This is a genomic window from Methylomonas sp. AM2-LC (genome assembly GCF_039904985.1).
In the GTDB taxonomy this organism is placed as follows: domain Bacteria; phylum Pseudomonadota; class Gammaproteobacteria; order Methylococcales; family Methylomonadaceae; genus Methylomonas.
Genome location: NZ_CP157005.1, coordinates 576,715 through 807,400, shown reverse-complemented (window position 1 = coordinate 807,400; position 230,686 = coordinate 576,715). Strand labels below are relative to the sequence as shown.

Annotated in this window: 205 protein-coding genes, 1 tRNA gene, 2 other RNA genes and 6 pseudogenes (2 of these 214 running past the window's edge); 75 read left to right on the top strand and 139 right to left on the bottom strand. The window is 42.2% G+C overall.

Features of this window, described 5'->3' with window-relative positions:
* The 5 genes from ABH008_RS03785 to ABH008_RS03765 all read left to right on the top strand — a co-directional run.
* Positions 1-643 carry the 3' portion of a glycosyltransferase family 4 protein gene (locus tag ABH008_RS03785; protein WP_347988530.1) on the top strand. It extends 503 nt beyond the left edge of the window, so the window shows 643 of its 1,146 coding nt (coding positions 504-1,146); its start codon lies beyond the left edge, outside the window; its stop codon occupies positions 641-643.
* 104 nt (positions 644-747) lie between these two features.
* Positions 748-1,824 carry a glycosyltransferase family 1 protein gene (locus ABH008_RS03780; RefSeq protein WP_347988529.1) on the top strand — a complete coding sequence of 359 codons (1,077 nt, stop codon included), beginning with the start codon at positions 748-750 and terminating at the stop codon, positions 1,822-1,824.
* A gap of 581 nt (positions 1,825-2,405) precedes the next feature.
* Positions 2,406-8,582, top strand: coding sequence for an Ig-like domain-containing protein (locus ABH008_RS03775; protein ID WP_347988528.1), 6,177 nt, complete (start codon positions 2,406-2,408; stop codon positions 8,580-8,582).
* 217 nt (positions 8,583-8,799) lie between these two features.
* Complete coding sequence (locus ABH008_RS03770; RefSeq protein WP_347988527.1) at positions 8,800-9,582, top strand: outer membrane beta-barrel protein; 783 nt, start codon at positions 8,800-8,802, stop codon at positions 9,580-9,582.
* A 150-nt stretch (positions 9,583-9,732) separates the two neighbouring features.
* The gene (locus ABH008_RS03765) at positions 9,733-10,080 is read left to right on the top strand and encodes an FUN14 domain-containing protein (protein ID WP_347988526.1); all 348 of its coding nucleotides are present in this window, start codon (positions 9,733-9,735) and stop codon (positions 10,078-10,080) included.
* Between the two features lie 93 nt (positions 10,081-10,173).
* On the opposite strand, the gene haoB is transcribed toward ABH008_RS03765, so the two are convergent.
* From haoB to ABH008_RS03750, 3 genes are all read right to left on the bottom strand, one after another.
* On the bottom strand, positions 10,174-11,163 hold the full coding sequence (gene haoB, locus ABH008_RS03760; protein WP_347988525.1) for a hydroxylamine oxidation protein HaoB: 990 nt from the start codon (positions 11,161-11,163) through the stop codon (positions 10,174-10,176).
* 32 nt (positions 11,164-11,195) lie between these two features.
* On the bottom strand, positions 11,196-12,797 hold the full coding sequence (locus tag ABH008_RS03755) for a multiheme c-type cytochrome (RefSeq protein ID WP_347988524.1): 1,602 nt from the start codon (positions 12,795-12,797) through the stop codon (positions 11,196-11,198).
* A 232-nt stretch (positions 12,798-13,029) separates the two neighbouring features.
* Complete coding sequence (locus ABH008_RS03750; RefSeq protein WP_347988523.1) at positions 13,030-13,932, bottom strand: LysR family transcriptional regulator; 903 nt, start codon at positions 13,930-13,932, stop codon at positions 13,030-13,032.
* A gap of 105 nt (positions 13,933-14,037) precedes the next feature.
* On the opposite strand from ABH008_RS03750, the gene ABH008_RS03745 reads away from it, so the two are divergent.
* Positions 14,038-14,313, top strand: a complete 276-nt coding sequence (locus ABH008_RS03745) for an NAD(P)H-dependent oxidoreductase (protein ID WP_347988522.1) — start codon at positions 14,038-14,040, stop codon at positions 14,311-14,313.
* 8 nt (positions 14,314-14,321) lie between these two features.
* Positions 14,322-14,522: an NAD(P)H-dependent oxidoreductase gene (locus ABH008_RS03740; protein ID WP_347988521.1), complete on the top strand. Its 201-nt coding sequence runs from the start codon at positions 14,322-14,324 to the stop codon at positions 14,520-14,522.
* Positions 14,523-14,561: 39 nt separating this feature from the next.
* On the opposite strand, the gene ABH008_RS03735 is transcribed toward ABH008_RS03740, so the two are convergent.
* Positions 14,562-15,515, bottom strand: a complete 954-nt coding sequence (locus tag ABH008_RS03735; RefSeq protein WP_347988512.1) for an IS5 family transposase — start codon at positions 15,513-15,515, stop codon at positions 14,562-14,564.
* A gap of 156 nt (positions 15,516-15,671) precedes the next feature.
* Between ABH008_RS03735 and ABH008_RS03730 the strand changes: the two genes are divergently transcribed.
* From ABH008_RS03730 to ABH008_RS03705, 6 genes are all read left to right on the top strand, one after another.
* Positions 15,672-16,262 carry a recombinase family protein gene (locus tag ABH008_RS03730; RefSeq protein ID WP_347989946.1) on the top strand — a complete coding sequence of 197 codons (591 nt, stop codon included), beginning with the start codon at positions 15,672-15,674 and terminating at the stop codon, positions 16,260-16,262.
* A gap of 767 nt (positions 16,263-17,029) precedes the next feature.
* A complete protein-coding gene (locus ABH008_RS03725) occupies positions 17,030-17,983 on the top strand; it encodes an IS5 family transposase (RefSeq protein ID WP_347988512.1) in 954 nt (317 codons plus the stop codon).
* A gap of 268 nt (positions 17,984-18,251) precedes the next feature.
* The gene (locus tag ABH008_RS03720) at positions 18,252-18,680 is read left to right on the top strand and encodes a hypothetical protein (RefSeq protein WP_347988520.1); all 429 of its coding nucleotides are present in this window, start codon (positions 18,252-18,254) and stop codon (positions 18,678-18,680) included.
* Positions 18,681-18,689: 9 nt separating this feature from the next.
* Positions 18,690-19,118 (top strand): helix-turn-helix transcriptional regulator, encoded by a 429-nt coding sequence (locus tag ABH008_RS03715; protein WP_347988519.1) that lies wholly within the window; start codon positions 18,690-18,692, stop codon positions 19,116-19,118.
* A gap of 135 nt (positions 19,119-19,253) precedes the next feature.
* On the top strand, positions 19,254-20,207 hold the full coding sequence (locus ABH008_RS03710) for an IS5 family transposase (RefSeq protein ID WP_347988512.1): 954 nt from the start codon (positions 19,254-19,256) through the stop codon (positions 20,205-20,207).
* A gap of 111 nt (positions 20,208-20,318) precedes the next feature.
* Positions 20,319-20,960 carry a hypothetical protein gene (locus ABH008_RS03705; protein ID WP_347988518.1) on the top strand — a complete coding sequence of 214 codons (642 nt, stop codon included), beginning with the start codon at positions 20,319-20,321 and terminating at the stop codon, positions 20,958-20,960.
* 137 nt (positions 20,961-21,097) lie between these two features.
* Here ABH008_RS03705 and ABH008_RS03700 read toward each other — a convergent pair whose 3' ends face one another.
* A complete protein-coding gene (locus tag ABH008_RS03700; protein ID WP_347988517.1) occupies positions 21,098-22,018 on the bottom strand; it encodes an alpha/beta fold hydrolase in 921 nt (306 codons plus the stop codon).
* Between the two features lie 90 nt (positions 22,019-22,108).
* On the opposite strand from ABH008_RS03700, the pseudogene ABH008_RS03695 reads away from it, so the two are divergent.
* Positions 22,109-22,300 (top strand): annotated as a pseudogene (locus ABH008_RS03695) (DDE-type integrase/transposase/recombinase); the annotation flags it as partial.
* A gap of 197 nt (positions 22,301-22,497) precedes the next feature.
* On the opposite strand, the gene ampD reads toward ABH008_RS03695, so the two are convergent.
* Positions 22,498-23,037, bottom strand: a complete 540-nt coding sequence (gene ampD, locus ABH008_RS03690; RefSeq protein ID WP_347988516.1) for a 1,6-anhydro-N-acetylmuramyl-L-alanine amidase AmpD — start codon at positions 23,035-23,037, stop codon at positions 22,498-22,500.
* A gap of 309 nt (positions 23,038-23,346) precedes the next feature.
* Between ampD and ABH008_RS03685 the strand changes: the two genes are divergently transcribed.
* The gene (locus ABH008_RS03685; protein ID WP_347988515.1) at positions 23,347-23,736 is read left to right on the top strand and encodes a lysozyme inhibitor LprI family protein; all 390 of its coding nucleotides are present in this window, start codon (positions 23,347-23,349) and stop codon (positions 23,734-23,736) included.
* Between the two features lie 41 nt (positions 23,737-23,777).
* Here the strand turns inward: ABH008_RS03685 and ABH008_RS03680 are convergent, their stop codons facing one another.
* The 3 genes from ABH008_RS03680 to ltrA (ABH008_RS03670) form a co-directional block, all read right to left on the bottom strand.
* Positions 23,778-25,028 carry a dicarboxylate/amino acid:cation symporter gene (locus ABH008_RS03680; protein WP_347988514.1) on the bottom strand — a complete coding sequence of 417 codons (1,251 nt, stop codon included), beginning with the start codon at positions 25,026-25,028 and terminating at the stop codon, positions 23,778-23,780.
* A 366-nt stretch (positions 25,029-25,394) separates the two neighbouring features.
* The gene (locus ABH008_RS03675; RefSeq protein ID WP_347988512.1) at positions 25,395-26,348 is read right to left on the bottom strand and encodes an IS5 family transposase; all 954 of its coding nucleotides are present in this window, start codon (positions 26,346-26,348) and stop codon (positions 25,395-25,397) included.
* Positions 26,349-26,480: 132 nt separating this feature from the next.
* The gene (ltrA, locus tag ABH008_RS03670) at positions 26,481-28,190 is read right to left on the bottom strand and encodes a group II intron reverse transcriptase/maturase (protein ID WP_347985959.1); all 1,710 of its coding nucleotides are present in this window, start codon (positions 28,188-28,190) and stop codon (positions 26,481-26,483) included.
* A 759-nt stretch (positions 28,191-28,949) separates the two neighbouring features.
* Between ltrA (ABH008_RS03670) and ABH008_RS03665 the strand changes: the two genes are divergently transcribed.
* Positions 28,950-29,183, top strand: coding sequence for a type II toxin-antitoxin system ParD family antitoxin (locus tag ABH008_RS03665; protein WP_347988513.1), 234 nt, complete (start codon positions 28,950-28,952; stop codon positions 29,181-29,183).
* A 377-nt stretch (positions 29,184-29,560) separates the two neighbouring features.
* Positions 29,561-30,352, top strand: a pseudogene (locus ABH008_RS03660) (toprim domain-containing protein); the annotation flags it as partial.
* A gap of 99 nt (positions 30,353-30,451) precedes the next feature.
* Here the strand turns inward: ABH008_RS03660 and ABH008_RS03655 are convergent.
* Both ABH008_RS03655 and ABH008_RS03650 read right to left on the bottom strand, forming a co-directional pair.
* Positions 30,452-30,814 (bottom strand): annotated as a pseudogene (locus ABH008_RS03655) (Tn3 family transposase); the annotation flags it as partial.
* Positions 30,815-30,873: 59 nt separating this feature from the next.
* Entirely contained in the window at positions 30,874-31,827 is a 954-nt protein-coding gene (locus tag ABH008_RS03650) for an IS5 family transposase (protein WP_347988512.1), read from the bottom strand.
* Between the two features lie 8 nt (positions 31,828-31,835).
* Between ABH008_RS03650 and ABH008_RS03645 the strand changes: the two genes are divergently transcribed.
* Positions 31,836-32,564: an IS5 family transposase gene (locus ABH008_RS03645; protein ID WP_347988511.1), complete on the top strand. Its 729-nt coding sequence runs from the start codon at positions 31,836-31,838 to the stop codon at positions 32,562-32,564.
* A 67-nt stretch (positions 32,565-32,631) separates the two neighbouring features.
* Here ABH008_RS03645 and ABH008_RS03640 read toward each other — a convergent pair.
* From ABH008_RS03640 to ABH008_RS03630, 3 genes and pseudogenes are all read right to left on the bottom strand, one after another.
* Positions 32,632-32,832, bottom strand: a pseudogene (locus ABH008_RS03640) (IS6 family transposase); the annotation flags it as partial.
* Positions 32,833-33,066: 234 nt separating this feature from the next.
* The gene (locus tag ABH008_RS03635) at positions 33,067-33,360 is read right to left on the bottom strand and encodes a helix-turn-helix domain-containing protein (protein ID WP_347988510.1); all 294 of its coding nucleotides are present in this window, start codon (positions 33,358-33,360) and stop codon (positions 33,067-33,069) included.
* The gene (locus ABH008_RS03630; protein ID WP_347988509.1) at positions 33,360-33,878 is read right to left on the bottom strand and encodes a type II toxin-antitoxin system RelE/ParE family toxin; all 519 of its coding nucleotides are present in this window, start codon (positions 33,876-33,878) and stop codon (positions 33,360-33,362) included. The genes ABH008_RS03635 and ABH008_RS03630 overlap by 1 nt, the downstream gene beginning before the upstream one ends.
* Between ABH008_RS03630 and ABH008_RS03625 the strand changes: the two are divergent.
* Positions 33,877-33,984: pseudogene (locus ABH008_RS03625) on the top strand (IS6 family transposase); the annotation flags it as partial. The gene ABH008_RS03630 and the pseudogene ABH008_RS03625 overlap by 2 nt on opposite strands.
* 50 nt (positions 33,985-34,034) lie before the next feature.
* Here the strand turns inward: ABH008_RS03625 and ABH008_RS03620 are convergent.
* Entirely contained in the window at positions 34,035-34,718 is a 684-nt protein-coding gene (locus ABH008_RS03620) for an IS6 family transposase (RefSeq protein WP_347988508.1), read from the bottom strand.
* On the opposite strand from ABH008_RS03620, the gene ABH008_RS03615 reads away from it, so the two are divergent.
* A complete protein-coding gene (locus tag ABH008_RS03615; RefSeq protein ID WP_347988507.1) occupies positions 34,695-35,435 on the top strand; it encodes a TolC family protein in 741 nt (246 codons plus the stop codon). The two genes, ABH008_RS03620 and ABH008_RS03615, sit on opposite strands and share 24 nt — an antisense overlap.
* A 217-nt stretch (positions 35,436-35,652) precedes the next feature.
* Here ABH008_RS03615 and ABH008_RS03610 read toward each other — a convergent pair whose 3' ends face one another.
* A complete protein-coding gene (locus ABH008_RS03610; protein ID WP_347988506.1) occupies positions 35,653-35,985 on the bottom strand; it encodes a helix-turn-helix transcriptional regulator in 333 nt (110 codons plus the stop codon).
* Positions 35,986-36,073: 88 nt separating this feature from the next.
* Here ABH008_RS03610 and ABH008_RS03605 point away from each other — a divergent pair, with 88 nt between their 5' ends.
* Positions 36,074-36,610: a hypothetical protein gene (locus tag ABH008_RS03605; RefSeq protein WP_347988505.1), complete on the top strand. Its 537-nt coding sequence runs from the start codon at positions 36,074-36,076 to the stop codon at positions 36,608-36,610.
* Between the two features lie 408 nt (positions 36,611-37,018).
* On the opposite strand, the gene ABH008_RS03600 is transcribed toward ABH008_RS03605, so the two are convergent.
* The 6 genes from ABH008_RS03600 to ABH008_RS03575 form a co-directional block, all read right to left on the bottom strand.
* Entirely contained in the window at positions 37,019-37,654 is a 636-nt protein-coding gene (locus tag ABH008_RS03600) for a hypothetical protein (protein ID WP_347988504.1), read from the bottom strand.
* Positions 37,655-37,817: 163 nt separating this feature from the next.
* Entirely contained in the window at positions 37,818-38,807 is a 990-nt protein-coding gene (locus tag ABH008_RS03595; protein WP_347988503.1) for an HD domain-containing protein, read from the bottom strand.
* Positions 38,804-39,817 carry a tyrosine-type recombinase/integrase gene (locus tag ABH008_RS03590; RefSeq protein ID WP_347988502.1) on the bottom strand — a complete coding sequence of 338 codons (1,014 nt, stop codon included), beginning with the start codon at positions 39,815-39,817 and terminating at the stop codon, positions 38,804-38,806. The genes ABH008_RS03595 and ABH008_RS03590 overlap by 4 nt, the downstream gene beginning before the upstream one ends.
* Positions 39,814-40,143 (bottom strand): hypothetical protein, encoded by a 330-nt coding sequence (locus tag ABH008_RS03585; RefSeq protein ID WP_347988501.1) that lies wholly within the window; start codon positions 40,141-40,143, stop codon positions 39,814-39,816. Before ABH008_RS03585 ends, ABH008_RS03590 begins: the two co-directional genes overlap by 4 nt.
* 2 nt (positions 40,144-40,145) lie before the next feature.
* Positions 40,146-41,330 (bottom strand): DUF3596 domain-containing protein, encoded by a 1,185-nt coding sequence (locus tag ABH008_RS03580; RefSeq protein ID WP_347988500.1) that lies wholly within the window; start codon positions 41,328-41,330, stop codon positions 40,146-40,148.
* Positions 41,323-41,553: a hypothetical protein gene (locus ABH008_RS03575; protein WP_347988499.1), complete on the bottom strand. Its 231-nt coding sequence runs from the start codon at positions 41,551-41,553 to the stop codon at positions 41,323-41,325. Before ABH008_RS03575 ends, ABH008_RS03580 begins: the two co-directional genes overlap by 8 nt.
* Before the next feature lie 74 nt (positions 41,554-41,627).
* Here ABH008_RS03575 and ABH008_RS03570 point away from each other — a divergent pair, with 74 nt between their 5' ends.
* Positions 41,628-41,939, top strand: coding sequence for a helix-turn-helix transcriptional regulator (locus ABH008_RS03570; protein WP_347988498.1), 312 nt, complete (start codon positions 41,628-41,630; stop codon positions 41,937-41,939).
* 99 nt (positions 41,940-42,038) lie between these two features.
* On the opposite strand, the gene ABH008_RS03565 is transcribed toward ABH008_RS03570, so the two are convergent.
* From ABH008_RS03565 to radC, 3 genes are all read right to left on the bottom strand, one after another.
* Positions 42,039-42,115 (bottom strand) — tRNA-Arg (locus ABH008_RS03565).
* Between the two features lie 249 nt (positions 42,116-42,364).
* Positions 42,365-42,925 (bottom strand): RnfABCDGE type electron transport complex subunit B, encoded by a 561-nt coding sequence (locus tag ABH008_RS03560; protein WP_347988497.1) that lies wholly within the window; start codon positions 42,923-42,925, stop codon positions 42,365-42,367.
* Positions 42,926-43,154: 229 nt separating this feature from the next.
* Positions 43,155-43,829, bottom strand: coding sequence for a DNA repair protein RadC (gene radC / locus ABH008_RS03555; protein WP_347988496.1), 675 nt, complete (start codon positions 43,827-43,829; stop codon positions 43,155-43,157).
* Positions 43,830-43,904: 75 nt separating this feature from the next.
* On the opposite strand from radC, the gene coaBC reads away from it, so the two are divergent.
* Positions 43,905-45,110, top strand: a complete 1,206-nt coding sequence (gene coaBC, locus ABH008_RS03550) for a bifunctional phosphopantothenoylcysteine decarboxylase/phosphopantothenate--cysteine ligase CoaBC (protein WP_347989945.1) — start codon at positions 43,905-43,907, stop codon at positions 45,108-45,110.
* A gap of 55 nt (positions 45,111-45,165) precedes the next feature.
* On the opposite strand, the gene ABH008_RS03545 is transcribed toward coaBC, so the two are convergent.
* The 33 genes from ABH008_RS03545 to def all read right to left on the bottom strand — a co-directional run bounded on the left by ABH008_RS03545 (position 45,166) and on the right by def (position 75,558).
* The gene (locus ABH008_RS03545; RefSeq protein ID WP_347988495.1) at positions 45,166-45,615 is read right to left on the bottom strand and encodes a DUF2802 domain-containing protein; all 450 of its coding nucleotides are present in this window, start codon (positions 45,613-45,615) and stop codon (positions 45,166-45,168) included.
* On the bottom strand, positions 45,615-45,788 hold the full coding sequence (locus tag ABH008_RS03540; RefSeq protein WP_347988494.1) for a hypothetical protein: 174 nt from the start codon (positions 45,786-45,788) through the stop codon (positions 45,615-45,617). Before ABH008_RS03540 ends, ABH008_RS03545 begins: the two co-directional genes overlap by 1 nt.
* Before the next feature lie 8 nt (positions 45,789-45,796).
* Entirely contained in the window at positions 45,797-46,270 is a 474-nt protein-coding gene (locus ABH008_RS03535) for a chemotaxis protein CheW (protein WP_347988493.1), read from the bottom strand.
* A gap of 39 nt (positions 46,271-46,309) precedes the next feature.
* On the bottom strand, positions 46,310-47,011 hold the full coding sequence (locus ABH008_RS03530; RefSeq protein ID WP_347988492.1) for a chemotaxis protein CheW: 702 nt from the start codon (positions 47,009-47,011) through the stop codon (positions 46,310-46,312).
* A 23-nt stretch (positions 47,012-47,034) separates the two neighbouring features.
* Positions 47,035-47,811 carry a ParA family protein gene (locus ABH008_RS03525; RefSeq protein ID WP_347988491.1) on the bottom strand — a complete coding sequence of 259 codons (777 nt, stop codon included), beginning with the start codon at positions 47,809-47,811 and terminating at the stop codon, positions 47,035-47,037.
* On the bottom strand, positions 47,808-48,677 hold the full coding sequence (locus ABH008_RS03520) for a flagellar motor protein MotB (RefSeq protein WP_347988490.1): 870 nt from the start codon (positions 48,675-48,677) through the stop codon (positions 47,808-47,810). Before ABH008_RS03520 ends, ABH008_RS03525 begins: the two co-directional genes overlap by 4 nt.
* Positions 48,678-48,680: 3 nt before the next feature.
* Positions 48,681-49,433: a flagellar motor protein gene (locus tag ABH008_RS03515; RefSeq protein ID WP_347988489.1), complete on the bottom strand. Its 753-nt coding sequence runs from the start codon at positions 49,431-49,433 to the stop codon at positions 48,681-48,683.
* Positions 49,433-50,509 carry a chemotaxis response regulator protein-glutamate methylesterase gene (locus tag ABH008_RS03510; protein ID WP_347988488.1) on the bottom strand — a complete coding sequence of 359 codons (1,077 nt, stop codon included), beginning with the start codon at positions 50,507-50,509 and terminating at the stop codon, positions 49,433-49,435. The genes ABH008_RS03515 and ABH008_RS03510 overlap by 1 nt, the downstream gene beginning before the upstream one ends.
* A 13-nt stretch (positions 50,510-50,522) precedes the next feature.
* Entirely contained in the window at positions 50,523-52,721 is a 2,199-nt protein-coding gene (locus ABH008_RS03505; RefSeq protein ID WP_347988487.1) for a chemotaxis protein CheA, read from the bottom strand.
* A gap of 10 nt (positions 52,722-52,731) precedes the next feature.
* Complete coding sequence (locus ABH008_RS03500; RefSeq protein ID WP_347988486.1) at positions 52,732-53,454, bottom strand: protein phosphatase CheZ; 723 nt, start codon at positions 53,452-53,454, stop codon at positions 52,732-52,734.
* A 2-nt stretch (positions 53,455-53,456) separates the two neighbouring features.
* Positions 53,457-53,858, bottom strand: a complete 402-nt coding sequence (gene cheY, locus ABH008_RS03495) for a chemotaxis response regulator CheY (RefSeq protein WP_347988485.1) — start codon at positions 53,856-53,858, stop codon at positions 53,457-53,459.
* An 84-nt stretch (positions 53,859-53,942) separates the two neighbouring features.
* A complete protein-coding gene (locus ABH008_RS03490; protein ID WP_347988484.1) occupies positions 53,943-54,692 on the bottom strand; it encodes an RNA polymerase sigma factor FliA in 750 nt (249 codons plus the stop codon).
* Positions 54,689-55,522, bottom strand: coding sequence for a MinD/ParA family protein (locus tag ABH008_RS03485; RefSeq protein WP_347989944.1), 834 nt, complete (start codon positions 55,520-55,522; stop codon positions 54,689-54,691). The genes ABH008_RS03490 and ABH008_RS03485 overlap by 4 nt, the downstream gene beginning before the upstream one ends.
* Positions 55,523-55,553: 31 nt before the next feature.
* Positions 55,554-56,954 (bottom strand): flagellar biosynthesis protein FlhF, encoded by a 1,401-nt coding sequence (gene flhF / locus ABH008_RS03480; RefSeq protein ID WP_347988483.1) that lies wholly within the window; start codon positions 56,952-56,954, stop codon positions 55,554-55,556.
* Positions 56,955-56,970: 16 nt separating this feature from the next.
* Positions 56,971-59,076: a flagellar biosynthesis protein FlhA gene (flhA, locus tag ABH008_RS03475; protein WP_347988482.1), complete on the bottom strand. Its 2,106-nt coding sequence runs from the start codon at positions 59,074-59,076 to the stop codon at positions 56,971-56,973.
* Positions 59,077-59,093: 17 nt separating this feature from the next.
* Positions 59,094-60,221: a flagellar biosynthesis protein FlhB gene (gene flhB, locus ABH008_RS03470; protein WP_347988481.1), complete on the bottom strand. Its 1,128-nt coding sequence runs from the start codon at positions 60,219-60,221 to the stop codon at positions 59,094-59,096.
* On the bottom strand, positions 60,222-60,998 hold the full coding sequence (gene fliR, locus ABH008_RS03465) for a flagellar biosynthetic protein FliR (RefSeq protein WP_347988480.1): 777 nt from the start codon (positions 60,996-60,998) through the stop codon (positions 60,222-60,224). It lies immediately after the preceding gene.
* Positions 60,995-61,264 carry a flagellar biosynthesis protein FliQ gene (gene fliQ / locus ABH008_RS03460; protein WP_347988479.1) on the bottom strand — a complete coding sequence of 90 codons (270 nt, stop codon included), beginning with the start codon at positions 61,262-61,264 and terminating at the stop codon, positions 60,995-60,997. The genes fliR and fliQ overlap by 4 nt, the downstream gene beginning before the upstream one ends.
* Positions 61,265-61,279: 15 nt before the next feature.
* A complete protein-coding gene (fliP, locus tag ABH008_RS03455) occupies positions 61,280-62,035 on the bottom strand; it encodes a flagellar type III secretion system pore protein FliP (protein WP_347988478.1) in 756 nt (251 codons plus the stop codon).
* Positions 62,028-62,471: a flagellar biosynthetic protein FliO gene (gene fliO / locus ABH008_RS03450; RefSeq protein ID WP_347988477.1), complete on the bottom strand. Its 444-nt coding sequence runs from the start codon at positions 62,469-62,471 to the stop codon at positions 62,028-62,030. Before fliO ends, fliP begins: the two co-directional genes overlap by 8 nt.
* The gene (gene fliN, locus ABH008_RS03445) at positions 62,471-62,896 is read right to left on the bottom strand and encodes a flagellar motor switch protein FliN (RefSeq protein ID WP_347988476.1); all 426 of its coding nucleotides are present in this window, start codon (positions 62,894-62,896) and stop codon (positions 62,471-62,473) included. Before fliN ends, fliO begins: the two co-directional genes overlap by 1 nt.
* A 19-nt stretch (positions 62,897-62,915) precedes the next feature.
* Positions 62,916-63,896 carry a flagellar motor switch protein FliM gene (gene fliM / locus ABH008_RS03440; RefSeq protein ID WP_347988475.1) on the bottom strand — a complete coding sequence of 327 codons (981 nt, stop codon included), beginning with the start codon at positions 63,894-63,896 and terminating at the stop codon, positions 62,916-62,918.
* Positions 63,896-64,429 carry a flagellar basal body-associated FliL family protein gene (locus tag ABH008_RS03435; RefSeq protein WP_347988474.1) on the bottom strand — a complete coding sequence of 178 codons (534 nt, stop codon included), beginning with the start codon at positions 64,427-64,429 and terminating at the stop codon, positions 63,896-63,898. Before ABH008_RS03435 ends, fliM begins: the two co-directional genes overlap by 1 nt.
* A 305-nt stretch (positions 64,430-64,734) precedes the next feature.
* Complete coding sequence (fbaA, locus tag ABH008_RS03430) at positions 64,735-65,814, bottom strand: class II fructose-bisphosphate aldolase (protein ID WP_347988473.1); 1,080 nt, start codon at positions 65,812-65,814, stop codon at positions 64,735-64,737.
* A 106-nt stretch (positions 65,815-65,920) separates the two neighbouring features.
* Positions 65,921-66,907: a transaldolase gene (locus ABH008_RS03425; RefSeq protein WP_347988472.1), complete on the bottom strand. Its 987-nt coding sequence runs from the start codon at positions 66,905-66,907 to the stop codon at positions 65,921-65,923.
* Positions 66,908-67,195: 288 nt separating this feature from the next.
* Positions 67,196-67,873, bottom strand: coding sequence for a hypothetical protein (locus tag ABH008_RS03420; RefSeq protein ID WP_347988471.1), 678 nt, complete (start codon positions 67,871-67,873; stop codon positions 67,196-67,198).
* Between the two features lie 71 nt (positions 67,874-67,944).
* Positions 67,945-69,957: a transketolase gene (gene tkt, locus ABH008_RS03415; protein ID WP_347988149.1), complete on the bottom strand. Its 2,013-nt coding sequence runs from the start codon at positions 69,955-69,957 to the stop codon at positions 67,945-67,947.
* A gap of 196 nt (positions 69,958-70,153) precedes the next feature.
* Positions 70,154-70,687: a 6-phospho-3-hexuloisomerase gene (hxlB, locus tag ABH008_RS03410; RefSeq protein ID WP_347988470.1), complete on the bottom strand. Its 534-nt coding sequence runs from the start codon at positions 70,685-70,687 to the stop codon at positions 70,154-70,156.
* 2 nt (positions 70,688-70,689) lie between these two features.
* Positions 70,690-71,337 carry a 3-hexulose-6-phosphate synthase gene (hxlA, locus tag ABH008_RS03405; protein ID WP_347988469.1) on the bottom strand — a complete coding sequence of 216 codons (648 nt, stop codon included), beginning with the start codon at positions 71,335-71,337 and terminating at the stop codon, positions 70,690-70,692.
* A gap of 659 nt (positions 71,338-71,996) precedes the next feature.
* Complete coding sequence (cmoB, locus tag ABH008_RS03400; RefSeq protein WP_347988468.1) at positions 71,997-72,968, bottom strand: tRNA 5-methoxyuridine(34)/uridine 5-oxyacetic acid(34) synthase CmoB; 972 nt, start codon at positions 72,966-72,968, stop codon at positions 71,997-71,999.
* 216 nt (positions 72,969-73,184) lie between these two features.
* The gene (locus ABH008_RS03395) at positions 73,185-74,018 is read right to left on the bottom strand and encodes a quinoprotein dehydrogenase-associated SoxYZ-like carrier (RefSeq protein WP_347988467.1); all 834 of its coding nucleotides are present in this window, start codon (positions 74,016-74,018) and stop codon (positions 73,185-73,187) included.
* An 83-nt stretch (positions 74,019-74,101) separates the two neighbouring features.
* Positions 74,102-75,016: a quinoprotein relay system zinc metallohydrolase 2 gene (locus ABH008_RS03390; protein ID WP_347988466.1), complete on the bottom strand. Its 915-nt coding sequence runs from the start codon at positions 75,014-75,016 to the stop codon at positions 74,102-74,104.
* A complete protein-coding gene (gene def / locus ABH008_RS03385; RefSeq protein ID WP_347988465.1) occupies positions 75,013-75,558 on the bottom strand; it encodes a peptide deformylase in 546 nt (181 codons plus the stop codon). Before def ends, ABH008_RS03390 begins: the two co-directional genes overlap by 4 nt.
* A 197-nt stretch (positions 75,559-75,755) precedes the next feature.
* Between def and ABH008_RS03380 the strand changes: the two genes are divergently transcribed.
* Together ABH008_RS03380 and ABH008_RS03375 are read left to right on the top strand one after the other, a co-directional pair.
* Complete coding sequence (locus ABH008_RS03380; RefSeq protein ID WP_347988464.1) at positions 75,756-76,094, top strand: hypothetical protein; 339 nt, start codon at positions 75,756-75,758, stop codon at positions 76,092-76,094.
* 546 nt (positions 76,095-76,640) lie between these two features.
* The gene (locus tag ABH008_RS03375) at positions 76,641-76,850 is read left to right on the top strand and encodes a cold-shock protein (RefSeq protein WP_347988463.1); all 210 of its coding nucleotides are present in this window, start codon (positions 76,641-76,643) and stop codon (positions 76,848-76,850) included.
* A 121-nt stretch (positions 76,851-76,971) separates the two neighbouring features.
* Here the strand turns inward: ABH008_RS03375 and recR are convergent, their stop codons facing one another.
* The 4 genes from recR to ffs all read right to left on the bottom strand — a co-directional run bounded on the left by recR (position 76,972) and on the right by ffs (position 79,647).
* Positions 76,972-77,568, bottom strand: a complete 597-nt coding sequence (gene recR / locus ABH008_RS03370) for a recombination mediator RecR (protein ID WP_347988462.1) — start codon at positions 77,566-77,568, stop codon at positions 76,972-76,974.
* A 5-nt stretch (positions 77,569-77,573) separates the two neighbouring features.
* On the bottom strand, positions 77,574-77,897 hold the full coding sequence (locus ABH008_RS03365) for a YbaB/EbfC family nucleoid-associated protein (protein WP_347988461.1): 324 nt from the start codon (positions 77,895-77,897) through the stop codon (positions 77,574-77,576).
* A gap of 16 nt (positions 77,898-77,913) precedes the next feature.
* On the bottom strand, positions 77,914-79,515 hold the full coding sequence (dnaX, locus tag ABH008_RS03360) for a DNA polymerase III subunit gamma/tau (protein WP_347988460.1): 1,602 nt from the start codon (positions 79,513-79,515) through the stop codon (positions 77,914-77,916).
* Between the two features lie 35 nt (positions 79,516-79,550).
* An RNA gene (gene ffs, locus ABH008_RS03355) (signal recognition particle sRNA small type) lies at positions 79,551-79,647 on the bottom strand.
* 241 nt (positions 79,648-79,888) lie between these two features.
* Between ffs and ABH008_RS03350 the strand changes: the two genes are divergently transcribed.
* A complete protein-coding gene (locus tag ABH008_RS03350; RefSeq protein ID WP_347988459.1) occupies positions 79,889-80,908 on the top strand; it encodes an FAD:protein FMN transferase in 1,020 nt (339 codons plus the stop codon).
* 46 nt (positions 80,909-80,954) lie between these two features.
* Here the strand turns inward: ABH008_RS03350 and sppA are convergent, their stop codons facing one another.
* From sppA to rluC, 3 genes are read right to left on the bottom strand one after another with little or no spacing between them, the layout of a single operon-like run.
* Positions 80,955-81,935 carry a signal peptide peptidase SppA gene (sppA, locus tag ABH008_RS03345; RefSeq protein WP_347988458.1) on the bottom strand — a complete coding sequence of 327 codons (981 nt, stop codon included), beginning with the start codon at positions 81,933-81,935 and terminating at the stop codon, positions 80,955-80,957.
* Positions 81,936-81,946: 11 nt separating this feature from the next.
* Positions 81,947-82,594, bottom strand: coding sequence for an HAD-IIIA family hydrolase (locus ABH008_RS03340; protein ID WP_347988457.1), 648 nt, complete (start codon positions 82,592-82,594; stop codon positions 81,947-81,949).
* Complete coding sequence (gene rluC / locus ABH008_RS03335; protein ID WP_347988456.1) at positions 82,578-83,540, bottom strand: 23S rRNA pseudouridine(955/2504/2580) synthase RluC; 963 nt, start codon at positions 83,538-83,540, stop codon at positions 82,578-82,580. The genes ABH008_RS03340 and rluC overlap by 17 nt, the downstream gene beginning before the upstream one ends.
* A gap of 416 nt (positions 83,541-83,956) precedes the next feature.
* Between rluC and ABH008_RS03330 the strand changes: the two genes are divergently transcribed.
* Positions 83,957-86,284 carry an Rne/Rng family ribonuclease gene (locus ABH008_RS03330; protein WP_347988455.1) on the top strand — a complete coding sequence of 776 codons (2,328 nt, stop codon included), beginning with the start codon at positions 83,957-83,959 and terminating at the stop codon, positions 86,282-86,284.
* Positions 86,285-86,582: 298 nt separating this feature from the next.
* Positions 86,583-88,607 (top strand): hypothetical protein, encoded by a 2,025-nt coding sequence (locus tag ABH008_RS03325; RefSeq protein WP_347988454.1) that lies wholly within the window; start codon positions 86,583-86,585, stop codon positions 88,605-88,607.
* A 125-nt stretch (positions 88,608-88,732) separates the two neighbouring features.
* On the opposite strand, the gene ABH008_RS03320 is transcribed toward ABH008_RS03325, so the two are convergent.
* The 8 genes from ABH008_RS03320 to ABH008_RS03285 form a co-directional block, all read right to left on the bottom strand.
* Entirely contained in the window at positions 88,733-89,464 is a 732-nt protein-coding gene (locus tag ABH008_RS03320; RefSeq protein WP_347988453.1) for a class I SAM-dependent methyltransferase, read from the bottom strand.
* A gap of 562 nt (positions 89,465-90,026) precedes the next feature.
* Entirely contained in the window at positions 90,027-91,322 is a 1,296-nt protein-coding gene (gltA, locus tag ABH008_RS03315) for a citrate synthase (RefSeq protein WP_347988452.1), read from the bottom strand.
* A 219-nt stretch (positions 91,323-91,541) separates the two neighbouring features.
* Positions 91,542-92,261: a phosphate signaling complex protein PhoU gene (phoU, locus tag ABH008_RS03310; protein ID WP_347988451.1), complete on the bottom strand. Its 720-nt coding sequence runs from the start codon at positions 92,259-92,261 to the stop codon at positions 91,542-91,544.
* Positions 92,262-92,276: 15 nt separating this feature from the next.
* Positions 92,277-93,110, bottom strand: coding sequence for a phosphate ABC transporter ATP-binding protein PstB (gene pstB, locus ABH008_RS03305; protein ID WP_347988450.1), 834 nt, complete (start codon positions 93,108-93,110; stop codon positions 92,277-92,279).
* A 36-nt stretch (positions 93,111-93,146) separates the two neighbouring features.
* On the bottom strand, positions 93,147-94,799 hold the full coding sequence (pstA, locus tag ABH008_RS03300; RefSeq protein WP_347988449.1) for a phosphate ABC transporter permease PstA: 1,653 nt from the start codon (positions 94,797-94,799) through the stop codon (positions 93,147-93,149).
* Positions 94,796-97,075 carry an ABC transporter permease subunit gene (locus ABH008_RS03295; RefSeq protein ID WP_347988448.1) on the bottom strand — a complete coding sequence of 760 codons (2,280 nt, stop codon included), beginning with the start codon at positions 97,073-97,075 and terminating at the stop codon, positions 94,796-94,798. The genes pstA and ABH008_RS03295 overlap by 4 nt, the downstream gene beginning before the upstream one ends.
* 211 nt (positions 97,076-97,286) lie before the next feature.
* Positions 97,287-98,276 carry a phosphate ABC transporter substrate-binding protein PstS family protein gene (locus ABH008_RS03290; RefSeq protein WP_347988447.1) on the bottom strand — a complete coding sequence of 330 codons (990 nt, stop codon included), beginning with the start codon at positions 98,274-98,276 and terminating at the stop codon, positions 97,287-97,289.
* A 124-nt stretch (positions 98,277-98,400) separates the two neighbouring features.
* On the bottom strand, positions 98,401-98,922 hold the full coding sequence (locus tag ABH008_RS03285) for a dihydrofolate reductase (protein WP_347988446.1): 522 nt from the start codon (positions 98,920-98,922) through the stop codon (positions 98,401-98,403).
* A 54-nt stretch (positions 98,923-98,976) separates the two neighbouring features.
* On the opposite strand from ABH008_RS03285, the gene ABH008_RS03280 reads away from it, so the two are divergent.
* The 4 genes from ABH008_RS03280 to lspA all read left to right on the top strand — a co-directional run bounded on the left by ABH008_RS03280 (position 98,977) and on the right by lspA (position 104,506).
* Positions 98,977-99,990, top strand: coding sequence for an asparaginase domain-containing protein (locus ABH008_RS03280; protein WP_347988445.1), 1,014 nt, complete (start codon positions 98,977-98,979; stop codon positions 99,988-99,990).
* Between the two features lie 222 nt (positions 99,991-100,212).
* Positions 100,213-101,010, top strand: a complete 798-nt coding sequence (locus ABH008_RS03275) for an RMD1 family protein (RefSeq protein ID WP_347988444.1) — start codon at positions 100,213-100,215, stop codon at positions 101,008-101,010.
* Between the two features lie 195 nt (positions 101,011-101,205).
* Positions 101,206-104,037, top strand: a complete 2,832-nt coding sequence (gene ileS / locus ABH008_RS03270) for an isoleucine--tRNA ligase (RefSeq protein ID WP_347988443.1) — start codon at positions 101,206-101,208, stop codon at positions 104,035-104,037.
* A complete protein-coding gene (lspA, locus tag ABH008_RS03265) occupies positions 104,030-104,506 on the top strand; it encodes a signal peptidase II (protein WP_347988442.1) in 477 nt (158 codons plus the stop codon). Before ileS ends, lspA begins: the two co-directional genes overlap by 8 nt.
* A gap of 118 nt (positions 104,507-104,624) precedes the next feature.
* Here lspA and ABH008_RS03260 read toward each other — a convergent pair whose 3' ends face one another.
* The 3 genes from ABH008_RS03260 to ABH008_RS03250 form a co-directional block, all read right to left on the bottom strand.
* Complete coding sequence (locus tag ABH008_RS03260) at positions 104,625-105,020, bottom strand: hypothetical protein (protein WP_347988441.1); 396 nt, start codon at positions 105,018-105,020, stop codon at positions 104,625-104,627.
* 279 nt (positions 105,021-105,299) lie between these two features.
* The gene (locus ABH008_RS03255) at positions 105,300-105,947 is read right to left on the bottom strand and encodes a hypothetical protein (protein ID WP_347988440.1); all 648 of its coding nucleotides are present in this window, start codon (positions 105,945-105,947) and stop codon (positions 105,300-105,302) included.
* A 219-nt stretch (positions 105,948-106,166) separates the two neighbouring features.
* Complete coding sequence (locus ABH008_RS03250; protein ID WP_347988439.1) at positions 106,167-107,864, bottom strand: glycosyl hydrolase family 17 protein; 1,698 nt, start codon at positions 107,862-107,864, stop codon at positions 106,167-106,169.
* A 250-nt stretch (positions 107,865-108,114) separates the two neighbouring features.
* Here ABH008_RS03250 and ABH008_RS03245 point away from each other — a divergent pair, with 250 nt between their 5' ends.
* The gene (locus ABH008_RS03245) at positions 108,115-109,833 is read left to right on the top strand and encodes a multicopper oxidase domain-containing protein (RefSeq protein WP_347988438.1); all 1,719 of its coding nucleotides are present in this window, start codon (positions 108,115-108,117) and stop codon (positions 109,831-109,833) included.
* A 50-nt stretch (positions 109,834-109,883) separates the two neighbouring features.
* On the opposite strand, the gene ABH008_RS03240 is transcribed toward ABH008_RS03245, so the two are convergent.
* A complete protein-coding gene (locus ABH008_RS03240; RefSeq protein ID WP_347988437.1) occupies positions 109,884-111,584 on the bottom strand; it encodes a multicopper oxidase domain-containing protein in 1,701 nt (566 codons plus the stop codon).
* Between the two features lie 308 nt (positions 111,585-111,892).
* Here ABH008_RS03240 and ABH008_RS03235 point away from each other — a divergent pair, with 308 nt between their 5' ends.
* Both ABH008_RS03235 and ABH008_RS03230 read left to right on the top strand, forming a co-directional pair.
* The gene (locus tag ABH008_RS03235; RefSeq protein ID WP_347988436.1) at positions 111,893-114,529 is read left to right on the top strand and encodes a UPF0182 family protein; all 2,637 of its coding nucleotides are present in this window, start codon (positions 111,893-111,895) and stop codon (positions 114,527-114,529) included.
* Positions 114,530-114,746: 217 nt separating this feature from the next.
* Positions 114,747-115,562, top strand: a complete 816-nt coding sequence (locus tag ABH008_RS03230; protein WP_347988435.1) for a hypothetical protein — start codon at positions 114,747-114,749, stop codon at positions 115,560-115,562.
* Positions 115,563-115,668: 106 nt separating this feature from the next.
* Here ABH008_RS03230 and ABH008_RS03225 read toward each other — a convergent pair whose 3' ends face one another.
* The 3 genes from ABH008_RS03225 to ABH008_RS03215 all read right to left on the bottom strand — a co-directional run bounded on the left by ABH008_RS03225 (position 115,669) and on the right by ABH008_RS03215 (position 117,636).
* Positions 115,669-116,049 carry a hypothetical protein gene (locus ABH008_RS03225; protein ID WP_347988434.1) on the bottom strand — a complete coding sequence of 127 codons (381 nt, stop codon included), beginning with the start codon at positions 116,047-116,049 and terminating at the stop codon, positions 115,669-115,671.
* Positions 116,050-116,207: 158 nt separating this feature from the next.
* Entirely contained in the window at positions 116,208-117,041 is an 834-nt protein-coding gene (locus ABH008_RS03220; RefSeq protein WP_347988433.1) for an SDR family oxidoreductase, read from the bottom strand.
* Positions 117,042-117,051: 10 nt separating this feature from the next.
* On the bottom strand, positions 117,052-117,636 hold the full coding sequence (locus tag ABH008_RS03215) for a DUF4124 domain-containing protein (protein WP_347988432.1): 585 nt from the start codon (positions 117,634-117,636) through the stop codon (positions 117,052-117,054).
* A 76-nt stretch (positions 117,637-117,712) separates the two neighbouring features.
* Here ABH008_RS03215 and recC point away from each other — a divergent pair, with 76 nt between their 5' ends.
* The 3 genes from recC to ABH008_RS03200 all read left to right on the top strand — a co-directional run bounded on the left by recC (position 117,713) and on the right by ABH008_RS03200 (position 125,533).
* Positions 117,713-120,814, top strand: coding sequence for an exodeoxyribonuclease V subunit gamma (recC, locus tag ABH008_RS03210; RefSeq protein WP_347988431.1), 3,102 nt, complete (start codon positions 117,713-117,715; stop codon positions 120,812-120,814).
* On the top strand, positions 120,804-124,307 hold the full coding sequence (gene recB / locus ABH008_RS03205; protein ID WP_347988430.1) for an exodeoxyribonuclease V subunit beta: 3,504 nt from the start codon (positions 120,804-120,806) through the stop codon (positions 124,305-124,307). Before recC ends, recB begins: the two co-directional genes overlap by 11 nt.
* A gap of 479 nt (positions 124,308-124,786) precedes the next feature.
* Complete coding sequence (locus ABH008_RS03200; RefSeq protein ID WP_347988429.1) at positions 124,787-125,533, top strand: TylF/MycF/NovP-related O-methyltransferase; 747 nt, start codon at positions 124,787-124,789, stop codon at positions 125,531-125,533.
* Positions 125,534-126,115: 582 nt separating this feature from the next.
* On the opposite strand, the gene ltrA (ABH008_RS03195) is transcribed toward ABH008_RS03200, so the two are convergent.
* From ltrA (ABH008_RS03195) to ABH008_RS03175, 5 genes are all read right to left on the bottom strand, one after another.
* A complete protein-coding gene (ltrA, locus tag ABH008_RS03195; RefSeq protein WP_347988428.1) occupies positions 126,116-127,285 on the bottom strand; it encodes a group II intron reverse transcriptase/maturase in 1,170 nt (389 codons plus the stop codon).
* Between the two features lie 690 nt (positions 127,286-127,975).
* Positions 127,976-130,348 (bottom strand): trypsin-like peptidase domain-containing protein, encoded by a 2,373-nt coding sequence (locus ABH008_RS03190; protein ID WP_347988427.1) that lies wholly within the window; start codon positions 130,346-130,348, stop codon positions 127,976-127,978.
* The gene (locus ABH008_RS03185) at positions 130,345-132,156 is read right to left on the bottom strand and encodes a tetratricopeptide repeat protein (RefSeq protein WP_347988426.1); all 1,812 of its coding nucleotides are present in this window, start codon (positions 132,154-132,156) and stop codon (positions 130,345-130,347) included. The genes ABH008_RS03190 and ABH008_RS03185 overlap by 4 nt, the downstream gene beginning before the upstream one ends.
* Positions 132,157-132,509: 353 nt before the next feature.
* Entirely contained in the window at positions 132,510-132,728 is a 219-nt protein-coding gene (locus ABH008_RS03180) for a hypothetical protein (RefSeq protein ID WP_347988425.1), read from the bottom strand.
* A 301-nt stretch (positions 132,729-133,029) separates the two neighbouring features.
* Positions 133,030-133,674: a hypothetical protein gene (locus tag ABH008_RS03175; RefSeq protein ID WP_347988424.1), complete on the bottom strand. Its 645-nt coding sequence runs from the start codon at positions 133,672-133,674 to the stop codon at positions 133,030-133,032.
* A gap of 448 nt (positions 133,675-134,122) precedes the next feature.
* Between ABH008_RS03175 and ABH008_RS03170 the strand changes: the two genes are divergently transcribed.
* Positions 134,123-134,632 carry a hypothetical protein gene (locus ABH008_RS03170; RefSeq protein ID WP_347988423.1) on the top strand — a complete coding sequence of 170 codons (510 nt, stop codon included), beginning with the start codon at positions 134,123-134,125 and terminating at the stop codon, positions 134,630-134,632.
* Positions 134,633-134,647: 15 nt separating this feature from the next.
* Here ABH008_RS03170 and ABH008_RS03165 read toward each other — a convergent pair whose 3' ends face one another.
* On the bottom strand, positions 134,648-135,379 hold the full coding sequence (locus ABH008_RS03165; RefSeq protein ID WP_347988422.1) for an RNA methyltransferase: 732 nt from the start codon (positions 135,377-135,379) through the stop codon (positions 134,648-134,650).
* An 89-nt stretch (positions 135,380-135,468) separates the two neighbouring features.
* On the opposite strand from ABH008_RS03165, the gene ABH008_RS03160 reads away from it, so the two are divergent.
* From ABH008_RS03160 to ABH008_RS03150, 3 genes are all read left to right on the top strand, one after another.
* A complete protein-coding gene (locus ABH008_RS03160) occupies positions 135,469-136,263 on the top strand; it encodes an inositol monophosphatase family protein (RefSeq protein ID WP_347988421.1) in 795 nt (264 codons plus the stop codon).
* Between the two features lie 83 nt (positions 136,264-136,346).
* Positions 136,347-137,255 carry an NAD(P)-dependent methylenetetrahydromethanopterin dehydrogenase gene (locus tag ABH008_RS03155; protein WP_347988420.1) on the top strand — a complete coding sequence of 303 codons (909 nt, stop codon included), beginning with the start codon at positions 136,347-136,349 and terminating at the stop codon, positions 137,253-137,255.
* A gap of 315 nt (positions 137,256-137,570) precedes the next feature.
* The gene (locus ABH008_RS03150) at positions 137,571-138,479 is read left to right on the top strand and encodes an NAD(P)-dependent methylenetetrahydromethanopterin dehydrogenase (protein WP_347988419.1); all 909 of its coding nucleotides are present in this window, start codon (positions 137,571-137,573) and stop codon (positions 138,477-138,479) included.
* Positions 138,480-138,573: 94 nt separating this feature from the next.
* Here ABH008_RS03150 and ABH008_RS03145 read toward each other — a convergent pair whose 3' ends face one another.
* The 4 genes from ABH008_RS03145 to ABH008_RS03130 form a co-directional block, all read right to left on the bottom strand.
* A complete protein-coding gene (locus tag ABH008_RS03145; RefSeq protein ID WP_347988418.1) occupies positions 138,574-139,197 on the bottom strand; it encodes a response regulator in 624 nt (207 codons plus the stop codon).
* A gap of 379 nt (positions 139,198-139,576) precedes the next feature.
* Positions 139,577-141,091 (bottom strand): rhomboid family intramembrane serine protease, encoded by a 1,515-nt coding sequence (locus tag ABH008_RS03140; protein ID WP_347988417.1) that lies wholly within the window; start codon positions 141,089-141,091, stop codon positions 139,577-139,579.
* Positions 141,092-141,615: 524 nt separating this feature from the next.
* Complete coding sequence (locus ABH008_RS03135) at positions 141,616-141,795, bottom strand: hypothetical protein (protein ID WP_347988416.1); 180 nt, start codon at positions 141,793-141,795, stop codon at positions 141,616-141,618.
* Between the two features lie 270 nt (positions 141,796-142,065).
* Positions 142,066-142,338, bottom strand: coding sequence for a hypothetical protein (locus tag ABH008_RS03130; RefSeq protein WP_347988415.1), 273 nt, complete (start codon positions 142,336-142,338; stop codon positions 142,066-142,068).
* 504 nt (positions 142,339-142,842) lie between these two features.
* Here ABH008_RS03130 and ABH008_RS03125 point away from each other — a divergent pair.
* Together ABH008_RS03125 and ABH008_RS03120 are read left to right on the top strand one after the other, a co-directional pair.
* Positions 142,843-143,238 carry a hypothetical protein gene (locus tag ABH008_RS03125; protein WP_347988414.1) on the top strand — a complete coding sequence of 132 codons (396 nt, stop codon included), beginning with the start codon at positions 142,843-142,845 and terminating at the stop codon, positions 143,236-143,238.
* Between the two features lie 143 nt (positions 143,239-143,381).
* The gene (locus ABH008_RS03120; protein ID WP_347988413.1) at positions 143,382-143,924 is read left to right on the top strand and encodes a glutathione peroxidase; all 543 of its coding nucleotides are present in this window, start codon (positions 143,382-143,384) and stop codon (positions 143,922-143,924) included.
* Between the two features lie 409 nt (positions 143,925-144,333).
* On the opposite strand, the gene ABH008_RS03115 is transcribed toward ABH008_RS03120, so the two are convergent.
* The 12 genes from ABH008_RS03115 to ABH008_RS03060 form a co-directional block, all read right to left on the bottom strand.
* Complete coding sequence (locus ABH008_RS03115) at positions 144,334-144,945, bottom strand: glycine zipper family protein (protein ID WP_347988412.1); 612 nt, start codon at positions 144,943-144,945, stop codon at positions 144,334-144,336.
* Positions 144,946-145,127: 182 nt separating this feature from the next.
* On the bottom strand, positions 145,128-145,382 hold the full coding sequence (locus ABH008_RS03110) for a hypothetical protein (protein ID WP_347988411.1): 255 nt from the start codon (positions 145,380-145,382) through the stop codon (positions 145,128-145,130).
* Positions 145,383-145,571: 189 nt separating this feature from the next.
* A complete protein-coding gene (locus tag ABH008_RS03105) occupies positions 145,572-147,050 on the bottom strand; it encodes an alginate export family protein (RefSeq protein ID WP_347988410.1) in 1,479 nt (492 codons plus the stop codon).
* A 29-nt stretch (positions 147,051-147,079) separates the two neighbouring features.
* Entirely contained in the window at positions 147,080-147,802 is a 723-nt protein-coding gene (locus ABH008_RS03100) for a M17 family peptidase N-terminal domain-containing protein (protein ID WP_347988409.1), read from the bottom strand.
* Positions 147,803-147,984: 182 nt separating this feature from the next.
* Positions 147,985-148,386, bottom strand: a complete 402-nt coding sequence (locus tag ABH008_RS03095; RefSeq protein ID WP_347988408.1) for a DoxX family protein — start codon at positions 148,384-148,386, stop codon at positions 147,985-147,987.
* Complete coding sequence (locus ABH008_RS03090) at positions 148,383-149,204, bottom strand: alpha/beta hydrolase (protein ID WP_347988407.1); 822 nt, start codon at positions 149,202-149,204, stop codon at positions 148,383-148,385. The genes ABH008_RS03095 and ABH008_RS03090 overlap by 4 nt, the downstream gene beginning before the upstream one ends.
* A 20-nt stretch (positions 149,205-149,224) precedes the next feature.
* A complete protein-coding gene (locus ABH008_RS03085; RefSeq protein ID WP_347988406.1) occupies positions 149,225-151,099 on the bottom strand; it encodes an amidohydrolase in 1,875 nt (624 codons plus the stop codon).
* Positions 151,100-151,167: 68 nt separating this feature from the next.
* Complete coding sequence (locus ABH008_RS03080) at positions 151,168-151,833, bottom strand: hydrolase (protein ID WP_347988405.1); 666 nt, start codon at positions 151,831-151,833, stop codon at positions 151,168-151,170.
* Positions 151,834-152,057: 224 nt separating this feature from the next.
* Positions 152,058-152,882 carry an AraC family transcriptional regulator gene (locus tag ABH008_RS03075; protein ID WP_347988404.1) on the bottom strand — a complete coding sequence of 275 codons (825 nt, stop codon included), beginning with the start codon at positions 152,880-152,882 and terminating at the stop codon, positions 152,058-152,060.
* Positions 152,883-153,076: 194 nt separating this feature from the next.
* On the bottom strand, positions 153,077-154,237 hold the full coding sequence (locus ABH008_RS03070) for an IS30 family transposase (RefSeq protein ID WP_347985983.1): 1,161 nt from the start codon (positions 154,235-154,237) through the stop codon (positions 153,077-153,079).
* Positions 154,238-154,301: 64 nt separating this feature from the next.
* Positions 154,302-154,901 carry an antibiotic biosynthesis monooxygenase gene (locus ABH008_RS03065; RefSeq protein WP_347988403.1) on the bottom strand — a complete coding sequence of 200 codons (600 nt, stop codon included), beginning with the start codon at positions 154,899-154,901 and terminating at the stop codon, positions 154,302-154,304.
* A gap of 6 nt (positions 154,902-154,907) precedes the next feature.
* The gene (locus tag ABH008_RS03060; RefSeq protein ID WP_347988402.1) at positions 154,908-155,627 is read right to left on the bottom strand and encodes a pirin family protein; all 720 of its coding nucleotides are present in this window, start codon (positions 155,625-155,627) and stop codon (positions 154,908-154,910) included.
* 221 nt (positions 155,628-155,848) lie between these two features.
* Between ABH008_RS03060 and ABH008_RS03055 the strand changes: the two genes are divergently transcribed.
* The gene (locus tag ABH008_RS03055) at positions 155,849-156,748 is read left to right on the top strand and encodes a LysR family transcriptional regulator (protein ID WP_347988401.1); all 900 of its coding nucleotides are present in this window, start codon (positions 155,849-155,851) and stop codon (positions 156,746-156,748) included.
* Between the two features lie 545 nt (positions 156,749-157,293).
* Here ABH008_RS03055 and ABH008_RS03050 read toward each other — a convergent pair.
* From ABH008_RS03050 to ABH008_RS03020, 7 genes and pseudogenes are all read right to left on the bottom strand, one after another.
* Positions 157,294-159,894: a TonB-dependent receptor gene (locus ABH008_RS03050; RefSeq protein WP_347988400.1), complete on the bottom strand. Its 2,601-nt coding sequence runs from the start codon at positions 159,892-159,894 to the stop codon at positions 157,294-157,296.
* A 224-nt stretch (positions 159,895-160,118) separates the two neighbouring features.
* On the bottom strand, positions 160,119-161,198 hold the full coding sequence (locus ABH008_RS03045; RefSeq protein WP_347988399.1) for a FecR family protein: 1,080 nt from the start codon (positions 161,196-161,198) through the stop codon (positions 160,119-160,121).
* Between the two features lie 87 nt (positions 161,199-161,285).
* Complete coding sequence (locus tag ABH008_RS03040) at positions 161,286-161,810, bottom strand: RNA polymerase sigma factor (RefSeq protein WP_347988398.1); 525 nt, start codon at positions 161,808-161,810, stop codon at positions 161,286-161,288.
* Positions 161,811-162,836: 1,026 nt separating this feature from the next.
* A complete protein-coding gene (locus ABH008_RS03035) occupies positions 162,837-163,136 on the bottom strand; it encodes an addiction module antidote protein (RefSeq protein WP_347988397.1) in 300 nt (99 codons plus the stop codon).
* A gap of 1 nt (position 163,137) precedes the next feature.
* A pseudogene (locus tag ABH008_RS03030) lies at positions 163,138-163,395 on the bottom strand (type II toxin-antitoxin system RelE/ParE family toxin); the annotation flags it as partial.
* 263 nt (positions 163,396-163,658) lie between these two features.
* A complete protein-coding gene (locus tag ABH008_RS03025) occupies positions 163,659-164,168 on the bottom strand; it encodes a GNAT family N-acetyltransferase (protein WP_347988396.1) in 510 nt (169 codons plus the stop codon).
* A complete protein-coding gene (locus ABH008_RS03020; protein WP_347988395.1) occupies positions 164,165-164,446 on the bottom strand; it encodes a DUF1778 domain-containing protein in 282 nt (93 codons plus the stop codon). Before ABH008_RS03020 ends, ABH008_RS03025 begins: the two co-directional genes overlap by 4 nt.
* Before the next feature lie 1,444 nt (positions 164,447-165,890).
* Here ABH008_RS03020 and ABH008_RS03015 point away from each other — a divergent pair.
* Both ABH008_RS03015 and ABH008_RS03010 read left to right on the top strand, forming a co-directional pair.
* Positions 165,891-166,898, top strand: coding sequence for an integrase domain-containing protein (locus ABH008_RS03015; RefSeq protein WP_347988394.1), 1,008 nt, complete (start codon positions 165,891-165,893; stop codon positions 166,896-166,898).
* The gene (locus tag ABH008_RS03010) at positions 166,882-167,457 is read left to right on the top strand and encodes a helix-turn-helix transcriptional regulator (RefSeq protein WP_347988393.1); all 576 of its coding nucleotides are present in this window, start codon (positions 166,882-166,884) and stop codon (positions 167,455-167,457) included. Before ABH008_RS03015 ends, ABH008_RS03010 begins: the two co-directional genes overlap by 17 nt.
* Positions 167,458-167,517: 60 nt before the next feature.
* On the opposite strand, the gene ABH008_RS03005 is transcribed toward ABH008_RS03010, so the two are convergent.
* The 8 genes from ABH008_RS03005 to ABH008_RS02970 all read right to left on the bottom strand — a co-directional run bounded on the left by ABH008_RS03005 (position 167,518) and on the right by ABH008_RS02970 (position 179,019).
* Complete coding sequence (locus ABH008_RS03005) at positions 167,518-168,486, bottom strand: hypothetical protein (protein WP_347988392.1); 969 nt, start codon at positions 168,484-168,486, stop codon at positions 167,518-167,520.
* Positions 168,487-168,575: 89 nt separating this feature from the next.
* Positions 168,576-169,703 (bottom strand): DUF3696 domain-containing protein, encoded by a 1,128-nt coding sequence (locus ABH008_RS03000; protein ID WP_347988391.1) that lies wholly within the window; start codon positions 169,701-169,703, stop codon positions 168,576-168,578.
* A 3-nt stretch (positions 169,704-169,706) separates the two neighbouring features.
* Complete coding sequence (locus tag ABH008_RS02995; protein ID WP_347988390.1) at positions 169,707-170,843, bottom strand: DUF262 domain-containing protein; 1,137 nt, start codon at positions 170,841-170,843, stop codon at positions 169,707-169,709.
* Between the two features lie 141 nt (positions 170,844-170,984).
* Positions 170,985-172,163 (bottom strand): hypothetical protein, encoded by a 1,179-nt coding sequence (locus ABH008_RS02990; protein WP_347988389.1) that lies wholly within the window; start codon positions 172,161-172,163, stop codon positions 170,985-170,987.
* A gap of 29 nt (positions 172,164-172,192) precedes the next feature.
* Positions 172,193-175,150 carry a type I restriction endonuclease gene (locus ABH008_RS02985; protein WP_347988388.1) on the bottom strand — a complete coding sequence of 986 codons (2,958 nt, stop codon included), beginning with the start codon at positions 175,148-175,150 and terminating at the stop codon, positions 172,193-172,195.
* Positions 175,151-175,161: 11 nt separating this feature from the next.
* Entirely contained in the window at positions 175,162-176,460 is a 1,299-nt protein-coding gene (locus ABH008_RS02980; RefSeq protein WP_347988387.1) for a restriction endonuclease subunit S, read from the bottom strand.
* Complete coding sequence (locus ABH008_RS02975; RefSeq protein WP_347988386.1) at positions 176,447-176,668, bottom strand: hypothetical protein; 222 nt, start codon at positions 176,666-176,668, stop codon at positions 176,447-176,449. Before ABH008_RS02975 ends, ABH008_RS02980 begins: the two co-directional genes overlap by 14 nt.
* Positions 176,665-179,019: a class I SAM-dependent DNA methyltransferase gene (locus ABH008_RS02970; protein ID WP_347988385.1), complete on the bottom strand. Its 2,355-nt coding sequence runs from the start codon at positions 179,017-179,019 to the stop codon at positions 176,665-176,667. The genes ABH008_RS02975 and ABH008_RS02970 overlap by 4 nt, the downstream gene beginning before the upstream one ends.
* A gap of 551 nt (positions 179,020-179,570) precedes the next feature.
* On the opposite strand from ABH008_RS02970, the gene ABH008_RS02965 reads away from it, so the two are divergent.
* Genes ABH008_RS02965 through ABH008_RS02950 form a run of 4 tightly spaced genes read left to right on the top strand, consistent with a single transcriptional unit; the run spans position 179,571 to position 182,483 of the window.
* Positions 179,571-179,804: an AlpA family phage regulatory protein gene (locus tag ABH008_RS02965; protein WP_347988384.1), complete on the top strand. Its 234-nt coding sequence runs from the start codon at positions 179,571-179,573 to the stop codon at positions 179,802-179,804.
* A complete protein-coding gene (locus tag ABH008_RS02960) occupies positions 179,788-180,237 on the top strand; it encodes a hypothetical protein (RefSeq protein ID WP_347988383.1) in 450 nt (149 codons plus the stop codon). Before ABH008_RS02965 ends, ABH008_RS02960 begins: the two co-directional genes overlap by 17 nt.
* Positions 180,224-182,023: a DUF927 domain-containing protein gene (locus tag ABH008_RS02955; protein ID WP_347988382.1), complete on the top strand. Its 1,800-nt coding sequence runs from the start codon at positions 180,224-180,226 to the stop codon at positions 182,021-182,023. The genes ABH008_RS02960 and ABH008_RS02955 overlap by 14 nt, the downstream gene beginning before the upstream one ends.
* Positions 182,016-182,483 (top strand): hypothetical protein, encoded by a 468-nt coding sequence (locus ABH008_RS02950; protein WP_347988381.1) that lies wholly within the window; start codon positions 182,016-182,018, stop codon positions 182,481-182,483. The genes ABH008_RS02955 and ABH008_RS02950 overlap by 8 nt, the downstream gene beginning before the upstream one ends.
* A gap of 12 nt (positions 182,484-182,495) precedes the next feature.
* On the opposite strand, the gene ABH008_RS02945 is transcribed toward ABH008_RS02950, so the two are convergent.
* The 4 genes from ABH008_RS02945 to ABH008_RS02930 form a co-directional block, all read right to left on the bottom strand.
* On the bottom strand, positions 182,496-183,863 hold the full coding sequence (locus tag ABH008_RS02945) for a hypothetical protein (RefSeq protein WP_347988380.1): 1,368 nt from the start codon (positions 183,861-183,863) through the stop codon (positions 182,496-182,498).
* Between the two features lie 262 nt (positions 183,864-184,125).
* A complete protein-coding gene (locus ABH008_RS02940) occupies positions 184,126-185,502 on the bottom strand; it encodes an integrase arm-type DNA-binding domain-containing protein (protein WP_347988379.1) in 1,377 nt (458 codons plus the stop codon).
* A gap of 86 nt (positions 185,503-185,588) precedes the next feature.
* Positions 185,589-185,964, bottom strand: a transfer-messenger RNA (tmRNA) gene (gene ssrA, locus ABH008_RS02935).
* Positions 185,965-186,161: 197 nt separating this feature from the next.
* The gene (locus ABH008_RS02930) at positions 186,162-186,584 is read right to left on the bottom strand and encodes a hypothetical protein (protein ID WP_347988378.1); all 423 of its coding nucleotides are present in this window, start codon (positions 186,582-186,584) and stop codon (positions 186,162-186,164) included.
* Between the two features lie 92 nt (positions 186,585-186,676).
* Here ABH008_RS02930 and cysD point away from each other — a divergent pair, with 92 nt between their 5' ends.
* Positions 186,677-187,585: a sulfate adenylyltransferase subunit CysD gene (cysD, locus tag ABH008_RS02925; RefSeq protein ID WP_347988377.1), complete on the top strand. Its 909-nt coding sequence runs from the start codon at positions 186,677-186,679 to the stop codon at positions 187,583-187,585.
* A gap of 70 nt (positions 187,586-187,655) precedes the next feature.
* The gene (cysN, locus tag ABH008_RS02920) at positions 187,656-189,278 is read left to right on the top strand and encodes a sulfate adenylyltransferase subunit CysN (protein ID WP_347988376.1); all 1,623 of its coding nucleotides are present in this window, start codon (positions 187,656-187,658) and stop codon (positions 189,276-189,278) included.
* A 174-nt stretch (positions 189,279-189,452) separates the two neighbouring features.
* Here the strand turns inward: cysN and purH are convergent, their stop codons facing one another.
* From purH to ABH008_RS02895, 5 genes are all read right to left on the bottom strand, one after another.
* Positions 189,453-191,009, bottom strand: coding sequence for a bifunctional phosphoribosylaminoimidazolecarboxamide formyltransferase/IMP cyclohydrolase (purH, locus tag ABH008_RS02915; RefSeq protein WP_347988375.1), 1,557 nt, complete (start codon positions 191,007-191,009; stop codon positions 189,453-189,455).
* Positions 191,010-191,164: 155 nt separating this feature from the next.
* Entirely contained in the window at positions 191,165-191,428 is a 264-nt protein-coding gene (gene fis, locus ABH008_RS02910) for a DNA-binding transcriptional regulator Fis (protein ID WP_347988374.1), read from the bottom strand.
* Entirely contained in the window at positions 191,429-192,400 is a 972-nt protein-coding gene (gene dusB, locus ABH008_RS02905; RefSeq protein ID WP_347988373.1) for a tRNA dihydrouridine synthase DusB, read from the bottom strand.
* 116 nt (positions 192,401-192,516) lie between these two features.
* Entirely contained in the window at positions 192,517-193,653 is a 1,137-nt protein-coding gene (locus tag ABH008_RS02900) for a hypothetical protein (protein WP_347988372.1), read from the bottom strand.
* A complete protein-coding gene (locus ABH008_RS02895) occupies positions 193,619-195,259 on the bottom strand; it encodes an MBOAT family O-acyltransferase (protein WP_347988371.1) in 1,641 nt (546 codons plus the stop codon). The genes ABH008_RS02900 and ABH008_RS02895 overlap by 35 nt, the downstream gene beginning before the upstream one ends.
* Before the next feature lie 313 nt (positions 195,260-195,572).
* Here ABH008_RS02895 and ABH008_RS02890 point away from each other — a divergent pair, with 313 nt between their 5' ends.
* A complete protein-coding gene (locus ABH008_RS02890) occupies positions 195,573-196,112 on the top strand; it encodes a PRC-barrel domain-containing protein (RefSeq protein ID WP_347988370.1) in 540 nt (179 codons plus the stop codon).
* Positions 196,113-196,428: 316 nt separating this feature from the next.
* Here the strand turns inward: ABH008_RS02890 and ABH008_RS02885 are convergent, their stop codons facing one another.
* Genes ABH008_RS02885 through amoA form a run of 5 tightly spaced genes read right to left on the bottom strand, consistent with a single transcriptional unit; the run spans position 196,429 to position 200,930 of the window.
* Positions 196,429-196,809 (bottom strand): tautomerase family protein, encoded by a 381-nt coding sequence (locus tag ABH008_RS02885; RefSeq protein ID WP_347988369.1) that lies wholly within the window; start codon positions 196,807-196,809, stop codon positions 196,429-196,431.
* Positions 196,810-196,853: 44 nt separating this feature from the next.
* Positions 196,854-198,089, bottom strand: coding sequence for an MFS transporter (locus ABH008_RS02880; protein WP_347988368.1), 1,236 nt, complete (start codon positions 198,087-198,089; stop codon positions 196,854-196,856).
* Positions 198,090-198,138: 49 nt separating this feature from the next.
* Positions 198,139-198,912, bottom strand: a complete 774-nt coding sequence (gene amoC, locus ABH008_RS02875; RefSeq protein ID WP_347988367.1) for a bacterial ammonia monooxygenase, subunit AmoC — start codon at positions 198,910-198,912, stop codon at positions 198,139-198,141.
* A 14-nt stretch (positions 198,913-198,926) separates the two neighbouring features.
* On the bottom strand, positions 198,927-200,165 hold the full coding sequence (gene amoB / locus ABH008_RS02870; RefSeq protein ID WP_347988366.1) for a bacterial ammonia monooxygenase, subunit AmoB: 1,239 nt from the start codon (positions 200,163-200,165) through the stop codon (positions 198,927-198,929).
* Between the two features lie 12 nt (positions 200,166-200,177).
* Positions 200,178-200,930 (bottom strand): bacterial ammonia monooxygenase, subunit AmoA, encoded by a 753-nt coding sequence (gene amoA, locus ABH008_RS02865; RefSeq protein WP_347988365.1) that lies wholly within the window; start codon positions 200,928-200,930, stop codon positions 200,178-200,180.
* A gap of 237 nt (positions 200,931-201,167) precedes the next feature.
* Between amoA and ABH008_RS02860 the strand changes: the two genes are divergently transcribed.
* Positions 201,168-202,103, top strand: coding sequence for a LysR family transcriptional regulator (locus ABH008_RS02860; protein WP_347988364.1), 936 nt, complete (start codon positions 201,168-201,170; stop codon positions 202,101-202,103).
* Here the strand turns inward: ABH008_RS02860 and ABH008_RS02855 are convergent.
* Together ABH008_RS02855 and clpB are read right to left on the bottom strand one after the other, a co-directional pair.
* Positions 202,100-203,194: an L-dopachrome tautomerase-related protein gene (locus tag ABH008_RS02855; protein ID WP_347988363.1), complete on the bottom strand. Its 1,095-nt coding sequence runs from the start codon at positions 203,192-203,194 to the stop codon at positions 202,100-202,102. The genes ABH008_RS02860 and ABH008_RS02855 overlap by 4 nt on opposite strands.
* 351 nt (positions 203,195-203,545) lie before the next feature.
* A complete protein-coding gene (clpB, locus tag ABH008_RS02850; protein ID WP_347988362.1) occupies positions 203,546-206,119 on the bottom strand; it encodes an ATP-dependent chaperone ClpB in 2,574 nt (857 codons plus the stop codon).
* A 395-nt stretch (positions 206,120-206,514) separates the two neighbouring features.
* Between clpB and ABH008_RS02845 the strand changes: the two genes are divergently transcribed.
* The 11 genes from ABH008_RS02845 to proB all read left to right on the top strand — a co-directional run bounded on the left by ABH008_RS02845 (position 206,515) and on the right by proB (position 213,885).
* Positions 206,515-206,718 carry a cold-shock protein gene (locus ABH008_RS02845; RefSeq protein WP_347988361.1) on the top strand — a complete coding sequence of 68 codons (204 nt, stop codon included), beginning with the start codon at positions 206,515-206,517 and terminating at the stop codon, positions 206,716-206,718.
* A gap of 133 nt (positions 206,719-206,851) precedes the next feature.
* Entirely contained in the window at positions 206,852-207,769 is a 918-nt protein-coding gene (locus ABH008_RS02840) for a hypothetical protein (protein ID WP_347988360.1), read from the top strand.
* A gap of 188 nt (positions 207,770-207,957) precedes the next feature.
* Positions 207,958-208,215 (top strand): hypothetical protein, encoded by a 258-nt coding sequence (locus tag ABH008_RS02835; protein WP_347988359.1) that lies wholly within the window; start codon positions 207,958-207,960, stop codon positions 208,213-208,215.
* Between the two features lie 332 nt (positions 208,216-208,547).
* Positions 208,548-209,033: a Fe-S cluster assembly transcriptional regulator IscR gene (gene iscR / locus ABH008_RS02830; protein WP_347988358.1), complete on the top strand. Its 486-nt coding sequence runs from the start codon at positions 208,548-208,550 to the stop codon at positions 209,031-209,033.
* Positions 209,034-210,131, top strand: a complete 1,098-nt coding sequence (locus ABH008_RS02825) for a cysteine desulfurase family protein (protein WP_347988357.1) — start codon at positions 209,034-209,036, stop codon at positions 210,129-210,131.
* A 13-nt stretch (positions 210,132-210,144) separates the two neighbouring features.
* The gene (locus tag ABH008_RS02820) at positions 210,145-210,468 is read left to right on the top strand and encodes an iron-sulfur cluster assembly accessory protein (RefSeq protein WP_347988356.1); all 324 of its coding nucleotides are present in this window, start codon (positions 210,145-210,147) and stop codon (positions 210,466-210,468) included.
* 174 nt (positions 210,469-210,642) lie between these two features.
* A complete protein-coding gene (locus ABH008_RS02815) occupies positions 210,643-210,978 on the top strand; it encodes a YbjQ family protein (protein ID WP_347988355.1) in 336 nt (111 codons plus the stop codon).
* Positions 210,979-211,060: 82 nt separating this feature from the next.
* Positions 211,061-211,372: a 50S ribosomal protein L21 gene (gene rplU / locus ABH008_RS02810; protein WP_347988354.1), complete on the top strand. Its 312-nt coding sequence runs from the start codon at positions 211,061-211,063 to the stop codon at positions 211,370-211,372.
* Between the two features lie 18 nt (positions 211,373-211,390).
* Positions 211,391-211,648: a 50S ribosomal protein L27 gene (rpmA, locus tag ABH008_RS02805; protein ID WP_347988353.1), complete on the top strand. Its 258-nt coding sequence runs from the start codon at positions 211,391-211,393 to the stop codon at positions 211,646-211,648.
* Positions 211,649-211,730: 82 nt separating this feature from the next.
* On the top strand, positions 211,731-212,777 hold the full coding sequence (gene cgtA, locus ABH008_RS02800) for an Obg family GTPase CgtA (protein ID WP_347988352.1): 1,047 nt from the start codon (positions 211,731-211,733) through the stop codon (positions 212,775-212,777).
* Entirely contained in the window at positions 212,764-213,885 is a 1,122-nt protein-coding gene (gene proB, locus ABH008_RS02795) for a glutamate 5-kinase (protein ID WP_347988351.1), read from the top strand. Before cgtA ends, proB begins: the two co-directional genes overlap by 14 nt.
* A gap of 88 nt (positions 213,886-213,973) precedes the next feature.
* Here the strand turns inward: proB and apbC are convergent, their stop codons facing one another.
* Entirely contained in the window at positions 213,974-215,065 is a 1,092-nt protein-coding gene (gene apbC / locus ABH008_RS02790) for an iron-sulfur cluster carrier protein ApbC (RefSeq protein WP_347988350.1), read from the bottom strand.
* A 584-nt stretch (positions 215,066-215,649) separates the two neighbouring features.
* Here apbC and metG point away from each other — a divergent pair.
* From metG to ABH008_RS02770, 4 genes are all read left to right on the top strand, one after another.
* Positions 215,650-217,710, top strand: a complete 2,061-nt coding sequence (gene metG, locus ABH008_RS02785) for a methionine--tRNA ligase (protein WP_347988349.1) — start codon at positions 215,650-215,652, stop codon at positions 217,708-217,710.
* Positions 217,711-217,738: 28 nt separating this feature from the next.
* A complete protein-coding gene (locus ABH008_RS02780; protein ID WP_347988348.1) occupies positions 217,739-219,010 on the top strand; it encodes an O-antigen ligase family protein in 1,272 nt (423 codons plus the stop codon).
* A 105-nt stretch (positions 219,011-219,115) separates the two neighbouring features.
* Positions 219,116-219,940, top strand: coding sequence for a glycosyltransferase (locus tag ABH008_RS02775; protein ID WP_347988347.1), 825 nt, complete (start codon positions 219,116-219,118; stop codon positions 219,938-219,940).
* Positions 219,941-220,167: 227 nt separating this feature from the next.
* On the top strand, positions 220,168-220,986 hold the full coding sequence (locus ABH008_RS02770; protein ID WP_347988346.1) for a glycosyltransferase family 2 protein: 819 nt from the start codon (positions 220,168-220,170) through the stop codon (positions 220,984-220,986).
* A gap of 51 nt (positions 220,987-221,037) precedes the next feature.
* Here the strand turns inward: ABH008_RS02770 and ABH008_RS02765 are convergent, their stop codons facing one another.
* Positions 221,038-221,496 (bottom strand): CreA family protein, encoded by a 459-nt coding sequence (locus ABH008_RS02765; protein WP_347988345.1) that lies wholly within the window; start codon positions 221,494-221,496, stop codon positions 221,038-221,040.
* A gap of 118 nt (positions 221,497-221,614) precedes the next feature.
* Here ABH008_RS02765 and dut point away from each other — a divergent pair, with 118 nt between their 5' ends.
* The 3 genes from dut to argB are packed head-to-tail and all read left to right on the top strand — an operon-like array spanning position 221,615 to position 225,471.
* Complete coding sequence (gene dut, locus ABH008_RS02760; RefSeq protein ID WP_347988344.1) at positions 221,615-222,076, top strand: dUTP diphosphatase; 462 nt, start codon at positions 221,615-221,617, stop codon at positions 222,074-222,076.
* Positions 222,077-222,112: 36 nt separating this feature from the next.
* Positions 222,113-224,566, top strand: coding sequence for a phosphomannomutase/phosphoglucomutase (locus ABH008_RS02755; protein WP_347988343.1), 2,454 nt, complete (start codon positions 222,113-222,115; stop codon positions 224,564-224,566).
* Positions 224,567-224,574: 8 nt separating this feature from the next.
* Complete coding sequence (gene argB / locus ABH008_RS02750) at positions 224,575-225,471, top strand: acetylglutamate kinase (RefSeq protein WP_347988342.1); 897 nt, start codon at positions 224,575-224,577, stop codon at positions 225,469-225,471.
* On the opposite strand, the gene ABH008_RS02745 is transcribed toward argB, so the two are convergent.
* The 4 genes from ABH008_RS02745 to murJ form a co-directional block, all read right to left on the bottom strand.
* Complete coding sequence (locus ABH008_RS02745; RefSeq protein WP_347988341.1) at positions 225,457-226,446, bottom strand: DUF4124 domain-containing protein; 990 nt, start codon at positions 226,444-226,446, stop codon at positions 225,457-225,459. The genes argB and ABH008_RS02745 overlap by 15 nt on opposite strands.
* 23 nt (positions 226,447-226,469) lie before the next feature.
* Entirely contained in the window at positions 226,470-227,045 is a 576-nt protein-coding gene (locus ABH008_RS02740; RefSeq protein ID WP_347988340.1) for a YggT family protein, read from the bottom strand.
* Entirely contained in the window at positions 227,046-227,873 is an 828-nt protein-coding gene (gene proC / locus ABH008_RS02735; RefSeq protein ID WP_347988339.1) for a pyrroline-5-carboxylate reductase, read from the bottom strand. It abuts the gene before it with no gap.
* 84 nt (positions 227,874-227,957) lie between these two features.
* The gene (gene murJ / locus ABH008_RS02730; protein WP_347988338.1) at positions 227,958-229,499 is read right to left on the bottom strand and encodes a murein biosynthesis integral membrane protein MurJ; all 1,542 of its coding nucleotides are present in this window, start codon (positions 229,497-229,499) and stop codon (positions 227,958-227,960) included.
* 98 nt (positions 229,500-229,597) lie between these two features.
* Here murJ and rpsT point away from each other — a divergent pair, with 98 nt between their 5' ends.
* Together rpsT and ABH008_RS02720 are read left to right on the top strand one after the other, a co-directional pair.
* Positions 229,598-229,861, top strand: a complete 264-nt coding sequence (rpsT, locus tag ABH008_RS02725) for a 30S ribosomal protein S20 (RefSeq protein ID WP_347988337.1) — start codon at positions 229,598-229,600, stop codon at positions 229,859-229,861.
* Between the two features lie 200 nt (positions 229,862-230,061).
* Positions 230,062-230,686 carry the beginning of an adenosylmethionine--8-amino-7-oxononanoate transaminase gene (locus ABH008_RS02720; RefSeq protein ID WP_347988336.1) on the top strand. Its footprint extends 746 nt past the window's final position, so the window shows 625 of its 1,371 coding nt (coding positions 1-625); the start codon lies at positions 230,062-230,064; the stop codon falls past the right edge of the window.

The window sequence follows — 230,686 nt, the reverse complement described above, 5'->3', positions numbered from 1 at the left end:
GCAAAAAGAGCTATATCAGCGCATACCTGACATAACTCAAGTTGAAGCTATTATTGTACCCAATTTTTTATCCGATCCTGGTGCACCTGAAATTACCCATCCATTAACAGATTTGATTTGTATTGGTAGCCTTGAAACACGTAAAAATCAGAAGTATTTGCTTGAAATCATAGCAGCATTACATGCACAAAACTCTGACTTAAGTGTCACTATTGTAGGTGATGGTCCAGACAGAGCTTTATTAGAAGAAACAGCAACTAGATTGCATATTAATCATTTGGTTAAATTTAGCGGCTTTATTAGTAATGCAGCAGAGCTGATTAACTCGCATAAAGCTTGCATTCATGTAGCAACGATTGAAAACTTACCGATCACCTTAATTGAAGCGCTGGGACGTGGCCGCCCAATATTCGCTACACCCGTAGGTGGAGTGATGGAAATACTGGGAGATGGCTCCGTGGGTATTGCTTTACCTTTAAACGATGCGCAAAGCGCCGCTCGTCTAGTTTCTGAGGCCATGCAAAATGCCGCATGGATGACAAAAGCGGCTAGCGCAGCTCGCCAACGCTTTCTAAACCAATATGCAAGTAGCGTTTCTGCGAAACGTTTAACACAATTTCTGCTACAAACTTCCGAATGCTAATCAATATAGTTTTTATTTTTCTGCAAGAATATTCAATATTCAAACTAGATCAATTTATAAATTAAGATAAATACACAGACGATTGCTAAATTTTAGGAAAAAATATGCGCATAATTTTCGATGCCTATGAACTTGTTCTGGGCCAGGGAAAAAGTATAGGCATTTATAACTATGCTAAAAACTTGCTAAATGCAATGACAAAAGTTATTGATAATAATACTGAAATAATAGTTATTTGTAATGCGTCAAACCGCAAGGACTTTACTATTGAACATACATCTGTCAGTCAATTTATTGTCTCGGATTCTGTGCCAGGCAAATTTTCAAGATTAGCCTGGTTTTTCGGACAAGCTGCACTTAATGTAAAAAAACTGGCCGGTGATATTTATTTTTCCCCAAAAGGGTTTCTACCTATAGGGATTAATTACTTTTCGCCCAATATTAAAACGGTTATTGTCATTCATGATTTGATACCTTTATGGTACGCTGATCACCATCCTGGATATTTTGGTCGATTAGAAGAGTTATTTATCAATACTTCTATCGTTTCAAGTATAAAACGCACCGATAAAATTATCGCCATATCAAAAACGACTGCAGATGACATTACAGCTCGATTTGGCTGTGAAAATACGATTTCTGTGGTTCATAATGGCATTACCACGTTTCCTCCAAGTGAAAGAAAATACGCATTTCCATATATTTTTGCCATGGCATCACAATTACCTCATAAAAATGCAGCCGGGGTACTAGCTGCTTATCAAACTTATCGAGATTTAGTTGCTAACCCACTACCGCTTGTTTTTTGTGGCGTTACCGAAACAAATCAACCTGGCGTAATAGCTGTTAAAGGTATTAACGATAACGACCTGCATGCCTGTTACGCATTCGCCGATTTGTTTGTTTTTCTTTCTTTAATTGAAGGATTTGGATTTCCGCCAATTGAAGCCCTTGCTCATGGTACTCCTGTTTTATGCAGTGATATTCCAAGTTTACGCGAAATAGGCAAAGACTTTGCAACATATGTCGATCCCACAAAACCGGATTTAGCCGCTAAAAAAATCGCTACACTACTGACTGAGAATAATTCTGCATCCCTCAAATTAGCAAGAACCGCTTTTTCTCAGGAATACAGCTGGACTCAATGCGCTTCTAAAATTTTAATGGCTATCAATTGCTAATCTGCCTAAAACACTACTTATGCGATAGACGACTAAAGATAATTCATCTGCGCAGAATAGGTTCAAATTGACTGACTGACAAAGTGAATTTCCACCTAAGTATCCAGATATATTTATCAATTCTTACAGCGACTATAACCTTAAATCTTACATTGCGATTAGCTTTCCGACTCTACCTGTCCTTTAGTACAATACCCAGGAATTTCAAACACTCTAGTATTCATAGCTACACGCTGCAATAAAAAGGCGTTATTTAGATATTGTTATAAAACAGTAATGCATGCGATACTATAGTTAAGACTGGCTTTAAATGTTTGAAGCCAGATTAATTTTGATGGTTAGTTTAAAAACTAATTATTCTGCAGAGTAATTGAAAGTTAAGCTAGGCCTAGAAAATTTGGGTTATAGCAATTATGATTCTCCGCAAAATAATTACACGATATTATAGACCTTATTTCTACAACTGGAGTCTGGTTTATTTTATTTGAAGTTTAGTAAAACTTCACGTAGTACACCTTGATTTACATTACAATTATTAATACCACAAGCTAAGTTTGTTATAATTTTATATTGACAGGACTATGAATACTCAACGTTTTCTGCAAAAACTCCCACTTTTACTCCAACTGTTTTTTGTTGGTATTCTGATATTTTTTGGAAATAGTTCTGTATTAGCTGAAGGTAGCCGAAGCTTATACCCCAATACCTATAATTCTCAGGGATCACGTGCCGATCTGGATCTGCAGCAAACATATTATTATCTTGGCATAATCCATCGAGTCACCTTTATTTATGTTTATGCCAATCAAGGTGAGTATATACTGTTAGGCTCCAGCAATATTAGTGCTGGTGGCGATATTCTGGTTTATAACCCTCAAAATTTTGGTACGACTGCCAATGAATCCATTACCAGCACATCCAATATACCCCTAGCAAACTTTTCCTGTGCTACAAACGGTGCAGGCAACAAAGGCAGTATCACTACGCGCGCAGCAGAGCTCGCTGGACCTGGTAGCGCAGATGGATCCAAAGTGGGCGGTTACACACCATGCGCATATAAAGCACCAACCACTGGCGTCTATGGTGTGGTTTATACTGCGGCAACCTCGGGCTACAATGTACCTAATGGTTTAATTGATACTATTTCACCCAGCACCATGTCGGTAGCTGCTTGGGATGTTACAGTAAGGAATAGCGCCAGTTCAACCAATGATATTAACGCTCGTGTATTTACTTATGCCTGGAATGGTTATACTGGATCAAATGGTCGTCCGCTATTTTCCACACTTTATTACGTTACCACAGATGGTTATCGGTATTCACAATCTCTAAATGGCATGGACCCAAGTGGTTTTTCTCTGTATGCTAACAGCCAAGGCTTTCTAGATAACGGTCAACCCCTATATAAAGACCTAAGAGGTAATTCGCAGTTTATTACTTACTTCCCAAACCCACCCGGCATCAATTATTTACCTGATGGAATTGTTCCGCAAACCCCACAATTCCCAATCTTTTTTAATGACATTAGCCCAAGTGGCGTCAATAGTAATCAGGCAAATACGGTACTAACTGCTTTAGGCATTCCAAATACTGCTCCCACACCCACGGTCTCCACGATAAACTTCACTGGTTCAGTAGGTAACGGGATTACTACTCCGGGTGCGGGTGCCAATATACAATTTACCACTACTAACACCATTACTTATCAAATAGTCATTAGTGTTGATGGCAAAAATTTTGATCCTGCATTATCCACTAACCGGGTATTAACAGGTATTGCACAAACCGGCATCCATACTGTTAACTGGGATGGTAAAGACAATAGTGGCAATATATTTCCAGTTGGTAAATACAGTTTCCAACTAGAAGGTCAAAATGGCAACATCCATTTACCAATTATTGATGACGAAGGCAATCAAAGTGGCGGCCCGACCATAACACGCCTAAACGGCGCCAACACACCCAATACTACAGCTTACTTTGATGACCGTGGCTATATCACTAGCAGTGGCGCAGTAATAGGTACGCCTAACGGGTTTTTATGCGGCAATGCTACTCCCACACCACCTGACCCAGATTTTAATTTGCTAGGCGTGGACTCTACGACTCCTTATCGTAACTGGCCGGGAAATGGTAACGCCAATCAAGACTGTAATAGCAGTGCAGGGTTTGGCGATTCCAAAGCTCTTGATCTCTGGTCGTACTACTCGACCGCGCCCATAACCACCAGCTTTACAATAACCAATACCGTTGTTGACTTGGCTACAGAGGTAACTGCGCCTAATTATGCAACAGCAGGCAGCACTGTAAATGGTAGTTTCAGTTTCGCCAACAATGGTAATAGCAGCGCTGATCATATAACTTACAGCTTTATTTTATCAGGCGTCAGTGCTGATGGAAAAACACCTATTACTATTAATGGGTTCACTATTGGTAACCTTCCAGCCGGCGGGTCTTATACTTATACTAACGGTATCGTCAAGCTAACCTTACCCAACACTTTAGCGGCAGCCTCAAGTATTTCCGGCATTACCTATAGTTACACCGCACCTAATTCAGGTACGGTTACAGTCAAAAGTTCAATTAATACCACGGATATTCCTAATCCAGATAGCTTTCAAAGCAATAATATTGCTAGCGTAAGTACAGCCTGTGGCTTCCTGGATGTATCAACAGCCGTTGGCGTTAATCCAACCTCAACAGATGTTGGCACTACCATAAATGGCACAGTAACTTTTGCTAATAATGGCAATGAACCGGTCAGAATCCCTGATCCAAATTCTACTACTGGCGGCACTATTCCAAATCCTAACTATTATGCCAATAATGTTAGCTACTCACTAAAAATTGGAACTAGCTCTAATTATCCAACCAATGTCACTGTTACTGGTTTACCAACGAGTGGTTATTCTTACGACCCAAGCACAGGCATTGTAACTTTTATAGGCTTACCAACTTCACTGCCTTCCAGCACCACTTACACAGTTAACTTTTCATTTGTAGCTGGAAAAGGCGCCATTCCAGTCACCAGCACCATTTCCACATCATCTGTTGATGCAAATTCAACCAATAACACAGCAACGACTAGTGTCAACGCTTTATTTTCTGACATGGGTATTTCTTTAACTGGATTCCCTGTAGATGCTAGCCCTAAGACACAATATACCGGCACACTAACTTGCTATAACAATGGTACCGAAGCGGCTACAAGCCCCATCTGTGGTTTATCAACAAATGTAGGCAGTCTAAGTAATTGTAAAGTGGGTACAGGACAAACATTTCAAACATGGAGCTCTGGAACACCAGTACCCGCTAATCAAAGCATCATTTGTACCGTTACAGCGACCACGGGTGCCAACGGCACATTGAATCTAAGTGCAAAAACGGGAGCAAGCAATGATCATAACTTTAACAATAATCAAACCACAGTCAGCCTAACCATTCCAGTTATCGCCGCCTATGATACCCCTACTATCAATGAAACATTTAGTGGTGGCACGATTAATGTTCTTACTCAGCTTTCAACGCCGGATACCTTGGGTAACTCTAATGTGATTGTCGGCACCAATATAAGTGAACCTACTTTTGTTAGCATCATTACGCCGACTGGCACCATTACCCCAACTGGCACACCTAGCAGCCTTGACGGTTTTTCATTTGATGCCAATGGCAATTTGATAGTACCTGTCAATACACCGACTGGCACCTATACTATCGATTATCAAATTTGCACCCTTAACAACCCAAATGCCTGTACTACCGCCAAAGTAAATATCAATGTGCAAGGTAGCGGCATGAGCGCTAGTTTAACTAACTTCCCAACCACACCTACCATAAGTGGAAATACGATTTCAGGCACCCTAACCTGCACTAATACAGGTCCAGGACCCGCAGAAAATCCTACTTGCACCAGCTCTTTCGGTACAACATCTTGCAGCCCCACCACTTTCCCAGCCTCTGGGTTACCAGTAGGCGGCTCTATAAGCTGTACTGTAAAAGGCACGGCACCGAATAACGGCCCACTAGTTATTACGGGTACTACAGGTGCGACTAATGCCCCTAGTAGTAAGGCTTCCACTACCATTCCTGTCAATACTAATACGTCATTAAACGTTAGTTTGAGTGGTTTTCCAGCAGCTGTTGCCAGTAGCGCTAAAAATGTACAAGGTACAGTGATTTGTAGCAATGCTTCAGGTACTGCCACTTTGCAAGCAACTACATGTGCAGCAAGTTACACTACGACCAGCTCTTCTAGCAGCGCACCTTTAACTATTAGTGCCTGCCAGCTGCTACCAGCAAATACTGCGGTTACACTTCCAGTTGATTTACCAGCCGGCAGCTCGATAAGTTGTACAGCTACATTGCCAACTGCTCCTGCCAGCGGGAAAATCAATGTCACAGGCTCAACTAGTGCAACAAATGATAACAATGGCAATACTATTACCAGCCCAACCACGATTATTCCGATCTTGTATACAACTAATAATGGCACCATAGACCTGCCAGTTTCCAGTAGCCCAACCCTGCTGACGGTATTAACTGGTGACAACCTGGGGGGTGCCAATGTTACGGTAGGTTCCAATATCACGACACCTACCATAACGGGTGGTTCGACTGATTTCACCTTTAATTCGAATGGACAATTAGTCGTGCCAGCCAATGAGCCAGCTGGCACCTATCCGCTGACTTATCAAGTGTGTACTTCAACAACACCACCCGCTTGCGATACTGCGACTATTACCGTAGTGATCAATCCAGCCCCAGCCGCTGAAAACGATGCAGCCAGCACTCTGCCTAACACTCCGGTAAATGTTGTGGTTACTGCAAACGACTCAGCTGCGGAAGGTGCTGCACTGGATTTGAAATCAGTCAATCTAAATCCAGGCACCACACTACAATCTGGAACTCCTAGCACCAAAACCATTTTTGGCGAGGGTACCTTCACTGCACCTAATGATGGTAGTGGTGAAGTAATTTTCACCCCTATAGCTGGTTTTGTAGGTGTCGTTACTGTGCCTTATACTGACTCTAGCCTGCCTTATCAAAATGGCGTTGTGCAAACCAGTAATACGGCAAACATTACTATTACGGTGTTAAGTACTGGTAAAATTGTTGCCAATGATGACTATGCCACAACAAACGCTTCAACTCCGGTAACCATCCCTGTGTTGGCAAATGATGTTGTTAGCGGCACTGGCGTAACTATCAATCCATCCACGCTATTATTTAACCCAGGAGGCAGCACTAAACCAACAGCCAATTACACTGTTGCAAATGTTGGTACCTGGAGTGTAGTGAGTGGTGAGGTTAAATTTACGCCAGTAGCCAACTACTCAGGTGTTGCATCTATACCCTATGTGGTCGATGACAATGCCAACCCAGCGAATGTTAGTAATACCGCTCAGATTACTGTAGTGGTTAATAGCACACCGCCTAATAGTGGTAGCACTCCTGTTAACGGTGTCAAACCGATAGCAAATAACGACAATGGAACTACTCAACCAAATACGTCTGTTACCTTGCCTATTCTTAATAACGACTTGGCATCAAACGGGTTCACTTTGCTTCCGTCAACAGTTAATCTTGCACCGGGTTCTGAACCAGTTAGTTCTGTTTCCACGCTGCAAGGTATTTGGTCTGTGGATAACTCAGGGTTATTGACCTTTGCTCCAGCAGCAATTTACGTGGACCCTGTTAGCCAAAGTGTTGGGCCATTTATCGGCACAACATCTATTACCTATACAGTCAACGATAACGGCACAGGCGGTGCAAGTAATACTGCTACTGCAACTGTGACTGTTAATGCTACAGGTTTAACTGCTAATCCAGATAGTGCATCTTCGGAACCCAGTATTCCAGTGACTCTATCACCGGCATCTAACGATGTAGCAGAAACAGGTGCAACTATTAACCCAAGCACGGTAAATCTTGCCACTGGCCCTATTGCTAACGGCACAAGTCCTTTTTCAACTACTGCTATTAACACCAGCACCACAATCCCTGGTGAAGGTACCTGGACAGTAACCGATAATAAAGGTACGGTGGTGTTTACACCACTGGCAACCTTTACTGGTACGGCTACTTTGCAATATCAGATTGAGGACAGTTTTGGCAATAAGGGTACTGCCACTATGACTGTTACGGTAAATCAATTCAGTGCAGCAACAATTACTCATTCTATGCCTTGGAGTACTGCACAGACGCCTAGTATTTGGACAATAAATTTCCTGTCTGCACAGACTGGTTATGTTCCCTCTGGAGCGACCTTTACCCCTACCAGCAATCCAAGTCATGGTAATTTAATAAATAAAAACGGCGTCTACACTTACACACCTACAATTGATTTTTTTAGTGCTCAGTCTAAACCTCCAATTAATGATACTTTTAATTATCAGGAATGTTTGCCAAGTCCATTTCAGTCAGACTGTGTATCAGGTCAAGTAGTTATAACAGTGAATTTCTTACTAAAAAATCCAATAGGACAATCATCACCATTGATTTTAACAGCAAGTACTTTGAGCACTGGATGTTTTCGCCCTGTGGAATTGTTTGTAAATGGTGGTAACGGTACCGGTGCAGTGAGCGTCTCAGCGACACCTGCAGGTGGAGCGGTTTGTCAACTTTATCAATATGGCGGTAATTGGTTCCTTAGAATTGCATCGATTCATGGCTCTTGTCAGATTACAGCTATCAAAGCTGGCGATGCAACTTATAGCCCGCTAACCACACAAACGCCTATTACGGTATCAATAAAATAAAGATTGTTATTATGAGTATGAGCCAAGCATAGTTGATATCAGAACATCAATTAGGCTTGGCTAAGCTATTTTTTGAATAGCTTATAATATTCTCCAATTAAGCAATGGTTTGAGTATAAAAATCATGCTACTCTTATCACAAAAATCACTTATTTTACAAACATGAACGTTTGCTACAAAACATCCTTAATATAGTAATTCCATGGAAAATTGCCCTATGAATATTGACCAAAAACAGTATTTGAATATCACAGTAATCAAAAAATTGTGTTTGCTTCTAGCGTTATTGGTAACTCAGACTGCTATCTGCGACCCAATCCCAGAAGAAGACCCAGCAACCAATACAGCCCTCCAAAACACCAATTTATGGACAGGTTATTATACTGGTGTGACTTTAGGTGCCATCATTAATCAGTCGAGGGTTGTTGCAAAACAGGGTGAACTTTTCACTGCTCCAGAACCAACCATTCAGAATATTTCGTCAACCAAATTTATACCTGGTCTTAACGTAGGTTATCTAAATCAAACAGCTTCAGGCTGGGTGAGAGGCATAGAGTTAGACTTATCCTATCCCGATGGCGTAGGTAGTAATAATCCTAATTGCGTTCCTAGCTGTACACTTTTCGATAAATTTACAATTAAAAACCGGGTACAAGGTGCAGTATTATTAAGATTTGGTCATGACTTTTACAATGGTTTATTGCCATATGCAACGGGTGGTGTCAGTATTGCAGATACAGCCATCAGTTATACTAATAGTGTTCAACCACCTGATTCTTATACTGCGAATTCAGTGATGGCGGGCTGGATTTTAGGTGCAGGTGTTGAATATCGTACACATAGTAAATTTTCGGTACGCGCAGAATATCTTTACACAGACTACGATAAAAACTTAAACTTGGGTCTACCTGTAATTCAGAATTCTTATGACCCTAATGGAATGGCCTCAGCCAATTTAATTTCTCATACAGCCCGTGTGGCTGTAATGTATTGGTTCTAGATTTATTTTGCATTCCCTCCTGTCAGGAGGGAATGCAAAAAGCAATATGTGGATTACTCTTAGCTATCAAACTGCCGATAGCATGATCTTCTTCTGAGTTTTAACAAAACCTCATTAAATCTGTTATTTCCCAGCTTTTAATCCTCCATTATGAACAATAGTGTAATTGATAATTCCTCAGGCTCTGATATATTTTCGAGTGGCTTTCTATTAGGCAATCTCGGCGCACCCTTTATTCTTGGCATGGCAGTCGGCTATTTTGCTAAAAAAATGTTTCGCCTGGCTTTATTTTTTGGCGGTGCCATAGTGGTATTGTTGTTTGTTGCTGAATATTATGGGGTTATTACTGTCAGCGATGCAGCCCTACAAACTGCGGCCAGTTCTGCCGCCACAGCCGCTAAAGAATCTGGAAGCTTTCTGATTGACCGGCTATCTGTCATTACCAGCAGAGGAGTGAGTGGTGGCGCGGGTTTTTTTGTAGGTTTTAAACTGGGTTAGCTTACTTAATTTCGGATATTAACACATTAATACCGAAAAATTGCCATTGCTGTATGAGATGCTTTTCGATAGTAAAGACTTAGATTAAAAAACTTAACGCAGCCAATGATAGATAGCCAGATAAGCACCCCAGTTTGATTGATACACAATTTCCAGATTGTCCGCCGGGTTTGCCAAAGAACTCGTAAAAGGCAGCATTTTAGCAAGCAGAGTATTTTCGGTTGCGCTATCCATAATGCGCCAAGCCCTTACACCTTGTCCAGGGATGTTTTGTACCAAATAGCTACCTGTGCCGTTTTCACTTGCCCAGCGTTTAACTTCGGCAATCTGACTATGTACATCTCCAGATTGTGGAAAAAGCCGCGCCTCAAAGCCCAATTGTTTTCCAGAAAGCCTTTCAATTTCACTAACGCGAGCCAAATCATCCAGACAAACCAACCAATAAACAGGCACATCTGCGGTTAGGATTTTAGCCATTTCTTGTAGCGCCTGTTGCACGTCCATGGCTAGCAAACTAGCCAAACGACGCAAAGCCTGTTCGTCAGGATCAATCGGTCCAGCCACCTGCTGCCAAAGTTCTTGTTCATTAGCATTCGCGAATGTAGTGGCCGTTGGTGCATGAATCCAAGTTTTTCTCCCCGTCAGAAAATCAATACGTTGCGCATCATCCCACCAACTAAGAAACAAAGTCTTTTCGTCGGTATGCTGCAGAATAGCCTGACTGACTTCCAACCACAAATCATGTCGCAACGCCTTCATTTCGGTTAAAGGCTGGTCTGAAGAATTATCTGGCAAATAAATTATTGCTTGTCGCACTTCATCTGTAATTGTTCGGTATTGTATCGAATTCAGTAGCAACGAAATGTCGTCACCTTGACGTACTTCATATTTTGTCGCCCCCACCATTGAAAAAGGGCTGGTTAATTCTGGAAAACCGGGCTGACCATATTTGATTTCCTGTATTTTTTGCCACCTTAAAGGTGGAGATGACCATACTGGCAATCCAAACCAACCAACCCAGATACCGGATAAGATGCAGACGATACCAACAACAGCCAACCATCGACTTCGAGAAAGCTTCATACTAAAAACAGATTTATGGTTAATTCCATAAATTAACGCTTACGAAACCAGAAGATACCAACACCTAACAGTACCAAGAAAATAGCAATCACATAATTCGTGTTGGATGCTTCGTCAATTTGCTTATCTGCTTTCGATGGCCTGTTGCCTTGTTTTTCTCTTAGCACAGTATTCTCGTTCATGATCTGCGTATAATCTTTCATTAGCTCAGACCAACCTTCGGTATAGGTAAAACCACCAGGATTTACATGGAAAAGTCCTTTATATAACTTAATTAGATCATGCTCCCACATATCGGCATGTGTACGTTCAACCGTACTAGGATTATTGCCCTTAGCCCAGAACAATTGAAAAAAGCCACCTGCAGCATCTTTTTCAGGCGCTGGCGGCGCAGGACGATTAGTATTTTGACCCGTTAGTAAGCCATCTTTATATAATTTCTCGACAACCTGTTTAGCTTCCTGCTCGACCTTCAAACCAGCGATTGTACCTTTATCCGCAGCAGTCAGATAAGCATCAGCAAAACTGGCTGAATGACAATTGCTACAGGTGCTATTCCAATCTTGTTTACGCTCATCAAACCAGGGATGATTAAGATTATTTGCAATGGCAGGCGTCGGGTTAAATCCCCACCGCACTTTACGTATCAGATTATGTGAGAACTGACCTTCAAATTCAAAATGACAATATTGGCAAGTCGGTGCCGTGTAGTGACCTTTGGTGAGGGCATCTTTTAGCTGCGCCTCAAAATTCCATTTTGCCTTACCCTGCGTTTGATAAATGGTGCCATGTTTGGATAACATGAAGTTTTCAAATTCGTTATGATCGGCACCATTATGACAAGTAGCACATGCTTCCGGTTGCCGTGCTTCAGCAACCGAAAAGCTATGTCGAGTATGACAACCATCGCATTTGTTTTGTTGGTAATGACACATATCACACCCTTGCGCGATTTCACGTTCTGGCATGGCAGCCCAAATAGCCGTTTCTACATTCGCGTTCCAATCTGCGGCATGCGAAGGATGTCCCTTGGGCCATTGACCCTGTGGCCAGGTTTGTTGTTTTTCCGCTTCTGCCTCAGCAAATTGCTCAACATGGCAAGAACCACAGACAGCTCGATCAGGCATAATCAAGTTTTTGGAATGATCTACCGTCTTTGCTCCGACACTGGCATGGCAATCTATACAACCGACTTGCTTAAGTTGCGCATTTTCAGCAAGTAAACCCTGTTTACGCAAATTTTGCTCAACCTGCTCCAGTTTTTGTTTTTTGTAAAATCGTGCATCATTGCTATCGCCCATGGCGCGAATAGCATCCAGATTGGCGTGTACACTCTCTTTCCAGGCATGGTAAGCCCCTGGAGTCAGCGTCTGATGGCAAGCGACACATTGCTCACTGCTCACTTCACCCTGTACGGTTCCAGGAGCTTTATAAAAATCTTTAGGATTCCAATATTTCTGAATAGGAATAGGCGACCAATACTTACCATACTTGCCTTTGCCAACATGATCTTGATAATAGCTATCTTTTAAAGCTTGAAAATCGACATCAGTACAGTAACCGACAGACGAAAATAATACTATTTGCGCGATAACAAATAGGAGAACTTTTATTATTGTTGATTTGTAGTTCATTAAAACACCAGCATAAAAATGGTTAGTTAATTACATTATGATACCAATCAAACGCATGTACCAATAAATTTTTAATTCTCGCCTAACCCCAAAAACAACATTCACAGAATAGCAACCCTAGTTTTGGCAATTATTCGCTTAGTTTATCTGAAACCTAAGACTTCAAATTAAGTTGACTATTAACACCAAACTGCCAAAAATTTGCTGAATATCAAAAGCAGAATGCACGAGCTTACATTTTACTTAGATTTTTTGCGTTTACTGATGCTTTTAGTATATCTGCCAGACGTTTTACTCCAGGACCAGCGAAATCAGGATTTGCCAGAACTAAATAAAGCGGTACTTCTCGCAGATTACCATCCCGTAAGGGTAGAGATTTTAATATTCCAGTTTGCAGTTCTTCACGAATATGCTCTTCCGGAAGCCAAGCAAAACCATAGCCCATTGTCACGGCCATAATAGAGGTCGCAACCTGACTGACTGTCCAACGTTGATCAACCTCTATTGACACTGTACGGTGATCTCGCCGGGTGCCTGAATCACGAATAACCACATGACGATAGGATCGTAAATCTCGGTAAGTCAATTCTCTACCTAGATGATGAAGTGGGTGATCTGCATGAGCGACGGCTTGCAAACGGATGTGCATCAATACCTCCCCTAAGAAACCTGGAGGCAATTGTGGTGAAATGGCCAAATCCACATTACCACTCAGTAACGCATCAGAAGTACCTCCTAACACTGACTCAATTAGCTCCACTCGTGTTCCTGGACTTTCCTGACTAAATTGATGCAAACAAGCCAATAGTTGATCGGTGGGAAACAAAATTTCAGCCGCAACGGTGATCATAGCCTCCCACCCAGCAGAAAGTTTATGTGCGGCACGCTCAAGATCATTGGCTTCATTCACCAAGGCTAATGCACGCCTGTAAAGCATTTGTCCCGTTGGAGTAAGTACGGCTCTACGACCTTGAATTTCAAAAACTTTAATATCTAACAGGGATTCAATTTTTTGCACAGCATAACTGACAGCCGATTGACTTTTACAAAGCTTTTCAGCTGCTTGGGCATAACCACCTGCGTCCACGACTTCTATCAAAGATCGCCATTGTTCAAGTGTGATGTATGGGCTCATAAAAACCTATCTAATTTATTGATTAATTTCACCCAATTATTATGCTTTTATATCTCATGAATAAGAAGTTAAATATTACCAACTTCACTGATTTGAGCAAAAACCATGACTACTCTCTTACAAATTAATTCCAGCATTTTTTCAACAGCAGGCAACTCCAGCCAATTAGCCAATGAATTTGTTGCCCTATGGCAAACGAATAAACCCAATACGCAAATTATAGTACGTGATTTGGCAAATGAACCATTACCACATCTAGATGCCCAAGGCGTTGCTGCATTTTTTGCACCAGAGGATAGTCGAAGCCCTGAACAAAAAGCCTATGTAGCCACCTCGGACGTACTGATTAATGAGAAAAACAGGCTGAATACATTGTCATAGGCTTACCTATGTACAACTTTGGCATTCCCTCCACACTCAAAGCCTATTTTGATCAAATAGCCCGGGCAGGCATAACGTTTCGTTATACAGAAACAGGCCCAGAAGGATTGTTATCAGGAAAAAAAGTGTTTGTTTTTGCAACTAGAGGCGGAATGTTTGCGGGAACAACTCGGGATAGTCAAACCAGTTATGTGGGCTTTGTTGAATAAATCAAAAAATGGACATAGCTCCCTATTTTCTGGCAATGTTTAAATTTTAACAGACACAGGCATGCCTAAGTCGGTCATCCGATTGAGCGCAACGGCACTTGCCAAAGCCTCCGCTTTTTGTTGCGGCAGCTGACGCGCTTTCATCGTGTTGCCAAAAATCCGCTTGTAGCGTTGCATGGCCAGTTCGACATAATTACGCAAGCCATAGCCGGTCTTTTTTTGCCAAGCGATACGGCCATACTGGTCGATTACTTTGATATGGTTGTCTCGCTGGCTATCGCCTGCGGGTGAACAAACAGCGGTCTTATGCGGTGGAACGATTACTTGTGCATCCGGCTTCAGACTTAACACCGCTTTACAAACCGGATCGCCATCGTAGGCGCCATCGGCAATGAAGGTGTCAAATGGCGTGTCGATTTGGTCAAGCAAATCCGGTACCGCCGATGGATCTCCTGTTTCCGGCGTGGTCAGTTCGCAGGCGATGATTTGATGGTTTTCATCGACCGCAAGGTGCAGTTTACGCCAGGTGCGCCGTGCAGCAACTTCATGTTTTTCTTGATGCCATTCGTCCTTACCGTAAACCTTAAGGCCGGTTGAATCGACAATCACAATACTGCCTGGAGCCAATTCTTGGGTCAATTTATGTCGGGGTAAGGCAACGCTACGCTTGGATAAGTTACTGAAATCAGGGATGGTAATGTCGATGTCCAAAGCCGTGATCAGTGAATTCATAAAGCCTTGTGTTTGCCGGAGCGGCAGGCGGAATACCTGACGAATCATTAAGCTGGTTTCAATCGCAAGCGCGGAGTATTTTTGGGGACTGCCACGACTACCCGTCTTGGCTGGATGCCATTCAGCTATTGCCTCTTCGGTAAAATACACCGTGAAATCACCGCGATTCCTTAACGCATTATTATACGCAGGCCAATTGGTAACTTTATAACGAGGTTTGTCGATTTTATCGCGGATTTTCTCGTTATACTTGTATGGCATCTTCTTGATTGGCAGGCTCTAAAAAGCTAATTTTACCAAATGTCCGATTTATTCAACAACGCCCATATTCAGTCAGAATAGAGTGTATTTTTATATTTCTTGACACATAGGGGTAAGGGTTATAGATTTCATCCTGACACATTTTGTATTTTGGGGGTGATCTTGCAGCGTATTGGATATATCAGAGTCAGTTCTTTCGACCAGAACCCGGATAGACAGCTTGAGCAAGTCGAAGTCAGCAAGGTTTTTACAGATAAGGCATCAGGTAAGGATACGCATCGGCCAGCACTAGAAGCATTATTGGATTACGCCAGGGAGGGTGATACTGTTGTCATTCACAGCATGGATCGTCTAGCGAGAAATTTGGTTGATTTGCGTAGCTTGGTACAGCAATTGACCGGTCGAGGTATAAAGGTCGAGTTCATCAAAGAAAGCCTTGTTTTTACTGGCGAGGATTCGCCAATGGCAACGTTGCTACTGTCCGTGATGGGTTCTTTTGCCGAATTCGAGCGGGCTTTGATCAAAGAGCGGCAGCGCGAAGGTATTACGCTTGCTAAGCGGAGAGGGGCTTACCGTGGACGGAAAAAGGCGCTGACAGAAGAGCAAGTAGCGGAGTTACGGCGGCGGGCTGAGGCAAAAGAGTCGAAGGCGGCGCTGGCTCGTGAGTATGGCGTTAGCCGTGAAACGCTATATCAATATTTAAGACAGGATAAGAGTATATGTGACTTGCTGGACACTGTAGGGTGACCGTAAGGATTCGTGTGATTTTGGGCAATAGCGACCATGATCATGCGCGGAAAACCAATTGTCCGTAGTTTCCGTATAACGCACCATAGCGACACCGTTTTTCGTACATTATTGAGGCCGATTTTAACGGCAAAAGTGGCATTTTATTAAACCCATCGGAAAACATCTGTTTTCCGACAGACAAAACATGATAATTTTGCATCATAGATGCATAAATCACATGAGTTTAGCTACTATTGCCCAAAATCGCACGAATCCTTACCTTGACCCCTGTAAACGCGGATCAAGTCATATTAACGCCATGAATGAAAAGCAAGAAACAACCTCTAGTATAATTAATTTGTTTGTTTGTTTGTGCATTAGTTTGTTTAATTTTGTGCTATAGCCATCGACTTAATGGAGGTGGCTGACGTTGGTGGCCGCAAGGATTCCTTCGTAAATGAGTAAAGTCGCCCCGTAACCCTTGGTATCACTGGATTTGAATACCAGCCGCAAGAAAACTCAGATTTTTCTTTTCTTGTGCTGCCTGTTACTCATTTACGAAGGTAATTCTTACGGTCGGCCAATGATTTTGAAACATTTGTGTTTTTATGTAACTGTTTTAAAACGATTAAAAAAATTTCGAGGTTTAGGGCTTAGAACCCCCATTACGTGAAAATATTGATACCACAACCGCAACTGGCCGTTGCTTCTTATCAATGATGGGCGTTGTTGAATAAATCGGACATTTGGTAAAATTAGCTTTTTAGAGCCTGCCAATCAAGAAGATGCCATACAAGTATAACGAGAAAATCCGCGATAAAATCGACAAACCTCGTTATAAAGTTACCAATTGGCCTGCGTATAATAATGCGTTAAGGAATCGCGGTGATTTCACGGTGTATTTTACCGAAGAGGCAATAGCTGAATGGCATCCAGCCAAGACGGGTAGTCGTGGCAGTCCCCAAAAATACTCCGCGCTTGCGATTGAAACCAGCTTAATGATTCGTCAGGTATTCCGCCTGCCGCTCCGGCAAACACAAGGCTTTATGAATTCACTGATCACGGCTTTGGACATCGACATTACCATCCCTGATTTCAGTAACTTATCCAAGCGTAGCGTTGCCTTACCCCGACATAAATTGACCCAAGAATTGGCTCCAGGCAGTATTGTGATTGTCGATTCAACCGGCCTTAAGGTTTACGGTAAGGACGAATGGCATCAAGAAAAACATGAAGTTGCTGCACGGCGCACCTGGCGTAAACTGCACCTTGCGGTCGATGAAAACCATCAAATCATCGCCTGCGAACTGACCACGCCGGAAACAGGAGATCCATCGGCGGTACCGGATTTGCTTGACCAAATCGACACGCCATTTGACACCTTCATTGCCGATGGCGCCTACGATGGCGATCCGGTTTGTAAAGCGGTGTTAAGTCTGAAGCCGGATGCACAAGTAATCGTTCCACCGCATAAGACCGCTGTTTGTTCACCCGCAGGCGATAGCCAGCGAGACAACCATATCAAAGTAATCGACCAGTATGGCCGTATCGCTTGGCAAAAAAAGACCGGCTATGGCTTGCGTAATTATGTCGAACTGGCCATGCAACGCTACAAGCGGATTTTTGGCAACACGATGAAAGCGCGTCAGCTGCCGCAACAAAAAGCGGAGGCTTTGGCAAGTGCCGTTGCGCTCAATCGGATGACCGACTTAGGCATGCCTGTGTCTGTTAAAATTTAAACATTGCCAGAAAATAGGGAGCTATGTCCATTTTTTGATTTATTCAACAAAGCCGTCCGGCGGAAGGCTGGCTTTAGGTTCCTGAAAAATTTGCGACAAAGCCCCGTAATACCCTATGGAACTTTGTTGGCGTTCGTTTAAACGTACACGTTTTTTGATTCATTCAACAAAGCTTCGATAATTGTGGACATTCTTTCTGATGACGAGGTTATCTTGATAGATTATAGGTAATTTGTTATCATAAACACAACAAAATAGATGTGTTAATATGATTCCTAACTTTACAAGCTCAGGTAAACTCCCACCAGGAATTCATAAGGCTACTTGGGTTGAGTTCCACGAGCGCTATGGTTACAACCCAAAACGCGTATGGCTTTTAGAAGGGTTAAAAATGCTTCTAGTCGAGCTATCCAAGGTAGGCTGTAAGTCGGTTTATGTAGACGGGAGTTTTGTAACTGATAAGGAAATACCCGGTGACTATGATCTTTGTTGGAAAATGGATGGTGTGCTCGTGGAGGATTTGGATCCAGTGCTGCTTAACTATACAGCAGAAGGAAAAGTGCGAATTGAAGAAAAATATCGCGGTGATATTCGCGGGGCTGAGTTTTCCGTGAAAGAAACAGGCGCCACGTATCTTGTATTTTTTCAGCACGATAGAAACGGAATCGCTAAAGGCGTTGTTGAGCTTGAACCTTAAGGTGACAATATGATTAAGAATGAAAGGCAATTAAAAATTACCGGAAATACACTTCGTAAGTTCGAGTCAATTTTGGTGCAGTTAACAACACAATATCAATCTAGTGCCGATTTGAAATTAAAAATGCAAATTGATGCATTAGAAACTGATGTTTTGAAACTCAAAAGAGAAATTGAAGAATTTGAATATCTAAAAAGCGGAGCAGTAAAAATAATCTTGGCAAAATCATTTCATGATCTGCCTAATGTGATAATAAAAGCGAGAATTGCTAGGGCATTAACACAGAAAGACCTCGCCTTAAAATTAGGCATGAAAGAACAACAAATTCAAAGATACGAAACCAATGATTTTGCGAGCGCATCATTCGCAATGATGGTGAAAATTGTAGATGCTCTTGATATAACCATCGAAGAAAAAGTAAGGCTAAATAAGATATAACTCAACTATAGGCATTCAGACAGGGTTCTGTCGCAAATTGTTCAGGAACCAAAAGCCAGCCTTCCGCCGGACGGCGTTGTTGAATAAATCGGACATTTGGTAAAATTAGCTTTTTAGAGCCTGCCAATCAAGAAGATGCCATACAAGTATAACGAGAAAATCCGCGATAAAATCGACAAACCTCGTTATAAAGTTACCAATTGGCCTGCGTATAATAATGCGTTAAGGAATCGCGGTGATTTCACGGTGTATTTTACCGAAGAGGCAATAGCTGAATGGCATCCAGCCAAGACGGGTAGTCGTGGCAGTCCCCAAAAATACTCCGCGCTTGCGATTGAAACCAGCTTAATGATTCGTCAGGTATTCCGCCTGCCGCTCCGGCAAACACAAGGCTTTATGAATTCACTGATCACGGCTTTGGACATCGACATTACCATCCCTGATTTCAGTAACTTATCCAAGCGTAGCGTTGCCTTACCCCGACATAAATTGACCCAAGAATTGGCTCCAGGCAGTATTGTGATTGTCGATTCAACCGGCCTTAAGGTTTACGGTAAGGACGAATGGCATCAAGAAAAACATGAAGTTGCTGCACGGCGCACCTGGCGTAAACTGCACCTTGCGGTCGATGAAAACCATCAAATCATCGCCTGCGAACTGACCACGCCGGAAACAGGAGATCCATCGGCGGTACCGGATTTGCTTGACCAAATCGACACGCCATTTGACACCTTCATTGCCGATGGCGCCTACGATGGCGATCCGGTTTGTAAAGCGGTGTTAAGTCTGAAGCCGGATGCACAAGTAATCGTTCCACCGCATAAGACCGCTGTTTGTTCACCCGCAGGCGATAGCCAGCGAGACAACCATATCAAAGTAATCGACCAGTATGGCCGTATCGCTTGGCAAAAAAAGACCGGCTATGGCTTGCGTAATTATGTCGAACTGGCCATGCAACGCTACAAGCGGATTTTTGGCAACACGATGAAAGCGCGTCAGCTGCCGCAACAAAAAGCGGAGGCTTTGGCAAGTGCCGTTGCGCTCAATCGGATGACCGACTTAGGCATGCCTGTGTCTGTTAAAATTTAAACATTGCCAGAAAATAGGGAGCTATGTCCATTTTTTGATTTATTCAACAAAGCCCATTCAAACCGGATGAAGATGTTGTCCATTGTAATTATATTAACTCTGCTGTTGCTATTGACATTAGTTTGGCGTCGTTGGCGCCGTAGTGTGCGGAGCGACTATATCCGCACTTATAGTTTTCCGGCAGGCCTCTATGAAAAATTGCGTAAACGACGCCCAGAACTGTCACTGAAAGATTGCCAATTGGCAGGGCGTGCCTTACGTCAGTTTTTTCTGGCCTATATGCAAGGCGGATGCCGTTTTGTAGCAATGCCATCACAGGTAACCGATGATCTCTGGCATGAACTGATTCTATATACTCGTCACTATGAATTATTTTGCCGTAAAGCTTTCGGTGGTTTTTTCCATCACACCCCAGCAGTGGTTCTAAGCAAAAACCGACAAGACAATACCGGTTTGCGGCGTATTTGGTGGCTAACTTGCCGGGAAGAAAATATTGATCCACGCAAACCTAGTCGTTTACCACTATTATTCGCCATTGACAAAAAACTCAACATAGACGATGGCTTTTTCTATGCAGCTGATTGCCGAGGACTTAAACCTGCTGATAACTCAAGGGGCACATCATACTGTGGTGGTGATTTTTCTAGTGCGGATTTCGACGGCTTTACCGATGGCTTTGGTGACTGGTCCGATGCGGGTAGTGGTGATGGAGGAGATAGCGGTTGCGGCGGAGGTTGTGGTGGTGGCGATTAATGTTTGCAAGGTGTTTGCAGAGCGAGACACGGATACTACCCTTTTATTTAAAAAACTGCAACAAAACCCTTTTTTCTATCACCAAGTTCGTAGCGTCTTTTTTAAAAAAAACGTGTATTTTGGATGTTTATGTTTTATTAAGGCAACTGAAACTGCAAGAAAAATGCCCAAACTTCCGTATTTGCGTCGATGACGTTTGTGCTGGGGCCGACTAGCTTTTTAAGAATGGGTTTACCACCGGGCCATCCATGACCAGCACTGGTGAGCTTCCATAGCACGACCTGAGCACCATCAAAGCAATTTTCATAAACCAATTTCCTTGCCGTATGCGTTCCATTCGATTTAAATGCTACCTCTGTAGGAACCGAATTACAACCATCATGGCGAACCCACTCCGATAGTGCAGCGTTCACTGATGGATGAAAAACCCTTGTTCCGGTTAAAGGAAAGGGAGGCCCAAGGCCGCCATAATAGAGAGCTCGCGGATCATCTTCGCTATGGATATGCAACACCGGAATAGCTCGGCCATTTGCAGCAGTCGGCACATGTGATCCGGCAATCGAAGCAATTGCGGTAATTCGTTCCGGCAATGCTTCTCCAAGACGATGGGCCATCATGCCACCATTGGAATGACCGACAGCATAAATACGGTGACTATCAATATTTGCGCGTTTTTCCAGATCCCCCAGTAACGCAGAAATGAATCCCACATCATCGATCCCTTGAGTTTGAGCATAAGCACAGCAATTTCCAGCGTTCCAGGTTAATAGTCGTTCCGATAGCAACCCGCTGCCATTAGGATAAACTGCAATATAGCCATCATGATCGGCTGCAGCATCCATTCCCGTAGTTTCGCGATGCTGTTGGGCATTGCCTCCACCGCCATGCAAATTGATTACGACAGGTAGGGGTCCGGATTTAGGCGGTATATGTACCAAATAGCTACGTGTTCGTCCTCCAATTTCAAGTTCAAATCGGTAGTCACCCTCAGAAAATGCGGCGCAAGCTGGTCTGGTAACCAATAATAAAAGGAAGATTATAATAGCTTTAACTAGCATTTCTTTTCCTAATTACTTACCCTCAGGGACGTTGAGTAGCCTGCTTGGCATAGTCGGATTATTCCTGATTGCTGAGTGTACCTTATATAGATTCTACAGCTCAAATATCTAAACAATCGGGTGAAACAGAATCATCGATTCATCAAAAATCTGACCCATTCTATGCTGGGGTTCAAGGTATTTTATTTAGCAGAATCCACTTTAGCCGGAATTGAGACCACGCACATGATCCGAAAGGGCCTGTTATCGCAAACTGGAATCCGACTTATCGGCAATTTATAGGGTTAGCAGGATAATTCTATCTTCTGGAAATTCAGATTTCGATTCCTGAAAAATTTGCGACACAACCATACCATACGTTGCTATTCCTGATGCAAAGCTTGCCAGTATAAGTTTGGCATTTTAATTCCATTAATTAAGTGTAAATAATAACTTATTGATAATAACACCAGTTTCAAGCGACTATTCATGCAGAATTATTAGCCCAACAAACTATAAAACCTTTCCCAGTCAAACAGCGGCCCTGGATCAGTCTTTCGATGCGGGGCAATGTCACTGTGCCCAACAATTGCCTGCCTGGAAAGCCCTGGATAAGCCAATAACAGCACTCTAACCACTTCAGCTAGCCGCTGATATTGATCGTCGGTAAAATCTTGCTTGATAGAACCCTCTAATTCGATGCCTATAGAAAAGTCGTTACACTGTTCACGTCCCTTATAATTCGATACACCGGCATGCCATGCCCGCAGATTAAAAGGCACATATTGTCTGATAAGGCCATTACGACGAATCAACAAATGTGCAGAGACTCTAAACTGATAAATTTCTTCGAAATAGGGATGATCTTTAGGATTGAGTGTATTACAAAACAGTTGATCAATATAATCCCCCTCGAACTGTTCAGGCGGCAGGCTGATACAATGGATTACCAATAACGATATATCCCAATTTGGACGTTGATCACAATTGGGCGAAGCTATTTGGCTAGCACAGTTCAAATAGTGGTCATGTATTATCATCTGCTTTGTCTCCCCAATAAGACCGGGTATTTGCATACCACGGCAGAATCACCAAACTCTGGCCTGATGTAAAACTATGCCTTATATTAACAAGTTATCCGGTTGAAGACGAAATTTCTGTTTCAAATATTTCACCAAACGCTTTTCGTTGCTAAAAACGCCTGGACTCATAGCCTTTAGCCTAGCAAGAATCTTAAATTTATAGCACCTAACCCAAATATCGACCCCAAAAATCGCCACAACTTGATCATTATTTTGTCGTCACTCTGTATAATAATCTGGTATTTATTTTCCTCCTGAGCTAGATATATGAAAAAAATAATCTTATTACTAACATTAGGATTCCTACCAACAACTTTATTGGCGGAAAATGTTTTGTCTGAACAATATGCGGATTGTATGGATAAAACTGGGGGAGCCATACCCGAAATACTGAATTGTATCTCTATAGAAAATGATTCTCAGGATATACGACTAAACAGGGCTTATAAAGCCGCGCAAACACAACTAAGTAGCCTGCGCGCCAAACAACTACAAGAAGTGCAACGCATATGGATTAAATATCGAAATGCGAATTGTAAGTTTTATGCGGATACCCATGGAGCCACATCCGCATCGATAAGAACCAATGAATGCTTAATGAACGCAACAGCTTCAAGAGCGCTAGAACTAGAAAACTTAAAATATATTGAACAATAGCTGTTGAATATAAAGCGAACCGCTTTACAGGCAGATATAAATTATTTCAATACTCGCTGCCAACGACTTACCAGAGCAGCTGCAATACTGTTGCCAAAAACATTAGTGGCACTCCGCCCCATATCCAGTATTTGATCTATACCTAGCAATAGTAATAAACCGGCTTCCGGGATATGAAACATCGACAAGGTAGCTGAAATTACAATTAGCGAAGCTCTGGGCACTCCGGCCACCCCCTTACTAGTAAACAACAACACCAACAACATCATAAATTGATCTGTCAGAGGCATTTCTATACCATAGGCTTGGGCTATAAACAACACAGCAAACGTCATATACATCATACTGCCATCCAGATTAAAGGAATAACCCAAGGGCAGCACTAATCCGCAGACTTTTTCATCACAACCAAAGCGTTCTAACTGTTGTAATAATTTGGGATAAGCACTTTCGCTACTTGCCGTTCCAAATGCCAACAACATAGGTTCGCGAATATGCCGAATTAAGGACCAAATTCGCTTTCCTAAAAACAAAGTAGCAAAAGCGGCCAACAGACTGCACAACAAGATTAGAGCAAAATAAAACTCACCGATAAACTGTCCATAAGTTAACAATACACCAATACCATTTTGCGCAATTACCGAACTTATTGCTGAAAAAACCGCTACAGGCGCGTAATGCATCACATAGGCAGTGATTTTAAGCATGATATGACTAAGTGAATCCAGCAATTTGACGGTGGGGTGTGCCAATTCACCAAGAGAGGCGCAAGCAATACCAAAAAACATAGAAAATACCACGATTTGCAATATTTCATTACTTGCCATCGCTTCAATTATACTTTTCGGAAACATATGCGCAGTAAATCCAGCTAAAGTAGGTTTTACATTGGCTAATCCATTCATGGCATCTTTAGCGGGTAACAGCATATTTAGCGAACTACCAGGTTGCATAATATTCACCAATAGCATTCCCAGTAACAAACTGAATAAGGAAGCCGAAAAAAACCATAGCAACGCTTTTATGCCAATACGGCCTACAGTCTGTACATCACCCATCTTAGCCATGCCGACCACTAAGGTAGCAAAAACCAATGGGGCAATAATCATTTTTACCAAGCGCAGAAAGATATCAGTCAGAACATTAAACACATCAATTAAAGTTACAAGTAGCGAATCATCCTTGGGTAAGCTCAGATTTAGCAATTCTCCAAAGCATATACCCACAATGAGTGCAATTGCAATATAGAACGTCTGACGGTTTGTAGCTTGTGGTGCATGATGGATAGACATCAACTAATCTCCTAGATCAATGCGCATATTATTCGATTATAAAAACATGTAATGAATCGTGTCACCCACTTTATCCAGTATACGATCTCATCAATCAAATGTCTTCGGCTTCTGAAGACAATACTCCGTAACAAGCATAAAAGTAAAAGACATTAAGGATGATTTTTGCGAACAATTTGCCTTACAGAAAGAGATCATGATTTTAAAATGTAAACTCTACATACTCCAAATTTTGCGACAATGCTTTTATTGCTCCAGAGTCACAAACGACAACTTTCCCACACCTGACCGTTGTGCAGAAGCCATCACCTTGGCTTTGTTGAATAAATCAAAAAATGGACATAGCTCCCTATTTTCTGGCAATGTTTAAATTTTAACAGACACAGGCATGCCTAAGTCGGTCATCCGATTGAGCGCAACGGCACTTGCCAAAGCCTCCGCTTTTTGTTGCGGCAGCTGACGCGCTTTCATCGTGTTGCCAAAAATCCGCTTGTAGCGTTGCATGGCCAGTTCGACATAATTACGCAAGCCATAGCCGGTCTTTTTTTGCCAAGCGATACGGCCATACTGGTCGATTACTTTGATATGGTTGTCTCGCTGGCTATCGCCTGCGGGTGAACAAACAGCGGTCTTATGCGGTGGAACGATTACTTGTGCATCCGGCTTCAGACTTAACACCGCTTTACAAACCGGATCGCCATCGTAGGCGCCATCGGCAATGAAGGTGTCAAATGGCGTGTCGATTTGGTCAAGCAAATCCGGTACCGCCGATGGATCTCCTGTTTCCGGCGTGGTCAGTTCGCAGGCGATGATTTGATGGTTTTCATCGACCGCAAGGTGCAGTTTACGCCAGGTGCGCCGTGCAGCAACTTCATGTTTTTCTTGATGCCATTCGTCCTTACCGTAAACCTTAAGGCCGGTTGAATCGACAATCACAATACTGCCTGGAGCCAATTCTTGGGTCAATTTATGTCGGGGTAAGGCAACGCTACGCTTGGATAAGTTACTGAAATCAGGGATGGTAATGTCGATGTCCAAAGCCGTGATCAGTGAATTCATAAAGCCTTGTGTTTGCCGGAGCGGCAGGCGGAATACCTGACGAATCATTAAGCTGGTTTCAATCGCAAGCGCGGAGTATTTTTGGGGACTGCCACGACTACCCGTCTTGGCTGGATGCCATTCAGCTATTGCCTCTTCGGTAAAATACACCGTGAAATCACCGCGATTCCTTAACGCATTATTATACGCAGGCCAATTGGTAACTTTATAACGAGGTTTGTCGATTTTATCGCGGATTTTCTCGTTATACTTGTATGGCATCTTCTTGATTGGCAGGCTCTAAAAAGCTAATTTTACCAAATGTCCGATTTATTCAACAACGCCGGTAGGAACGGCGTATTGCTACGCCATCCCCCCTTAAGAACCGTACATGATAGTTTCCCATCATACGGCTCAAGCCTCCATAAATCCTGTTTGATCAGAACCGGCAGTTTCCTTATTTTTACGGTTATGGACTTGTCTATGACAGTTCGGGTGTAATAACATAAGGTTTGTTACTCTGTTTTTACCGCCGTCTGTTTTACGCTGGATGTAGTGAATATTGCACCCCGTATCCTTCGTAATTCTTTCGTTGCAGTTCGGACATTTGCCTTCCTGTGCGTACCAAAGAAAAAGCAATTGGTTCTTTCCTTTGAGGCTTTCTCTCATTTGCAGGCCAAGCCTGTTTTCGAAATACTCTTCCCAGACCGGATTGAACGGGTGTGCTTCCGCTTTTATCTTGATATGTCGGCGAATGGGCGTATCACTAGCATTTACCAGTTTAACCCTTATCACTTCTCCATCCTCAGTTTTAACCTTCGTGGCAAACACCCAGTTACGCAGTCCTTCGCTTTCAAAATATCTATCCTTTATCCACCGAAGTGGTTTATTTGGATGTCTTCGACAAGCCCATTGCCAAAGCTTTTTCCAGATGAAGTGATCAACCTTAGAAAAGGTTTCCTTCGCCACCTGATTTTGGTGATAATTAGCCCATCCCCTTATGATTGGATTTAGGAGCCTAATTACATTTTCCTGTTTTGCTGTTTGGTTTTCTTTGATTATCAGTCGAATTTTCCGTAAGAATGCTTGTACATTCTTTTTCGCAGGTTTGATGAGTAGTTTCCCACCGTATTTACGAAAGTTCCACCCTAAGAAATCAAAGCCTTCATCAATATGCACAATCTTGGTTTTTTCTTCTGATAGCGATAATCCTCTGTCCTTCAGAAAGTTCTCAATAATCAACTTTGCCTGCTCCAGCGTTTCTTTCGTTGCGCCGGTGATAACAAAGTCATCTGCATATCGAATAAAATTGACTTTTCCCTTCCATCTTTTCTTGCTGGTTTTTGTACCAAAGTGCGCGGCCAGTTCGATTTCAAGACCATCTAAAGCCATATTAGCCAGCGTTGGCGAGGCAATACCCCCTTGCGGAGTGCCGGCTTGCGTTGGAAACCAATTTCCTTTTTCAACAAAACCACTTTTCAGCCATTTTCTGAGTACGGTTTTATCCATAGGGATATTCGCCAGTAACCAGTCATGACTAATATTGTCAAAGCATCCAGATATATCTGCATCTAAAACCCACTGCGCTGAGTTTTTACTCACTAATGCCGCAAAGCATTGTGCCGCCGCATCTCTACAAGCTCTTTCTGGACGGAATCCATAGGAATTGTGATCCGCTTTGGTTTCAGCTATCGGTTGCAAGCCCAGTAAATGCAGCGCTTGCATTGCTCTATCTCGTAGGGTTGGAATCCCTAAAGGACGCAGTTTACCGTTTGCTTTGGGAATTTTGACTCTTCTCAGCGGTTGTGGTTGATAGCCTCTTCCTTTGAACGAGTTAATTGCCTTGGCCTTTTGCTCAGGAGTATTCCAAGTTTCCCCGTCAACTCCTGGGGTGTTTTTACCGCGATTTTCAGTAACTCGTTTTACAGCAACTGCCTTGCCATAAAATGAGTGCGTCAGCAACCATTGTAAAGCTTTCGCCTTATTCCAGCGGCCTTCGCTGACTGCCTTTGCAATACGTACTTGTAGCCTTCTCACTATTCGATGAGCCTGCCCCCAGTCAATACTGTGCCAGTTCACGTCATAATGGGAGGCTGCACCAACTGCACTAGGTGTCGTCGTCATTTGCTCTTCCTCCTTATAAAGGTTCTATTAGTTATCTTGCAATTTGAGACCCGTTGGAAGTCTGCGCTCTTTCGAGCAAGATGATATTGGCGGTATACCTTAATCTCTATCTATTCCATTACAGAATAGCCTTCGCTTTTTCCAACCTCCTATGCCCGCATTCCCATCAGTTTCCCTCGCGGTCAACTTGCCTAAATAGGCGAAAATACGGGTTTACCGTGTTCCATATAAATAACACTGAAGGGTTAGGTGCCAACTATCTCCCGATGGTTTTGTTATCCTCGTTTGGTTATGCGAAAATACCAAACTAACCATGTTGCCTTTTGGCTAGAGTCTATCAGCATCTTTGACTCCTCGGATTTAACGAGATTTATCGTTGATTCACATGTGTTCACCTTACCTTCTAAGCCTAGCACCCTACCGCGTAATGCTCGCAGTTCCGTTTTGCCCTCACGGGCTCGACTTCATCTTTCGATTGGGTTACATTGTCGGAATGGCTTCAAACATCACATTACTGTTAATGCCTGCACTCTTAGGCTACTGCCGGAGGAACGGCAGGTTTAGTCATGATTGCTAAAGCTAAACAATTATTTATACGACTTCACGTCGCACATCGCACGAATCCTTACCTTGGCACTATCTCAGAACGAACACTTTTGGGGGTTCTTCCAATCCACACTGACTCAGGAAATGTTTAATCTTGTCTTTTTATCAAAAATTGATAATATAAATAAATGCCATTCAGAACGAGGTTAAGCCATGCCATCAAGTTACGCCATCGGCGAACACTTTGAACAGTTCATCAAAACACAATTGAAAAGCGGACGTTACAGCAGTGCTAGTGAAATTGTACGCAATGCATTACGCCTGATGGAAGAACGGGAGCAGTTGCGGCTACAGATTCAAGCCGGCATTGATAGCGGTCCAAGTATTCCGGCCGAAGACGTCTTCAACCGTCTAAGCGAGAAATACGAAGCCATGACACAATCCTGATGCAGTGCCGCTTTTCTCCTTTGGCCGAACTCGACCTTGAGGAAATCGGTGACTATATCGCTCGCGACAACCCAAGGCGAGCGGTTAGCTTCATCAAAGAAATTCGTACCCGTTGTTTACTAATCCCACAAACTCCGAACGGTTCACCCCTACGGGAAAGCCTCGGAATGGGTGTTCGTGTTGTGTCTTTTGGTCATTACCTAATTTACTACACGGTTCAGGAAAACGCCGGAGAAGTGAGAATTGAGCGCATCCTTCACGCCTCAAGAGACATCGATCATAGTTTTTTTCATTGAAATAATTTTAATTTCTATGCGCTTGTCTGATCCGCAGTTAGAAGCCCACTAAAGGCAAAAACGGGCAGTAGGGAAAAGAACATGAGCCAAGACAGCGAACTGGAACGGTTCAAAGCCTTAAACCTGGGTGAATTAGCAGCTTCCTACGGTTACACGCTCGACCGCAGAGAAAGCAGCAAATCTAGTCTAGTCATGCGGCATGAGGACGGCGATAAAATCATCATTGCCACGGGTGAAGATAATCACGGCGTTTTTTTCAGCGTAAAAACGACCGCCAGCGGCAGCGTGATTGATTTTGTTATCCATCGGCAAGGCGGCAACCTTGGACACGCAAGACAAACCCTACGCCGCTACAGTTCTGTTTCTTTTCCTACTGCCCACCCTTCACAAATTCCAAAACCGCGCATTATCACGTCTGACCGCGCCGCTTTGCTGGTTTCATGGCATAAATTTGAGGCTTGTCGCCCTGCTTATCTCGAAAGCCGAGGTTTAGAACTCGCCACCATTGCCGGCTTTTCTGATCGAATACGGACGGACGAGCGCGGCAATACACTTTTTCGACATGACGACCTTTTCGGCTTGTCAGGGTGGGAAATTAAAAATAAAGGCTTCTCAGGCTTCGCTAAAGGGGGTAATAAGGCGTTTTTTGCCTGTAGGGTAGGAATTGTGCCAGAAAAAGACATAAGCCGCGTGGTGGTGACTGAAAGCGCCATAGACGGTATGAGCTTTTACCAGTACGACCCGACTCCCGCCCTTGTGTTGTCGTTTGGTGGGGGATTATCCCCCGGACAGGATGAACTGTTGCGCTATGTGCTGACCAAATACCCCGCCGCCGAGATCGTGACGGCCACGGACAACGACCGGCAAGGGGAAGTGTTCGCCGAGTTGATACAGTTACACCGACCCGATGCAATACGGGGTTATTTAACCAAAAGAACGGTTTGTCCCGCGATACCCCTGGAGCCCTCGGTATTAGCGGCTTGCAGCCGAAATATCGATTTCAAATTCGCCAATAAGTTTCTTGATAACCTCTTGAATATTAACAATATGTTCTCGATTGTAAAATTCATACTTGCCAATGAAGTTGATATGCTGCCAGGCAACAGGTGAAAATCTTACTATTTCTTTCGCCTTTTCCGGATCAATCGTTAGATAGTGCTGATAAAGCGCCGATAGAATGGTCGCATTATAAAAAATCACCGCGTTGGCAATGAGCCTGATGGATTCGGCATTAATGTCGAGTTCAATTTCAGTTTTTCCATTAAGCATCCTGCCGCCGCTGACTTTGGAAATAGTGGAGCTTAACTGGTGGTAGGATTCGCCACGGTTCAATGAGCCTTGGCTTTGTTGAATAAATCAAAAAATGGACATAGCTCCCTATTTTCTGGCAATGTTTAAATTTTAACAGACACAGGCATGCCTAAGTCGGTCATCCGATTGAGCGCAACGGCACTTGCCAAAGCCTCCGCTTTTTGTTGCGGCAGCTGACGCGCTTTCATCGTGTTGCCAAAAATCCGCTTGTAGCGTTGCATGGCCAGTTCGACATAATTACGCAAGCCATAGCCGGTCTTTTTTTGCCAAGCGATACGGCCATACTGGTCGATTACTTTGATATGGTTGTCTCGCTGGCTATCGCCTGCGGGTGAACAAACAGCGGTCTTATGCGGTGGAACGATTACTTGTGCATCCGGCTTCAGACTTAACACCGCTTTACAAACCGGATCGCCATCGTAGGCGCCATCGGCAATGAAGGTGTCAAATGGCGTGTCGATTTGGTCAAGCAAATCCGGTACCGCCGATGGATCTCCTGTTTCCGGCGTGGTCAGTTCGCAGGCGATGATTTGATGGTTTTCATCGACCGCAAGGTGCAGTTTACGCCAGGTGCGCCGTGCAGCAACTTCATGTTTTTCTTGATGCCATTCGTCCTTACCGTAAACCTTAAGGCCGGTTGAATCGACAATCACAATACTGCCTGGAGCCAATTCTTGGGTCAATTTATGTCGGGGTAAGGCAACGCTACGCTTGGATAAGTTACTGAAATCAGGGATGGTAATGTCGATGTCCAAAGCCGTGATCAGTGAATTCATAAAGCCTTGTGTTTGCCGGAGCGGCAGGCGGAATACCTGACGAATCATTAAGCTGGTTTCAATCGCAAGCGCGGAGTATTTTTGGGGACTGCCACGACTACCCGTCTTGGCTGGATGCCATTCAGCTATTGCCTCTTCGGTAAAATACACCGTGAAATCACCGCGATTCCTTAACGCATTATTATACGCAGGCCAATTGGTAACTTTATAACGAGGTTTGTCGATTTTATCGCGGATTTTCTCGTTATACTTGTATGGCATCTTCTTGATTGGCAGGCTCTAAAAAGCTAATTTTACCAAATGTCCGATTTATTCAACAACGCCCTTTGGATATCGACATCACTATCCCTGATTTCAGCAGCCTGTCTAAGCGTAGTGTTGCCTTACCCCGACATCAATTGACCCAAGAACTGGCTACTGGCAGTATTGTTATTGTTGATTCAACGGGCCTTAAGGTTTACGGTAAGGACAAATGGCATCAGGAAAAACATAACGTTGCGGCACGGCGCACCTGGCGTAAACTGCACCTTGCGGTTGATGAAAACCATCAAATCATCGCCTACGAACTGACCACGCCGGAAACAGGAGACCCCTCGGTGGTACCTAATTTGCTTGACCAAATCGACATGCCGTTTGACACCTTCATTGCTGATGGCGCGTACGATGGCGATCCGGTTTCCAAAGCGGTGTTATGCCTGCGACCCGATGCACAAGTGATCGTTCCGCCGCATAAGACCACAGTCTGTTCACCCACTGGCGATAGCCTACGAGACATCCATATCCAGGTAATTGACCGGTATGGCCGTATCGCTTGGCAAAAAAAGACCGGCTATGGATTGCGTAATTATGCCGAACTGGCCATGCAACGCTACAAGCGGATTTTTGGCAACACGATGAAAGCGCGTCAACTGCCGCAACAAAAAAACGAGGCTTGGGCAAGTGCCGTTGCGCTCAATCGGATGACTGGCTTAGGCATGCCTGTGTCTGTTAGAATTTAGGCATTGCCGAAAAATGGGGTGCTCTGTCCATTTTTTGATTTATTCAACAAAGCCAATCGGCGGCCATTCGTTTGCTTTTCTTCGCGGCCTCGGCAATCATCGGCGAATACCGGATCACACAGCGATTGAGCGTTGAGTGGTCAACGTGGACACCTCGCTCTTCTAAAATTTCTTCAAGATCTCAATAGGATACGCCATAACGAACATAAAAGTAAACGGCGTAAAGGATGGCATCTTTTGGATAATGGGCGCCACGAAAATTGATCATGCTTTCGGCCTACTCAAATTCTGGGCATTATCGCAAAGAGCCAGCAAAATTTGCGACAAAACCATAGACATAAAAGTCGCTATGTAACCGTTCTAAAACGATTAAAAAAATTCCGAGGGTTCGGGCTTAGAACTCCAAGTAGCGACAAATACTCACATGTAACTAAAAAGATTTAGTGGCATTTGTTTATCGCAAGCAAACATTGATCGTTAATTCAGTTTTATCGAGTAACCATTAAATGAGTTCAATACGTAGTGAGCGACCAACCGCATTTGCGGCTTTCCTCAAGGTATCTAATGTAACGGATTGAATGGCTGGATCGAACAGTCGATCAAGCTGGCGACGACTGGTATGCATTCGCTTGGCCATTGTGCTCTTTGTCAGCCCATGCTCTTTCATTTCGACAGCGATCTGTTCGGCGAACATTTCCTTAATCGCATGATCTTCACAGGATTGAAGCAGACCCTGTTCCGCAAGAAAGTCATCAAATGTCTCGTCGCTTACACTACCTTTCTTATGCTGTTCCATTACATCACCTCTCGTTTGCGTTTTAGAGCAAGTTCAATATCCGCCTGTGGCGTTTTCTGTGTCTTTTTTATGAAGCCGTGCAGCAAAACCATGTAGTCGCTGTCTATACAAAAAATCACTCGCGCAATTCGATTACTATCTAGGTCGCTACGCACCTCCCATAAACCGTTACCAAGTGGCGCACAATGAGGACGTCCGATTGGCCACCCGAATTCGACTTTCTGAATATCCTTTCCAACGGTGTGTCGATCATCAACAGGTAATTCTAAAATCCAATCTCGAACAGGTTTTCGCCCCAAAGAGTTCACATAAAATCGCGCCGGTAACTTTTTTGTTCGATCAATTATCATAAGACATTGTGCTATTTTTGGCACAATATTGCAAGTCATACAAAAATGGTTAGTTACCGGGGTTATTGAACCAAAAGAACGGTTTGTTCCAGGTACCTCTTGAGGTTTTGTCGCAAATTTTGCTGGCTCTTTGCGATAATGCCCGGAATTTGAGTAGGTCAAAAGCATGATCAATTTCCGTGGTGTCCATTATCCAAAAGATGCCATCCTTTACGCTGTTTACTTTTATGTTCGTTATGGCGTTTCGTATCGGGATCTTGAAGAAATTTTAGGGCTTTGTCGCAAATTTTCAGGAACCAAAAGCCAGCCTTCCGCCGGACAGAGTTATCCTGCTAACGACATAAATTGCCGGTAAGCCGGAATTCCGATTTGCGACAACTGGCCCTTCCGGATCATATGCGCCGTTTCAATGCCGGCTAAGGTCGCTTGGGCAGAATGAAATGCCTTGAACCCCAGCATCGGATTGGTCAGCTTTTTGATGAACCGATGATCCTGTTCCACCCGATTGTTCAGATATTTGACTTGCAGGATCTCGATTAGGTAGGCCCAACCGACCAGGAATAACAAGATGTTCATGTTCAGTAAACCGGCTTCGTTTGAACCGCTCTTGTCGATGACTACACGATTCGGCAGGCCATTGATATCAATCGCCTGTTTGAAAAAGCGTGTGGATGCTTCTTCATCCCGGCGTTCTGACAGCATAAAATCAATAGTATCGCCATACTTATCAATGGCCCGGTACAGGTATACCCATTGGCCTTTGACTTTAATATAGGTTTCGTCCATCCTCCAGGAATCGGCGGCCATTCGTTTGCTTTTCTTCGCGGCCTCGGCAATCATCGGCGAATACCGGATCACCCACCGATTGAGCGTTGAGTGATCAACGTGGACACCGCGCTCTTCTAAAATTTCTTCAAGATCCCGATACGATACGCCATAACGAACATAAAAGTAAACAGCGTAAAGGATGGCATCTTTTGGATAATGGGCGCCACGGAAATTGATCATGCTTTCGGCCTACTCAAATTCCGGGCATTATCGCAAAGAGCCAGCAAAATTTGCGACAAACCCCCCCCACCCGGACAGGCTGCACAAGATCACCAGGATTTAACTACTTGGCTGGAGGATACAAAAAAAAATCATCCCGCCATCGTGGCTGCCATGGCACAAGTGGAAGCGGCACGTAAGAAAGTTGATTCTGCGCGTGCGGATGGGCTGCCGACTGTTGATCTGGTGGTAAATGCGTATCAAAACGGTTATCCCGGACAAGGGGTGTCACAAACTCAAACCCGTGTGGAGACGGTGGGCTTAACCGTGACAGTGCCCTTATTCGAAGGCTTTGCCACCACTTATAAAATTAGAAGTGCCCAGGCGCAAGCCGAACAGAGTGTCGCACAGTTAGCGGATACCGAGAATCAAACCTTGATGGAAGTGGTAAAAGCCTATGCCGATGCCACATCCTCTCTGCAAAACCTGAGCTATTCGGCGACACTGCTGAACGCCGCCCAAGAGGCGCTTGCCACGTCTCAACGCCGTTATGATAAGGGTGCAGCGGATATTATGGAAATGCTCACTACCCAGACAGCTTTTGCCGATGCGGCACAAGAACGCATCAGAACGCTGGCAGAATGGCGGTCCGCACGCTTACGGCTATTGGCGGGTAGTGGTGTATTAGGGCGGGATAGGATAGAGAGTGTTGAACAAGGTAAAGTCATTGCTCAATAAATCTATAAGAATGAACGCTCTTGCCAACTAGTACTCCTAGTTATATTTACGTTACTGGCCAGTATGAAAACCGGCAAGAGCGTAACCTCGACATATCCACAGGCAATGGTATGGACTAAGTAACAAAGCAAAAAAACTGGAACTAAAGCTTCAGGAAACCCAAAATCAGCCAACATGCATGTTTCCGCCCCATCATCGGCATGAGGCAGTTAAATGCTCATTTTTCTACAATTGCACTGGCTTGAATCCATGAGATTAATTGTGTTTTTTGATCCTCTGATAATCGCTGGTAATCAATTATAATTGATGCCAAGCGATCATCCGTGCAAAAAAAATAAGGTATTGGCACACAAAGAATATCCGCTATTTTTTCAACTATGGCAATTGGTGGTTCATGGATACCGGTCTCGTAACGACTCATCCGTGCGCTGCTACAGCTTTCATCTAGGCCAACTGCAACACCTAATTTATCTTGAGCAATCCCCATGCGTAGCCGTGCTTCTCTTAAACGGCGTCCAAATATTTTGTTCGGTTTGGTATTTTTTGTCATTCAACGATATTCGTAGAATGCGGTTGTTTTAGCTCTACGATTATCGTAGAATTACAGTATTTTGGTATTCTGACATCACGGAGCAATTATGACGAAACTCTATCAAGTTATTATTGGGATGACATTATCGCTAGTTCTCAACCCAGTTTATGCAGGTACGGCAGTTCTTGGTTTTGAAATTGGTGTATCAACCTTAGAACAAGTTAATTCTTCATTATCCGAAAAAACCACTACTCAGGATGGTGGAATCAATAAATATTCAAATGGACCGATGTTAAAAACCGATGGAAACTCTTACGAGATTGACGGATTAAATGAAGTGCTTTACATATTTGATGATCAGCGAAAATTAATGGGAGTCATTATGACGATGCATAAGGATCGTTTTGATTCAATTTACAGTTTTATCGCCAAGAAATATAAAGTCTTCTCCCAGGAGCGTCCATTTGTGGGTGATAAGTCAGCCCAATTTAAAGCTGCTGATAGCATTATCGAAATTAATGCGCCTCATTTAAGCTTCCAAATGAAAGTCAGTTATATTCGAAATGATTTGATGCAGAAGTTTAACAATCAATCAAAAGTAGATACCGAAACAAAGAAAAAGTCTGAAGCGGGTAATTTTTAATGCGAGAATTTATAAATACAAAAATCGGAACATTATTTTCTTTTTTACTAGGATGTTTTAGTATCTTTATGATTTTACACGGATATATACTTTTTGAAAATACATCAAGCGTGGTGCAAAGTACCGAATTTGGTATGCTGATTACTGTAGCCAATGAAATTAGCTTGATAATTATTTGGCTAGCTATATTTGGTTTGTGGTGTTTGACTAAAGATCGGTAAACTATAGCAGGTACTATCAATAGTAACCGAACTAAACCAACCTGATTATGCCTCGTTTCCAACGCGCAAAAAAGGCCTGCATTTCTGCAAGCCTTTTAAATTTTACAACCCCGGATGGCTCAAACCGCCGACCGAATGATTTGCATTCTTATTCTATTCCTGAAGTCGGACTGTGCCACCTAAGATTTTAATCTGGATAACTATCCACTACCACTGGCTTAACACCCGCTTCTTTTACAGCTTCTTCCAACGCAGCAATGGTCGTCGGAATAAATTGGCTTGAGTCGCCCATTACTGATTGAGCAAGCGTTCTGCCTAGTGCCTGTGTGGATAAGCCACCTGACACTTTGTCATAGTGGTAATAAATGTCCAATTGATAACCTTTCTGATAGGGTATTAAACACACAAAGAAAGTTGTTCTTTCAGCACCCGCAAAAGATTGATGCGAGGTAGCATCAATAACAGCTCCTTCACAGCGAGGTATTTTTATGGGGTTTTTGCTGTTTGCCATTGCAAAAATCCCAGTAGCATTTTTAAACGGGTCAGTTAACACATACCGAGCAGGGGTTTCCGGTAATGTGGCGGGTGGAATGGTGTTATTGAGTGTTACATCGTTAGCACGCAACTGTATGGCTTCTTTGATATTCGCAGAGATTTGCTTAGTAATGGCAGAATTTGGATTCGTCTGAATATCATAGATTCTATAGCCCTCGATAGTTATGTACGAGGGCGTTAAAGCGGCGCAACCCGTGCCTATTAGTATGGTAGATATGGTGGTAATGGATTTTTTCAAGCAAGATTTTTTGCGGTTTGACTGATTCATAAAATGGATCCTGATAAAAATTGATAAAACGTAAAATCCACAAGCTGTGTGGAATAGATAGATATTTGGAGAGCTATCGGTGTTTGACGCCTAAAATATCTAATTCTTGGCGTCAGTTTGTTGATAGACTTGTCTGCTAGACGAAGCTATTTGGTCTATTTGTTTAATTGATCCGGTTAAAAAATTGCAAGTTATGCGTCGTTTTCAGACTGGCCCAATAATAATGCTCAGGTAACGCCTGAAATGCCTTATTACGTGCCGAGAGTGCCGTACTGTATTGATCGGCCATTTTGACTAATAAGCTGCCAGGAAACTTTGGAAATTTTTCAGCGCTAGGAGACCAACTTAGCATTTGCCGTAAGGCATAAGCACCTTGCGACCACTGGGTTTGCAAGTCGGTGAGGGCGGGTTCCAATAAGGTTAAAGACAATACTTCATGGTCGACCATGCGGTTGACATTCGATGGCTTCATCGTCTCTATCTTGCCTAAATCATGTAGCAGCGCCACCGAAATGGCGAGGGCGGCTTCCTTGGGGTTCAAAGTTTCTGCGGCGACACGCTCTACCCATTCTGCACATTCGACACTGTGTAGTAACAAACCACCAGTATGGCTGTGATGGTGTTGATGACTGGCGGCGACTTGCATAAAAGGCCGCGCAATTCTTGGATTGCTAAACACATCAATGAACAGTGCTTTAATGCAAGGGATACTAATACGATGCATGATGCCAACCAAGCGGTCTACAACTTCTTGGTGTCCCGCATAACTGTAAAGTTGATTAAGCAATTCCAAAGGCAGTTGCTCAGGAATGGTTTGCCAATGAACAATGGAATGGCAAACTTTTCCCGATTTGCCTGGTGACTGTGAATACAGCTCAGGATCTTCGCTTTGCGTTTGAATATTAATTCGCAGAATATCACCTAAGGCCGGTAGTTTTTCTCCTGGAATGGCAGGCCATTTACCGCGAATTAACTCACCATTGGCAGCGACCAACAGGACAAAATTGTAGGCAATCGCCTCGGAATGCCGGGTCATAATCGAATCTACCACACCGATCAATCGGGTGTTACAGGCAAAGTTAGAAGAAACAGCTGCATTTTGAGTAACCGTTTGGGCTTGAAATTGAGTTTGCGGTGCTTGCTTGTTCATCATGACGCTCTCCGGCTGTTATTAGCAGGTTTAGTGGTTTGTTTTAGCGTGGCATTGCCTTCAACACTATAGGTTGGCCGCTCGAATTCAAAATGAGTATCCAGTGGATTTATCAGCCTATGAAGAAGGCTAAAATAAATCCTGAAAAACACTTCAACAGAACCAATACCGAGTTGTAGAGCTATCCATTCAGGTGTTTTGCCTTCGTCCAGCCATAAAACGACAGCGGTATGTCGAGTTTGTATGAGTGCGCAATGTGAAAGGCCGATTTGCCGTAGTAGCGGTTGCCAAACATGCCGCATGAGATGGAATAAGGTCAACGGATTATCAGGCTGATTGACAAACACAAACTCGAATTGGTTATCCGTGATTGCCCATTGCTGGCGCAATGCCGCATAATCATGTGCTGACATTTCTATATTGCGCTGTAATGACAAAGGAATTTTTGAAGTGTGACCATTGATGCCGGTTTCACGAATCAAAATCTGTCTTTGTACGAAATCAACATTTTTCCACTTGAGTGCCTCGATTTCACCATTGCGCATATCGGTATAAAAGCACGCAATCAAATACGGTTCAAAATCTGTACTCACCGCCATTAAAATGCGATTGACCTCCGTTACGGTAAACGCTTGAATAATCCGTTCTGGATTTTTTTCAGGCCGAATTTCAAAGCTCAACGGCGTTAGTCCAAAAAGCTCTGCTGCGGTATTGGGTGCCTTTTGTAAAATAAGCAGGGATTTATTGATGGTACGGATGGATAAGCCTTTTCCAACTTGGCACTCGACTTTAGCAAGAGCAGTGCGAAATTGTCTAATTTCTGTTTGGGTGATGCTGGCAATATTCATGTCGCCAAACCAAACCATCAGGTAACCTGATAGCAGATTTTGAACGACACGTTTTTGTGAGTTTTGCAGGTGCAATTGCGTCTTCTCAAACCAATCTAAGGCAAAATCCTTAAACAACGGTGTTACTTGGGTATTAGCAGCGCTAAGTTGCAGTAAGTGATTCATGAGTTTCTCCCGACGACAGCAAGCAGTTTCTCTAATTGATTGACCAGAAAATTAAACAGGGCACTGGCATCTAAAAACTGGTTGCCTTGTGTTTCATTACGAACCCAGTGAGCTAGGGCTTCTTGATTGCTAAGGGATGCCGTCATACCCAGCACAAGAGCTAAGTTGACGGAATCATCTATGGCCAAGGCATAGTTCAAGCATTCCAGTAAGCGATCAAAGACAACCGGCTCCTCTGAACTGGGTGGATGAGCGTCGCAGAATGTTCTGTTCTGCTGTGCCGCATTGATGGCGTGAGGCGTAGCCCTTAATTGATGTTGCTTCATGGCTATGCCTCCTTCGGCGGATTGAGATTAGCCGCCAATAAGTTTTCAAAAGCTGAACCATCTCTCCGGGTCAAGTTAGGCACGTAACGAGAATACGTCCTGAACAACATTTCAGTCGTGGTGTGCCCCATTTGCCTTGCAATCCATTCTGGGTTTTCCCCCGATGCCAACCACAGGGTGGCTGCCGTGTGTCGGGTTTGATAAGCCTTGCGGCGTGGTAATTCTAGAAAACGCAGTAAGGGATGCCAGATCCGGCGCGAGACATTGTTATACTCCAGAGGATTCCCGGCATTGTTAACAAACACATACTCATGCTTGCCCCCCGTGACGTCCCATTGCTGCCTAAATGCCTCATACACCGGTTGTGACATTTCAATTTCGCGTTGGGAACCATCCGTTTTGGTGTACTCCACAATCCCATTGACGATGGTTTCCCGAATTAAGATCTGCTTGCGCTCAAAATCCACATACTTCCATTTCAAACCATCGATTTCCGCCGTCCGCATGCCAGTAAAGAAGCGAATGGTGTAATACGATTTAAAATCGGCACGCACGGTCGCTAAAATTAGATTTACCTCGGTTAAGGTAAACGGATCGATGTGAGATTTTGGTTTTTTTAAGGGCTTGACTCCACGGTAGGGTGACGTAAAATTGAATCGGTCAGCGGCCTCATCAAGTGGCATCCGCAAAATTTTCATATATTTATTGATATATTCTGCAGAAAGGGTTTTTCCATCTTTGCGCTCAACTTTGGCGAGGGAAGCGCGAAATTTCAAAATATCTGCTTTGGCGATGACGCTGACTTCCATCTCACCAAACCACTCCATAATGCGGTCATTGAGCATTCTGCGAACGGTGACCTTATGTGAATTGCGCCAACCGACCTGCATCTCCTCATACCACTCTTGAGCAAAATCTTTGAATAAGGGGGTGGCTCTGATGACCGCCTGCTGCTTTTGAGCCGCTATTTGGTCAAACTTATCGGCTTGGGCACTATTGGGAAAATACTTGCGATAATCAAATTGCTCAAGCGTGATTTCGGCTTCGATTTTATCCAACAGTTTTTGCAGTTTTACTCTGTTGCCTTTGTTGTCATCCAAAGTAGTTTGCTCACGGCAACGTATATTCTGAAAATTGAAATCAAGAAACAATTTGCCTGTTTCGTTCCTAACTCTAATACTACCCATAGCACACACCTCCTCTGCTTAGTGGAATAGCAAACTGAGATTGGGCTTGGGTCATATCCGCTTCAATGTTTTCCCAAATGAACAAGATTTTTCTTCCACCAAATGGGCGAAAGTAATGCCGACCTTCCAAAAGAACACTATCTTTTAGTGTGTTTCTGATGGTTCGTGCGTCATACTTAATTTTTTCTGCTAACTCTTCGGTTGTGAGATAAGTTAAAGACATAAGGTTATTCCTCTGATATTCTAAGTATAAAAAATTAACCCAGGATGCGTATTTATCATCCTGGATAACATTTTATGACTCAAAATATCATTTTGCAAGTCTTTTTTTCATTCAAGGTGGAATTATTTAATTTAGGAGGGCTTTTGATCAAATGTTATCTATCTGAACTAATGGGTAAGAAAAAACTGAAAATTGCAGATTTGGCTCGTGAAACGGGGTTACATCGAAATACAATTACGTTGCTCTATAAAGAAGAAGCCGCAAGAATTGAATTAGATGCAATGGAAAAGTTGTGTGAATTTTTTAATTGCTCAGTAGGCGATCTGTTTGAATATGTCCCAGAAGACCCCAAAAAGGCACATGAGGGTGAAGGTCAAAATTCGTAAATGGATGTTAAAGATTTTATGTGCTTGGCACAGTTTAGGCACATACAGGGCACAGAGCCCAAAATGGAAAAAAACGAGGATGTGGGGTAGATGTCAAAATGGCGCGCCCTAGAGGATTTGAACCTCTGGCCTTACCCTCCGGAGGGGTACGCTCTATCCAGCTGAGCTAAGGGCGCAAGATGATTTGCGGTAAATTTTATAACATTTTGGCCAAAATGGTTTTGACCTTCGCCCCCGTGCCCAAAAATTGGGTGACTGCTACCTCCGGAGGGCCGCGCTCTATCCAGCTGAGCTAAGGGCGCAATGTGATTTCAACTAAAAATGACGACTGTTGGCCAAATAAATAAGCTCTATCATCAACTTGATCTTGCAGACAAGACGAGCATTATAAAATGAATCGCTATGAAAGTCATTGTCAGTGTAGCTTAAACTATAGTTTTAGTTTTTTTTAATAGTTCCAGCTGCTGCTTTTGCCGTTGCAATCGTAAGGTTTTTTCCGCTTCCAGCTTTACTATACGCTCATTTCTTGTATGAAAACGCACTTTGGATAACTGCACATCCTCTGCATTTCGTAACGGCAATTGCGATATTTCCATACTAATACAATTAACTGGACACGGAGCAATACAAAGCTCACATCCCGTACATTGCTCGGCAATAACAGTATGCATAAATTTAGCTGCACCAACAATGGCATCGACAGGACAGGGCGGAATACATTTAGTGCAGCCTATGCACTCAGTTTCGCTAATAACTGCCACACGCCTAGGTTGCGGCTCATATAGATGTGTGGGTATTTCTACATCTTTGCCCAATAAATCTGCCAGCTTTTCCACAAGCAGCCCTCCACCAGGCGGACACAAGGTAATATCTGCTTGATTCTGACTCATAGCTTCTGCGTAAGGCTGACATCCCGCGTAACCACATTTTCCACATTGCGTTTGCGGTAAAAGCGCATCTATTTGTTCAGCTAATGGTTTGTTCATCAATATGTTAGAGTCATCAATTTATTGCAAGGTGTATTTTAAACAAAAAAATACACTTTAAGCTTAATGTATATTATTAACAACTACTCAACCCGTTTTCACCCCTCTCCTAACTCACTGACAATCGCAATCTTTGTTGCCGATGTTGCTGAGTAACTGAGTGAGTAATGACTATTTTTATCAGTTGAAAACTCAATCTATTTTGTAAATCTAAGCGTTGTTGCACGGATTAAATTAAGCCATGCTCAGCAAATGAATATGGATTTCCATCACCCACGATAAAATGATCCAAAACGCGTATATCAAACAAACCCAAAGCCTGTTTAAGTTTTTCGGTAATATTTTTATCGGCCTGACTAGGTTCGTTAATGCCAGAGGGGTGATTATGTGCAAAAATAACAGCAGCGGCATGGTGAAACAATGCTCGTTTTGCTACTTCTCTTGGATAAACACTGGCACCATCAATAGTACCGCGAAACAACTCCTCCCACACAATAACACGATGTTGATTATCCAGAAATAAACAACAAAACACCTCGTAACTAAGGCCGCGTAACTGTGCACTTAAATAGGCTCTGGTAATTTCTGGACTGGTTAAGGCATTACCTCGTTGCAGAACCTCTTCAAAATGACGACGCGCCATTTCCAAAACCGCTTGCAACTGTACGTATTTAGCCGGACCCAAGCCATGACTTGCACAAAATCGATCTTGCTCCGCATTTAGCAAGGCTTGTAAGGAACCAAATTCTGTCAGCAAATCACGAGCCATATCAACTGCCGATTTTCCAGGTGTACCCACCCTTAGAAAAATAGCCAGTAATTCGGCATCGGTTAATGATTTTACGCCACGCTGCAATAATTTTTCGCGCGGACGTTCTTCAGCAGGCCAATCCTTGATGCTCATGGATACTCCAGATCAATATATAATATAAAAAATAGAACAAATGCGGCGAGTTTGCCATAATTTATTCCAAATTACATTAGAGGCAAGACTATTAATAAAAAAATTCTTTTAGGCGTATGTGGGGGCATTGCCGCCTACAAGGCTGCTGAACTGGTGCGACTGTTGCGTAAACATGGCGCTGAAGTGCGTGTTGTAATGACCGAATCTGCCCAACACTTTGTTACGCCGCTTACATTTCAGGCGCTGAGTGGTCAACAGGTATACACGACATTAATAGAAAATGACCAAGAACAAAGCATGAGTCACATTCATCTGGCGCGCTGGGCAGATCAACTCATCATTGCACCAGCTACTGCCAACATGATCGCAAAAATGGCACAAGGTTTGGCAGATGATTTACTATCGACTCTTTATTTGGTGGCTGAATGCCCTACTTTCATTGCACCAGCCATGAATCAGGCCATGTGGCGAAAACCTGTTGTACAAGAAAATATTGCCCGTTTAAAACTGCATGGCGTTGAAATAATTGGCCCGGAAGCAGGCCAGCAGGCTTGTGGAGAGGTTGGTTTGGGACGCTTAAGTGAACCGGATCAGATATGCCGACGACTATTGGGCAATGACGCACCGAAAAAACTACAAAATGTACAGCTATTGATTACAGCTGGACCAACTCGCGAACCCATTGATCCGGTCCGCTTCATCACAAATCGTAGTTCTGGAAAAATGGGTTATGCATTAGCTAGCGCAGCAGCCAAAGCTGGCGCTCATGTTACGTTGGTTAGCGGCCCAGTTAATTTAACAGCACCCGTAGGCGTTAGTTTAGTCTCGGTGGAAACAGCTCAACAAATGTACGAAGCAGTGATGACTTATGTTGATAAAGCAGATATTTATATTGGTGCTGCGGCTGTAGCAGATTATCGTCCCGTTACAGTCAACACTCACAAGCTGAAAAAAAACGACGATAATCTGACCATACCGTTACAAAAAAATATTGATATTATTACAGAAATATCAATACGCCCAGACAAACCATTTGTGGTTGGTTTTGCTGCAGAAACAGATAATCTGGAGAGCTATGCGCGCCAGAAGCTAATCCAAAAAAACTTGGATATGATTGCGGCAAATTGGGTGGGTAAACCAGAGGGCGGTTTTGATTGCGAAAAAAATGCCCTTCAGGTTTATTGGCTGGAGGGACAACAACATTTTAAGATGACAGACAAATCAGAACTGGCAGAGCAATTTCTTGATTTAATCGCACTCAGATTTCGTGCAGAGCGTTAAAACAGGTCAATAAGAATATAAACCAAAAACTCAATTAGAACCCTTAATGACAGCTCTAGGTTTTTCGACCATGTAATCGACTTAATAAAACCGCTTCATCTCGCGTTAGACCCCATACATTGACCAGTTCATCAATACCGACACCACTTTGAATTTTCGCAATCACATTTTCATAGCCTTGCGCAGTTTTATTGCTTTCGATAGGTGTTTCAGAAAAGATCGGTGCGCTGTTGGCGGAAGGAGAATTAACTATTAGCTGTTGAGAATGCAAATCATTAAGTGCGGTTGATAGGTTGTTCAAGTGCGTATCATTCTTAAACAAATGCTGATCAATAGCCAGTGCAGCTGAAGTTAAGCCTGCTACGTCTTCACTATAGCGGCGTAATTGGTCTGTTAACAACTTAATATCCGATTTTAGATTTTTGTAACGTCGCAACAATCGCACTAATATTGCAATAATAACCAGCAAAATACAGACTATAACCAGCAACAAATTCTCGTTCATTACACTATTTCATCAATATGCTGGCTGGATTGCTCGTCGGATTTTGATAATTCTTTTTTGACAAGTGATGACTTAGGCGGTTTCTGTAGCTTAGATTTCCGGGCTTTTACAGAAAACAAATAAGTAACTGCTTTAACAATTTGCGTTGGCAATAATGGCGTTATATCAACCATGTCAATACCTAAAACATATCCAGTTCAACTTTCTCATCATCACTTAAGAACTTGTTCAAATCAACCAGTATCAATAACTGGTTATCACGACTAGTGACACCTTGAATATATTTCGAGTTTTCCTCATTGCCTACATTAGGCGCGGTTTCAATTTCGGAAGCTCTCATTTCCACCACTTCAGCAACGCTATCGACCAAAATGCCAATAATATGCTTTTCAGTCTCAATAATCACTACTCGAGATGAGTCATCGGTTTCTTTGGAAGGTAAACCAAAACGGCTCCGCGTATCGATAACAGTGACAACATTTCCGCGTAAGTTGATAATACCCAATACATAAGAAGGAGCACCGGGTACCGGAGCAATTTCGGTAATACGCAATACCTCCTGCACCTGCATGACATTGATACCATACTTTTCATCACCTAGACAAAAAGTAACCCATTGAATAACGGGATCGCTTTGTTTTTTATCTTCGCTCATTTCATTTATCCAGATACTATTGATTTATTAAGTTTATAACTAGACTGCCTTTCTATGTGGTACTAGTTGCTGTAGATCGACAATTGCCGTCAATTCTTCAATCACGGTACCAATCAACCAAGTTTTAGTTTGTCGATTAGTACGCCATCTCACTTTTTCCGGCTTTAGTTTTCCTATCGACAAAATTTCATCACAAGCTAAACCCCATTTTTTATCTTGTGTAATCAAAATTCTTTGAAACGGATTTTTCTCCAGATTTCGTTGACTTCCCCGACTTTTACCAAAAACTAATTGCCCTGTATCCAGAACACCTATACGATTATCGTTCACGTCCAGCAGACCTATAAACCATGAGGGTTGACCTGGAATTTTAGTGGGCTTTTGCTCAAACTTGATAGTACGTGATAATTCAATCAGTGGCGTTGCCAAAATCAATTTATCTACTTTAAAAAATAAAGCTTGAAACTCCTGTTGCGCCCATTCCGGCATTATCGATAAAGCATTAATTTTAGCTGGATTTTCCGCTTCAACAAGTTTAGTTTGCGAAGCTAAAATCAGGGCGGTTGTTTTAGCGTTGCTATGCAGTTCAATTTCAGGTTTAGCAACAATCTCAATAACGCGATTTTCACTAATAACAACAGCTTCATCTGCCGCAGGAATTTCGTCTAATAAAGTTCTTAAATAATCATCAAGTGCTAAACCTTGTTGGATAATCTGCTGTTGTGGTTTTACCGGATTCATGTGCTGATTGCCATTTTATTGTCTCAGCCTTTATCTAGCAATAATAGTTCCAACAATTCTGAATAGGCCTCCACAGCTTTTGAGCTTTTATCAAATAGCGGTAGCGGCACACCAATAGCACTAGCATCTCTGACCCTTGTATCTACTGGAATTACAGACTTCCAAGCATTATTAGGGTATTGTTGATATAAAGCCAGCAAACTCTCTCTTGCAGCTTTAGTGCGTTTATCGAACATGGTAGTAACAATAGTAAATTTGGGTGGATTTTTTCGAGAATTAAAAACCATACTCAAAGTATGTACCATTCTTTCCAAACCTTTTAATGACAAAAACTCAGCCAATACTGGCACGATTAGTTGTTCGCAGGCTGCTAAGGCATTAATCATTAGCACCCCAAGCATTGGCGGACTATCAATTATCACATAATCATATTCATTGGCCATTTTATGCAAAGCGGTAGATATGACCAACCCCATACCGCCCATCGTCGCCACCTGTCTATCCAGAGTAGCAATTGCAGTGCTGGCAGGGAGAATGCTGATGCCATCAAATTGGGTTTTAGTAATATAAACGCTGGGATGAATATCTTTTTTCTTCTCGCTTGCATCCCGAAATAAATTGTAAACCCCATTATCAACTTCATCAGGATTAATTTTAAAATAACTGGTTAAGGAGCCATGAGGATCAAGATCAACGAGCAATGTTCTGAAACCCCAAGCGGATAGTAGCCCCGCCAGTGAGACTACGGTAGTCGTTTTTCCTACACCACCTTTTTGATTAGAAACAGTCCAGACTTTCATGGTTTCACCATAGGTGCAATACCTGTTTTATCAGTTGTATCCTTTTCTAAGGTGGGTGTGAAATTGAGAGCTTTTGCACGTTGGGCATCGGTCATTCCATACCGAGAAAATGCTTGTGACATCAGCACCAAAACGACACGCCTATTTTTGAAACGGTTTTCTTCATTTAAATTTTCTGCAATCGGATGAAACTCTCCATAACCGGTGGCAGAAAGCCGAGTAGCGGGAATATTATCTTTAACTAACTCTTTAACAACACTGGTCGCCCTTGCGGAGGATAAATCCCAATTTGAAGAATAAAATCCATTAGAAATAGGCACGTCATCGGTATAACCTTCAATATTGATGACATTAGGTATTTCCCGCACCAAATCAGCTACTTTTGCCAACACCACTTGCGCTTTTGGGGAAATATCCGCTTTGCCACTGGCAAATAACAATTCGCTATTCATTTCCAGTTCAATCCAAAAATCATGTTTTTTGATGCTGACCAAACTACTATCAACATACGCTTGCAATTCTGACTTGAATTTTTCAGACACATTGTCTAAGCGTTGCTTTTCTTGAAGAATTTCCTGACTTAACTCGCGTTCATCAGTGGTCATCAAATTTGGCAATTCAATGGGCTGAATGGTGGTTGGATCATTTTTATTAAGTACCGGCTCTATTTCTCTTCCTGATTTTTCAACTTTTAGAGCTTGATCCAAAGATTCGGAAAAAGTAACAAATTTACCTTTATTTACAGAGGAAATAGAATACATAACCACAAAAAAGGCGAACAGCAAGGTTACAAAATCGGCATAAGACACCATCCATCGATCATGGTTTTCAGCTTCCTGATGACTATTTCTTTTGCGTTTAATCATAATTCAGTCATTATTTTCCAGCAAAAAACCAGATAGTTTTAATTCGATATTACGAGGGTTTTCGCCTTCCGCAATGGAGGAGATGCCTTCTATAACCATTTCCCTGGCTTGAGAAGCCAGAAAAATATGAGATTTCAACTTATTGGCGATAGGAATAAACAACAAATTCGCTAGCCCTACACCATAAATTGTAGCCACAAAAGCGGTGGCGATCCCGCTCCCAAGTAATTCTGGATTAGCCAGATGTTGCATTACATGGATTAAACCGATTACCGCACCTATAATACCTATGGTAGGTGAATATCCACCCATCGACTCAAATACTCTCGCTGCTTGCATATCCAAATGCTCTTTAGTGCTTAACTCAACTTCAAGACATTCACGAATAACTTCCGGCTCACTACCATCCACTAACAACTGCAAACCTTTACGAGAAAAATTGTCTTTTTCCATGTCTATAACACTTTCCAATCCCAGCAATCCTTCTTTTCTGGCCAATGTGCTCCAACGTACTATTTTTTCGATTTGCTTTTTAAGTTGAAAATTTTGTGGCTTAAAAATCCAGATTAAAATTCGTAAACTACGGAAAAATACCCTAGGTGGAAACTGTAATAGGGTTGCACCCAAAGTACCACCAACGACAATAACCATAGCGTGCATATTAATTAATGCAGTAATTTCTCCACCACCCAGTAAATTTCCACCAATAATGGCTGAAAATCCAAGAAGCACACCGATAATACTTAAAAAATCCATTAATTTAATGTTTTGAATGCGTTTGCGATCTCATCCAGGCTATAAATTTTATCAGCAATATTTGCTTCTACAATAGCTCTCGGCATCCCATAGATGGTGCTGCTGGCTTCGTCTTGAGCCCAGATTTCAGCGCCTTTTTGTTTTAATTTAATAGCTCCTTCTTTCCCATCTGCTCCCATGCCGGTTAAAATAACTGCTAGAATATGACCTTTAAATTGCTCAGCAAGTGAATAAAAGGTAGTGTCAATACAAGGGCTATAAATTTCCCCCGTCTGTTTAGGTCTTAGCATCACTTGATGTTGTCCAGAAATATACTTGATTTGCATCTGCATTCCTCCTGGCCCCAACAGCGCTCTTCCCGCTTGTAAAACATCGCCATTTTCAGCTTCTTTTACCTGGATTTGGCAAAGCTGATTTAATCTATCAGCAAAGCTTTTAGTAAAATTTTGTGGCATATGTTGCATTATTAATACGGGAACACTACATTGGCGAGGAATTTGACTAAGCACTTGTTGTATTGCTACAGGTCCACCTGTAGATGCTGCAATTGCCAATAAATTTACTCGTCCAAAATGCCTAACCGATTTTTTTTGAACTGTTTGACTATCAATGTTGAAAGCAAGTTTTTCTGCAAAACTCGATTGCATTCTGGAGTCAGAATGGGCCGATAATTTTCCTACTTGTGAGGCAACTAGCCTGACTCTTTGCCGGAATAAGTTTTTAGCTATCTCCCGATTAGAGTCTATTTCATCCCATTGTTTTGGCAAAAAATCAATTGCACCGGCTTGCAAAGCATCCAACGTGGCTTTAGCTCCTACCTGAGTCATTGCTGAAAACATCAAAATCGGGCAGGGATGATTGCTCATAATTTTTTTTACCGCGGTGATACCATCCATAACAGGCATGTTGACATCCATGGTTACCACATCCGGTCGTAAAATTAACGATAACTCTACGGCTTCCTGGCCATTAACAGCAACCCCAATCACGCAAAAATCGGGATCTTCTTCTAATGCTTCGCGGATTCGATTACAGATAAATTGCGAATCATCAACAATCAGAACCCGAATGGTCACATATCACCAATTATCAATTTGCGTAACGTTTTATTAGCCCAGGTACGTCCAAGATCAATGCAATTTTACCATCACCAGTAATTGTAGCTCCTGACAAACCCTCCAATCCCTGTAGTTTTGCCCCTAGTGGCTTAATAACAACTTCCTCCTGCCCAATCAATTGATCAACCACAAAACCGATCTGTCTACCACCCGCATTGACAATAACTACATGGCCTTCGGTAATTTTTTCAGATTCGCAATAGGAATTTCTAACCAACCATTCACTCAAATAAAATAAAGGCAAGGCTTTGTTTCTGACCATAGCAACCAATTGCCCATCGACTTTATTTGTTTTACTCAAGTCCAGATCGAGAATTTCCAGAACACTTGCCAACGGTAAAGCAAACGCTTGTCCACACAGTTTCACCATCAATGTCGGCATAATAGCCAAAGTTAAAGGCACTTTAATGATGATAGTACTTCCCTTGCCTTCTACAGAGTCGACTTCTACCACTCCATTCATTTGTGAGATGCGTGTTTTGACAACATCCATACCCACGCCGCGTCCAGAAACATCAGAAATTTCAGTTTTTGTTGAGAAACCGGGTAAAAAAATGAGATTAAAACATTCTTTATCATCTAAACGCGCGGCGGTTTCTTCATCCATCAGGCCTTTCTCGACCACTTTAGCTCTGAGCGCTTCTGGATTCATCCCCTTACCATCATCTTTAATCGATAGTTGTATGTGATCACCTTCTTGAGATGCTTTCAGAATGACTACTCCCTCTCGAGGTTTTCCTTTGGCCTCACGTTCATCAGGCGATTCAATACCATGATCAACAGCGTTTCTAACCAAATGAACCAGTGGGTCAGCCAATGCTTCAACTAAGTTTTTATCGAGATCGGTTTCTTCACCCACCAAATCCAGGCGGATATCCTTTTTAAGACTTCTAGCCAAATCACGCACAACTCGCGGAAAACGGCCAAAAACCTTTTTAATCGGTTGCATCCGAGTTTTCATTACCGCAAGTTGTAAATCAGCGGTAACGACATCAAGATTGGAAATAGCTTTCGAAAGCTGTTCACTCGCTTCAGTGGACGCTTTTAAGGTTTGAAACCGATTACGTACCAATACCAATTCGCCCACCATATTCATGATGTCATCTAAAACCTGAGTATCCACCCTGACGGTTGTGTCCGCCTGAGCTGTTTGGGCTGCGCCACTTTTTCCTACTTTATCAGTGATGACATCAGTGGATTGCATCTTCTCAGAGGCAATGACTGTTGCAGATATTTTTTCCGAGACAGGACCAGATTCTGAAGGTTTTTCACTTAAAACTGGCTTGGCTGGCGTAACGATAGAAAGTTCGGAGTGCTCTATGGGAGTAGAGTCAACAGATGTTATTATATCTGACGTAGTCTCTAGATTACTGGCATTAAATTTACCCTTACCATGTAACGCGTCAAGTAATTCATCGAATTCAGTTTCAGTAATATCACCACTATCCGCCTTTGATTCAATACTAACATTTTGTACCGAAAACTTACCTTTTCCATGTAATCCATCTAGAACTTTTTCAAATTCTTCTTCGCTTATTTCATCATCTTTTAGGTTTGCAACTGGCGAGCTTGACTGAGTAGACGTAGGTAAACTAGCTTTCCCATGTAACACATCCAGCAACTCTTCAAATTCTTGCTCAGTAATGTCGTCGTTATCGCTTTTAGACGTTGTAGTTTGTGACGCTAGCTCTCGATCATCAAGCATACTATCAAAACCCAAATCCAAGGTAGCTGGTTCGATAGTATTCTGAATCGCAACGGGTGCTTCATCGGTAGGACTTGCTGCACAGGCAAAAGACTTGAGTCTAGCCATAAGCTGCGGATCTACAGACTGTGGTAAATTGCCCCGTTTTATTTCAAAGAACATTTCGTTAACACAGTCAAGCACTCTTAAGATAACATCCATCAATTCGGATGATACCAAGCGTTCGCCTTGCCTTAATACATTAAATACATCTTCAGCGTTATGACAAATTTCGACCAGTGCATCAATGGCCAGAAATCCAGCACCACCTTTTACAGTGTGAAAGCCCCTAAAAATTGCATTGAGTAATTCTGGATCTCGAGGAGTTTGTTCAAGTTGTACGAGTTGTTCACCCAACAAATCTAGAATTTCTCCAGCTTCAATCAGAAAATCCTGTAAAATTTCATCATCCAGATCAATCGCCATAATTTTTGCCTCAGAAACCTAAACTTGACAACAAATCATCCACATCATCTTGATTTGTAGCAACATCGTGAGCCTTGTCGTCTACACCTGGCACGACAGGCCCCGGCAACTCGTTATGTTCAAGTGCAAGCGGGGGTTGTAAACCTTTACGACCAGAAATACTGATCATTTTTACTAAATTTGATTCAACATTCCTCACCAACTCAATCACACGGCGGATAATCTGCCCAGTAATATCCTGAAACCCCTGAGCAAGTAAAATACTATTTAATCCTTGATGAATTTGCTCCAGCGTGGCGATGGAATGGTCAAAATGAGCGGTAATTTCTTGACTCATCGCTTTAAACTCCTCCAGAGGCATTTCCTTATCCAGAAAACGGCTCCATTTTGCAGACAAACTATTAGCCTGACTGCTGAGTTGCTCGGATACTGGCAGCAAATCTTCAACTGCTGTCAATGTCTGGTTGGCAGCCTGTTCAGTCATAGATATGACATATTGCAAACGTTCTTTGGCATCGGGAATTTCATATTCGGCCAAAGCTGTAATAGTCGTATCCAAAGAAAAACTTAGCATTGTGTCGTGTAATTGCCGAGTTAGGCGACCAATTTCCTGAAATAACTGAGTTTCCCTTAAACCCGCTATTTTATCTAGAATTTCATCAGCATTTGCCTCTTCGCCATTTTCGAGCGCAGCTACCAGATCTTTAGACAAGGACAGAAGATCGATTTGCATGCTTAACTACCTTTGTCCTGATGATCAATACGTTCAAAGATTTTTTCGATTTTCTCTTTTAACGTTGCGGCAGTAAACGGTTTAATCACATATCCATTTACACCTGCTTGGGCAGCCATGATGATTTGCTCGCGTTTAGCCTCCGCAGTTACCATCAACACAGGCAAATTAGCCAAGTGCGGATTAGCTCTAACTGCTTTTAATAAATCGAGCCCTGTCATCCCCGGCATATTCCAATCTGTAACCAGAAAATCAATACCTCCTTTTTCCAGTATGGGTAGCGCACTCTTGCCGTCATCCGCTTCCATAGTGTTGGTAAATCCGAGATCTTTTAACAGGTTTTTTACAATTCTCCGCATTGTTGAAAAATCATCAACAATCAGAATTTTCATATTTTTATCCAAGGATAATCTCCAAACAAACTACTTTATCATTAAGGGGGTTGGTATAAGCAGACCATAGTCGAATACATCAAGTATAGTCATTAATTAATTCATTGCCCCATTATCTTTTCCTTCGAGCCAATCTGCAAGTTTGGCTCTTAACCGTAATAATGCCTGACTACATATCTGACTAACCCGTGACTCGCTGACATCAAGGACTTTACCTATCTCCCGAAGATTCAATTCTTCATCATAGTAAAGTGAAATAACTAAACGTTCTCTTTCTGGTAAATCGTTAATAGCGACTGTTAACGCTTTTTGAAAACTTTGCCGAACCAAGATATCTTCGGGTTGTTGTGTATTTGCATGTATCGCCTCAATCACACCGGCTTCGCCTTGCACCAACTCTTCTACACTAAAGGTTTTACAGGCTAAACTATCTTGCAAAATAGCGTTATATTCATCCATTGAAATACCCATATGTGTAGCCACTTCACTGTCTTTTGCGTCTCGACCAAAAGTATTTTCAATTTCTCTGATTGCTTCCGCAACCATACGTCCTTTCTTATGTACCGATCTAGGGGTCCAATCAGATCGACGCAATTCATCAAGCATAGCCCCACGAATACGTATACCAGCATATGTTTCAAAACTGGCCCCTTGGCTTGCATCGTAATGTTTGATGGCCTCAAGTAAACCCAACATACCCGATTGCACTAAATCGTCTAATTGCACGGTATCGGGCAAGCGCCCCATTAGATGATAAGCAATGCGCTTGACCAACGGCAAATGCTGATTGACCAAAACATCGGTGGTATTAGCCTGTACCGCCGCATACATTGCCACACCATTCATGCAGCATCCTCTTTAGCGCTGTAACGAATCATACGTTCTACAAAGAACTCCAAATATCCGCCAGCTTGTAATTTGATTGGCCACTGATCAATCTTTCGCGCTAAGTTTTTTATGGCTATAGCCGCTTTACTTTGTGGAAACGCTTCAACAACTGGGGTCTGTTTTTGCACGGATTTTTTTAAAAATTCATCCTGCGGCACGGCACCTAAATATTGCAGAGAAATATCCAAATAACGATCAGTTACTTTGCATAACTTATTAAATAAAGCCTGACCATGTTCGCTAGACTGCACCATATTGGTAATAATATGGAAGTTATTGAGACTGTAATCTCTATTCAATAACTTAATATAAGCATACGCGTCTGCCAAAGAAGTGGGTTCGTCGCAAACAACAACAATTATATCCTGACAAGCACGAGCAAAATTCACCACACTGGCTGAAATACCGGCGGCAGTGTCGACTATCAACATATCCAGATCATTTTCAATTTCACTAAACGCACGTATTATTCCAGCTTGTTCGGCAACATTTAGATCTGTCATACGCTGTATACCTGAAGAGGCTGGTATGATTTTCAAACCCGAAGGCCCAGTTACCATGATTTCTTTTAGAGTTTTCTCACCGCTTAAAACATGTGACAAATTAAATTTAGGGAATATGCCCAGTAAAATATCGACATTCGCCAAGCCCATATCGGCATCAAGTATGGCCACTCGCCGCCCAGCTTTTGCCGAGGCCACGCCTATATTCACAGATAAATTGGTTTTTCCGACTCCACCTTTACCACTGGTGACCGCAACCACCCTAACCGGTTTCATTTGTCTCATTCTTCTAATTCCAGCCGCCTGATCTACTGGCTTATGCATAACTTTCTGCCAGCCAATCGTCTTGGTTTAATTTATCATTGTAATCGTATTCAGTATTACAACTCATTACACATCTCTGTATTAGCGCTTCTGCTTCAGGTTCATAAATATCTTCTGGCACTTGTTGGCCATCCGTAATAAAAGACAAAGGTAATCGTCGTTCAATAATAGCGGATAAAGCAGACGCCTTACTAACTCCTTCATCAAGTTTAGTAAGTATAGCTGCATGTGGCTCTAATATCTGAAATGCATCTATTACCTCCATCACAGTTTTGTATTGACTGGTGGCAGAAATGACCAAAAAAGTCTGAATAGGTAGGTCTTCATGTCTTAACGTATTTATTTGTTCCGCCAAACGCAGATCACGCTGACTCATACCAACTGTGTCAATTAATATAAGTTTTTTGTCGGAAAAGTGATGAATGTGTTGCGCTAGTTCAGCACCATTATTGGCAATTTTGACGGATACACCTAGAATTCGTCCATAAATACTCAATTGTTCATGCGCACCTATTCGATAATTATCTGTAGTGATAAGTGCAACATCTCGATTACCGTGCTTTAGAATGTACTGCGCAGCCAATTTGGCAATAGTCGTGGTTTTGCCTACACCTGTAGGCCCAACTAAGGCAGCAATACCACCATTCTGAAGCAATCTATCCTCCACTATGGGTAAACTTTTGCATAACATCTCCTGCGCTTTAATAAAAGCATGCTCTAATTGAGTATGACTACCTAAACGATTAGCAATTTTTGTTGATAATTTTTTAGAAAATCCGTTTTCTAGTAAACGTTCCAGTAATGCAGCACGTACTGGTAATTCATGATTTCGCTTAGCTTCGCTCATACCAGCTAACTTATTATCAAGCATACTTCGCAAATCTTTAATTTCATTGCGTATTTCAACTATAAACTTATCAGGAACTTGATCTTGTGAGTTCAATTTTGCATTTTCGGCAACTAATTTAAGCTTTTGCTCTGCATTTGCCCATGCAGGTTTAGTCTGGGCCTGTTTATTCTCTTTAGCCTGAACGGGTGCTGCAGTCATAATTTGTACTTTTTCAGCATAGCCGATATATTGATCAATGTTTTTGCGCAACGGATTTTCAACCGCATTACCTGGTTTTCGGGCACTACTCAGTAAATGCGAAGTATGTTTGTCAGCATGAAGATCTGGAAACTCCAGAGGTTTAGGGGCAATCTTATGCAGCTCCTGTTCTTGCTGTTGTAAATGTTTTTCTACAGCATGCTCATCAAAATCTCGGGCAGCAACGATTTCTACGCCGCCATCTACAGACCGATTAGACATAATAACTGCATCAGCACCAAGCTCTTCTTTAACCATGCGCATTGCGTGCCTAATATCAGCTGCAAAAAATCGTTTAATTTTCATGATGCATCCTCTTTCATTATGTTCGCTGACCCACTGTTGAAATTACCTTTATTCGCCGATCCTGCGGTATTTCGCTATAGGCCAGCACTTGTAAACCTGGAATTGAAAAACGGACAAATCGTGCCAACCAAGGTCGGATAAAAGCAGAAACCAGCAATATAGCAGCCTGACCTTCAATTTCCATTTTTTGCGCACTCTCTTCTAAAGATTTATGCATTTGTTCTGCCAACCCAGGTTCTAAACCAGCACCACCATCGCTTGCCGTCTGCAATGACTTATGCAATATCTGTTCCAACCCCGAATCCAAGGTAATAACGGGGATTTCTACCTGAGCACCACAGATATCATGAACAATAGAGCGGCCTAGCGCCACCCGCACTGTCGAAGTCAAGATGTCTGGATCTTGACTCTTACTACCATACTCCGCCAAAGTTTCGGCGATAGTACGCATATCTCGAATAGAGATCCGCTCCCATAACAAATTTTGCAATACTTTCACAACAACACCCAATGGCAATGTTTTTGGCACCAGATCCTCAACCAGCTTCGGAACCAGTTTGCTTAAATTATCCAAAAGTTGCTGCGCCTCCTCATAACCGAATAGTTCGTGCGCATTAGTTTGCAAAATATGGCTTAGATGTGTTGCGACCACCGTACTCGGATCAACAACTGTGTATCCTAAAGTTTGAGCATGATCGCGCTGACCAGCATCTATCCAAACTGCTTCAAGGCCAAAGGCGGGATCTTTACAAGCCACACCCGGCAAACTACCAAATACTCGCCCTGGATTAATGGCCATTTCCTTATCTGGCATTATGTCTGCTTCACCAACATTTACGCCCATCAGTGAAATACGATATTCAGTGGGAGATAAATCCAGATTATCGCGAATATGTACCGAAGGAATTAGAAAACCCAATTCCTGAGAAAGTTTTTTGCGAACACCTTTAATACGTGTCATTAATTGCCCGCCCTGATTTTTATCAACTAACGGAATCAGTCGATAACCTACTTCAAGACCAATAATATCGACAGGCATCACATCATCCCAGCCTAGCTCCTTAACTTCTGATTTAGCGAGTTGTTGCTGAGTATTGACAACATTCGCCAGTTCAAGAACATTTTCTTCTTCACGCTGGTGGCGGCGATTAACCAGATATGCAGCACCCACTAAGGACAAGGCCAACAAAATAAAGACCAAATTCGGCATTCCAGGAATAATTCCCAGCAAACCCATAACAGCAGCAGTCACTAATAAAGTTCTGGGATCTTCGAATAATTGCGAAGACACCTGCTTACCAATGTCTTGCTTACTTCCTCTTACTCTGGTAACGACCATGGCTGATGCCACCGACAATAACAAGGAAGGAATTTGCGCCACTAAACCATCACCGATAGCTAATAACACATAAACATTGCCAGCATTGGCAAAACTCATACCGTGTTGTCCAACACCAATGGCTAATCCACCTATCATATTCACAAATAAAATGATAATGCCAGCAACGGCGTCTCCACGCACAAATTTACTCGCACCATCCATTGAGCCGTAAAAATCGGCCTCAGCTGCAACATCTTCACGCCGGGAACGCGCCTCTTCCTGATTAATTAAGCCAGAGTTTAGATCTGCATCTATCGCCATTTGCTTACCTGGCATGGCATCAAGAGTGAAACGAGCGCTTACTTCGGCAACCCTACCCGCTCCCTTGGTCACTACTACAAAATTAATGACGACCAAAATGGCAAATACAACAATGCCCACCGCAAAATTCCCGCCAATAACAAACGAACCAAAGGCTTCTATCACTTTTCCTGCCGCATCCCCACCTTCATGTCCTTTTAACAAAACCACACGCGTAGATGCCACATTCAATGCCAGTCTTAATAACGTAGCTACCAGTATTACCGTAGGAAATGCAGCAAATTCCAACGGTTTAGTTGTATAGATAACGACTAGCAAAATAATCAGTGAAAAGGCTATATTGAAGGTAAAAAACAAATCAAGAACAAAAGGAGGTAAGGGCAATATTAATAAAGCCAATAACATTACAATCAGCAAAGGGGCTCCTAAGCCCATAGCCGATATAGTTTTAAGCGTATTAATGATTTTTTTGAAGTCCATCGTAAAAGTCTGCGGGTTTACTGCCTGAATTCATCCGGCACAGGTACATCACTGGGCGGAACGGGTTTACTCCAACCATTTTGATTGGCTGCTCTTAACTGAAATACATAGGCTAATACTTGTGCAACCGCTAAAAACAAGCCGCGCGGTATTTCCTCATTCAAGTCAGTAGAATAGTATAAAGCTCTGCTTAAAGCCGGAACCGCTACGAGCGTCACATTGGCAGCCATACCCACATTTCGGATTTGTGCAGCAATCAAATCAGTACCTTTGGCTACCACTAGCGGTGCACCAGTACTGGTTAAATCATATTTTAAGGCAACAGCAAAATGCGTAGGATTGGTGACGATCACATCAGCATTGGGGACTGCTTCCATCATACGTCGACGAGAAGCCTCCATTTGCATACGCCGAATTTTGCCTTTAACCTCTGGGTTTCCTTCCATCTCCTTATTTTCATCCCGCACTTCCTGTTTAGTCATTTTCAATTGATCTTGCAGATGCCAAAGCTGATAAGGCACATCTATCATCACTAGCAACAAAAATGTTGAACTTAAAATTAGTAAACAATCTACCAGTATTTGAGCAGCCCGATAAATTCCCTGATCAATAGGCATATGACTTAAGCCCATAAAATCATCAAAATACACGTTGAACAAACTCCAGGTCATAAAACCAACTAACAATGTTTTGATGATAGCTTTAATTAGCTCAATAAAACCTTGAATGCCAAGTATTCTTTTAATGCCCGTAAGTGGATTAAGTTTTTCGAATTTAGGCTCAAAGCCTTCACTGCTAAAATTCCACCCACCCATCAGTAATGGTGTCAATAAATCAACTATCAACAACACCAATATAAAAGGCACAATAACTAAAAAACCTTCGGTAAACGCTCGTTTCAAATAGTTAAGCGGGGTTAATGGATCGAAAATGACTTCTCTTGGCAGTATAAATTGATGCATCATCATGTCACGTAAGTCGTTTGTCATGTGCTGCCCCATAAAAACAAACAACGCCGAACTGACTATTAAAGTTACAAATACATTAAGCTCTTTGGATCGTGCTATCTGGCCTTTCTTGCGTGAGTCAGTAACGCGCTTACCAGTCGCAGTTTCGGTTTTGTCCTGACCTGAATCGTCTGCCATTTAGTTCAATCTCAATAACTGACTGATAAATGTATAGCTATCTTGCAACATGTCAGTAAAACCATCAATAATACTGGGCACACCTACCCAAATTAACAACATGCCTATAATGATAGTAATTGGAAAGCCCACCCCAAAAATCTGTAATTGTGGCGCGGCTTTTGATGCCACGCCAAAACTGATGTTTACAAATAGCATGGTAGCCATAATAGGTAAAGCCAATAGCAGCCCATCAGCAAAAATCTGACTACTCCAAATAATGATTCGCCATAAATCAGTTTTTTCAAAACCCAGCATAGACACTGGCAATGTATGAAAGCTTTGCGCAAGCATTTCTATTAACAATAAATGACCATTGACGGAAAGAAAAATAAAACTGGAAGCTATGACGAACAATTGTGCGATCACGGGCACTTGAACACCTGTAGAAGGATCTACCATAGAAGCAAAGCCTAATCCCATACTGTAGGCTATTGACTGTCCGGCGAATAACATAATGGATAAGACCATTTGTAAAATAAAACCAGAGCACATACCTAGCATAATTTGTTGCATAGCGATCATCCAGCCCTGAAAACTGAATATCTCAACTGTCGGTATAGCGGGTAAAGTGGGTAAAATAACTATAGTAATCAGTAATCCAGCCATTACTCGCACTCTAGCTGGAACAATGCTAACTCCAAATACCGGAATAGTGATAAACATAGACCCCATCCGTAAGAAAGGCCATATAAACGTGGCTAAATAGCCAAGTAACTGTTCCTCAGTAAAAGTCATCCTATCAAAGTAGGAAGTTCACGCAGCAAATCCTGAAAATAATCAATCAAGAGTTGCAGCATGGCTGGACCAGCAATCATTAATACGATCACCACAATGGCTAACTTGGGAATAAACGTTAAGGTTTGTTCCTGAATTGATGTAGCGGCCTGAAACATAGATACCAGCAATCCGACCAGCAAGGCCGCCAGTAAAATTGGCCCCATAATTTTAAGTGTGACCAATACGGTTTGCTGAGCAAGTGAGGAGATTATTTCTGGCGTCATATAAACTTCACTTAATTAAACATAAAAACTGGCAGCTAGCATCTCCAAAACCATAGACCAACCATCTGCAAGTACAAACAACATGATTTTGAATGGCAATGATACGATCATCGGCGACAGCATCATCATACCCATAGACATTAGAACACTAGCAACGACCATATCAATAACTAAAAAGGGTAAAAATAGAACAAATCCAATCTGAAAAGCTGTTTTAAGTTCACTGGTTACATAAGCAGGTAGTAATAATGAAAAAGGCACATCCTCAGGCTTATTAATGTTTTCCTTGCCAGAAACTCTAATAAACATATCAATATCAGCCTCGCGTGTTTGTTTCAGCATAAACTGCCTGATAGGCTCTGAGGCTTTTTGTAAGGCTGTTAATGTATCTATTTTTTCTTCCAGATAGGGCTGCACAGCATTATCGTTAACCTTTTCCAGAACGGGCATCATGATAAAAATGGTCAGAAACAACGATAACCCTAATAATACTTGATTAGTGGGAACCTGCGATGTACCCAGCGCCTGTCTAAGTAAGCTCAGCACTATCATAATTCGGGTAAATGAGGTCATCGTTAATAACAATGCTGGCAATAAAGTCAGCATTGTCATTAAAAACAAAATCTGGATAGTTACCGTATAATTCTGTCCACCCTTAGCATTACTAGTAACAGTAATCGCATCAATTCCAGGTATTGCAGCGCAAACAGATTCCTGAAAATAGAAACTTAGAAAAATCAGCAATACCAAGCTATACCAAAATTTATTCATGTCTGTTACTCTGCATAAACTGCATTAGTTTTTTCTGAAAAATGCTCGACTCCGTATCACTAGTCTGATTTTGGAATAGGCGTTGTTCACCTTCGAGTTCAAGCAATTTGTCAATGCGACTAGCGGTAACACCTAACAACAATTGCTTATCGCCAACTTTAACTAAAACCAGCTTTTCTCGCATACCCAACGGCAAACCAGCCACTATACTCAGCTGTCCTCTGTTTAGTAATGCCAAACTACCCGATTTACGTAATAACCAGGCGCAGACTAAAAATATACCCAATACTAGCAATAAAGCGAGCAAGCACTGCCAAACATCAATTGACGAAACAATTTTTCCCGTTAATTGTGGCTGGGGTACAGTTTCCTCAGCATGACAAGTCAAAGTGAGTGCTAAGCCACCTAAAAACAGTAATAAGCGATTAATACACATCAACCCAACTTTCTAACCCGCTCTGAAGGGCTAATAATATCTGTTAAACGAATTCCAAATTTATCATTAACGACCACAACCTCACCATGAGCAACCAATGTACCATTTACCAGAACATCCATTGGTTCACCAGCAAAGCGATCCAATTCCACCACTGATCCTTGATTAAGTTGTAACAGATTTCGAATATTAATTTTGGTTCTACCAATTTCTAATGACAGGGTAACAGGAACATCTAGAATCACTTCCAGCTTAACTTCATCTGAATTAAGTGGTTTTTGCGGACTTTGTTCACCCAGATCTGGAAACTCAGCAGAAACATAATCGTTGGTTGAAGATTTCCCTTCTTCACCTTTTTCTGCGATGGCCTGTTCATTCATCGCCGCAGCCCAATCGTCACCAATATCTTCGTCGTTTTCGCTCATCTGAGTTTTTTCCTTGCTGTTATATATTGTCCAGCGTCATTTTGTTTATAATTTCAACAGCATAATTGCCGTCAGACAACCCTAGTTTACCTTTGAATACCGGAACATTTTCGACTTCAAGCAGCACAGTTTCGGGCATTTCAATGGGAATAACGTCCCCTTTCTTAAGCTTTATGATTTCACTAATAGCCATTTCTTTTTCAATCAATTTACTTTTCAGGGTAATCTCACTACGCATTATTTCGACTCTTAACGCCTCTTGCCAACGACCATCAACTTCCCCACGATCACTAGTCACTGCATCCAACATTTCTCTAATGGGTTCAATCATGGAATAGGGCATAGCGATATTGATATCACCACCACCGCCCTCCAATTCAACATGAATAGTTGAAATTACCACTATCTCAGAAGGACTAACGATATTTGCAAATTGCGGATTGACTTCTGAATTGATATATTCAAACTCAATATCCATTACAGGCTTCCAAGCTTCCGCCAAATCTTTGAAGATCATTTCAATTATCAAGCGAATAATACGCATTTCCGTTGGTGTAAATTCTCGTCCTTCAACTTTATTGTAGAACTGTCCGCCACCCCCAAAAAAATTATCAACTGCAGTAAATACTAATCGTGGTTCCATTACGATTAGCGCACGACCCCGTAAAGGAGACATTCGCATCACATTCAAATTAGTAGGTACGAACAAGCCTTGAATAAATTCCGAAAATTTTTGCACCTGAATACCAGAGACTGATATTTCTGAAGCACGGCGTAAAAAATTAAATAATGAAATACGAAAATATCGGGCAAAACGTTCATTAACCATTTCCAGTGTTGGCATCCTGCCACGTACGATTCTCTCTTGACTATTAAAGTCGTAACTTCTCGCCTCCTTACTGGTTTTTTCATCGTTTACATCAGTTTCAACATCGCCATCATCAACGCCGTGTAATAATGCATCAATTTCATCTTGGGATAAAAGATCTACGCTAGACATTACTGCATTACAAATTCAGTGAAATAGACTTCTTTAGCAGTATTCTTACCTGCCATCTTCTCTAGTACCTTTCCGATCTCGCTTAGCATAGATGCTTGCAATTCTTGTTTACCTTGTAAAGTTTTGGCTTTTTCAGCACCTAAGGAACTAATTAACATTAATAAATTGTTACGTAACATGGGTTCGTTTTTCTTTAATGCTGTTTTAGCAGCTTCACCTTTAACCAAAATGGTCAAAGAAATTTTAATGACTTTAGCACTACTATTTGCTGGAAAATCCACCACTAATGGACTGGGTAAATCATAAAATATATCAGGCTCAGCTTTTTCGTCGTGACTAGCTTCTTCTTTATGTTCCTCAACGGCATGTTTTTCTTTATCCCCACCTTTTTCGTGTCCAGCTTCGGATACTTTCTTCATATAAAAGAACCCTCCTCCAGCACCAGCAGCGACTAACAACACGGCACTCAGGATAATAATAATCAATTTCTTCGGGGATTTTTTTCCCTCTTCGTTCGTATGAGTTTCAGCCATATTTTACCTTCTGTATTAATGTATGCATAAAGTGCACCAAATTGATATTCTGCTTCCACATTCATTCTATTTTGGTACTTTGATTCCCTTAAGAATAATAGTAATGGTTGATAATACAAGAAAAAATGATCGATTTAGATAAATATGATTAGCAAGAGCTTAATAGTTGACTGGACAGGAATCTGTCAAAACTCTGCATCCATACTGCTAAGTAAGCTAAGAGTAGTCAAAAGATTGGCTAATGACCTAATAGATGAGGAATAACTGCAAAGGCCAACATAGGGCCTTTGCAGCTTATAACGATTTTACAGTGAATTGACTGCGTTCAATTCTTTGAATGCTTGTTCCAGACGAGTGACCATACCCACTTGTCCTGCACGTTGCCAAACGCGAGGATCGTAGTATTTTTTATTTGGTTTATCGCTTCCTTCAGGATTACCAATTTGTCCTTGTAAGTAGGCTTCATTCTTCTTATAGAACTCCATAACGCCAGCCCAAGATGCCCACTGCGTATCGGTATCGATATTCATTTTTACTACGCCGTAGCTAATGGATTCTTTAATTTCCTCAGGTGAGGAACCTGAACCGCCATGGAACACAAAGTTAAGTGTATTATGCGGCAAGCCGAATTTCTCTGAAACAAATTTTTGCGAATTAGCCAAAATTGTAGGCGTTAATTTAACATTTCCTGGAGAATAAACGCCATGTACATTGCCAAATGAAGCTGCGATAGTAAAACGATGGCTAATTTTGCTCAACTGTTCATATGCATATGCAACATCTTCTGGCTGAGTATACAATGCGGAATGGTCCATACCACTATTATCTACACCATCTTCTTCGCCACCGGTACAGCCCAGTTCAATCTCCAGCGTCATGCCCAATTTTGACATACGTTGCAGATATTTTCCGCAAATCTCTATATTTTCAGTCAGACTTTCTTCTGATAAATCCAACATGTGAGAGCTAAACAACGGCTTACCAGTCGCGGCGAAATGCTTTTCACCCGCATCCAAAAGACCATCTATCCAAGGCAATAATTTTTTAGCTGCATGGTCTGTATGTAGGATAACAGGCACACCATAATGTTCTGCCATAGCGTGCACATGGTGAGCACCAGAAATTGCACCCAATATTGAGGCTTGTTGACCTTCTGCTTTTAAACCTTTACCAGCAACAAATGCAGCACCACCATTTGAAAATTGAATGACAACCGCTGATTTTACTTTTGCGGCTGCTTCTAATACTGAATTAATCGTATCGGTGCTGATAACATTAACAGCGGGTAAAGCAAATTGATTTTCTTTGCAAATTGCAAAGATTTTTTGAACATCTTCACCGGTAACGACACCGGGCTTAACAACATCGAATATTTTTTGTGACATGCAACGCACCCTGCTGCTGAGTTGCGAGATTTCTGAAAACAGCTACCCCGCAGAATTCATGTATAAATCTGTATGGCAAGTGTTAGTTTGCCATACAGTGTGTATTTTAGCCTTCTAAGCTAGTCAAGCGATCAGATAACAATTTTTCCAATGTTTCCAATGCTTTGGTAAATCCTTCAATCCCTTCTGCCAATTTTTCTTTCGCCATGCGATTTTCTTCATGCATCGCAACAAAAGTAGCTTTATCGACATTAATTTTTTCTACACTTGAAGCCGCAGCTTTACTTGGATCCAGTTTACGTGGCAATTCTGCTTCAACCGCTTGCAATTCAGCCAGCAATGATGGGGCAATCGTCAACAGATCACAACCTGCCAATTCAGTAATCTCACCTACATTTCTAAAGCTGGCACCCATTACTTCTGTTTTATAACCAAATTTTTTGTAATAGTTATATACCTCAGTAACTGACAATACACCAGGATCTTCAGCCGGCGCATAAGAATCACGACCCGTATCTTTTTTGTACCAATCCAAAATTCTGCCTACAAAAGGCGAAATTAAGGTAATACCATTTTCCGCACAGGCAATCGCTTGGTGTAAACCAAATAATAAAGTCAAATTACAAGCAATGCCTTCTTTCTCAAGTACCGCAGCCGCTTGAATACCTTCCCAGGTTGCTGCTATTTTAATCAGAATCCGCGATTTTGAAATACCAGCGGCTTCATATTGAGCAATCAATTCGCGACCTTTAGCAATAGTTGCGTCAACATCGAAAGATAATCTAGCATCAACTTCAGTAGAAACTCGACCTGGAATAATTTCCAAAATCTTCAAACCAAAAGAAACAGCTAAACGATCAAAAGCTAAGGAAACTACTTCCGCAGCGGAAGCATTGGCACCTAATGTTGCTCTAGCACCACGCAAGGTATCGTCAACGATACCTTGATATTGCGGCATTTGTGCAGCTGCCGTAATCAACGATGGATTGGTGGTTGCATCACGCGGCTTAAAAGTCTCAATCGCCTGAATATCGCCAGTATCTGCGACAACGACTGTAATTTCGCGAAGTTGTTCTAGTAAATTTTTTGCCATGAAATTATCCTCATCTATCAAAATAAAATTTTACATCATGCTATAAGCGCTAATCATGTAACTGTTAGAACCCATAACCTTCAAATGTTTCTATGGAACGGCAATAATCTGCCAATCAGTAAGTATTAGTGTATAAAATGCAGAATCGCCACTCATCGCTACCTTAAATCTGTGAATGACAGATAAAAAGCGCAAATTGTGGCGATACTTATAAGCTGTTGTTTAGACAATTTATCAATGTAAGCAAACTATTTTCCAATGAAAAACGACTAAATCAACCCTTTCCAATTAAGCTTTATTACGCAGATATTTTTCTACACCTGTCGCTTTCTCTGCAGCAGCTATTTTGTCTTTAATTTTTTGTTTAGCTACATATTTAGCAACACCCGTTGCTGGATTTGCACTTTGTTTATCCAGATATTTAGCTACACCAGTTTTATTAATTCCTTGTTTTTCTAGATATTTTTCAACACCTGTAGCACCATTGGAGCTACTGCTAGCAGAGGAATTAGCTGAACCAGAACTGGTTTTAACTCCCGCGTTTTTCTTATAAAGTAAAAAACCAACTGCTGCCAGTGCCAATAAACCTATCAAATTTTTATTAGATGCAGGCGCTTGCTCACTACTTGCAGATGTATCAACACTGCTGCTGACTGCCTCTGAAGAGCTAGACCCACTAGCGCTAGATCCTTTGGTACTAGGCGCTGCAGCGCTATGTTTATAGTCAACATCACTATAAACAACTTTAGGTTGGAAATTGGCAGCCGGATAGTTTGCATCCGCTTGAACAGGAGCAGCAACCGCTTTTGATGCAGAAGAACTACTTGCGGATGATGCAGCACTACTATCGCTAAAAAGCACCTTTGGCTGAAAGTCAGACGCTGGATAGTCGCTGGCTGCCATCACAGAAGAACTTGTCAGCAGTAACGCTGTTAACATAGCTTTTGTTATTGTATTCTTTTTCACGTTTTTCACCTATGATTTCGTTTAAAACGCATCAAAGCTTAGCTTAAAGCCAAGCTTCAACTCGTTGATTATTAAAGCACTGCTTCGACATTTGCGACAACATTATCGACGGTAAAGCCAAACTCTTTGAAAAGTTGGCCTGCCGGAGCTGATTCGCCGAAGCGATCCAAGCCGACGATTTTGCCTTGGCTGCCGGCATATTTCCACCAACCTGCGGTCACACCTGCTTCTACCACGACCCGTTTGCTGACACTGGGTGGCAGCACGCTGTCTTGATAAGCTTGATCTTGCGCTTCGAAAACATTCGTAGAGGGAATAGAAACCACGCGAATGTTTTTGCCTTTACCAGACAGTGCTTCTGCTGCTTTCAGCGCCAATTCCACTTCAGAACCCGTCGCAATAATAATGGCATCCGGGCTACCCACGCTGTCTTTCAGAATATAGCCACCTTTTCTGATAGCCTCAATCTGTGCTGCTGTACGTGGAACGTGTGGCAGATTTTGACGTGAGAAAATCAGTGTACTTGGGCCTTCTTGACGATCAATCGCTGCTTTCCAGCTAACCGCTGATTCAACCGCATCGCAAGGACGCCAAACTTGCATATTGGGTATCATACGCAAAGTTGCCGTTTGTTCAACGGGTTGATGGGTTGGGCCGTCTTCGCCTAAGCCGATGGAGTCATGCGTATAAACAAAAATGGTCGGAATTTTCATCAACGCCGCCATCCGCAGTGCATTACGCGCATATTCCGAGAACATCAGGAATGTTGCGCCATAAGGTCTGAAGCCACCGTGCAGAACCAAGCCGTTCATGATGGCAGACATACCAAATTCACGTACGCCATAATAAATATAGTTGCCGTCATGACCACTGGCGTTCACATCTTTACAACCAGACCACAGTGTCAGGTTGGAGCCTGCCAAGTCAGCAGAGCCGCCCAATAACTCAGGTAGTAAAGGCCCAAAACCGTTCAGGGTATTTTGTGACGCTTTACGACTGGCAATGGTTTCAGCTTTGGCATCCACCGCAGCTATAAATGCGTTGGCTTTTTCGTTCCAGTCACTGGGTAGTTTGCCTGACACACGGCGTTCAAATTCGGCAGCCAGCTCAGGATGAGCGGCACGATAAGCGGCCAGTTGTGCATTCCACTCTGTTTCTAGACGCGCACCTTTGCTATGTGCATCCCAGCCTGCTTTAATGTCAGCAGGGATCTCAAATGCAGGGTGTGGCCAACCAATACGTTCACGCGTTGCTGCAATTTCTGCTTCGCCAAGTGCCGCTCCGTGACATTCTTCTTTGCCTTCTTTGTTGGGTGAACCCCAGCCAATGATGGTTTGGCAGCAAATAATAGTCGGTTTGTCAGTCACTTTACGGGCTTCTTCAAGCGCTTTTTTCACCGCTTCAGCATCGTGACCATCTACTTTAGGGATAACATGCCAGCCATACGCTTCAAAGCGTTTTGGTGTGTTGTCCAGGAACCAGCCCGTTACATTGCCATGACCACGCACTTCACCATCAATCGAGATGTTGTTGTCGTCGTAGATTGCAATCAGTTTGCCCAGTTGCATGGAACCCGCCAGTGAACAGGCTTCGTGCGAGATGCCTTCCATTAAGCAGCCATCACCCAAAAACACATAAGTGTAGTGATCGACAATACTGTGTCCTGGACGGTTAAATTGGCCTGCCAGCGTACGTTCTGCCAGTGCAAAACCCACGGCATTGGTAATGCCTTGGCCCAAAGGACCCGTAGTGGTTTCTACGCCAGGTGCATAACCATATTCCGGGTGACCGGCGGTACGTGAATGCAATTGACGAAAATTCTTAAGTTCTTCTATCGGCAAATCATAGCCTGCCAGATGCAGTAACGAGTACAGCAACATGGAGCCGTGACCATTGGACAAAATAAAACGGTCGCGATTTGGCCAGTGGGGGTTGGCAGGATTGTGTTGCAGAAAATCGTTCCACAGTACTTCTGCTATATCGGCCATACCCATAGGTGCGCCTGGGTGTCCTGAATTGGCTTTTTGCACGGCGTCCATGCTGAGGGCGCGGATGGCGTTCGCTAAATCTCTACGCGAAGGCATGATGGTCTCCTTTTTATTCGTTATTTTTAAAGGCGATTCCTGAAAAATATAGTCATCGCTCTGGCTGAGGCTTTCTAGATTTTGGTGATTTGGAAACTCATTCCCTGCTGCTAAGCAACGGCAACACTGACCACTTTCACACGAATTCAACTAGAAAACCTGCAACTACCGAATGGCGTTGCAGGTTTTAGGCAATCTATTCCAGATTTGCGTGTCTAGATTTCATTTCTTCTTCTGGTATACCTTTTTCATGGATCAAATGCGAAACGGTCGCTTCCAGGAAAAACAAGGTCGATAACTCGAACACAGTACCCATAGGCATACCTCTAACTTTGCCATATTGTTCGGCTCTTCCAATTTGGAAAGTTGTGTCAGCGAGATCACCTATCGTCGAATCGTCTTTAGCCGAAATCAGTGCGATTTTCGCACCTATTTGTTTTGCTTTTTTAGTAAAAGCTATTAACTGTTCAGTTTCACCTGATCCAGAAATAATAATTAACAAATCACCGCTTTTTATGCTGGGAGTAACTATTTCTCCAACCACACTGACGTCATAGCCGCTGTGCATTAAGCGCATTGCAAAAAAACGACCAATCAGACCAGAGCGACCTGCTCCGGATATAAAAATTCGCTTTGAATTATCCAACAAATCGGTAATCTTTTGATCATAAGTGTCATCAGTCGCTTCTAAGATGCCTGATATTTTATCGATAATAAGTTGCTGATGCATAGTTATACCGCCGCCGCGTCTACCAACTCACGAATTTCACGGGCTGCTTCAGCAGGTGATGGAGCTCCGTAAATAGCAGCACCTACAACGATAATGTTTGCACCCGCTTCAACAACTTGTTGAACAGTGGCTTGTTTAATACCGCCAGCAACAGAAATTCTGACGTTCAAACCTAGACGAGCAATGTCTTGCAAGTCAGAGAAGGGTGTTTGTCCAGCAGCTTGAGCATCCAAACCAGTGTGAATACCAACGATTTGCGCGCCCAGTTTCACTGATTCTTTTGCAACGTTAGCTTTATCGCCTACATTGATCAGGTCGATTTGTACTTCAGCGCCATTTTTTTTGGCTGCTTTGATAACCCCAGCAATTGTTGCTAAACCAGAAACACCTAAAACGGTACAGATATCGGCGCCAGCTGCATAAAAAGCACCTGCTTCGTATTCACCCGCATCCATAGTTTTCAGGTCTACCAGTAACAATTTATCAGGATAACGATTTCTCAGTTCGTTAACCAGATTAATACCGTTGTATTTAATACAAGGGGTTCCGATTTCAAAAATATCTACGTAAGGCGCTACTTGATCTGCCAACGCTACTGTTTGGTTGAAATCCAGTGAATCCAACGCCATTTGAATTAATGGTCTTGCCATGTGATGTGCTCCGAAAGTTTTTAATTTTTAGTAATAGCGATTTTTGCAAACTGCCACAACCCGCTAGGCGGGTCACATACTTGTGATGCACTGATAACTGTAAGATAGAAATGGTATAGCTGTCAATGCTTAGCGACTCAGCAAATTGAATAATAGTAAGTGGCCTGCAAGCTCAAACTAAGGATACTGTCTATCAGATTGTAATTTATGCGTAAAAATACAACTAAATATTGACAACAACCAATATTTTATTGAAAAATAACAATTAAAAATCAATATCTTGAAGTATTTTTACACTTATAGGACAGCAATATTCTTAAACCACTCGCCATTTTTTAATAACCACATTGTGGTCAACCAAAGCAGAATATTTTTTTCACTTATCAGCAACGTAATACGGCCTAATTACTTTGGCTTTTGTGCGCAGTTAGGTTTTTAGAATCACTGTATAGATCACACTTATAACAACTAATTATCCCAGAATCAGCACTTGACCACGAGGTAAGCACATTAAAACCCTACGAATCAATGATTAAATGCGTTAACACAACTCACCCAAACTTAGTATCGCTAAACAATGGATAATACTCATCCTTGCTTACTCCACCAAACACGCTAAAAACGACACCCTAGAACACACCCAGCTACTAATTTTAGAATTACCCATTCTCTGCAATAAAGATTGCGCGAACAGGTGCTGGCAAGCCTTCACAAGTAAAATTTTGATCCTCATGATCAAGGAAGTTGCGCAAGGAATGAAACTGCATCCATTCCGTACTACGCTGCTCATCAATCGAAGTCTTAGTCACATCAACAAGCTTTATATTTTTGAATCCACAACGTTTTAACCATACCAGTAATGCGTCGCAACTAGGTAAAAACCAGACATTACGCATTTGCGCATAACGTTGTTCGGGTACTAGAATATGCTCTGCTCCCCCCTCAATGACCAATGTTTCTAATACCAATTCACCACCACTGCGTAAACAATTTTTGAGTTCGAGCAAATGATCAATGGGTGAACGGCGATGATACAGTACCCCCATAGAAAATACAGTATCGAAAAGTTGCAGATTGTTAGGCATATCATCGATACCGATAGGTAAAACATAAACAGCCGCATCACCATATAGTTTACGTATCATTTGAAATTGCAACACACTTAAAAGGGTAGGATCAATTCCAACTACTAATTTTGCCCCAGCACCCAACATGCGCCAGCAATGGTAACCATTACCGCAACCCACATCTAACACAAGCCTATTATTTAATGGTGCAATCTGCTTTTTAAGACGCTCCCATTTCCAATCGGAACGCCATTCGCTATCAATTTCAATACCAAATAAGCTAAAAGGCCCCTTACGCCAAGGATGCAATTTTTTTAAAGCAACATTCAGCAGCTCTTGCTCACTAAACGTCAAATCGGCAGCTCTACCAATTTGTACATGGCTGAATAAATCGCGACTAGAAGTATCAAATTGTGACAAGTCATCAATCACTTTCCGCCATTTCACCAAGTCACCATGTACCTGTTCGGCAAATGCTTGTTCTACTTGCGAAGACAATATATTTGCCCAATCTCCTGCGCCCAAAGTATCCAGCGTTTGGTATAAAGATAGATAATCAACCATTATATCTCGTTAAAGGCATGTGGATTTATTCCACAGGGTGAAAGAAGTCTGTCACAACAATTTCTTACATCACTCAATTAAAATCAGTGCAAGTCTTTGAGGGGAAAGCACTCCACATCCGCTGACGGATTAAAAAATTCAATGCGTCAAAACTACCGCCCTGGTAAAAAAGGGATTCAATTCCGCACTATTAGCAGAGCAAAATACACTGCCCTGCTAATGATCAACCGCATAACTCTGAACATAGTGATTACCCTTGCTGCAAACATCACGTTTTACAGGGGACTCACATGATATATCATTGAACTCGGCTTTTAATTCACCCGGCTTATCCGGCACGAAGTAAAAACGAAAATTGGGATCAGCACTGATTGCGATATCAATTTTGGCAATAAGCACTGGCTTGTTGTTAAAGCTAACTTTAAGTTGATCAACGAAATTAGATTTTCTGATGAATCGAGTCATTTGATCCATCTGCATACCAGTGATATTCGGATGACTGATCATCAACTGAGTTTGTGTAGGCTCCCCAATTTTAAAGTTATCATTTATGCGAAACTTGACTTTGCCCAAACGCTTCAACGCTTCATCAAGATCGGACCCTATTGGAGCCGAACAGCCGCCACTAGCCTTGACATACTTTTTGGTCATAGTTAGTTTCCCGTCATTGGTTTCTGCAATTGCACGGATGTTGCTATAGGTATTAACGCGTATTCTTAAAGCCAGATCAGCTTTACCACTTTCGGGGAAAAACTCAAACTCACCAACGAAAGGAACAGGATTTTTATCGACCAGCAACCAAATTTTTTTGATGTATCTGTCGTTACTTTGTTGAAACTTGCTGCTCACAGAAACAGGGACAATGGCTGGATCTTCTGCTCGGTAAGGTACCTCTAAAGTAATAACGGCATCAGATTCTTCTATGTTTTTACCTGCAAAAAACTGACTTTTCAAAACAGTATTCCAAGTATCATCATCACCTTCTGCCCTAGCAAGACTGGAGAAGGCAATTAGGACAAAAAACCATGCGTGTAGCGCTAACGTATTCATATCTTACCTTTAAGAATCAATATATTGACTATTAATATTATTTTAATGTTATTTAAATTGAAAACTGACTAGACTTAGTTTTATCAATCTTCCCATTCAAGTTCTGCAAAAGCCGTAGTTACATTTCTACGATGAAATTCATCAAATAATTGCCAGTGATTTTCAACTGACGTACCTACCTGATTTACTGCCTGTTCCAAGGTCTTTCCCTGCTTAATCATGCCTCTAATTTCATTACGTAAATTTTGTAAATAAGCTTTTTCTGGCTGCATAGCTGCAGGCCAATCTTTCACTAAATGACCATGTCCGGGAATCACCAAAGTGTAATGGCTCTTCTCCAATTTATCTAATTCTGCTAACCAACCCTTAATACTCCCGTCTACCACCGGTATATGTTCCTGAAACAATAAATCAGCCAACCATAAGGAATTGCTGGTTTTGTCATAGACACTCAAATCATTATCGGTGTGTGCCGCAGGATGAGCGGTTAAGAGTAGCTCTCGATTACCGAGATTCAAGGTCATTGTGTCTCTTACCTGTAAATCGGGAGGTATAATATTATTCTGATTGACATGGATAGCCAGCAATTCTTCAGCACGACTCAAATAGTGATCGCCCCTACTTGCCATGGCACGAGCCAGTTTGTAATGACCAACGAATTGCACACCAGGCTGTTTGAAAGCGATATTGCCATATATATGATCAGGATGTACATGAGTATTAATGACATAACAGACGGGAAGACTGGTAGTTTGTTTTATCGCTGCACGCAAAGCTATGCCTTGTTGTGGACTGCCACCTGTATCAATGACCGCCACGCATTTATCACCCACTATAAAACCAATGTTTGCAATTTCGCCATGGTTAGCTTTATCCGGCCAATAATTTTTTGACACATGCAAATAGATGCCTGGAGCTACTTGACTGACACTTAAAGCGGTTAACGCATTACAGTGATGACTAATCAATAAACTGCCTATCAGAAAAAGATATTTCATACCGCAAGCTGCTCCTGAGAATTAATGAGTTTAAAAAACTCACCTTCAGAAAAAATATCTCGATTATTTTCCACTCTATCAAGATAAACCAAGCCATTAAGATGATCGAATTCATGTTGAAAAACCCGTGCAGGAAAATCACTGAGAAGCATCTCTATTGATTTACCCTGAACATCCTGATATTCAACTTTGACGGATTTATAGCGAGGAACTAATGCGCGGATACCCGGCACGCTTAAACAGCCTTCCCAATCCTTATTTAGCTCACTATCCGCTATAGTCAATCTAGGATTAATCATGACAACAGCATCCATATTAGGAGCACTTGGGTAGCGTTTGGTAGGACGAGAGGCAATAATTATGACTTGTAATGCAACGCCCAATTGCGGAGCAGCAATACCAACACCATTCTCTTCCAGCATCATAGTCTGCAAATTGGACAGCAATTCCCGAAATACTTCGCAACTAAAATCATTAACTGGGCTGGCAGGAACCCGTAAACCGGGATCACCTAATTGTAATATTTTCAGGTTTTTAATCATTTATTGTAAGGAGTTAGAAAGATTACAAAATTTTGCTTATTCAGACATTTATTTCAGTATACTGCGCTTTATCAGACTTTGCTAATCTTTACTTTAGCCGCTTTTTTTGTGATATTAGCTGATTAATCATTACCAGAAAATACATTTTTTTGTTTTTGATTGGTTCAAAATTCCTTTTTACTTACGTTGGAGTCAGCATGAAAAAATTCCATAAAACCCCTTTCGCACTTGCAATGGGAGCCAGTTTATTACCCTTAACAACCCATATTGCCCAAGCTGAGACCAACCCTTTTGCATTATCGACACTGAGTTCAGGCTATATGCAAACTGCGGAGACAGCCCCCGCCACCCCTGAAGCAAACACCAAAATGAAAGACGGCGCTTGTGGTGAAGGAAAATGTGGTGCTGCCATGAAAAAAGTCGACCCGACCAGCGAAAAAAAAGCCATTGAAGGTAAATGCGCAACCAACAAACCAGTACCCAGTAGCGATACTACCAAAAACACAGAAGGCAATTGCGGCGCAAATAAAAAGTAAAACTAAAATTCACAGCAAAAAAGAGTTGTTGCTTAAAAGTCTATTTAGTTTTAGACCACACACCACCACTCTAATGTTTACCGTCTATCGGCTTTACCAATTGGTAAAGCCGATAATTCTAGTTGGTTTTATTTGGGGGCAAATGCATAAAATAAACCCCTTTTTTCACCTATTAGCTCATAAATATTAAGCTTAATAACAAAAAAGTTAATACCATAAATGAGCAATTCATCACATTTTTTTAAAAAAAAATCTATGCCTAAGCATGAATAACATTGCTGTAACATTATTTTAAAAATTTGATATTTCATTTACTTAGCTCACAAAACTGGCAATAGTTTTTCATTAAAACAGCCATAGCTTGCTTGCCATAAAATATTAACAGCTAACATCAATCTATTTTTGCTTTGACAAAAAAAATTGCTATGTATAATGGCAACGATTTAGCTAGGTAATCGTTGTTGCTTTTTTTCAAGTCTGCCGCTACCCGCTTTATTCAAACCCCTGTATCACGCCAGAAATGGCTTTTTTAAGCAAGAGAGATTTATGTCAGTACAAGTAGAAGGCAAAGTAAAATGGTTCAACGATGAAAAAGGCTTCGGCTTCATCGAACAAGAAGGCGGCAAAGATGTATTTGTACATTTCAGCGCTATCAATGGTAACGGACGTAAAACACTGAAAGAAGGTCAGCGCGTTACTATGGAAGTTACTACAGGCCAAAAAGGTCCACAAGCAGAAAACGTTACACCGTTATAAACAGGTTTAAAATGAGCAGAAAAGTCTAGCAGCTTTTCTGCTCGACCTGTGCTTGGTAGTTAATGAACCTTGCTGTAACCAATGTGACCAGCAAAATGGCGCCTTTAATTAAAAATGGCCGTTATATTTCTCTACGGCCATTAAAGGCGTGCGACAGCGTACTACTGTCTATAAATTCGAGCTCGCCACCCATTGGAATACCATGCGCAATACGCGTAGTGCGAATTTGATATTTGGCAGCAACTTCACCGATAAAATATGCCGTAGCTTGTCCTTCAACTGTTGAATTGGTTGCTAAAATAATTTCAGTGATTCTGGCGCTTTGCATACGCTGCTCTAATAGATCCATACCTATCTGATCTGGCCCTATGCCATCTAATGGCGATAATCGACCATGAAGCACAAAGTATTTACCTTTAAATGTCGTTGCCTGATCAATAATCCAAGTGTCTGCCGGGCTTTCGACCACGCACAATAAGCTGTCATCGCGGCTTTGGTTACTACAAATTTCACAAAGCACCGCTTCTGACAAGGTACGACATTCTGAACAGTGTTGAATATTAAGCATAGCTTCTGCCAAGATCTTGCTTAACTGCAGCCCCCCCTCACGATTGCGCTGTAACAAATGAAATGCGATACGTTGTGCTGACTTGGGACCAATGCCTGGCAAACAGCATAAGCTGTGTATTAATTCTTTCATTAAGCCCCGATTCTGCATCTTTTTTAGAATGGCATTTGAAAACCAGGGGGCAATGGCATACCCGCAGTAACATCACTCATTTTTTCTTTTTTCATTTTGTTAACTTTATGTACCGCATCATTTATAGCGGCAGCAACTAAATCTTCCAGCATATCGCGATCATCTCCCAGTAAAGAGGGATCAATACTTACTTTGCGAACCTCTCGCTTGCCTGTCATTAATACTGTAATCAATCCACCACCCGACTCACCTAATATCTCTATGGTTGCCAGTTCTTCTTGTGCTTTTTTAAAATTATCTTGCATTTTTTGGGCTTGCTGCATAATACCAGCTAGTGCATTTTTCATAATGGTTCTCCAAATTTTAATTAAGTGGCTCAATGCTACCCGGTAGGATACGAGCACCAAAAGCGCTTCTCAACTCTTGCACATTGACATCTGCATCAATACTGTCAACAGCTGCTTGTTGTTTATCTTCTCGCGCCTTTTGCATTTCTATGGCAGGCGTCAACTGTGGCGATTCTTGATGCGTAATCAGCAATTTCAAAGGCCTCTTAAAATAATTCTGTAACGCAGCCTTTAGTTTATCTTGAGCAATACTTCCCACTTGTTGAAAACCTGGGTCTATTAGTAAATGACAAGTATGCTCATCAATAGTGTTTAACACACAATTGTTGGCCAGTTCTCGGCTACGACCCGTTAAGTTTAAGGCTACAATAATTTCCGACCAGTGATTAGCTTTAACCTCAGTCGTTATGACAGGCTCGTTAATTTGGTTTTCGGTCTTAACGCTTAAAGCAGGTGATTTCACTAAAACATTACTATCGGCATTACGAGGCTTAACGGTTACGAGTGACCTTGTTTCCTCGTTCCTAGAACGTGTAGTTTCTGGACGAAATGTTAGCATCCTTAACATAACCATTTCAAAACCAGCACGAGCGTCCGGTGCAAGCTCCAAATCACGCTGCCCTATCAAACCAATTTGATAAAATAATTGCACATCTGCCGCTAAAAAAATGTCCGCCAGATGATTGATTAATTGTTGATCAAACTCATTATCAATAAAATCTGGCAGCTGTTGAGTAAGAGCAACTCGATGCAAAACACGTAAAATTTCTTGCAAAATATCAGAAAAGTTTGGTGATAACTCCGCAATTTCAGCTATCTTACTCATAACAGCTCTTGCATCTGCGCCAGCTAAAGCACGTAATATATCGTCTATAGGTTGTTGTGCAACAGTACCTAACATACTCGTAACGCTTGCAAGATTAACACTGCCACTACCATAAACAATTGCCTGATCAAGCAGACTTAAAGCATCGCGAAGACTACCATCAGCAGATCGAGCCAATAACTTTAAAGCAGTGTCTTCAAAGTCTATTTGTTCTTGATTTAAAATAAACCGTAGCTGTGTCGCTATCTGATCAGGCAGAAGACGCTTTAAATTAAATTGCAAACAACGCGATAAAACAGTCACCGGAATTTTATGTGGATCGGTAGTCGCTAGCAGAAACTTTACATGTGCTGGTGGTTCTTCCAATGTTTTTAGTAATGCATTGAAGCTATGACCCGAAAGCATGTGTACTTCGTCAATCAGATAAACTTTATAGCGCCCTTGGTTGGGTGCATATTGGACATTATCGAGTAAATCGCGGGTATCCTCAACCTTGGTGCGCGAGGCGGCGTCCACTTCAATCAAGTCCATAAATCGGCCCTGTTCAAAATCAAGACAGATAGGACATGCACCACACGGATTGTAATCTTGCAGATTTTCGCAGTTAATAGCTTTGGCTAAAATTCTGGCTACAGTAGTTTTACCAACACCACGAGTGCCTGTAAACAGATAGGCATGATGCAAACGATTATGCTGTAAAGCATGAATGAGCGACTGACTGACGTGCTCTTGCCCAACAAGTTGAGTAAAATTGCTAGGACGCCATTTTCTGGCAAGAACCTGATATGCCATGAGCAACAAGAATAGGATAGGCTTTTGGGCGGATACTGTGCCAGCCACATCCCGGCACACGAGTCTGCTGCTACCGTTGCTCCCTTCCGGGCCTGGCGGGGTTTACAGCGTATCGTTGCGAGAGAACCGACACAGTAACCATAAAACAACAGCTGAAAGCTGAAGAGTTGTCTATTATGGCTAATATTTACGTATTAGGCAAATCATATTGTCAAATATAGTTAAAAATAGCTAATATACTGACGAGAAACCAAGCTCAGTTAGTTTGGATTTTGGCATTGATGTTTACAGCTTACTTACAGAACAATTCAGTAGTTTATATTCAAAACTTAGCCCCCTATTCCCCTCTAAACCATCACTTACATTCATATTCATGAAATCACTGTCACATAAATTTTTGTTGTGTTTTTGGTTACTGTTAACCAGCTGCCAACCCCAAAACCAAGAAATGCAATTTGAAGGCTCCGCTCAAGGGACAAGTTACCATGTCAAGATTGTACCCACAGCAAATACTTTTGATATGGATAAAACCAAGCAATTGATTGAAGACGCTTTACAAACTATCGATCTTAAATTATCCAATTATCGGGATGACTCTGAAATATCAATAATAAATAAACATAAAACAACGGATTGGCAATCAGCGTCTCCAGAAATTATTGAATTAGTCAATATAGCGACCTATGTATATTCACGCAGTCAGGGCTGCTATGATTTGACCATCAAACCCCTGTTTGACTTATGGGGATTTTCGAAACACGAAAATCGGATACCCAATCAGGAAGAAATCAAGCAGGCATTAATACATGTCGGCATGCCACTTCTGGAAATAGATAAGATCAACTCACGTATACGCAAACTGGACCCAGATGTACAAATTGATTTATCCTCAATTGCGCAGGGATACTCGGTTAGCGTAATCGCCAATTTACTGGAAACACAAGGTATTCAAAATTATTTGGTAGAAATTGGCGGCGAAATGAAAGTCAAAGGCCGTAATGGACATCATAACCCCTGGAGAGTCGCCATTGAAAAACCCTCACCATTTTCTCGGGAAGTACAGAAAGTTTTAGATATTCACCAACAAAATGGCTCTGCCATTATGACCGCTGGCACGTATCGAAATTTTTTTGCGGAGCAAGGCCAAACATATTCCCATATTATCAACCCAAAAACAGGCAGTCCAGTAACGCATCATTTATTATCCGTAACAGTTCTGCATGACGACCCCACCTGGGCAGATGCCTGGGACACCGCCTTACTGTGTGTTGGCGAAGTAGACGCGGCGAAAATTGCTGAAGCTGAACAACTTAAAGTACTATTGATTTATCAGGAAGATAATTCTCTACAAGAATATATTAGCAAAGCGTTCGCAACGGCTCAGGAAAATTAATTTCACTATGGCACATACAAATATATGTGCCATAAGTTTCTAAAAATTACTGCAAATCAACCTGATTGAACATACTACCTATGGTATGGGCAAATACTGTTCCCAATTTACCAGCTAAACGATCCATTAAATGCTCCTGGGGAGTAAAATTTACTTTTTCTTCCGTTCCAAGCACATCACGAGCAACTGAATCAACGCTACCAAAATCATCAGCCAAACCGATTTTTACACCCTCAGCCCCTGTCCACACCAAGCCTGAAAATAATTCCGACGTTTCGGCTTCTTTTAACCTGTTGCCACGCCCTTCTCGAACGGCAACAATAAATTGTTGATGCACTTCATCAAGCAAAGATTGCATGTGAGCGAATTCCTGTTCCTTTAGCGGCGAAAACGGATCCAACATTGCTTTATGTGCACCAGCTGTTAATAATCGTCGCTCTACACCGACTTTATCCATTATCTTGGTTAAACCAAAACCATTCATAATTACACCAATGGACCCAATAATACTGGCTTGATTGACATAAATTTTGTCAGTAGCAGCAGCAATATAATAACCACCAGAAGCACATATATCCGCAACAACGGCATAAATTGGCGTATCAGGATGCTTTTTCTTTAGCCGCCGGATCTCATCATAGATTTCAGCTGACTGCACTGGACTGCCACCGGGTGAATTAATATTAAGAATAACACCTTTGGTGTTTTTGTCTTTGATGGCATCACGCAAACCCTCAATGACATTATTGGCGCTGGCCGCTTCTCCTTGAGCTATTACACCAGTTACATCAACAATAGCCACATGCTGACTGCCTTTTGCACCAATCTCTTCTTTAATTTGCGGATAAGTAGCAACCAATAAAACAATAATAAGATAAGAAAACGCTAATAACTTAAAAAAAATCCCCCAACGTCTGGCTGTTTTTTGTTCATTAATGGCAGCAAACGCAAGCTTTTCGATCACTTCTTTTTCCCAGCGAATTTGTTGCTCGACAGTTGTTTTTGCCGAATCCTGATTATTTTCCATGCATTAACCCCTTATAAAAATTCCAGTAAATCAGTTGGATAACTCAAACACATCAGTGGCTGATAGTGTTGTAAAATCTCAGCCGAGTGCGCTCCACAAGTAACGCCAATGGCAGCAATACCGGCATTCATCGCCATTTGCAGATCATGTACTGAGTCGCCCACCATTAGAACGCGTTGCTTATCAACACCGAGTTCGCTAATAATTTGATTAATCATTAATGGATTTGGTTTAGATTCTGCTTGATCAGAGCTACGAGTCGCCGCAAATAAATCTGCTAGTTCAGTAGCTACCACAGCCTGAGCAAGTCCTCTGGACTTTTTACCAGTGGCAATTGCCAACTGATAGCCATTGACTTTAAATTGTTGCAACATTTCATAAACACCCGGAAACAGATCTGCTCGACTGATGTCTTTAGAAAAAAAAGTCTGTGCATAGTCTGCAACTATTTTCTCTCGTAGTGAGTCATCAATGTCTGGAAATAATTGCGTTATGGCTTTCTCAATGCTCAGACCGATAATATCTTTTGCAGCCTGAACATCAGGTACCCGACAATGGTGACGAATAGCTGCTTGCTGTATGCAGTAGACTATCCAATCCACAGAATCAATAAGGGTACCATCCCAATCGAAGATAATTAAATCAAAGCGGTTTTTCATTTTGCAGTAAAAGTTGTAATTCCTCAGGTAAGGGTGCAATAAAACTGAGTGGCTGCCCAGTAACAGGATGGGCAAACTGTAATTGCTCGGCATGTAAAAACAATCGTTTATAACCACGATTTTTAAACAATTTATTAATAGCATTTTCACCATAACGGTCATCTGCAATAATTGGATGACCGAGCCAGGCAGCATGAACCCGTATTTGATGAGTACGCCCCGTTTTTGGAGCCGCATGAACGAGTGTTGCATCCTGAAACTGTGTTAAACGCGTAAATAAAGTTTCTGCAGATTTGCCTGCCTGACTGACTATCACCATTCGTTCGCCTCCTTGCTGGGTGTTTTTGAGCAATGGGACCTCAACTAATTGTTTCTTACGCTTAAACTGTCCTGCTAGTAAAGCCAAATATGTTTTATTGACACCATCACCACGAAACAGTTCGTGAAAAACTTTTAGAACTGCACGTTTTTTTGCAATTAATAAACAACCCGATGTTTCTTTATCCAGTCTATGAGCCAATTCAAGAAATTTTTGTTGTGGTCTAATTTGCCTCAGTGCTTCAATGATGCCTGAATTAACGCCACTACCACCATGGACCGCAAATCCGGCTGGTTTATTTAGCACAATAAAGCCTTCGTCTTCAAAAAGAATATGGTTTTCTAAACTAAATCTCAAGGTAGGTTGGATAATTATGCTCTCTTCCGATTTTTCAGCTACTCTTATTGGAGGAATACGAACAATATCCCCAATTGCCAGTTTATAGCTGACATCGGCCCGACCTTTGTTAACTCTTACTTCACCTTTTCTTACCAAACGGTATATCCGTGTTTTCGGAACACCCTTAAGGTACGAGATCAGGAAATTATCGAGTCGCTGTTCGCTATTTGCCTCACTGATTTCCAGCCACTGGACTTGAGGATTGCTCTTATTTTCTGAACTATTCATGCTGTAAATGATAACAATATATTGGCTATAGTGGTTTAAAATTGCTGCTATTAGCAAAGATTGTTATATTAGAGGGGTTTATCTGCTGATAGACTAGACGATAAATAAATTATACGCTAATGGTTGTGACGATTTACGTCTGACAGCCAAAAGAATTTTTTAGGGTTTTATCACTCAACCCATGATGAGTGACCTGCATCCTTTGTATAGAGTTCGGTATAACAGATTCCCTCTATTTGAAATGCCACACCCGGAAGATCCGCTACATGCTGCTTTTAAACATCAATCTGCGATTACCGTTTTCAATCAGTCTGGCTATTCAAATGCATAATGTTGGGAAACAACGCCGCCTTTATCCGCGACAACCAAACCTGTATTAACTCTACGTAGGATACAAAGAACAACAAGGATAAATAATGAAAAGAATGCTTATCAATGCCACGCAGCCTGAAGAGCTACGTGTCGCTTTGGTAGATGGTCAGAAATTGTACGATTTTGACATCGAAGTACCTTCAAAAGAACAAAAAAAATCTAATATTTACAAAGGGATAATTACAAGAGTAGAACCAAGTCTTGAAGCTGCTTTTGTAAATTACGGCGCTGAAAAACACGGATTCTTACCCTTCAAAGAAATTTGTCAGCAATATCGCGTTGGAGACGGTGAAGACAGTAAATCTTCGTCTAAAAACAACATACGCGAAGGCCAGGAAATAGTTGTACAAATTGAAAAGGAAGAACGCGGCAATAAAGGAGCGGCGCTGACTACCTATATTAGTCTTGCAGGCACTTATTTGGTGTTAATGCCTAATAATCCCAAAGCAGGTGGAATTTCAAGACGTATAGAGGGTGATAATCGTAACGAATTACGTGAAACCATGTCGGCTTTGGAAATTCCAGATACCATGGGCTTAATTATTCGTACTGCGGGCTCTGACAAGAATGTAGAAGAATTGCAATGGGACTTGAATTACCTGTTACAACTTTGGGAAGCCATAGATCGTTCCAGTAGCGAACAAACGGCACCTTTTCTGATTTTTCAGGAAAGTAATGTCATCATCCGCGCCTTACGGGATCATTTAAGGGGTGATATTGATGAAATACTAATAGATCAGGAAGGTGCATTTAAGTTAGTGCATAACTTTCTGAAACAGGTGATGCCGCATAATTTGCATAAAGCCAAACAATATCAGGATAGCGTACCGTTGTTTAGTCGCTACCAGATTGAAACTCAGATCGAAATGGCTTACAAACGAGAAGTCACCCTGCCCTCAGGCGGATCTATTGTAATCGATCATACCGAAGCATTGACCTCGGTCGACATCAACTCTGCACGCGCAACTAAAGGTAGTGACATAGAAGAAACTGCGTTAAACACCAATTTAGAAGCGGCGGATGAAATAGCTCGGCAACTTCGTTTGCGTGATTTGGGCGGCTTATTCGTCATCGATTTTATCGATATGATGTCAAACAAAAATCAAAGAGAAGTTGAAAATCGTTTACGTGATGCACTAAAAATTGATCGTGCACGTATCCAAACTGGACGTATTTCACGTTTCGGCTTAATGGAAATGTCTAGACAACGTTTACGTCCTTCATTGGGTGATTCAACTCAGCTCACGTGTCCGCGCTGTAAAGGACAAGGTACGATTCGTAATGTAGAGTCAGTTACCCTAGCTGTGTTACGGTTAATCGAAGAAGAAGCCATGAAAAAGGGCACTGAACGAGTTATCGCACACTTACCAATCGACTGCGCAACTTTTCTCTTAAATGAAAAACGCGCTGCTATTCAAGAATTAGAAGCTCGTTTGCGAGTAGGCGTTGTGGTATTGCCCAGCAGACATTTGGAAACTCCTGCCTATGACATTGAACGCATTAAGACTCTTGAAGGTCTTGAAGATAAAGCCAGTCATCTACATATTAAAGAAGATGAAATCAGTGTTCCAGAATTTGCCAAACAAACAAGCCAGAAATTTGAGCGCGCAGCAGTTAAAGAGTTCTTACCCGATGCTCCCGCGCCGGTACAGAATAAAAAATCCTCCACCAGCCTTATTCAACGCTTCTGGCAGCGTTTAATTGGACGTTCGACACTTGCCGAAAACTCTGCGATTGCAGAGGCTGCTAGCAAACCCGAAGACAGACCTAAAAACAATCGGAATAAAGATAGAAATAAAGATAGAAATGGAACCGGACGTAATTCTCGCCGCAATAACAAGCGTAACCCGAATACAAATCCAACCACAGAAACAACGACTAACACTGACGATTTCAAACCAACCAGCGAAAGCGAAAATTCGTCAGAAAATATAGTTAAAAAATCAGGCACCCCCCAAGAACGCCCTCAACAAGAGCGTACTGCCAGACGTGGACGCAATCGTCGCCGTTCATCTCGCAATGGCGGAGAAAGAAAGTCTGAACCTGGCTCAGTTAATAGCGTAGAAAATACCGAACGACCTTCAGATACTCAATATGCAACAGAAGGCACGGAAAGAAGCCCGAAAATTCATAGCCCCGAGGTATCGTCACAACCTTTGCAAGCGAATAAAACCAACGAATCTGACAACACACATCGGGACAGAGTCGCTGTTTCCGACTTCGAAAACAATACAACGCAGCGCCCCCAGCAAGCTCGTCCGTATGCGATGGATTTTGCAGAACGCAGTCAAAGAATAGAGCCCACCACTATTGATCATCATCATGATGACAGAGTAGGCTCAAAATCGAGTGCAAACTCAACTGAAGAATAATTCATATCTAAAGGGGTAACCTTTGCAGGGTTACCCCTCCTTTATCAAAATCTGTGCAACATATCTCACTTTTCTAAGAAGTTTCTGCCAAAAGCTTGATCTCTGACTAGACTCTATTGATAAACATGGCATTACTGTAGTAATTCAATGTTTGCATGTTGCCAACTTGAACAGCTGGTTGGCTATTTATTATCCCTCCTAATTGAAATATGGGGCTGTTATTAGACGCTGAAATCAGCGTGTTTATTTCGTTAACACCTCTTTGGTAGAGGTATTCGATTATTGGGATATAGAATTTATGAACAACCTTTTACAATCAAATAAGACTAAATTACTGTCTGCAATGCCTGCAGTAAAACGCTACGAATCAAGACTGGGCGCTTTAAACGACTGGTGGGGTAAAATAGCACTTATTGGCAAAATTAATAGTCATAATGTTGCTTCTACCATTCTAGACGACATGAGTCTTACTAAAGACAAGTTTGGTGAACTGCAACATAAACTTACTCACAACCTACTCATCGAGAATTTGCAAAAACTGGTGCTTGATAATGCCTCAAAAGCACAGGTAGTCATTGAGCTACTCATTCGCAATCTATTTGAGCGTACCGCTGATGTTGGTTTTTTAGCCACCGACGACGATATTCGCACCTTCTTATCCAGCAAAACTACTGATAGCACCCAAACGGAATATATCGAACTTCGCTTACAGGAGTATGTAAAAAAGTACAGTGTCTATGATGAAATAATTATTTTTGATAGCCAGGGAAACCTAAGGGCAAATCTAGACAAAAACAATGTTATCAACGAAATAGATGAAGCTCTAGTTAAAGAGACACTCACTACTCATAAAGAGTATATCGAAACCTTCAGATATTCCAGCCTTCAAAGTGATCGCAATCATTCACTCATATATTCATGTCGAATTACTGCCACGGATCAACGTGATTCTACAACTTTAGGCGTTTTATGTTTATGTTTTCGGTTCGACAATGAAATGAATGGCATTTTTACAAACTTGCTGCCTAATGTCGAAGAGGGTGTACTGACAATATTGGGGACAGACAGCAAAGTGATTGCCAGCAGTGATCAAAGAGCCATCCCTATACAGGCATTAATCCCCTTCCACCATCCGGTAGAAATACTAAGCTATCAAGGCCAAGAATATATTGTTAACACTCGCAAGACTGAAGGCTATCAAGGCTTTAAAGGACTTGGCTGGCAAGGTCAAATGTTAACGCCATTACGAACAGCATTCACACGCCAAACCTCAGCGGCATCTAGAGCGGATTACGCAGACATTATGGAACAAGCCATTACATTTCCTAAAGAATTACGCGATATTCGACAAGCGTCTGCGGATATTAATGCGGACCTCGGATTACTCGTATTAAATGGTCAAATTACATCAGCACGAAAAAATGCGGCTGAGTTTATGCCGGTACTGGAAGCCATAAAACAAATTGGTTCCGATATTGCTAATATTTTTACCGAATCCGTGAATAGCTTACAGGAAATCACGGTAATGTCGTCACATCTTGATAACGCCGGATTTCTAGCCTCGCTTGCGGTCGATATCATGGATCGCAACCTGTATGAAAGAGCGAATGACTGTCGTTGGTGGGCTTTAACTTCGGCATTTAGACGTATTTTGGCACAAACCAGCGTTTCTACACAGGATAAAAACCAGATGTGTGAGATTTTGGCCTACATCAATAATTTGTACACGGTATACACTAATTTGTATGTATTTGACATAACAGGGGAAATTCTAGCCACATCCAATAACAATGAGCGCGGCATTATAGGCATGAAAGTGGCCGATAGCACAGGCGCAGCGAAAATACTGCAAAACTATGACAGCCAAGCTTATAGCGTATCTGCATTCGAATCGACTCACTTGTACCAAAATCGCTATACATATATCTATAATGCCAGCATTACACAAATAGAAAATCCGCAGGAAGTGTTAGGCGGTATTGGTATCGTTTTCGATAGCGAATTCCAATTTAAAGAAATGCTGTCAGAAATTTTACCCTGTGATGATAACGGAAATATATTGCCAGGTTGTTTTGCTGTATTCGCGGAGCGCAAAAAAAAGATTATTGCCGTCACGCAAAATTCAAATTTACAAGTGGGAGAATCTTTAAATCTTGATGACCATTTTTTCGCGATGAAAAATGGTCAACGTTGCTCGGAAATCATTCAATATCAAGAAATAAACTACGTTTTGGGTATCGCTGTATCACAAGGTTATCGTGAATATAAAACTTGTGATAATTACACAAATGATATTTTGGCATTTGTCTTTATCCCTTTTTAATAATGAGCATAGTTCTGTCACTAACATCTATCAACAAACTTAAGCGCAGAATTAGGCAAGTTTATTACAAATAATGGTTAACCAACTGACTGATGACTAGTATTTAACTACAATTTACGTACAGCTTATCTAGACTTTTTCCACAAATCTGCACTTTGAAAGCTTCCTATCGACTCAGATGACTTTTTCCCGATACACACAACGGTTTCTCCCAGCACAAATGGCCCAAATATGATTCTCATTGGAATCCAGAGAATGCTAGTGACAAGCTTTCTTAATCGGGTAGCGAATGAGGCAGCAGTAAAAATCTCTAATGTTGAAAACCCTGATTCCTGAAGAAGTAAAGGAAATTGCTCTAGTGAAATAGGTGATATATGCCGCTGAATAAGATAATTTTTTGCCCCAAACCCCCACAACTCTCCTTTCAAAAAAAACTTCACTCTACCTTCAAAAAAACCAATATTGGGTGTAGTTATAATTAATATTCCATCATTATTTAATAATGCAAAACACTGCTTTAAAAAAGCTCTAACGTCGTTTAGATGTTCAATCACTTCAGAGGCTATGATGCAATCAAAGCGCTGTTCACCAAAGAATAGAGAAAATTCCTTATTGAAATCACATTGCACATGAGAAACATCACTAATGGTTAAATGATTATCTAAATCTGCAGCAACAATTTTGTGGTAACCAATATCATGCAGACGCTCTATCATTGCCCCTGTATAAGCACCTAATTCAAGAATTGACTGATTAGGCACACAATATTTACAAACCATATCGGCAACCGCAACATGTGTACCTGGCGCTGCCGCAATACCTAGGCTTTTGTAACACTCATTTTGTTTTCTGAACATAATTACATTACCAAAAGTTAACATTGCTTAATATGTAGTGAGAGTCGTATTGGATAACCAACACTCTGATACTGTGTAACTGATTACTGAGTTTCGCTAATTATTCTAACAATCACAACCCACGCGCGCCCAAAGAAGAATAGATAAAATATAAACCTAACCTACTTCGATGAAAACGGTCTAATCAAGAAACACCTAAATGTATATAAATAATATGGCCTTTCTGAAATAGATTATAAACAATTAGTTTTCTATACTATCCCGGCATGGTACACGTAAATAACGGATTAGCAGAATTCTTGATAGTTTTAATATCCTTTCCCGCCGAAAACAATCAATCCATAATAAACAATCAATCGTAACTAGTTGCTTTTATTACCAACAAAACAACCCCATTGATGCTAAAGTTGTTGATAGCAACAAGCCTACACGAACATATTCACGCCACCCTCTGTCAGCAAGCCCAGCATCAAAAGCTGGGTTACTGATCAACTGGGTGTATAGTTTATAGCTAAACTACTTGTGTAACACTAGCAGCATGAAACTTAATTATTTTTCATACTTAACGATTTGAAATAGACAAAACATCACGCTTACCTACACCTTGATAAAGTTGACGAGGACGGCCTATTTTAAGTTCAGGATCAGCGATCATCTCATCCCACTGCGCAATCCAGCCAACAGATCTGGCCATAGCGAAAATAGCAGTAAACATATCGGTAGGAATACCTAACGCCCGTAACACAATCCCTGAATAAAAATCCACATTGGGATACAGTTTCCTCTCGACAAAATAGGGATCTTCCAGAGCAATGCGTTCCAACTCCATAGCTAATTTGAACAGTTTATTATCGTGTAAGTCCAATTCGTTCAATACTTCATAACACGTTTCCCGCATTAATTTTGCACGTGGATCGTAATTTTTGTAAACACGATGACCAAAACCCATCAAGCGAAACGAATCATTTTTATCTTTGGCCTTATTGACGAATTCGCCAATTCGAGACACATCACCTATTTCTTCTAACATATTTAACACAGCTTCATTTGCTCCTCCGTGCGCCGCCCCCCATAAGCATGCAATGCCTGCTGCCACACAAGCGTAAGGATTTGCACCACTGGAACCGGCTAAACGCACCGTTGAGGTTGAAGCATTTTGTTCATGATCTGCGTGCAAAATCAAAATCCTATCTAGGGCTCTGACCAACACCGGATTAGCCATATACTCATCACAAGGATCGCCCATCATCATGCGTAAAAAGTTTTCGGCATAACCCAATTTGCGCTTAGGATACATAAATGGCATACCAATACTGTATTTGTAACACATTGCTACTATGGTAGGCATTTTTGCAATCAAACGAATTGCTGATATATATCGATCCTCCTTACTAGTAATATCCATCACATCGTGGTAGAAAGCCGATAATGCGCCCACCACACCGACTAGCACAGCCATAGGATGAGCATCCCTACGGAAGCCACTGTAAAACCTGCTTAACTGCTCATGAACCATCACATGTTGACTTATGCTGGTGACGAAACCTTTCATTTCACCACCCTTAGGTAGCTCACCTTTCAGAAGTAGATAGCAGACCTCAAGAAAATCACATTTTTCCGCTAGTTGTTCAATCGGATAACCTCTGTACAATAATATGCCAGCTTCACCATCTATATAGGTGATTTTGGAAGTACAGCTTGCTGTAGACGTAAAACCAGGATCATAAGTAAATAATCCCGTCTCTGCATAGAGTCGGCGAATATCAATAACATCAGAGCCTAAAGTACCCGATAACACAGGCAGCTCATGCTGTTGATCCTGAAAGTCCTGTTGTAGGAAGATTTTTTTGTCAGCCATAAAAGTTCTCCCGTGAAATGGCGTTAAGTGACGACAAGCACCAGTATTCTAATCCATAATGCTGCCAAAAAATGTCTTAAAAAGTTAATAATCTATTTTGTCTTTATTGCAAAATGATCGAAGAAAGGAAAGGAGAGCGCTGGCCAAACACTCTGTTAACCCTTTCACTATAATTGGATATAAAAGCCCATTATTCCAGCTTAGTTCTCTAAAGAGTGTTTACCGAACAGTTTTGACAGTTTTTTCAAGTTCTTCTCGGCTGACATGCCTAACATCTTTGCCCTTAACCATATAAATAACATGCTCACAAACGTTACAAGAATGGTCGCCTATACGCTCCAGCGCTCTGGCAGTCCATAACATATCTAACGCCCGCGTGATGTTTCTAGGGTTTTCCATCATTTGAGTAATTAGTTGCCGAGTGATACTTGTGTATTCTCTATCAACCTTAGCATCTTGTGCGGTAATTTCTATAACTTCCTCAACATCAGACCTTGCATACGCATCTAGCGCGCCATTAAGCATGTCTCTAACCAGTTCCAGAAGATGCTCAATTTCGTAATATTTATCCTGATAATAATCAGATCCCTCAAGACGCATAGTCATACGCGCAATTCTAGCGGCTTCATCGCCAATGCGCTCCAGATCAGTGATGATTTTAATCGTGGCAATCAACATACGAAGATCAAATGCTGCAGGTTGACGCTTAGCCATAATTTCTGTGCATTCATGATCAATGTTTTTTTCCAGCTCGTTTACCAGTTGATCTTGTTGCACCACAGTTTCTGCACTCTCCATGTCGTAACCCATAAAAGCTTTTGTTGCCAGATCAACTTGTTGCTCTACCAATCCACCCATAGCTAAAACTTTGTTACGAATGTCCTCCATCTCCTCATTGAATTGGCGGGAAATGTGTTGTTTAATTTTATTACTGTCCATCAAGTTGTCTCCTAATTAACCGTAGCGACCAGTGATATAATCTTCGGTTTGTTTTTTGACTGGATTGGTAAACAGTTCACTCGTTTCACCAAATTCAATCAACTCACCCATATACATAAATGCTGTATAGTCAGAAACTCGAGCAGCTTGTTGCATATTATGTGTCACGATAACTATAGTATATTGATCCTTTAACTCATTGATTAATTCTTCAATTTTCAAGGTTGAAATAGGATCTAAGGCCGATGCTGGCTCGTCAAGCAATATAACTTCCGGTTCAATGGCAATTGCTCTAGCAATAACTAATCGTTGCTGTTGACCACCAGACATGCCTAGCGCATTATCATTCAAGCGATGCTTAACTTCATCCCATAATGCAGCTCCACGTAGGGACTTTTCAACAACTTCATCCAGAATTTGCCTATCATTTATACCCTGAATTCTTAAACCATAAGCAACATTCTCATAGATAGTTTTAGGGAATGGGTTAGGCTTTTGAAAAACCATACCAACGCGCCGGCGAAGAGCCGCGACATTGACTGATTTATCATAAATATCTTCGTTATCCAGTAAAATTTTACCTTTTATGGATACTCCATCAACTAGATCGTTCATTCTGTTGATACAGCGTAGTAAAGTGGATTTCCCACAGCCACTGGGGCCTATATATGCCGTAACTTTTTTTCTGGGCATTTCCATATTTACATTATGTAATGCCTGTTTATTGCCGTAAAAAAGATCAAGATTCTCAATCTTGATGCACGTTTCGATTTTCTCATCCGGTGATTTATCGTCACGATTCAAAGCGCTGATATTTATGCCGTGTGTGCGTATGGGTGCTGTTGTCATCGTATTGATCCAAGCGTATTGGGTAATGTAAGCAAGTTAATTTTCCAGAGCGCGATATTTTTCCCGCAGATTATTTCGGATGGTAATGGCAAACATATTAAGTCCAACAATAACCATTACCAGCAACAACGAAGTTGCATAAACCAAAGGACGCGCAGCCTCTACATTAGGGCTTTGGAAACCAACATCGTAAATGTGAAAACCAAGATGCATAAACTTTCTATCCAGATGCAGATACGGAAAGTTTCCATCTAAAGGTAAGGTTGGTGCGAGTTTAACCACACCCACCAACATAAGTGGTGCCACTTCACCGGCTGCACGAGCTACCGCAAGAATTAAACCAGTCATGATTGCAGGGCTCGCCATTGGTAAAATAGTGCGCCATAAAGTTTCTGCCTTGGTGGCACCCAAAGCCAAACTCCCCTCGCGTATCGACTTAGGTATCCGTGACAAACCTTCTTCAGTAGCCACTATCACTACGGGTAAAGTTAACAACGCTAATGTCAAGGCAGACCACAACAATCCTGGTGTGCCAAACACGGGAGCAGGTGCTGCTTCTGGAAAGAAAACCCGATCAATTCCACCACCGATAATATAGACAAAAAATCCCAAACCGAAAACACCATAAACAATTGACGGTACACCCGCAAGATTGTTTACTGCAATTCTAATAATACGTGTAATAAAACCTTGTTTGGCATATTCACGCAAATAAACGGCAGCAATAACACCGAAAGGAGTTACGACAACTGCCATTAATATCACCATTAGCACTGTACCGAATATGGCGGGAAAGATCCCACCTTCTGTATTCGCTTCGCGTGGATCTTCACTTATAAAAGCAATAAAGTTAGAAACATATTCGACACATTTGTCAAAAACACTCATTTGATTAGGATGTGTCAATTTAACGATTCTAGCAAATGGAATGTTTATTTCATGATGCTCAGCATCCGTAACTACAATGCTAAACCGTTTGAGCTCTTTAGTCAGTTGGTTTATTTGCTCTTGTAAAACTTTATATTCTTGCTCATAGGTTAATTTTTTTGTTGCAAACTCTTGTTGGTAGGTACTGTTCCATTGGTTTTTGAGTTCTAAACTACGTTGTTTTAAGCGTAAACGCTCCAGATTGTAATTTATGGCACCCACATGTTTATCTTGTAGTGCATCTATTTCTGCATGTAATTTTAATGCTGTTTCCAATTTTTCTTGAGCAAGTGTCCATGTTTGCTGGCCTTCAAGCAGTTTGCCATTTTCTTTTACTCCTAACAGTCTTCCATAAAAATTACCCCATTCCCTGCGTTCAACACTGATTAAGTCGTCAGGTGTTGATTGGTTGACTATATATTGATCTTGAATCCAGCGAAAATCACTACCAAGAATGTCGCGGTTACCGGTTTTAACCAGATGTTGAAGTAAATATTCCCCATTATCCAATACTTCATGCCCAGCCGCTCTTGCTTGAGCTGCTGCTAGCAACGAGCTTGCGACATCTTCACCGATAATTAATGTCTCCGGCGACTTTCCCTCCTGATAACGATATTCGACTATATCAGCAGGCCAAAAATGCCCAAGCCCCCTAACGGCAATCAAAGTTAAAAGACCTATTACCAATATCAGGTTAATACTGACTGCTGCGCCGGTCATCCATATCCACGGCAAACCACTTTTAAACCATGCTTTAATCATAATGAACTGTATTTTTGTCTTAAATTCTGACGGACTATCTCGGCCAAGGTATTTACGATAAAGGTAAACATAAATAGAACTAAAGCCGCAAAAAACAATACCCGATAATGTGTGCTGTTCACTTCAGCTTCCGGCATTTCCACTGCAATATTGGCAGACAAAGTGCGCAAACCCTGAAAAATACTTAAATCCATCACTGGCGTATTTCCGGTAGCCATAAGCACAATCATGGTCTCGCCAACAGCCCGACCAAAACCAATCATAATTGCCGAGAATATGCCAGGGCTAGCAGTCAATAACACCACTTTAATCATGGTTTGCCAAGGGGTTGCCCCTAAAGCTAAAGAGCCTGTCGTCAGATGTTTGGGTACACTGAATATTGCATCCTCAGCAATTGAAAATATCATGGGTATTACTGCAAATCCCATTGCCAAACCAACTACCAGTGTATTACGCTGATCGTAGCCAATACCATATGTACTACTCATCCAATTGCGTAAATCGCCATTGAAGAACAGATTATCGATGCCAGGACTGAGTTGAAATGCCAACAAACCACTAAAAATAACCACAGGTATTAACAATAGAAAATCCCAACCTTCAGGTATTTTATCTCTATAGCTTTTAGGTATAGTTTGCCAAACATAAGAAAAAATCATCACCCCTAAAGGTACGAAGATGAGTAAGGTAAAAATACCCGTTAAATGCAATTCAATGAATGGTGCCAACCATAACCCGGCCAGAAAACCTAAAATTACTGTGGGTAAAGCCCCCATAATTTCAATACCCGGTTTAACGTATTGACGAATCTGCGGCGCCATAAAGTAGCCTGTATAAATCGCACCAAACAAAGACAGCGGCACGGCGACCAGCATGGCATAAAACGAGGCTTTGATGGTCCCGAAAACCAATGGAATTAAACTCATTTTCGGTTCGAAATCATTACTGGCGGAGGAAGATTGCCAAATATAATCGGGATGAGAATAACTTTCATACCAGACTTTTTGCCATAATGAGGACATTGACACTTCAGGATGTTCGTTTTCAACTGACCAGTAGTTAATGATGCCATCACTTGATTCCATCAGAAATGCATTAGCGCGAGGCGACAAGGTCAATGCCAATGGCGTTCCTTGCGTCACTTGCTCTTTGATCAATTCCCGTTCTGCGGTGGTATTATAAATGCCAATATTACCCTTGGCATCGGCGACCAGCATACCTTTGCGACGTTGTTCAGCATTGATAGCCACCACGGCTACATCCGATATTTTAAAAGCCCGCAATTTTTCCACATTAAAATGATTTTTTTCATCACGAATCATGCTCCATTGCGATAATAAACCGCTACTATCACCAATCAGTAATGAAATATCTCCATTCAAAAACTCCATGGACGTGATAGTAGCGCCCTGATTAATAACATTGAGTTTATGTTTTAGAGTGGGTGTATTTTTATCCGCAATATCGATAATAGTGAGGTCACCTTGCTTATTGGCCAGATAGAGATTTTTTAGCTCTTTATCTACCAAAATAAAATCGACTACATTACCTACTTCAACGATTTCGGTTTCACTACGATCCAGGCTGGCTTCATCGTCAAAAAGCGAAGCTTTCTTACTCAAATTTGTTAACACAATGCGATTGTCACTGGTTTTTGCCACGACCACATTGTTTTTTTCGCTAAGCTTAACTTCAATTTTGCTTAACGCAGCACCTTTACTGTCTACTATAATCGGCTCTTTACCTAACGGATATTGTAGCGATGGCGTAATAGAGCGTTTGCCGGCGACAAACGATTGTCTGTAATCATGTTTAACAATCAGACAACGGCCATCTGACAGCCCATAAGCGACTATATCTTTGTCGTGGCTACCGTGGTTAAAACTAACAATTTGTACTTGGTCAGGAATCGGCAGCTTTTCAATTAAAATCGTGCTGCCATCGGCAACTTTGAAGAAAACTGCACTTCCGGTTTCAGTAAATCGTACCGCAATTTCGTTTTGTTCTTCCATACCCAAATGCAAAGTTTTACCAAGACTTATTTCAGGTACAGCGTAACGATTAACGGCTTCTGCATGCGCAGGCAATAAAAGTGGAAAAACCACATACAACAAATAAAAAAATATTAAAACTATAGCAAGGATAATGCTTAAACCGCCAGCCGTTACAAAATAAGTAGCTAACTTATCCTTTAAAAGCCGCCAGCGTTGGTGGCGATCGCTTTTAGCGTTGTGTATTAGCGAAGTGTATATCGGTGTTGAGAGTTCTTCAGACATAATAAATAGTCATAAGTAATCGTTTCGCCATTGTGCCGAAGCACGACGTTATAATAGAAAAGCTGACGACAACACTCGCAGTCATCAGCTTTAGTATACCAAAATCAGATTTATAGAGTCTCTGTGGGATAGAAACTCAGGATTTGACCTAGCCATCCTTTGCTGCATCCTTGCAAATTACTCCCTTTTTATCATCCTTGTTTATATAAAACTATTGGAGCAAGGTTAACGCTTTTTCTACGGCTTTGGCAGGTAATGGAATGTAACCATCTTTAATCACTACTTGCTGACCTGTTTTAGATAAAACCATTTTTAAAAATTCTTTTTCCAAAGGAGCCAATGACTCATTTGGTTTTTTATTGACATAGATATATAAGAATCTAGACAATGGATAAGCACCAGAGGTTGCATTTTCTGGCGTAGGTTCTATAAAAGGACTGCCTTCTTTGTGAGCAAGCGCCACCGCTTTAACACCAGAGGTTGAATAACCTATACCTGAATAGCCAATACCATTGGCTGAAGTAGTGATGCCCTGAACAACAGAGGCCGAACCAGGTTGTTCGTTAACATTGCTTTTGAAATCGCCTTTGCACAATGCTTCGTCTTTAAAGAAACCATAGGTTCCTGACACTGAGTTACGACCATACAATTGAATAGACTTGCTCGCCCACCCTCCAGTCAGACCCAGCTCCCCCCATGTAGTGACATCGTTAGCATAGCCACATTTACGGGTTGAAGACATAATGGCATCAACTTGTGGAATAGATAATCCTTTGATGGGATTGTCTTTATTCACAAAAACGGCCAAAGCGTCAATAGCGACAGGTATTGCGGTTGGTTTATAACCGTATTTACTTTCAAAGTCATCAATTTCATTATCTTTCATTTTGCGACTCATCGGCCCCAAATTAGCTGTACCTTCAGATAATGCGGGTGGAGCAGTTGACGAACCAGCAGCCTGAATTTGAATATTGACGTTTGGATAAATTTTACCAAATTCTTCAGCCCACAGCGTCATTAAGTTCGCCAAAGTATCTGAGCCTACGCTGGAAATGTTGCCAGAAATACCACTTGCCTGTTTATATTCAGGTAGAGAAGCGTCTAAAGTTGCAGGTACCGCTATTGCTGGAACTGATAGGATAGCGCCAGATAAAAATCCAAATCCAAGGATGAGCGATTTTAGCTGAAAGGTTTTTTTCATATAATTTCTCAAATAGTAAGAGTTTACAAAACTGAAGGGAATAGTGCCAAGCTTGAATGACAATAGTATGAATCAAATATTACAGTTTTGTGACAAAGATTAAATTTAGACACAAAACACCCCATTACAAACAGGTTTGACCTAAACATCCACCCATTTCACAGATACGCTCTAACTTTACAAAACTGTATGAAAAATCAACACTTGAATCATCATCTATCTGTTGATTATGTAATATGCGCCAATTTTTCTTGTCAATTTCAGGAAAAAAAGTGTCTCCAGCAAAGTGCTTATGTATCTCAGTTAAATACAAAAAATGTGCTTGGGCTAACATTGCCTGATATAGCGTCGCTCCACCTATCACAAACACCTCGGGTTTATCAGCACAATGGTTTAATGCACTGTCTATATCATTGAAAACCAGGCACCCGTTCGGTTGATAGCCGATTGTATTGCTAATGATAATATTTGTGCGGTTAGGCAAAGGACGCCCAATGGACTCAAAAGTTTTACGGCCCATCAAAACAACTGAGCCTAACGTGATTTTTTTAAAATGTTTTAAATCCGCAGACAAATGCCAGGGCATTTGTCCGTTTATACCAATAGCACGATTACTTGCCATGGCGACAATCAGTGAAATTTTCATAATTTGGGTTTATGATGCAGAGCTTTTCATTAGCCCTTCATCATACTATATACTATGAAAAATATTTTATTGGCTTTCACAGGCGGTACTATAGGATCGAAAGTGGCCGACAACTTTATAGATACAAACCCGCAGGCAGGCTTTAAATTATTAGAAATGTTTGCGGAACTCGATACCGACCCACTGTCTATTAATTTTAAAACCATACAACCTTTACAAATTCTCAGCGAAAACCTACATCCCCAGCATTGGCAACAAATTATTGCAGCTATAGAGGCCGAACAGCCTAATCAATTCGATGGTATTATTCTGACACATGGCACCGATACGCTTGCATTTAGTGCCGCTGCACTGGGGCTGTATTTTAATCAACTACAAATTCCCATGCTGTTGGTTTCTAGTGATTTACCCCTGGAAAATCCACTAGCCAATGGTTGGTCTAATTTTCATTGTGCCATCGAATTTATTCGTCGAATACCCCAGCCCGGCGTATTTGTAGCCTATCAAAATCAAGGACAACTTCCAACCATTTATCAGGCAACTCGTCTGGCTTCCTGTTTACAACTAAGCAGTGATTTCATCGGCATCCAGTCCCAAGTTTTTATGCACTTCGATGGTTGCAAATTTACGCCAAATGCATCCATACAACATAGTCCGCAAAAACCGATCAACCTGGAGGCAAAGTTTTCAGCCCGTATTCTGTTAATCACACCATACCCAGGTATAGATTACACACAATTTAAATTAGATCAGCTTGATGCGGTAATACACGACCTTTACCATTCGGGTACTGCCTGCATTTCTGGCTTATTCGGTGAAGAACATAATCTTCTTGCCTTTATCAAGCAGTGTCAGGCACATCAATTACCTGTCTATCTAGCACCCGCAATCCAGTCGGAAAATATCTACAGTTCAACCAAAGAATTATTAAACGCTGGCGCACAAATAATATGGAATATGTCTCTGGAGACCGCCTATGCTAAATTACTATTAGCTTATGGTAATTATGCTGATACCGAAGCAATTGTTGATTTTTTAAATACCAACATTGCTGGGGAACGGATTTGATTTTTTGTTCAGGTATTTATAATCCATGTTTCAGCAAGGTGTATACTCGGCAAGCAGGTTTCCAGAACAATCAACCCTCTTACTGGCTTATCTGACTGATAAAAAAGAATTTTTAACAATAAACCAAGCCTTTTTTGTAAATGGCAGCACCTTGTTTATTTAAATCATTGTATGAAAGAAATATATAAGCATTAATGCTTACAGAGACTAGAGTCTAATCATATGTCACAGAATCGAGCCATAAAACATTGCCTGACAGTTTGTCTTGCACAATCTTTCCGCTACACCGAACTACGAGAAAAATTGCTGGATAGTACTAGAGCTCAAGTATTTAGAAATGCGTTGATCATTGATTATAAAGGCGGATGCGCTATCATTTTTTCCTATGGTGTAGTCGTACACTGGAACATTAACCTTGATGATAGACGTGCATTGCAAATTTTATTATTAGAATATGCGGTTAAACCGGATTTGAATCCACAAGAAGATAATTTCAGTTACGAACTAGGTTGTGAGCATAATCGCTTTCAATATGATCATATTGAATTACAGTCCGGCGACTTTAAAGTTTTATTGGCCATGTCACATGCCTTGGCTCAATCGATTAAATTGGCTGCATTTGAAGGGCATGCTATTGATACCATACACGCAACTAGCCATTTACCTGAATCTTTAGCCCGCGAAGGAAAAATAAAACTCAACCGCAAGGCTATGGCTAAAATTCGCGGACAGCTATTTTTAACAAAAAGCGATATTATTCTAAATTACGATTTATTGGATACACCAGAATTCTTTTGGGAACACCCTGAGTATCAGAGCATTTATTCAATGGCTGCTAATTATCTGGAAATAACCCAACGTACTGATGTATTATCAAAAAAACTTGAAACCATACATGAACTCCTGGAAATGCTGGCCGACGAGCAAAAACATCTGCATTCTTCTGTACTAGAATGGATCATCATTTGGCTAATTGCTGTTGAAATTGGCATGTCAATTTTCAGCAAGTTAATGAAATAGCTTATTTTTATTTACATCTGAACCGTTTCCTTATCTGCAGTCTTTAATGACTTCTACAGTTGATGATATACTCACTTATTTTCATTTATTTTTTAAACTGACACAGCTAATCGTCACAAGCCTTTCCTATCAAGGCTGTGCATTTGTTTGTTAGTAATATCCTAACCTAGGTTAGAAAGCCGAGTAAAAAACAACATGACCTTAGATTATAAACAAACCCTAAATCTTCCCAATACTGAGTTTGCCATGAAAGCCAATCTCGCTCAACGTGAGCCGGAAATGCTGAAAAAATGGACGGATGCACAGTTGTATCAAAAAATTCGTAGCCATTGCCTTGGCCGACCCAAGTTTATTTTACATGATGGCCCTCCTTATGCGAATGGCGCTATTCATATTGGCCATGCTGTCAACAAAGTTCTTAAAGACATTATCATTAAATCTAAAACTCTGAGCGGCTTTGATGCACCTTACATCCCTGGCTGGGATTGTCACGGTTTACCTATAGAACTAATGGTAGAAAAATCAATAGGTAAAGCAGGCGTCAAAGTAAGCCCGGCACAGTTTAGAAAAGAATGCCGTGCTTATGCATATAAACAGGTCAATATTCAAAAATCCGAGTTTATACGTCTGGGTGTGTTGGGTGATTGGGACAATCCTTATTTAACCATGGACTTTTCTTTTGAAGCTAACATAGTGCGCGCACTCGGCAAAATTGCTAGCAAAGGTCATCTTAGCCAAGGCGCTAAACCTGTGCATTGGTGTACTGATTGCGGTTCTGCGTTGGCCGAAGCCGAAGTCGAATACGAAGAAAAACATTCTCCAGCTATTGATGTACGTTTTCAAGTAGTTGATGATCATGCTTTTATGGCTTGTTGTCATCATGCTCCCGAGCATGAAGGTAAAGGCCCCTTATCTGTAGTAATTTGGACAACTACTCCATGGACCTTACCGGCCAATCAAGCTGTCGCACTCAATGCAGACTTGGAGTATGCCATTGTACAATGCGATATTGAAGGTCGAACCGAGCGATTATTAGTTGCTGAGCAATTATTGAAAGAGGTGGTACTGCGCTATGGAATAGGTGAGCATCATATTATTGGTTACTGTAAAGGCAGTGCCTTAGAGCATCAATTGTTACATCACCCTTTTTACGATCGCCAAGTACCTATTATACTCGGCGACCATGTGACAACAGATGCAGGTACCGGCGCAGTACATACCGCACCTGGTCATGGCCAAGAAGATTATGTAGTGGGTATGAAATACAATTTACCGGTCGATAACCCAGTGGGTAGCAATGGTGTATTTCTACCCAATACTGAATTGTTTGCTGGCTTACACGTATTTAGCGCCAATGATAAAGTTTTAGAGGTACTGCGTGAGCGCGGAAAACTGATACATCACCATGCGTTGTTACATAGTTACCCCCATTGTTGGCGACATAAAACACCTATTATTTTTCGCGCAACTCCACAATGGTTTATTGCTATGGACAAGCAACAGCTACGTGATACCGCGCTTAATGAAGTTAAGCGGGTAAACTGGATACCCGAATGGGGACAGGCACGTATCGAAAGCATGATAAATAACCGCCCAGATTGGTGCATTTCCAGACAACGTACCTGGGGGGTACCGATTGCGTTTTTTATTCATCAAGAAACAGGTGAATTGCATCCACGCACGGCAGAAATAATAGAAACTGTCGCTAAACGTATTGAATTAAAAGGCATTGATGCTTGGTTCGAACTAGATGCAGCAGAAATTATTGGTGCGGACGCTGAACATTATCAAAAAATGACGGATACGCTGGATGTGTGGTTTGATTCGGGCGTCACGCATGCCGCGGTACTTGAAACTCGTGAAGAATTACGTTTTCCTGCCGATTTATATTTGGAAGGTTCAGATCAACATCGAGGCTGGTTTCAATCGTCACTGTTAACCTCTGTGGCCATGAATGATGTCGCTCCTTATAAAGAAGTTTTGACACATGGCTTTACCGTGGATGCCGATGGCAAAAAAATGTCAAAATCTAAAGGCAACGTAGTGTTACCACAAACTGTCATGAAATCGCTAGGTGCAGATGTGCTGCGTTTATGGGTGGCAGGCACAGATTACCGCGGCGAAATGTCTGTCTCTGAAGAAATTTTAAAACGCACCTCGGATGCTTATCGGCGTATACGTAATACAGCGCGGTTTTTACTGTCCAATTTGGACGGCTTTGATCCTGCACAGCATAAGGTTTCTTCTAGTGATATGTTGGCTCTTGATAGATGGGTCATTGATAAAGCTTGGCAATTACAAGAAGAGATTAAAGAAGCCTACCATCTTTACCAATTCCAAAATATATATCAAAAAATACTGAATTTTTGTACTATCGATTTAGGTGGTTTTTACCTGGATATTATTAAAGATCGTCAATATACAGCGAAAAAAGATTGTTTAGCTCGGCGTTCCGCGCAAACTGCAATGTATCATGTAATTGAAGCATTAGTGCGTTGGCTAGCACCGATCACCAGTTTCACATCAGATGAAATCTGGCAAGCAATGCCTGGAGAACGTGGCGAATCAGTATTTTTGGAAACTTGGTATAGCGAACTATACCCTTTGGATAAAGAAGCATTAATTACTCGCGCTACTTGGGAGACTGTCATGGCAGTTCGTACGGTAGTTAGCAAAGAACTTGAACAATTGCGCAGTAAAGCAGAAATAGGCTCCTCGCTCAATGCTAACGTAGAATTGTATTGCGATACGCATTATCTGACAGAGCTAAATAAACTTGGCAACGAACTGCATTTTGTATTGATCACTTCAAATGCAGCTGTTTCCGCGTTGGAGTTTTGTCCGGACAATGCAGTCAACACAGAGTTGGAGGGTGTTAAATTAATGGTGGGCGTTTCTGAATATACAAAATGCGTACGCTGTTGGCATCAACGCTATGATATTGGAGAGCATCCTGATCACCCTGAATTATGCGGACGCTGTGTAGAAAATGTGGTTGGAAACGGTGAGGAGCGTTACTATGCTTAAATGGTTATGGATTTCTTTGTTGACTTTAGGTTTCGATCAAGCAAGTAAAATAGCTATAGATAGCCATATGCAGTTATATCAGTCTATCAATTTATTACCATTTTTTAATCTTACCTATGTTCATAATACAGGGGCCGCATTTAGTTTTTTGAGTGACGCAGGCGGCTGGCAAAGGTGGTTATTTGCCAGTTTGGCAGTGATAATGAGTGGCGTCATTGGGGTTTGGTTATCACGTTTGCAAAAACATGAGTCTTTTATAGCTATTGCCCTATGCTTGGTATTAGGCGGGGCTGTTGGAAATCTTATAGACAGAATTGCATACGGCTATGTAATCGATTTTATTGAAGTTTACTATAAATCCTGGCATTGGCCTGCTTTTAACATAGCAGACTCAGTGATCTGTATTGGCGTGGGCTTGATGTTGCTGGAAAGTTTTGGCATTGGTCGTCAAAAAGACCTGGAAAGCTAATCAAAGTGTTTTTGCTTAGTGTAAGACAGGAATAAGCATTAAATAATTGTCTGACTGATGTCGGTATGCAAAAGCATACCGACAAATCTCATACTGAGTGAAACGCTATAACGGCATTTTAATTAACCACATGGTGTCCACGCTGTCTTAGGCAATTGCTATAAGCCCGTTTATATTGTTCTTCAGATTGAAAACCCTGCTTTGCGCCACCTCCAATACCCCCGGCTGCAGCACCGAGAGCAGCACCGACACCTGCATTCCCAACAGCAGCACCCACAGCAGCACCACCAGCAGCACCAAGCAATCCACCAACACCAGCACCAATCGCAGTTTCTTTAGCGCTACCGCCAGAAGCACTGCCCGCTAATTGTTGACATTCCGCCATATCTTGATTCAATCGCATGGCATTTGGATCGTTATAAGTATCAACTGTTGGTGTCCATCCCGTTTGAGAAGCGCATGCTGTCAACATTAAGCTAGCAATAATTGATATAGCATGAGGTATTTTTTTCATAATTGAACCTTTAAATATTAGTTTGTATTAATTTAGCCTTTCTTATTCAGCAAAAGCTAAATCCATTTAATGATATGAATAAAAGCGATAAAAACTGACTAAAAAATGGCCTTTATAATCGATAACAGCTCTGTTAAGGTATTGCTCCAGAAAAAATTAAATCTGACTGGTTTTCTAAAACTGCAATTATAAACCAATCAAACCTTGTTGCGAACAACTCTGAACGATGGCAATAGAGAGTATGACTTGCAAAAAATTGAATCAGCAGGGTTTACTATTCTAAACTTGCTCTGGCGATCCACCATCCATTATCGTGATAGCTTCATCACAAGAAATAGTTTCCTGACTACTATTTAATATATAGTGAGCTAACTTCGTAATGCGGCCCCAATTTTTAGGATTACTGATAAATTGAAAAGCCTGAACAAGCAATTCCAACATTTTATCTTCGCGCAATTCTTTAGCAGCAATAAACGCATCCAGATAAGTCTCTATTTTTTTCATATCCGTATAACCACCATAATTATATAAGGCCTTAGCGGTAAGCAAACTTGAGTTAAACATCTGATTATCGCGAATGGAAATATATTTGGCTTCAGCTAAAGGTCCAACCAACAAATTAATGACATCAGCTTCATAGGCTCGCTGACAACTATGTTGATCACTTCCTGAAATTTGAGAAAAACTTTCTACGATATCAATAGGGAAGTTTTGAATCAGATTACCATTCAAAACTTTAGCAAAAAACTGGCCGTCGGGAGAGGTAGCCCTTTTGACTAAAATTTCAAAAAAAACGGGTGGCAATTGTTTTTCCTGGTTTCCAATTTGGATAGAGACAGCATGACCTGCTTCGTGAAAGGCAGTTCGCCAGTTTAACTCAACTAAATCGATACTAACTGAGGTCGGTTTGTGGTAGTTCCGTTCCATGCGGCACTTCTTTAAAAAGATGCGGCCTAGGGGGCCGCACTAAGGAAGGATATTAAAACTCTTAACTCTAAGGAGAGGGAGCGCATACAAGAGTTGTGTATATATTAATCGCTGTGCAGCCCTTTGAATATGTGACAAATTGCCGCGTATACGAATTTTAGGCTAGTTAACGACCATACAATGGCTTTTTTATTATGAACCCGTCTATAAAAGCTTACTTTAGGCTTTAGCTTTCAGATCAATATTCCGCCAGAAAGCCAATGACAACACCAATAAACACGCCAACCAAGACAACAATTGCTGATTATGTAAAGTATACAGTAGTGCTACTGGCAGACCTTCAGAAAACCCTGGATGAGCTTGGATAAAATCACGACCATCCATAAAAGCCTTAATTTCTCCTAACAGCATGGCAACAACGGCAAAACTCAGAAAATAAGCAATTAACCGATCACGATGTGTATGTAAACTGCCTCCTGTGAGTTGATCAAAACTCAGCAAACGACTGTCAAAGCGTTGTTGTATAGCTAAAAATAACATTAAGCTCAATAAACCGATCACCGGTATCAAAAACTGTTCAACTGGAAAACTCAAATAGCGACCATTAACAGCCAGCCCATAGGTTTTATAAAGCGCTAAGCCAATAAAAAATAAATAAACTGTTCGCAATTGCTCTGCAAGTCTCAATGATTCACCATTGCCGATTAAAATGGCATGACTACGTTGCAGTAACAGCTTCCCCAAATAGGCATTGCTAATAATTAGCAGGATGGCATAGGCTCTCTGCCAGCCACTATAACTGGTATACCAAAGAAAATGTATCAAACTGATCAGGCAAACGCTCAACACTTGAGCCATGATCAAAAACAAAGCCCCCCGCCACATCGGCATCTCTACTAATTTTTTAAAATAGATAGCAACAATCAACAACCATAAAGCCGTCGCTTCCAGAAAATGCCATAACCAATTTGGGTTTTCAGTAACAGGGCCTGTCAGCGGAAAAACAGCTTGACGGTCAGCAGAAAACAAACCCCAATTGGCTCCAACCACGCCTTCCAGATTACTTTTCCAAGGCTGATTGAAGGCCTCCACAATGTTATAATCAAAACCATGATGATTTGCGATCTGTATCATACCCCGAATATATTTGGCCGCATTAACTACACTGGGCAAAGCCATACCTCGTTCACGCCCAGTGCTTGGCCAGCCAGATTCACCGATCAAAATGGGTTTGCCAGGAGCAATTCCCCGCGCTTCGTCTTCAACCTGCTTAACAATTTTTTCCAAATGATCTGAAGCAGATTCGACAGCGATAGGCTCATCTTCCCAATAAGGTAAAATATGTATGGTTATGAAATCAACTTCTTGAATTAATTTGGGATATTTCATATACATAGACCAAACATCAGCATAGGATACCGGTTGTTTAACAGCACGTTTTACTTCGCGGATATAACCAATCAACCTATCTACATCCATATCTCCGCGCAGTAATACCTCATTACCGACCATGACTCGTTTGACCACATCTGGATGCTCATTGGCAGATTTGATCAACGCATCGACTTCTTTGCGATTATTTGTCAGACTATAGCCTAACCAACCACCTTGAATCATACTTAGACCATATTTACGCGCAAGTTCGGGAGTAGGTTCCATCCCTCCGAGGCTAGAATAAGTACGAATGCTTTCGGTTTTATCTGCCAATAAGCGTATATCTTCTTCTATATGCTCAGGTAAGGGCGAAACTTCCTCCAACGGACTAAATCCTTCCCTAAAAGGCGCAAAAGACAGACTTCTTAGTTTACCGGCAGGCACATCTATTCCAGCATCTTGCGGCTGATTGTGATACCAACTGAAAAATGCGTGAACTAATAGGATCAGAAAAATACTAAATAACAATCTAACATTATGCATAGGTTCAGTTAATTATGTGGTGTTGGTGTGTATGGCTCGTTATAATTTATAGATTGATTATAAGCGCCATTAGCTATTTTAGAGAATGGGATCCTGCATAAAATCTGAAAATCACCTTAGCTAGATGCTTATGCGTAAATAATCTCTGTACTTTAGCTATGGCTTCTGGTTACATTAAGTAGTTTTCAGGTCAGTAAAATTGTAATTTTATTACCTGTGTAAACTCATTATCTTTTTTATGAGGCTTTCTATGCATAAAATTAATCTAGCCATTCTGTGCGGCACTTTGTTGTCGATACCACATTGGGCTTTAGCTGCCAATAATTTACCAGCATCAACCAACGTCAAGCCTGGCGTTGCCGAAGAAGTGTGTTCCGAATTTACTGACCCTAAATGGCGTGACGCCCAAGTCATTGATGGCGTGGAAATTCAGGAATCACGAATGTGTAATCCTGATAATCCGGCAGATATCGCTGCCTTTGTAAAAGGCACCAACGGCATTTCCATGTCCACTTTAATGGAAACCCAACTAGCCGCTGATGCGGTTACTATGAGCAATGATATTGATGGTGATGGTGACCCTGATCATTACATTATCAAGCTGGAAATTGCCGAACTTAACGGCCATTCACCGGATATGCGCGAACCAACCACTACTTTTGATATTGCTCCAGGCATCCAGCCCACATTCTGGGTATATGCCCCAAAAACTCGGGATATGTCTACTTTAAGCTTATATGAGCCGGTTGCCAATCCACTCCTGCGTGCACCTTCACCTGTCATTCGGGTTGAGCAAAACGATATTGTCTGGATAGTTTTGGAAAACAGTCATTATCTGCCACATTCCATCCATTTACACGGCATTGATCATCCTTACATGGATCACAGTGGTGAAGGAAACGACGGTGTGGGGCAAACAGGGCAAATGGATGTGATGCCTGGAACCAGCAAAACGTATGTGATCAAACCGCGCCAACCTGGCACCATGTATTATCACTGCCATGTACAGCCACATACTCATATACCTATGGGCTTACAAGGTATTTTTATTGTTGAAGAAAATCGGCCTAATAACTGGCCGCAAGTTTTCAACGTTGGTGCAGGTCAGGTACGCCACCCTTCAGTTGCAGTATTGGAAAAATACAGCGCTGAGTACGATTTACATTACCAATCCGTTGATAAAGAATTACATGAATTAGCCCGATCAGCCAATGATCCACGTCTAATAGCGCGACGTCTTAATCAAGAATATGACACCACCGAAGCGACAGATGATTATTACATGCTGAATGGTCGCTCATTTCCTTATACTATCAGAGAATCTCTGATTAACATGGAAGAAAACAAGAACGTTAAATTGCGCGTACTGAATGGACATACCGATGCATTTGCGTTGCATATTCACGGTCACAAACCCATGGTTACACATTACGATGGCGTCGATAACGGCCCATCGTCCTATATCAAACGCGATGTACATGGCATGGTACCCGCTCAGCGACTGGACTTGTCTCTAAGTGGTGTTGATGATGGCTTAAACAGTTTTGGACAAGGTGTCTGGATGTTTCATGACCATGTTGAAAAATCTTTTACCACCAACGGTGTGGGTGAGGGTGGCGACATAAGCCTCGTCGTTTATAAGGGTTTTGCCGATGAAAGAGGTATTCCAAAATTACACGGTATGAGCTTGGCTCCTTATTTCACCAAGGAATTCTGGCAAGGAAAATATCCGATGTGGCAGGATTACGATGCATGGAAAAGCTTGGGCTTGCCTGAAATAAGAGCTCAAAAAGAAAAGGCCTTCGTACCGCCACCCCCACCTGCAAAACTGAGTGATAATACGACGCCCGTAACGGCAGCTGATCAACCCTCTATATTTAGCCAGCTAATTTATGGCTTGGTTCTTGGCATTTCAGCTTATCTGTTATTTCTGAATCGCCAACGCATCTTGGCATTGTTTAAAAAATAGTCATAATATATCGCCACCGAACAGTAGTTTCGGTGGCGATATAATCAACCTTAACTAATCAAAAATTGACGCATCATACCCAAATCTTCGTGCTCAAGATTGTGACAATGATACAAAAACAAACCTTTAAAATCCTGAAAAGGTTTGATGATATCGACTTTTTCTCCGGGCATTACCAATACAGTATCTTTCCAGCCATTTTCAATGAAACCATATTTTACGCTGTTATAAGCTGATTCGTTTACATCAGAAGTATGACGCTTAATGATTTGAAATTGTTGCCCATGTAAATGAATAGGATGAGCCATTTCCATCATACCGCCCATACCGCCCATACCGCCCATACCGCCCATACCGCCCATACCGCCCATACCGCCTCTATTTTGAACATTATCGTCTGTACTTTGTCTTCTACGCATCATCCCCATGCCGCCATGAACATGTTGTTGGTCATGAAAAATACTGATTTTCTTATATGAGCCTAACGCAACTCTCTCTACATCTAAAACTCTATCCATAGAAAAAGTTTTGCCGTTCAAAGTGGGCGTCATGTGTTGCATGGAAAGTGCAATCGGTATTGGCGTATCGACATTATCCACCGCACCTATACTCAAACGTTGAAAAGGAACCAGTTTTTCAGGTAGCGCAGGTGAATCGCCTACTTTTTCGATAATTGTAAAGGTAGCAATTGGAAATTGACTACCTTGAGCAAGGCTATGCTGCATATGCATCCCCCTATTCTCATCATTGCGATGATTGAACATGTGTTCATACATAGTAGGCATAACGCCAGAAAACGCCAAACTGTACATAACAAGTTTTGAACCTAGCTCTCGATGACTAAAATCTAGCCACAAGTCGACTCGCTCACCAGGAGCCAACATGATATAGGGTTTTTGCTCAGGACTTGCCAGTAAGCCTGCATCGGTACCTATAGCCAGCAACGGCGTTCCGTCCTCCCAACCCAGTTTATAAATTCGTGAGTTAGACCCATTGACAGCACGAAAACGGTAGGCTCTGGATTTTACCTTGAATTCTGCATTCGGTTTACCATTAACCAGAATATGGTCACCTAAAAACCCCATCATTCTTTGCGGCATGCTCTGTAAATATTGAAGTTGGTTATTCGCTGTGAAATTTCGATCTTGTATAACTAGAGGTAGATCATATTCACCACGCGGCAACTCCAGTTTTTTTTCATCTGTATCACTAACGACTATCAATCCTGCCAATCCTCTATAAACCTGTTCGGCAGTTAATTCATGGGCATGTGAATGATAAAAACTGGTGCCAGCCCGATTCAGTACTTCAAATTCATAGATGTACTGCTCACCTTGATTAATAGTGTACATAGGATGACCATCACTGAATTGCGGAACGTGCAAACCGTGCCAATGAATAATCGTAGGTTCAGATAATTTATTGGTAAAATACACTCTGACTTTCTGGCCTTTTTGCAGATGCAGAATAGGTCCAAGATAATTGTCAGGTAACGTTTGTAAAGTATTCTCAGGTCCTTTACGTATACTGGCATAAAACTTCTGCACCTGAGTTTGTGTTCCGCCGCTAAAAACAGGTACAAATGCCGATTGTGCTGTAAAGTCGACTTCTACATCAGCGTTGAAACCTAGAGTGGCACGACTTTTTATTTTACTGTCATTTGCCAACAAAAATTCAGGAAAAGCAGCTAATACCGTTCCTAATACTGAGTGTTGTAAAAATCTGCGTCTAGGATAATTGTTTGTGGTCATGACTCCCCCTCTGCATTGGCTTTAAAAAGCTTTATAATTATGTGGTAAACCATACTCCTGCTATTTAAAGTTAACAATGATTTTTTGCAGCTTGCAGGACAGCAAGTGCTGGTTAAAAACAATTTTTATTTGGGTGTTAGAATGGTAATCATTAGAAACCACATAACTGCGTTTAAAACGCCGGACTGGTTATTACTAATCCCGTTCAAGGAAAAGTGCTTTTTTAAACACTACAATTACAAATATAGCTGCTATACCCAGGTTATCAGTCATACTGAGTACTAAAAAACAAAACTAAAGAGGAAATTATGCGTAACCGGAAACTGTTACCCGTCTTGACGGTAGCTACTATCGTTTTTGCCATCGTTATGTATATGGCTTTCTACTTCGTGTTTATCGATTTTTTTGTGGATTTGTGGTGGTTCAAATCTTTAAACTTTGAAGTCTATTTTTGGCTAAAAACACTCTATCGATTCATATTTTCGGGTTTTGTAACTCTATTTTTCTTTTTGGTTTTTCTAATTCATTTCTGGATTGCCTCCCGTTATCTGGGGCTTAATCCCTCAGATGAAACATTGATGGATGACAAAAAAAGGCGCAGTTTTCAGCTCCTTGCGGATGGTTTTGTCAGCGGTTCGGCCAAAATCTACATCCCTGTTTCATTAATACTTGCTGTTATGATTGCTATACCATTTTATCAGCAGTGGAATCAGGCTCTACTGTACTTCTTCGGTAACAGTTCCGGCATTATTGATCCTATATACGGTAATGATGTTAGCTTTTATATGTTTCAGTATCCTATGTACTTACTGATACAAAAAGAATTGTTGATTACAGCTGGCTTAGCATTAATGGCAACTGGCTTACTTTATTGGCTCGAGCATCATTTTTTACCTCATCAAAGTAAAGAAATTCCACTGGGTGCCAAAATTCATCTGAGTATATTATTTATATTCTTTATGCTTTTTGTAATCTGGGGTTTTCTGCTGGAGCGCTTTGCATTGTTATATGCAGATAACAATGAGCCGGTATTTTTTGGTCCTGGTTTTATTGAACTGCGCTATCAACTGCCTTTAATTTGGCTAACTATTATCGCCATCATCGCTATCACGATATCGGTCGTTTTTTATGTAATTTCAAACAAACATCGCAGTAAAGCCCCTAGCCTGATTGCTACCATCAGTTTCGTAACCCTTTTAGCATTACGCCATTTTCATACCATACCAGAGTTTATTGAAACGCTGATTGTCAAACCCAACTTTAGCCATATTGAAGCATCAGGCATGCGAGACAACATCGATGCAACCTTAGCCGCTTATGATTTGAATAAAATTAATGTCATCGATTTTAAGGTGAATATTGATGCCAGCAAAGATATCGAAACCTGGTCAACTCAAAAACATTTTGAGAATATTCCGGTCTGGGATAGAGAGTTCCTTCTGGATAGTTATACACAGCTGCAAGGCATCAGACCTTACTATGGATTTCCAGATGTGAATGAAGACCGTTATTTCATCAATGGTCATCATCAGCAAGTCAATCTTGCTGCCCGCGAAATCAACATCGAAAAATTACCCAAAGAAGCACAAAACTGGGAAAACATGCACCTACGCTACACCCATGGTTACGGTGCGGTCATTTCTCCAGCGGCACAAGATGCAGCCATACCTATCGTTTGGTATTTAAGAGATTTAAACATGACTTCCAATATGGGGTTTTCTGTCAAATATCCTGATATTTATTATGGCAAAGGCAAATACAATTATGCGATTGTGCCTAATATTTTAGCTAGCCAGGAGATTTCAGGTACCACCGCAAACGAAACTCAGGATTATCAGGGTAATTCAGGTATACCTATTTCCTCCTATTTCAGAAAATTGCTGTTATCAACTTATGTACAGGATGAAAAAGTTTTTTTATCTCCTAATATCACTAAAGAGAGTAAGTTACTGATTCGTCGTAATATTGACGAAAGAATCAGCACCCTGACCCCTTTTCTACATCTTGATAAAGATCCTTATCTGGTCGTTGGCAAAGAGCGCTTATACTGGATTCAGGATGCATACACCCTTTCTAACTTTTATCCGGTTTCAAAACCTGCCGATGATGATTATCTAGATGGGAAACAAGAGTTCAACTATATTCGTAATTCTGTGAAAATCGTAGTGGATGCGTATGATGGTCATGTAGACTTTTATATCTGCGATCCTAAAGATCCGATTATTAATGCCTACAGTCGAGCCTATCCCGGCGTTTTCAAAAACTTGGCAGAAATGCCAGATGAACTATTACAACACTTGCGCTATCCGCGTGATTTGTTCTATATGCAGATGAAAATCTACGCTAAATATCATCAAAATAATCCAGATTTATTTTATGAGCAAGCTGAAACTTGGGATTATGCTTCAGTCGCACATGAATTAGTATTACCTTATTTTATTACTATGGATTTTGATCACTGCAATGATGAAGAAGAATTTGTGATGATTAATCCAATGACACCTATCAAGCGTGAAAATTTAAGCATGATTGGTGTTGCTACCACTCTAGATGACAAAAGTTGCGATCATAGCTATAAACCTGGTGTCACTGTATTCAAGTTTCCAAAGGCAGTACAGGTTAACGGACCTTCACAGGTTAATGCGTTAATCGATCAAAATCCAGAAATTGCTGCGCAATTTACACTATGGAATCAACAAGGTTCAGAAGTTAAAAAGGGACGTATGGTGATTTTACCAATGGGTAACTCCATACTTTATGTACAACCTATCTATATGCTGGCGACTCAAACCAAAATACCTGAACTTGCTCGTGTCATTGTGTCTATAGGCAATCAAGTGGTTATGGATAAGACCATACAAAATGCCCTACAAAGATTGAAAGCTTTATTCATAAATGGCAGTAATGCTTCCCCTACAGGTACATCGACTACGGAGGAAAAATGATTGCTCTTCTCTGGAAACGCGATATTAGTAACGCGTATAACAAGCAAAATACTTTGTAAGTTTTCAGCGTATGCTCAGCTATTCGGCTATTAGTGTCGGCAAACTTCTGCCTCCCGGCTCTAATAGCCAAACAAATTAGCTATTTGGCTGGGTTTTAAAAACTAACAGAATAGTTACATTTCTTTTTAAATTTGTATTGTTTTTATTATTAAAGTCCATGTCGCCATCAGTATTTGTTTTTATAGCTCTATCCAGTGAGGCGAAACCACTGATTCAGCGTTGGGGTTTAAAGCAACACGCCGAAACCCATCCATTTTTAATCTATACCGATTCTGATCGGGTTTTAGTGATTACAGGAATAGGATCCATTGCAATGGCGGGTGCAATTGGCTATGCAATGGCTATTTATCCATTACGGAGTCAGCATTGCTTAATGCTTAATTTGGGAATTGCTGGGCATCGTGACAATGCGCTAGGCTCAATCTATCTGGTTGACAAGATTATAAACGGAGAAAATAACAAAAAATTTTATCCCCAACTACCCAAACGGATAGGCTTTAAAACTTGCGCTGTCAAAACCATGCAAAAACCGCAAAATAATTACGCTGAAGATTGTTTATATGATATGGAAGCGGCTGGTTTTTATGAACTTTGTAGTAAATTTAGTAGCAGTGAACTCATACATAGCCTGAAAATAGTTTCAGACAACTCAGAGTCTTCGATTGATAATATAAATGCCAGCAAGGTAGAGGGCTGGATAAGCTTACATGTGCAAGCCATAGATGAATTGATTAGCTTGATTAGACAAAGAACGCAGCAACTACCTACTGTTAATCAGAGTCTATTCCATCTGTTAAGTACACAGTTTCATTTTACTGTAAGCAGCGCAGTCAGACTAAAAAATCTGTTGCAACGTTGGCAATTATTACATCCAGATGCTGAGCTTGAATGGCAAAAAATACCGGCTAGAAATGCGAAAGAGCTATTGAACTGGATAGAAAAAGAATTGGATGAGACTGACTTTTACCTTTAAAGTGTATTAGATTCAGTTGTATTAGTTAAAGCGATAAGTTTCGCACTTAAGCGTTTTAGCAATTAGACTAGAATGGGGTGCTAGACGCACCCCATCTTAATGCAATTTAGAGTAGTTTTTTCAAGCTTTCGATAACTTCTTTAGCTTTGGCTAAATGCTCTTTTGATTCTTGTAGATTGGCTGCTTTTGCAGAGGCAATAGCTGCTTTCAAATGTTTAGTAGCTTTTGAGTTTTCACGAGCAACTCTGTCATTTGCATTTATTTCTTCAGAAAAATCAGAAGCTTTTTTGATCAGTGCTGCAACATCCGCATCTTCCGCGCCATTGTTAATAGCTGTTTCAGCAGCTGCAATACGCTCCAGAACACCTTTAATCGCATCTATTGGTTTGTAACTGGTTCTGCCTGCTTCAGCAACGGCAGCAGTTGAAAAAGAACCCATTGCAGCGGCTAAAGAGAATGCAATTACAGCGCTTTTTAAAATTTTCATGTATTACCCTCACAGTTATTTTTATTAAGAACATATAGCGACTATTAAAAATACACTACTGGCTATATGCCAGCGCGATAATAACATAGATCATGGGGTTTGATAGTATGTTTATTGCAAATTGATGACATTTTTCTAGTCTATGGAAATTGACTAATTCACTCAACACTTACCAGAATTCTATCTAACCAGGCAGTCGGCAACAGGCGCTTTAAGAAGCCGAACAGGTAAGTGGGAAACGTCACAGGGTAGCGGCAGCGTGGATGAGCAGCCTCAATTGCAGCAAGTACTTTTGCAGCAACTGCAGTTGCAGGTAAAGTGAAAGGTGCTGCTGGCCCCACTTTTTCCAGACGCGCGACCATTGCCTGATAAGTACTTTGATGAACGCTCAGATTGGGGTCTACATTGTCTTGAAACATTTGCATCGCATTTTTACGAAAATCGCTGCTAATCGGGCCGGGCTCAATCAAAACAATATGCACACCACTACCGCGCAATTCCAAACGCAAGGTATCGGCCAACCCTTCCAGAGCGAATTTACTGGCATTATAAGCACCACGAAATTTCAAAGCGACAAAGCCCAGTATAGAACTGTTATAGATAATGCGACCATAGCCCTGCTGCCGCATTACAGGTATTACCAAATTGGTCAGTTCATGAGTACCAAAAAAGTTGGTCTCAAATTGGCTGCGTAAAACGTCGCGACTTAAATCTTCCACGGCTCCTGGCTGACCATAGGCTCCATTGTTAAACAATACATCAAGTTTCCCCTCAGTGAGTATCAACAGTTCTTTTACTGCACCCTTAATACTATCTGAATCGGCAAGATCCAATTGCAAACAAGTAAAGCCCTCCTGTTGCAGACGCATAACATCTATCGATTTGCGTGCTGAACAAATCACTTGATGTCCACGCTGTTTCAATACGTGTGCGGTAGTGTAGCCAATACCGGAAGAACAACCGGTAATAAAAATAATTTTGCTGGATGTCATAATAGTTTTTTTAATTTAGCTCAGCCTGATTAAAATAAAAGTTACTTCCGCTACTGCAATTAATCAGAAAGACTAAAGAATCTGGCTTACTTTTACCATTAAGCTCATCCGCTTCAACGCGCTGACATTTTCCAGTAGCCAATGCTTTTTGGGCTGCCTTACGTCTATACTTTTCAACTTCGGGCAAAACAGACTCGAAAGGTTTAATACGCTCTGGCAAGTTATCCGGATCGTATGCTGGAATAGCATAGGCTGAAAATTGTAAGGGATTCTCTTTAATCAAGTCCTGAGTCACCTTGATTTCTGCTTTAGCCTGCTGTTTTATTTGAGCAAATTTTTCGATTTTGGCATTTTTTTCAGCTAATTCCTGCAATTCTTGTTGTTTTTTTTGTTCCGCATTAAGCGCTTTTTGCTGTTCAAGTTCATTTAAATCAAGCGTAGCCCCTGTTTTTGGATTAATTTGTACAGCTTGATGTTCGCTCGTACAGGGCGATGATTGATAATAAATGTGGCCTGAAGCTTCTACACATTTAAACACCCCTGCCCAACTATCAAAAGTTAGAAACAAGGTAAAAACAAAGCATAATTTTTTCATTGTAATCCTGTAGGTTAGTCGTTAGTCTGCCAATATTATCCAGTTTGTTTTGATCAAGCATAAATTTTATTCCTATATGTTCATTTTGCACAGTTCCAACAAAACAGAAAATCTGCTGGCACATCTGGTTGCTGTACTAAAATCTGCGCCATTGACCTCACCCTTTGCCGAAGAATTGTTTTTGATTCAAAGTCAGGGTATGGAACGATGGTTATCGCAGCAACTGGCAGAACAATTTAAAGTTTGGGGCAATTTTCGTTACTTGTTTCCAACGAAATTTTTCAATTCATTGTCGGCATGTCTGGATAAGCAGTCAAATGAGAATGCTTTTGATCGACATTTATTACTGTGGCGCATTGAAACGTTGTTACGTGATATTGAGGGCGAAGTATTTAAACCCATACACTATTTTTTAAATGGTGAAAACAATGATTTAAAACGCTACCAATTGGCATGGCAATTAACACGTATTTTCGATCAATACCAAATGTTGCGTCCCGATTTACTGGATGCATGGCAACAAGGTCGCAGTTTATATAATACCGCTAGTGAAGCATGGCAACGCAATTTATGGCTGGCACTGGTTAGGGACATTGGTACTGAACATCGAGGCGAACAATGGCGAAAAAATATTCAGTTATTACAACAAAATGCGCAAGGACAACTGGGGGATATTTTGCCGGAACGCATTCTGGTGTTTGGCATCAATAGTATGCCGCCATTATTGCTAGATTATTTACAGGCCTTATCCCAGCATAGCGATGTGCATTTATTTTTGTTTAATCCCGTGCAAAACTATTGGGCTGATTTACCTAGCAAACGCTTACAGATCGATTTGACAACAATTGAAGCCCATCCGTTATTGGTGGGGTTGGGCCAACAAGGACGGGAGTTCCAACAATTACTGCTGGAAAGGGTAAGCTTTGCATTTGAGCCCACTAGTTTTGAGGCCGATATTACTCAAAGCAATCTGCAATATCTACAGAACGACCTGTTAAATAATCAAATTAGCGCAATTAAGCTACAAGCAGACAATTCCATCAGTATCCATGCTTGCCATTCTCGGTTACGCGAAGTGCAGACACTAAAAAATCAACTGTTGGCAACGCTGGAAAAGCATACTGATCTCGAATTACGCGATATTGTGGTAATGGCACCCGATATTCAGCTCTATGCACCTTTCATTAGCGCCGTATTCAATGACATACAACATGCCATAGCCGATCGTAGCTTGCGAACTACCAATATTTCACTACATGCTCTATTACAGTTTTTAAATTTGTCGCAAACTCGATTGGGTTGGCAAAGCGTATTAGATTTACTTGAACAAAGCCATGTCTATCAAAGCTTTGGACTTAATGAAGCCGATTTAAGCTTAATTCGCCATTGGATTGAAGATACTCAGGTACGTTGGGGACAATCGGCAACTCACAAACAATCACTGGGATTACCCGCGCTTAATCAAAACACTTGGCAAGCCACCTTGGACCGCTTATTTATGGGCTATGCCATGGGTAGTGATGACGCATTTATTGATGAAGTATTACCATATCTGGAAATTGAAGGCTCGGCAAGTCAAGCACTTGGAGGACTCAATGAGTTTTTACAATTGTTATTTACCGCTGCTGATGAATTGCAATCGGCAAAAACGCTCAGCAATTGGCAAAGCCTATTAAGCCATTATGCGCATCAATTATTGGGTAATGCTTATTCGCAAAATCAGCAACAACTTAATGAATTTATAGCCCAAATTTCTGAAATTGCTGCCATTCATGAGCAGCCTATTTCATTAACTGTGCTGATCGCTTGGCTGGAAGGTCACATGGATGAAACAAAATCCAGTAATGGCTTTCTTCGAGGACAACTCACATTTTGCTCCATGTTGCCTATGCGTGCTATACCCTTTCAAGTAATTGCATTGCTGGGTATGAACGATGGCGAATTCCCCAAAACAGAGCGTAGCCCAGATTTTGATTTATTGACACAACAACCCAGATTAGGTGATCGATCGCGACGAGCCGATGATCGTTACCAGTTTTTAGAAGTTTTGTTATCTACCCGGAGACAACTCATTTTAACCTACATAGGTCAATCGCAACAGGATAATAGCCACATCCCGCCTTCGGTCATTGTCAGTGAATTACAGGATGTATTACGCGACTGTTATGAACTGGATAATCTGGTGATTTATCATCCACTGCATGCGTTTAGTTCACGCTATTTTGACAACAGCCATCCATCGCTATTTAGTTATTCACAAAATGATTATGTGACTGCACGAGATTTAGGTACTGAAAAAGCGCAAAGCAAACCTTGGTGGCAGGGCACTATCAATATCAACCATGGCGAAGTCATTTTAATAGACGAGCTATTGCAATTTTATAATCATCCGCAACGTTTCTTTTTACAACAACAACTCGGTATTTTTTTACCACAAATCCCTGCTGACCCTGAAGAACGCGAACCGTTTGTGCTAGACGGCCTGAGTCGTTATAAACTTCAGCAACAGTGGATCGCCCAATTACTGAGGGGTAAAGCTCAACCATTGGCAAAAATGCAAGCGCAGGGACATTGGCCAGCGGGCGCTTTGGGTGAAGTGGAATGGCAGCGACAACAAGTATGCATACATGAATTTGTAAACTCCATACAGGCCAAAAACCTAGGTAGCGTCCAACCTGCCCAAGCTTTTGACTATCAAATTGGCCCTTATCGATTGCTAGGTAAACTAGAAAATAGATACAGCAATGGCAGCTTACTTTATCGTTATAGCTCGTTAAAAGGCAGTGACTTTATGAGCGCTTGGTTGCATCATTTATTAATCAATACCCAACAAGCGCAATTGACTTATTTGTTAAGTAAAGACAAAGACTTGCTTTTTAAACCTGAAATGGCTGATCAGCAGATCTTACAAAAATTGCTAGACCTGTTTGTACAGGGCAAACAACGTCCTGACATTTTTTTTACGCAAGCGTCGTTTTATTATTTGCAACAAAAAAACCCATCTAACGCATTACCTGCCGTTATAAAGCATATGAGTGACAGCATTGAAAAAGGTTATGAGCCTGAAATTTGTCAAGTACTGGCTCATCGCGATTTAACCACGGTTTTCAATGACACTTTTGAAGAGAATTGCCAAACCTTGTTAGTACCCGCCTGGAGTAGTGCTTATGCAGAATAAAGCATTCGAAGCTTCCTGTAGCGAGTTGCTATCTGGCATTAATTTGATAGAAGCTAGTGCAGGTACCGGTAAAACGCATGCTATAGCCATACTGGTATTGCGTTTTGTCGTCGAACTGGATGTCGATTTAAAAGAACTGCTAGTGGTAACCTTTACCAAAGCTGCAACAGAAGAGCTGAAAGACAGGATACGCATGCGCCTGGTTGAAGCTAAAGCAGCCGTTAGTCAAACCGAAATAAATAAAGAAGGCTATCTGGAAAAATGGCTTACTGGCCTAACAATTGATCAAGACACTATCAGGCGGCGGCTAGAGCTGGCATTATTAGACATTGATCAAGCCGCTATTTTTACCATACATGGCTTTTGTCAGCGGGTATTGTCAGAACATGCTTTAGAATGCGGCCAACTGTTCAACTGTGAACTCAGTGGTGATATAACCCGCATTCGGCAAAATTGTGCCGACGACTTTTGGCGCAAACACGTTTATCAACGCCCAGTTTGGCAGGTTAGTTTACTGACAGCCGAATTTCCAACTCCCGATTCACTATTAAGCAGTATTAACACTATTGGCTTACACCAAATTGTTTATCCAGAAAATGATGATCTGGATACTGTCATGCAAAAACTGGAAGTATTACTGGTAGACGCCAACGAAAAATTTCCACCACTCTTACAAAAATTACAAGCAGCCTTTTCTGCGGGTTTTTTTAAAGAGTCCTTTAGCCACTATGTCGAAGAAAACAGCAATGCCCTAGGCACTTGGCTACAGAATCCAAACACAGAAAAAGCTGACTTTTTATGGCTAACCGCGGCTGGTTTACTAGACGGATTGAATGGTCGTAAATTTCTAGTCAGTAAAAACAAACCTTTGCCAAGCGAACAACAAAAACAACTCTATCTAGATAGGCTAGAGCTGGATTTTACTACTTTTGAGCAACTTGCTAACACTTTGCAAGAATTGAATATCGTGTTTCGTTATGCGTTGTTAAACACTTTACGCACAGACCTTGATAAAGCACTACAGCAAAATAATGTCTTATCATTTGATGACTTGATTAGCCGTTTGACAGAGGCTTTACACGGTGAAAAAGCGCAGTTACTAATCGATCATTTGCAACAACGCTTTAAGGTGGCATTGATTGACGAATTTCAGGACACCGATCATCAGCAATGGCAAATATTCTCGCAAATTTTTACGGCAACACATCAATACCTGTACCTAATAGGCGATCCCAAACAGGCTATTTATAAATTTCGCGGGGCGGATATCTATTCCTACTTTGCTGCCCAACGCCAAGCGCAACAGCATTATACCCTGCTGCAAAACTGGCGATCTGATCCGGATTTGGTTACAGCCGTCAATGTGTTATTTAATCGTGATCAACCCTTTTTACTCCCAGAACTAGATTTTAATCCCGTCGAAGCAGCGCAGACTAAGGCTAAGGGCAGTATTTGCGATACGCCACCCTTAGTCTGGTGGCAATTAGATAAAAACCATGGTAATACTGAATATTGGACTTCGGGTAAAGCGGCACGCGCCATACGTGACGCAGTGGTCAACGAAATTTTACAGCTACTAAACCTTGCGTACACTGAAGAAGCTAACGATACTGCTTCGGACTCAATAAAAATACAGGCTAAAGACATCGCTATTTTAGTGCGTAGCAATAATCAGGCGCTTGAGTATCAACAGGCATTGCAAGCAGTAGGTATCCCGGCAGTAGTGAATAGCAAGCAATCAGTTTTTGCGACTGATCAAGCTCTGGAAATCTACATCGTATTACAGGCTGTTGCCCAACCCAGCCATATTCCAACCTTAAAACAAGCTTTAACCTTAAGTTGGTTCAATCTGGATGGTCAACAGCTCTATCAGTTTGCTAATGATGAAACAGCGCTGGATGCTTACTTGAGTCGATTCCAGCAGTATCATGAAATTTGGCAACAGTCCGGCCTGTTAAGCATGATGCAACGCCTATTAGAACAAGAGCAGGTAGAACAACAGCTTTGCGAGCTACCACAAGCAGAAAGAATATTGACTAATTTACATCACATTATTGAACGCCTACAACAAGTCAGTATAGATGAACAGCTAGCTATCAATAAAACTCTGGACTGGTTACGCCAATCCATACATCAAGCCCCGCAACAATGCAGTGATGATCAACAATTACGTTTGGAAAGCGATGCTGATGCGGTAAAAATTGTTACCTTGCATGGCAGTAAGGGCCTTGAATATGCGGTGGTATTTTGTCCTAGCCTCTGGCAACGTAGTGACCGTTTATACAGCGAGAAAAACCAGATTCAATGCCATGAAGAGGGTCACATGATTGTAGACCTAGGCTCTGCACAATTTGCCGAACGCCGTCAAAAAGCTATTTATGAAGAATTAGCAGAAGATTTGCGCTTGCTATACGTTGCGGTAACGCGGGCAAAATACCGCTGTTATTTGTGCTGGGCAGATGTACGCACTAAAGAAAAACCTAACGATTCGGCCTTAGCCTATCTACTGGATTTTGCCGATACTGATTTTGCGGGACAGCAACAAATGTTTAAGGCTTTTTTAACTGAGCATCCTGAAGCATTCGCTTACCAATTATTGCCTGTTGACTGTGAAATAACCGAGCAGTATCTAAAAATGGATAAGCACATTAGTTTGTCCTATCGCCACTTCCAACGCAGCTTGTATAGCCCCTGGCAAATGAGTAGCTATACGGCATTATCAGCCTTAAGCATACACGATACACCTGAGCTTCCTGAAGATAAAGCGCTTGAAACTAGTGAAGGAGAAGTCTCTGACAATGGTTTACCTAAAGGTGCTATCACGGGTAATGTTGTGCATTATCTACTTGAAACTTTAAACTTCCAAATGCTGGCCAGTGGCAATGATATTAGTAAATACCGCGATCAAGCCATTGCCCGCTTTGGGTTGCAACTCCAAACACCTCAATTAATCGATCAACTATTGCAAACTGTTACTACTAGCGCATTGAGTGAGGATGTCGAATTTTGTCTAAAAAATCTGCATCCTAAAAACTGCATAAAAGAAATGCCTTTTTATCTGGCTATGCCCGCATTGAATGTTGAGCGTATTAACGACATTCTTACCTCCACAGCCACTTATCAGCCCTTAGCCAGCAAGCAAATGCGCGGTTATTTAACCGGGTTTATTGACTTGATCTGTTGCTATCAAGGTAAATTTTATGTAATTGATTATAAAACCAACAGTTTGCCTGATTATCAACCAACAACCCTGTTACAGGCCATGCGTGAACATAATTACGGTTTGCAATATTGGTTGTATAGTTTGGTGCTGGATGCTTACTTACAACAGCGTCTACCTGGCTATGATTATCAACAACACTTTGGCGGAATTAAGTATTTGTTTGTGCGTGGCATGGTGGCGGATAAACCGGGCTATGGTGTGTTTACAGATTTGCCTGAGTATTCGAAACTGAATGCATTATCGAAAGTGCTGTTGCCTGCATTGGATTGATTTGTTCAGCGTAACTTTTTAGAAGCATCGTCAATTACCTAGTGCCAAATACAGATGTTGGATTTACAAAAGTAGGCGCGGCTGAATGATAATGAAACCGCAATTCGAAGCTGATAAGCTTTGTAATTCAAAGGAGGCGGACCGGCTTTCGCCACCTCGCCATCCGAATTGTACGGGAAGTTCTCCTGGATACGGTTTTCCAGTTAGTAGTTTCCTCACCTGGCTTTGCAAGCCAATTTGCGGGCTTCATGAAGTGAGAAAAGCCCACGCTCAGCAAACTAAGCGTTTTTCCAGAGAATCGATGCACTCTAACTATTTGCGCATTCTGCTTTTTTGTTTTTTTAATAACGGACTAGTTAATATTCTGATACTTCATGATTTAGATAATTAATGTAGCTGCTATAAATTTTTATAAACGCTCTAAAATTCTGATAAACTTCAACCACAAAAATACTTATTAATTTATAGGCTATTTACATATGCTGCTTAACTTTTTAAAGCGTTTAATTCATTTTATCAAACGCCAGCCTTTCATTAGATGCTTAGGACGATTACCATATCTTAGTAAAGGTTATTGTGATAATGAAATATATATTGATCCACTATGGAACCACACTTTAGCTAATTCTCCAGAACAAATTCAATACTTCCAATCGATTCTCAATTCGAATCTCGTTGCAATGTCATTTCACGAAGTAGTTAATCTTCATCGTATTGTTAGTAGAACCAATCATCTTTCTGGGGACCTTGCTGAATGTGGCTCATTTCATGGTGGGAGCGCCTTGATTATGGCTAAAGCTAATGAGTCAAAAAAACCGATACATCTTTTTGATACTTTTACTGGCATTCCTGAAATAACTGCAGATGTTGATTTGCTTAAAGTTGGAGACGTCAAGGGGAGCGCGTTAGATGACGTTCGAAATCTACTGTACGAATTTAATGACTTAATAAGATATCATGTGGGTTTTTTTCCAGAAACAACTTTAGAAATTCCTTTAGAAACAAAATTTTCTTTTGTTAATCTGGATATGGATGTTTATGAAAGTACTAAAGCAGGGTTTGAATATTTTTACCCACGAATGACTCGTGGGGGCGCAATCATTTGCCACGATTATTTTTCTAAAAGTTGCCCTGGTGTGAAAAAAGCCGTGGATGAATTCTTTGCCGATAAACCTGAAACGTTGATTGATTTATGGCATACACAAATCGTAATGATTAAATTATAGGAAATTTTATGTTTTCTTATGGACAAGAAATTGATTTAACAAGCATGATACGCCGTCAGGTTCATGGATGTTTTGGCGGTGTTGTTAATAAATCAAATTTTAGTTGAAAAAAACCTATTTTCGCTCATTTCTAGATCTTAACAAACTGAGGTATCTCAAGGTTTGTCATTAGACTCAGCACTAGGTAGCATACTCAGGCCTCTGCTTTTTCTGAAGTAATTAGTGAGCTTTAATTGTATTGCCGAAGATTTTTTAGTTAACGATAGGATTTTTCAGACCGCATATTTAAATGTTATTTTTTCTGAAGATGTTGATTTGTATTTTCACGCAAAAAAGCGTAAGTAAAGTACCTGCTAGACTTGAATCTAACGACTCTTGCTGGTAGGGTCGAAAACTGGCGCGCGCACTTTAGGTTCCGGTGGCTTATCCATAACTTTCGTCATGGGCCGCAATCCGACTACCATCATCACGTTTCCAGCTCCCGCCACGTCAAACGCAGCGTGCGGTTTTCCCGCACTACGCTTTCCTGTTCGTTTCTTATCAAGGCTTATGTGGCCTATCGTCTGAATTCACTTTCAACGCCTAGCCATGCCGAACCCGATAACCGTTAAACAGCTTAAGTTCGTTATAAAGCCAGTGTTTACTCCACTCCTTCCAGCCGAAGCCCCTACTATTCCGAGATCGCCCAAGATGCCGCCGTACTTTCTTTTCAACCCAATCTTTGACATAACCGAAACACTCGCTGGAATGCCCAATGGAAAAATAGTTAACCCACCCTCTTAATATCGGATTGATTAGTTCTATTATTCTATCTATCGGTTGTGATTGAAAACGCCTAAAGATTTCCTTGAGTTTTCGCAGCAACGCCGTACGCTTCTTCAACTTTGGTGCGTAGTTTGCTCGCCAAACCTTCTTTAGACTGAGAACACTGCGGAAATCAAAGCCTAGAAAACTAAAGCTTTCACCACAGGCCAGATCGACCTTTCGACTTTTCTCTTCATTAACCTCAACTTGTAGTTTGGCAAATTCTTCCCGAAGACGTTTGCTTACAGCAGCTAGCAGCCATCTATGGCGTGGATAGGCATCAATCAAGACCACAAGATCATCAGCAAAACGTGCATATTCGATGTAGACATATTTACCGTTTCGCGTTACTTCTTTTGCCCGCTCCAGCATACAATCGACCTCTGTGAGGTAAATATTACTGAGCAAGGGAGAAATCACCCCGCCTTGCGGAACGCCTATTGAACCTGATGCTTTCAATATTCGCGTCAATATCCACAGAATGTCATCGTCTTTGATTCGACGCGCCACCTTTTCCAACAGTAGATGATGTTGCACCGTATCAAAGTAGGCGCGTAAATCAAGATCAATGACCAGCGTTTTCCTTTGTACGATTGCCTTAGCTACCCGCTCCACTGCTTCATGCGCTGTACGCTTAGGCCGATACCCAAACGAACCTGATTGGAAGTCAGCTTCGAATATCGGCTCCAATATCAGTTTTAGAGCACCTTGCACCACCCGATCACGGATAGCAGGTATCGACAGAATGCGGACTTTTCCGCCATCCTTCGGTATCTCCTGTCTCTTCGACTTTAGTGGTGTGTAGGTTCGCTCAATCAACTCAAATTGTATTTGCCTCAGGAACGCATCCAGTCCCTGCCTTTCAATGACTTCAAACGTTATGCCATCACTTCCAGGCGCTCCGTTGTTTTTCTTCGCCATTGTATAGGCTTCAAGTAAGGTTTCCATTTTGAAAACATGAACGTATATCCCCCAAAATCGCCAGGACGGTTCCGCCTTCGCCTTAATATATATCTTCCGTCTCAAGTCCTGCAAATTACTGGACGCCTTTATCATCTCGCCGCCTCTTATATTGTTAGAAGAATTACAAACAGCAGGGCCTCTTCGCTCCACCGGCGTTACCCGGAATCATCACTACTACAGACCCATCCGCCACCCTCTCACCTTCAGTCCATTTTCCGGGTTCTCCGGTTATAAGACTTACCTTGCTCCTGCCATTTCGCACAGGGATGAGGAGGGCTTCTCCAGTTGCTTAGTATGTCCTTGCCAACGTGCCGTCGCTTCTACCCCGCCGAAGTGGTCTGGCTGTATCAGTCAGTTTCAACCAGTCATGCTGTCTTCGCCCTACGGTTGCAGGCTCGACCTTCGGGCTTACTCACTTTCGAGGCCACTTTTACGTTTACTTTCGTTACGGCCCGTTGACTCGCGCATTTCCCTAGGAAACACTAGTCGATAGGCTTCAAGGTCTTGGTTTCCCGCCACCCTGCTATCCAAGCTACGGGGCTTTGACTATTACCCCGACAGGACTTACTCCTGCTGAACATACCAGCCTTCGCTGGACACACAGCCGGACTTGGACAGTTACACCATCAGGCTCCCAGTTCAAGTCATCCACAGTGGTTTTGGAACGGCACTGATTTAATCAGGCAAAACTTGAGCTCCAGTCAACCGTTGAGAAACAGCCATCGCTTTGACTGACTGAGCCATTTGAGGACTCCTGGCTTGGATTTTTCGATAGTTAGTCAATGCGGCTACACTATTGTTATCCATCAAATCAGCCAAAGTCAAAATCGCCAAAGCTTGTGGCAACTCCGGTTGGGCTTTCAATACTACATTGGCGTGGGTTCTGGCATTTTCCGACTGCTTAGATCCCAAATATGATTGCGCTAAGAATAAGCGAGCATCGAGCGCGCCGGGTGCCAGTTTAAGCGCTATCTCCAGGGACTGTATCGCCTTGCCCAGATTATTGCTACGCATTTGCGCCTCACCCAAATTGATCCAGGCATTGGCGAATTGCGGATCAAGATTGGTTGCAGTTTCTAGCGCACTAACCGCCTCCGACAAGCGACCAAGCTTTAACAAAGCGTACCCCTTATTGCTCCAGTTGACAGCGACCGACGAATCGATTTTTAATGCCCGATCAATATATGTCAAAGCTTTCTGTAAATCGCCATTACGGCCGTAATATCCCGCTAGAGCTAGTAAAGTTTTCGGGTTATTCGAATCTAATTTTTCGGATTTTTCCAAGGCTTCAAGTGCTGCTTTTTTTTCCCCTGTTAGATCTAAAGATTCACCCAATGTCGCCCAATCATCAGAGCCAGCGATGTCAGATACAACTACTTTTCTGAAAGCATCAACAACCGCACGATGGTCGCGAACCTCAACCTTCAAAATACCGAGAGACCGATAGGCATTGATATAAGTTGGGTCGATTTTAACCGCCGCCTCTATATCTGCTAACGCTGCCCGTTTGTCGCCTAATTTGCTTTTGGCATTGCCACGATTCGTCAGTATCTCTGCAACGATGCTCGGATTGTCAGGCCTTAGAGTATAAGCCTTGTCGTAAGCCTGCTCGGCTTCCTTTAAACGGTTGGTGTTTTGCAACACGCTACCTAAACCGGTCCAAGCATTGGTGGTTTCTGGCGCAATTTCAATCGCTTTTCTAAAAGCTTTTTCGGCATCGATGTAGTGTTTACGGTTCAATTCAGTAAACCCCATAGACACCCAGGTTCCGGCACTGGACGGATTGTTGTCGGCATCCTTGCCAAGCACCAAGTGGGCGGCATCGGAATTACCGTTGCGAGCCAGCACATCCAATAAAGCCTGCTTTAGTTTATCGTCTAGGGGGTTTAATCTTAGCGCTGTCCGATAGGCTTTGGCCGATTCATCAGCATGGTTCAATCTATCGGTGACCACACCAAGTACGCGCCAGTGGTCGCTTACTCCCGGTTCTAAGCGTATCGCATCCTGAACTGCGCTATAAGCCTCCTTAAGTTTACCGTCTTCCAGCAACCACAAGGCCTTGGTTGTATAAAGGTTTCCCTGTGTAGGCGATATCTGCTGGGCTTTTTGCAATATCTGTTTCGCCTCGTCTCTATGACCTTGGCTATACATCAATTTTGCGAGTACAAACCAAGCATATTCGTTTCTGTCGTCCAGTCGCACGGCGTCTCGTAAAGCCGCTTCCGCTTCGACAGAATTCTGAGCGATCAATGCCACACCCAAATAGGCTGCAGCCATCGCAGAGTCTGGTTGCACTGCTCGCCAGTTATGAACGTGCTTTTCAAATTCCGATAGTTTGGCTGTAGCTTGCAGCGCCTGGGCTTCTTCCATCCAGTGCGGTTCAGGTCCGGGAATCACAGTAACGGGAGGTGCGGAGACGCCACGTTTATTCAATTCGATTATCCAATCTGCGGGAAGAACAAGATTTAAGTTTTGGCCGGCGCTAAGTATCGCTGTCGTTATCCCCAGCAATCGGCCTCGGTTATCGAATAGGCCGCCGCCGCTGGAACCGGGCGATAACGACACACTGGCCACAATCACCTGTTCATCATGATAGGGACTGATACTTGAAACCAAGCCGGAATTGACCGAAAGTCCGAATCCAAGTGGATTGCCAACTGCGTAAACGCTTTCACCAATTTTTAAATCATCGAGCTTTCTGAGTTCCTGCGGAGACATAGGCGGCAGGCCTTCCACGCTGAGCAGGCAAATATCCCGGGTTGGATCTGCCTGGGTCCAGGTCGCCGCATATTCATGATCGCCAGTATTGACTTTCAAAGTATGAGCCTCTCGTACCACATGGCAATTGGTCACAATGTGGTCTTTGTTTACCACTACGCCGCTACCTTGGCCCTCTTGATGGCCTTTTTCATCGAAAGTGACGATAGTCACTACTGAGGGCGAAACGTGTTTAAACAAGCCTTCAGCATCGTACTCGGCGCGTGTTTCGCAGCTCGGTAAACTCAACAAACAGAGGAAAATGGATAAAGCCTGCTTCAGTCTGCTCATGGCTGATGCTCCTCGAAGGGTAAAATGGCCGATCGGTAAGCCATCTCCGCATAGGCACTGTCGACTCCGCGTAGCTTTTCATAGGCACTACTAACATCCTTATCACGGCCTGCTCGGTGGTATTCTTCGATCAAAGCAGCCCATACTTTTCCTTGTTTAGGCTCAATTTCAAGGGATTTTTCCAAGGACTTAATGCTTTCCTGAGTTAGTCCGAGAATTGCCTCGGTAAAACCTTTTTGTCGCCAAACCGTGGGGTCGTTAGGAAATTTTTTTAGCAATTGAGCATCGATTTCCAAGGCTTCTTGACCGCGAAAGCTGTCTTTTAGCGATAAGGCTAGACCATATTGCCATTCAGGATTGTTGGGGTCCAGCCGAACCGCTTCCCGATAGGCTTGGATAGATTCCAAATAACGCTGCAGTTGAAAATAACTGCTGCCCAAAGCAGCATAGGCCCAGGCTTTGGCCGTAGGATTGCCCTGCAAACTTTTTTCGAAGGCTTGGATTGCATCCAGAGGTCTGCCAAGTGCGATCAATGTTTGTCCTTTCCAAAAATCTGCATCGGGTTTTTGAGCGTCTGGGATGGTGAGCTTTTCCAAGAGGGAGTAGGCGCGGGCTGGCCGGCCTTCGCGGATATAGGCCTCGGCCAACTTAAATTGGATGACCGGCACGTCAGGGTTTAGCGCCGACAGGCTTTGCCATAATTGGGTGACCATACCTCGATCATTTCGCTGTTCTGCGATTCCGATTAACCCCTGGTAAGCAGTTAGTTGCCAAGGATTGAAAGACAATGCCTTACGATAGGCTTCTTCGGCTTTGGCTGCGGTACCTGCCGATTGCTCGGTTTGACCAACGATAGTCCAAATTTCGGCATCTTCCTGGTGCAACGATAGTAATTCGCGCGCCAATTGCAGCGCCTCTGTACTTTGATTACGTTTTAACTTTACTCTGAGCAATCCTGCGCCGGCGGTCGACGACGCTGGTTCCAGTTGGTACAACTTACGCCAGGCAGTTTCTTCACTATCAAGGTTGTTATTCTTTTCCGCTGCCATTACGGACCAACGCCAAGCATCGACATCGCTTTGATGCCCGCCGATCCATTGTTCGGCGTGTTCAGCCAGCTTTTGCCACTGTTCCTGATTCTGTAGTTGTTCGGCGGTTTCCCGGAATTGTTTGTATGCTGTGTCAGTCTTGTCATGTAGCTCAATCTCGGCCAGCCATTTGGCGGGAATGGCAAAATTCACATTCTGCCCATCGCGGTGTCTATAGGTAATTATGCCCAACAAACGCCCTTCGGTATCGACCAAGGCTCCTCCGTCGGACCCCGGCGAAACCGGCGCGGAAAATTGAATAAAATCGACACCTAATTGTGGACGAATACCCGAAACCACCCCTTCAGAGATGCCGACACCCAACCCCAACGCATTGGAAAGCGCATAAACCCTAGCTCCAGATTGCAAGGATTGATTGGCGTCAGCGCTAACAATTTTAGTCAACTGGGCATCAGGCACCGACAACAAGCACAAATGCCGTTGGCTATCTCTGGCCAAAATTGTTGCCAGAAACGATTTACTATTCGTGACGATCCGGAATTGAAGCTTACCGTTGAGTTCATCGCACACCGTAACGACTTTATCGCTCGCAACAGCAACGGCTGTTAATGCTTTCAACGGTTTATTCGCATCGTCCAATGCTTCAAAAACCATCACTGACCGTTGTACTTGCTCGTAAATCTCGACCGAGTTATGCGGTGTTGCCATTGCTTCCGAGAGAAAAGTACCTGCACAAAGCAGCAGGATGATTTGTTTCATTCGACCTCCAAGTCGTCAGTATTCGATGGGCATTAAGTAAGAACGCTTGAAGACCCAGATGGCTTTTATAGCTAGCTTAAGCGAAAAACAGCTAGCGCGCAAAGTGATTCTAACGCCAAACCCTTGTCATTTTTTAAAACCATTTATAATCATGGCGTTGAATAAATATCTACGTATATAACCCAATCATATTTCGCAGCGAACGGTGCAGTGTCTTTGCATAACACATTTAACCTTTAATAACTATTTATGTTATTCGTTCTGAATATGCCGAATTTGTATATTCACGTAAAAATACGTCATGGAAAGGCCTGATCCTTTTGACTTTTGGAGTGGCCCTGTGGTGTTAATGCTTAGCAGAAACGATTAACACCCCCCATCACCTCCACACCCGCCATCTCCAGCTCCACCTCCACCTCCACCACCTTCGGAACCTCCCGTCCACTGATGATGCTTAGGCAACCATGCTGAATATCCACAATGTCCGCAGCTATAAAAATATTCCATGGAATAAACGGATTTTGCGGATTGCCGTGGCTTACCCGATTTTTTAAAGGTCGTAGATTTACCACACGCTGGACATCGTCTTGACGACATAAACATTACAATTACAAAAAATATAATTACTAAATATATAATTACTAAATACATAGCATTCATTACTCACTTTCGAAAAATAAATCATGATGGTAAGTACTCACTCCCTTATCAGTTATCCCGCTTTCTGTACCGAGGTTGCGGCCAGAGAACACAGGGCATACGTCCTGCTCGCAACTAACATCTTGGAAGGCAACCCATCTAGCTGCAATCTGGGCACAGAAAGCTACTATGGACAGCTTTTGAACAGAAGAGGTGAGTAGTGAATTTAAAAAATTATTTACTGCAACTTAAGGTATTACTCGTAGATTCATAAGTTTGCCTCTTATAAACATCTCCTAAAACGCAATTCGCAATTTCCGCCTTATTTTGCTCAAAATTGCTTAGAGTTAATTGACCATTATGGATAAAAACCTGATAAGTTGTGCCTGCAACTGCTGTGAAATAAAGTAAACAATGCTCAATTTGTTCGGTAATCTCATGGGGTGTTGAGCAACTTTCAGTGAATGTGCAGTTTTCTTTATTATCTTTGTCTTTTGTGCATGAACAGGGGCCATTGGAGCAATTGCTGGCTCCCACTGTTTGATCGGCCAACTGTCGAGTGACAATACTTTCGATTGAATTTTTACCTGGAAGCACTTTTACCGTTTTAAAGCGGTTCAAAGACTCTGAATTAATTAATATATCTTTATCAGACCAAGAAGTTTCATACCAATCGTCATATTGCCAGGTCAACATATTGAATGGAAATACCCAGAAGAGTGGAATCATCGCAACAATCGGTTTCTTTAATATAACGGTTGCCACTTCACTATCTGGTCGCGTTACACCTTGATACGAATTAACAGTGCAACCGCTTATAACAATCAGAAACATAACCAAGAGCAATCGCAAACAAATAGTATTCAACATATTAATCATGAAGTAATGAATCCGCTACATCTACCACTACCTGCCGCATGTGCCTACGTTATTGAGTAGACTTTCTATGCGAAAAATATGGGGCCTACTGCTTTTTACTACTCTCTGGTTCTAATAATGAGCTAGCTGATAAACTAAGTGAATAGTATTTATTATCGTTAACTCAAAACCAATAACTACTGGCATTATCTGAATGGTTGGGTTTTATTGCTAAACTGTCAGCTTTTGAGGGTGAAAGCCGTTGCTAGGTTTAAAACCTTCGCAGTAAGTAATAGTTCAGCCATCGAATATCCAAGGCTAATTATTTTTCGCCCCATATGCATCAACTTAAGAGAAACAAAGTTAACTACCGATATTATCTATATAATAGAATAAGGTTTGTTTACTTGTAAAGAATGATTTGAAAAATGACTTCATTCTACTTTGCCAATAACTCAATCTGTTTGAGGTGGATGAAATTGCCATTGACGGTAGTTTTTTTAAAGCCGACACCAGCAAAGATAGTATTTATACGACCAAAATCACTGAGAAACATCTGGCGGAACTGGATAAAAAAATTGCAGATTATCAACAACAATTAGCCTCACAAGACGCTCCAATGACAAAAACAGCCTTGATAGCTTGGTTGACGATAAAGAAAATTGAGCGCCTCAAAAAGCAGCAAGCTCAGGAAAAAGACTTGCAAGATCGACTAAAATCTTCGTCAAATAAGCGGTTAAAAGGGTTAATTACAACTTCTTTTTTCCCTTCAAAAATGAAAAGTAGCTTTGGTATAACGGAGCATTTTGCTCTCGGTTACACTTCGCTAACCGAGGCTACGATGTTTATCGTATCAATTTATTTAATCAGTCATTTAATCATTATGTTCGTTAATCTGCTCATGGCCGATCTTTACCTTTCAGCCTCCGATCAAATCGAAACAGGATACCCGTATTTTGGGCTTGTATCTAGACTTTAAAAGTAACCCTGTTTTTCACTCCGCATTGTGATTTTGCGAGAAACGTAAAATACCTCTTAAAATATCCAACTCTTTAGTGTCCAATTGTGTACGGTTATAAATGCGGCGTAAGCGACGCATGATTGATTTAGCGCGCTCTGGATGCAAAAAGCCAATATCAGTAATGGTTTCTTGTAAATGTTGGTAAAAAGCCTCCATTTGCGCGCTGCTGGCTAAGGGGGCCTGGTCATGATCACCCACTTTTGGGTTACTTTGTTCCTGGTGGGTTGCCACAAAAAGTTCATAGCAGACGACTTGCACGGCAGCAGCAATGTTTAATGAGCTGTATTCTGAATTACATGGAATGCGCAACAAATAGTCACACAAATCTAATTCATGATTTTTAAGCCCCGAATTTTCCCTGCCGAACACTATAGCAATATTCAAAGAGGGATCTATCGGACTAGCCCATTTTTCAGCACATTGACGTGCTGTTACAGCTGGCCAGCTAATGGTTCTATCTCTGGCACTTGCACCCAGCACAATTTGGCAATCGGCAATCGCTTCTGGCAGATTTGTATAGACAGCAGCATTTTTAAGGATATCGTCAGCACCGGAGGCTCGCGAAGTAGCATCAGCATGAGGAAAAAACTTAGGTTGTACTAGACGCAATGGGTACATTTGCATGTTTTTCATTGCTCTAGCCACGGCGCCAATGTTGCCAGGATGCGAGGTTTCGACCAAAACAATTTTAAAATTTGTTAGCAAGGTAACCTCAATAGCTAAAAAATCAGGATTTTAACAAAAGATTTGTTATCCTATCAGGGTTTTCTAACTGCTCATTACCAATTTGATCTATGCATCCAATGCTAAACATAGCCGTCCGTGCTGCACGGAATGCCGGCGACCTGATTCAACGCTCCTCTCAAAATATTGAGAAACTCACTATCGACCAAAAAGGCAGAAATGATTATGCCTCAGAAGTTGACCGTATGGCCGAGCAGGAAATTATTAAACATATCCGCGCCTCTTTTCCCGATCATGGTGTACTTGCTGAAGAAAGCGGCGAACATAAGGGAAATGACTATGTGTGGATTATCGATCCTCTGGATGGAACGACCAATTTTCTGCATGGTTTCCCCCAATATGCGGTATCTATTGCGCTTAAGCACAAAAACAAGCTTGAATTAGCCGTTATCTACGACCCTTGTCGTGATGAACTGTTTACTGCCGAACGCGGCGGTGGTGCTATGTTAAATAATCGCAAGATACGCGTCGCTAAACATAATAGTATGCGCGGCGCATTAATTGGCACCGGATTTCCTTTCAAAACCATGGAAAATATTGAGCCATACTTAGCGATGTTTCGCTCAGTTTCTGCGGATTCTGCTGGTATCAGGCGTGCTGGCGCAGCAGCCCTAGATGTGGCTTATGTTGCTTGCGGGCGTCTGGATGCCTATTGGGAAATAGGTGTTAAAGAATGGGATATTGCTGCGGGCGTATTACTAGTACAAGAAGCGGGCGGTGTTGTCACTGATTTTTCCTTCAATGACAAATATTTACAGTCTGGTAATATCATTGCAGGAAACCCAAGAATGCATCAGCTCATGTATCATGCAATTGAACCGCATGTGCCTGCGAATTTGAAATAAAAAAATGTTAGGCATCGCTAAAATTGTTATTAGAATGCCTTTTATTTTATACTGATCGGCTAATATTATTTCAAGAGGCCCTCATGGAAAAACCCTTTATTTTACACATGCTGACAACAGCAAAGAACTTAAGCCCATTCGACGTCAATATGGCGATGGATGCAGGCTGGATTTCAGCAGTGCCATACATCAATGTGGAACCAAGCGAAGTGCGTGGATTAGTGCAAGATGCTATCTTTTCACGTAGTCCAAAAGGTTTATTACGTACCGCGATTTTTATCGGTGGCAGAGAAACCAAACAAGCATTAGATATGCTGAAAATGGCCAAAAACTCTATGGTACCTCCTTTTGAAGTTTCCGTTTTCGCAGACCCTAGCGGCGCATTTACCACCGCTGCCGGCATGGTTGCCGCAGTTGAAAGAGAATTGGCAGAAAAATTCCAGACCACCTTGGTAGGTAAAAATGTTCTAGCATTGGGCGGCACAGGCCCTGTAGGTCAAGCGGCTGCGGTAATCGCTGCCCAAGCAGGCGCGAAGGTAACCATCATTGGTAGACAACTGGATAAAGCTCAGCGTACAGCGGAGCTTTGTACCGAAGAATTTGGTGATGGTAAAATAAAAGTATTTGCAGGCGCAGACGCAGACAAGGCAGAATATATGAAAACTGCTGACGTGGTATTTGCAACGGGTGCGGCAGGCATCGAACTATTAGGGGCTGATTTGATTGCACAGGCTCCCCAGCTTAAAGTGGCTGCGGATGTAAATGCTGTACCACCTTCAGGTATTGCTGGACTGGATGCATTTGATAATGGTAAACCGTTGGCAGGCTCAATAAGCGGTGCCGTAGGCATTGGCGCATTAGCGATAGGCAATATTAAATATCAGGCACAGAGCCGACTTTTGAAACGTATGCTGGAAAGCGATCAACCCTTGTTCTTGCATTTTGAACATGCGTTTGAAGTAGCTAGAGAGTTTATTAAATCTACTAATTAAATTCTTTATCTATAATTAGACCTAAATGAGGTCAGATTTGAATGACACTTACTTAGTCGGTTGGGTTAGGCGCAAGCTTTAACCTAACATGTCGGCTTAGTAATAGATTACAGCATCTATTATTGGGTTACCGGTAACGATCTAACTCGATCCACGTAAGCCGCGTCCGCTTTATAACATATGGATTATATGATTAGGTATGTGCCATTCAGATCAAATTTGAGATAAACCAATTACTCGTAATTTAAATTTTCTGCCGGATGGCGTTTGAATTTACAAGCCCAAAATTTTCAGTTACCTAAGGTAAAAATAAAAATGTCAAAACGTAGCATACTTCACATGTTTGATCCAATGCCGAACAATAGCCCGTTTGACATTAATATGGCTCTAGATGCTGGTTTTGATGTACTGATGCCTTATTCAAATGTTAAACTAGATAACATCCTTACATTAACTCAGGATGTCATTTTTTCTCGCAGCCCGTCGGGCATTAAAAAGACCGGTATTTTTATTGGTGGACGAGATATAGGCTTGGCAATTGATATGTTACAAGCCTGCCAACCAGCCATGGTTCCCCCTTTTCAAGTGTCTGTTTTTGCTGATCCAAGTGGCGCATATACTACGGCGGCGGCCTTAGTAGCCTGTGTAGAAAAAGCCTTGAAAGAACATCATGGGAAAACATTACGAGAATGCAAAACTTTAGTGTTTGGTGGAACCGGTCCTGTGGGTATAGCAACCGGAATCATAGCCTCTTTGCAGGGTGCTGACACGGTGTTGGTGGATCATTTATCAATTGATAACGCCAATGACGCCGCCAAGCAATATAGCAGACGTTTTTCGACTAAATTGACGGGTGCAATTGCACGTAACGATATTGAAAAAATTGCATTAATCGAAGATGCTGATATTGTATTTTGTACTGCAAAAGCGGGTATTAGAGTATTGTCTTCTCACGTGTTAGCCCAAGCAAAACAATTAAAAGTAGCAGGCGATGTTAATGCTGTACCACCTGCGGGTATTGAAGGTTTAGGGGTAAATGATTTTGCATTGCCCCTGATTCATGCCACCCAAGCTAAACAAGCGATAGGTATTGGGGCTTTAGCTGTAGGTAATGTAAAATATCAGTTACAGCATGAATTGTTAAAATCTATGTTAGACACAAATACGCCGTTATTAATTGATTTTCGTGATGCTTTTAGTAAAGCACAACAATTAATTGCCTAATCATCTTTAATGTATCTGATTACATTGAAATAAACTTAAGATGTGAATTGCAGATTACTTTGTTAGATTAAGCCAAATGCGTATGTTATAGACTTTAGTTGAGTATTTCGCTATTTAAAATATTAAACTTTACCGCCAGATGCATTAATTCCACATCATTTTTTATATTTAATTTCTCGTATAATCTATAGCGATAAGTATTGACTGTTTTGGCATTTATTTGCAGAGTATCTGCCATGTCGGGAATACTTTTACCTTGCAAAATTAAACCCGCCACTTCTAATTCTCGCTGGGAAAGTTTAGCAAAGATAGAATTTTCACTGGCCTGAATAGATTCTGACCTAATATGTCGCTTACCTGACATTACGGCTCTTATAGCGTCCACCATCTCAATGACTGGTGAACCTTTAGAAACAAATCCTTCCACACCGAGCCTTAGCAATTGCCTAGGAACTTGACCATTATCATACGCTGACAAACCAATTAGCTTAATTTCTGGCAATGTATTCAGGATACGCCGACAAGCCTCAAGCCCTCCCATCCCTGGCATATTGATGTCCATCAAAATGACATCAGGCGGATTTTTATCAATCAACTCAAGTGCCTGCTCACCGCAGTCACAAGCAGCAATTACAGTAATGTCATCCATAGCATTTAGCAAAGCTTCAATGCCGCTACGTACTAGCTCGTGATCGTCAACCAGTAACACCTTTATCATATTTTAGTTAGTGTGGTATTCATAACTGACAGGATTTGTAAATATCAATGAGCAGTTTCCCAGATTTTTAAACTCTCGGCAATGCTAAAGTCATGAATCAAGAAAATCAAGTGCATTATCCATTGTTCCCAATATCTTTCGACCAAGCTAACTTTAGCAATATAAATTAAATTTATATTTATACATCAATGAATTGCTTACAGTTAACTTACTATTCATAGTTACAAATGACATTAGTATTTATTAACTACTCAGTTACAAATTAGCACGTACTAATGATCAAATAACCAACTCTGTCTATAGGTGCATTGTGCGTTGCAGGGCATAGTGATTTTTATAATTTAATAAATCGGCACAAATCAACCGATTTTTTTATTCACTACAAATCAGCATAATTTGAGGATAATTTCCCATCAGAATCCATCTGTTGTTTTAAATAGCGTGCAGCCTCACCACGAGGATAATGTAACAACACCATTTGATGAAAGCCTTGAGATTTAGCCAAATTGCCTTTTTTCAGCCAGACGTTAGCCAATACCAGCATAGCATTATCTAATCCTTTACGCTGTCGATAATCACATGTCATTAACATGTTTACAATATTTTCTGCATCAGCCAGATAACCAACCCGACAAAAACGTATTGCGAGCTTTATAAGCACAGATGGAGACACATCAAACTCTTCAGGACGCATGTAATAATCTGCAAATGCCTCCCTTAATAACCTTGAGCTACAGCTATCTTCATCGCTAGAAGAGAGTATTTTTCTGACCAAGTTACGATATTCGACTGATTGTTGCGAATACCTACAAACTTTGTAATACTGCTGGAGAATTTCTTTATCATCAGGAAAATCCCTATATAAATCAAAGAATAATGCTTGAGCATGGGCCAAATCAAGTTGATTTAATGCAGTTAAAGCTTGATTGTAACGCAATTCTTTATTTTTATACTTTACTTTATTATCTAGAAAACCCAGATTAAGTGTATGTGTGAACAAATTTTTGATTACTAGACCGATTGCAACGCCTAATACAAAACCACTAATATCAGCTAAAAATGTATGATATTTACCTTGCTCATAAGTAAAATGGTAGTAGACGTTTGTCATCCAAACTAACATAATCAATAATGGAGCGCGAACTCCAGAAAAACACAAAAATGGAATTTTTTGAATACCAAATATCCCTATACAAACGCCAATCAAACCAGCAATAGCAGAAGACGCACCTAGTAAAGGAATAATGCTATGCTGATCGGCCAACCAAAAACAACCGGCCGCGCCAACACCTGTGAATATATAAGCACAAAAATAGCGTACACAACCAAGCGATTTTTCCAAGGCAAAGCCAATTAAAAATAAAAGGACCATGTTGCCAATCAAATATTTAGTATCATTATGTAAAAACAGATGAGCAAAAAGACCACTAGCATTGGGGCTGACCGGAGTAAACCCATACTGATTTGTGACTGTTTTTAGAAAAAGCTCATCAAAAACTGAACGCGCTTTGCGCCAAACAGAAAAGCGTTGATTTTCAGGCAGAATAAGCTTCTCTGCCCGAAGAGGTTCCATAAAAGACTGATCGTAATTCATGGACATAACAAATTGATTAAGTGATTCTTTGTACTCTGGCGATTGATTGGGATTATTAAGTAATTGCTTTAATTTTTCTAGTTTTTGACTATCTCCACGCTGCTGCAAACTCTCTAGATACTTTGGCAGTTCTATGCTAGACAAAGGAGATGTCCAATAGAAATCAGTGGCCTTCTGATATTGTTTAGTGTCTAAGCTATGGCTAAACTGAAAAACAGCTAAATTTAAGACGATAAGAAGCAACGTTGCCCACGGCAGGTGTTTCCAATCTACAAACTTTTGCATGGACAAAATCGACATTTTATTCTCATTTCATAACCAAACTGAAAAATAGCCTGATTAACCCTAACAATAAACAACTACAAATTTTATGTAAAATTAGTAATTGTAGTTGATACATTTATGATTTGCATGTTGTATAAACTAATTATCATGTAATTGCAATTAAATGCTAGGTATTCTATCAAGACTTTTGAGAAAAATGCGCCAACTGAACCCTTAAAAAGCGACCGATAGTTAAATCGCTAGCCTCCCTCCATAATGCAGGAAAGCTTAATCATAAAAATACTAGGCTTTTAACTAATTACTATACAGCAACGGAATTTTAATATTTTTTTGCAGGATTCCCTAGACAAAAGTAGCCACTAGGTTTAGTTTTTTGAAACCGCTATTTTCGGACTGCAAAAAAGAGATCGGAATAAAGCGATATCCTCAAAAACTGCTTAGATAACACCCCATACACCTAAAGTTTTAAGATAACCCTTTATCTTTTTGGACAGTGCTCAAGGATACACTTGATGACAAATCAATGAAGCGCCACGGATTTACATCCGTAGCGTAGTATCATTTTTATCGTATCGTTGTTTACGGTTAGTATTGACATTGCTGGCCACTGTTGTAGCTGCGAAAAGAGCACTAGAAATAATAAACTCACCACTCATAAAGCCAATAACACCCGTAATAAATGCCAAGCCATTGAGTACATCTTTTTGAAAGTCGTTCATGATTTTTCTCTTTGTTAAACATGTCTTTACTATAATCCCATAAAAAATAAATTCAATAGCTCAAAAGTAACATGCATTATTTCCAATTATTAAACAATAAAACAGTTAAGTTAACGACAACATCTTCTAAAATCACCATTACCAAAGTTCAATACTCGAACGAACAACACAGGAGAGAATTCCATTACGATAAGTTACGTAAGGCTGGCCCAAACCTTGTAGAAACATACAGCTGATGAATAACCTCCTGCTACGGTTAATTTTCATAACTTACCATCGACCTCTATACTGGCCGTAAATTGGCGGCATATAGCCAGAATTTACTTGGGGTTGTATGAAATAAGGTTGAGGAGCAATGACTACTGGAGGAGAGATATACTCCCTTGCAAAATAAGGGTTATAACTATATCCATTACCATATCCATTACGGTAACCATTTTCGTAGCCGTGATAATGATGGTGATGATGCTCCCAACCCTCTGCAAATACCGAGGATGAAAAGAACATACTAGCGATGATTACTATTTTTATGTACCTGAACATACGGCCTCCTTATGGCTGAAATTGTTTAGACAAATCAATATCAGCATAAACCGAACCAAAACTACATTATTCATCTAAATCATTAAGTTAAAAACAAACACACATTACACTAATATCAAATTGGTTTATTTAAACCATTTAGTGACTTAAAAGCAGTGAATTTAGGGTGTTTCAACCTAATAGTCCAAAAATGGCAACAGTATAAATATTCAACTGACTCCAGATAAGTGAGTAGCGTCTAAGCAATCTGGCAGTAGCATTTCAGACTGACATGTAGCCAAGTACTTACATGTTATTTAATTTCACACAACTACAAGAATAAATCGACTAAAATCCAAGTTAGTGTTTGAAAAAACTGAGCAATATCCAACGAAACATCGACCAATTACGCATTTTTAATCTTGATATTGCGGATATACAATTTTAAAGCAATGCAAAGCTAAGATTTTTTATATGCATGCTGTAACATACATCCAAATATATTAGTATCACTGAAAGGGCAAAATGAGCATAAAATCGTCACTGGTAAAAATAGCCATAAAACTGACCCCAAATATGTTAATTGTCTGGGTCTCCAATCTTATCCTGAAAGGTATTGCAGAATTAACCAAATTTAATTTTGACGTAGACGCACGAAAAATTTACGTAGAAACCCGGCTATATGGTGAAGCAGATACGATTGAGGTATGTCTGGAAGATTTTGCTATTTTTAACGATGGAGAATCCTATCGATTTATCATTCACCATGCAAAATCGGATCGCCCCTGGCTAAATAATCTATTATCCCGTATTACAGGCAAAGCCTGGAAAATTCCGGCAATACCTCAATTTGCTATGCAACTTGAAATAATTGCGGAGTTATTCAAAGCTAAACCAACAGCACTTGAAAAAATAGAGTGAGCTAACACGCAGACTTTTACTATCGAGTTTTTAACCATAAACATTCTTGCCGAAACAAAACCGCGTAATAAAACAGGGAAGGCAATTGACTTTCATCACGTCCTGGTAAGCTAAACGTCATAAATTCCTTTTAAGGCGTAAAAATGAAAACTTTAGCTTTAATGATAAGTATCTACTTATTATCAATCTCGCCAGCTTGGTCAGAGTCTTGCCCTGATTTGCTCAATTACAAAATGACCAAATTAAGATCAAATGAACAAATCGATTTTTGTCAGGCTTTTGTAGGTAAAGTAATTCTCGCGGTTAATACCGCCAGCAGCTGTGCGTATACGCCGCAATTTAAAGGTCTGGAAGCTCTGTATCAAAAGTATAAAAATCAGGGCCTAGTGATTGTCGGTTTTCCGTCCAATGATTTTAATCAGGAATTTGAAAATTCTGAAAAAATCGCTAAAGTCTGTTTCATTAATTATGGAGTTACTTTTCCAATGATGGAAAAAAGCGTCATTAAAGGTTCTGATGCCAATATATTTTTTCGCAAACTGTATAAAGCCACTGGTCAAGCACCACAATGGAATTTTTCCAAATATCTTATCAGTAAGAATGCTTCAACCATTACCGCTTTTGAGAGTAGCGTGGCTCCCGAACAATTAGATGGAAAAATTAGAGCTTTATTAAGCGCTAAATAAAGTTAAAGTAGCTATCTACCTTGAGGAACTTCGAAAAACCTGGCTTTTGCGCTTCGACGGGCTCAGCACGAACGGTAAACTATTGATATATAAATATCACCGTTCGCCCTAAGCTTGTCGAAGGGTGGTTTTTCGAAGTTCCCCTTGGTTAAATAGATACCAATACTCAGCAAACAGCCTATATTCGTAGGCTTCGTCTCCTCAAAAAACCCAACCATTAGTGGCTTGGGTATTTCATAGCTTCAGTTCGTAGTGACTTTCGGCTTTGCTCTGCAAAACACCGATAAACTACGAAACAAAGCTATGATTCCAACCAATTACTTACGAGGGTTTATTGCTAAATGCAAAAAGATTATCGGCCATATTAGCTAATAATCAAATACTTAAACATTTAGTTGAACACCAGAAGCTAATCCAGTACGTTGTGACCACGATTTCTCATACAGTTTTTGAAAGCTTGCTGATATTTTTGATCGGCAGACAGGCCAGAATATGCCCCACCACCAATTCCACCCGTTGCAGCGCCAATAGCTGCGCCAGTTCCTGGATTTCCTAATATTGCACCCAGTGCAGCGCCGCCAGCAGCACCAACAAGACCACCCACTAGCCCACCTTCTACCGCTTCTGTGCCAGTGTTTGCGGCATTTCTAGCAATTTGCTGACATTCTACGGAATCTTGGCTGGCAGAATTAGCGGGGCCCTGTTGTTGGGGCTGATAAGATTGCACGGGTGCTGGCGCTGCTTGTTGGTAAACCGGGTTTCCATTTTGGTCTACTATAGGCACTTGCTCATAGACGGGTTTACCATGCTGATCGAGTATTGGCTTACCTTTTTTATCCAAGACTTGCTGACGCTGGTAAAGTTGTTGAGGTGGTGGTGGTGTAACTTGGTAAGATTGTTGAGGTTTTTGGGTTTGCCTATAGACACTATCATCCACTGTTGGTGTATAACCTCCATAAGTAGCGCAACCCGACACGACGAACATACTCATGATCGTTGTTGTTAATAGTATCTTATTCATTCTCGTAGCCTCGTGTTAATTTTAGCTTGATTAGTATTGGACTGGGCTTGCAGACAGTATAAACAAGCCATTGTTATGCTTGAATTTCCCGAACAAATTTGTCTTTTTTGTCTACCCAGTATTCCATATTTCATTAGCTATTTCAACAATGCTAATGTCTTCAATTACGCATTCTGGAATGCTTACATTGAAGCAACACTGAGAATGACATTGATCTTTTCTTGATCCAACCCTTCAAGTTCATTTTCAGTAATCCAATTTTCTCTGATTAGTCTTGCTAAGACCAACATAAGAACGGAGGTACTGTAGTCGTATTTTTCATCCATTGTTTTTCGCTGCTTACTAAGAAATTCGTGGATATTCCAAATGTCTTCAGAATTTTCGGCTTTTGCACTCATATCTTTTAGTATCTGCGTTTTCGTTTGCAAGCGCGGCATCCAACGCCTGCTTTGCAACTTTTGTTTCGGTTTTTGACCAGTTAAATCTATCCATTGTCAATAACCATAAACTTTTCAAAATAATGCATGTGGAGGTATATTTGATATTGCCTTTTGAAACGGAAAAAGTCAATACACTACCTATATACACCCCGCTTACTCATTGTCTGAGTTGTTTATGTATTTCGATTACCAAGTGAAACTTAACCAGGAAGCAAGGAAATCGACATCTCCACCGCCTGATTGGTGTGCATATTTTCCGGTAAAAATATGCACGTAGGACAAAGTTCCAACCAAATGCCTAGTTAAACTCCATTGCAGTGCAACTTCCGCTGTGGTGCCGACATACATGGATCCAAAATTGGCAGGCAACATCACGGCCCCGCCAGGATTATACAGTGCGTCATTTTTGCTGTAACGCCATAATATGTCACTACCTAAAACAAAGTTCATATCCTCTCGTGGCTGCATCTGCATGGAAAGATGAACATCAAAAATATTGGCCGGACTGATCACGGCAGCATCATTAAAATATCCCGCCTTAAAGAACAAAGGATTAAAGGTACCTATACCGCTGCCTTTTTTTGTAGTTCCACTAGCGGCATCGGCCTTTACCCCCAATCTTGGCATCCATGGCATATCCAAAAACCTATAGCCAAAATCAGTAGCAACAGTCCAAGCTTGAATATTCTGGACACCTAATGAGCCAAATTGATAAACCGATTCCAAATCGTAATCCCAATTAGCTTTATTCCCAAATAATCGAATACCCATGGAGTGTCGATTTTCCACTCCAGTCCCATCTGCATATTTTGCATTTTGATTTTTAAACATCAAGTAATATAAATCTGCGTTGACATCCAGAGCACCGCCAATCGGCGTACTGCCATAGATGCCAGCAAAAGTCTGACTGTAATTGGTTTTTGACACTTCAAATTTTTCTTCCATGGCGGGATGAGTCATAAAACCATAGAGTTTTGTTTTACCCCCCATTGAACCAATGAACTGAAAGCCATCAAATTTTAATGGTGTGTTTGGGGCAGCGCGAGTGGCTATCAGCCTGCCAGCCCCATAGGTCATCGAAAATCGTCCACCTCTAACGGTCAAACGATTGCCATCCGGATTAGGATTACCAAAAACGTAATCGGCAAATGCCTGTTGCAGATCCAGTGGATTCTGATTAATTGCCAAACTGGACACACCACCGAACTGCAAGCTGGAAATACCTTGGGCAAAAATACGCAAACGTTCGTTTACATGTAAATCGGTGTGTAACAGAATACGCTGCAAATCATAATTAGTGTTCTTCGCCCCCTTAACACCAAAAGCTTGATTGTTGTAATACTCGAAACGCTCACGTAATTCTCCTCCAAAACTCAAATAGCTTTCCGGGTTGTCTTTATCCAGTGAAATGTATTTATACGCATCAAAAAAATCCGTGCGCTTGGATGGATCTGCAAGATAGGTATAGCGCTCGGTGTAACGCAACAAGGTATAGGGTGGCGGATTGGGATTGGGCGGCCCGGTAGTTACGTATTCAGACAGGCTGGAATCTTGTGGCGCCACCATCACTTTGCCTGTTAAAGGATCAATTGGAGTCACATCGTCACCAGCCCACGCCGAGGAAAGCCCCAACCAGATCAGCAAACTAAATAGGCGAATTTCCATTAATCTATTCCAGCCTAGCCCCTCTAGTCTTATTTTAAATACGACTGAGTATCACGCTTTTTTAACTGTTCAGTAGTCTGTTGAATAATCGCATCGATATGGGTATTTGCACTCTCAAAATAGCTGGGGCCCGCTTCAATCACCCAACTGGCTATACTAAATTTTGGCGTCAATCCCAGCTTTTGCAAATGTTTTTCCGTGTCGTAGGCTAATAGCACTTGCTCTACTACCGCAGCATCGCCCTCGCCAACCTCGATTAAACTGCTACCCTGATCGCGTAAGGTGGGTGCAAAAGATACATTTTTTGCCTGCAATCGCACCGCTTCGCGCACGGCAATTCGACCAGCAACCCGAAGTTTTTCCAGAGACAAATCTTGTTCATCACCCAAACCGATTAATAACACTTTTTTAGGCTTAATCGAATGCTTAGGCGGGGTATACAGTAAAGTTTCGCCTAACTCACCGATAAATTCGCCACGTTCCCGCAATGCTGCAACGAGGCCACCTTGCTTGTCGTTAAAATCTTGCATAGCTTCAATATATTTGTCGCCATCTGAGTGATGTTTTAATAAAGTAATAATTTGTAAATCAGCGGTTTGGGTAACCGGACCGATTTCTTTGATCGATACTTTCAGTCCATGTGATGCCTGAAAGATTTTTTCCGGTGTTTCCACTGCCCATACACTAGAAACTGATAATATGGAAAAACTGAAAATCAGGCTTTTAATCGTAATAGAAGGTAATGTTGTCATGGTAATCTCCACAAATTAATTTGTTGATTGTTTTTTAGGATAAGCTCATTTGAAGCGTTGGCTATTAAGTGTTTAAAATGGGTGCCATTGCATTAAACTTGCAGCTTGATGACATCGAATTTAAATATCAATCTCTTTAAATTAGAGCATCTCTTATATACCCCAGACTTCGCTTAAGTAACTTATCTGGACTTGGAATCTCTAGCCACTAATGCAATCAGTAACAGCCCTGCAACTACTGCAAAATTTTTCAAAAACTCTTTTCGCGCCATCACGGCATCCATACCATCCTGATGCCAAAAATCGAAGTAGACGATATTTAAAGTAAAAACGTAACCAACCAGAATCATTGCGCCAGGCCTGATATAGATGCCACTGACCAATGTTGCGCTACCAATGATTTCTGTAGCAATTACCAAAGGCAAACTCAAACCTGGCAACGGAATACCTTTTATAAGGGTTTCTGCAAGGTATTCGTTCCAATGTAATAGTTTGTCGATACCACTCTCAACAAACATGGACGACATTAATAGCCGTATGATTAACCAACTTGATGTGTACGCCTCAGCATCTATTAATTTCATTGCAAAAAATCCAATAAGTCTGCATTCAATTGCATTTTGCTGGTATCGGCCAAACCGTGAGAGCCGCCCAGATAGATTTTTAATATTGAATTCTTGATCAATTTAGCGGTGGGTATGGCAGAGGCATAAATGGGCACAATCTGGTCGTCATCCCCATGGATGATCAGAGTGGGGATATCGAATTTTTTCAAATCCTCAGTAAAATCAGTTTCAGAAAAGGCTTTGATACAATCGTAAGTATTTTTGTGGCCAGCCATCATGCCTTGCATGCAAAACGCATCAATCACGCCTTGCGATTTTTTTACCCCAGGACGATTAAATCCAAAAAAGGGTCCACTCGCTAAATCTTTATATAATTGCGCTCTGTTATCCAAAGATGCAGAACGAAGCCCATCAAAAACCACAACAGGCATTCCATCTGGATTTTCTGCGGTCTTCAGCATCAACGGTGGCACCGCTCCCACTAATACCGCTTTACTGACACGTGCGGTACCATGCCGCCCGATATAACGCGCGACTTCGCCACCGCCCGTAGAATGCCCAACCAGTATGATATTTTGCAAATCCAGATGATTGATTAATTCCGCTAGGTCGTCAGCATATTGATTCATGTTGTTACCTTCCCACGACTGCTCGGATCTACCATGCCCACGCCTATCATGCCCGATTACTCGAAAACCCTTATCTGCCAGAAACAGCATTTGGGATTCCCAAGCATCCGAACTTAAAGGCCATCCGTGACTGAACACAACAGGATCACCCGATCCCCAATCTTTGTAGTAAATCGAAATGCCACTTGATGTCAAAAATGTATTCATGGTTGTTCTCCATTAAATCATTAGTACGCAAAACACCCGCACCCCATTGCCCAGGGATTTTCGAATTGCGATTGTTTTTGCTGACCATCAAGCCCCAACCAGAGAGAAAGCTTACCATCATGACTTTGCTGACCATGCACAATACATGTTGGCGACAAGCATGGATTTGCCTGCAGCGCATAATGGGTATTGGGGGTTTGATGACCACCAAAATACTGCACAGGCGACCAATCAGGACTTATCGGCGGTAACGGCGCATCAAACTGACTATAGTCGTCAGCGGCATAGACGATCTTGCCTCCCACAATGGTCAGCACTGAAGTAATCGCTTTGATATCTTCATCGGCAATTGACATAAAATCACTCGAAATGACGATCAAATCAGCATACATGCCAACGGATAAAGTACCTTTAACCGTTTCTTCGTTAGATTTATAAGCGCTCCCTGCCGTCCATAAACGCAAAGCTTCTTCACGTTCCAGACAGTTGCTCTCACCATACAGGCTAAGCCCACCGACGGTTTTACCTGTTATGAGCCAATACAAAGAAACCCATGGATTAAAACTGGCGACACGGGTGGCATCGGTGCCGCCACCGACGGGTATACCCAACTCCAACATTTTGCGTATGGGCGGAGTTTGTTCTGCCGCCTTTTTCCCGTAACGCTCTACAAAATATTCTCCTTGAAAAGCCATACGGTGTTGCACGGCAATACCACCCCCCAATTTTTTAATGCGCGCCATATTTTTTTCACTGACTGTTTCAGCATGATCGAAAAACCAACGCAAATTATCGAAACGCGTATCTTGATCAATAGACTCAAATACATCTAGAGCACGACCTATGGTTTCATCGTAGGTCGCATGCAATCTGAACGGCCAGCGTTTTTCCACCAGAAGCCTAACTACATCGCCAAGCTCTTTTTCCATACCAAATGCCATATCAGGGCGTGGTTGCAGAAAATCTTCAAAATCAGCGGCAGAAAAAGCCAGCATTTCTCCCGCACCGTTATGCCTGAAATAACTATCACCGCTATAAGGTTTGACAATATCGGCCCATTGCTGAAAATCAGCCAACTCATTTCCAGGGTTTTGGGTAAATAAGTTATAAGCGATGCGCACCGTCATTTGATTTTCTGCATGCAATTGTGCAATCACTTGATAATCTTCCGGGTAGTTTTGAAAACCACCGCCGGCATCGATACAACTGGTTACCCCTAGGCGATTCAACTCTCGCATAAAGTGACGCGTTGAATTGATTTGATCGCTTAACGGCAACTTGGGGCCTTTAGCAAGAGTAGAGTAAAGAATCATGGCGTTCGGCTCTGCAATCAGCATGCCTGTAGGATTGCCCTTAGCATCTCTTTGCACTTTTCCACCAACCGGATCGGGCGTGTCTTTACTAATCCCTGCGGCTCTTAATGCAGCAGCATTCAGCAAGGCACGATCATATAGGTGTAAGATGAAAACTGGCGTATCAGGACATACTGCATTGATCTCTGCCAAGGTCGGCATGCGCCTTTCTTTAAATTGAAACTCACTCCACCCGCCAACCACCCGCACCCATTGTGGAGCAGGTGTTCTTGCCGCTTGTAGTTGCAGCATGACCAATGCGTCTGCGATGCTGCCGACACCTTCCCAACGTAATTCCAAATTGTAATTCAGACCACCGCGAATTAAATGTAAGTGAGAATCATTTAAGCCTGGCAATACGCGTTTACCGTGCAAGTTAATTACCCGGGTAGAATCTATAGCTAGAGTTTGTATTTCTGCATCCGAACCAATAGCAATAACTTTTCCTGCCGCCAATGCAATCGCACTCACTTCGGGCTTATTGGTATCCAGCGTGGTAATTTTCCCATTAAATAAAATGGTTTCCGGATTGGTCAGTTTCATGTGCAATTCCCCTCAATCGTTTACAGCGATAGAGCATTCAGATAGGAAGGCGTTCTGCCCAAAGTATGTTATTTGATGATTTTATGTGGATATTTTGCACGTTGACCGTAGTCATGCACCCTACTGGCAGCGTAATCGATACCCATGCCATAAGCGCCAAAATGTTCGCGCACTATATCAGTGGTACCTACATAAGTTTCTTTTCGGCTCCAATCCCGTTGCAATTCGAGCAGTACTTGCACAGAGGTTATAGACTCTGCTCCATGTTGTTCACCGCGTCTAATCGCTGCGTTATGTGCCTCTACAGAAGTACCACCTGACGCATCTGTATTCATGATGACTTCATAACCCTCGGCAAGTGCGCAGATGGTTGGAAAAATTAGGCACGCTTCTGTCCACAGGGCTGCGATAACTAATTTTTTCCGCCCTGTCTTTTTAACCGCCTCAACAAATGTGTTGTCTTCCCAACTATTCATACTGGTGCGCTCAATGGGATCTTGTTGTAAAACATCCATTAATTCAGGCCAGATATAACCACTAAAGGATTCTGTTTCTACTGCTGTAAGAATAGTTGGAATATTAAAAAGCTTGGCCGCCTTTGCCATTGCTACCGTATTGTTCTTGAGTAGCTGACGATCAATACTGGTCACACCAAAAGCCATTTGCGGCTGGTGATCGATAAATAAAAATACGCAATTATCTGGGGTAATCAATTTTTCGGTTGCTGCGGACATGTTCCTCTCCTGTAATTTACATTAAATGCTAAGATTATTCAGTGAATAAGACTGTAGGGAACATCAGAAACTTATTCAGTAGAGACATTTAATCAAGATTGCTATGCTAGGTCTTGAACAAAATTGACAGGTCTTGAACGATATTGACTTTATTTTACAATCCAAAAATTAAGAGGACGTCCGTTGCTAGGGCAAATGAAGAAGATGCCTAAATTAAAGCAGAATTACATGGTTACAAACTGGCCAGGAGTAACTCCCACCTTCTTTTTAAAGACTCGGGTCAGATGGCTCTGATCAGAAAAGCCACACAGCATCGCAACATCTGTCAATGAAATTCCTGTAGAAATCAACTTTCTAGCTTGAATGATTCGATAAGCTTGCAGATATTCATGTGGCGTAATTCCTAAACTTTTTTGAAAATTTCTCAACAGCACATAAGGATTAGTTTCAGTCATTTCTGAAAGTTCTGTCAGCGAGATATTTTTACCGTAGGCAGCTCGTAAATATTCAATGACCGTTTTTATTTTGGCTGGATTTAATTGATGATGGTAACTGTAATGATTAGCGGGTACATACTGAGAAAGTTTACTCAAAAACAAGGCCAGACAACTGGATTTTTCCAAGGTACAATCACTGATTTCTAATACACTGTGTGTATAAGCAAATTGATTGCGTAACACCAGATTCTCAATAATTGGATTTTTAAAATCCAAAGCATACTTAGTGATCTGAAATTGTTGGCATAAATCTTTAAGAAGCTGAGGACTGATTTTTATTTCCCGACAGATTGCTCCGCTTGTACTAATAAATGACGTTTCCAGGGAAAATATTTGTCCAGCATCTCGCAAAACAAGGCAATCCGGGGATTCAAGATAACTTTGACCGTTTTGCCAACTTTTCCAAACGGCACCGGAAAAGCCTATAATTGAAATTTCATCATGAAAGACTTTTTGTAAAGAAACGGGCTTATTGGGTGTAATATCAAATCTTGACAGATGGCATCCATCAACTTGCCAATTAAATATTTTACTTGTCGTTACTTGACTCATATTATCCCCTCCTCATTTAATAATTTATAGCCGATTACTAACTCGCTCTAAGCTAGGTCCCATCGTTGTAGAATCTGTGATTAACTACAAAAATAAGCTTAAGTGCCCGCTTATTCTGTCTTCGTGCCAGATTGACCAATCCAAAAAACCCAAAACAATGATAACGATATGAATTTAATATATTACTGGTGAGTTCAACTGGTCATTGCAACGCATTCGTTTAGTTTATCACCAGGCATCATGTAGCCCAGTGTTTTTCTAGGTCTCGTATTAAGCTTTAAAGCAATCTCATCTAGGTCTTGCTGACTATAACCGCTTAAATCGGTCCCTTTGGGAAAATATTGTCTTAATAATCGGTTTGTATTTTCATTGGTTCCTCGCTGCCAAGGGCTTCTTGGATCGCAAAAATACATTGCCACATCGGTGGCTACAGTAAATCTTTTATGTTGAGCTAATTCAGTACCACGATCCCATGTCAACGAAGCCATTAAGCCGGAAGGAAGTTGCTGTACCTGACGAATTAATGCATTCACAACATTCGTCGTATCTTTGCCATCAACTTGAACCAGCAACACAAATCGTGACCGACGTTCAACTAGAGTAGCAATATGGCTGTTTTTAGACCCCGTAATCAGATCACCTTCCCAATGCCCAGGTATTGCACGATCCTCAACCTCTGCAGGTCGATCTTTTATCGATACCGCATCAATAATTTGCCCTCTTGGCTGGCCTTCAGTTGTTGATGCCTTACCTCGCCGCATCATTCGTTTCGATCGTAGATGTCCGATTAATTCCTTTTTCAAAACGCCGCGTGCTTGAATATACAGGCTTTTATAGATTGTTTCATGTGAGACATGCATATTGATATCGTTTGGATATTCATGTTTAAGCCAGCCAGCAATTTGCTCAGGAGACCAATCGAAACCGAGTTTAGTTGCCACCATGATTTGTAGTTGAGAATGTGTAGCCAGTCGACAGGGCTTAGGTCGCTGTGCTTGATCCCATGCTTTTGAATCAGCTTCGATTGCTCGATATTGATCTTTATTACCATTACGGGCAATTTCACGGCAGATAGTAGAGGGTGATCTTGCTAGTTTTGATGCAATCTGTCGCATTGATTCACCAGCCGCCAGTCCTCGCGATATTTCTTCGCGCTCAACTAGACTCAGTGACCTAGCCGATCTTGAGCGAGTTGCAGGAATAATTCCACCATGAGCGGATAAAACAGTATGCACGGATCCAGCATGCTTACCAAGGGCACGACCTATCTCACTGAGTGATTGTCCTAATTTCCATCTTTGCCACAACTCAACCTTTTGAGCTGCGGATAAACCGGGTCGACCTTTCTGTGCCATTGATTCACCTCTGTTAATAATATTAAATCAGATAGTGTTGCAATGACCAGTTGAACTCACCCTTTTAATCTTTAAAAAACCATTTTGAAATTAGCCGAACATACACAGGCATAATGGCATACACCACCAAGCCAACGATTACCATAGCCAATACCCCTTGGCGAAAACCAAATTCTTCCAGTTCTGGATATTTTATAAACCAGGGCTGCAGTTTTAAAAAAAAGGGCTCCATCACTGGTGGAACATACATTGTCAAAGGCCAAATGACCGAACTGGTCACCAACCATTGTTTCCAGCGACGCGGATGCTTACCCACTGTCGGCGGGGTGAACCAGTAATCAATACCGGTTTTTATATCCAGAGACTCATCCTTATCCAGAATAGGGGCGATTTCGTTAATCAACTGTGAGCGTTGCTGCGATTGTTGCCAGTTTTCTAAATCATGAATACTGGCGAATCTAACGACAATCAGGTATTCATTGTGTCCTTCGGGCGGACGCACAATTTGCACGCCTAAATGACCTGTAAAACTTGCTGCTATGGGAACGATTTTTCCTAACCAGCTTTCGTATTGCTGATGTATGGTCTTACCTTTTTTAAGCCGATGCCGAACCACGAAAAACACTTGTTCATTATTTGGAGTAATCTGGAGTAATTCATTCATATGGTATTACTCCTCAGATTGGTCTTGGGCGCGCAAGTCAAATACCAATACCTCAGCATTTTGGCCTTGTTGAAGTGTAATAAGTCTTTCATGGCGGATACGCGCACCATCGCCTTCCATCAACAGTGTACCGGCAACGGTCAAAGTACCGCGTACAACGTGGACATAGGCATAACGATTCTCTGCGAGTGCTAACTGCGCATGCTCCTCTCCATCGAAACAACCAGCATAAACGCGCACATCCTGATAGACAGACAAAGATCCGTCCGTATTATCAGGCGAAATAATCAAGCGTAGCTGCCCTTGTTTTTCTGCCTGACTAAAATGAGTTTGTTGATAACGTGGCGGTACACCTTTTTTATCAGGAACTAGCCAAATTTGCAGAAAATGAACTAACTCGGTCTGTGAGTGGTTGAATTCGCTATGAGCAATGCCTTTACCCGCACTCATGATTTGCACATCGCCAGCTTTAATAACGGAACCAGTACCCATCGAATCTTTGTGTTCCAGACTACCGTCTATCACATAAGTAAAGATTTCCATATCCCGGTGCGGGTGGGTACCAAAACCTTTGCCCGGCTGGACGATATCATCGTTAATCACACGTAAATCTGAAAAACCGATTTGCTGTGGATCGTAATAGTGGCCAAAGGAAAATGTATGCCGTGAGAACAGCCAGTCAAATTGGGCTGTGCCTCGGCGTTGTGCTGGACGGACTTCAATCATGGTATGACTCCTTTACAGTATATTTGACTTATGCTTTCGACAATTTCGAATTACATTTTCCAAATTTTTCAAATGTAATCTTCTGTTTTTAAGCGAGTGAATATAGAATACCTTGTAATTATGAATATTTAAAACGAGTTATTTTGTCATTTATATTCGATTTTTTCGAAAGTTAAACTGGTTTAAAGGGTGTTTTGCAAAGTGCTTATTAGACACACACAATGAAGTTATCACTTGAAGCTATCCAGATTATAGATGCCATTGACCGCACAGGCTCCATGTCAGGCGCAGCGGATTTTTTGCATCGGGTGCCATCCACTATTTCTTATGCTGTCGGCAAGCTGGAAGAGCAATTGAACATTAAATTATTCGATCGCAACGGCCCAAAAATTTCATTGACTGCGGCCGGAATTACTCTTTTAAATGAAGGACGTTTGTTATTACAAGCTTTTGGGGATCTTGAATCGCGTCTACATAAAATTGCTTTAGGTTATGAATCTGAACTCAGAATTGTCTTCGATTCGCTGATACCTAGCCGGGTTTTTATTAACGACTTATTATCATTTAATGCCTTGGAATGCGGCACCCGAATTAGATTTTCCACTGAAACTATGGGCGGAGTCTGGGAAGCATTACGCGAAGAACGTAGCGACATCATCATCGCCGTTGGCGATTGTCCAAATTGGAGCGGCTATCAAATCCGGCAAATAGATACAGTCGATTTTGCTTTTTGCGTCTCTCCCGATCACCCACTTGCCAAAGCAGAGCAGCCGCTTAAGTCTGATGATTTGTACGAACATACAGTGATTGTAGTTGCAGACAGCGCCCGCTCTCTACCAGCCAAAACCATAGGCTTATTGTCCGGTCAAAAACGAATTACCGTGCCTAATTTTGATATCAAAATACAATTTCAACTTGCTGGCCTTGGATTTGGCTTTCTACCCAGGAAGTTGATCACAACATACTTAAAAGATGGCGCACTTATTGAGTTGGCAGTTACTGAAGCGCGGCCACCTGAACCTGTATGGTTGGCAATGCGCACCGCAGATAAAGGCGAAGCGGCAAGTTGGTGGTATAAGATATTAAGTCGCCCATTACTGGGAGAGATAGGAAAAAAATGAAGTCTACCTTGTTTTCTGTCAGGCAAACCGTCACTCAAAGACGGGTAGCTGAATAGCATAGATAAACGGCAGGATATTTTGCCGGATCAGCGGCCAAAAGCCGCTATTTTCGGTTTGCTTGACAGGTGGAGAGGCGATTACTAGATCGGTATAAGGGTTGAGTTGATGACTTGTAATTTATACGGTTCAGCCGTAAGCGGATCAAGGCGGGGTTCATAGACAGGGAATACAGCTCATTCGTTTATGACTGTAAATCAATGGCGTTTATGCGTGAGTGAGGTCAAAGCTAATGCTCATCGCGCAAGACCAAGGGGTGACAATAGTGAACCCGATTGAATGATAACTGGATTATTTGCTGGATTAAGCCAATGATCCAGTTCATGATAAAATACCTGTTAGCCCTGCCACGGTTAAAATAAAAGCCATGAACAGACCTGCATAGCGTTGTATGATGCCCCAGAAGTGACGTGACATATTCAACTGTATTCCTAACTGGTGAGATATGAAAAAAGGGGAGGTATCCCCTTTTTTTAGTAGGCTTGCCCTTAATATTGGATATTAATTGACCCCATAGCCGCTCGCGGCGCACCGTAGGCCGCATTAGCCGCGTAAAATCCATTGGTTGTATCATTGTTTACAGAGTTGATATTGGTGTAATAGCGTTTATCTAGCAGATTGGTGAGATTAAATTGGACAGTGACTTTAGATTTACCAAAAGAGTGACTATAGGCAGTCATCAAGTCCAAAGTTGCATAAGCGGGCACGTGAATGGTTGGAGCGTTAGTACCAGTTGCAAAGCTCAATCCACCCACACCGATGGTTCCATCCCGCACAGTTACCCCACCACCGAACTTTAGTCCTTTAAAATCGGTATCTTGTATTTCGTAAGTACTCCAAACGCTGGCCGTATTGCGTGGCACATCAAATAACCTAGATCCCACACTAAGGTTATTTAATGGAAGCGGATCGTTATTCGCATTGGTTTTTGAAACGCGTATATCTGTGTTTGCCCAAGTAGCAATCATATTCCAACCCGGAAACAATTCACCTTGAATATCCAACTCCGGCCCACGACTACGGATTCCACCAATCGCCAAGCTACAACCACTGCCACAGGCAGGAAATGGATGCTGCGGATCTCCAGTAGCGACATTTGTTTTGGTCATATCATAGTAAGCTAAAGTGGCACGTAGCTGACCATCCAAAAACTCAGTTTTAATGCCGCCTTCATATTGCTCGGCACTGGTGGGGGCAATTTGTTTATATTGCCCTGCAGTTGTTTGACCAGAGCCAATCCAGGTCAAACCAGTATTGGGGCCAAAACTCTCCGCATAGTTGGCATAAAGGCTAACCCAACTCTGCGGATGCCATAATACACCTACACGTGGTGTGACTGCATCCTGACTATAAGCTGTATCACCCGTCGAGACACCACCATCGCCGGTAGTCAGCGTACGTTGATGGATATACTGGTAACGAATACCACCGGTAATGTGGACATCAAACGGCAGTTTAATCTGATCTTGGCCGTACAGACCGTATTGATCGGTTTGTTGGTGCGAACCAAAGTCTCCGGATGCTGATATATTCGGATCTAATTGAAGACCAGGATTGACCGGATTGTAAGGATTAACCACGGACCAGGGTATTTCTAGAGAACTCCGAATCATAGAAAAAGAATTGTTTAGCCGATAATAATCGCCGCCAAATAAGGTAGTGTGCCGCAAACCATACGTATTAAAATGACCGATCAGATCCAGATTGGTTGAATAGGTGTCCGATTGTGAGCCATTACCGATAGGTGTACGCACAACCCCCCAACCAACGAAGGGTTGAGGAGGTAGACCTATCGATACAAAGCCAGCCGAAGTAGTTGTTACCCCCGGTAGTGCAACACCATTAGCGGTAAATCCCTGCTGATTGACCGAAAAGCTGTGCTTAACACTCCAGTCATCGTTGAATTGGTGCGACCAATTTAGATTACCGAAAAAAGTCTCGGTGACGGTAGGAGACACAGCACCATAATTGGTGCTCAAGGGCAGATTCATCAATTGTCCGCCGAGATACGGATTAAATGCATTGCCCACATTTTTGTTTTGGCGGTTATATTCAAATTCAGCAGTCAGCTGGGTTTTTGGACTAATAACCCATTTCAGGGTCGGTGCTAAAAAAATATCTTCATTACTCACATAATTTTGATAGGACCCACTGTTTTGATAGCTTACATTCATCCGGTACAGAACATCCGTATTGCCAGCGACTGGACCGGTAGTATCGATAGTAGTGCGATAATTATCGTAAGAGCCAAATTGCTGGTTCAGAGCGTAATACGGCGTTGCCAGTGGCTGCTTGGTGACCACATTCACCATACCACCCGGTTCGACCAAACCATAAAGAATAGCGGCAGGGCCTTTTAGCACCTCCACCGATTCTACATTGGACATATTCCGATTAGCCCCGCCTTGCAGCCTAAAACCATTACGCAGTGTTGTCGTTGAGGCAAACCCACGTAAGGTGATAATCGAATCCGTTCCTGCGTTAGTAGCATTCAAATTACCCACACTCGTTTGACTGTTAAACACCACCCCACTGACATTCTTCAAAGCATCTCCCAAGCTAATCACCTGCTGATCCTTCATCACCTGTTTGGAAACCACCTGCACGTTCAAGGGTGTTTCCATGATGGGGGTGTCGGTCTTGGTGCCAGCCGTGGCATTGGGAATAACGTAGTCTTCGTTATAGGGATCTTTGACATCGTAAACAGCATTGCCGACTACATTCACTTTTGGCAAGTTGGTTGGGTCGGTACTGTTAAGCAGTGATGCAGGAGGGGGGGGCGCTTTTTCTAGTGTTACGGTATGATCATCAATAAATCGATAAGTGTAGCCACTGTCTTGCAGTAATTGATCCAGCGCCTGTTTGGGCGTCATGGTGCCATCCAGGCCTTTGAAATTGAGGCCACGCAATTGATCGGCGCTATACAGGAGTTCCAGGTTGGAATCGGAAGCAAACCCCATCAAAGCACTATTGAGCGATTGCGCAGGGATATGATATTGGCGCACGGTACTCTCTGCGTTGACTTTTCCAAAAAATTGGAACGCGATCAGTACAATCATCAAGTGGTTGCGTTTGGAACGGATTGTCATGTATTCTCCTGGGTAAAATAATGCATTACCCTTTACGACGTTTCAGAAAAATAAATGACTCAAGAAACTGGAAAGGCTTTTAAATTGAAACCATTCGATGGTTCAGGCTTCTGATTGAAGGGGGCAACCTAAAAGAGGGGAGAAATAGCATCTGTTCAAAACGGGGCAAATAATTCAATTTTACTGAACAACATCAGCGGGTATCGACAATAACGCAGCAGGCCTTAACGATGCAGCAGTATCCACCACGGGCCCAGACGACTTTCTTCCAAAGCCAATATCTGGCATACCTTTTTGAGGACAGCTTCGGGGTCATCTAGGGAAAACACCCCGACCACGCGCAGATTTTTGAGATTTGTATCGGAAAGGAAAATACGACCAACGCGGTAACGGTTCAGTTCTTCGATCAATTCACCCAGTGGTCGGTCGTTGACGGAAATTTTACGCTTTTGCCAAGCGCTGGTTTGGGCAAGGTCGACCGTTTCTAACAAATTAAGGGTGCCACTGCCGCTGTAACTTATTTGTTGGCCCTCCTGCACCGTTATGGTTCCTGTCTGGTCTTTAACCGATATCAGGGATTCTGGCTGCAAACGCGCTGCGACGGCATGTTCTTGCACAATGACGCTCGTTTCGTCGGATGGCCGATTATAAACTTCAAAAACCGTTCCCAGGGCACGAACCAACAGTTCGCCCGATTTAACTTCAAACGGACGCTGGGTCTCTTTGGCTACAATAAATCGGGCTTGACCATGATGCAGGGTAATTTGCCGGATGGTTGCTTGGTAATCAACCGAAACGGCGGTATTGGTATTCAGCAGTAACTGGCTACCATCAGCAAGCTTTATTTCCCGAACTTCACCGGTGTTGGTGTGGTAATCACTGAAATAGGCGTCGAAAAGATGGGTCTGATTGGGCATGACCAAGGTCACCGCGAACAGCCAGCAAGCAGCCAAGGCTAAGGGTAACGCTAGCCAACCTGTATTCAAGCGGAGGTGTTTTCGGCTGTTGGATGGATTGATATTTAAAGTAGTGGCAGCTGATGTACTGTTTTGCGATGCATTGGTTTGACTGGTTTCGACACTAATTTGAGCCGTAAACTGAGGGATTTTTGCGGCCATGGTCAGATTCAGGAATAAGTCTTCGGCTTCGGCAAAGGCTTTGACATGGAAAATATCTCTCGACATCCACTCAGCAAAGTCATGCGTTTCCGCCTCACTCATCTCATTGGAACGCAGCCTAACCAGCCATTCGAAGGCCTCTAGCGTCAATTCGGGCAGCTCAGCTTGGTCAGATTGCAAGTTCATTTCGTTTCAAAAATCCAGGGGTGGTCATTTTTAAGACGTTTGTGACTAGAAATCGCTCGCCATTTCTTTGTAAGGAACTCATGGCTATTATTCGGAGGCTTTTAGCCGTTGTTTACTATGAGCTAACGCCATGACCAAATGCCGGCCTACCATGGATCGTGAAATACCTAGTTTGGCAGCAATTTCAAAATAGGTAAGCCCTTGAACACTATGCAGCAAAAATACGGTGCGACATTCTTCGCTGAGTTCATTTAGCGCGTCTTGTAAGCATTGCAGCTGCTGTTGTGCCATGACAATTTGTTCAGGCCCGGGTATTTCACTTGGATGAATATCCTCAATATCAGTGAGATCGGTATTGGCATTATAGGTCTGCCTGACTTTTACTTTGCGCTGGTAGTCATTGGCAAGATTGATGGCGATGCGATAAGCCAAGGCTCGGGCATTATCGGGCGGTGTGGTCTGGATGAATTGATGGAAACGCAGGAAAGTTTCTTGTGTCAGGTCGGCCGCAGTCTCCGAACATTTGATCCGCCCCGTCAAAAAGCTCAACAATTCCTCGGCCAACGAGTCATTCCAGTATAACGTTATATTGGGAGGCAAGGATGCTGTCATAGTAAATAATGTGGCAGAATTTAATTTTTAAAATGAGCCGTCATTATCTTATGAAACCTTAGCGTACGCTATTTTTTGATGAAACAGGAGTTTATGGGGGTTCTAAGCCCGAAACTCGGAAATTTTGGAAAAAACACTATATCAATAGCTTACATCAACAAAACGTTCCTTGTAATAAATTAAGATTGAGGATTGATCACCATCCTCTACTAACCCGCCACACCTACATCCACCGGATTCAACTTCACCGTGTTGCCAACTATAGTATTGGATCCATTGTGTCACCTCAATTAACCTAAAGTTAGGATGTAACTCTTTGATCTGCCGAGAATCGCTAAGAACATCATATGCAAAGCCATTATCCCTATAGCTATTATTAACACGGATTTATAACTGTCCAATGGTTTCAATGTCTTCTAAAACACATTCGTCAGCCAAGATATAACCTTGATCAAAATTCTCCATTAAACGAGTTTTAAAGCTTTCAAAATCCAAACCTGCCATATGAGCAGCACTGGCAAAACTAATCTTTTTAGCATGATACAGACTTGCCGCTAAAAAAACTCAGCAGCATAACTTCCAAACGCTTGTAATATATCATCAAGTTCTGTCTGCAAGTTGATGTTCATTTTTTACCCATAGGTGTTGGTGCCAACAGTCATGGTTGCTTGCCGGAAATGTGGCCTCTTTTGTGGATTATTGAAATCCAGCAAGGAAAGTTTTAATTTTTAATCAAAAAATGGACAGAAAAAACCCGCTATACCTTGCGGTTAGCGGGTTCAATATCTTTCGTGGATTTTCTTGGTGGGGCGGCGTCTAACGAATATTATATCTTACTAGTTGATTAATAACATATTTATTTGTTTAAAAATTTTCGACTACCAGCAAATTTACCAGCAACTGTATCGGGTACGACCATTTTCGACTTAAAAATGGTTCTTGGTTAGATGCCTTTTCGTACATTAAACGCCCCTGAATTGACTTGGAACCCTAAATCCAGGTTAGCCGATCTCAAAGCAGAAAAAATCAAATAGGCTCAACCTGCAATTTGACGCCTAATGCCTTACAAACTTTAGCGATTGTATCGAAACGAGGATGAGCATTAGGTCTTAGCGCTTTATAAAGCGCCTCACGGGTTAGGCCGGATGCTTTAGCAATATCCGCCATACCTCGGGCACGCGCTATATCCCCTAAGGCCGCGGCAAGCAAAGCTGAATCACCGTCTTCAATAATGACCGTTAAATATTCCGCAATTGCCTGTTCGCTATCCAAATAATGTGATGCATCGAACTCAGGTAAACTGGCAACACTAATTTTTTCAGTCATCCTAATCCTCCAAAAGATTGGCTAGTTGTTTGGCTTTTGCAATATCATCTGCTTGTGATGATTTGTCGCCACCACCCAACATGATTATCATTACTGCGCCATGCTGTACATAATACATTCGGTAACCGGCGCCAAAATGTTCACGCATTTCGAAAATCCCTTCTCCAACCGATTTGATGTCGCCCAGATTGCCCAGCTGGGCTTTTTTAATTCTGGCTACCAGGCGACGCTTGGTCATGCCGTCCTTAATGCCGGATAGCCATTTATCGAACTAATGTACATAGCTTATTGTAATCGGTCGATTACAAAAAATCCAATAAAAGAAATAATAGCTTAATTCCAACAGCGGCTGGGCTAAGCAATTCTGCAAAATTTTTTTCCAGTTAAAACAAATTAGGGTATGAGTTTTTATAGAGGGAACCAGCGAACCAAGGGAACCATATTGAAATTAAAGGTTTTTTAGTTCTCTCATCTAAAAATATGGGGGAACTTTAGTATTCAATCAAAATTATTAAGGAGTCTCTATCTTATTAAGGTTTTGGGAGCAAATGTGGTTGTCGGCAACAATAACTTGTTTGGTTTGCCAGGCAAAGGCGTAAAACCAAAATGCCGGTAAAATTCTGCAGCGGCATCTTTTGCGTCCACAATAATGCCAATTACCGCTAAAGTACTGCTGGCATGGGCAACACGCTGACAGGCCTCTGTTAGCAATATAGAACCTAAACCTTTACCCTGAAAGCGAACATCGACAGCCAGTCTGCCCAGTATTGCAACCGGCACCGGATATCTGGGCAAGGTTTTGGCAAAGGCTTCCGGCAAATCAGAACAATTAATGCTGCCTGCACTTAAAGTAAAAAAACCGGCCAGTTGAGTTTCTGCGGATTCCGGGGTGGCAATAAACACTCTGGCAACATTACGTTTTACGTCTTGCGAAGCATAGTGGCGAATATAATCATCCAATTCCGGTTGACCACAATTAAATGAAGTTCTATCAACGGATTTATTGAGCTGGTGAATATGGAAGCGCGTCACTTCAAAACTTGCTCCGCATGTCGTTTAAAAGCTTTTTGTAAAGCGGGATTCGGTTGGCTCGGCGCATCAAGAGCCGCTAAAAATACATGGAAATCTTCCGGCTGTAACGTGATGCTCTCATTGGCCTGAACGACTTTTTCAGCAGATTCCAATGCATGAGACAACACAAACTCGGAAATACTGACATGTGAATAGGTTGCTGCTTTGTCAAGCAATGCACGAGCCCGCATATCGCAACGTATATTTAGGCGGCTGTCTTTAGTAGTCGAATTTTCCATAAGTTACTCCTGTGAGTCATTATCTTACAATTGTGCTCCATTTGTGAGTACGAAACAAGTGACGTAAATGCATTTGTTTCAGAAAATTTTATAACAAAATGAATTAAAAACTCGGATGTAGCTGGATGCTGCTGGCTTTTAATGGACGACTATAAACAACATAACCAATTGAAATAATTAAAATATTTTAAATTTTCCGCTTGACAGCTTACTCTCGATTGTAAGAAAATTTCCCCGGCTCAAAGAACTTTTCAGGACGAAACTTTCATAGACTGCTAACTCGGCAGTTAAAACAATGAGTAGTGCCAGCTTGGATGTAATCCCTGAGGGGATGGCAGAGGATGCCGCTGGAAATGATTAAGGCTAGATGCCGAAAAAATACTTGCACAAAAAAGATTTGCCCAGTATTGACAGATGCTGAAGCTATATAGAATGATGGTTTTCTCACGAAATCCGAAAAACAGAGGGCACAGATAAATGTGCCTGGTAAGAATTACCTGGTTGGTTAACGTTTGTCGACCTTCCCGGCTCGTGTTCTGATCGTTTCGATCAGAATTCTATCTGCGTACTCGTACGCTTTAAATAACCGATAAACCGCGTTAGTAAGTTTTCTGAACGGCGGTGTTGCCGTTGCGCCATTTTTTAAGGGTGCAAAAATCTTGCTCGGAACCAAGGTTCCTCAGGATGGATACTGTATTGATGACTATCAATGCAGGGTGGCAAGTTTTGGCTATCGGCCTACATAATCAATCGTTTTGTGTCCGAGGATTCGGCTGGCCTATGCCATCCACCCTGACCTGATTCGATTGAAATTCTATTGAGAACTACTCGACACTTTTACTGAATGCCATGCTTCATGGCGCAATGTTCGGCTTTTGCCTATGCAAAACCAACGCCGGTAAGGTTTGTCGGTTCGGGTTTTGTCATCACACTGATGCTTTGGAGCTGGTTAGGCGTCGATCATTCAAGTAAGGCCTGCTGTTTCAATTTTTCCGAAAAACAGAAACAGAAAGGTCTTTAAGTATTTCCATCAAGTAAATCAAACGGATAACTGCGCTTTCATCGCGGGTTTTTCCGGGTTTTGTCGGTAACGGACCATGATGGGGCAGAGTTGATTGTCGCGGTAGGACAAGCAATGCGTTTGGCCAGCACCCCTAGTTCGTTTCCGACAGACCACCTGTATCTCGCTAGCGCAGCGAGTCATAAGCCGCGCACACCACACACTTTGTACGCACAACTGCCGAGTTTGCAACTCGTGCGTCAACACTCATCGTCATGAGAATGGCCTTGTGTACAAAGAGGGTGAGGAGCCGGGGTCCCTGCTCATGACTATTAACAATTTTTTAAGGCCGACCCGGCTCCCTCTTTCCAAGCGGATTTATACCTAAAAGTCCGTTTGGAATGATGGAGCCCATTGCCATCGCTTTTTGTCAGGAAACAAACTATGACCAAACATAACCAAACTAGGTTACACCGGGGTAACCCTTCAAAATCCACCCGGAATTTCGGTATCGGCAGCCGGAACCTGCTGCGTGCCGGAAAAATGTGCTCGCAGCAATCGGAAAAATCATTTTCCACCCGTGGCACTTTGGCAGATCGCTGGACGGTATTCGCCAAATGGCTGGAAGCAGAAAAAGGCATCAGCAAAATGGAAAACATCATGCCGGATCACCTGATTGCCTATGGTCGGCATTTAAACAGCCGAATAGAGCAAGGTGAATTGAAGCCCTCTACTGCCCAGCTTTATATTTCAGCGGTAAACAGCATCTTGAAAACCGCCACAGCGGGCGATTGGAAAACAGTGAGTCCGACCAAGGACTGCGGCATTCCGAAACGGAAATACCTGCCGGAAGCCAGCAAAGCTCTTCCGCAGTCGCAACACGACCAAGTTATTGCCGAATTGACCGAACAAGCAGAGGAACTGCTAGACCAGCGTGTAATCGTCCTGCTGAATTTACAGCGAACACTGGGACTTCGCTTTAAGGAATCTGCCTTGCTGGATGCCAGACAGGCTTTAAAGCAAGGCGATAAAACCGGAACCGTCACTATTCTCACCGGCACCAAGGGCGGTAAACGCCGGGAAGTACCGATCAGTAGTGAAGCAAAGATAGCACTGAAACAAGCGGCCAATATCCAGGACGGACGTTCCATGATCCCAAACGACATGAGCTATGTGAAATTCCGCCAGGAATGTTACGCCAAAGCCCAACAGCTTCAATTCAATTTCCATGCGCAACGCCATCATTACGCCCAGCAACGCTATCAGGACTTAAGCGGCGCACCGGCACCGATCACCACCGGCATTCCCAGAAAGGACTGGCTAAATTACTTGGCCAACTTCTTGAACGTGAATTCAGAAACTGCCGAAGCTATAGATCATAAAGCCAGAGTACAACTATCGACCGAACTGGGTCACAACCGTCTGGAGGTAGTCAGTGTCTACATTGGTTAATCAAATCCAAACGCTTGCCCATCAATACGTGCGTAGCGGCTCCAAGGAAAATCGCCGCCTGCAGGTGGGCAGAATGATCAAGTTCGTCGAATTTATCGAGCAATCCGAACAACTCCACAATCTGCACGAAGTCGGCAAACGTCATGTTATCCAATTCTGGAAAGCCCACCGCGACATGGCGCCGAAAACGGCTAACGCCTATTGGTTAGCCTTATGCGTGATCTGGCAATGGAGCAATAAACCCGGAACGCCGCCCAAGCCTATTATTTTTGCGCAGACAAATTTCCAAAAACCGGCATCAATTCAAACTGAATTGTCGCTCGATAAATCAGAGCAAATCAGTATTTTGCCATCCTTGGTCGAACTCAGCCGAGCTTTAGAAGCATACCGTAAAGACCGAGCATTATCGATTGAAGCCGTTTCCAGTGCAGCAGGTCTCAACCCGACAACACTCTCAGTCATTGAGACCGGCAACGAACAAACCCGTTACATCGACATCGCCACCTTGATCAATTATTACGCCGACACTATAAATCTACAGGGATCAATACATGAGTAAAATCAAACCAAAGCTAGTCGTCGACTATCACTTGCTTTCCGATACAACAATTTTCTGAGTTTATAAGGTCAAATGCGGTCCTAAGTAGGCAACATAAATTGTTTTATCGGCTGAATCAGGATAAAAGTGCATACGAAAACCATCCGATAATTTAACGTGATTTTCACAGTAAACTTTCCTACCCGTCGGCAAAAAGAACTCTCTTTCAGTTTTCTTTTTGCAATCGTTATGAACCGAATTCGATTCACCACTGACATCAGCTGCCAATCCGCATTCTGCAAGATACTGATGTCTATAGTCAAAATAATCACCATTTCGCCATTTTTCGACAAAATTATTCATTGCCGTTAACGCATCTCTTGCTTTAACTAAAATATCCTGGCGATGTGACCAGGTTTTAAGTTGATAACCAAGGTTATCTAGTAACACCAAATAGGTGAAAAATTGCTTACGATTTTCCCAGATAGATTTACCATCAGCAAGTCTGGCATTGCGAGTAAGTTGCAGTATTTTTTGATGCTCAAGCAAACTGTTTAGATCGGATAAATTAGCTAATTGGGATTGATGTTGACCACTATCCAGATTCAACACCCAAACCTTAAGCCAAGTAGATATCCAAATTGAATCACTGGTAAAGCTGATTAAAAAGTTTTGGTAATAATATGCAGCCAATAGTACAATTGAACCTTTATTTTGACCGTCAAACCCAACTTCTAAGCGATTATCTGTATCTTGGAAGGCAATAGGTGTCAGCAAAGGTTTGTGAGTTTGTATACTTCTCAATTTTCTAGTTAAGTCTACATAGTGACTTTGAGTTTTAGCCCATAAAAACCAGTCACGGATAAAATAGTTTGCCGATAATTCAATATCAAATACATGATTTATTCTGTTTTCATCAACCCAAAGTAAGTCATAACCAAATTGCTGGCATTTATGAAAAGTATTAATAAACTCTGCAATTCCTGTGTTAGCTTCTTGTTGATTAGAAAAGGGGAGGGAGTGGTGGTTAAATACCAGAGCTAAGGACATGGCGCCTCATTAGTGACTGACTGGTAATAACTTGGCCATGCATTGCCAAGTTATTGAGCTATAAGAAGTGTCTTTAAAAAAACTACCCATCATAACAACCTGTCCAATTGTTTATCCCACTCATCAAAAAATCCATCCGGCCATTGATCTATTCGGCCTTGATTATCAATGCTAGGGTAAAGCACTTCGGATTCATGATTAAAACACGTCGCACTCCTTTGGAGAAAGAACAATTTGACCAAATCTTTACTAATTAAACTTTCCTTTATCGCTACTCTGACCCCGTTTAAAAAATGGTCAGAATGGGATTCCACAATAATTTGTACCCTACCCGAAGCTGCCGCTAAAGCACATAAGCGCCCCATTACCGATTGTCCGGCGGGATGAAGGTGTGATTCTGGATTTTCAATAATTAGCAAATCACCAGGTTTTGCACTTAAGATACAAGTTACAACCGGTAAAACATAACTCAAGCCAAAGCCCACATTTTGGGGTTTAAAGTCGGCGGTTACATCCTTGCCTTGTACAAAAGAATAACTTAATGTTGCAGAGTTATATTCTGGCATAGCCGCTGCTTTTATTCTTAAACCGGGAGTAATTTCAGACATCCATGCTTCAATATTTTCTAAAAGAGTACTTGATAAGGCATTGCCGTGCTTTAATGCAGTTATACTAAGATTCCGTGAGCCATGAGCAGCTATAAAATGTACAGTATATTCACCATGATTACCAAGAGAGTTTAAGTCTTTGATATGGAAGTCTGACAGGGCATGATGACTTTTTGGTCCTAATCGTTCCGCACAAAGATAATGGAAATTATGATTAAATAAACTTAACTCTGGGTAAAAAATGAGAGGAGGATGGGTATGATTCGTTATATGTGAGTTAGGTAGTAAATCAGAGTCAGATTGATAGTCAAACTTAAATTGCTCAGGGAACTCAAAATCTTCCCATTTTATAAATATCTCTATATTTTCTTCTTCACTTGCAATGGATAAAGCATCCCTACCGGTTCCTAATTGAATATAATCGCCGTTTAGCAACAGACCTTTTGGAATAAGTGTATTACGCTCTTGGGATTGTCTTAATAGCAGTAATGTCTGAATAACTGATGATTTACCCATGCCATTCAGACCAGAATAAACATTAAGCGCACTTAATGGAAAACTGGCCTCCAGTAAGGTTTTAAAGCGTTTTATACTGATAAATTCAATCATATATTATATTAATATAACAAGATCTATAAGTTCTTTAACTTTATTATAACGAATAGAGACGTGTTCTTTTTTCTGGGTTGAGTATGAAATAGCTTTAAAAAACTCGCTGTCCATGATTAATGCTGACACTCTTTCTCTAAACTCATCAACATTATTTTCCAGTACTTCAGCTTCATCCATAGTTAATCGGGCAAAACTAACCATCCATACCTCAAACAGTGTTGAATTCTTGGCCTGTTTTCCATTAATCTTTCCTTGTTCTTTTTCAAAACCTTTTTTGCCCAATAAGGTATGACAACGATGAATTGCAAGCTCGAAAATACGTTCAAATTCTTTTCGGTAATTGGCGTCACCTTTTCTGAGCTCATCCATTGCCTTATCCAGAAACAAAGCCATTTCCTTTTTATTAGCTTTATCGAAGTAATCGAAACGATAAAAAGCCCAAAATCTCAGTACTAGCTCTTGATCACTCATTCGTTTGGATAAATCGCCGAGCATGGTTTTCATCAAGGGATGAGAAGCAAGTTTTTCCAAAAAGAGTCTATCGTCTGGTTTAGCAAGAGCGTTTCGAATCTCTTGATTATTGAGAGTAAGCCCACCAGTATTGATACGTCTAAATATACTGTATTTGACATTGTCAGGCGTACCAGGTTTGATCAAATACACAGTTACTGGACATTCTTTTATACGTCGCTGATACGTTCTATGTAATTGATCATAATTTTGGCCATTTAAATCAGTTAAAAATTCCAACCCACTTAAACGTAATTTTTTTTCAACTACAAACTTTCGAATAGCAGATAAGCGTTGTAAACCATCGACAATCAGCCAATTTTCATTATTTGTCGCATCAAAATAGAAAGCAGGCAAGGGAAATCTAATTAATACTGATTCAATTAATCGACTCATTTTCTGATTATCCCAAAGATCAGCATGACGCTGAAAATCAGTATTCATGTCAATTTCATCATGTTGAATACGTTCAATAAGCGTATCCAGAGACTTGGGTTCGACGACGATGTTTATTTCAGCCGGGTTAAACGGCTCCATAACTTGATCCAGTAAATTGCCTTCCAGTTCGCCTGGTTCGGGTAGCTCCGGTTCCAGTTCTGTTATATTTTGGAGTTCGGCATCCAACATGTGAGTTATGATTATCCTGGAATTGAATTACAGAAAGGAAACATGATGTTAACGTTAATTATCATGAATAATAAAACAATGATAACTGTTTTTTCAGTATTTTTGAAAAATAACCTGTTTTATCCATCAAGAATCCTCTACTTAGATTTTTGCATCAGCCAACCGTTTCATCCACGCGCCACGCTTACCATGCACGCAGAGCAATTTTACCAGGCCATGCTTGAAATCGCTTTCCCGCCCAGATTGAGTCAAAGCCCCCGCCAAATCTTTCAATGCTTGCAAAGCCTGATCATAGGCATGCCCGGATCCACGCTGCAATGTTTTGTCTATGGTAGCCCAAGCCTCTTCCGAATTTGCAGCAATGCGTTCTAATTGTTGATTACGTTCAGCGCGACGCTTGGCTTCCTGAACTACACGTTGTTGCTGTTCGATTTTAAGCCGTTTAGACCGTGCAGCTTCGCGGCCGAGATTGATTTCCGCAACAGTACGCCGTTTTGCTGAATCCGAACTAGGGGAATGTTCCCGCTGCCAGGCCAGATAGCGCTGTTTTAAGGCTCTTTCGGCTTCCTGACTACGTCCTTCCAGCAATAAACGAAGTGTCGCGCGCATATCATTAGACGACTGAAGCGCAATCCAGTTGGCCAAATCAGAATCTACTGTATCACCATCAGATAAAGCTGAGCTGGTGTTTGCCGCAGCGGCGAGCCAATCCGGATCAATCATCAGGAATTCAGTTAGTGCTATTTGTGCCGGTGTTAATGTTTGCAGTCCGGCTGGTATTGGGGGTTCGACATCATAGTCCTCTAACTCTTCGTTACAAACTCGCGCCAGCCAGCCCAAATAGAATGGCCGAGTATCGCCGCGCATCAGTTCGTCGCGTAGCGGCAGCAAACTCCCCATCCATGCGGAACCATGGTCTTCACTCCAGAAACGTTCGTTCTCACCGGAATCATCGTTAAAACTCCAGTGTAATATCCAGTAATCGGAAACCTTAGTCACAGCAAATGCATCGGTAAAGCATGGTTGCGCCCATGTGCGCGTTGACACCGTGAAATGTTCCAGCATTTCCTTGTCTAGTGTGGAAACAGGCAAACGCAGCATCAAACTGCAGGTTCCCCAATTTGCTGAATAGACGTGCGCATCGAAATAGCGCTGCATCCAGTCTAAAGGATCGCCCTTTAGATCACCCCAATGATATTCATTTATGAAGCTGGTTGCGGTAATTGTCGCGCGTGACGAGCGGCTGCGCAGTTCGGCTTGTTGCTCTGTAGTCAGGAGGTAGTCAACCGTTCTGAATTCATAATATTGATATTCGCTCATTGTTCAGTTTCAAAATAATAGATTGGTCGTCAAGTAGAAAAAACCAGATCGCCCGCTCGAGTAACCAACACCCTGGCAATGATCGCATCAAACGCCCGCTTAAAGTCCGGGTCGGATGCATATCGTTTGTATAAATCCAGCTCCCGCTTGCGTTCAATGCTGATAGCATTCTGAATCAGCTTTTCCAGTGCCAGTTGCCGATTCTGGCTATCCGGATTGTCTTCTACCTGGGCTTTGTAATCGGCGTGTTCCATTACATGCTTGGCAATGTTGATGAATTTTACCCGCTGCTCTTCCGGAGTGGCTTCCCAACCGGCAAAATAGCGTTCGTTAAAGACTCTGATAATGTCATCCAGCGGATCTCGTTCCTCACCGCCACCGATAAAGCCGCGCAGATTCGGGTTTTGCGGTTCCAGTTCGGTCTCGGAGGAGTCCAGGCCAATTTGCACATTTAGTTTGGAACGCTCCAAACCATAGGTGGATAGGTCGACGCTGTTCAGTAACTCGTCCAGCATATCCTGATCTGGGTCTTTAACCTTGAGTTTGGGTATCAAAAACTTTAAAAACCAGTGCAACATTTCCCAATTGATATTATTGAACGGGATAATCGCGGCGATCTGGGCGTAGATTTTCACAAACTGCTTTGCCTTGATCTTGAAATCGATACGCTGTTCATCGTCCAGATCGGCATCAAAACGGGTGACAACCGTATCGATGATGGGATGCAGTTGTTCCGCCTCGACGCCGGTGAAAAACTTGTCGTTAAAGTCGGCCACTTCGTCCCATTCATACACTCCAAAGTCGTCCAACGCATCTTTTAAATCGTGCAGTACATTGACGTCGGTTGGCTCGCTAAGCGTGGTAGCGGTGTAATAGGGATCGAAGGCAGATTTAATATCGTCCACCGAATTGTAGAAATCCAGCACAAAGGTGTCGGATTTGCCCAGCTTCCAGTTGCAGCGGTTTAGCCGTGACAACGCCTGTACCGCCAGCACGCCTTGCAGTTTTTTATCGACGTACATGGTATGCAGCATCGGTTCGTCGAAGCCGGTCAGGTATTTATTGGCGACCACCAGAATTTTGTAATCGTCTTTCTCGAATTCCTCCGGCAGATCACGGGCGGAAATGCCGTTGATGCCATCCTCAGTGTACTTAATACCATCCAGCATTTTTTCGCCGGAAAAAGCCACTAACGCCTTAAAAGGCGCATTGACCTCCTTCAAGGCAGTGCGGATGGCAAAGAAATAGCGGATGGCACATTCAATATTACGTGTGACCACCATGGCCTTGGCCTTGCCTTTCATTTTTTTGGCCTGCCAGATATTGCTCGTAAAATGATCAATGATAATCCGGGCTTTAACTTCTATGGTGCTGGGGCTGGCCTCAACAAATGCCTTGAGCTTCTTTTGCGCCTTGGCGGTATTGAACAGCGGATTTTCCTCAACGGATTTCTGCACCTCGTAATAGCTTTTATAGGTTGTGTAATTGGCCAGCACATCCAGGATGAATTGCTCTTCGATGGCCTGCTTCATGGAATACAAATGAAACGGGTAAAATTTACCGTCCGCGCCCTGTCGACCAAATTTTTCCAACGTTTGCGGTTTGGGTGTGGCGGTAAAGGCAAAGTAGCTGGCGTTTTTGCTCATTTTACGGTCGCGCATCACCGCTAAAATCCGGTCTTGTATATCTTCAGGCTCTTCCGTCTCTTGTCCGGCCAGCGTTTCGTTGACTTTATCGGCGGCGATGCCGGATTGCGAGGAATGTGCCTCGTCGATAATCACCGCAAAATTGCGGTCAAACAATTCACCGATGCCGTCGACGATGAAGGGAAATTTCTGCACCGTGGTAATAATGACCTTTTTACCGGCTTCCAGATTGTATTTCAGCTCAACGGCGCTTTCGCAATGGGCGACAATATTTTTCACTTCCGAAAACAGCTTGATATTGTCTTTGAGCTGGCTGTCCAGCACCCGGCGGTCGGTGACGACCACTACTGAATCGAAGACGTTTTTAAGGCCGGATTTGTCATAAAGTTCCACCAATTGATACGCCAGCCAGGTGATGGAATTGGATTTGCCGGAACCGGCGGAATGCTGGATTAAATAAGTCTGGCCTATGCCGTTGTGTTTGGCGTCCCGCAAAATGCCGCGCACTACGTCCAGTTGATGATAACGCGGGAAAAACAGCGATTTCTTGTCCTTGCCGGTTTTCTTGTCTTTCTCGACCGTAAACTTGGCAAACTGCTCGATGATATTGGTTAGGCTGCGGCGGCTGAGTATTTCTTTCCACAGATAAGCGGTTTTATGGCCGTTAGGGTTTACCGGATTGCCCTTGCCGAAATTGAAACCCTTGTTGAACGGCAAAAAATTGCTGTCGTTACCGGACAAGCGGGTACACATATAGGCTTCGTCAGGATCGACGGCAAAATGCACCAGACAGCGGCCAAATTCGAACAAAGCCTCCTTGGGATCACGATCATTGCGGTATTGCTTGATGGCGTGATAGACATTCTGACCGGTCCAGGGATTTTTCAACTCCAGGGTGACAATGGCCAAACCGTTGATAAACAGCACCATGTCAACCGATTTGAAGCTGTCGTCATCGCTGTAATGCACCTGCCGGGTGACACTGAAACGGTTAGCTTTGAAATTAGCCAACACCTCGGGATTCATGTCGTTATAGGGCAACCGGTACAGTAAATCGAAATGGGCATCGTCTATATCCAGGCCTTTTTTCAACACTGCCAGTACGCTGTCTTTCTTGATCTTTTTGGCTAAACGCTCTAGAACCAGCCGTTGCCAGTTAGGGCGGTCTTTCAGCTTGGCCAGTTGCTTGGGCTGGGTGGCTTCCAGAAATTGCCAGAACAGCTTGGCTTCGATGGCGAATTCACGGTCGAAGTCAGCCGGGTTGCCAATCAGGTAGCCATCTTTAGCTAGGGCATTTTCAATGTGGGTTTCCAGAGCGGCTTCGTTGGTTTGACTGACCATTCTAATTTCCTTTAGACTTTGATATTTCCGGTAACAACCTCAGATATCAAAGCAATACGAAGATCAAGGAGCTTATCTCTTGCTTTTTCTTCAGACGCAATAATCTTGTTACTTGTTTCTGTAATGGTTTTAACAAATGCGCAAATATTTTCTTGTTCAATAATTGGTGGCAGATTAACCTCAAAGTTACCAATTTGGTCTGGACTAATGTGTGGAACACTAATGCCGGTGAGCATTGGTTCAAAGTAATTAAGAAATCCCCTAGAAGTTAAAACAATTTCAAGGAATCCTTGAGTAATTTTTTTCTTTGCACGTATTCTCGCCACCCGCTGGAGCAGAAGGCACGGCAGATCTTTGTTACGGATTCTGGCAACCCGTATTCCATCAGTAACCCAGGGGCGGTCCATACCAATCACCAAATCTCCTTCCTTTAACAGATAAGCAGAATATGAATCAATTTTGGTTGCAGGCCAATAAACAGTCTCTTCCCAATTCACTTTGCCAGGGTTGATATTTACGCCCCTTAACAATGGAATATCACTTTCTTCCATTGAATATTGATTACTCTTAAATGCGAATCCTGGCAGCAAGTTGATACAACGTTTTAACTTGTAACGTTCCCAATGTGCAGGCACCTCTCCAATCCATTCCACCTCACTTTCTCGCATAACCACATTCGGATTTAACCCGCGAGTAACAGCCTGATTGATCAAAATGCTTTTCTGCTCTTGCAGCAGCTCAATCAGCCATTGCTTTTTGGCAGTCGCGGCATCAATTTCGGCGGTTTTCTGGTCGAGGAAGTTGACGATGCGTTCGACATCTGTCTGAGGAGGAACAGGCGAATATATTGTCTTGAAATCCTCATATCTGAGGCTGTTCATGTCCAGGCATAGACCATATGAATGCCGATTAGCTTCAGCGATGAATGCTTCGGTACGGTAAAGATAGTGAAAATATCGCGAGTAGAAAGTATCTCGTGGTCTCAGTACAATATAAGCGGGGCTGACAATGCCATCATAGTCCGATGCTCCAATTGCGCCTTGCCACATTCGCATTTTGTTGTAAGCCAAATCATCCTTACGAACAACCTTGTATTTGGATTTGTCTTCATTCGAACTATCCTTCTTGGCCGTTATCTCATCCTGCTTGATGATTCCGCGATTAATCGTAACAGACAACAGTTCCATATTGGCCTGGTTACTTTCTTTGCGTTCATCAAAAACACCGATATTGCGTTTAACATCCCAATGACTGGGGATTTCTCCTAACCATTCAACGCCACTGGGTTTGTAACTTTCATATCGCTGCATCACTTACCTCCTGTTGTCTTCCAGAATGGCTCACTGTAACGGTTTTACCATCGGCAGCAGTTGTTGCAAAATTTGCAACAACTGACTCACGCAACAATGACAGCCAGACGGTCTCGCCGGAAAGCTTAGCGTCAAGACAAGTACTACCATCTTCAGATTTATACAACAGAAATTCGCTATCAGACGGCAACATGTTCGATTCCGTCATGACTGTATGCCTACAAAGCTGACCAGTTGTTTCAGCAAGCCATCGGTTTCCGCTTCCAGCGCCAGAATTTCCCTGGTTACGTCTTTCAGACTGCGCAAGGGCTTATGCTGATAGAAGTATTTGTTAAAGCTAATTTCGTAGCCGATAACGGTTTTGTCCAGAGCGATCCAGGCGTCTTCAACATGAGGGCGCACTTCACGGATAAAGTAGTCGTGGATGACAAGGGAGGCCAACAGTTCCGTACTGGACGCCAGCGGCACATTCTCGCTGTCGCGCAGCTCGCTGTCAGCTTCGTATTCAAAGTATTCGCCTATCTTGCCGGTAGACCAATAGCCGTAATCGCTGAGTTTGTCCTGGGTAGTCTGTAACTGATCCAGCACCTCCTGCAATTTGGAGCCACTGAGTTTATGCAGCTTCTTGATCACCTTGGCGGCGCGTTCGTCTCTCCAGCTAACCGCACCCAGAATTTGCTTGCGTTCCTGAGCGGACAGTTTAAGACTTAAGGTTTTGCAGGCATCATCCACTGTGGCATCAAATTGGTTGTAGTCCAGGTGTTCGTCTCCGCCGATTTTGTCGGCCAGTTTTTGTGCGGCCTGCATGATGGCCTGTTGCGCCTGCCAGGTATTATCCGACAGCAAATCCTTACGGTTTTTCGGCGACAGCGTGATTTCCTCGCGTTCCAGATGCGCTTCTATGGTTTGGGCGTGGGCTTTAAGATTATGGTAAACCTCTTCGCCATATTTGCCGTATACCCATTCCATGACTTCCTGCATACCCGGAGTAAAGCGTAATGTGGCGATACGTTCTGGACTGAACTGTGCTGCCAGCCGTAAGGGGCGTTCGACAATGACTTTGTAATAACCGAAATCTCGATTATTAAATACCTTGGAGATGCCGTCATTCGGCATATTCAGGTAAAGCCGGGTTATCTGCCCAATATGCTCGTCGCTGAATTCGCAGTTTTTGGCGCCCAGATTTTTGCGCAGCTTTTGGTAAAGGTTAGAGGCGTCGATTAGTTGTACCTTGCCCAGGCGCTGTTCACTTTTATGATTAGATAGCACCCAAACATAGGTAGTGATGCCTGTGTTATAAAACAGATTATTGGGCAACTGGATGATCGCTTCCAGATAGTCGTTTTCAATAATGTGGCGGCGAATATTGCTTTCACCGCTACCGGCATCGCCGGTGAACAGGGAAGATCCGTTGTGGACTGAGGCAATCCGCGAACCCAAAGGGCTGTCGGACTTGCGCTTCATCTTGTCCACCATTTCCATCAGGAACAGCAACTGACCGTCTGAAGAGCGTGGAATAGCCGGGTAAAAGTCGAACTCTTCGCCGCTGTAATCTGCAAGATTGACCTCAAAGCGCTTATCCAGCACATCCTTACCTTCAACGATGCTTTTTTGCTCGGTTTTCCAGGATTTGCCGTAAGGCGGATTAGTGAGCATGAAGTCAAAACGCTTGCCGGAAAAATCATTGGTGGCCAGCGTTGAGCCGAACAAAATATTTTCCGGATCGTTGCCCTTGATCATCATGTCGGATTTACAAATAGCATAGGTTTCGGGGTTGACCTCTTTGCCGTACAGGTACACACCGACATTAGCCTTTATTTCTCCTTCCGGGTCGGTAATGAAATCCTGCGATTCGGTGAGCATGCCGCCGCTGCCGCAAGCCGGATCGTAAATGGTTAGAGGGTTGGGCAATTGATCTTTGACCGGGATGAACACCAAATTGGTCATCAGCTTGATCACTTCGCGCGGGGTAAAGTGCTCGCCGGCCTCTTCGTTATTTTCTTCATTGAACTTGCGGATCAGCTCTTCAAACACATAGCCCATGCCGAGATTGGACAGGCCGGGTTGATTGCGGCCATCCGGCCCTTTACGGTCATCCGGGCCAAGGTTGATTTCCTCGCTAACGAATTTCTCAATCACATCATGCAGGACATCGGACTGTGACATTTTACGAATCTGATTGCGCAAATCGAACTTATCTATAATTTCCTTAACGTTATCGGAAAAACCGTCCAGATAGTTTTTCAGGTTGGCTTCCAGTTGCGAGTGGTTACCGAGCAGAGTTTTAAGGGTAAAGCGCGAGGTGTTGTAAAACACATAGCCTGAGGCGTCACGCAAACCGATTGGGTCAAGATCGCTCATGCCGGCGTCTTCACGCTGAAAACGCACCTCTTCTAAAACGGCTTCCTTGCTGGGTTCCAGCAAACAATCCAGGCGGCGCAACACGAACATGGGCAGGATAACGTCGCGGTATTTGCCGCGCACGAACACATCGCGTAAACAGTCGTCGGCGATAGACCAGATGAAACTGACAATTTTGTTGTGGGAAGAGTGGTCCATATCCTTTTTGTGTTTGTCGCTTTCGCTTTTTTAATTTCATACGGTTTGGCGTAAGCCGATAGCTATTCAATTATACAAGCTAATTGATGCCTAACTGAATTTCTCACATTGTTTTGTACAAAAAACGAGTAATTTTCCATCTTTTGTACAACTCAGCTAAAAAATCATCTTCAGAATATCTATCCTGGGCCAATGGATGTCAATCAAGGGTTTTTTAAGGTATTACTAAATTATTTTTTAGTAATACCTTAGCAATACAAAATAAATATATATAATAAAATCAACAACTTACTATTACCAAAATCGTCAATAACTAGGATTTCTAATTTAAAAATCTAATTAGGCCTTTTAAGGTCGTTTTTCGATGCGATAGATAAAAAAATGTTGCTGGATAATATCGACCCATAATACACATTCCGCAGGAATGTAGAGTTGCTCGGTAACGAGCTTTTATTTGAACAATGGCTAACCTGGCTTTGCCTGTAGCAAAGTTTCTGGATGCTAACTATCGACCATTGCCGTGTAACTTTTATATTTCGAGGTTTTTCGTAATGCATTCTCTTCCAGAAACAGGCTATCTACGCCTTCCCCAAATTATAGGTAATTCCAAATCCAATCCGCCTATACCGGCGCTGATTCCGGTCAGCAAATCAACCTGGTGGGCGGGTGTTAAATCCGGCCGTTTTCCAGCGCCGATTAAACTCGGTCCCCGTATTACGGTCTGGCGGGTGGAAGATATCCGCGAATTGATCATCAGGTTGGCGCTTGATGCAGCTGCGGCATAGAAAAAAACTGCCTCCGTTCGGCAAAGAGTTGGCGGAAAAATTGCAATCGGATAATCCGCCGTGGCTGGTGATTGTCTGTATAGGACGAGATTGTTGGCGACGAGCCAGACATTGGCAGAAAAACCCGTCTGTTTGGGCGCTGGTCATGCCTGCGTCTGAATCGCCACTTGGCTTCATCTGGCAGGTGGCGGCACTCTATATCCTGATAGATTGGGATTTAGGGCCGACCCATAAGCAAATTATTCATTTGGTAAAAGTCCTCTTAGTTGCAGGAGCCGAGCAGGTGACGGTTCGCCCTTGCTGGGTGGATATCAATGAACCGGCTTTTGAGTATGACGCATCAAGGCCTGTGAATTGTCGCTGGGTTCAGATCAGGGAGCAGATCATGATTTATCCTGGGCTCAAGCGGAGAAATGGCGATGTTTCTGCCTGAAGTGATTGAGATTGACGAAGCCGAATTGTCATGCCTGGAAAAAAGCGTCGTTTCCAATAAATCCGAGGTCAGGCAATTGTCGTTCGCTGATTTGGAATTACCTTGTTATATCGTTGAGGAAAACTGGTTCGACCTAGGCGGCAAGCGTCAATCAGGTGTCTGGTATTGCTATCAGACCGAAGGTAACCAGAAAACGCCATCGGCTCAACATGCCATTCGGATTTGTTCGCCACTTTATATAGAAGCCGTCACCAATACTGAAGATGGTCAATTTTTTGGCCGCTTGTTACGTTTTCGCAATACCTTTGGCCGGTGGCGACAATGGGCCATGCCGATGGAATTGCTGCGCGGTTCCGGCGAAGAGTTGCGGGGCGAACTGTTAGCGGCAGGCGTGGAGATAGAACAGAAAAATCGGAATAAGCTTGCCGATTATCTACAATCTCATATTCCGGACAAAATCATCACTGCTGCGACCCATACTGGTTGGACAACCAGTGGCAATGCCTTTGTGATGCCGGACCGGATTGTCGGCGCCGATAATGTCTATCTGCAAAGCGACAGCATCGGTAAGTATGGGGCTATTCGCCCAGGCGGCGATTACCGGGAATGGCAACAACTGGCAGCACTCTGTGCTAGAAATCCGGTATTGATTTTATCACTATGCGTCTCATTCGCAGGGCCTTTGCTGGCAAAAGTCCATCATGATTCTGGAGGCATACATTGGGTAGGCGACTCCAGTACAGGTAAGACGACAGCTTTGTTGTTGGCAGTATCAGTATGGGGCGGCGAGGATTTCAAGCGCAGCTGGCGGGCCACTTCAAATGGTCTGGAAAGTGTTGCGGCCATGTTATCTGATACTTGTTTGTGTCTGGATGAAATCAACGAAGCCGATCCGCAGGAAGTGGGCAGCATCGTTTATTGTTTGGGCAACGGCACAGGCAAAACCAGAGCCAATAAAGTCGGCTCTGCCCGGCAAGTTCAACGCTGGCGATTAACAATTTTATCCACCGGCGAACGATCCATTACTGCCGCCATGAAAGAAAGTGGTAAACAGGCCAAGGCCGGTCAGTTGATGCGTCTGCTGAGTATTCAAGCAAAACGGCAATTTGGGCTATTCGATACCCTGCACCATTTTAATGATGGTAGAACACTATCGGATTTCTTTAAAACTCAGTCCGCCAAACATTACGGTCATGCCGGCATCAAGTTTGTTGAATATTTGATTCAGCAAGGCAATGCAGATTTCGCCGCTGTACTTGCAAAAATTGAAGCGCAATTCAATCACGCTGATCATCAGTCGGCCAGGGCGGCGTCTAAATTTGCCTTGTACGCGATGGCCGGAGAACTGGCTATTGAGGCCGGAATTGTGTCGTGGGAACAAGGTGCTGCATTACAGGCTTGCCAGTTGTTTTTTGCCCAATGGCTGCGTGAACGCGGTAAAGGGCTTACAGAAGACCAGCAAATTTTACAGAATGTCGGCACCTATATTCTCAAATACGGTGATACCCGATTCACAGACAGAAATAATCCCAATGAGAAACCACGGGCTGAACGGGCCGGATGGTATCAGGATAATGACGATGAACGTATTTATCTTTTTACCAGTGACGCTTTGAAGGAAGCTGGCGGCAATTTTGATTTCAGTCGGGTGCTGAAAGCACTGGAAGATGCCAAATGGATAGTCGCTCACAATGCTGGTAAACGCGCCAGAAAAACGACGATAACCGGTTTAGGCAAACCCTCTTTATACTGGATATTACCAGTTGAGGAAGCGGATCATGCTTGAAGGTTTGTTTAACCAGATCGCCGGTCAAATGCCGCCGACAGTTCCCCCGAGTCCTTCTCAAAAACCGCTAGGGGAACCGCTACAGCCCAGAGTTTACAAGCCTATTCCCTGGGTTCCCCCGGTTCGCTCAGAAAAATACAAAATCCAAAATACACAACCATTTCCTGAACAGGACAGGCAAAAAATACTCGATTATTTGGCGGCTATCGGCGAAACTGACCAGGAAATTATTCAAGAGATTTTGGAAGTCCGCACCAGGGATAACAGCAAAAAGCTTTGGTTGCTGCAATGGGCTGCCAAGACTTTGCCTGCTCCATACATTGATTTATTGGATGATAGGCATTATTGCCGGGAATGCTGCTTTATGAAAAACCGTAGATGCCAACGACATGGCTTTTGGCCTGTGGATAATATTCCCAGACGGTGTGTTGAATTTAAACATCAAAAAGGTAGTGTATAAAGAGGATGCGAGTTAGTTTGCATTGCTTGATGGCTCGCTTTGAATATTGTCCAAAATAGACTTAATCAAATGAATTGGGCGTTGTCCATGAAACATAATTCTGAGAAATATGCCGTCCGCTATTACTATTTCCGATTTGCCATTTCCAATAAAGATCGCCTTTCCATTATGTCGGTATGGATGCGCATCCTTATTGTCAAGTCTGCTTGCCTCTTTATTTGTTGCGTATCTGACTTGTAAACCCGACTTCGTACACTGATCTAATAAAGATTCTACATTTATGGCCATGCAGACCTGCTTGCGACCAAATAAAATATCAAACTTGCTTTCGGAAGGAATGTTTAAGATAAATATTGGAACAGCCAATGGGTCTAGCATGCAATCTACAAGTCTGGATCGCGGGCAAGAATGTGTCCCCCCGCAATTGTCAAACCAACTATTAAATACCATATGTCCAACCTTTCTCATTGATTCTTCAGAGTAACATCCTAGAAAAAGGCATTCGTCGATCACGCTGATTGCCCAACCCTTTCTTTCAGATTCAGCAATAACATAATTCAAATCATCATCCCATGAATCAAGGTAAACGTAATTTTCTGGGATGATGACCTTACTATTGGTGTCGGGGTCAACAGAAACACCTCTATTAATAACTTCTTTTACATGACCCATTCTTTCTGCTTGACGTAGCATTCGCCCTAGTTGCTTAACACTATCCGGTCCCTCTTGTTGCGCAAAGTAAAAAAAAGACCTTTCGCAGCCATGCTGCAAATAAAAATCCATAAATTTCAAAATATCATGATTTTTCTTACCCTCCTTGACTTCAGCTATTGTCATATTACCAGTTGGCCCCATAAGCAAAAGATCTCCGACTTGAATAAATGAAGTCAAGTCAGAAATCAGCGCCATACCACCAGGGTTATTATTGTTGAAGTGTTCGGCAGCAAGGACGACTGAATCAAAGTTAGAGTGTTTGAGATCGGGCTGGGAATGCCCTTTATACAATCGCCTCGCATAACAAAGCTGCTTGCCAATAAATTGCCATGCAATAGAGTCGGCAATTCCTCTAAATAAGACATCGTGAGAAGGTGTCAGCCCCTGATTTGAACGAATTAGCCCTACCATTAACTGTTGAGCTTTCCACATTCCCTTATGAGCCGACTCAAAAAATCTCTCTCTCGTATGTGAATCTTCCTTTAGTTTATCCGAGCTATTAATCTCCTCCCACATGTGTCGAGAACCACAGCAAGCCAATTCGTACAAACTTCGGGTCAAATCCTCAACTTCTGGCCTCAATACCAATGGTTGCAAAGTGGTAAATTGATCATATTTAAACTTTTTCTTTTTTTTCAGTCCCATCGTATATTTTAGAGTAGCCATGCAAAAAAAGTTATATTAGTTTTATAATCGACAAGAAAACCATTTAATTACAATTACTGCTTGATAAAAATAGCTTTTACTTGCTGAATACTAAACTAATATTGATCAGTAGATATACTTCCTGGTCGACTGATTTTTCATTTAATATCTTCAAATCAAAAAAACCATGCGAAGATCAGAAAAAGACCCAAGCTCTCTCTGACCTATTACGCTTTAAATTCAGTATATTACAGATAAAATCTGAACTTTTATAAATGATACATTAACCGCGCTTCCGTATCGGAATTACATTTGCCCCAGATTTCAAACTATCCAGATAATCTGCCCACCATTGCATTAACTCTGCCCGGTCATTCAGATATTGCGCATGATTATAAGCCGCTTCGGTTTTGCCTTTGACGATATGTGATAGCTGCGCTTCAATCACTTCCCCGCTGAATTTCCCCTTACCATCTTCCCTAATTCGGGTTGAAGCAATACCTCGAAAGCCGTGGGCGGTCATTTCCTCTTTGCTGTAGCCCATTCGGCGTAATGCGCTTAATAGGGCTTCTGCCGCCATGTGGCGTTCGTGCTTGCTGCCTGCCGCCGTTCTTAATCCGGTAAAAACATAGCGCCCATTACCGGTTAAGGGATGAATATCTCGCAGAATTGTGATTGCCTGCCGGGATAGCGGGACATAGTGAACTCGATCAGGATCGTTTTTAAGAACGGCCCGTTGTTTCTTGATGTGTGCCGGTACTGTCCATAAGGCTTTATCAAAATCAATATCTTTCCATTCCAGCGTCGCCAGCTCACCCGGTCTAACGAAGGTTAGCGGCAGCAATTGCAGCGCCGCTCGAACAATAGGGGATCCTTTGTAGTCGATGATGTCATTCAACAGTGTAGAAATATCATCAATATTTTTTAGCCTGGCAAAGTTTTTTTGCGGCGGAACCGGTTTTAAAACTGTTCTAATTGCTGTGGCTGGATTATTTTCGCAACGGCCAGTTCCAATCGCATAGGCAAAAACCGCTTCACAAGCCTGATTGGTTCGGTGCGCCGTTTCGATTGCGCCCCGTGACTCGATTCGCCGAATGGTTTCAAGCAAGGTAATGGCAGTGATCCTGTTAATGGGAGTGAATCCCAAGTATGGGAATACGTCATTAACTAGCCTGATCAGTGTCCGCTGGGCGTGGCCTTCCGTCCAGGTATCTTTTTTATATTCCCACCATTCACGCGCTATGGGTTCAAAGCTATCGGCTCCGCTTTGGCTGATGCGTTCGGCTTTACGTTGCTGGCTGGGATCTATGCCATTGGCGACTTGCGCCCTAAGTTCGGCTCGCCGGTCTCTGGCGCCAGGCAAAGTTATTTCGGGGTATAAGCCAAGCGACAAGGTTTTTTGCTTGCCATCGACGCGATAGTCGAAGCGCCACCAGGATGAGCGTTCCGGTTCGGCGACAAAATACAATCCGCCGCCATCCGGGGCTTTATTTGCCTTGCCTTCTTTCTTTGCTGTTGCCGCCATACTTTTAATGGTCAGCGGCGATAGTTTGTTCAGTGTTTTCGCCATGTGCAGCCCCATTGCTGGTAAATGCTTTGCTGGTAAACCGTCTACCAGCATTTTTACCAGCAATTGCCGGTAGATTGTATTGTATTCCACTGCACATCACTGGACAACAAAAAACCCGCTAGACCTTGCGGTCTGCGGGTTTATTGTATTTCTTTGGACTTTCTTGGATGGTATATTGGTGGAGGCGGCGGGAATTGAACCCGCGTCCGCAAGCACTCCGCCACAAGCTCTACATGTTTATCCCGCTCTTTTAATTTAACCGTTAAATACCCGTCGGGCCAAGAGGTTTAACAGCGATTTCGATTGGATTTAGCGCTGTTAGCTACGAACGAAGCCTTGGCGCGATCTTATGTAATATGATCCCTGAGTGCTCCGAAGAGCCTGCACGCATAAGCACACACAGTCAGAGAAGTGGTGCAGGTTTTAAGCTGCTAAGGCCACTGAGTAGTTTTCGTCATTTGCGAATACTTTAGTTCAGTAGATTTTACGAGGTGTACTGTCCTCGACATGCACCTGAGGTTTTGCTACCCACGTCGAAGCCATGTCGCCCCCAAGAGTTTTTATTATAGCATTTTTCAGAAAATGCGGATTAGTTTGTTTTGGTGTCTGCAATTATTAAAAGTGATCATTTTTATGACTAACCAAGGCTGCTAGTTTTAGCAAACAGTAGTGAACGTAATTAATCAATACAGTTTCACCGTTCTAGGGAGAATTCTTTGCTCGCTACCAATAAACTTGCGCCTTACTGCCTAAAACTTATTCAATAATGCTTTAACATCAAGTGAAAATTTTTGTCTGGCTATATCGCCTACCACACCTGTGTAACTGGCTTGTAAATACAAATCGACCCCACACACTTTAGCAAGCATAGAACAGCGCCCAGTTAACGACATTTTTTTAGCCTGTAATGCATAAGTCAAGGGTACCGTATCGGCACGCAGGATAGGGCCAGAAACAATAAAATCAATACGCTTATCGAACATTTCATATTGCAGCGTGTCTGGCAACAGGTACAATTCTGCCAAGACAATTTTGTCATTCTCTCCGCAACAACCGAAGATAAAACAGCGACAATCATGCAAATCATCTAACAAAATTTCTGCTAATTTTGCCTCAGTCAACCGTTCTGGATGTTGCAGGCGGATGTTTTCTAAACCGTGTATTTGTCTCATATGCTTTAGATAATAGCGTGAATGGTAGTTTACCTTTAAAATAGACACTTCCAATATATTGCCTGAAGCGCTGTGTCGCACGGAATCCATTAATGACCGATTATAAATTAACCCATCTGAAACAGCTCGAAGCTGAAAGTATCCATATTATTCGTGAAGTTGCAGCAGAATTTGAAAAACCGGTAATGTTATATTCCATCGGTAAAGACTCAGCGGTAATGTTACATCTAACAAAAAAAGCTTTTTTCCCTGGCAAACCGCCGTTTCCGTTGTTACATGTTGACACTACTTGGAAGTTTAGGGAAATGATTGCTTTCCGCGACCAAATGGTTAAAGATCTGGGCTGGGATTTACTAATTCATACCAATCAAGAGGGCGTAGAGCAAAACATAGGTCCTTTTACCCACGGCAGTAAAAAGCATACCGATGTCATGAAAACCGATGCGCTAAAACAGGCTTTAAATAAATACCAGTTTGACGCTGCCTTTGGTGGCGCTCGGCGAGATGAGGAAAAATCCCGCGCTAAAGAACGCGTTTACTCTTTTCGCGACAAAAACCACCGTTGGGACCCCAAAAACCAACGCCCCGAATTATGGAACACTTTTAACGGTAAAATAGATAAGGGCGAAAGCATACGCGTGTTTCCACTTTCCAACTGGACAGAGCTGGATATCTGGCAATATATTCATCTGGAAAATATTCCTCTTGTACCTTTGTATTTTGCCAAAGAACGCCCCGTGGTAGAAAAGGACGGTATGTTGATCATGGTAGACGATGACAGAATGCCACTAGGCCCAAATGATAAAGTGGAAATGAAAATGGTGCGTTTTCGTACCCTGGGCTGCTACCCTTTAACAGGCGCAGTGGAGTCAACCGCCACCACTTTGCCAGAAATCATACAGGAAATGCTACTCACCACCACCTCTGAACGCCAAGGCCGCTTGATTGATCATGATCAGGCTGGTTCTATGGAACAGAAAAAGCGTGAAGGGTATTTTTAAGCATCCCAATTTTAATTTTGATTCAGAAAAATAACGCAGCGACGTCATTTACTCATGTTTTAGGAAAACCATGTCCCACCAATCTGATTTAATTAGCACCGATATCGACGCCTATTTGGCGCAACACGAACGCAAAGAACTATTACGGTTTTTGACCTGTGGTAATGTGGATGATGGTAAAAGCACCCTGATCGGTCGCTTATTGCACGATTCGAAAATGATTTACGAAGATCAGCTGGCAGCAGTTCAGGCCGACAGCGTTAAATCTGGCACTACCGGAGCTGGCAAGATTGATTTGGCTTTATTAGTGGATGGCTTACAGGCGGAACGTGAGCAAGGAATTACCATAGATGTCGCTTATCGTTATTTTTCCACTTCGACACGTAAATTTATTATTGCCGACACTCCCGGCCACGAGCAATATACCCGCAACATGGCAACAGGTGCTTCAACCTGCGATTTAGCCGTGATTTTGATTGATGCCCGATATGGCGTGCAAACGCAAACCAAACGGCATAGTTTTATTGCCTCTTTATTGGGTCTTAAACATATTATTGTAGCCATCAATAAAATGGATCTGGTGGAGTATAGCGAGACAGTTTTTAATACCATTAAATCCGATTATCTGGCGTTTGTAAAAACACTTGCTTTGGACGATATTCATTTTATTCCTATGTCGGCTCTGGACGGTGACAATGTAGTCAACCCCAGTGAGCATATGCCTTGGCATACTGGCAAACCGATGATGGAACTATTAAACACCATCGAAATTGCCAGCGATCACAATTTTGTTGATGCACGGTTTCCAGTGCAATACGTTAATCGTCCTAATCTGGATTTTCGTGGCTTCTGCGGCACTGTGGCGTCGGGTGTTTTTCGACAAGGCGATAAAATTACCGCCCTACCTTCAGGCAAATCCAGTCACATTAAATCCATAGTCACCTATGATGGCGACCTGGAATTGGCGTTCGCTGGGATGGCGGTAACACTGACTTTGACAGATGAAATAGACATCAGCCGCGGCGATATCTTAATTGGTCAACAACAATCAGCACCTAGCATTGCCGATAAATTTAAAGCCACTCTGGTGTGGATGACAGAACAGCCAATGACACCGGGTCGTCAATATATCCTTAAATTGGCAACACGCAGTGTTTCTGGCTCAGTTTCGCTGATACATCATCGCATTGATGTAAACACTCTAGAGCATCACGATGCAAATGAGCTTAAGCTGAATGAAATTGGCTCTTGTACAGTTAGCGTAAATGCACCTGTGGTGTTCGACCCTTACAAACGTAACAAAAGCAGTGGATCGTTTATCATTATTGACAGATTAACCAATGTCACCGTAGGCGCAGGGATGATTAGTGGCGATGCCAGCGCAGAAGAATGGTCTCCAGTCACCGCAGAAGAACGTGCCACCCGCTTTGCACAAACCCCGACCAGTATTGTTTTTCTGGGTACACAAGCCAAACAGTATGCTTACCAATTAGAACGAAAATTGTTCGATACAGGACATGCTTGCACTATTTTGGAAAATGCCGATTTAACGCTGATTAACGCAGTTAAACAGGCAGGCTTATTGTGCCTGTGCTTGGACACGCAAGCTGCGACAGACATCAGTTTTGATTGTGGTGAGTTTAGCGTTGATGATATTTATGTTGAGCTTAAAAAGCGTAGCGTACTTCACTAAGAGATAACCCGCTAAATAATCGGCTGCGGCTGGGCCTGATGCCTACTTCATCAATCCCATCCGTAGCAAATTAATTACCTGTTTTATAGGTTATGCCGCCAGAGGCGCAGCAATCGCGACAGTTGCGCATCACTAAGCTCAGCGCAACCTAAAGCTAAAATGCCAGATTAGCGATCAATGTCTAAAATGTCGCATTCCGGTTAACACCATCGCAATGTTATGCTCATTAGCAGCAGCAATCACCTCTTCATCACGCATAGAACCGCCAGGATGTATCACCGCCGTAATCCCTGCCGCAGCAGCTGCATCTATACCATCGCGGAATGGAAAAAAAGCATCAGAAGCCATTACTGAACCCGGTACAATCAAGCCCTCATCAGCAGCTTTAATACCTGCAATTTTTGCCGAATACACTCGACTCATCTGACCGGCTCCAATTCCGATAGTTTGGCCATTTTTACAGTAAACAATAGCATTGGATTTTACAAATTTGGCCACTTTCCAGGCAAATAGTAAATCTGTCATTTCCTGATCCGTTGGAACTCGCGCACTAACGATTTTAATATCAGCGATGGTAATGTTGCCGATATCTTTGTCTTGCACCAACAACCCACCTGACACCCTTTTGAAATCAAATGCCGGCGTTTGGCTTTCTGTCCACAGACCGCAATCCAGCACGCGCACATTTTGTTTTTTACTCAGTATTGTTAATGCCTCTGGCGCAATGGCTGGAGCAATAATCACTTCTACAAATTGGCGACTAACAATTTCGCCTGCCGTTTTAGCATCCAACTCCCGATTAAAAGCAATAATGCCGCCAAAGGCAGAAGTAGGATCGGTAGCATAAGCCAAATCGTAGGCTGCACCAATATCTGTTGCGATGGCAACACCACAAGGATTGGCATGCTTAACAATGACACAGGCCGGCTCTATAAATGCTTTAACACATTCCAGTGCAGCATCTGCATCCGCAATATTGTTGTATGATAATTCCTTACCCTGCAGTTGCTTAGCAGCTGCAATACTGCCAATGGGCGGATTTTTTTCCTGATAAAATGCCGCTTGCTGATGCGGATTTTCACCATATCGCAAGGATTGCAGTCTATGGAACTGCAGATTTAAGGTTTCCGGCAAACCTTCGGATGTTATTTTACTTAAGTAAGTTGCGATTGCCGTGTCGTAGCGTGCGGTATGTTCAAAACTTTTTAGTGCTAGTTTAAAGCGTGTCGAGTGACTTAAGCTGCCAGCCTGGCTGGTTAATTCCGACAAAATGGCTTGATAATCTTGTGGATCAACAATAATTGCCACATCCGCATGATTTTTAGCCGCAGAACGAATCATGGCAGGGCCACCAATGTCGATATTTTCAATCGCTGTTTCCAGATCACAATCAGGTTTAGCGATAGTCTGCTCAAATGGGTATAAATTTACAACGACTAGATCAATCGGATGGATAGCATTTTCAGCCATTACTTCATCATCAATACCGCGCCGGCCTAGGATACCACCATGAATTTTGGGATGTAAGGTTTTAACTCTGCCAGCCATCATTTCTGGAAATCCAGTATATTCGGCAACTTCCGTTACCGGAATTTGATTTTCGGCCAATAACTTTGCGGTACCGCCCGTGGATAATAATTCGATACCCAGTTGATTTAACTCCCGACAAAATGCCAAAACGCCAGTTTTATCGGAAACGCTTATCAAAGCACGGGTCACTCTTTTGTTCATGCAGACCTCAGATATAAGGAGAATAATTTATAATGATTTGGAAATTGTTTGATGTCTGTGGCTAATTTAAAATGATACCAACATCAGAAAAGGCAAAATTGCAGTTTATTGACACAAACTGCTGAGACATAAATAGGTATGCAAAACACGCTGAATCAACTAATGCCGTATTGTTCCAGCTTTTTTCGTAACGTGCTACGGCTAAGCCCCAACACTTTAGCAGCTTTACTTTGATTAAAGTCCGCGTGTTTTAAAGCTGTTTCCAACAATGGCTTTTCAACTTCGTTTAGCACTAATTGGTATAAGTTTGTTGAGTCGTGCCCATTAAGGTGGGCAAAATAGTCTTCAACACAAGATCGCACATGATCAGAGAGCGTATGTTCGTTACCAGCTTGAATAGCGACTGTTTTAATTTGCATTTATGCGACTCGTAAAGAGATTAGATCAAATGACTCGTTGACTAAAGCCAGTTGTTTATCAGGCTGTTGGGCTTGATTAATTGCCATTTTTTGTGTGGCTGGTAAACAGCCAAATTGATCGAAATACCAGCCTATATGTTTACGTGCAATTTTAACACCACTACTATTGCCGTAAAAACTATATAAATTATGCAGATGTTGATTAATAATAGTTTTGATTTCGCTCAAAGAAGGTGGTAAATAAACCTCACCACCCATCTTGCTGATAAGCTCTCTGAAAATCCATGGCTTACCTTGTGCAGCACGGCCAATCATTACAGCATCGGCACCGGTATATTGTAAAACCTGCAGGGCTTTTTCGGCACTGGTAATATCACCATTTGCAATAATTGGAATATTAACCGCCTGCTTAACTAATTTGATGGTGTCGTACTCCGCTTGTCCTGCAAATTTGCATGCCCGACTGCGTCCATGTATGGTTAAGGCCGAAATGCCATTGTCTTCAGCTATTTTAGCAATGTTTAGCGCATTCCTATTTTGTACATCCCATCCGGTACGAATTTTTAAAGTAACAGGGATATCAACAGCAGCAACCACAGCACTCAATATATCAGCAACTAACGATTCGTCTCTTAATAATGCTGCACCCGCCGCCACTGAACACACTTTCTTAGCCGGACAGCCCATATTAATATCAATAATCTGTGCTCCGCGTTGTTGATTCAGGCGGGCAGCGGCAGCCATTTGTTGCGGCTCAGTACCCAAAATTTGAATCGAACGGATACCACTACTAAACTCAGTTTTTTTGATAGTTTTAGCGTGATGTTGCAACTCGGTATTGGAAATAACCATTTCAGAAACCGTTAAGCCCGCTCCGTACTGTGTGCACAGTTGCCGGAAAGGCTGATCGGTAATCCCAGCCATGGGTGCCAATAGCACTTTACTAGGAAGTTGATAGGTGCCAATTTGCATGTCGATAAGTCAATTAAAAGGCAGTATATAATACCTGAAAATATAAAATTTAACGATGTCTGCTTTCACTAATCACTCGAACGCATTAATTCATACCACGACGATTTAAAATATCTTTACGAAAAGCCATGGCTATATCGGCAGTCACTTCGGGGGGTAAAATGACCATCACTGACAAAATTTCGCATGTTTGTACTTGGCGCAATCTGATGCGTACTTAGATAGGGAACATCCATTTGTTTCAATTGTTTTTCAAATGCCAGTACCAAGTGGTCTTTATAACCTTTATCCTGAATAAGTAAGATATAAGGCATTTGATTTTTAGCCCTAACCTTACTGACAAAATCAGCAATCAGGGCATTGGATATATCCAAAAGCCCATCTGCATTGGTAAATCCCTGTGCATTCCAATATCTGGCGGTAACATCATGAACGTGTTTCTGCCCAATACTACGACGCACCATTTTACCCAGAACTGAATAATCAAACCAATCGCTCTCAAATACCCAACCATTGAAAGTGGGCGATTTGCTACGCAGCATTGCCACATAGGCATCCCATTGTTCGGGTTTACTCCATAACGCAGTGCGTAATTCATCCAGTGAATGAATCAACGGATCATTTTCGACCAATTGCCCGTCCATTAAAGAATAAAACGGATAGGTGTATGGTGCAGCCCCCTCAAAATTTAGAGTGGCTATGGTGGGCGCCATGCTAAATGGCAAAGACGAGGCGAGAATACCAAGCACAACGATATCAGCACGATGATGACTGGCATCGAATTTGTAGTAAGCATAGGAATGCGCCAAGGTAGAAGAAGGCCCACCTTTAAAGCGCAGCTCTATACGAGAATCCAAACTTTGTAAAGAATGACAAATCTGTTGCGTAAACGATTGCCCATAAGCGGCAATCAATAGCTTATCGGGTGCAGAGGCAACACTAGGCTGTTGGTCTTGCGCATCGTCAACCAGCCAACCTGCTTGTGCAATTAAAGCAGTCGATTCTTTATCTGGCCCAACCATCAAGCGAAATTTACCTTCCACAGATCGGCCATAGTCAAAATAATTTTGCAGTTTGCTGGGCTGTTCTAATGGCGATTTTGGCATCGAAAACTGAACATTCAGCAGAATATCAATCAATACCAGCCAGAACAGAGTCCATAGCAACGCAACCGCCACCCGGCGACCGGTTAAAAACGGCACTGGTTTAATTTGCGAATCAGAACTGGAAATAGATGAATTGCTGACTGTCATTAGACAACCCCATAATAAAGACCGTAATGAGAAGCGCATAAACAGCACCGTGTATATAGCCAGGGTAACTGGCGTAGAAATGTATCTGCTTAAATTTAAACTGATAAACTTCTATTACTGTAAGTAACAATACCCCCAATAAAGCACTAAACGGTGGAAATTTCAGATGCAAGGACATATCAGAAAAATCGGTCAATAGAATATGTGTAAATGTATCAATTTGCTCAAAAGATGTTGCTCTAAATAACAACCAACCGTAACAAACGAATACGAAAAAAACAGCCATTCTCGGTAAACGTTGTAGCATAGAACCCGAAAATTCTTTTGGCTTGGGTCCAACGAATAAGCGATGCATAATCAACATAGCCCCTTGATATGCTCCCCATAATAAAAAATTCCAGGCTGCTCCATGCCATAAACCACCCAGCACCATGGTCAGCATTAAATTTCGATAAGTGTTAAGTTCTGTTCCGCGGTTACCGCCTAGAGGAATATACAAATAATCGCGCAGCCAAGAGGAAAGACTAATATGCCAACGCCGCCAAAATTCAGATGGATTAAGCGAAAAATAAGGTTGATCGAAATTTTTTAAAAGCTCTATACCAAACCACAGCGAAACACCGCAGGCTATATCCGAGTAACCCGAAAAATCACAATATATCTGCACCGCAAAAGCCAAAGTAGCGGTAACTATATCTAACCAGCCTACTGCTCCGCTACTGTTGTATATGGATGAAACACTAGCAGCCAGACCATCTGCAATCGCCATTTTTTTTACTAACCCCAACAAAATGAGATAAGCACCTTGCATTACTGTATCGAAACTAACACGCCTTTCGCCCAATATTCTTGGTATTAAGTGTGACGCACGTTCAATAGGTCCAGCCACCAAAGGCGGAAAATAGGAAACAAACAGGGCAAAATCGCGTAAGCGAACCACGGGCTGCATTTTTCCCCAGTAGACATCACACACATAACTTAAGGTTTGGAATGTATAAAAAGAAATGCCTATCGGCAAAATAATCTCTAGATGTAGCGTGGGCACATCAAAACCTAAATTTTTGGCCACTAGTTCGGCTTCTGCGACAAAAAAATTATAGTATTTAAAAATACCCAACATTCCCAACTGCCCAAACAAACTGCAACGCAGAAAGAAAATCCGTTTAGTGGATTCTGTCATGTACTTTAGACAATATGGATAGGCAATATGAGCGGCAGTAACACCCATGGCGGTTATCGCCAAAACTTTAAGCCCAAAACTAGTCGGATGTAACAGCGGAGACCAATCAATATTTTCCAACATCAATCCCTGAAACGTTACTGCATGCCAATCTGGTACTAAAAAACACACAGCAAAGCCAAGAATATGCGCAGTAGCCGCCCAACGCTGAGCCATAGTCAATTGCCCATTCGCAATCATTAATCCTGTGCAAAAATCCAGAACCGTAGACAGTGATACCAAGTACAGAAAGCGTATATCCCAAACGCCATAGAACGTATAACCAGCAAGTAATAAAACCCAGTTTTGATAGCGTTTACCCACCACATAATAAAGTAGCAGTACAATCGGAAGAAAAATGGCAAACGCCAGGGAATTAAAAATCATTTTAAGTCTGAGTACTTAACAAAAAGTTAGCTTGTATTTTAGACTACGCAGACTAAATAGCGTGGTGTTTATGTTTACTTTTCTAAAATGCGTAGCTTCAAAGCATACAATTGGTTGTAAGAGCGTTACGACTGTTCTAGCAATACCAAGGTGTAATGAGTATTGAGTTTACCAATTACTCCAATTACAAATGTTCGTTAGCGTACTGACAGCCTTTCTGGTTATGGATAATGTTAGTGATAGTTTGAGGAAACTTACATGGCATTTAATCAAACTAAAAACGTAGTGATCATTATAAAAAATGGAGAATAAGTTGAAGAAATTAATCCCGATCGTCGCAGTGTATTTTCTAAGTTCGGCATTTGCAACGCCCCTCTATGCGGATGAGGTAAAAGAGAAGCAAAAAGAACTTATTGAAAAACAACAAGAAGTTAAAGAAAAACAAACTGAGCTTAATGAAGCTAATAAAGAGGTGTCAATCGAACAAGCGAAGGAGGCCAATAAATCGATGCAACAGGTCAGTCGAGCTAGCAAAATCACAGGGGCCAAGGTTAAAAATACCACTGGAGATAGCCTTGGCGATATCAAGGACTTGGTGATTGATCCTGCAAACGGCCAAGTAGTTTATGCGGTAGTTTCGTTCGGCGGCCTAATGGGCATGGGAGACAAACTATTTGCCATTCCTTGGAGAGCGCTGCATTGGACAAGTCCTAAAGATTATTACATTCTCGATTTAGACAAAGCGACCTTAAAAAATGCGCCGGGTTTTGATAAAAGACATTGGCCGGAAAACTCAGAGAAATGGGAAGAACAACGCGAAGCACTTGGTCAATTTTATCGCGTAACACCTTAAATCTGTATACTTGCACGGATGCAAAGAGCGGTAATCATGCTGGGTAGAGCAACGCTAAACCCAGCAGAAGCTTTTTGACGGTTAGCGTTAGTTAGTATTGTCTTACATTTACTAGCTCAGACCTGATCAGATACTGATAGGCAAAGTACGGCCAAGACGCGACAGTCGGTGTGATTTTGCCAACGACCAAAAACAGGAAATAAGCCAACGTTTGGCTTGCAGAAGCAGGCTGGGTTGAATAATAATGAAACCCAGCTTCGAAGCTGATAAGCGTTGTAATCCAAAGGATAACTTATCTCATTAGGTGTATTAGTCATTAGGTAAGGCTAGTACACATTAGGTAGGCATACTGTGCAATTCCATTCCCAAACGACCAATTTTCCTTTTTGACTTCAACCAGATTTATTAAAACATCTTCTCTACGGACATCTAACTCATGATGGAGACGATCGGCTATGTTTTTGTAAAGCAACTTCTTTAAATCAACACTTCTTCCTTCATTCAAGGTTATTTGTATAAAAATAATTCCATCACTGCGTTGTATATCAAGATAGCTTGAGTTGTAGATTAGGGAGTTACCATCGTGCTCAGTAATAACCTGAAAATAATCTTTTTCAGGCACGCTGATGGTATGCACCATTTCCTGATGGACAATTTCGCCGATCTTTCTCCCGAACTCTTTTTTTTCTTGTTTCATTAACGATATTCGAACCAAAGGCATGTTATTACTCCAAAATTAAGTTAAAAACGAACTGGTTGCGGTTCTTTTATAAAAAGAACGATGCCAGTTGCGACAAAAGCGAACAGGCCTGACGCAACAAACGCCAACCTGTAGTCGCCAATCAGACTATGGACGTAACCAGCACTGTAGGCGGCAATGGCCGCCCCGATTTGATGTGCGAAGCAAATCCAGCCAAATACCACGCCGACGTTTTGTTTTCCGAATAAATCTGCGGTCAAAGATGAGGTTGCCGGAATGGTCGACAACCAATTCATGCCATAGATAATCGAGAAAATCATTAATTGTCCTGTAGTATCTATGCTGGGCAGAAGTATGAGCGATGCGCCTCTGACTACGTAATAAAACACCAGCGGCCAGCGCTTGCCGTAGCGGTCGCATAACCAACCGGATAAAATGGTGCCGAACACATCGGCCGCGCCCATTACCCCTAACGACATCGCCATGGTCATTTCAGTGAAGCCGTGTTCGATGCCGTGGGGAATCAAATGAGTCTGAAACAAACCGGAGGTGGTTAAACCGCAAATCCCAAAACTCGAAGCCAACAGCCAAAACTGAGGACTGCTCATGGCCGATCGCATTGGATTTAGATCAGGTTTAAGTATTGTTCCATGAACGCCTTTGGCGCCAAAAGGCAACAACCCTTTTGATTCGGGATCGTCTCTTAAAAACTTCAGGACCAAGGGTAAAGCCACTAAGCCTAATGCCAAGGCGATAAACATTGTCGCCGCGCGCCAGCCTTCATGAACATTGATATGCATTAGGACAGGGGTAAAAACTAACTGGCCAGAGGAGAAAGCCGCCCCTAATATTCCTATCGCCAACCCCCTGTGTTTATGGAACCAGCGATTGATCAACGCCGATCCCATAATCATTGAAGTGCCTCCCGAACCAGCTCCAATCAGTAATCCCCAAAGCAAATACATTTGCCAGGACTCCTGCATAAAAACGCTACCACCGGCGCCTGCCACCGACAAAATCAACGTGATAACACTGATGCGTTTGGCGCCGTAGACATCCATCAACCTACCTAGAAATGGACCGGCAAGACCAAATAAAACTAGGTTAAGTGAAATTGCGCCGCTAATCGTTTCCCGATTCCAATCAAACTCCTGTTCCAGGGACAACATGATGATCCCTGGAATAGAGCGCAGTGCCGAAGCAACAAACAAGCACAGAAAAGTGACCGCGAGTACTACCCACGCATAGTGAAATGAGTAAGTATGACTCTTGGGCATTGTTGCTAACGACTTAAACATTTTTGTGAGAATTTATTTGAAAAAAGATTTATTCAACATCTTCAATTTGATCAAGCAACTCGATCAGTCGGGTAACTCCTTGCAGCAAGATGCCGCCTACGCCTAGTGCAAACCAAACACCGATTACAAAGCCCCAATGAATTGGTGCTGCAAAGAATTCCTCGCGAAACCAGAAGGTATGTCCCCACTCATTAAAGCCAACACTGACCAAAATCATGAATGGTCCAAATACTGCCAGCGTCAACGGTAACGAAATGCCTTTGGCATATAATGGCAAGCGGGTTCTGGCATACAGCCAGGCACAACCGCCCAGAATCACATACAGCGGGAAGTTGAAGTAAAACTCGATGATGTGATTGGCTGTGAACGGCGTATCGCGGATTGCCACCTGATGCCAGGAGTTGTCCTGCTCTGCAAAATAACTGCCCGCCCAATACACGGCAAAAGTGTAAATGCTGATCCACATCGTCAACGTAAAATAGCGGCGAATTTCTTCCTTGGGTTCTAGTTGATCCAATTGCCGGTCGCGGGAGAGCCATAAATAGCCCCAAAAGCCGCTGGCGACGGCGGCGATGATGACCATTTCGATATAAAACAGCCGCATCCAGTATTGCTCAAAGGCCGGTTCGGTAGAATCTAAACCGTGCTCTACGGCAAAGGCGCCTTGATAGAGTCGTAAGCTAACGTAAATGACGGTTAATAGGCCAAAGCCCTTTAAATATTTGGGAATGTCTATCAAATACCAAGGTAGAGATGATGAGTTTTCTTGGGTTGAGACAATGTCTTCGCTAGTAGTAGCCATGTTCTGCTCCTGGATTAAATGAATTTTGGAATTACGGCGGCAGTAATGCTGGAAATATAACGTTTGCCCATCGTGTCATCGTAAAGAAACAGCAAGCCTCCCAGACGGGAATCCGCATCACGAATCAGACCATCCAATTTCTCCGACTCCCAGGCGGCATCACGCACTTCTAGGGTGACGGTGCGTTGCTCTCCAGGCTGAATCGGTGAATTGTCATTCAAGCTTAGGCCGTTGTTGCTGACATCATCCTTGCTCGGGGCGTAACCAACACCAAACATTTCGGCATTCATGAAATGCACGTTAGAGCTGGAAAACTCACCAATCCGCACCGCATCTTGGCTACGATTGTCGACCTTGACTTGCAGCACCATTGCACGCTGAGAGACGTTGTATTCCGCTTTTAACAAATCAACATTCACGGTTCCGGCATTGACTTGCGCAGGTAGCGGCAGTATTTGATCCAATCCAGCTTGTAGTGGAATGGCATCCGGATAACGATTGGCGGTTACGGCATTCAGAACCAACACCAATACGGGTACGCCAACCAACACTAGCTTGGCAATTAACTTATCCTGCGCCGTAATCAGTTCATGCTCTAAGCCAGCATCCAGCATCCGATAGCGGCTGATGAATAAGGGCCGACGCACCCACCATAATAGCCAGGCGGCGGCCAAAACGCCCCAAAATAGGTGCCAGAACACGCCATTGGCAAAGCCGAAACTTTCCATGTCGATCATTTCACCGTTGATGGTTTTGATGGTGTTGTTAAAGTCGCCGGCATTTCCACCGATTTCCAGCCAAACACCTGGTCCCATGACTTGCCCCGCGTCTTTTATGTTAAAAAACGGGTGGATGTGATAACGCCCTGGCAATCGGCCTTTCATGACTACCTTAAAGTCGTAATCGCCGCCCGGTTCCAAGGCCACCGAATTGGTCCACGGCTTGCCGTTAAGATACCGTTCGGTACGAATCATTACCGGCCCAGGGGTGGAAATATTCAAAAAGCTGGCTTCCGGCTTAGGCACGCTGATCGGCCAATCTTCGGCGACATGAAACTTGCCGCTGACGCTGACTTCATCGTTGACGTTGAATTTTTGCGTGGACCACTGCACGTCATACCATTGAATAGTCCGCATCCTGATGAAGGGTTCCAAGGCTTTTTCACCATGGGCTTGGGCGGATGACACCGGCAAACCGGACAATACAGTGAGTGCGATTAAGGCTAATAGCCAAGTTTTAAAATACGTTTTCATGTTGGCTCCCCCTTAAATTTTGGTCAAATAACGGGTACTGGCAAACCACTTGCCAATATGCCACCACAGCGGATACATCAGCGAACACAGCAGCGCCGAACAAAATGCAGACAGCGGTGTCGCATACTGGCCGTAAGTCCGCAATGTACCGCGCTCGATGATGCGCAGGTATTCCGGCATGCCAGTACGGATATATTGGAAACCGAATAAATCGGCCACACTGAGTTGGCTGTTGTGGTATTCGACCGCTTGATGAAACATGCCGAAGATCGGCCAGTTGGTGGGGTAAAACAAAAGCGCAAACGCGCCGCCGCCGAAAATTGAAGTGATGGTCAGGCTATTAGTTAGCATCAACAATGCGTCTAGTACTAGAGCACCGGGCACCATGGTCGCTGGCAACACCATATTGATGGGGAAATAATTCCAGTAGTGATAGGCAAATACGCGGGTAACCCAAGTGCCCAGCAATAAGGCGGCGATGCATAAGGTTGCACCAAAAGGCAGTCGAAATTTATCCCACATTACTGCCTGAACTGCTGCTGGAAAGGTGATGCCAATTAACGGTGTCACCAACGGCCACCATTGCCTATCCTTCCAGTCGACCCAGAAGTCCCAATCGCCGACGGTCAGGGCAAAATGCAGATGAAACGAACCTATAAATAAAAACAGGGCCAAAACCAGGATCAGATAATCGTAGGCCCTAGCCAACCGGACTTTCTCGCCACGGTACGGTTTAAACGTTGAAATTGGTATTTGTGCGGACATAGTAGATTCTCCTATGATGTCTTGTGAACGACAGTCGTCGCATGAACATTTGGGCGTGTCGTCAACCAGTCGCAACCTAAAACCTTAATGGCTGATCGACACGCTCGGGGTATAAGGTAGGGGGAAATGCATGAGCTGTGAAATGGTGAAATTTCATCTGGTCTCATCAAGATTGTTCATGGCGGTTTATATAGTTTTTATTTAGTATGAAGCCGTTATCTTTGAGGAGTATTCCCTATGGCCAATCTACGCACCTTCGACTTAAACCTCTTACTGGCTTTCAATATTTTGATGCGGGAGCGCAATGTCACTCGCGCTGCGGAATGCATGTTCGTGACGCAATCGGCGATGAGCCATACGCTGCACCGCTTGCGCCAGCAACTGAATGACCCTGTATTGGTTAAGTCGCCTGCTGGCATGCAACCAACCGCGCTAGCGCTGGCTTTGGTGGAGCCGGTACGCAGTCTTTTACAGGAAATGGAACGGCTGCTTGAGACGCCCCAAGCCTTCGATCCAGCATCCAGTCAACGCCGTTTCACCATCGCCGCGACCGATTACATGGAGTTTCTAATATTGCCCGAACTATCCCAATTAATCGATCAATCTGCTCCTGGCGTGGATATTCATATCAAACGGACAGATTCTTCTTTTCCGTTATCGCAATTGGAAAACGGCAGTCTGGATGTCGTGTTAGGTTTTACCTCGGTACTTAATCCACCAGCGCATTTAAACTGCGACCATTTGTTCATGGATCGCATGGCTTGTGTGATTCGTCAGAATCACCCCCGAATTAAAGAGACTCCCTCATTGGCGGATTATTTGGCAACCTCGCATATGCTGATATCCAGAACTGGCGATAAAGCGGGTGTCATAGACGAGAAATTGGCAGAGTCAGGGGTCGAGCGTCGCATCAATTGCATAGTGCCGCATTTCTTGTCGGCACCTTTAATCGTTGCTCAGACTGATATGATTTTGTCCTTACCCTATCGGTTGGCCACAGCATTTCAGAAACTGGTGCCACTTAATATCTGGCCCGTACCGGTCAGTTTGCCGGACTACAATTTAGCTATGATTTGGCATCCCTTGTGGGAAAAAGATCCGGCCCACTGTTGGTTACGCGAACAGATTAGCTCGATAGGCCGGAAAATAGACTCAAGTGCAATACTTTTTTAACGTCCAGGCAGACCTTCGGCTAAGGCTTTGACCTTCAAAAGAAAATAGGGCGGTTTAGATTGATCATCGCCGCCGTTCAGTATGGCCGAGCGATGTAAGCGGTTAACAACGGCATACAATTGCCCATTGCTGCCAAAACTGAAGGAATCTACCCAAGATAATCTTGGACATTGCGCCAATTGCTGATATCTGCGGTCTGGCGTTATCACGCCAATGGCGTTATTGGCTAGATCGCCGAGATAAATATTGTTGTCCTTGTCAATACTGATGCCATCTGAGATAGGTTTATCACTGTAACGTTCAACTCGGGCTGCCAGTTCTGTTTTGCTCAAGCTTTCGTTGATCAAATCCGCTGTTTTTATCCGATAAAGGCTTAGCCCGTGCATAGGCCCAAAATACACCCATTCATTATTTAAGTCCTCGGTGATCGGATTGACGCCAATATGGGGCCGAACGGTCTCACCAGTGGCAGTCTTGACCTGAATTGGCGAGTTGTCGATGATCAAATCGATATTCTCCGGTATGACGCTAGCATGTCCCTCTAAAACCCGCCTGGCAGCCCCGGTAACAAGATTGACCACAATCAGTCCTGCATTATTACCCCCGGCTGGATCGCTTATGAAAGCATGATTATGATTGAGATCCAAAGCAAAGTCGTTAACAAACGCATCCTTCGGTGCAATGGGTGCCGGCAAGTAAATTAAGCGCTGGAGTTTGTTGGTTTTGGTATTCCAGCCAACCAACTTGGGTACTACCCCGCTGCGCATGCCGTTGTCCAGCATCCAGACCATACCATTGCTATCGGAACGGATGCCTAATACCGAGTCGAGCTTGATCGCTGCCGTTGAATCGGCCGCAACCATTTCTTTATTGGGAAACGGCACCAAGGTTTGATCCTTGTATTCGACCACAGTGTATTGAGGTTGATAAAACTGGTGTTGGCTCATAATGATCCGGCCATTAGCCGTAGCCGTGACATTGCCAGGCCCAGTCTCCAAGTTAGTCAACACCTCGAAATTAGAGTTGCCGTCAGCTAAGGCCTCAAACGTAGCAAACAGCAGTGCCACGCAAGATTGGGTTATTCGTTTCATTGTCGTCTCCGTCATATTGTTGGGTTAGGGCACACCATAATGGATCGCGTAACCACTGTTAAATGACATTATTTAATGACGTACCATTTATAAAACTGATGATGTTTGAAAGAACGTGAAGTATTGAATTTAAGTTGGGGTTGGCGATAAAAGTTAACTTTGCATCCTAACCGTGAAAAGAAGGGTAATAAATATTATCAATGAACCTCATGAAGATTATATATTCCACAATTACGCTTGCAATTTTAGTTTTGCAAAAACTGTTGTAGGGCTTGTTGAGCAGTAACCTCACTGCCCAACCAAGCCAATCTAACTAATCAGCCCAAATATTGAACTGATTTTTAATTCAATTTACTTACTAAAGGTTAAACCATCATTTGCTACATCAACTTTAATTACTTCGCCCGGTAAAAAATGCCCGGCGAGTATTTCAGTGGCCAACGGATTTTCTAATTGCCGTTGTATGGCGCGTTTTAATGGCCTTGCACCATAAACCGGATCAAACCCTGCTTCGCCTAGCATATCCAATGCTGCTTCACTAATTTCAAAACCAATATCACGCGATTGCAAACGTCTAACCAGCATATCAATCTGAATTTTGCTAATAGCACGTATTTGCTTTTCATCTAATGGATGGAATACCACGGCTTCGTCTATACGATTGATAAACTCTGGTCGGAAATGTTGCCCGACTATGTCCATCACTGCATCTTTCATGGCGACATAGTTAGTTTCGCCTGCCAATTCCTGTATAACCTGCGACCCCAGATTGGAAGTCATCACAATGACTGTATTTCTAAAATCAACTGTTCGTCCTTGTCCGTCTGTCAGGCGGCCATCGTCTAACACTTGTAACAAGATGTTAAATACATCTGGATGGGCTTTTTCAATTTCATCCAGCAAAATAACCGAATAGGGTTTGCGACGCACGGCTTCAGTCAGGTATCCACCTTCTTCGTAACCCACATAACCGGGGGGGGCACCTATTAAACGGGCAACGGAATGCTTTTCCATAAATTCCGACATATCAATCCGAATCATGGCCTCTTCGGTATCGAACATGAACGCCGCCAAGGCTTTACACAATTCGGTTTTACCTACCCCTGTTGGTCCTAAGAATAAAAATGAGCCATTGGGGCGATTAGGATCCGATAATCCGGCTCGAGAACGACGAATGGCGTTGCTGACAGCTTTTAATGCTTCTTGCTGACCAATAACGCGCTTACCCAGCTCGTCTTCCATACGTAACAACTTATCACGTTCGCCTTCCATCATTTTGGAAACGGGGATGCCTGTCCATTTGGAGACTATTTCGGCAATTTCCTCTTCGGTGACTTTACTGCGTAGCAATCGGGTATCTTGCATTTCTGCTTGCGAGGCCAGATCCAGCTCTTTTTCCAACTTGGGTATTTCGCCATATTGCAATTCGGACATCCGCGTGTAATCTTGATTACGCCGCGCCGCCTCTAGTTCCAGACGTGCTTGTTCCAGTTTTTCTTTAATGGAAGCAGTACCTTGCAATGCCGCTTTTTCGGCTTTCCAGATTTCTTCGGAATCGGAATATTCTTTTTCCAATTCAGCAATTTCTACCTGTAAAGTTTCCAAGCGTTTTTTTGAAGCGGCATCGTTTTCATTTTTCATCGCTTCGCGCTCAATTTTCAACTGAATTAGGCGACGATCCAGTTTATCCATGGCTTCTGGCTTGGAGTCCATTTCCATACGAATACGGCTGGCAGCTTCATCAATCAGGTCTATGGCTTTGTCAGGTAATTGCCTGTCGGAAATATAGCGGTGCGATAAGGTTGCTGCAGCCACAATTGCTGGATCGGTTATATCAACACTATGGTGTATTTCGTAACGTTCTTTTAGACCGCGCAAAATAGCCACGGTATCTTCTACGCTGGGTTCATCAACCAATACTTTTTGGAAACGTCGTTCTAGAGCCGCATCTTTTTCGATATATTGTCGATATTCATTCAATGTAGTTGCACCAACACAATGCAATTCGCCCCGAGCCAAAGCGGGTTTCAGCATATTACCGGCATCCATTGCTCCTTCTCCTTTACCTGCGCCGACCATGGTATGTAATTCGTCAATAAACAGAATTACTTGCCCTTCTTGTTTGGCTACATCGTTTAGAACGGCTTTCAAACGCTCTTCAAACTCACCCCGGAATTTAGCACCTGCTATCAACGCAGCCATATCTAACGACAGCAATTGTTTACCTTTTATGCCTTCAGGTACTTCGCCATTGACGATACGCTGAGCCAATCCTTCGACAATAGCGGTTTTTCCTACTCCTGGTTCACCAATTAAAACTGGATTATTTTTGGTACGTCGCTGTAATACCTGAATGGTGCGACGAATTTCATCATCCCGACCAATGACCGGATCCAATTTGCCGCGTTCAGCTAGTTCAGTTAAGTTTACGGTGTATTTTTTTAGTGCCTGACGCTGATCTTCAGCATTTGCATCGTTCACATTTTGTCCGCCACGCATATTTTCGATGGCTTTTTCGACAGCTGTTGGCGTAACACCGGCACGTTTTAATAAATTTTGTAGTGTTGATTTGCTCTCTAAAGCGGCTAGTAAAAACAGTTCGCTGGAAATAAAGGCATCCTGACGTTTTTGAGCTAATTTGTCGGTTACATTTAGTATTCGTGACAGTTCGCCGGATATTTGTACATCCCCCCCCGCTCCCGAAACTGTTGCCAAACGATCAATTTCCTGTAGTAAATCTTTGCGCAAGGTATTGATCTGCACGCCCGTCTGTATCAGCAACGGGCGAATGCTACCACCCTCTTGATCTAAGAGTGCCAACATAACATGCAGCGGGTCGATAAATTGATGATCTTTACCTAAAGCAATGCTTTGTGCATCGCCTAAAGCTATCTGAAATTTACTGGTTAGTTTATCCATGCGCATACAAGGTACCTCAATGAATTATATATACACATGAAAGTGGGGGGAAATCGGCCTATTTTCAAGCCAGTCGTGATGAATAATACTATTCTGGTATTTTTAAATACTTGGGCACTCAATAGAGTGAAGAAAATTGCTTATGATTGAGAATGCAATCCATTCTCACAAAGACTTCAAAACCAATTGATAAACCGGAAAATTTTGTCTTTTACTGCTTAATTTGTTAAGCAAATAGCACGGTAATTGCTACACATGACGTAGCAAAGCGCATTAAATCCCAGTACAATTATTGGCTCTTGGATACTAAATGTTGAGTATAACCCGTGCAATTAAACACACAGGATGTCAATATTTTGCTTCTGAGTAGTCATCAGTTTTATTTTGTAGGAGTTTTGTAAATGGCAATAGGTACAGTGAAGTGGTTTAACAATACCAAAGGGTTTGGCTTTATCCAGCCATCTGAAGGTAGCGAGGATGTTTTTGTTCACCACTCGGTGATTCTCGGCGAGGGATTTAAAACCTTATCTCCTGGTCAATCCGTTCAGTTTGATATTGAATCGGGTCCTAAAGGTTTGACTGCCGCGAATGTTCAAGCCAAATAAGCGCTAAAAACTCCGGTGAAAAAGGCTCTTTTTAAAGAGCCTTTTTTTTTGCTTAAAATTCTCATTTTTTAGCGTGTATTCTTAAGGTATAGGGCTATAATCAAAACTCCTCGACTTACCTACACCCTTTCCTATGGCACGCGAATTCTCATCGTTAAAACAATTGGATACGCCGGTTAAAATTTTATTCACCGGCTATCTTTCTACGGTCGCAGTCGGATATCTGGTTGCAATAATTCAAATCATGTTTACCCACGGCATGGCCGATGGCAAATTCGGGTTATCAATTGATGACATTGTTTATAGTTATTATGGCAACCGCTCGGGCTCTATGATAGAAACCAAGCTGAATGGCTCTATGAAGGACAATGCCTCAGAACAAGAGCGTTTTGTGATTATCCAATGGGTACGTGATGGCGCCGATCAGGATGAATATGCCGACTCTGGTACTGAAAAAATCATACAAGAACGTTGCGTAATGTGTCACAACAAAGATGCCGCAATTCCTGATCTGAGCGATTTTAAAGTATTGAAAGAGTTAACCAAAGAGGATCAAGGCGCTACCTTTGGCTCACTAACCAGAGTTTCGCATATCCATCTGTTTGGTATAGGTTTTATTTTTATGTTTGTCGGCCTGATTTTCAGTTTCACTGAAACCAGTACCATTAAATACAAATCTATCGCCATTGGCATGCCGTATATGTTTTTGCTGGTAGATATTCTTTCCTGGTGGCTAACCAAGCTTAATCCAATGTTTGCATGGTTGGTCATTATTGCAGGCGCAGGCATGGCTATTTCGTTTGCTTTTATGTGGATTGTTTCGATACTTGAAATGTGGTTTTTTGAAAAAGCCTTTATTAATTCACAAGGTGAACGCTATATGCAATGGAGTGTGTATGTGGAAGGTAAATTCAGAGATATAGGTGGTGAGGATGTTCTTAAAGCAATATGGACCCTTATCAAACAAAGCGGTGGTTTTATTTGGAATTGGTCCGTGTATAAAGGCTTACCACTTATAAAGTCCTGGTATACAAAAATCCGTTCAAAATAAGTTTTAATGATTCATTTAGTCTCGGTCAGGCTTAACCAGCCTGACCTTTTTAGCAAACGGTATCCCTGCACAAATTTACGATAGGCTTGTGATACATTCGGCAAATTACAGTTAAAAAATTAGATTAATCACTTAGTATGCCGATAAATTTAGCAGTATGATAGTTACCTGTAAATCGGAGGTGTACTATGGAAATTAACTCTTTATCTGCTACTGGCTTAGGTATTATCACCAGTGCGCAGCAAAAAGCGACAACTGCGTCTCAAACCATAGCTAATCTATCTACTCAAAATGGCGAAGTGGGTGGCACTCAGATTACTTCGCCCAACGATATGTTTAAACCCATATTAAGTCTAAAAGAAGCAGAACAGGAAACCTATGCGGGAATAAAATTGCTTCGAACTCAAAAAAATGAGGTGGGTTCTCTACTTAATATTAAAGCCTAACAAGCGACGCTAAAATGTTTGAAAGATTAGTCTGACACAATAACATCGTTCAAACTACTCAATATCGCAATGAAGAGACGCCCCTTCTAGTACCAGAAATTTCTTTAATATTTTCATATAATTAAAATATCATTGTGCTACCAACCAGCAGCCACAAAATACGACCAAACAACGGTCAAAACTAAGTTTTTTAGTAGGCTCGTAACGTATTGATGATTCATCTGCAAAAATCGCCGACTAAATCAAAAAATACCACGTAATAATACTTGACTGATTTACTTGGTTTATTTATAGTTACCTTTATATTCATCAGGTTAAATCAGGGAGCATCAATGCGACTAACCACTAAAGGGCGTTACGCAGTAACCGCAATGCTAGACTTGGCATATCACAGCCAAACTAGACCAGTTACATTAACAGACATTGCCACAAGACAAACCATTTCACTCTCCTATCTTGAGCAACTATTTGCCAGATTACGCAAGGGTGGCATGGTTAAAGGTGTCAGAGGTCCTGGCGGCGGCTATACTTTGAGCCGCAATGCACATGACATTAATATCGCCGACATTATTGAAGCGGTTGACGAAACAGTTGACTCCACAAAATGCGGAGGCAAAGCCAACTGCCAAAATGAACAGCCTTGTTTAACTCACGATCTATGGATGGGCTTAAGCGAACAAATTCGAGCTTATCTTAAACAAATTAGCCTTGGTCAACTTTTAGAGCGCGACATGATTGGCGAAGTAGCTAAAAGACAGGCAGATCAATTTGAACACATCATTGAATTACAATCCAGACAGGATCGCAAATCAGCATAAATGATCTATTTTGATCACAATTCAACCACCCCCATTGATGATCGGGTGCTTGCAGCAATGTTGCCGTATTTACAAACTTTTTACGGCAACCCTTCAAGCTTACACAAACAGGGACGTATTGCTCGGACCGCGGTGGATATTGCTCGCGAACAAATTGCTGCTTTAGTTGATGCCAAGCCGGAACAAATAATCTTTACCAGTGGCGGCAGCGAAGCAAATACATTGGCATTTGCCAACGCCGGGCAAAATTCTATCTATATATCGGCCATTGAGCATCCTTCAGTTTTTGAAACAAGCCAAGCCTTAGCAAATCCATTAATTGTGCTTCCCATTGAAGAATCTGGTCAGATTACACTTGCAACTCTAAAAAAATCTGAACCCAAACCTGGCGATTTTGTATCAATCATGCTGGCGAATAATGAAACAGGAGCCCTTCAGAATATAGCCGACTTTGCTGAATATTTAAATGAACGGGAAATAAAATTTCATACCGATGCAGTACAAGCTTTAGGCAAGATACCCGTTTCATTTCAAAAGCTGGGCGTACAGCTCATGAGCTTATCAAGCCACAAAATTAATGGTCCAAAAGGATGCGGTGCATTAGTCTTTAATACAGCGTTAAATCTGAACCCTTGGCAACGTGGAGGGAATCAAGAGCATGGTTTACGGGCGGGTACGGAAAATGTCGCTGCTATTGTCGGATTTGGCAAAGCGGCAGAACTAGCAAAACTAGAGCTCGAACAAAGTATGATAAACATGCAACAGTTGAGATCGCGACTAGAACAACAGCTCCTTGAAATACCCAATTTAGTGATATTTGCACAGCAAACTCCTAGGTTAGCCAATACCCTGCAATTTGGCATTAGTGGTTATCAGGGCGATATGTTGCTCATGCAACTTGATCGTCATAGTATTGCAGTGTCCAGCGGCTCAGCCTGCTCAGCAACATCAACCGAGCCCAGCCCAGTTTTACAAGCAATGGGCATTGACCCCCAGCTTGCCAAAAGTGCTATACGCATCAGTTTAGGCAAAAATAATAATGAACAAGAAGTGGACCAATTTGTCCAAGTTCTTAAGACTCTGGTTAAAACTCATTAAAGGAGACCAAATAATGAATATTTCAGTTACCGAAAACGCTGCCCGGCAAATCGAAAAGCAGTTACTTAAACGTGGCAATGGTGTAGGCTTAAAATTGGGTGTAAAACCGTCTGGTTGCTCAGGTTACGCTTATGTACTCGATTATGCGGATGAAATTGCCAGTGATGATATTATCTTTGACCAACACAATGTTAAAGTTCTGGTCAAAGCCAGCGATTTAGAAAAACTTAATGGCATTGAACTTGATTATACCAAAGAAGGATTTAACGAAGCTTTCAAATTCAACAATCCCAACGTCACTGGCTCATGCGGATGCGGTAAAAGTTTCTCTGTGTAATATTAGTTATATGTAACAAATCTATCTTTTAAATTGATTTCGTTTTTCTGAAAATGTTTTATTTTTATCAAGGAATCATGGAAACGAAATCAGTTACCCAACCCTTTCTATTTGCATAAATAAAGAAGATAATTAGCTTTTAAACAAACTAATATCATGCAGATGCAAAACGCTATGATCACCACAGCTCTTGAGTTACCCGGCTACGTAGTGCTACGTAATTTGGGGGTTGTTAGAGGTATTACTGTTCGTTCTCGCTCAGTCGTAGGCAATTTTTTTGGCGGACTTCAATCACTATTTGGCGGCAATATCAGCATATACAGTAATCTTTGCGAAAAAGCGCGGGCTGAAACTTATCAACTCATGTGTGAACACGCCAAAGCATTAGGTGCCAATGCTATCATTGCCATGCGGTACGATGCCACGGAAGTGATGCCAGGCTTAACCGAAGTACTCTGTTATGGATCCGCCGTACTGGTTGAACCTGAGAAATCTTCACCTACTTTTTAAATTTGTATTTGACTAATAGCTTTATAAAATTTATAATCCGCTATTCACTATTAACAGATTATGCTTGATGGAGCTTACGTTGATGCATGCGGTAATTCAAACAGGTGGTAAACAGTATCGGGTCGCAGAAGGTACTACCTTAAAAATAGAAAAACTTGAGTTGGGCGCAGGCGACAGCGTAGAATTTGACAAAGTACTGTTGATTCAATCCGGCGACGATATTAAAATTGGTCAGCCTTATATTGATGGCGGCAAAGTAACTGCAACTGTAGTTTCTCAAGGCCGACACAAAAAAGTCAGAATCATAAAATTTAGAAGACGTAAGCACCACATGAAAAAAATGGGGCATCGTCAATACTACACAGAAATCCAGATTACTGGCATTTCTGCATAATTTAACGAGGGTTAGAAAATGGCTCATAAGAAGGCAGGCGGTAGTACCCGCAACGGTCGCGATTCTCAAGCTCAGCGACTAGGTGTTAAACGTTTTGGTGGTCAAGTGGTAAAAGCAGGTAACATCCTGGTTCGCCAACGCGGCACTCAGTTTCACCCAGGTGACAATGTAGGTATTGGTAAAGACCATACTCTATTTGCTACTAGCGACGGCAAAGTAGTTTTTGAAGTTAAAGGACCAAAAAGCCGTAGATACGTTAGCATTGCAGCTGCGTAATTATTTTGCTTGTGCCTTGCGGCGCATTCAACACGAAAAGCCTCGTTTTTCAGCGGGGCTTTTTTGTTTTTATCGGTAAATTATGAGATTTGTTGACGAAGCGGAAATCCGTGTAGAAGCAGGTGACGGTGGTAATGGCACCGCCTCTTTCCGACGCGAAAAATATATTCCTTTAGGCGGACCTAATGGTGGCGATGGTGGCGATGGTGGCAGTGTTTATTTAGTGGCCACCGAAAACGTAAACACTTTGGTAGATTTTCGCTACCATTCTGTTCATCGCGCTCAACGTGGACAAAATGGCATGAGCCGTGATTGTACCGGCAAAAAAGGCGATGATTGTTTTGTGCCAGTTCCACCAGGCACTATCGTATACGAAGCAACGACTGGTGAGAAAATCGGCGATTTAACTGACCCTGGACAACAATTATTGGTAGCCAAAGGCGGTTTTCACGGTCTGGGTAATACTCGCTTTAAAAGCAGTATCAACCGAGCGCCACAACAATTTAGCAAAGGCTCTGCCGGCGAACATCGCATGCTGCGCCTTGAATTAACTGTCATTGCTGATGTTGGCCTGCTTGGCATGCCCAATGCTGGCAAATCCAGCTTAATACGCGCCGTATCGTCCGCCAGACCCAAAGTAGCGGATTACCCATTCACCACCTTACATCCTAATCTAGGCGTGGTTAGTGTTGATGACTTGCGCAGCTTTGTGATTGCCGACATTCCTGGCGTTATCGAAGGCGCTGCCGAAGGCGCTGGACTAGGATTACAATTTCTTAAGCATTTATCAAGAACAGGGTTGCTTTTGCACGTAGTAGACATTGCCCCCTATGAAAACGAAATAAGCCCTGTAGCAGCCGCTCAAAAAATCATTCATGAACTGGCAAAATGGAGCGATGAATTAGTCAATAAACCTCGCTGGTTGGTTTTGAACAAAATTGATCACTTAACTGATGATGAAATTCAGCCCTATTGCCAAACCATTATCGACGCCTTGGAATGGACCGGTCCGGTATTTTTGATTTCTGCCATAAAAAATCAGGGTACTCAAGCCCTAATGTACGCCATTATGAACTTTCTTGAGGAGAAAAAACTTCAGCAACAGGAGCAACCTCGTGGGCCGCTCTGAATTTTCACAGGCTTGCAGGGTAGTTGTCAAAATTGGCAGCTCCTTACTCACCGACGGTGGTCGCGGCCTAAATCTGCAAGCAATTGCAGGCTGGGTTTCGCAAATGGCCGCACTAAAACGTCAAGGCGTTGATGTGGTATTAGTTTCATCCGGCTCTGTGGCAGAAGGCATGTCACGCCTAAAGCTAAAAACTCGCCCCAAAACCTTGCATGAACTGCAAGCCGCCGCTTCCATTGGTCAAATGGGCTTAGTGAGAAGCTTCGAAGACGAATTTCAGATACATGACTTGCTTGCTGCACAAGTATTACTTACGCATGACGACCTCTCAAATCGTCGCCGTTATCTAAATGCGCGCAGTACTTTGTTAACCTTGTTAAGTTTTGGCGTTGTACCCGTTATCAACGAAAATGATGCCGTTGCAACAGAAGAAATTCGCTTTGGCGATAATGACACATTAGGTGCCTTAGTTGCCAATTTGGTAGAAGCTGATTTATTGATCCTACTAACAGACCAACTTGGCTTATTTGATGCTAATCCAACCTTGCATCCTAATGCCAAACTAATCTCCAGTATTAGCGTTAATGACAGCAAGCTGGATGAAGTTGCTGGCGGCAGCATCAGTGGTCTTGGCCGTGGCGGCATGTTTACCAAAGTACGCGCAGCTCGTTTGGCTGCTCGCTCTGGAGCACCGACTGTTATCGTTTCCGGAAAAATTGAGAATGTCATTACCTCAGTATTTCAGGGCGAGGATCTTGGCACTTACTTGATACCCAATATAGAACCACTTGCTGCGCGCAAGCAATGGCTAGCGGGCCAACTACAGCTTAAAGGTAGTGTTACTCTAGACGATGGCGCGGTTAAAATTCTGCAAGGTGCAGGCAAAAGCTTACTATCTGTAGGCGTTAAAAGCATACAAGGCTCTTTTCAGCGCGGAGATCTGGTTTCTTGTCTGGATTCGAACGGCACGGAAATAGCCCGCGGCCTAATCAACTACGGCGCAGAAGAGACTTCAATTATTGCCGGAAAATCCAGTAGCGAATTTGAAGCTCTTCTGGGTTATGCCGATGAAGATGAATTAATCCATAGAGATAATATGGTTTTGATTTGAATATACGCACTTCAACAAAAATCCAATATATTTAAGCGTATACATACTGAAGATCTTTATTTTAAAAAGATCTTCAGTATTAACTAAATCAGCTATTCTGAATCACAATATTTGGAAACTTGCCACTATAATCTCTGGACAACAAAGCCAGCTTTGCAGCCATTTTCCGCGCAATCGATTTATAGATTTGCGCCGGCCTTCCTTCAGGATCGGCAACCATAGTGGGTCTACCGCTATCAGCATACTGGCGAATGTTGATATCCAGCGGCAACGCGCCTAACAAATCCACTTTGTTCTTAGTTGCCATTGCCAAGCCACCGCCCTGCCCAAAAATAGCTTCTTCATGTCCACATTGACTACAGATGTGTAAACTCATATTTTCAACTATGCCTAGAATAGGTATATTCACTTTCTCAAACATACCTAATCCACGTTGCGCGTCGATTAAAGCGATATCCTGTGGAGTGGTTACAATCACGGCACCACTCACCGGAATTTGTTGCGCAAGGGTTAACTGAATATCACCTGTACCAGGCGGTAGATCGATAATCAGATAATCAAGATCAGACCAACGGGTTTGCGTTAACAACTGCTGCAAAGCGCCGGTTACCATAGGACCACGCCAAATCATAGGTTGATCGGCATCGACCAGATAACCAATTGAGATGGTTTGAACGCCAAATGAAACTTTTGGCTGGAAAGATTTACCATCTTCGCTGACTGGCTGACCTGACAAACCTAACATGGTAGGAATACTAGGACCATATATGTCAGCATCGAGTATACCTACCTGCGCGCCCTCGGCCACTAGAGCCAAGGCAAGATTTACCGAAGTGGTTGACTTACCCACCCCACCTTTTCCAGAGGCGATTGCAATGATATTTTTAACATTAGGCAACGGCTTTAAGGCTTTCTGCACCGAATGCGAAACAATATTCACACTCACCTTAACTTGAACATTATCCACACCCGGCAATTTTTTTAACAGTTCTTCCAACTGTGAGCTTAGTGTTTGTATGTAGCTTTTGGCTGGATAACCCAATTGCACATCAACACTCACATTGCCACCCTCAATAGTTATTTTTTTGATAGCTTTGGCTGAAACCAGATCTGTTTCTACATTAGGATCAATAAAACTTTTAAGCGCATTTTCGACAGTAATTTTGTCCAGACTCGTCATGCAGAACTCCGTAATAAAACCATTAACCAAGTAATTTAGTAAGAATATAATACCTCTAATCCGGTTAGTATTAAAACCGTTTAGACAGCTGAAATAAATGCCTATCTAAAAATATCATGACTTTACATAAAATGATGGCTAAAGTAATGGATCTTGATTAACAACATAACAAATTGTTATTCAAGTTAAAAACCAAACTCTGAATTGCAACTTGCCATTATCAAAACACTCTTGATTTTTCTTACGTGTAGATTGAATATTAGCCACTTACTACGCCACAAATTTCACATCCTCCTCAAATTTTTGCATGATTATTTTCTTAAACTGAAAGTTAAATCGACCCTATTGACTAAACCTGTAAGGCAAAACTAACTTAGTCAAACACCCTAACACATAAATTATTGACTATTTTCACATAACAAAGCATCTGGCAGCTAAAACATGCATTACTGATCAATAATGGTTATAGAGATAACTGGCAAAATCGCTCCATAATCAAGACAGATAATGCTATACAGTCCATGCTTATAATTCGATTCTATGCCATAATCCCCACACATTTTGTTACCTCTAATTAAAGCTCCATGTCCGATAGAAAAATCCTCGTCACAAGCGCATTACCTTACGCCAATGGCCCTATTCATTTAGGTCATTTAGTTGAATACATCCAAACCGATATTTGGGTAAGATTTCAGAAAATGCGTGGGCATGAATGCTATTTTGTTTGTGCCGATGATACGCACGGTACACCCATCATGTTGCGAGCAGATCGAGAAGGTATTAGCCCAGAACAATTGATAGCTCAAGTTGCGGAACAACATCAGGCTGATTTTGCAGATTTTAATATTGGCTTCGACCACTACCATAGTACACATTCTGAAGAAAATAAAATTCTATCCAGCCAGATTTATCTACGCTTACGTGACGGCGGACATATTAGTAGTCGCAGCATTACACAAGCTTACGACCCCGTTAAACTGATGTTTTTGCCTGATCGATTCATTAAAGGTGACTGCCCGAAATGCGGCGCATCCGATCAGTATGGTGATAATTGTGAAGCCTGTGGCGCTACTTATTCACCTATGGATCTAAAAAATGCAGTTTCGGCTATTTCCGGCGAAAAACCTATCGAAAAAGACTCGCTTCATTACTTTTTTAACTTGGGTGATTTTAGCGAAATGCTCACAGACTGGACGAAGGCGGGACACTTACAACCCGAGGTCAGCAACAAAATGGCTGAATGGTTGGAAAGTGGCTTACATGAATGGGATATTTCTCGAGATGCACCTTATTTTGGCTTTGAAATACCCGATGCACCCGGCAAATATTTTTATGTATGGCTGGATGCTCCTATTGGCTACATGGCCAGCTTTAAGGCACTTTGCTCTAAAAAAGACTTGGATTTTGATGAGTTTTGGCGGCAGGAAAGCAAGACCGAGCTTTACCACTTCATAGGCAAGGATATTATTTATTTCCACGCTCTGTTCTGGCCAGCTATGTTATACGGTGCAAATTTCCGTACACCCAGCGCCATTTATTCTCACGGATTCTTGACGGTAAACGGTGAGAAAATGTCGAAATCGCGTGGTACTTTTATTCAAGCCCGCACCTATCTTGATCATTTAAATCCTGAATATCTTCGCTATTACTTTGCTGCAAAACTGAGTGCCGGTGTCGATGATATCGATTTAAACTTTGACGATTTTACACAGCGCGTTAATGCCGACCTGGTAGGAAAAGTGGTCAACATTGCCAGTCGTTGTAGCGGATTCTTGCATAAGCGTTTTGACAATCTTTTATCTGATGAATGCGCAGAACCTGCCCTTTTTCAACTGTTTATCGACAGCAACACTGATATTGCTGATTTTTACGAAAAACGCGAATTTGGTAAAGCCATGCGCGAAATCATGGCACTAGCCGATAAAGCCAATCAATATATTGATGAGAAAAAACCTTGGTTAATTGCTAAGGAAGAGGGGCGCGATAAAGAGCTCAACGCTGTATGCAGTATGGGCTTAAACCTGTTTAGGCTATTGGTAGTTTATTTGCAACCAGTCATACCCAGCTTAGCAAATAATGCCGCTCATTTTCTTAACATCGACCCGCAACCCTGGCCAAGCCAAGCACAACCGTTGCTTAACCATAAAATAAATGCATTTGTGCCATTAATGACGCGAATCGAAGCCGATAAAATTGCAGCTATTATTGAGGCATCAAAACAAAATCTAGAAAAATCTGCACCTGTCACAACAGTATCGAAATCAACAGAAGATAAAACACTAGCCACGGCAAACTTACAAGCTATAGAACCTATTGCTGAAGCTATCGAAATTGAAGATTTCACCAAAATCGATTTACGCATTGCTCGCATCATCAAAGCAGAAGCAGTGCCAAATGCGGAAAAATTGCTACAATTAACCGTCGATATTGGCAATGAAACCCGCAATATTTTTGCTGGGATTAAATCGGCTTATACACCTGAGGAGTTGGAAGGAAAGTTCACAGTGGTAGTCGCTAATCTTAAACCTCGCAAAATGCGCTTCGGTACGTCTGAGGGTATGGTATTAGCTGCGGGGCCAGGTGGCAAAGATTTATGGGTATTATCACCCGATGAAGGCGCCCAAGCTGGCATGCGCGTTAAGTAGAGTCCATTAATACCTGATCCAAAACCCTATGAATTTGACTCGTTTCGAAATAATTGAAAATACGCGTAATGCATGGCTAGACAACTATTTAATTATCGTTTTATCTCTTTCACTATTAGGATTTCTATCTTTTCGTGGCTGTACAAATGCGGGTTTGTTTCTGCTGTTATTACCCGCACTGACCGAATTTAAAACCACTATTAATGATGCTCAATTAAAAGGTCGTCTCCGCTTAATCTACTCCATCATACTTGTACTTGCTCTACCCTTTTTTGCCGTATTGATTAGCCAATCACTCCGACATGATTGGCATATAAAAGCCCTAGATGCACCAGCTCGTATGCTTTTATCCATACCAGTCCTGTTTTATTTTAGTTACAAACAAGTCAACTTCAGCAAACTCATCGAATACTTAACTGCACCATCACTTTTGATATTGGTCGTTGTCATTTTGATGCATCCAGAAATAAGTGCTAACTGGAGTGGGCGATTTGCCACAAAAGCGGTTGATCCTACTCAATTAGGCACATATGCACTCGTTCTCACAGCCTTTTGCTTGTTTAGCATTGATAACTCCACACTGACAAAACCCAAATTACTGACATTGCAGATGACCGGTTTACTGGCTGGATTATTTATACTGACCGGCACAGGAACGCGTGGCAGTTGGTTGGTTATCCCCTTTTTATTACTGAGCTGGGCAAAACTGAAGGCCACTAGGTTGCCACCACTGACCTTAACCTTACTTGTGTTACTTTTTGTGTTCGGTTTAGTGCTAATCGGTTTTTTACAACCTAAAACTCTGCAAAGATTATTAAGTGGTTACACTGAATTCGTAGCATGGTTGGATAACACAAATCGTGAAACATCTACCGGATTCCGACTAACGATGTGGCAAATGTCCTGGGAGCTTTTCAAACATAATCCTCTGTATGGTTATGGTGATGGCAATTTTGGAGCCTATTTAAACGAAAACTGGATTTTATCCATATCCAGCCCGGAAACCCGCGAGATTATCTTATTAAACGGTCCACATAACGAGTTATTAGCCAATTTATTACGCTCTGGCATTTTGGGCGGAATTTCTGTATTGGGATTGTTTCTGTTAACACTTAGATTCTTTTGGAAAAACAAAGATAATGTGCAATCGTGCCAAGCTAGTCATTACGGAATCGCTTTTATCATTTGCTTGTTGTTTTGTAGTATTAGTAGTGAAGTATTAACCATGAAATACACAGCTACTTTTTACGGATTAATCATTGCCGGATTAACTGCACAAATTATCTGCGCGAACAAGTGAACCGAGAATAGCAATCAGTAAAATTAAATATATGACTAATTTTCTCACCGCTAAAATTAGGTTTTTTTCTCTGGGTAAAGTTACCCGTATTTTAACGCCCAACTAATGAATCCACTTAAATATAGCGTTACGTTTGCTTGTTACAATCAAATCGACTACACCCGCCAATGTATAGAAAGTATGCTTAAACATGGTTTTGATTTAAGCCGACTGATTGTTGTTGATAATGGCTCAAAGGATGACACTCGGGAATATTTACAAACCCTACCGCTGGGTGGTCGCATTTTTAATCGTTCAAACTTGGGTTGTGGCGTTGCATGGAATCAAGGAGCATTAGCATTACAATCGGAATGGACTATCATCATGAATAACGATGTACTGGTTTCTGCAAATTGGCTGGAAAATTTGATTAATACGGCCGAACTGAACCAAATTAAAATCATTTCTCCTTCACTAATAGAAGGTAGCTTAGATTACGATTTTGATGCTTTTGCCGATCTAGCTACGCTTAAAATGCAACATGCTCTGCGTTCAGGCGCGCGTCATGCGGTTTGTCTAGCTGTCCATCATTCCGTGTGGGAAGAAATTGGTTATTTTCAACCCATTCCAAAATTATTGGGCTATGAAGATACACTGTTTTTTCATGAAGCAGAAAAAGCGGGTATTCGTTGTGCTATCACTGGGGCATCTTGGTTGCATCATTACGGCTCCATTACCCAATCAGCAATGAAACAGGAACGAGGCTTGTCTGAAAAACAGGGTTTAGGCTATCGTTATAATTATCGACTGTTACAACAAAGCTGGCTTGAGCGTAAGCTCAAAAAAATACACAATAAAAATCAGCTAAAACAATGGAAAGATCAGGAATTAGCACAATTTGGAATGACAATGCATGGCACTCGTTTAAATAACAGTTTTATTTGGCAATAAACTTAATGCTGCCGTTTTATCCTGTCTAAGTTTTACACATAAACCATTATTAGTGACCAGAATATCGGCATAGCGGTTTTAAGTGCGGTTGTCATAGATTTTTTGTATTGAATTCAATCCTATGTTTGCTGTTAGTCTAAAACGTATAAGCCAGAATTCAGACTTGCTAAAATTTGACTCAGCGCATATAAAACACATTCAGTCTTTAGTAAACAAATTAATTTTAAATGAACGCGTTAATTTCGGTAGTCGTCACCACCTATAATTGGCCACTGGCACTGACCGCCTGCCTTAATAGCCTGCTAGCTCAAAAGGATCAACAATTTGAAATTATAATTGCAGATGATGGCTCCAATACTAGCACGCAGCACTTAATTGCGGACTTTATCAAAACCAGTCCCATTCCTATTCTGCATGCCTTTCATGCTGACATAGGCTTCCGAGCAGGGACTATTCGTAATAAAGCGGTAGCTATGAGTAATGGTAGCTACATAGTGTTTTTAGATGGTGATTGCGTGGTTTTCCCCCACTTCATCTCTCGGCATCGTAGAATATCTGAACAGGGACATTTCGTACCAGGTAACCGTATTTTATTAAGTGAATCCTATACTTCACTGGCATTAAAGCATCAAATTCCTTTGTATCAAAAATCTATCAGTTTTTTCATTCAACAACGATTGAAAGGCCATCTTAATCGAATATTACCGTTGGTATACCTACCATTTAATAATCTTCGTTATCAACGCCCTCAAAATTGGCAAAAAGCCATGACTTGCAACTTGGGCATCTGGAAACAGGATTTCCTATCTATAAACGGTTTTGACGAGTTATTTCAAGGTTGGGGTTATGAAGACTCTGATCTGGTTATTCGTCTGATTCATTTAGGTATAAAACGTAAAGACGGTCGATTTGCGCTACCGGTTTTACATCTGTGGCATACACAAAATGATAGAAGTCAACACGATGCAAATTATAATAGACTCATGGAGAGACTTGCAGATGCGACAGTAATTTATGCTCAATTAGGTGTAGAACAGTATCTATAAGCTGCTAACTACTCATGTTTTGGTTATGTTTGATGGTTGACTTCCCCACTTTTATTGGCCACTCCAAGTCATAACAGGTACAGTGGAAATACTGTTTGCGGGAGCCCCATCTATCAATTTACGACTAACGGCCACATACACTAAGGTTTTATGCTTTTCATCCCAAAGACGCATGACATTGGTTTCTTTAAAAAGTAAAGAGGTACTCTCGGAAAACACTGCTTCATCTTTTGGCAAATTAGCAGGCACTGTAATAGGACCGGTTTGCCGACATGCCAAAGAAAACTGAGAAGGATCTTGCGCCAAACCTAATGAACCCGAAATACCTCCGGTTTTAGCCTGACTAACATGACAAGTGACGCCAGCAATTTTAGGATCAGAAAAGGCTTCTACACAAACCTGATGATTGGCTCCTATTAATTTCCACGCGGTGGTAATACAACCAACCGTTTCAGCACTTACATTGGCTGAAACTAGAAACAACAAGCAAATTTTAATTAATTTTTTCATTTAGCCATCCTCTATATAAAACAAATAATATGTTTTATTCTGCACTAGTTCAAGTTAATTCCTAACACTAACTTAACTTATATGCCTTGGATGCTTTAAAATAGACACAGAGGTCAATATGAAATTAAAAATTCAAACTAAAATACTTAATTCTAAAATCGGTACCGATTTTCCATTACCTGTTTTTGCAACTGATGGCTCTGCCGGAATGGACCTCAGAGCGTGCATTGATAGTGCTATCACCATTCCAGCGGGTGAAACCGTAATGATAGCAACTGGAATTGCAATTTATATTGCCGACCCAGGCATAATGGCCGTTCTGGCACCTAGAAGCGGCTTGTCATTTAAACACGCCATAGGTTTAAAAAATTTTATTGGCATCGTAGACTCTGATTATCAAAATGAAATTTGTATTGCCGTTTGGAATCATGGAACACAGGCTTACACCATTCAACCTGGAGATCGTATTTGTCAGATGATGTTTGTGCCTGTCATACAACCCAGCCTAGAAATCGTTACTGAATTCAGCGATGAATCGCAACGAGGACTTGGGGGATGGGGGCATTCTGGAATCCAATAAAATTAAACGTCCACCCATAACACACAGGCTTAACTCATGAGTCGTTTTTTCAGCGTTATAGCCATATTGTCTGCATTCATGGTTTTGCTGGCAGGTGCAGGTAGTTATTGGCTTTCAGAAATAAAAGTCAGGAATAGTGAAATAGCACTAACCACGGTAAAAGCCCAAGGACTGGCAAACAACTTGGGATTACAGTTGGATACGCTCCAGCAAAGTGTTAATGGTATAGCGCATATACCGGAGGTTATTGCTGCTTTAAATACTGCCGACCCCGTCACGCTTAATAATGTAGCAAAAAAATTACAAGTTTTAATACCTGGTGCCTTAAAAGTTAGATTACTATTGCCATCTACAAACGAAATCGATACTACCCAAACTCCTCATATGGGTTTTGGTGATTTGGAAATGGTACAGGCCACACTGAAAAGCAAACAAAAACCCGTCATTCAAGGTGAAGGTGAACATCGACATTTGGCACTGACTAGCCTTGTTAACATGAATGACCACATTATTGGTGTCGTTTTAGTCAGTTTTAAAACAGATATTCTCAATCAGGCCGTACAAAGTAGCAATTTTGGTGAAAGTTATGCTGAAATTATGCAAGATCAAATCATTTTGGCAACCAATGGCGATGCAGCGGCCAAACAGAGTGCTCCCGGTTCATTGTCGTTTGAAAATGGTCGCTGGATTATCAACTTCTGGGCAAAAACCAAACCTGATTTCAATGAGCTTATTTTAATAACCAGTATTACAATAATTCCAATATTGCTGACATGCCTGATATTTTTTATCGGTTATAGAAAATTAGCTGAGTTAATGCTGCAAGACCAACAATTCATAGTAAAAGCAATTAAAGATATTCTAACTGACAAAAACCTGGGTAACTATCCAATCCAGTTAGCTGAAATGAAGCCGATTATTGTAAATATTTTGCAATTCAAACGTGCACTGCAAGATAAAAATCCAATTATAAATCAAAATCAGGACATATTAGATGATGGCTATGATGTGCGTTTTCTTGAAGGAAAACCACTCAAAACCAATAGAATGATATCACCCAGCAAAAAGAACAAGTCAATTTCACCGCATGTTAAAACTGAAAAACCAGAAACCTCTCAGTTTGCGAATATCTTTCGCTGTTACGATATACGCGGCATCGTCGGAAAAGAGTTAACTGAAGAAGTAGTCACGAATATTGGCAGAGCAGTAGCCAGTGAAGCAAAAGAGCAGGGTATTAATTCTATTGTCATTGGTCGTGATGGCAGGCTATCCAGCCCTGATTTAGCAGCCGCTTTAATCTCGGGCATTTGCGCATCTGGTTGTAATGTTGAAGACATAGGATTAGTGCCTACGCCGTTATTATATTTTGTCGCTCATCATAAAGACGGACGTAGCGGCATTATGATTACCGGTAGCCATAATCCATCTGAATACAATGGCTTAAAAATTGTTTTAAACAATGAAACATTAGCTGAAGGCCGTATACAAGCCATTAAACAACGTATCGAATCTCGAAATTTCAATCATGACGAACCGGGTTCCAGTATGCTGAGCAACTCATTTGTTGACGAATACATTGGCACCATCTGCGAAGACATTCGAATTTCCAAACCCATAAAAGTGGTAGTAGACTGTGGCAATGGCGCTGCCAGCGAATTAGCACCCAAACTACTCAAAGCATTAGGTTGCGAAGTGATAGAGCTGTTTTGCACGATTGATGGCGAATTTCCTAATCATCATCCAGATCCTAGTAAAGCTGAAAATATGGCGGATTTGATCACAACCGTCAAACAAGAAGCAGCTGATATTGGCATTGCTTTCGATGGCGATGGTGATCGACTGGGAATAGTTGATTCAGAAGGAAAAATAATCTGGCCGGATAGACAAATGATGGTGTTTGCCCGCAATGTTTTGAGCAGAAAACCAAGCGCAAAAATTCTTTACGATGTTAAATGCTCTAAACATTTAGATGATCAAATTCGTAAATTTGGTGGTCAGCCTATTATGTGGAAAACAGGCCATTCCTTATTAAAGGCCAAACTAAAAGAAACCGGGGCTGCATTAGCTGGGGAAATGAGTGGGCATATTTTCTTTAATGATCGCTGGCTTGGCTTTGATGATGCTTTGTATGCTGCTGCGCGAATGATAGAAATTGTTGCTGAAGACTCCCGCTCGAGCGCCGAACTATTTGCCGAATATCCAGATAGTATAAATACCCCCGAATTGAATATACCCATGGAAGAAGGTGAAAACGTTGGCTTTATTGAACAGATGTGTAAACGCATTAACTTTAAAGATGGCAAAATTATTACAATAGACGGCCTAAGGGTGGAATTTTCTGATGGCTGGGGATTGGTACGTTCGTCAAATACCACGCCTTCTATTGTTGTGCGCTTCGAAGCAGACAGTAAAATAGCCATGAATCGTATTCAAAGAAAATTTAAATTCCTAATGTTACAAATTAAACCCGACCTTTCTTTGCCCTTTTAAAGTAGACCATGATTAAAGAAAAAAATGCTCATCAGATAGCCCATGTTCTTATCGAAGCACTTCCCTACATTCAAAAGTTTAAAAATAAAACTGTTGTAATCAAATTTGGCGGAAATGCCATGATTGATGAAGCCTTAAAACAAAGTTTTGCTCGCGATATTGTATTAATGAAGCTGGTGGGCATCAATCCTATCGTTGTGCATGGCGGAGGTCCACAAATTGGTAATTTATTGCAAAAACTAGGCAAAACCTCGGAATTCATCGACGGCATGCGGGTAACCGATAGCGAAACGATGGACGTAGTGGAAATGGTTCTGGGCGGATTGGTTAACAAAGAAATTGTTAATATGATTAATATGCAAGGGGGTAAAGCGGTAGGGTTAACCGGTAAAGATGGTAACTTTATCCATGCCAGAAAAATCAATATGACCAAAGCAGGTGTATCTATTGATGACGCTCCAGAGATAATCGATCTGGGGCATGTTGGAGAAGTCAGCAGCATTGATCCTGCTGTAGTAGAAATGTTAGGTAACAGCGATTTTATTCCAGTCATCGCCCCCATTGGCGTAGGCAAAGATGGTTTTTCTTACAATATCAATGCCGATTTAGTAGCAGGCAAAGTGGCAGAAGTTTTAAAAGCTGAAAAACTCATTTTATTAACCAATATTCCAGGCATTCTGGATAAACAAGGCCAACTACTGACCGGTTTATCATTAACCGATATTGATGATCTGATTGCGGATGGCACTATTTCCGGCGGCATGATTCCAAAAACTCGCTGCGGCACTGATGCATTAAAAGGCGGGGTTAAAAGCGTACACATCATTGATGGCAGAGTAGACCATGCAGTACTCCTTGAGTTGTTTACAGATCAAGGTGTGGGAACCTTATTAGTGCGGCGCTAGCATAGACTGAATAAAAGGAGAAAACTCTTCGCGTATCGATTGTACTTGATGACTACTGCACAGCTCTTTGCCTAATGAAGAATTTCTACAGCGTACATCAAGAAATATTTGCATTTGCCCTTCAATCTGGTTCAGTTTGGAAACGGATAAACTCAAATCATCATCTTTTACTGGCGATGCACGCATTATAAGACTTTCATTTTCTACATCAGCTGGCGTTGTGGAATAACGAGCAACAAATACGCCAGCAATTTTCCAAGCTTGTTCACATTGCATGGTATTTTTACAAACATATAAACCTAAATCACTGGTTATATTATTTTCATCTTGCTTTTTATCGACCACTTTTGACTTAGCGATCTGTACAAGGAACTTGTAACGCTCCATATCCGCTTTAAAAGATTGCTCGGTATTTTGCCGATTCCTGATATGTTGCTTAAGTTCTTGCTCAGTGTCAGCTAACAATTTTTTACTACTTTCTATTTCAGCTAATAATTTGTCTGGTACTTTTTGATTATTTCGCTCAAACTCAGCAGCTGTTTGGTGTTGTTGAGCCAATTGTTGGGTAAATCGCTGCACATTACTTTCAATGGCTTTTTGCTGGACATCCAGAGTACCCAGTTTATTGACCATAGCGTTCTGAATTTCTTCTACGCTGTGAAAAGAACTCAGTAGATTTTTATCATTTGCCGCTTGTTTAGCGATAATTTTATCCTGCTCCTGACGAAGTAATTCCAGTTTCTTTTGCATTTTTAATTGCTCAGGATTTTTGGCTTTTTCTAGCACCTCAACTACCCCGGCTTTTTCGTTTAGTATTTCTCGATGTAGCTTAACCTGTTCGACCAAGACATGGTCTGAATAATAAACGTTACCGTCTTCATCAACCAATTTATACATTTTTTTTGCCAACGCAGTCTGCCAGGTTAGCAAAAGCGCTAAACTAATAAACATTACCTTTTTAATATTAGCTGCCATTGTGTCTTACTAAAACCAGTAAACTAGCTCAACAAGCTAGCGAGTTGCTGTAATGGTGGCAAAATCATCATTTTAGCCAAATGTAAAACAACCAAAGCCACCAGTGGTGATAAATCTATACCCCCTAAATCAGGCAATACCTTTCGACAAATGTTTAATAACGGATCAGTCAGACTATACAAAATTGACGCAACTGAATTGTAATTTCCGGGCGCAAACCAACTCAACAGAGCACCCGCGAAAATGGCATAAACATAGATATCCAACAAAATTTTCAGCAGATCGGTAAACGATAATAAAGTCAACGCCACAAAACTGATACCGACTCCTTTAAGAGCAAGTATTGAAAAATTCGCCAACATCTGTAGCAATAAGGCCAACAATAATGAAGAGCTATCCACTCTACCTATTGCCGGTACAAAACGACGTAATATGCGTAGCGGCGGATGAGTTATCTTAACTAAAAACTGGGAGACAGGATTATAAAAATCAGCGCGTATGGTTTGCAACAAAAAGCGTAATAACACCGCCAAAATATACAATGAAAACAGGGTATCGATTAGAAATACTACCGGATCGGTCATATAATTACTGCCCATTTAATTGTCTCCAAGTTGTTTTGACATTTCAATCGAACGTATTCTGGCAGCATGTAAGGCTTTGCTGACTATCCCCGTGAAATCATTTTGTTGAAACGTTTCTATGGCTTTTTGCGTAGTCCCACCCGGTGAAGTAACACGTTCACGTAAAAGTGTAGGTGATTCTGTAGATTCCAAGGCAATTTTAGCAGCCCCTAAAGCTGTTTGCTGAATCAAAAGACGAGCGGTACGTTCATCCAAACCCATATCCAGCGCAGCTTTTTCCATGGCTTCCATCAATAGAAAAAAATACGCAGGTCCACTACCTGAAACAGCGGTAACCGCATCTAACTGTGTTTCATCTTCAACCCACAATGCCAAACCTACTGAGCGCAAAATATTTTCCGCCAGATCTTTTTGTTCGTTATTTACATTTTGGTTAGCATGTAGAACTGTGGCACCGGTCAGCACCAATGCGGGAGTATTGGGCATACAACGCACGATGGCTACATCATCACCTAGCCATTGCGCTAAACTATACTGAGAAATACCCGCGGCAATTGAGACAATCAATACTTTTTTCTGCTGAGTTAACTGTGCAATTTGCCTTGCAACTTCATGAAGAACTTGCGGTTTAACCGCCAGTACAACCACCTCTACAGAAGCGATGACCACTTCGTTGCTAACAGTCGTATTAACTTGTAAATGCTCAGCATGAGATTTTAAGGTTGCTTCATTAGTATCTGAAACCCAAATTTTCTGTGGCGAATAACCACTGGCGATCAAGCCACTGATGAGACTGGTGGCCATATTGCCACCTCCAATAAATCCTATAGATCTTGTTTTCATATCTGACTGAATTTTAGTTGTATCATTAATTTAACTAACATTTTTTTCATATCTTCATTACTCTTCAACTAGTTAAGCATCTCGCTAATTACTTTGGCTACCTGCTAAATGTTTAGGTCTGACACCTAATAGCCATAAAGCAAATAAATAAATTAAGAGCGCTAAACCGATGACTAATAATAAAGCCAAACTACGTTGAGATGCTTTCCAGTATAGCCATAAATCAGAATCGACAAAATAATACAAAAATCCCGACATCAGCATCGACGCCAATCCCACCTGCCCGATAAACTGCCACCACTTCTGGCAAGGCTGATAGACTTTATGTTTGAGCAATGCCCACAATAATAGCGCCGCATTCAAATAAGCAGATAATGTTGTGGCTAAAGCGGGACCTGCATGTGCCAATGGCAATATCAACACCGCATTCAACACCACATTTGCCAGCATCGAATACATTCCAAAACGCACCGGAGTAGCCGTATCTTGGCGTGAAGTAAAGCCCGGCACCAAAACTTTGATTAAAATAAACGCCAATAACCCCAAAGAAAACACCATTAAGCTTTTACTGGCCATTAGCACATCATTAACCCCGAATTCATTATATTGGAATAATGTCGAAAGCAAAGGTTCCGATAAAAACGTTAATCCCAAAGTAGCGGGTAATCCTACCAATAATACTAATTTCAACCCCCAATCCAACGATTTTGAAAAGGCCTCCACATCATTAGCCGCATGATTTTCCGCTAAATGAGGCAAAATAACTGTTGAAACAGCAACACCGAAGATGCCTAACGGAAACTCGACCAGACGATCAGAATAATAGAGCCAAGACACACTACCAGAAACCAGAAAAGAGGCAAATAAGGTATCAACCAATAAATTAATTTGCACTACTGACACACCAAAAATAGCGGGCAGCATGAGACCTATCATGCGTTTAACGTCAGGATCATTAAATCCCAAACTTAACTTTGGCAACAAGCCTAATTGATACAAAGCAGGAAGCTGAAATACCAATTGCACTACACCCGCAGCAAAAACTCCCCAGGCTAACGCTAAAATGGGTTCAGCCATTAAAGGCGAAATCCACACAGCGGCTACTATCATACTGATATTGAGAAATACAGGGGTAATCGCTGGCACTGCAAATTTACCTTGTGCATTTAAAATACCGCCAGCAAATGCGGTCAGGGAAATAAATAGTAGATAGGGAAAAGTGATCTGTAGCATCTGCACTGCCAGTTCATATTGGCCACTTTCCCAAAAAAAACCGGGTGCAAAGAGCAAAATTAAAACTGGCGCGGCAACAATACCGATTATACTTAACAATAATTGTACCAGTGACAACGTACCGGCAACTTTTGAAATAAAAAGTTTGAGTTGTGAAGGACTTCCTTTCGCTTGATATTCAGCCAACAAAGGAACGAAAGCATGGGCAAAAGCCCCTTCAGCAAACAGACGTCGTAGAAAATTAGGTATTTTAAACGCGACAAAAAACGCATCAGTTGCTGAACTCACTCCAAAGATATTGGCAAACAACATATCCCGCACAAAACCCATGATACGTGAAATCATAGTCATACTACCAACAATAGCAGACGATTTGAAAAGTTGCTTAGTCAAGATAACCTTTTAGTGCAGATTTGATTTAAAAGTTGACAATCATAGCATCTAAAATCATAATAGGACGTTTATAAATTACTCAAATCAACTGATAGACTATGGCTAATTCACCACAAGCTAAAAAAAGAGCACGTCAGGCAGAGAACAGCCGTATTCGCAATGCCGGACAGCGTAGCAACTTGCGCACTTTCATTAAAAAAGTGCTTGCAGCTGTAAGAGCAGGCGACAAAGAGCAAGCTCAAGCCGCATTTAAAACAGCTGTGCCAATTATTGACTCTGCTGTAAACAAAGGCATCATCCACAAAAACAAAGCAGCTCGCAGCAAAAGCAGATTAAATACCAGACTTCGCGCAATGGCTTAATCTTTCTTGCTTGAACGCGTTATTATTTAGTCTTACTCAGTTTAATAAAGCAGCTTCTGCAAAACTGATAGCTTAGTTAAGCTAAATAATCACCTCAATGCTTTAAAAGGCTGACGTAGTAAAAGCTACATCAGCCTTTTTTTATGCTCTCTTACATTAAAACAAAAATCAGGCAGCAGTTTCAATACCCGTAAAAATTAATGAACAATTCATCCATTGTTATGCGTGACCTTAAGGTACTTTGGCATCCATGCAGCCAAATGAAAGACTATGCGCTACACTCCAACTCGCAAGACACTTTACCATTAATTCCTATAAAATCTGCTAACGGCGTCTGGTTGGAAGATTTTGAGGGAAAACGCTATTTGGATGCAATTAGCTCCTGGTGGGTCAACTTATTAGGGCATACCAACCCCATCATCAATCAGGCTATTAAAGATCAACTAGAAACACTGGAGCATGTCATGCTGGGTGGTCTTACTCATGAAACAGCCGTTTCCCTAGCTGAAAAACTGGTAAGCATTACCCCGCCAGGCCTGGATAAATGTTTTTACGCTGACAACGGCTCATCCGCCATTGAAGTTGCTCTAAAAATGAGCTTTCACTACTGGCAAAATCAAGGACAAATACAAAAAACAAAATTTATTACTCTTGAAAACAGCTATCACGGCGAAACATTAGGCGCATTGGCAGTTGGCGATGTAGCCTTATACAAAAATACATATGCACCACTATTAATGGAAACCATCACGGTTCCTGGCCCAGACTGTTATTTTCGCCAAGAAAACGAAAGCTGGGAAGACTATTCCATACGCCGTTTCGCGG

Excerpts from the sequence above, each read along its gene's own strand:
- ABH008_RS03055 (WP_347988401.1), top strand. The coding sequence starts at position 155,849 with ATGAAGTTATCACTTGAAGCTATCCAGATTATAGATGCCATTGACCGC.
- ABH008_RS03685 (WP_347988515.1), top strand. The coding sequence starts at position 23,347 with ATGAAAAAAATAATCTTATTACTAACATTAGGATTCCTACCAACAACT.
- metG (WP_347988349.1), top strand. The coding sequence starts at position 215,650 with ATGTCCGATAGAAAAATCCTCGTCACAAGCGCATTACCTTACGCCAAT.
- ABH008_RS03575 (WP_347988499.1), bottom strand. The coding sequence starts at position 41,553 with ATGTCTTTAACTTATCTCACAACCGAAGAGTTAGCAGAAAAAATTAAG.
- ABH008_RS03150 (WP_347988419.1), top strand. The coding sequence starts at position 137,571 with ATGTCAAAACGTAGCATACTTCACATGTTTGATCCAATGCCGAACAAT.
- ABH008_RS03005 (WP_347988392.1), bottom strand. The coding sequence starts at position 168,486 with ATGTCCTTAGCTCTGGTATTTAACCACCACTCCCTCCCCTTTTCTAAT.
- rluC (WP_347988456.1), bottom strand. The coding sequence starts at position 83,540 with ATGAATAGTTCAGAAAATAAGAGCAATCCTCAAGTCCAGTGGCTGGAA.
- ABH008_RS03190 (WP_347988427.1), bottom strand. The coding sequence starts at position 130,348 with ATGAGCAGACTGAAGCAGGCTTTATCCATTTTCCTCTGTTTGTTGAGT.
- apbC (WP_347988350.1), bottom strand. The coding sequence starts at position 215,065 with ATGACGAGTCTGGACAAAATTACTGTCGAAAATGCGCTTAAAAGTTTT.
- ABH008_RS03230 (WP_347988435.1), top strand. The coding sequence starts at position 114,747 with ATGTCGCCATCAGTATTTGTTTTTATAGCTCTATCCAGTGAGGCGAAA.
- ABH008_RS03140 (WP_347988417.1), bottom strand. The coding sequence starts at position 141,091 with ATGTCGATTTTGTCCATGCAAAAGTTTGTAGATTGGAAACACCTGCCG.
- ABH008_RS03525 (WP_347988491.1), bottom strand. The coding sequence starts at position 47,811 with ATGAAAGTCTGGACTGTTTCTAATCAAAAAGGTGGTGTAGGAAAAACG.
- ABH008_RS03015 (WP_347988394.1), top strand. The coding sequence starts at position 165,891 with ATGACCAAACATAACCAAACTAGGTTACACCGGGGTAACCCTTCAAAA.
- ABH008_RS03395 (WP_347988467.1), bottom strand. The coding sequence starts at position 74,018 with ATGAATACGTTAGCGCTACACGCATGGTTTTTTGTCCTAATTGCCTTC.
- ABH008_RS03650 (WP_347988512.1), bottom strand. The coding sequence starts at position 31,827 with ATGCCATACAAGTATAACGAGAAAATCCGCGATAAAATCGACAAACCT.
- dnaX (WP_347988460.1), bottom strand. The coding sequence starts at position 79,515 with ATGGCATATCAGGTTCTTGCCAGAAAATGGCGTCCTAGCAATTTTACT.
- ABH008_RS03155 (WP_347988420.1), top strand. The coding sequence starts at position 136,347 with ATGGAAAAACCCTTTATTTTACACATGCTGACAACAGCAAAGAACTTA.
- ABH008_RS03065 (WP_347988403.1), bottom strand. The coding sequence starts at position 154,901 with ATGAATGAATTACTCCAGATTACTCCAAATAATGAACAAGTGTTTTTC.
- ABH008_RS03330 (WP_347988455.1), top strand. The coding sequence starts at position 83,957 with ATGAAAAGAATGCTTATCAATGCCACGCAGCCTGAAGAGCTACGTGTC.
- ABH008_RS03215 (WP_347988432.1), bottom strand. The coding sequence starts at position 117,636 with ATGAAAAAATTATGCTTTGTTTTTACCTTGTTTCTAACTTTTGATAGT.
- ABH008_RS03365 (WP_347988461.1), bottom strand. The coding sequence starts at position 77,897 with ATGAAAAATGCACTAGCTGGTATTATGCAGCAAGCCCAAAAAATGCAA.
- ABH008_RS02815 (WP_347988355.1), top strand. The coding sequence starts at position 210,643 with ATGATCACCACAGCTCTTGAGTTACCCGGCTACGTAGTGCTACGTAAT.
- ABH008_RS03435 (WP_347988474.1), bottom strand. The coding sequence starts at position 64,429 with ATGGCTGAAACTCATACGAACGAAGAGGGAAAAAAATCCCCGAAGAAA.
- ABH008_RS03560 (WP_347988497.1), bottom strand. The coding sequence starts at position 42,925 with ATGAACAAACCATTAGCTGAACAAATAGATGCGCTTTTACCGCAAACG.
- proC (WP_347988339.1), bottom strand. The coding sequence starts at position 227,873 with ATGAAAACAAGATCTATAGGATTTATTGGAGGTGGCAATATGGCCACC.
- rpmA (WP_347988353.1), top strand. The coding sequence starts at position 211,391 with ATGGCTCATAAGAAGGCAGGCGGTAGTACCCGCAACGGTCGCGATTCT.
- ABH008_RS03380 (WP_347988464.1), top strand. The coding sequence starts at position 75,756 with ATGAAAAAATTCCATAAAACCCCTTTCGCACTTGCAATGGGAGCCAGT.
- ABH008_RS03105 (WP_347988410.1), bottom strand. The coding sequence starts at position 147,050 with ATGGAAATTCGCCTATTTAGTTTGCTGATCTGGTTGGGGCTTTCCTCG.
- ABH008_RS03720 (WP_347988520.1), top strand. The coding sequence starts at position 18,252 with ATGATTCCTAACTTTACAAGCTCAGGTAAACTCCCACCAGGAATTCAT.
- cysD (WP_347988377.1), top strand. The coding sequence starts at position 186,677 with ATGACCGATTATAAATTAACCCATCTGAAACAGCTCGAAGCTGAAAGT.
- ABH008_RS03530 (WP_347988492.1), bottom strand. The coding sequence starts at position 47,011 with ATGAATCCGGTAAAACCACAACAGCAGATTATCCAACAAGGTTTAGCA.
- ABH008_RS03680 (WP_347988514.1), bottom strand. The coding sequence starts at position 25,028 with ATGTCTATCCATCATGCACCACAAGCTACAAACCGTCAGACGTTCTAT.
- ABH008_RS02765 (WP_347988345.1), bottom strand. The coding sequence starts at position 221,496 with ATGAAAAAATTAATTAAAATTTGCTTGTTGTTTCTAGTTTCAGCCAAT.
- cysN (WP_347988376.1), top strand. The coding sequence starts at position 187,656 with ATGTCCCACCAATCTGATTTAATTAGCACCGATATCGACGCCTATTTG.
- amoA (WP_347988365.1), bottom strand. The coding sequence starts at position 200,930 with ATGTCCGCACAAATACCAATTTCAACGTTTAAACCGTACCGTGGCGAG.
- ABH008_RS03295 (WP_347988448.1), bottom strand. The coding sequence starts at position 97,075 with ATGTCTGAAGAACTCTCAACACCGATATACACTTCGCTAATACACAAC.
- ABH008_RS03615 (WP_347988507.1), top strand. The coding sequence starts at position 34,695 with ATGGGCGCCACGGAAATTGATCATGCTTTCGGCCTACTCAAATTCCGG.
- dut (WP_347988344.1), top strand. The coding sequence starts at position 221,615 with ATGAAATTAAAAATTCAAACTAAAATACTTAATTCTAAAATCGGTACC.
- ABH008_RS03175 (WP_347988424.1), bottom strand. The coding sequence starts at position 133,674 with ATGATTAATATGTTGAATACTATTTGTTTGCGATTGCTCTTGGTTATG.
- ABH008_RS02780 (WP_347988348.1), top strand. The coding sequence starts at position 217,739 with ATGAATTTGACTCGTTTCGAAATAATTGAAAATACGCGTAATGCATGG.
- amoB (WP_347988366.1), bottom strand. The coding sequence starts at position 200,165 with ATGAAAACGTATTTTAAAACTTGGCTATTAGCCTTAATCGCACTCACT.
- fliP (WP_347988478.1), bottom strand. The coding sequence starts at position 62,035 with ATGAATAAATTTTGGTATAGCTTGGTATTGCTGATTTTTCTAAGTTTC.
- ABH008_RS02820 (WP_347988356.1), top strand. The coding sequence starts at position 210,145 with ATGAATATTTCAGTTACCGAAAACGCTGCCCGGCAAATCGAAAAGCAG.
- fliN (WP_347988476.1), bottom strand. The coding sequence starts at position 62,896 with ATGAGCGAAAACGACGAAGATATTGGTGACGATTGGGCTGCGGCGATG.
- ABH008_RS03375 (WP_347988463.1), top strand. The coding sequence starts at position 76,641 with ATGTCAGTACAAGTAGAAGGCAAAGTAAAATGGTTCAACGATGAAAAA.
- ABH008_RS02945 (WP_347988380.1), bottom strand. The coding sequence starts at position 183,863 with ATGGCTACTCTAAAATATACGATGGGACTGAAAAAAAAGAAAAAGTTT.
- lspA (WP_347988442.1), top strand. The coding sequence starts at position 104,030 with ATGCTTAAATGGTTATGGATTTCTTTGTTGACTTTAGGTTTCGATCAA.
- ABH008_RS02775 (WP_347988347.1), top strand. The coding sequence starts at position 219,116 with ATGAATCCACTTAAATATAGCGTTACGTTTGCTTGTTACAATCAAATC.
- ABH008_RS03340 (WP_347988457.1), bottom strand. The coding sequence starts at position 82,594 with ATGAAAAACCGCTTTGATTTAATTATCTTCGATTGGGATGGTACCCTT.
- ABH008_RS03260 (WP_347988441.1), bottom strand. The coding sequence starts at position 105,020 with ATGAAAAAAATACCTCATGCTATATCAATTATTGCTAGCTTAATGTTG.
- fis (WP_347988374.1), bottom strand. The coding sequence starts at position 191,428 with ATGCAAATTAAAACAGTCGCTATTCAAGCTGGTAACGAACATACGCTC.
- ABH008_RS03700 (WP_347988517.1), bottom strand. The coding sequence starts at position 22,018 with ATGCTAGTTAAAGCTATTATAATCTTCCTTTTATTATTGGTTACCAGA.
- recC (WP_347988431.1), top strand. The coding sequence starts at position 117,713 with ATGTTCATTTTGCACAGTTCCAACAAAACAGAAAATCTGCTGGCACAT.
- ABH008_RS03770 (WP_347988527.1), top strand. The coding sequence starts at position 8,800 with ATGAATATTGACCAAAAACAGTATTTGAATATCACAGTAATCAAAAAA.
- hxlA (WP_347988469.1), bottom strand. The coding sequence starts at position 71,337 with ATGGCAAGACCATTAATTCAAATGGCGTTGGATTCACTGGATTTCAAC.
- ABH008_RS03765 (WP_347988526.1), top strand. The coding sequence starts at position 9,733 with ATGAACAATAGTGTAATTGATAATTCCTCAGGCTCTGATATATTTTCG.
- ABH008_RS02995 (WP_347988390.1), bottom strand. The coding sequence starts at position 170,843 with ATGTTGGATGCCGAACTCCAAAATATAACAGAACTGGAACCGGAGCTA.
- haoB (WP_347988525.1), bottom strand. The coding sequence starts at position 11,163 with ATGAAGCTTTCTCGAAGTCGATGGTTGGCTGTTGTTGGTATCGTCTGC.
- ABH008_RS03590 (WP_347988502.1), bottom strand. The coding sequence starts at position 39,817 with ATGAATCACTTACTGCAACTTAGCGCTGCTAATACCCAAGTAACACCG.
- ABH008_RS02740 (WP_347988340.1), bottom strand. The coding sequence starts at position 227,045 with ATGGGCAGTAATTATATGACCGATCCGGTAGTATTTCTAATCGATACC.
- ABH008_RS03500 (WP_347988486.1), bottom strand. The coding sequence starts at position 53,454 with ATGCAAATCGATCTTCTGTCCTTGTCTAAAGATCTGGTAGCTGCGCTC.
- radC (WP_347988496.1), bottom strand. The coding sequence starts at position 43,829 with ATGAGCATCAAGGATTGGCCTGCTGAAGAACGTCCGCGCGAAAAATTA.
- ABH008_RS02955 (WP_347988382.1), top strand. The coding sequence starts at position 180,224 with ATGTTTCTGCCTGAAGTGATTGAGATTGACGAAGCCGAATTGTCATGC.
- ABH008_RS03060 (WP_347988402.1), bottom strand. The coding sequence starts at position 155,627 with ATGATTGAAGTCCGTCCAGCACAACGCCGAGGCACAGCCCAATTTGAC.
- ABH008_RS03145 (WP_347988418.1), bottom strand. The coding sequence starts at position 139,197 with ATGATAAAGGTGTTACTGGTTGACGATCACGAGCTAGTACGTAGCGGC.
- ABH008_RS03200 (WP_347988429.1), top strand. The coding sequence starts at position 124,787 with ATGCTGCTTAACTTTTTAAAGCGTTTAATTCATTTTATCAAACGCCAG.
- ABH008_RS03750 (WP_347988523.1), bottom strand. The coding sequence starts at position 13,932 with ATGAGCCCATACATCACACTTGAACAATGGCGATCTTTGATAGAAGTC.
- ABH008_RS03780 (WP_347988529.1), top strand. The coding sequence starts at position 748 with ATGCGCATAATTTTCGATGCCTATGAACTTGTTCTGGGCCAGGGAAAA.
- ABH008_RS03045 (WP_347988399.1), bottom strand. The coding sequence starts at position 161,198 with ATGAACTTGCAATCTGACCAAGCTGAGCTGCCCGAATTGACGCTAGAG.
- ABH008_RS03225 (WP_347988434.1), bottom strand. The coding sequence starts at position 116,049 with ATGAAAATTTTAAAAAGCGCTGTAATTGCATTCTCTTTAGCCGCTGCA.
- ABH008_RS03275 (WP_347988444.1), top strand. The coding sequence starts at position 100,213 with ATGTCACAGAATCGAGCCATAAAACATTGCCTGACAGTTTGTCTTGCA.
- dusB (WP_347988373.1), bottom strand. The coding sequence starts at position 192,400 with ATGCAAATTGGCACCTATCAACTTCCTAGTAAAGTGCTATTGGCACCC.
- ABH008_RS02845 (WP_347988361.1), top strand. The coding sequence starts at position 206,515 with ATGGCAATAGGTACAGTGAAGTGGTTTAACAATACCAAAGGGTTTGGC.
- recR (WP_347988462.1), bottom strand. The coding sequence starts at position 77,568 with ATGCAGAATCGGGGCTTAATGAAAGAATTAATACACAGCTTATGCTGT.
- flhF (WP_347988483.1), bottom strand. The coding sequence starts at position 56,954 with ATGAAAATTAAACGATTTTTTGCAGCTGATATTAGGCACGCAATGCGC.
- ABH008_RS03775 (WP_347988528.1), top strand. The coding sequence starts at position 2,406 with ATGAATACTCAACGTTTTCTGCAAAAACTCCCACTTTTACTCCAACTG.
- ABH008_RS03160 (WP_347988421.1), top strand. The coding sequence starts at position 135,469 with ATGCATCCAATGCTAAACATAGCCGTCCGTGCTGCACGGAATGCCGGC.
- ABH008_RS03635 (WP_347988510.1), bottom strand. The coding sequence starts at position 33,360 with ATGGAACAGCATAAGAAAGGTAGTGTAAGCGACGAGACATTTGATGAC.
- ABH008_RS03505 (WP_347988487.1), bottom strand. The coding sequence starts at position 52,721 with ATGGCGATTGATCTGGATGATGAAATTTTACAGGATTTTCTGATTGAA.
- hxlB (WP_347988470.1), bottom strand. The coding sequence starts at position 70,687 with ATGCATCAGCAACTTATTATCGATAAAATATCAGGCATCTTAGAAGCG.
- ABH008_RS03535 (WP_347988493.1), bottom strand. The coding sequence starts at position 46,270 with ATGAGCGAAGATAAAAAACAAAGCGATCCCGTTATTCAATGGGTTACT.
- ABH008_RS02960 (WP_347988383.1), top strand. The coding sequence starts at position 179,788 with ATGCAGCTGCGGCATAGAAAAAAACTGCCTCCGTTCGGCAAAGAGTTG.
- pstA (WP_347988449.1), bottom strand. The coding sequence starts at position 94,799 with ATGATTAAAGCATGGTTTAAAAGTGGTTTGCCGTGGATATGGATGACC.
- ABH008_RS02860 (WP_347988364.1), top strand. The coding sequence starts at position 201,168 with ATGGCCAATCTACGCACCTTCGACTTAAACCTCTTACTGGCTTTCAAT.
- fliO (WP_347988477.1), bottom strand. The coding sequence starts at position 62,471 with ATGTGTATTAATCGCTTATTACTGTTTTTAGGTGGCTTAGCACTCACT.
- ABH008_RS02855 (WP_347988363.1), bottom strand. The coding sequence starts at position 203,194 with ATGAAACGAATAACCCAATCTTGCGTGGCACTGCTGTTTGCTACGTTT.
- ABH008_RS02835 (WP_347988359.1), top strand. The coding sequence starts at position 207,958 with ATGGAAATTAACTCTTTATCTGCTACTGGCTTAGGTATTATCACCAGT.
- ABH008_RS03095 (WP_347988408.1), bottom strand. The coding sequence starts at position 148,386 with ATGAAATTAATAGATGCTGAGGCGTACACATCAAGTTGGTTAATCATA.
- ABH008_RS03665 (WP_347988513.1), top strand. The coding sequence starts at position 28,950 with ATGCCATCAAGTTACGCCATCGGCGAACACTTTGAACAGTTCATCAAA.
- ltrA (WP_347985959.1), bottom strand. The coding sequence starts at position 28,190 with ATGACGACGACACCTAGTGCAGTTGGTGCAGCCTCCCATTATGACGTG.
- ABH008_RS03100 (WP_347988409.1), bottom strand. The coding sequence starts at position 147,802 with ATGACAACATTACCTTCTATTACGATTAAAAGCCTGATTTTCAGTTTT.
- ABH008_RS03235 (WP_347988436.1), top strand. The coding sequence starts at position 111,893 with ATGCGTAACCGGAAACTGTTACCCGTCTTGACGGTAGCTACTATCGTT.
- ABH008_RS02990 (WP_347988389.1), bottom strand. The coding sequence starts at position 172,163 with ATGAGCGAATATCAATATTATGAATTCAGAACGGTTGACTACCTCCTG.
- ABH008_RS02930 (WP_347988378.1), bottom strand. The coding sequence starts at position 186,584 with ATGAGACAAATACACGGTTTAGAAAACATCCGCCTGCAACATCCAGAA.
- ABH008_RS03125 (WP_347988414.1), top strand. The coding sequence starts at position 142,843 with ATGAGCATAAAATCGTCACTGGTAAAAATAGCCATAAAACTGACCCCA.
- ileS (WP_347988443.1), top strand. The coding sequence starts at position 101,206 with ATGACCTTAGATTATAAACAAACCCTAAATCTTCCCAATACTGAGTTT.
- ABH008_RS03020 (WP_347988395.1), bottom strand. The coding sequence starts at position 164,446 with ATGGAAAATTCGACTACTAAAGACAGCCGCCTAAATATACGTTGCGAT.
- ABH008_RS03035 (WP_347988397.1), bottom strand. The coding sequence starts at position 163,136 with ATGACTGAAAAAATTAGTGTTGCCAGTTTACCTGAGTTCGATGCATCA.
- ABH008_RS02980 (WP_347988387.1), bottom strand. The coding sequence starts at position 176,460 with ATGCAGCGATATGAAAGTTACAAACCCAGTGGCGTTGAATGGTTAGGA.
- ABH008_RS03595 (WP_347988503.1), bottom strand. The coding sequence starts at position 38,807 with ATGATGAACAAGCAAGCACCGCAAACTCAATTTCAAGCCCAAACGGTT.
- ABH008_RS03675 (WP_347988512.1), bottom strand. The coding sequence starts at position 26,348 with ATGCCATACAAGTATAACGAGAAAATCCGCGATAAAATCGACAAACCT.
- fbaA (WP_347988473.1), bottom strand. The coding sequence starts at position 65,814 with ATGTCACAAAAAATATTCGATGTTGTTAAGCCCGGTGTCGTTACCGGT.
- clpB (WP_347988362.1), bottom strand. The coding sequence starts at position 206,119 with ATGCGCATGGATAAACTAACCAGTAAATTTCAGATAGCTTTAGGCGAT.
- ABH008_RS03755 (WP_347988524.1), bottom strand. The coding sequence starts at position 12,797 with ATGAACTACAAATCAACAATAATAAAAGTTCTCCTATTTGTTATCGCG.
- ABH008_RS03610 (WP_347988506.1), bottom strand. The coding sequence starts at position 35,985 with ATGACAAAAAATACCAAACCGAACAAAATATTTGGACGCCGTTTAAGA.
- ampD (WP_347988516.1), bottom strand. The coding sequence starts at position 23,037 with ATGATAATACATGACCACTATTTGAACTGTGCTAGCCAAATAGCTTCG.
- sppA (WP_347988458.1), bottom strand. The coding sequence starts at position 81,935 with ATGGAAAATAATCAGGATTCGGCAAAAACAACTGTCGAGCAACAAATT.
- flhB (WP_347988481.1), bottom strand. The coding sequence starts at position 60,221 with ATGGCAGACGATTCAGGTCAGGACAAAACCGAAACTGCGACTGGTAAG.
- fliM (WP_347988475.1), bottom strand. The coding sequence starts at position 63,896 with ATGTCTAGCGTAGATCTTTTATCCCAAGATGAAATTGATGCATTATTA.
- ABH008_RS03115 (WP_347988412.1), bottom strand. The coding sequence starts at position 144,945 with ATGAATAAGATACTATTAACAACAACGATCATGAGTATGTTCGTCGTG.
- flhA (WP_347988482.1), bottom strand. The coding sequence starts at position 59,076 with ATGGACTTCAAAAAAATCATTAATACGCTTAAAACTATATCGGCTATG.
- iscR (WP_347988358.1), top strand. The coding sequence starts at position 208,548 with ATGCGACTAACCACTAAAGGGCGTTACGCAGTAACCGCAATGCTAGAC.
- ABH008_RS02895 (WP_347988371.1), bottom strand. The coding sequence starts at position 195,259 with ATGATTTTTAATTCCCTGGCGTTTGCCATTTTTCTTCCGATTGTACTG.
- gltA (WP_347988452.1), bottom strand. The coding sequence starts at position 91,322 with ATGGCTGACAAAAAAATCTTCCTACAACAGGACTTTCAGGATCAACAG.
- ABH008_RS03285 (WP_347988446.1), bottom strand. The coding sequence starts at position 98,922 with ATGAAAATTTCACTGATTGTCGCCATGGCAAGTAATCGTGCTATTGGT.
- cmoB (WP_347988468.1), bottom strand. The coding sequence starts at position 72,968 with ATGGTTGATTATCTATCTTTATACCAAACGCTGGATACTTTGGGCGCA.
- ABH008_RS02755 (WP_347988343.1), top strand. The coding sequence starts at position 222,113 with ATGAGTCGTTTTTTCAGCGTTATAGCCATATTGTCTGCATTCATGGTT.
- ABH008_RS02885 (WP_347988369.1), bottom strand. The coding sequence starts at position 196,809 with ATGAAACAAGAAAAAAAAGAGTTCGGGAGAAAGATCGGCGAAATTGTC.
- ABH008_RS02970 (WP_347988385.1), bottom strand. The coding sequence starts at position 179,019 with ATGGACCACTCTTCCCACAACAAAATTGTCAGTTTCATCTGGTCTATC.
- ABH008_RS02965 (WP_347988384.1), top strand. The coding sequence starts at position 179,571 with ATGCATTCTCTTCCAGAAACAGGCTATCTACGCCTTCCCCAAATTATA.
- ABH008_RS03485 (WP_347989944.1), bottom strand. The coding sequence starts at position 55,522 with ATGAGACAAATGAAACCGGTTAGGGTGGTTGCGGTCACCAGTGGTAAA.
- ABH008_RS03745 (WP_347988522.1), top strand. The coding sequence starts at position 14,038 with ATGACTACTCTCTTACAAATTAATTCCAGCATTTTTTCAACAGCAGGC.
- ABH008_RS02975 (WP_347988386.1), bottom strand. The coding sequence starts at position 176,668 with ATGACGGAATCGAACATGTTGCCGTCTGATAGCGAATTTCTGTTGTAT.
- ABH008_RS03185 (WP_347988426.1), bottom strand. The coding sequence starts at position 132,156 with ATGAAACAAATCATCCTGCTGCTTTGTGCAGGTACTTTTCTCTCGGAA.
- ABH008_RS02950 (WP_347988381.1), top strand. The coding sequence starts at position 182,016 with ATGCTTGAAGGTTTGTTTAACCAGATCGCCGGTCAAATGCCGCCGACA.
- ABH008_RS03545 (WP_347988495.1), bottom strand. The coding sequence starts at position 45,615 with ATGAACGAGAATTTGTTGCTGGTTATAGTCTGTATTTTGCTGGTTATT.
- ABH008_RS03350 (WP_347988459.1), top strand. The coding sequence starts at position 79,889 with ATGAAATCACTGTCACATAAATTTTTGTTGTGTTTTTGGTTACTGTTA.
- ABH008_RS03130 (WP_347988415.1), bottom strand. The coding sequence starts at position 142,338 with ATGTTCAGGTACATAAAAATAGTAATCATCGCTAGTATGTTCTTTTCA.
- ABH008_RS03050 (WP_347988400.1), bottom strand. The coding sequence starts at position 159,894 with ATGACAATCCGTTCCAAACGCAACCACTTGATGATTGTACTGATCGCG.
- ABH008_RS03620 (WP_347988508.1), bottom strand. The coding sequence starts at position 34,718 with ATGATCAATTTCCGTGGCGCCCATTATCCAAAAGATGCCATCCTTTAC.
- ABH008_RS03110 (WP_347988411.1), bottom strand. The coding sequence starts at position 145,382 with ATGCCGCGCTTGCAAACGAAAACGCAGATACTAAAAGATATGAGTGCA.
- fliQ (WP_347988479.1), bottom strand. The coding sequence starts at position 61,264 with ATGACGCCAGAAATAATCTCCTCACTTGCTCAGCAAACCGTATTGGTC.
- ABH008_RS03040 (WP_347988398.1), bottom strand. The coding sequence starts at position 161,810 with ATGACAGCATCCTTGCCTCCCAATATAACGTTATACTGGAATGACTCG.
- ABH008_RS03725 (WP_347988512.1), top strand. The coding sequence starts at position 17,030 with ATGCCATACAAGTATAACGAGAAAATCCGCGATAAAATCGACAAACCT.
- tkt (WP_347988149.1), bottom strand. The coding sequence starts at position 69,957 with ATGCCTTCGCGTAGAGATTTAGCGAACGCCATCCGCGCCCTCAGCATG.
- ABH008_RS03070 (WP_347985983.1), bottom strand. The coding sequence starts at position 154,237 with ATGGCACAGAAAGGTCGACCCGGTTTATCCGCAGCTCAAAAGGTTGAG.
- fliR (WP_347988480.1), bottom strand. The coding sequence starts at position 60,998 with ATGACTTTTACTGAGGAACAGTTACTTGGCTATTTAGCCACGTTTATA.
- ABH008_RS03710 (WP_347988512.1), top strand. The coding sequence starts at position 19,254 with ATGCCATACAAGTATAACGAGAAAATCCGCGATAAAATCGACAAACCT.
- ABH008_RS03325 (WP_347988454.1), top strand. The coding sequence starts at position 86,583 with ATGAACAACCTTTTACAATCAAATAAGACTAAATTACTGTCTGCAATG.
- ABH008_RS02900 (WP_347988372.1), bottom strand. The coding sequence starts at position 193,653 with ATGACAGTCAGCAATTCATCTATTTCCAGTTCTGATTCGCAAATTAAA.
- argB (WP_347988342.1), top strand. The coding sequence starts at position 224,575 with ATGATTAAAGAAAAAAATGCTCATCAGATAGCCCATGTTCTTATCGAA.
- ABH008_RS03570 (WP_347988498.1), top strand. The coding sequence starts at position 41,628 with ATGACTCAAAATATCATTTTGCAAGTCTTTTTTTCATTCAAGGTGGAA.
- ABH008_RS03735 (WP_347988512.1), bottom strand. The coding sequence starts at position 15,515 with ATGCCATACAAGTATAACGAGAAAATCCGCGATAAAATCGACAAACCT.
- ABH008_RS03135 (WP_347988416.1), bottom strand. The coding sequence starts at position 141,795 with ATGAACGACTTTCAAAAAGATGTACTCAATGGCTTGGCATTTATTACG.
- ABH008_RS03600 (WP_347988504.1), bottom strand. The coding sequence starts at position 37,654 with ATGAATCAGTCAAACCGCAAAAAATCTTGCTTGAAAAAATCCATTACC.
- def (WP_347988465.1), bottom strand. The coding sequence starts at position 75,558 with ATGATTAAAAACCTGAAAATATTACAATTAGGTGATCCCGGTTTACGG.
- ABH008_RS03630 (WP_347988509.1), bottom strand. The coding sequence starts at position 33,878 with ATGCTTTTGACCTACTCAAATTCCGGGCATTATCGCAAAGAGCCAGCA.
- ABH008_RS03240 (WP_347988437.1), bottom strand. The coding sequence starts at position 111,584 with ATGACCACAAACAATTATCCTAGACGCAGATTTTTACAACACTCAGTA.
- ABH008_RS03255 (WP_347988440.1), bottom strand. The coding sequence starts at position 105,947 with ATGGAACGGAACTACCACAAACCGACCTCAGTTAGTATCGATTTAGTT.
- ltrA (WP_347988428.1), bottom strand. The coding sequence starts at position 127,285 with ATGGAAACCTTACTTGAAGCCTATACAATGGCGAAGAAAAACAACGGA.
- ABH008_RS03740 (WP_347988521.1), top strand. The coding sequence starts at position 14,322 with ATGTACAACTTTGGCATTCCCTCCACACTCAAAGCCTATTTTGATCAA.
- ABH008_RS03085 (WP_347988406.1), bottom strand. The coding sequence starts at position 151,099 with ATGAAACTGACCAATCCGGAAACCATTTTATTTAATGGGAAAATTACC.
- ABH008_RS03245 (WP_347988438.1), top strand. The coding sequence starts at position 108,115 with ATGCATAAAATTAATCTAGCCATTCTGTGCGGCACTTTGTTGTCGATA.
- ABH008_RS03280 (WP_347988445.1), top strand. The coding sequence starts at position 98,977 with ATGAAAAATATTTTATTGGCTTTCACAGGCGGTACTATAGGATCGAAA.
- ABH008_RS03000 (WP_347988391.1), bottom strand. The coding sequence starts at position 169,703 with ATGATTGAATTTATCAGTATAAAACGCTTTAAAACCTTACTGGAGGCC.
- rplU (WP_347988354.1), top strand. The coding sequence starts at position 211,061 with ATGCATGCGGTAATTCAAACAGGTGGTAAACAGTATCGGGTCGCAGAA.
- pstB (WP_347988450.1), bottom strand. The coding sequence starts at position 93,110 with ATGACAACAGCACCCATACGCACACACGGCATAAATATCAGCGCTTTG.
- ABH008_RS02745 (WP_347988341.1), bottom strand. The coding sequence starts at position 226,446 with ATGGCAGCTAATATTAAAAAGGTAATGTTTATTAGTTTAGCGCTTTTG.
- ABH008_RS03250 (WP_347988439.1), bottom strand. The coding sequence starts at position 107,864 with ATGCATAATGTTAGATTGTTATTTAGTATTTTTCTGATCCTATTAGTT.
- rpsT (WP_347988337.1), top strand. The coding sequence starts at position 229,598 with ATGGCTAATTCACCACAAGCTAAAAAAAGAGCACGTCAGGCAGAGAAC.
- ABH008_RS02880 (WP_347988368.1), bottom strand. The coding sequence starts at position 198,089 with ATGCCCAAGAGTCATACTTACTCATTTCACTATGCGTGGGTAGTACTC.
- ABH008_RS03320 (WP_347988453.1), bottom strand. The coding sequence starts at position 89,464 with ATGTTCAGAAAACAAAATGAGTGTTACAAAAGCCTAGGTATTGCGGCA.
- ABH008_RS03425 (WP_347988472.1), bottom strand. The coding sequence starts at position 66,907 with ATGGCAAAAAATTTACTAGAACAACTTCGCGAAATTACAGTCGTTGTC.
- ABH008_RS03515 (WP_347988489.1), bottom strand. The coding sequence starts at position 49,433 with ATGGATTTTTTAAGTATTATCGGTGTGCTTCTTGGATTTTCAGCCATT.
- ABH008_RS03390 (WP_347988466.1), bottom strand. The coding sequence starts at position 75,016 with ATGAAATATCTTTTTCTGATAGGCAGTTTATTGATTAGTCATCACTGT.
- ABH008_RS03290 (WP_347988447.1), bottom strand. The coding sequence starts at position 98,276 with ATGAAAAAAACCTTTCAGCTAAAATCGCTCATCCTTGGATTTGGATTT.
- cgtA (WP_347988352.1), top strand. The coding sequence starts at position 211,731 with ATGAGATTTGTTGACGAAGCGGAAATCCGTGTAGAAGCAGGTGACGGT.
- ABH008_RS02825 (WP_347988357.1), top strand. The coding sequence starts at position 209,034 with ATGATCTATTTTGATCACAATTCAACCACCCCCATTGATGATCGGGTG.
- amoC (WP_347988367.1), bottom strand. The coding sequence starts at position 198,912 with ATGGCTACTACTAGCGAAGACATTGTCTCAACCCAAGAAAACTCATCA.
- ABH008_RS02985 (WP_347988388.1), bottom strand. The coding sequence starts at position 175,150 with ATGGTCAGTCAAACCAACGAAGCCGCTCTGGAAACCCACATTGAAAAT.
- ABH008_RS03715 (WP_347988519.1), top strand. The coding sequence starts at position 18,690 with ATGATTAAGAATGAAAGGCAATTAAAAATTACCGGAAATACACTTCGT.
- ABH008_RS02840 (WP_347988360.1), top strand. The coding sequence starts at position 206,852 with ATGGCACGCGAATTCTCATCGTTAAAACAATTGGATACGCCGGTTAAA.
- recB (WP_347988430.1), top strand. The coding sequence starts at position 120,804 with ATGCAGAATAAAGCATTCGAAGCTTCCTGTAGCGAGTTGCTATCTGGC.
- ABH008_RS03540 (WP_347988494.1), bottom strand. The coding sequence starts at position 45,788 with ATGGTTGATATAACGCCATTATTGCCAACGCAAATTGTTAAAGCAGTT.
- ABH008_RS03080 (WP_347988405.1), bottom strand. The coding sequence starts at position 151,833 with ATGTCCGCAGCAACCGAAAAATTGATTACCCCAGATAATTGCGTATTT.
- ABH008_RS03220 (WP_347988433.1), bottom strand. The coding sequence starts at position 117,041 with ATGACATCCAGCAAAATTATTTTTATTACCGGTTGTTCTTCCGGTATT.
- ABH008_RS03580 (WP_347988500.1), bottom strand. The coding sequence starts at position 41,330 with ATGGGTAGTATTAGAGTTAGGAACGAAACAGGCAAATTGTTTCTTGAT.
- phoU (WP_347988451.1), bottom strand. The coding sequence starts at position 92,261 with ATGGACAGTAATAAAATTAAACAACACATTTCCCGCCAATTCAATGAG.
- ABH008_RS03490 (WP_347988484.1), bottom strand. The coding sequence starts at position 54,692 with ATGAATGGTGTGGCAATGTATGCGGCGGTACAGGCTAATACCACCGAT.
- ABH008_RS03585 (WP_347988501.1), bottom strand. The coding sequence starts at position 40,143 with ATGAAGCAACATCAATTAAGGGCTACGCCTCACGCCATCAATGCGGCA.
- ABH008_RS03090 (WP_347988407.1), bottom strand. The coding sequence starts at position 149,204 with ATGAATACATTTTTGACATCAAGTGGCATTTCGATTTACTACAAAGAT.
- ABH008_RS03075 (WP_347988404.1), bottom strand. The coding sequence starts at position 152,882 with ATGAGTCAAGTAACGACAAGTAAAATATTTAATTGGCAAGTTGATGGA.
- ABH008_RS03605 (WP_347988505.1), top strand. The coding sequence starts at position 36,074 with ATGACGAAACTCTATCAAGTTATTATTGGGATGACATTATCGCTAGTT.
- ABH008_RS02770 (WP_347988346.1), top strand. The coding sequence starts at position 220,168 with ATGAACGCGTTAATTTCGGTAGTCGTCACCACCTATAATTGGCCACTG.
- purH (WP_347988375.1), bottom strand. The coding sequence starts at position 191,009 with ATGAACAAAAGAGTGACCCGTGCTTTGATAAGCGTTTCCGATAAAACT.
- ABH008_RS03120 (WP_347988413.1), top strand. The coding sequence starts at position 143,382 with ATGAAAACTTTAGCTTTAATGATAAGTATCTACTTATTATCAATCTCG.
- ABH008_RS03520 (WP_347988490.1), bottom strand. The coding sequence starts at position 48,677 with ATGATTAAACGCAAAAGAAATAGTCATCAGGAAGCTGAAAACCATGAT.